The sequence below is a fragment of the Luteitalea sp. TBR-22 genome, assembly GCF_016865485.1.
GTDB lineage: Bacteria > Acidobacteriota > Vicinamibacteria > Vicinamibacterales > Vicinamibacteraceae > Luteitalea.
This window is the reverse complement of record NZ_AP024452.1, coordinates 6,160,859-6,391,544: the sequence shown is the minus strand read 5'-3', so window position 1 is coordinate 6,391,544 and position 230,686 is coordinate 6,160,859. Positions and strand designations below refer to the sequence as shown.

The following is a 230,686-nucleotide window of genomic DNA, read 5'->3' as shown; positions in this document are numbered from 1 at the left end:
CGGTGGACGCGCTCGTGCGAGAGGCCATCGACCGCGCCGGTCCGCTGCCTGGCGTGTCGCTTTCCACCGAGCTTGACGACGCCGGGGCTATCCATGCCGATCGGGATCAGCTTGCCAGCGTGATCACCAACCTGGTCCTGAACGCCCGCGACGCGGTCGCGGGCCAGGGGCAGATTCGCGTACGCACCACCCGCAGCGACGGCTGGGCGAGCGTGTCGGTGCAGGACGACGGCTGCGGCATGAGCGAGGCGTTCATGCGCGAGTCGCTGTTCAAGCCGTTCCGTAGCACGAAATCGAAGGGCCTCGGCGTCGGGATGTTCCAGGCGCGGATGGTCGTGGAGGCCCATGGTGGCCAGATACATGTCGAGAGCGAGGAAGGGCGCGGCACCACCGTGCGCCTCCAGCTCCCGGCCCAGGATGCATGATGGACAAGCCGAAGCTGCTGCTCGTCGACGATGACGAGGACATCAGGGTGCAGATGAAGTGGGCGCTGGCGGCCGACTACGAGGTGGCGCAGGCCGGCGACCGCGTGTCGGCGATGGCGGCGTTCAACGCCACTCGTCCGCTCGTCACGCTGCTCGACCTCGGGCTGCCCCCGGCGCCCAACACGCCGGAGGAGGGCCTGGCCACCCTCGCCGGGATGCTGGTGATGGACCGGCAGGCCAAGGTCATCATCCTGTCGGGGCAGGGCGAGAAGCAGAACGCCTTGAAGGCCGTCGGCGCCGGCGCGTGGGACTTCCTCACCAAGCCGGCCGACATGGACGAACTGGCCCTCGTGATCAAGCGCAGCGTGCACGTGGCGACCCTCGAGCGCGAGTTCAGGCTGCTGCAGGACAAGGCGAAGTCCGAGGCGTTCGAGGAGATGATCGGCGCCAGCTCGCAGATGCAGGCGGTGTTCTCCTTCGTCCGCAAGGTGGCCGGCACCAACGCGCCGGTGCTGATCCTCGGCGAGAACGGCACCGGCAAGGAGATGGTGGCGCGGGCGCTGCATCGGCGCGGCAAGTCGAAGGACGCGCCGTTCGTGGCGATCAACTGCGGCGCCATACCGGAGGCCCTGCTCGAGAGCGAGCTCTTCGGACACGAGAAGGGCGCGTTCACGGGCGCGCACGCCCTGCGCAAGGGCCTCATCGAGACCGCATCGGGCGGTACGCTGTTCCTCGACGAGATCGGGGAGCTGTCGCCGGCGCTGCAGGTGAAGCTGCTGCGGTTCCTGCAGGAGAAGACCTTCCAGCGGGTGGGCGGGCGCCAGGAGATCCAGAGCGACGCGCGGGTGGTGGCCGCCACCAACGTCAACCTCAAGGAAGCCGTGGCGGCCGGGAAGTTCCGTGAGGATCTGTACTTCCGCCTGGCGGTGCTCATCACGACGCTGCCGCCGCTGCGGGACCGCGGCGAGGACATCGAGCTCATCGCGACGGAGATGTTGAGACGATTCGCCACACAACACCTGCGCAACGGGATGGCGTTCGCCCCGGATGCGGTGCGGGCGATGAACCAGCACACGTGGCCGGGGAACGTGCGCGAGTTGCAGAACCGCGTCCAGCGGGCGGTGATCATGGCCGACGGCAAGCGCGTGACGGCGCGCGACCTGGAGCTGCTCGACTCGGAGGGCACGCCACCGCCGTCGCTGCGCGAGGCCAGGGAGCGGGTGGAGCGGGAGATGGTCACCGCCGCGCTGCGTCGGCATGCCGGGAGCATCACGGCAGCGTCGCAGGAGTTGGGGATCAGCCGCCCGACGTTCTACGAGTTGATGGACAAGCTCGCGATCCAGCGAGACTGACCCGGAACCAAGGAGTGATGTGAGATGCCCCAGAAACGCTGGCCGGGAGTCGCGCTCATCGGGCTGATGCTCCTGGCCTCGACTGCCTGCAGGAGTGTCGAGAGCCGAAAGCTGGCGCACCTACAGAAAGGCGACCAGTATGCCGCGCAGAAGCGGGACGACTTTGCCGTCATCGAGTATGCCAACGCGGTGCAGCTCGACCCGATGTTCGGCGAGGCGCGGTTCAAGCTTGCCCAGGCGTACGAGCGGCTGAACAACCTGCCGGCGGCGTTCCCGGAGTACATCCGGGCGGCCGACTCGCTGCCCGATGACCGCAATGCCCAGGGCAAGGCCGCGCAGGTGCTGCTGTTGCTGGGCCGCTTCGCCGACGCCGAAGCACGGGCTGCGGCCCTGCTGGCAAAGAATCCCAAGGACATCGACGCGCTGCTGATCCAGGCCAATGCCAAAGCCGGCCTCAGGGACCCCGCCGGGGCCATGGCTCAGATTGCGGAGGCCATCCGGCTGAGCCCGGGCAGCAGCCAGGCCTTCCTGAACCTCGGTGTTCTCCGGGTGCAGCAAGGGGAAGCCAACGAGGCGGAGACCGCGTTCCGCAAGGCGATTGCCCTTGACCCCAGGTCGGTCGACAGCCGTCTGGCGCTCGCCAACTTCCTTTGGGCCGCTGGTCGCGCCAAGGAGGCGGAGAGCGCGCTGCAGGAGGCGATCGCGATCGAGCCCCTGCATCCGCTCGCCAACCGCATGCTGTCGTCGCTGTACATGGCCAGTGGGCGAAGCGCCGAGGCCGAGAAGTCGCTCAAGGTGCTTGCCGATGCTTCCAGGTCCCCTGGCGCCCGGTTTCAGTTGGCGGAGTACTACCTCGAGGTTGGCCGCAGGCAGGAGGCGGCGACAGTGCTCAAGGGTCTGTCTGCCGAGCGCGCAACTCACGCCGATGCAGAGGTCGAGCTCGCCGCCATCGAACAGGCTGACGGACGCGCCGAAGACGCACGCAAGCGACTCGACTCGCTGCTCACCAAGGTGCCGAACCACACTCGCGGGCTGATCCTCAAGGCCGCCTGGCTGGCACGGGCGAACGATCTGGACGAGGCATTGAAAGTGGCCAAGACCGCAGTGGCCAGTGATCCTCGCTCGGCAGAGGCGCACTTCACGCTTGGCGCCATCCACGCTCGCCGCCGCGAGAACGCCGACGCCATCAAGGCGTACACCGAAGTGTTGTCGCTCAACCCGAGAGCAACGGCGGCGCAGTTGGAGTTGGCGAGACTCAACTTCTCGACCGGAAACGAATCGGCGGCCCTGCAGTTTGCCGAGGAGGCGCGGAGCTCGGCGCCCTCCAACCTCGACGCGAACCTGGCGGTGGTTCGCGGCCTCATCGCCGCAAAGGAGCTTGCCCGTGCGGGGAGCGAGGTCAGGCGGTTACGGGAAGCGGTTCCCAACAGCGCAGCCGTCCAGGTCGTGAGCGGCGTGCTGTATGCAAGCCAGAACGACGCCGTGGCCGCCCGGGCAGCCTACGAGCGAGCCCTACAGTTGTCGCCCTTCTTCCCAGAGGCGATGGCGAGGCTTACGTATCTCGACATCGCCGAGAAGGCGCCGGCTCGGGCCATCGCCAGGCTCGAGCCCGCCATCGCCAAGGACGGGAACAACACTGCGCTTCTGGCGCTGCTCGCCGAGGCGTATCGGGCATCGGGCGACATGCCGCGCGCCGAGGAGTCCTTGCGCCGGGCGGTATCGGGTGACCCGCGCTTCCAGATGGGCTACGCCATGTTGGCCCAGCTCTACACGAAACAGGGTCGGCTGGAAGAGGCCCGTAAGGAATGGGAGCAACTGGTGAGCAGGGATCCGGTGAACACCGGGGCCAGGACCATGGTCGGTGTGCTGCTCGAGACCCAAGGCAAGCGAGACGCGGCGATGAAGACGTACGAGGAGGCAGTCAAGAGCGACCCGCGGGCTGCCGTGGCTGCCAACAACCTCGCCTACATCTACGCGGAGCAGGGTACGAGTCTCGACATGGCCCTGCAGTTGGCGACCTCGGCCAAGCAGGTCCTTCCCAATGACTCCAGTATCGACGACACGATCGGCTGGGTCTACTACAAGAAGGGATTGCCTTCGCTCGCCGTGGGGCCCCTGAAGGAAAGCCTCAAGAAGCAACCGGACCAGCCGGAGGTGCTCTATCACCTCGGCATGAGCTACGCCAAGCTTGGCGACAAGGCCAAGGCCAAGGAGGCCTTGGCACGCGCGCTGACGCTGAACCCCAAGGTGGGGGGCGACGAGGCACGACGCGCACTGCAGTCTGTGCAGTAACTGCAGCCCACCGCAGACGCTCCAGAACAGAAGAAGGGGGCCAACACCCGAGGTGTTGGCCCCCTTCTTGTTTTCCCGCAGTCGCTGATTCTTAGAGCGACAGCCGACGGCGCAGGGCAGCCACGCCGACCAGTGCGGAGCCGAGCAGCATCGAGGTGGTGCCGCCGTCAGGTACCCGATCACCGCCGCCATTCCCGCCCCCGTTGGTCGAGCCCGGAGTCCGGTTGAAGAGCGTGTAGTGGGAGAGGCCGTGGCCCTGCGACGTCCAGCCCGTGCCACCAAGACTCAGGGTGACCTCGGTGTTGGCTGCGAGGTTGCCGATGTAGTACACCGCCGAGTCGGGACCCCACTTGGCGACAACCCACTTGTAGGTGAAGTTGCCAAGATTGAACGTGGCGTTGCTGGTCACGGTGCGATAACCCGGCGTGCTTGCCGAGGGCGCGTTCGGATCGTCGGGAATCACGGTCGAGGCCGAGTACTTGAGGGTGTACGTCTCGTTCTGGGCGTCGAGGGGGTTGTTGCCCATCACGGTGCCAGACGCAGCTCCACCGTTGTACCCGACAACGGTGGTCGACCCGTCGGTCCACCCGTTGAGAAGCCCATTGATCATGACAGCTTCGTTGTCGGCGTCGGCGGGCGTGCCCGGCTCGACGATCCCGAGCAACTGATTCGCCCCGATCGTCACTGCACCCGCAGCGGTCGGCAGCGCCATAAGGGCGGCCGCGGCAAAGGCCATTGACAGCATTTTCTTGGTCATCTTCGTTCCTCACATTCCGCGGCCCTGAGGCCCGTCCATAGAGACGCGCGTTTGACTCGTCGGTAGAGCAATGCTCGTGCCGGCCGCTTGCGAACGGCGATGATTCTTGCTAAACGATTCCATCGTAATGACTTGCATAATTCTAGTCTCGGGCGCTTCTTGGCAGCCCGGAGGGCGATCGTAAACTCCGCCGACGTGCCCCCATCGGCAACCGACTCGGCGCGCAAGTCGGAAATCCTTACGTGCGGGGCGCGCGCAGAAAGCCCCCGACAGCGGGTGTCACGAGCGCACGCTCTCAAGATCGGTCAAGTTTCACTGAGAAGACTGCAACTCGGCAGAATTGGCCTGGAAGCTGCACCTCGCCATCGCCGAGTTCTTTACACCCCCTCGAGGAGACATCGATGAAGAAGGTCTTGTTCACTGCGGCCGCACTGCTGGTCGCCACGTCTGCGTCGGCCATGACCGTCCCGCCGGTCCTGGCGGTTGTCGAGTCCGTTCCTGATGGCGGCGCGACCATGGCGCTGCTCGGCGGTGCCGTGGCAGGTCTCGGGGCCCTCAGGTACTTCATGGGCAAGTAGGCCCCCCGTACCGCGAAAAAACGAGGGGCAGCAGCGATGCTGCCCCTTTTCGTTGGCCGCCGTCGGCAGACTTTACGACTCCTCCGCCACGTCGCGCCCGCGCCACACTGTTGTCTGGGCCCCGCAACGAAACCGACCCTCCAACCTCTTCCAGATCAATGGCTTGCCTCGACGAACCCGGCTTGGCTCGATAACCGCATAGACGCGTTGGCCAGCAAGGTTCCCCTCCCGAACGGCTATCGGAGTTCCGTCATGTCCCTGAAGGATGTGACGCCAGGAGCGCGAGGCAGGATGATGAACGGCAGGATGTTCCGGAACGTGATGAAAATGATGGCTGCGGCCATCGCGCTGTCGGCCACGAGCGCGTGGGCCGGACCCATTGGAGATACCGGGCAGTTCAACCAGACCAGGCTGGCCGGGTACTACTCGGGCAACGGCGGTGAGTTCACCGTGTACGGGTTCGGCAGCAGCCTGAGCAACGCAGGCTACGGTGCGCAGACCCGCGACCAGGATCCAGCTGGCGACCCCGTGACGGCTCCCGGCTTCCAGACGTTCTGCATCGAGTTCAACGAGTTCACCGGCGGCGACCCGACATACTTCAAGGTCAACAGCGCCGCTGTCGAAGGCGGTGTGAGCGGTGGCAACCCCGACCCGATCTCCAAGGGCACCGCGTGGCTCTACAGTCAGTTCGCCGCAGGGACGCTCGCGGGCTACGACTACACGGTCGGCGGCGCCCGCGAGGCGGCCGCCCTGGCTCTCCAGCACGCGATCTGGTACCTGGAGGGTGAGGGCGGCGCGGCCAACGCCTTTTACGATGCGGCCGTTGCGGCGGTCGGCGCGGGGAATGAGTTCGCCGATGCCGAGGTGGGTGAGTACGGGGTCTACGTGCTGAACACCTATGCGACGGCCGACCACGACATCGCCGGCAAGCGCCAGGACTTCCTGTACCGTGTGCCCGATGGCGGCACGACCGTTGCGCTGTTCGGCGCCGTCCTGGCCGGCCTCGGCGCCCTGAAGCGGACTTACCGGATCTGATCAGCACTCGGGTTGAGAAGGGGGCCGACCTGGATGCGGGTCGGCCCCTTTCCGCTTGAGGCGACCCCTCCCGCGTCCTACCCGTCGGAAACATTTACGCCACACAGCGCATGGCGAGGTGTCCCGGTCGGAAGCCGGTGAGTGAACCGGCTCGAAAGTGCCCGCCAGCCAACGAATCTAGGCCAATCCCGCCAGTCTCCTTTCTCTCGCCAGAAACGGGCACAATTCTGGCATTCATCCGTGCGAGTCGTGCTGACCAGCACTCGGTAACCGGCCAAGGCCGTCCCATGATGGGGCTCCGCGGCCACAGCACACGAAAGTCAGGTACATGCTCGCTCGCCTTCGACATCTGATCGTCGCCACCGCCGTGGTCGCGGCGGTTCTGCCTGCGTCCGCGGCCATCGCGGGACCGGTCGGCACAACCGGCGGTTTCGTGTACGAGCGCATCGACGGTTACTGGTACGGTGACGGCGGTGAATTCACCCTGTTCAACGTGACAGGCGTCACCAACGCCTCGTACAGCAACTCGTCACGCAACATCGTCGACAACGACAACAACGAGTTGCTGGCCACGGCGCCTTCGTTCCAGACGTTCTGCCTGGAGTCCTCAGAAGCCGCCGCCGCCTCGTTCTACGTCGTAGGCTCGGCGGCGGTGAGCGGCGGCAACGAGCGGGACCCGATCCTGCTGCAGGACCGCATCTCGTTGGGCACCGCCTGGCTGTACAGCGAGTTCGCCAAGGGCACGCTCAACGTGGCCGGTGGCAACTACTTCGGATCGGGCAACCGATCGCAGGAAGCGGACAAGCTCCAGAAGGCCCTGTGGTGGCTCGAAGGTGAACACACCAACCTCGACAGCCTGAACAACCCGTACTACCGTGCGGCGGTCGAGTTCTTCGACACCAACAACGACAACGTGTGGGACAAGAGCTTCGCCCAGGCCGACGCGCCCGTTGGGTACCTGGGAGTCTACGTGCTCCAGAATTTCCGGAGCGCCTCCGCACGCGACGCGTTCGTCCAGGATCCCATGAACCGCAGGGAGCGCGCGCAGGACTTCCTCTGGTACCACAACCCGCCGACCGTTCCCGACGGCGGTGCGACCGTGATGCTGCTCGGCGGCGCCATGCTCGCCATGGGCGCCCTCCGACGCAAGCTCGGACCGCGCGTCTAACACCTCGCTCGCCGCACGGAGCAAAGCAGAAGGGCCGGAGCAATCCGGCCCTTTGGCGTTTCTGGTTCGCAAACGAACGGCGCGGTGAGACACCGCGCCCTACCGCACGGTCGCGAGCAACTGGCGGGCGGCGTCGGCGTCGGCAAAGTCCGGCTGGAGTCGTAGCGCCTGCTCGAGCGCTTGGCGCGCCGCGTCCTTGTTGCCGGTCTGCGCGTAGGCCTGACCGAGGTGGTAGTGGAACGCCGGGTTGCCAGGCACCCGCTCGAGCGCCACCTTCAGCGGGGGAATCGCCAGCGCCGGCAGCTGCTTCTTCAGGTACACGACCGCGAGCGTGTCATTGATCTCGGGCTCGTCGGGGAGCGCCGCCTTCGCCGACTGCGCCAACTGCAGCGCGCGATCGAGCTGCTCACCCTTGCTGGCCAGCATCCACGCGAGATTGTTGGCCGCCAGGGCCGCCTGGGGATCGATCTCCAGGATCTTCTCGTACCGGCGCCGGGCCTCGGCCTCGTTGCCCTGCTGCTGCACCGCAATCGCCGCCATCGTCTGGGGGCCGATCGCCCGCGGCTGCTTTGCGGCCAGCGCATCGAACGCCGCTACGGCGTCACCGAGCTTGCGCTGCGCCATGAGCAGGCGCGCCAGGTCGGAGTAGGCCTCCAGGTTGGTCGCATCGATGTCGATGGCCTTGCGGAGGAACTCCTCACCCTTCACCGGATCGCCGGTCGACGCCCACGTGCGACCCGCGAGCGCCAGCACCGCACTGGAGTTCGGTGCCTGCGCGAGCCGCTGCTCGACGCGCGCCCGCGCCTGGGCAGGCTGCTTCTGCTGGAGGTCGAGCGAGACGAGCGCGGCGAGTGGCTCCACCATCGTGGGCTGCAACGCCAGGGCCTGATCGAACGCGGCACGGGCACCGGCGGCATCGCCCCGGGCAAGTGCCAGCATGCCCACCTGGTTCTTCACGACGGCGGCGTTCGGGAACTCGCGCGCCAGGGCGTCGGTGACCGCCGCCGCCCGCTCGATCTCGCGTCGCGCCACGAGGGTGCGAGCCAGCACCAGCCGCGCCTCCAGGCCGCGCGGCTGGGCGGCCGCCGCCTGCTCGGCCAGTTGAGCCGCGGCGCCGAGGTCGTTGCGCTGCATCTGCACCATCGCGAGCCGCACCTGCGCCGTGGCGGCGCGAGGGTTGACGGCCAGCACGTCGCCGTAGGCCTTGGCGGCTGCGTCGAGATCGCGGCGCGCTTCCTCGGCGCGCCCGAGCAGGAACGACGCCTCCGCGTTCTTCGGATCGAGCTTCAGCGCCGCCTGCGCCTCCGCCTTCGCCTCGTCGCCCCGCCCGCTGGCCAGCAGCAGCCGGCCGCGGACGAGATGCCCCCCGACCAGCGTCGGGTGCTTCGCGATCACCTCGTCCACGACCCTCATGGCCTCGGCCTTCTCGCCGGTGTCATGAAGAAGCTCGGCAGTGCGAGCACGAGCAATCGGCCAGTACTCCGGCCGCGCGCTCAACGCGTCCAGCGTCTTGCGGGCCTCGTCGCGACGGCCGAGGGCGAGATAGTAGTCGGTGAGGGCGAGCGCCGAGCCCGCGTCGTTGACCGTCTCGGCCACCATGCGGAAGTGAGGCTCTGCTTCCGCTGCCCGCCCGGTGCGCATGTAGAAGGTGGCGAGCCAGCGGTTGGCCTGCACATCCTTCGGGTCGACGGCATATGCCGCTCGGAACACGGCTTCCGCCTCGTCGCCTCGGCCGGCGCCCCACAGGAACTGGCCGAGGGCCACTTGCGCGGCAACCGACTTCGGGTCGATCTCCACGGCCTTGCGGTACGCCTGCTCCGCTTCCGGCACATTGCCACGGGCGGCCTCGATGGCGCCCATGTTCGTCTGGAGCGCCGAGCGGGGCTCGAGGGCGATGGCTTGCTGGATCTGCTCGAGTGCGCCGTCGAGGTCGCGCAGGTTTGCGAGCGCGTTGGCCCTGAGCACCAGCGCATCGACCGAGCGCGCGTCGACCGCCAGGGCCTTGTCGGCCCGCGACCTCGCGTCCTCGAAACGACCGGCGAGCAACAACAGGGAACCCGCCTTGACCTGCGCCTGGACGTCCCGCGGGAGGAGGTCGGCCGCCCGCACGAGAGAGGCGAGCGCCTCGGCGCCGTTGCCCTGCTTCAGGTATGCCTCGGCGAGCTTCTGGTGCGCCTGCGCCAAGAGGGGATCACGCTCCACCGCGGCGCGGTACTCGATGATCGCGGCGGACACGTCGCCTTTCTCGAGGAAGGCATTGCCGCGGTCCAGGGAGCTCTGCGCACTCCTCGCACAACTGCCGGTGACTATCGCCACGGCACACACGCCCGCGACGAGACCAAGACGGAACGACCTCTTCAAGGGTGGATGCCTCCGCCCCGACGATAGCACGCGCGATCGGGCTCTTCGACGCGATGTGCGTCGCGGCGAAGGGGCCACGAGCGCGTCTACCGTCGCACCACGTCGCGGTCGCGCTCCTCGATGTGCAGGCCCACCGACTGCGCGCCGAAGTTGGCCACCTCGCGCACGTTGCCGCGCACCTTCACGAGCGCGCCCTTCGACGGCGATCCCCGGCGCTCCGACAGCACCGTGATCTCGGCACTCCCATCGTCGATCTTGTACAGCGCGTACGGGACGAGCGGCACGCTCCACGCGCTGGTCACCCGACCGGTGATCTCGACCTGCCGGCCGTCGAACTGGCCGGGGTCGTCGCGGATGTCGGCAATGGAACGGGCACGGGCCGCGCACCCGGCCAGCGTGATGGCGAGAAGCAGGGCGAGGACTGGACGCGAGCCGCGGGTCATGGGCATCTCCGATGTGCCGGGCTGAGGTGGCCCGGAATGAAAAGGGGGAAGGCCCCCACCGACACGCCCCCTGCGCATCAGCGACGACCTTCCCCCGACCTGCAATGAGGCTGCACACGAGCCGCCCACTTGCGCGGAGTGCGGCGATGCCAGCGCCTGCCTTGACGGTTATCGCACCCCGTTGACCCGGCGCAACCTCGCGCCAACCTTCTTCAAGGCGTATGCCAGCGTGAGTGACCGACACAGGGGACAGAACTGTCACCGCCGCAGGGCGGGCATTTGAGACATTTGTCCAGGTAGGGCGCGATGTCCCGTCGCGCCGTTGGTCAGGCGGCTAACGGCGGGGTGAGGACACCCCGCCCTACCTCTCGCTCCGGACACCCCGCCCTACCTGTGAGCTGACGGGGCGGCGAGATCGCGGAGCGGCACCGCCTCCACGCGGTCACTCAGCGGAAAGCGCCGGTCGCCCGGATAAACCACCGCGATGCGATCGAGCCCGAGGTCGCTGAGCGCAATCCGGATGGACGGCGTGAGGCGCGGCGTGTCCGTGCGCTTGCACTCGACGCCGAGGAGCCGGTCGCCCCGTCGCAACACGAGGTCGATCTCCGCGCCCTGGTGCGTCGCCCAGAACCAGGCCTCGTCGTGCGCCTCGGAGGCGAGCACCTGCTCGACGGCAAACCCCTCCCACGAGGCGCCAGCCTTGGGGTGCGAGAGCAGGTCGTGCATCGACGAGATGCCCAGCAACTGGTGCAACAGGCCACTGTCGCGCACGTACACCTTCGGCGCCTTGACCTGCCGCTTGCGCAGGTTGGCGTGGAAGGGCTGGAGCTGCCTGACCATGAAGCTGTCGGTGAACAGGTCCAGGTACCGGCGCGCAGTTGGCTCGCTGACGTCGAGTGCTCGCGCCGGGTCGGTGGCCTTCCACGTCTGCCCGTGGTAGTGCGCCACCATCGTCCAGAATCGACGGAGGGCGATGGCCGACGAGCGCACCCCCCATTGAGGGAAGTCACGCTCGAGCAGCGTCTGCACGAAGCTCGACCGCCAGGCGAGACTCGCCGCCTCGTCCGGCGCGAGGAACGCGCGCGGAAAGCCGCCCCGCAGCCAGAGCGTCGAGGTCGACTCACCCCCCGTCTCTCGCAACGTGAACGGCCCCATCGTGACCCGCGTGATCCGCCCCGCCAGGCTCTCCGACGTCTGGCGCAGCAGGTCGCCCGACGCCGAGCCCAGCACCAGGAAACGCGCGGGGTTGTCGTCGCGGTCGACGAGCACACGCAGGACCCGGAAGATCTCGGGGCGGTGCTGCACCTCGTCGATGACGATCAGCCCGGTCAGGCCGCTCAAGGCGGTCATCGGCTCGGCCAGACGAGCGAGGCTGAGCGGATCCTCGAGGTCGAAGTAGTTGGCCGACGTCGACGCGACGAACTGCCGGGCGAGGGTCGTCTTGCCGCACTGGCGCGGCCCAGCCAGGAGCACGACGGGGCTGCGCGAGAGCGCCAACTCGACGTCGGCCGTCAGATCCGCTCTGTCGAGCATGGCTCAAATTACCATGAAAATCGAAACATAGCGTTTCGTTTTTCATGGTGTTCTGACATCCACGCATTTGGTCAGGCGGTTAACGGCGGGGTGGCTTGCCCGCTCTACCGAAGCCGCAGCCGGATCGGCCCTCGCGCGGTGCGTCCGTCCACGACCTGTCCGCGCTGCAGCACCTCGACCTGACCCGCGTCGGCGAGCGCGACGGCCGCCTGCCTGACCTCGGGCATCAGCCGACGCCAGGAGATCGGGTCTAGCTTGCGCGCCACCTCCGAGGGACACATCGTGGTACCCGGGCGTCCTTGGGAGAGGAGGCGCAGCACCTCCGCCCGCATCCCCTCCCGACCCGCCCCTCCCTCGTCCATGCCCTCGCCCTCGCTCGCCGTCCCTGCCATCCGCATCCGCGCGCTCCGCGACCAGCCGCCGCGCCGACCCGCCCGCTACGTCCTCTACTGGATGATTGCCGCGCGTCGCCTCGAGGACAACTTCGGTCTGCAGCGCGCCGCCTGGTGGGCCCGCGAGCTCGACCTGCCGCTGCTGGTCTTCGAGCCCCTCCGCGTCGGCTACCGCTGGGCCAGCGACCGCCTGCACGCCTTCGTGCTCCAGGGCATGGCCGACCATCGCCGCCACGCCGCGCGACTGGGCGTGACCTACTACGCCTACGTCGAGCCGACCGCCGGCGCGGGGAAGGGCCTGCTCGCGCGCCTCGCGAAGGACGCCGCGGTGGTCGTGACCGACGACTACCCGACGTTCTTCCTGCCGCACATGGTCGAGGCCGCCGCGGGGCAACTCGACTGCCGCCTCGAAACGATCGACGGCAACGGCCTGATGCCGATGCGCGCGACGACGACGGTGTACCCGACGGCGTATGCGTTCCGCCGGTACCTGCAGAAGTCGCTGCCGCCGCACCTTGCCGAGATTCCGCAGCGTGACCCGCTCGCCGGCCTGCCGAAGCGGCCCGCGCCCATCGACGCGGCGATCCTGAAGCAGTGGCCCGAAGCGACCGACGCGCGCCTCGCCGCGACGCCCGAGGCGCTTGCCGACCTGCCGATCGACCACACCGTGCCGCCGTCGCCGGTGCTCACCGGCGGCGCCTCCGCCGCGCACGCGCAGCTGACGCGCTTCCTCGACCGCGGCCTGGCGCTCTACCACGAGGAGCGCAGTCAGCCCGACAGCGACGCCGCGTCCGGCCTCTCACCGTGGCTGCACTTCGGGCACATCGGCGTCCATCGCGTGTTCGCCGAGGTCGTCACCCGTGCCGGGTGGACCACGCGCAAGCTGGCGAGCAAGGCGACGGGACAGCGCGAGGGCTGGTGGGGCGCGTCGCCGGAGGTCGAGGCCTTCCTCGACGAGCTGATCACCTGGCGCGAGGTCGGCTTCAACTTCTGCGCGCTGCGCCCCGATCACGACACATACGAGTCGCTGCCCGAGTGGGCGCGCACCTCGCTCGAGGCGCATGCGTCGGACGCGCGGGCGCACCTGTACACGCTCGACCAGTTCGCGCGCGCCGGGACGCACGATCCGGTGTGGAACGCCGCGCAGCGGCAACTGGTACGCGACGGCCGCATGCACAACTACCTGCGCATGCTGTGGGGCAAGAAGATCCTCGAGTGGACCGCCCACCCGCGCGAGGCGCTCGCGGTGATGATCGAGTTGAACAACCGCTACGCGCTCGACGGCCGCGACCCGAACTCCTATAGCGGCATCTTCTGGGTGCTCGGCCGCTACGACCGCCCGTGGGCGCCGCGCCGCGAGATCTTCGGCGTGATCAGGTACATGAGCAGCGACAGCACGATGAAGAAGCTGCGCCTGAAGAACTACCTGCGCGAGTACGGTCCCGGCGCACAGCAGTTGCAATTCGAAAGGTAGGGCACAAGGTAGGGCGCGGTCTACCCTTCGAGTGCGCTCAGGGCCAGCGACCGCGCCGTCAGCCAAGGACACCACCAACGGCGCGATGGGACATCGCGCCCTACCCGTATGCCACGCACATCCGCCTTTCGCACGGCCCTCCAACGCCACGCGCACGACCCATCGGGTCGTCGCTGGGTGTATGTGCCGTACGACCAGCTGTCGGACGGCATCGGTCCGCTCTCCCGGCTCGCACCCCGCGAGCTCGGCATCGTCCTGGTCGAGAGCGAGGCCAAGGGCCGTCGGCGTCCGTACCACCAGCAGAAGCTCGCGTTGATCCTCGCCAACCAGCGGCACTTCGCGATCGAGCAGGCGGCGCGCGGCGTGGCGGTGCGGTACGTCCACACGCCGGGCACGTACGCCGAGGCGCTGCGCGAGGTGGCGCGCGAGACGGGTCCGCTGGTGATGATGCGGGCCGCCGAGCGCGAGCTGCGCGTCGAGGTCGCGCCGCTGGTCGCCGACGGGCTGATCGAGGAGATCGCCCACGAGGGGTGGCTGACGACCGTCGAGGACTTCGGGAGCAAGCCTGGACCGTGGCGGATGGATACGTTCTACAGGCGCGTGCGTACACGCTTGCGCATCCTGATGGACGGCAAGGATCCGGCCGGGGGTCGCTGGAGCTTCGACGAGGACAACCGCGAGCCGTGGCGCGGCACGCCCACGCCGCCACGCCCGCCGCAGTTCGCGCACGACGCGATCGGCGAGGAAGTCGCCGACCTCGTCCGGACGCGATTCGCCGACCATCCAGGGCAAGTGGATCTCGCGTCGCTGCCGGCGACGTCGGCGCATGCCGAGCAGCTGTGGGCCTGGGCCCTCGACAACTGCCTCGCGCATTTCGGGCCGTACGAGGACGCGATGTCGCGGCGAGGCGATGGGCTGTTCCACACGCGGATCTCGCCGCTGCTCAACATCCACCGCCTGTTGCCGGCGCGCGTCGTGCGCGACGCCGAGCGGTGCGACGCGCCGCTGAATTCGCGCGAGGGCTTCATCCGGCAGGTGATCGGCTGGCGCGAGTACGTGCGTCACGTCCACGAGGCCACCGACGGCTTCACGCGCCTGCCCGATGGTGACGTGCCGCGAACCGAGGCTCCCGGCGACGGCGGGTATGCGCGGTGGGTGCTGCGTCACACGGGAATCGGGAATCGGGAGTCGGGAGTCGCCGAAGCGAAGCAGGCGGGAGTCGGGAATCGGGAATCGGGAATCGCCGAGGCGGCGCCCACCCAGCCTGCCGACCGCCGACTGCCGACTGCCGGCAGCTACGGCGGCTGCACGGTCAACGTGCTGAAGGCCCGCACGCCGCTGCCGCTCGCGTACTGGGGCGCGCCCTCGGGGCTCGCCTGCCTGGATCACGTCGTCGCCGGCGTGTGGCGCGAGGCGTGGAGTCACCACATCCCGCGATTGATGGTGCTCGCGAACATCGCGGCGTTGCTCGACGTGGACCCGCGCGAGCTGACCGACTGGTTCTGGGTCGCCTACGCCGACGCCTACGACTGGGTGGTCGAGCCCAACGTCCTCGGGATGGGGACGTACGCGGCGGGTCCGCTCATGACCACCAAGCCGTACGTCGCCGGCGCCGGCTACATCCATCGCATGAGCGACTACTGCGAGGCGTGCAGCTTCGACCCGAAGTCCACCTGCCCGCTCACGCGACTCTACTGGGCGTACCTTGCCAGACACGAGGCGACCTTCGCGCGCAACCAGCGGATGGGGGTGGTGATGAGCGCGTTGAAGCGACGCGCGCCAGCGCAGCGGCAGGAGGACGAGCGGGTGTTCGGGGAGGTGAGGGAGAGGCTGACCCGCGGGGAGCGGATCGATCAGCCTTGATGGTCCGGCGCGTCTCGCCCTTCGACTCCGCGGAGGGCATGGCAACGTGCCGGCGGCGCGTGCCGCGGCGACCAGGACTCCCTAGTGCACGTGGGCGTCGGCCTGCATCATGATGCCCGGGGTGGGCGTCACGGGGATGGCCAATCCTTCGATCACGCTCTGCGACACGCGCACCAGCGTCGTCACCTGCGCCGCATAGGCCTGCACGGCGTGCGCGAGATACGGGTCGTACTCGTAGCACCGCATCAGCGGCACCGCGTCGACGATGGCTTCCTTGAGCCGGAGGGGCTCGGCCAGCCGCAGGTTCCCCTGGCTGTCTGGCTCCCTCGACACCACTTCGACGGGCACCAGGACCGGCACCTCGTTCTCGTGTTGGACGTAATACAGCACGGTATGCACGACGTGCTTCTCCTTGCGCGATTCAGCCATCCCAATCGTCCCGTCGGACCCCATCGCCTGCTCCCGTGGGGCAGGGCGCGGTCTCCCCTTCGACTTCGCTCTGGGCAAAGCGACCGCGCCGTTTGGGGCGCGACCGGGGTAGCCGGGCGTTGACAGTCATGGAATCGGCCGGTTGCCGGAAAAGCACAGGGTCAATGTCGGTATTTCGACAGACAAAAACTGGCGCAATCAGGCGTGAAACTGACAGAAAGTGGCGATCTGTCGGATTACGGACAGTGTCCCGGCAGGCCCTAACCAGGGGCGTACCGGGGTGGGCGCGCTCTCCCCTTCGACTTCGCTCGGGGCCAGCGACCGCGCCGTTAGCGAGCCAACGGCGGGGCGGGACACCCCGCCCTACCTCCGGATGGCCAGACACATCGCGGCGAGGCCGAGGGCCGAGCCCCAAACATTTCAAATTCCCGATTTCAAATTGCGCGAGCGCGTCAGTCGTACTCGCGCCACGACCCGCCGCGCGGCGGCACCAGCACGGTCGCGATCAGCAGGCCGGCGGCAATCGCCACGGCGGTCAGGATCATCGTGAACCCCGCGGTCACGCCGACGAGCACGTTCTGATCGAGCAGGCTCGTCAGCGACCGGTAGCCGACGCTGCCCGGCACGAGCAGCAGGACGCCGGGCACCAGCACCACCGACGCCGGCCCCAACCCCCGCCTGTCGTAGAGGTTGGCCAGCACACCCACCACCAGTGCACCCAGTGACGCGGCCAGCGCCGGCCCGAAGAAGAGCGCCGCCGCGCGCACCGCGGTGTAGCCGACGACGCTGGCGCCCCACAACCACGGCACGTCGCGGCGCCGCGCCCGCAGCAGCACCGCGAACGCGAACGGCGCCATGCCCAGGGCCAGCGTGAGCGTCCACTCGGGCAGCTTCTTCGGCGCCAGCGACCGCACCTCGCCGACCACCGCCTGCGCGAGCTCGCCGCCGACGGCCACGCCGAAGGCAATCGCCACGAACACCAGGAAGGCGCCGGACAGGCGGGCGGTGCCCGCCGCCAGGTGCCGTCGCGCCAGCTCGGTCATCGCAATCGTCACCGTGAGGCCGGGCACGAGGGCGACGACGCCGCCGAGAGTGGCGGTGGGGACGGAGAGCCGGAGGTCGCTGATCGCGGCAAAGCAGGTGACCACGAACGACACGACAAGCGCCGCCGCGAGCTCGAACACGTGGGTGCCGTGCGGCAGCCGCTTGGAGGCCAGCGAGATCGCGCCGGTCAGCAAGCCGGCGACGCCGGCCACCGCCACTTCGTTCAGGCCGCCGCCGAGGATGCGGCACGACGCGGCCGACGCCACGCCATAGCCGGCCACGCGCAGCAGCGGCAGCGCCGTGCGGGGCAGCGCCATGATCGCCTCGATGGCGGCCGACCCCTCCTGCACGCGCACCCGTCCGGCCTCGACGTCGCGGGTCACGGCATCGAGCCGCGCCAGCTTGCCGAGATCGACGTCGCCCGGGTAGACGCGGATCAGGTGCGTGCGTTGCCGATCGACCGGGCCGAAGGCGGCAAAGATCGACGTCGGCGTGGTGAAGAACTGCGCCTGCAGCCCGAGGCGGTGCGACATGGCCAGCAGGTGGTGCTCGAGGACGTCGGCCGAGAGCCCGTAGGTGTGCAGCGCCCGCCCGAGCTTCAGCACGAAGCCCACCGCCTCCGCGTCGCCCTCGTCGGTCGAGCGCAGCGGCCCACCCGGCGTGCCGCCGTCGGCGTTGCTCCGGCCTTCGGTGCCGGCGTCGGCCTCGCGCCTGCCTTCGGTGTAGCCGTCGGCCTTGGCCGACGGTCCGGACTCGCTCACGGCGCCCCTCGCGGGGTGGCGACCGCCGACTCGATCACCTCGCCCTCGAGGATGTCGTCGATCACCGACAGGTCACCGACGATCGAGGCGACGAGCGTGAAGCCGAAGTCGAGGCGCGCGTTGTCCACCAGGTTGATGAAGATCTGCCCGTCGCCGGTGTCTGGACCGCGCGTCGAGATGCCGACGGTGCCGCGCACGTGGCTGAGCGACGAGAACTCGTCGCGGGCGAACGCCGCCGCGCCGGCGTACTCGTTGGCCGCGGGACTCCCGCCCTGCACCACGAACCCGGGCTCGACGCGGTGGAACGTCCTGCCGTTCCACTCGCCGGCCTGCACCTGAGCGACGAAGCGCGCGACGGCGGTCGGCGCGTTGCTGCCATAGAGCCGCAGCATGAGCGACCTGTCACCACGAAGCCGCAGGGTGACGACGGTCGACTCGAGCCGCTCCACGTCCTCCCAGGTCGGCGCGGCGGTCCGCGGCAAGGGGCGCGGCGCGGCGACGATCGACCCGTCGCCGGGCATGCGGGCGCGGAGCAGCGTCGCCACACGGCTCGCGATCGCCTCGTCGAAGTCGGAGAGGTACGGTCGCAGCGTGGCCAAGCGCTGTGGGTCGAGTTCGTCGATGCGCTCGACAAGCGCAAGGCGCGGATCGCGCGAGGTCTCGCGCTTCTGTGCGGTCAGGCGCCCGAGCGTGCTGCGCAGTGCACCGGCCAGCGCGTCGTCCGCCGGCGCGCCCTTCAGCGCGGTCGCCGCCTCCAGCACCAGTTGCCCATCGTCGCTGGCCAGTGCGCTCGTCGCGGCGGCCACCAGTCCCGGCAGGCCTGCTTCACGCCAAGCGACGAGCGCCGCGTGGCGCACGTTGACGACGGCGTCCGCGGCGAGCCGCGTCAGCACGTCGGCCTGCCCGGTGTGGCGCGCGGCGCGCGCGGCGTACATCCGCACCTGCCACACCGGAGAGGTCGCCGCCATCGCCACCGCCGGACTCGCCGCGGCCGCATCGGTGCGGGCGCTGGCCACCACCGCGTGCGCGTACTCGTGCCAGGCGGCCGGCGTCGGACCGGCAGCGATCCTCGCGTCGCACGCCGCCCGGCACGCCTTCGCCTGGCCGAGCGCGTCGAGCGCGGCCAACCGCACGTGCACGTGGCTGTCGGCGACGCCCTTCGCAGCCAGGGTCGGATCGCCTGGACCGAGGCGGGTGACGACCGCGTGGCGCACGAGCATCGAGCGATCGGCGAGCGCCGTGGCCGCCTCCGCCGCCGTGACACCGCCGCGCGACGCGAGGGCGAGGATCCCCAGCCGCCGCACCTGCTCGTCCTCGTCGGCCAAGGCGGTCTTCAGTCGGCTGTCGGGGAGCGAGCCGAGCACCATCATGCCGCCGGTGGCGAGGCGGCGCGCGCGTCGGCGCAGCACGTCGGGCCGTGTCGCCCCCGCCTCGGGAGCCCCGTCGTCGATGAGCGTGCCGAGCAGGCCGGCGAGCGTCGTCGTCGCAGCGCTGGCCTTCACGGCCCGGGCCCGGCGCGCCAGCGCCTCCGCGCCGCGTGCCACGCCGACCGCGCACATCGACCGCCCGGGTCCTGCCGGCAGGCGCGCATACGCCGTCGCGAGCTCACGGGCCGCGGCGTCCACGCCCGCAGGGTCGGGGTAGGGAAGCCGACCCAGCGACTCGGCCAGGCTGGCCACCACGAGCAGGTCCTGCTCGACGGAGAGGCGCCGGGCCAGCGCGGCGCGCGCCGCTTCGAGGATGGCCGGCTCGCCGCTGCCAATCTGCGCGACGGCGAATGCCGCCTCGCGGCGCACGTCGATCGACACGTGATCGAGCGCGGTGGTGGCGGCGGGCAGCCACTCGGCCCGGCCGGTGCGTCCGATGGCCCGCACGGCCATCACCTGGGCGTCGGCCGGAACCGGGAGTCGGGAGTCGGGAGTCGGGAGTCGCCCCCCCCGCAGCACCGCCAGAATCAGCTCACGTTGCTCGCGGCTCTGCACGCGCGCGTCGTCTGCCGCGATGACGGCCGAGCGCACGTCGGATTGCAGGACCAACGGCGGCGTCGGGACACGCCGCTGCCGGTAGGGCGCGGTCTCCGACCGCGCCGTTGGCAGGGCGAGCGACGGCATGGCGATCATCATGAGGGCCGCGCCGAGGCAGGCCGCGGTGTCCCACCGCGCCGTGGGCATGACTAACGGCGGCGTGGGACACGCCGCCCTACCTGGCAGCGGAGCCGCCCTACCTGGCAGCAGCGCCGCCCTGCCTGTGAATCGAAGCCTACGCATGCCGTGCACGGTCCACGTCGGCCATGCGGTAGTTCTTCGAGTACTCGAGCATCTGCGTCGCGAGGTCGCAGGGATAGGACACCTCGACGTCGACGATGCGGCCCGTCTCGTCGCGGACGGGGGCGAGCCGCGGCATGACGAAGCCGGTGTACGACGGCAGGTCGAGGCGATCGACGCGCGCCACGATCTCGTCACGCAGCGCCGGATCGAAGTGGATGCCGTGCGCCTCGAACAGCGCCACGGCCTCCTCGTACTGCCCCTCGGACTTGATCTGCTGCACGAGGGCGAGCATGCGGCCGACGCCGGCGCGGAAGGCCTCGACGTCGGTGACCACGTGGAAGGTGCGGCCGTCGCGCGTCCGTCGTTCGATGGCCGTGGTGTGCGCCATCAGCCAGTGCACGATCGCCTGGCGGTTGCGCATGTGGTCTTCCTCGAGGTGCGTGCCCTGGCGGACGCGCCGGAGCTGCACCAGCGCGTTGCGGGCGTAGGCCTCGTACTCGGCGCGCACGACCTCGGCGTGGTCGTCGGCGGCGATCAGGCCGAGTTCCACCATCACCGGGTCGGCGATGAACCACAGCGCCACCAGGTCGGAGCGCGTCTCCTCGAGCGTGGAGTACTGCTCGCGCAGCACCGCCTGCGGCGGCCCGACGTGCGGCGCCATGCGGCCCGAGCCGTGGCCGATCACCTCGTGGAGGCTGGTGGCCAGTTCGCCCGCGAAGGCCTGGAAGCGCCGGGCGCGGTCGCGCTCGGCCTCGTCCCAGCAGAACTCCTCGCGCAGGCTCTCGGGCTGCGACTGCTCGTAGGCCTCGACGACGTTGGCCAGCGACACGGACTTGCTGCCGTGGACCTCGCGGATTGACTCGTCGTTGGGCAGGTTGATGCCGATCGCGGTCATCGGCCCGGCGTCGCCGCACTCGACCAGCACGTCGATGGCGCGCGCCGACACGCCGACGACGTCGGTGCGCCGGTAGGCTTCCGCGTAGGGCATGTGCGCCTCGAACCACGCGGCATGCTCGGCGATGCGGCGGATGTGCCGCGTCTTCTCCGGGTGCTCGTGGAAGACCAGGCCCTCCCAGGCGCCCTTGCGGCCGCGCGCGTCGAGGTACACCTCGATGAAGCCGTTGATCGTGTCCACGGGCGAGCGCGCGTCGGTCACCCAGGCGATGTCGTAGTCGCGCCGATCCTCCTCCTCGCCGGTGCGGTAGAAGCGGATCAGGGCGTCGAGCGCGATGGCGGTCGGCGGCGGCGCGACGTCGCGGGCCGCCTCGAGGTGCGACACCACGCGGGCGATCGTCGCGCCGTAGCGGCCCCCCACCCGGTACACCTCCTCGCGCAAGGTGCCGTCAGGATCCTTCACGAGCCGCGAGTTGAGCGCGTACTGCTCCTCGAAGGCGTCGACGTCGGCCGACGTGAGGTTCACGTACAGGTTGTTGGCGCTGCTGGCCAGGATGTCCTCGCCCGGCCCGGGCGTCTTGCTGGTGACCATCGGCCGCCAGGCCTCGTCGAGGAAGTCGCGGGCGTAGGCGTCCACGAATGCGTCGGCGGTGGCGTGCCCGCCGAGCGGCACCGCGATGCCGGCAGCCGCGACTGCGCCGATCGCCTCGACGAACTGATCGCGCGTCAGCCCCAGCACGAACTTTCGGGCGGTGATGTGGTCGTACGGCCCGGAGTTGAGCCAGAACAGCTTCGTGTAGCGCTCGATCGCCTGCGCCACGTCGGCCGGGAGGTGGGCGCGTCCGGCAAACAGCGCCTCGATCACGTCGCGCATCGCGAGGCCGTGCTCGTACCGCTGGTCGTAGTAGATGTCGCGCCCGGCGAGCGCTGCCTCGTAGAGGTGCCACGCTAGCACCCTGTCCTCGGGCGCGAGGGTGTGGAACGCGTCGGCGTACAACTGGACGACGGCCGCGGGGCCGACGCGCTCGAGGAGATAAGGACGATCGGTCATTCAGTCCACATAGGCGGGGCAGCGTGTCCCCCCCAGGCAGGGCGGGGTGTCCCCCCCAGGTAGGGCGGGGTGTCCTCACCCCGCCGTTAATCCGTCAATCAACGTCCACCAAATCAACGGCGCGATGGGGACATCGCGCCCTACCTCTGCGGCAACATCGCGCCCTACCTCTGAGGCGAGACCGCGCCTACCTCTGGGCGACACCGCGCCCTACCCGAGTTCGACGTGTTCGCGGTGCTGCGGCTGGTGCACGTTCCAGCCGAGCGTCTCCGTGATCGACGCGGCCAGCGCGCCCATCGCCTCGGGCTCGCCGTGCACGAGGAAGGTGCGGGCGGGCGGGCGCTTGAAGCCGCGCAGCCACCGCAGGATCTCGTCGCGGTCGGCGTGCGCCGACATCTGGTCGTTGCGCACCACCTGCGCCGCGACGGGGATCACCTCGCCGTGGATCTTCACGGTCCGGGCGCCGTCCACCAGCAAGCGCCCGCGCGTGCCGGCCGCCTGGTAGCCGACGAACAGGACGGTGTTCTTCGGATCGGGCAGCAGGCGCTTGAGGTGGTGCAGCACCCGGCCGCCGGTCGCCATGCCGCTCGACGAGATGATCAGCGCCGGCCCCGACGAGTTGGTGAGGGCCTTGGACTCCTCGGTGTCCTTGATCACGTGGAGGCGGCGCGTGTCGAACATCGGTCCGCGGTGCACCGGCCGCATGTCGGGATCGAGTTCGTCGGGCCTCGAGCTGTAGAACTGCAGCGCCTCGGCGGCCATCGGGCTGTCCACGTAGGTGGGCATCGAGGGGATGCGCGCTTCCTTCTCGAGACGCTGGAGCCAGTACAGGAGTTCCTCGACGCGCCCGATGGCGAACGAGGGGATCACCAACCGTCCGCCCCGCTCGTGCGTCTTCACGATCACCTCGGCCAGCGACGCGCCGTCGTCGTCGGGGCCGTGGGTGCGGTTGCCGTAGGTGGATTCGACGAGCAGGACGTCGGCGTACTCGACCGGCTCGGGGTCGGGGAGCACGGGACGACCGTAGCGCCCCAGGTCGCCACCGAAGAGGATCGTCTGCGGCGCATCGTCCTGCGTGACGCGGATGAACGACGACCCGAGCAGGTGGCCAGCGCGGATGAACTCCGCGGTCAGGCCGGGCACCACCTGCAGCGGCACGCCGTACGACACCGGCTGCAGCAGCGTGAGGGCGCGGCGCGCGTCGTCTTCGGTGAACAGCGGCTTGGCGGGGGCGTGCCGGGAGTATCCGTGCTTGTTTGCCTGCCGCGCGTCCTCTTCCTGGATGCGGCCGGCATCGGGCAGCACGAGGGTGCAGAGGTCGCGCGTGCCGGGGGTGCAGTAGACGCGCCCGCGGTAGCCGGAGGCGACCAGGCGGGGCAGCCAGCCGACGTGATCGAGATGCGCGTGCGTCAGCAGCACCGCGTCGATCTCGGAGGTCGCCACGCCGAGGCCCTGCCAGTTGCGTTCGCGCAGGGCCTTGAGGCCCTGGAACATGCCGCAGTCCACCAGCACGCGATGTCCCGCGCTGGTGCGGAGCAGGTGGCGGGAGCCGGTGACCGTCTGGGCGGCCCCGAGAAAGGTGAGTGCGCTCATGGGAAATGGCAGTCCGGGCGGAAACAGCCCCGTATTCTATACTTCGAGGGTCAGCGCCACGGGACCGACGGGCCCGAGCACCGGATCGACTCCCCACGTCGTCCGGCTGGAGAGGTGAGCAAGATGCGTCTTCGTACAGCAGCAGTGGCACTTGGCGTGATGACGTGGGCGTCGGCCGCATCGGCCGACGTGAAGATGGTGGCGACGATGTCCGGCAAGATGATGGGCCGGACGCCTTCGGGCCAGACGGTCACCTACATCAAGGGCAACCGGATGCGGACCGACCAGGCGTTGGGGGGCAACGAGCTCTCCACGATCATGGACGTGGACGCCGGCGAGCTCATCAGCATCAACCACAAGAAGAAGGAAGCCGAGATCTGGAACGTGGCCGAGATGGCCAGGACGCTCCAGGCCGCCGGAGTGGCCGCCGACGGCGTCAAGGTGTCGATGAAGCCCAACGGCCAGACCAAGACCGTGGCCGGTTACCCGGCGGTGGGCCACGACCTCGACGTGTCGGTGCAGTCCTCGATGGCCCAGGGCATGACCATGACGGTCAACATCTCGGGGCCGGCCTTCCTGTCCACCGAGGCGCCCGGCGCGAAGGACTACGCGGCCTTCTACCTCAACGCCGCCGAGAAGGGCTTCTTCTTCGGCGATCCGCGGGCGGCCCGGGCGCAGCCGGGCAACGCCAAGGGCATGATGACCCTGTACAAGACGATGGCGGAGAAGGGCGTGCCGCTCGAGTCCATGCAGGTGATCAAGCTGTCGGGCGATGGCCCGATGGCCGGCGTGTTCGCCAAGATGGGCGGTGGCGAGATGAACACCACCGTCACCAGCATCTCCGACGAGCCGATCGACGACGCGGTATTCGCCGTGCCTGCCGGATACACCGTGAAGCGCCAGAAGGTCGAATAGCGCCGCTTGCCTGCCTTTGCAGAGGCCCTCGCCGGGCCCGACTCCGTCTACAGCGTCGAACTCCGTCCGCCGCGCGCCGAACTCAGCGCCGCGGCGGGCATCGACGCGTGGATCGACACCTACCACGCCGTGCGGCGCCTCGTGCGCCACGGGCACCACGTGTGCCTCACCGACAGCGCCGTCGGCGCGCAGGAAGAGGACAACCTGCGCCACCTCGTGCTGAACCTCGGCGACGACGTGCCGCGCGACCACGTGGTGCCGTTCCTCACCTCCAAGCACTCCCTGGAGTACTGCCTGTCGTACGCCGACCGGGCGCAGATGCACGGCTTCCCGTCGCTGGTGGTGCTCGGCGGCGACAAGACGATCGGCACGCCGCGCTGCGTCGAGCACGCGTGGGAACTGCGGGCGGCGATCCGTCATCGGCAGCCGTCGCTGGTGCTCGGCGGCTGGGCCAACCCGCACGGCGATCCGGCGCGGCAGGTGTCGTACCTGCAGGATGACGACTTCACCGGCGAGTACTTCCTCACCCAGGTCGCCACCCACCACCAGGCCGGCGCGGTGGAGGCGTTCCTGTCGGAGGCGGCGCGGCGCGGCGTCACGCTGCCCGGCGTGTTCGGCGTCTTCTACTACCGCAGCGCCCGGCGGCGCACGCTCGACATGCTGGCCGGGTTCATGCCCGTGCCGGTGGACGCGCTCGTCGAGGAGTTCGGGGCCGGCGCCTCGCCGGAGACCGTGTGCGCACGCACCATCCGGACCCTCAAGGCCGCGGGCGTGAAGCACTTCTACATCAGCAACCTCCCTTTGACCGGCACCGACGCGGTGCTGCACCGGATCCTTGACGAAGCGCACCGGTAGGGCATGGAGGTAGGGCGCGATGTGCCCTCACCACCCAGGTAGGGCGGGGTGTCCCACCCCGCCGTTAGTCTCATCAGACCAACGGCGCGATGGGGACATCGCGCCCTACCTCTGGGGAATGCGGCAGACATTAGTCGTCTGAAGTCGGCACAAGTGCGACCACGCCAACGAAAGTGATGCGCGTTCCCGCCAGTCGGCACTGGCACGGTTCTGGCTCATGTAAGCCCAACCGTCCACGGCCCACTTTCCGAGGTCCCCTCAATGCATCGTCAATACGCCGCCACTGCCGGCGCCGCCCTGCTCGGCGTGGCGCTCCTCTCGTGTTCTGCCGTCCCTGTCCTCGCCGCCAAGCCCACCGCTCCGAAGCGGACGGTAGTCACCACGACCGAAGACGACACCAACAACGACGGTGCCACCGACCGTCGTGGCATCTTCAGCAAGGGTTACGACACGAAGAATCGGCTCGTGCGCGATACGCTCGAGGCCGACAACGACGCCGATGGCGTCATCGACGCGACGCGCGTCATCACCTATCAGTACGACAAGGCGGGCCGCCTGACGCAGGAGGTCGCCTCGCAGGAGAGCGGTGGCGCGTCGTGGGTCACGACGACGACCTCGACGTACGACAGCAACGGCTACCTGGTGCGCAACCTGGTCGAGGCCGACGGCAACGGCGACGGCGTGCTCGACCTGCGCTCCTCCACCACGTATGCCAACGACGGGCAGGGGAACGTGCTGGTGTCGGTCAACAGCCAGGACCAGGGGGCTGATGGGTCGATCGAGTCGGTCTTCAAGGTGACTTCGGCCTACGACAGCGCCGGCCGACGCGTCTCGGAGGTCAGCGAAGGCGACAGCCCGGTGGACAACGTCGCCGACAATCGCACGACGATCGCGTGGATGTACGACGGCGCGGGCGCCGTGCTGGAGCGGAGCGTCCAGGTGGACCTCGGTGCGAACGGCAGCGTCGAGCTCGTGGAGCAGCAGTCGTACACCTACGACGAGGCAGGTCGCCTCGTCTCCAGCCTGTTGGAGTCCGACGACAACGCCGACGGCGCCTTGAGCCTTCGCGTGAGCACCAGCCAGTTGTACGGCCCGGGAGGGGAACTCGTGCAGATCCGCACCGAGATCGACCAGGCGACGGCGGCCGGCGGCGCCATCGATGGTGTCGTCGATTCGGCCTCCACCAGGCGCATCAGCTACGACCAGGCAGGCAACAAGGTCGAGGAAGTGACCGATGACCAGACCGGCGGCACACTGGTGCGCCAGCTGACCCGGTACACGTACGACGCCGATAGCCGCCTGCTCTCGACCGACGTGACGGTTGAAATCGACAGGGTGCCGGTGTTTCGCCAGACAGTGGCCAACTCGTACAACACGCGCGGACAGCTGATTCTGGAGGTCTCCGATCGCGACGATGATGCAAACGGCACCATCGACGCGACGTCGACCTCGACGACGGTGTACGACGGCGTCAAGCGCTGACACCATGCGGGTAGGGCGCGCTGGGCCCTGCACCACCCAGGTAGGGCGCGAGTCTCCCTGGGCACCGAAGCGCGCCGCGCGAAGGTGGCCGACCGCGCCGTTCGTCCAACGAGACCAACGGCGGGGTGGGACACCCCGCCCTACCTCTGTGGAACGTGGGACACGCCGCCCTACCTCGCAATCCGGCGCGCAACGTTTGGCACCGCGGCGTCGTCGGATCTGCCTGGAGGACTCCAAGCATGCTGACCCGCCGTGACTGGCTGACCCTGACCGCCGGGGCTGGTGCCGCCCTGGCTTTCGATCCGATCCGACTGCTCGCCCAGCAGCCGCTCATCACCCGCGCCATCCCCTCATCGGGGGAGAAGCTGCCGGTGGTGGGGCTCGGCAGCTCGGCGACCTTCTCGCAGGTCGCCCGCAGCGAGGACGTGACCGCGCTGCGCGATGTCCTGAAAGCGCTCATCGATCAGGGCGGCACGGTGTTCGACACCGCGCCGAGCTACGGCGCTTCGGAAGAGGTGGCCGGGCGGATTGCCGCGGAACTCGGCATCACCGAGAAGGTGTTCTGGGCCACCAAGGTCAACGTCGCGGGACGAGGCAGCGGCACGGCGGATCCGGCCGCCGCGAAGGCGCAGATCGAGGCGTCGTTCGGCAAGCTGAAGAAGCCGAAGATCGACCTGATCCAGGTGCACAACCTCGGCGACGTGCCGACGCAGCTGGGCATCCTGAAGGAGATGAAGAAGGCCGGCAAGGTGCGCTACATCGGCGTGACGAGCACCAACAAGTCGCAGTACGCCGAGCTGCAGACGGTGATGCGCAACGAGCCGCTCGACTTCATCGGCGTCGACTACGCCATCGACAACCGCGACGTCGAGCAGTCGATCCTGCCGCTGGCACAGGAGCGCAAGATCGGCGTGCTGGTGTACGTGCCGTTCGGCCGCACGCGCCTGTTCACGCGCGTCGGCCAGCGCGCGGTGCCCGACTTCGCGGCGCAGTTCGGCGCGAAGACGTGGGCGCAGTTCTTCCTGAAGTACGTGATCGCGCACCCCGCCGTCACGTGCGTCACCCCCGCCACGAGCAAGGCGGCCAACATGGCCGACAACCTCGCCGGCGGCCGCGGCACGCTGCCCGATGAGGCGACGCGCAAGAAGATGGCCGAGTTCATCGACGCGCTGCCGAGCGCGTAGCGGGCAATCCTGAATTTCAGGAATTTCAGAAATTGCAGGAATTGCACCGGCAGGGTCGGCGCTTCAACGTGCTGGCCCTGATCGCTGCAATTCCGAAATGCTGAACTTCTGCAATTCCTAGTGGAGATGCCGTCCGCCGTCGACGCGGAGGGTCTGCCCGGTCACCCAGTCCTGATCGAGCAGGCCCATCACGGCGTGGGTGAGGGCCGCCGGTCCACCCCAGTGCCCGAGTGGCGTAGCGCGGATCACCGACGCCTGCATCTCCGGGCTGCTGCCCACGGCCGGCAGGATGGGGCCGGGAGCGATCGCGTTGACCTGGATGGCGTCGCCGGCGAGCTCGAGCGCCAACGCCTCGGTGAGCGCGACGACGCCGGCTTTCGCGACGTAGTAGGGGACGTAGCCGGTGTAGCGGGGACGACCGCTGGCCGCCACCCAATCACTGCAGAACAGCAGGTGCCCGCCGCCGCCGCGCCTCCGCATGTGCAGCGCGGCCGCGCGCGCGCAATGGAACGTGGCGTCGAGGTCGACGGCGAGGTGCGCGCGCCACGCGTCGTCGGTCACCTCGGCAATCGGCACGCGCTCGTACGTGGACGCAAGGGCGACCAGCACGTCGAGGCGACCGCCCCAGGCGATCGCCTCGGTCACCAGTTGCTCGCAGGCCGCGGGGTCGCGCAGGTCGGCGCCGATGGCGACGGCCTGGCCGCCCGCGGCGATGGTCCTGTCGACGGCGTGCGCGATCGCGTCCGTCGAACGGGCGCAGGAGAACGCCACGCGGGCGCCGCGGGCGCCGAGGGCGGCGCCGAGCGACGCGCCCATGCGGGTGCCGCCGGTGACCAGGACGACGCGGTCGGTCAGGTCCATCCGGAGGGGCGATTCCCTCAGAACGCGAACGTGCCGACGAAGGCGGAGCGCTTGTCGAGCTGCTGCCAACGCGTGCCGAGCTGCTGACCGGTGAACGACTGGTTCTTCGTCAGGCCCACCTCGGCCTGCGCGCCGCGCGAGAGCGGGTGGAACCACTGCATCGCGCCGCACGACGGATCGTGGTGGATGTGTGCCTCCACGTCGAGGCGAGCCTCGCCGGCCTGCACGGCGGCGGCGTGGTGCGTGCGCTCGAAAGCGATGGGCACGGCCTGCACGCCGACCACCCGGATCGCGAGGTCGCCGATGGCGGTGCGTGCCATCGAGACCAGCGCATCGCGCTGCGCGTCGGTGGCGCGCTCGTCGACGTACATCAGCGCCTTGACCAGGGTCGGCGACTCGCCGCCCATCTCGCGCATGCCGAGGTTGTGCGTCCCCGAGAGCGCGGCCACCACCGAGAGGCCGTCGAGGGTGACCCCGCCGATGGCGCCACGGTCGACGCGCCAGGCCAGCACGGCCTGCCGGCCCATCGTCTCGGCCTCGCTGTTCATGATGCAGCCGCCGGCGAACACCTCGGCGGTGCGCGCCTCGACGTAGGTGCCGGTCACCGTCGGCACGCTGGCCGGCGCCGCGGCCTCGGTGGCCGCCAACGCGGGAGCGGCGGCGAGGATCGTCGTGAGTGTGAGCGTTGCTCGGAACATGGGAATGCCTTCTCGCGAACGCCCCTGTCGCTGTGCGTTCGCACAATCGGCCTTCGTCCATCGGCCTTGGGCCTTCGTGACGTCAGCCATAAGCCGTAAGCCGTACACCTGTCCTTCCACTCTACGCGCGTGTTTCGTCGCGCTCAACCTCGTCGACGTCGGGGACCGGCTCGTCGGGATGGGCCAGGTGCGTGGCGCGTTTCGGGCTGCCCGACACGATGGCGCTGCCGGCCAGGATGACGGTCATGGCAGCGACCGTCCGCCAGCCGAGCGGCTCCCGCAGCAGCCACGTGCCCAGGATCACGGCGACGATGGGGTTGACGTAGGGGTACAGCGAGACCACCGAGATGGGCAGGTGGCGTAGCGCGTACGTGTAGGCGACGAACCCGATGAGGCTGCCGGCGACGAACAGGTAGACCACGGCGGCCACGGTCCGCGGCGTCCACGAGAGCCGGCCGTATTCGCCCAGCACCGCTGCCACCACCAGCATCACGAGCCCGCCAGCCAGCATCTGGAAGGCGGAGGCGACCAGGGGGTCGAGGTCGTGGAGCCGCTTCTTGGACAGCGTGGAGCCGAGCGACCAGCCGATGCAGGCCAGCTGGGTCGAGATCAGGCCACCCACCCAGGCGAGCCCGCTCGTGGTCGACAGCGCGGTCACCAGGTCCGGCCAGACCAGCAGGAGGATGCCCGAAAATCCGACCAGCAGCCCGCCGGCGACCCGACGGGTGAGTCGGTCACCGCCGGCGAGCGCCTCGATGCCGACCATCCAGAACGGGGTGGAGGCGACCAGCACCGCGACCAGCCCGCTGGCCATGAACTGCTCGGCCCACACGACGCCGCCGTTGCCGAAGCCGAGCATCGCGACGCCAATGGCGAGGAAGGTCGGCCATCGGCGCCAATCCGGCCAGGAATGCCCCAGCAACCGCAGCGCCACGGCGAGGATCGACCCGGCCAGCGTGAAGCGCATGCCGCCGAGCAGGAATGGCGGCACCGTCTCGAGAGCGACCTTGATTCCAAGATAGGTCGTACCCCAGAAAAGGCAGACTGCCGCAAAGGCGGCGTACGCGCGCTGTCGGGTCGTCACCGCCACGGCCGCGTCCTCATCATTGAATGGGCGGGGCGGCGCCCGTCGCGCGGACCTGCGTCGCCGACCATGCCCTGATGCTACACGTCGCCGGTGCGTCCGCGCCGGCCGGTGTCTGTCCTACGAATCCTCCAACCAGCTCGAGGCGTCAAAAACAGTTCCCAGTTCAGATGCGGCTGCCCAAGCCCGCCCGTTCGAGGACGACCCCGATGACGCGTGACGTTTCAAATGCAGTTCGGCGAGGAGGATCCATGCGAGTGGTGCGAGCACTGGTGTTGGCGGCGGCCAGCACGCTGGTCATGGGCACGTCGAGCGACGCCTCGACGCTCCTGATCGCGAACCTGACCAACGACCAGGAGAACCCGCCGGTCGTGCCGACCCTCAGCACCGGTGGACCGCGGCCGGCGTCCTTCGGACGCGCGACCTTCGTGCTGAACGACGCCATGACGTCCCTGACCATGTCGGCCAGAATCGTCAACATCGACGTCACCGGCACGCAGACGGCCGACACCAACGACAACCTGGTGGCGGCGCACATCCACGCCGGCATCAACCTGCCGCCGCTGAACAACGGCGTCGTCTGGGGTTTCTTCGGGGCGCCGTTCAACGACAACAATCCGAACGACGTCGTGGTGTCCCCCTTTTCGGCCGGGAAGGTCGGCGGGGTGATTACCGGCAAGTGGGATCTGCTCGAGGGGAACAACACGAACCTCACGGCGCAGCTCCCGAACATCTTCGCGGGTCGTGCCTACGTCAACTTCCACACGGCGCAGTTCCGCGGTGGTGAGATTCGCGGCCAGATCGCCGTGCCCGAGCCCGCGTCGATGACCTTGCTCGGCCTCGCCCTGGCGGGCGTGGTGGCTCGTCGCCGCATGCGTCGCTAGGTCCGCGACACGCAGCGAAGACATGAAAGGCGCGCCCTCGGGCGCGCCTTTTTGCGTTTACTGACCGTTGCCCAAGGGCATCGGCTACCAGCAGCCGACGGCGCGGTGGGACACCGCGCCCTACCTGCCCTCAGTGGCAGCAGCCGCGGCCGTTGCCGCTGACGCAGCAGGCGGCATTGGCAGGACTGCCGTCGGGGCCCATGGCCTTCTGGGTCTGCGTGCACCAGTAGGCGGTGGCGTCCCAGTTGCCGGCGTGCTTGAGCTCGCCGGGATCGGGGGTCGAGAGCACGTACATGCCCTTGTGGCGCAGGTGCGCGCAATGCGCCTCGGGAGTCACGAGTCGGGATGCGGGAGCGGGATGATCAGCCACGGTGCACCTCTCAGGCCGACACGCCGGCCGCGTGCAGGATCGCCCGCTTCACGGCAGTCCTGGCGACCTGCACCTTGTATGCGTTCTGGGTCATGGGCGTCGCGCCGGCCAGGGCCGCCTCGGCGGCCTTGATCGCCGTCGCCTCGTTGGCGGGCTGTCCCTTCAGCGCTGCCTCGGCCTCCGGCGAGCGCCAGGGAATCGGCGCCACTGCGCCGAGCACGACACGCGCGTCCGACACGGTGCCGTTGGCGAGGGCGAGCGCCACGCTGGCAAACGCGATCGGCCAGTCGTGCGAGCTCCTGAAGCGCACCTCGTAGGTCGCGCTCTTCATCGCCTTCGCGGGCGGCAGGATGACGTGCGTGAGCAGTTCATCGGGCCGCAGCGCCGTCTCGCCGTACAGGTTGCGCTCGGGCAGCTCGTAGAACTCCTCGGCGAGCACTTCCTTCTCGCCGCGCGGCCCGACGACGCGGAGCTTGGCGCCGAAGGCGACCAGCGGCACCGCGAGGCTCGACGGGTGCACGATGTGGCACGGCCCGCCGCCGAGGATGGCGTGGAACTGGTTCTCGCCGTCCACCGAGTAGCACCGCGCGCCGCCCTTCTTCAGGCACGGGAACTCCTCGTTGCGGAAGTACCAGCAGCGCGGGCGCTGCATCAGGTTGCCGCCCACCGTCCCGAGGTTGCGGATCTGCGGCGTGCCCGTCTCGCTGGCGGCCTCGGCCAGCGCCGCGTACTGCGACGACACCGTGGCGTGGGCGATCAGGTCCACCAGGCGCACCGCCGCGCCGATGCGCAGGCCGCCGTCCGGCGTGGCCGTGATGGTGCCGTCCAGGCCCTTCACGTTCACCACCCGGTCGGGCGTGGCGATGCGGTCCTTCAGCAGCGACACCAGGTCCATGCCGCCGGCCAGCGGCAGCACCTTGCCGCGCTCGCGCCCGAGCGCCGCCAGCGCCTGCTTCTCGTCTGCGGCCTTCACGTAAGCGAACGGCTTCACAGCGTGCCTCCTGCGCGCTCGCCCTCGAGGGCGGTGAGCACCTTCTGCGGCGTGAGCGGGATGCTCCGCACGCGCACGCCGATGGCGTTGGCCACGGCGTTGGAGATGGCGGCGGCGGTCGAGATCGTCGGCGGCTCGCCGATGCCGATCACGCCGCGTTCCGGCTGGTTCATCAGCATGATGTCGATCTTCGGGATGTCGCTCATGCCAGGCACGAGGTACCACTCCATGTTCGGGTTGACCTGCATCGCGGTGTTCCGGTCCAGGATGCGGTCCTCGTACAGCGCGTAGCCGACGCCCATGATCATGCCGCCGATGCACTGGCTCTCGGCGGTGAGCTGGTTGACGATGAGCCCGCAGTCCTGCACGCACAGGATGCGCTCGACCTTCGTGACGCCCGTCTCGATGTCCACCGACACCTCGGCGAACTGCACGCCGCTCGAGCCGCTGGCCGACAGCCCCGGCTCCCAGCCCGCGTTGACCGACACCGGCGTCGTCTGCAGCTTCCTGCACGCCTCGGCCCACGCCAGGCCCTTCGACGGGTTGCCCTTGACGTGCACCCGCCCGCCGCTGGCCGCCACCTGATCGGCCGGCACGCCGAGCACGCGCGTGCCGAGCTCCTGCAGCGCCTTGGTCACCGTCACCCGGATCGCCGGCGACACCGCCGGCGCCGTCGTCGAACCGCCGCTGCCGCCGCTGAACGGGTAGTTGCTGTCGCCGATCTCGACCTTGATGTCCTTGACCTGCAGGCCGAGCGTCTCGGCTGCGATCACCGCGATCAGCGTGCGCGTGCCGACGCCGAGATCCTGCGTGCCGCAGCGCACGACGACGCCGCCGTCGGGCAGGATCTCGCACTGCGCCTGCGTGCCGCGCCCGCCGCCGCCCCACCGGTTGGCCGCGCAGCCCATGCCGCGCTTGATCGGGCCAGGCGTCGGATCACCGGTCGGATGGCGCTTGTCCCACCCGAACTTCGCGGCGCCGACCTTGAAGTACTCGCGCCACATCGCGTTGGGCGCCTGCGGCGGCAGGTTGCGGATGCGGAACTCGATCGGATCCATCTTCACGCGGTCCGCGAGCTCGTCCATCAGCATCTCGGTGATGAAGCAGCCCTGCGGGTGGCCAGGCGCGCGCATCGCGCGCTGCTGGCCGGCGTTGATGTAGACGTCCTTGTGGACGCGCCGCCGGTTCGGGAACGTGTAGATGTAGGGCAGCGGGAAGCCCGACGAGGCGCCGGCGCCGCCGGTGCCCCAGCTCTCCGCGTCGAAGGCCGTCAGCATGCCGTCGGCCGACACCCCGGCCTTGATCTTCGCGACGGCCGAGGGGCGGTTGCCGGCCGCGAGGTGCTCCTCGCGACGGTCCAGCATCAGCTGCACCGGCGCCTTGGCCTCCTTGGCCAGGCGCGCACAGGCGATTCCCTGGACGTCGGGGCCGAACTTGCTGCCGAAGCCGCCGCCCATGTGCTCGGTGATCACGCGCACGTTGGCCTGCGGGATGCCGAGGCTGGTGGCAAAGCCCTCGCGCGTGCCGTGCACCGCCTGCGTGCTCACCCAGGCGGTCAGCTTGTCGCCCTCCCACTCGCACACGCAGCCGTGCGTCTCGAGCGAGACATGCGTCTGCACCTGCGTGGCGTAGGTCTGCTCGACGACGTGCGCGGCGGCCGCGAAGCCGGCCTGCAGGTTGCCTTCCTCCTCGGTCTGCGACGCCTTGACGTTGCCGCCCTCGAACACGACGGGCGCCTCGGGGCGCATCGCCTGCTCCACCGACGCAAGGAAGGGCAGCACCTCGTACTCGACCTTGATCGCGCGCGCCGCGTCGCGGGCCTGATCCTCGGTGACCGCGGCGACCGCGGCGACCTCGTCACCCACGTACATGACCTTGCCGCCCGGCTTGGCGATGTTGATGGCGGCCTTCACGCCGGGCATCTTGAGCGCCGGCGCCAGGTCGATCGACACGATGCGGGCGTGCGGGTGTGGCGAGCGCAGGATCCGGCCGTAGAGCAGGCCGGGGCGCCTGACGTCGTAGGAATACTTCGCGCGTCCGGAGACCTTGAGCGGCCCGTCGATGCGATTGACGCGGGTGCTCAGGAGTCGCCGCTCCTTCGGCCACGCGTAGGGCGAGTTCGGGTTGGCGCTGGCCGGCAGGTTGACCTCGGCGACCTGACCGCCCATCTCCTCCATCGGGACGTTCGGTTCGTCAGCCACGGGCGCCTCCCTTCACCGACAGCGCGGCCTCGAGCAGGCGGACGTAGGTGCCGCACCGGCAGATGTTGCCGTCGAGCGCCTTCTTCGCCTGTGCGGCGGTCGGGTTCGGGGTCTTCTCGAGCAGGGCGACGGTGGACATCACGAAGCCCGGCGTGCAGAAGCCGCACATGGTGCCGTCCTTCTCGAAGATCGCCTGCTGCACCGGGTGGAGCACGGTGCCCTGCGTGAGCCCCTCGATGGTGCGGATGTCGGCGCCCTCGACGTCGACGGCGAGCACCGAGCACGCATAGGCGGTGCGCTTGTCGATCATCACCGTGCAGGCGCCACACGAGCCGCGATCGCACACCCGCTTGGCGCCCGTGAGATCGAGCTGCTGGCGCATGGCGTCGAGCAGCGTGGTGCGCGGTTCGACGGTGACCGTCTTCTTCTGGCCGTTGATGGTGAGCGTCAGCGGCGCCGCGTCGGGGCCGACGATCGCCGCGCCCTGGGCTTCGGCCGCCTCCGGGGCAATCGCCGCGGCAACCACGGGCGTGACCCCCACCGACTTCAGGAACGTGCGGCGGGAGAAATTGGGACCGGACGCCGACGCCTCCGCAGTGGCGGAGGAGGAAATTTCCTCGCCGGCCGGGCGTGAACGCGTGTGTTCGGACACGAGGACCTCGCTGTCAGGGAAAGCAGGGACTGCCGTCGGCCGACAGCCTATCACGCGACGACATGGTCAAGGGACAGGGGAACAGCGACGAGGGACAAGGGCGACGAGGGACAAGAGACAAGGGCGGCGAGGGACGAGGGACAAGGGTGACGAGGGACGGGGGACAAGGGTGGCGGGGACGAGGGCCTCGGCACGCCGAGCGTAAGATCCTTTCCCGTGCCTGTTCCTGCTGTCGGGCCACCGCGGCGGCGGGCGCTCACGCCGCCGCAACTGCTGGTCCTCAGCTTTGCCGGTCTCGTGATCGCCGGCACCTGCCTGCTCTCGTTGCCATGGGCGTCGGCCACCGGCGCGCGGTTGCCGCTGGTGTCGGCGCTGTTCACGGCCACCTCGGCGGTGTGCGTGACGGGCCTCATCGTGCTCGACACCCCGGTGGACATGTCGACATTCGGTCACGTGGTCGTGCTGCTGCTGATCCAGGCCGGCGGGCTGGGGTACATGACCTTCTCGACGCTGGTCGGCGTGGCGCTCGGCCGGCGCATCACGCTGCAGGAGCGACAGACCCTCAGCGAGGGCCTGAACGCGTTCTCGTCCGGTGAGGTGGTGCGGTTCGCCCTGTCGGTGTTCCGTGTCACCCTGGTGCTCGAGGGACTCGGCGCCGTGATTCTCGGCGCCTGGTGGTCGGCCTCGCACGGGCTGGCGCGCGGCGCGTGGCTGGGGCTGTTCCACGCCGTGTCGGCGTTCAACAACGCCGGCTTCTCGTTGTTCTCCGACAACCTCGTGGGCGCCACCACCCAACCGCTGGTGTTGCTGACCGTGTCGTTGCTGGTGATCGCCGGCGGCCTCGGCTTCTTCACGATCCTCGAGTTGGGAGCGATCAGGCGGCGCAACCTGCGCCTGTCGGTGCACTCGCAACTGGTCGTGGCGATGACCGCGATCCTGCTGGTCGGTGGGACGATTGCGATCTACGCCGCCGAACGCGACAACCCGCTCACCCTGGGCGCGCTGCCGGCCGGGCAGGCCTGGATGGCCGCCTGGTTCCAGTCGGCGGTCACGCGGACGGCGGGCTTCAACTCGATCGCGATCGGGGCGTGCCAGCCGAGCGCGCTGTTCGTGATGATCATCCTGATGTTCGTCGGCGGCGCGCCGGGCAGCACCGCGGGGGGCGTCAAGGTGAGCACGGTCGGCGTGTTGCTGTCGGCGCTCTGGGCGACGGCGCGCGGCGAGCGCGATGCGCTCGTGTTCCGGCGCCGGATCCCGCCCGACCAGATCATGCGCGCGTTCCTCGTCTGCCTGATGGCCTTCCTGGCGGTCAACGCCCTCACCGCGGTGCTGCTCGCCCGTGAAGGGCGCCAGTTGCTCCCGACGCTGTTCGAGGTCGTGTCGGCCTTCGGCACCGTCGGCATGTCGACCGGCGAGGGGGCCAGCCCCTTGAGCCTGAGCGGCCACTTCTCGCGGTCCGGACAACTGCTGATCGCGGCGATGATGTTTGCCGGGCGACTCGGGCCGCTGACACTCCTGATGGCCGTCGCGCAGCGCAGCGAGCGGTCACGCGTCCGCCACCCGGAGGGCAAGGTGCTCATTGGGTGATTTCAGAATTGCAGAATTCGAGAGTTCAGAATTTCACCAAAATTGGGACGACGGCAGCGCAGCGAAGCAATCGCAGGATTGCAGAAGTGCACCATCAGGGTAGGAGGGCTGAAGTTCCTGAGTTCCTGAAATTCCTCGAGTTCCTGAAATTCTCCAATTCTGCAATTCTGCAATTCCGAATGTCCAAACGTCTCTACGCCGTGATTGGCCTCGGTCGCTTCGGTTCGGCCGTGGCGTCGACGCTCATCGCACTCGGGCAGGAGGTCATCGGTGTCGACGACGACGAGGACCGCGTCCGCGAGATGGGCGAACTCACCACCAACGCGCTGCAGATCGACGCCACCGACATCCGGGCACTGCGCCAGGCGGGGGTCGGCGAGGCCGACGTCGCGATCATCTCGATCGGGGAGAACATCGAGGCCAGCCTGCTCATCGTGATGCAGGTGAAGGACCTCGGCGTGCAGACGATCATCGCCAAGGCCGCCTCGCCGCTGCATGGCAGGATCCTCGAGAAGCTCGGCGTGTCGCGGGTGATCTTCCCGGAACGCGAGATGGCCGAGCGCACCGCGCGCAGCCTCGTCATCCCCAATGCGCTCGACTACATCTCCTTGTCCAGGGAGTTCTCCCTCGTGGAGGTCGGCGTGCCGGCGTCGTTCATCGGGCACACGCTGCGCAGCATCGACCTGCGGGCGCGGCACGGCCTGACGCTGGTGGCGATCAAGCGACAGGTGGGCGGCAAGGAGGAGACCGTGGTCTCCCCCCAGGCCGACGAGGTGTTGCGCGAGGGCGACGTGCTCGCCCTGCTGGGCAGCAACGAGAAACTCGCGCTGATCGAGGCGATCCGGTAGGGCGGCCGTTCTCCGGTCCCCGCCCGGCCGTCGACGTTCGACGTCGTTCGGCGTTGCCAACAGAAAACCCCGGCACGTAGCTGGGCTACGACCGGGGCTTCCTTACGGCTGGGGAGCCGTGGGCCGGCCTCGGGGGGAGCCGGCGGATGATTCGTCAGTGCTACTTGCGGCGGCGGAGCACTGCGGCGCCAGCCAGGCCGAGGCCGAGCAGGCTCATCGAGGCCGGCTCGGGGACGTTGCCACCGTTGCCGCCGCCATTGCCACCGTTGGTGCCGCCGTTGCCCGGATCCCCACCGTTGCCACCGCCGTTGGTCCCGCCATTGCCGCCGCCGTTGGTGACGTTGCCCTCACGGCCGTAGAGCAGCGCGTGCGAGATGTTGTTCCTCGGCCCGAGGATGGCCCACTGGCCGCTCAGCGTCCCCCAGGGCAGACCGAACACGGCCCAGTCGTTGGTCTGCTGCGTGCCGCCGCTCTTGATGGCGAACGCGAGGCTGTCGTTGCCCACCCAGGCGGCCGGGTCGATCGTGAAGGAACCCGTCAGTGCGCCCGTGAACGGGCCGCCGCCGAGCGCCCCATCCACCGACCCCTCGGTGTTGTCGCTCTTGTCGACCAGGAAGTAGTCCGTGTTGCTCGAGAGGAAGTCGTCGCCGTTCGAGGGGTTGCCCGTGAGGTTGCCCTCGCCGAACAGCAGGCACGTGGCGGTGTTGCCCTCGAGCGTGACCGTGAACACGCGCACCGAGCTCGAGGCCGTCGTGTCCGGGCACTTCGTGGTAATCGGGGCGGCCTGCGTAACGGTGGCGGCGGCGAGCATCACGACGGCGACGGAAAGACCAGCGAACAGCTTCATGTACCGAACTCCCTGCGAGCGTGGCATCGAGGCTGGGGAGCCCGACGCCGGAACTTGATGCCCATCCATAGAGCGAATCCCGTGCCAGATTCCGTCCGGCCAGGGATCGTCGAAATCCCCTGCATTCCACGCCACCTTCACTTTGGGTGGTGGCGGCTCAAGTCGTCATCGCAGATCCAAAAGTCATCCATTGATCAGACTTGGTGACTTTGTCTCCGAGAGTTTGCAGCCCAAGGGATGACTTCGTCGTCGGCCTACCGACATGCAACACCGGGAGTCGATTGGACCGCATGGAAAAGCGCCCGGTCACTCGAACGGGATCGAGCGCCGGGCGCTGCCCTGCATGCGCAGGTCGCCAGAAAGCGGAGGGGTCCTCGCCTCGGAGTGACGTCGTGGCCGACCGTCGGTGCGGCTCGACCAGGTCAGGTCAGCAGTTCAGGACCGGCGGCGCCGAGTCGCGATGCCCGCCCCGAACAGACCGAGACCGAGCAGGACGAGTGTCGCCGGTTCCGGCACGGCGGGCGGCTCGCAGTCGGCCACGCACGTGGCGGGAGCGGACGAGACCGGCTGGCCGTACGTCGCGACCGGCAGGGAGACGAGCGCAATGAAGGTGAGGACGACAACGGAACGCGAGCGCATGATCGTGACCACCCCGATCCCCGGAGGATGTGTCTGCATCCACGGAGGACGAGAGGGGGGCATCGTCTGGGGGCCGACGCCGTGTGCCTCTCACAGAGGCAAGGCGGATGCCAGTCGGTTTGTGAGCAGTTTCCCACACGATCGGCGGCGAATGCCGCTTCTCGAGTCCTGGAAGTCTGCGTCAGGGGAGAGTAATTCTGCCTTGGCGGTGCACATCAGCCATCCGAGCCTCGCTCAGCCGTGGCAAGGCGCACGATTTGGGCCCACCGCTCCTCCCGGAAAGCAGAAGACGCCGACCCCCACGAGGGGAGCCGGCGTCCGGAACTGCCAGGGACGGCCGTGAGGCCGTTCGCCCGGGGGGCTACTGCTTGCGTCGACGGCTCACGCCGGCGCCGAGCAGGCCGAGGCCGACGAGCGCCAGGGTGGCCGGCTCGGGCACGCCGCCGCCGTTGCCGCCGTTGGTGCCGCCATTGCCCGGGTCACCACCGTTGCCGCCGTTGGTGCCGCCATTGCTCACCGTCGGGTTGCGGAAGTACACCGACAGGTGCGACAGGTCGGGCGAGGTGCGGTTGTTGTTCGAGTTCAGGTAGTTGATGTCGAACGTGCCGCTGTTGGACGTCGAGGTGAACGCGAAGTTGTTGAAGAAGTACGCCGCGAACTCGTTGGCGCCCTTGAGCACCACGAGGAAGTCGGCCGCGAACGGCAGCTTCGACGGGTTGGTGTCCGAGAACGTGAGCGACCACGTGCCCGAGTTGGTCGGCCCGCTCGAGGTGACCGTCCAGTTCAGGCCGTAGAACGAGCCCGTGCCGCCCGGCGCTCCTGGAGGATCGTCCTTGATTTCAGCGCCCCAGTTCTCGGGCTCACCGAACTTCAGCACGCCGCCGTCGACGGTGTTGAGGTTCTGGTTGCTGTTGTTGCCCGCCACCACGCCATAGCAGTTGCTGGCGCTGATGCTGTTGAGCGTGACGTCGGAAACTGAGAGACCGGAGGTGTTCGGACCCGGAACGCACAGGGTGCCCGCGTGGGCAGGTGCGACGCTGAACGCAGCGACCGCGGTGAAAGCAAACAGGAGCTTCTTCATGGATTCCTTGTCCTCTCGTCTCGCGCCTGGCCGTGACGGACCGTCCGGACACGTCCAGGCCTCCCCCGAGGCGGCGACGCGAGTACTCCTAACCTACAGCAGGTTCGTTGCCACACTGCCGCCAGTGGCCTGATCCATTGTTTTGTTGCATTTAGGCCGCAAGCCCGACAGCCTGCAACGTCTGGTAGTCAACATCGAGGCAGACAGAAGTTCACTGCCGACGCAGACTCCTGCGGCATGCTAGACTCCGCGCACCCCTGCAGGAGTCACCCTCATGACCTCGCGCCGCGCGTTTCTCGCCCGCCTTGGCACCACCGGCACCGTCGTCGCTGCCGCCCTCACCGCCGATGGCCTGAGTCATATGGCGCACGCCGCCGACCAGGCTCGGGGGCGGACGCCGGCCGATCTGGCCGCCGATGAAGATTTCTGGCGTGAGATCCAGCTCGGCTTCACACTCGACCGGACGGTCATCAACCTGAACAACGGCGGCGTCTGCCCGAGCCCCCGCGTGGTCCATGAAGCGTTCAAGCGCTACCTCGACCACGCCAACCAGGCGCCCGTGTTCAACATGTGGCAGGAGCAGGAAACCAACCTCGAGCGCGTGCGGATGGGCCTGGCCAGGGATGCCGGCTGCGATCCCGAGGAACTCGCCATCACCCGCAACGCCAGCGAGGCGCTGCAGATCGCCCAGCTCGGCATCGACCTCGCCCCGGGCGACGAGGTCGTCACGACCACCCAGGACTACGGCCGCATGCTCGACACCTGGGAGCAGCGCGTCCGCCGCGACGGCATCGTGCTGACCAAGGTGTCGTTCCCCGTGCCGCCCCCGTCGATGGCCGACCTCACCCAGCGGCTCGAGCGCGCGCTGACCCCGAAGACCAAGGTCCTCCACTTCTGCCACATCACCAACCTCACCGGGCAGATCTTCCCGGTGGCCGACATCTGCCGGGTGGCCCGCCGCCGCGGCGTCCAGACGATCGTCGACGGCGCGCACGCCTTCGGCCACTTCCCCTTCCGGATCAGCGAGCTCGGCTGCGACTACTACGGCACCAGCCTGCACAAGTGGCTGCTCGCGCCCATCGGCACCGGGTTCCTCTACGTGCGGAAGGAGCGCATCCCGGCCCTCTGGCCGCTCACGCCGGCCGCCGCGAGCAAGGCCGCCGACATCCGCAAGTTCGAGGAAGTGGGCACGCACCCGGCCGCGAACCACAACGCCATCGCCGAGGCCCGCGTCTACCACCACACGATCGGCGGCGACCGCAAGATCGCCCGGCTGCAGTACCTGCGCAATCGCTGGATGACGCGCCTGGCGGAGCACCCGAAGGCGAAGATCCACACGAGCTTCGACCCCGCGCAGGGCGGCGCCATCGGCAACCTCGGCACGCCAGGCCTCGACTCGGCGCGCCTGGCCGCCCACCTCTACGCGCAGCACCGCATCATCGTCACGCCCATCAAGCACGCCGAGTTCGAGGGCATCCGCGTCACGCCCAACGTCTACACCACGCTCGAGGAGGTGGACACGTTCGCCGACACGATGGAGCGGATTCTCGAGAAGGGCCTGCCGGCGACGGCTTAGCTCGGCGCTCGTCCTGTGGACCTTTACGGCTCAGGGCTCAGGGCTCAGGGCTCAGGGCTCGGGGCCGAAGGCCGAAGGCCCAAGGCCCAAGGCCCAAGGCCCAAGGCCCAAGGCCCAAGGCCCAAGGCCCAAGCCCCCGGCCCAGAATACGAAGGCCGTCGAGAATCGGGGTATCCTGCCCCTGCCCAACCCAGAGGAGATGTCATGCAGGGACGAGTTCGCCTTGCCGCAGCCGTGTGCGCTGCGGTCCTGTGCGCGGCGTCGGCCGCGTTCGCCCAGAACCCCAACCGTGTCACCGTCCGCGCCATGCTGGGAGGAAGCAATGAAGTGCCGGCCGTGAGCGCCGGTGCACATGGCGAGGCCGTGGTCACCGTCGACCGCGGCGCCGGTACCATCGACTACGAGGTCAACATCTTCAACCTGCCCTCGGGCATCGTCGGCTCGCACATCCACGTGGGCACGGCGGGCGTGAACGGTCCGATCGTCATCAACTTCCCGGTGGCGGCAGTCGGCCAGTCGGGGGCGTTCCAGTTGAAGGGAAGCGCGCGGGCGAGCGAGCTCGTCGCGCGGCCAGAGGCCGGCGTGCGGTTCTTCGAGGAAGCGGCGTTCGCGATCGCGAGCGGCGCGGCCTACGTCAACGTGCACACGCAGGCCAACCCCGGCGGAGAGATCAGGGGGCAGTTGTGTCCCGAGAGCGCGCTGGCCAACACGTTCAACGGCGTGGCGCTCTGCACGCAGCCGCCGCGGCGGTAGAGTCGGGGAGGGCGCGATGTCCTCATCGCGCCGTTCGTCCACGTCACGGCTACCGGCGGCGTGGGACACGCCGCCCCACCCTGTGTGTGGGAGGCTCTACCCCACGAACCGGTAGCCCAGCCCGTGCACCGTCAGCAGGAACTGCGGGTGCCGCGGGTTGGGCTCGATCTTCTGACGCAGCCACGCGACGTGGACGTCGACCGTCCGGGTCGAGGGCATCGCGTTGTAGCCCCACACCTCGTTGAGCAGCTGGTCGCGCGAGATCACCTCGTTGCGGTGCTCGATCAGATACCGCAGCAACTGGTACTCGCGCGCCGACAGTTCCACCGTCCCGTCGCCGCGGAACACCTCGGCGCTGCGGTAGTCCACCCGGATCTCGCCGAACTGGTAGCCCTCGTGGGCCGCGGGGGTGACCACCGGCAGCGCGCGGCGCCGCAGGCGCGCCTCGATGCGCGCGAGCAGCTCCATCATCTCGAAGGGCTTGGCCAGGTAGTCGTCGGCGCCGAGCTTGAGTCCCACCACGGTGTCCACCACCTGGCCGCGGGCTGTGAGCATGATCACCGGGGTCTCGATCCCGCGCTGCCGGAGGTCGCGCAGGACGTCGAAGCCGTTCTTGCGCGGGAGCATCACGTCGAGCAGCACCAGGTCGAACGTGCCGGTGGCGGCCTTGTCGAAGCCGGTCTGCCCATCCCCGGCCGAATCGACGAGGTAGCCCTCACGGCGCAGGCGATCCGACAGCGTCAGCTGGAGGCCGGGCTCGTCCTCGACGAGCAGGATCCGCGACGTCTCGCTCACGAGGCCTGGCCGCGCCCGGCCAGCCGTGCATCGATCGGGGCCATGGCGCCTTCCACGACCGCCGGGGCGGTGGCCTCGGGCGCGCCAGGAATCAGCAGCGTGAACGTGGTGCCCTTCGCGCTGCTCTGTACCTGCACCCGGCCTCCGTGCTGCCTGACGATGCGGTCCACGAGGCTGAGGCCGAGCCCACTGCCGTGCACGTGCCCGTCGAGGGCGCGCTGTCCGCGGTAGAACGGCTCGAAGATCTTCGCCAGATCGGCCTCGGGGATCCCGCTGCCGTGATCGGAGACCGCGATGGCCACCATGCGGCCGTCGGCAGGCGACACTCTTACGCCGACCCACCGGTCGGTGCCGCCGTACTTCACCGCGTTGGAGATCAGGTTCTGCACCGAGCGGGCCAGCGACGCCTGATTGGCGCGCACGAGCAGCGGCGTGTCGGGCGCCTCGATGTCGACGTGCGTGTCGGTTTCGCTGAGCAGCGGTCCCGAGGCCTCGATGGCCGCCTGCGCCACCTCGATCGCCGCCACCGGTTGCACGTCGAGGGTCCGTCCGGCGTCGAAGCCCGCGAACTCCATCACCTGCTCCACCATCTCGGTGAGGCGTCGCCCTTCGCTGGCGATCAGCTGGCCGTACCGCTGCACCTGCTCCTTGTCACCGACCACGCCGTCGGCGAGGTTCTCGGCCGCCGATCGAATCACCGCCAGCGGCGTGCGCAGCTCGTGCGACACGCCGGCCACGAACTCCATCTGTTGCGCCGCCAGCTTGCGCGCCCGCGCGCTCGAGATGAGCAGCATGCCGATGCTGGCGCCGAGGAGCGCCAGCACGCTCGAGCTCACGAACAGGTTGCGGCGTCGGGTCGAGGCCACGACGGCCTCGAGTGACCCGGCCTGGTGGGCGAAGTCGGCGCGCCAGAGCGGCTGGCGCTCGACGCGCGACGATGGCCCGTCGGTTCGCATCACGCTGACGGCAACGCGCGGCCCGTCGGGCGTGCCGGGGGCGACGGGCGGCCGGGCCGGCGCCGTCGCCTGCGCCGCCGCCGCGCCGGACTGTCCGCCGCGCGCCTGTTGTGCCCGGCGGTCGTCGACGACCACGAAGCGGTTGAACTCGCGCATGCGCACGTCGAACAGCCCCTCGGAGACATCGGGCGTCGCGATGCGGCAACGCGCCGCCACCGGGTCCGAGCAGAACACCTCGCCGTTGCTGGCGCGGTCGACGATCGACACCCGATAGGCCGAGGCCCGCGCCTCGCCGAAGTGGCGCGTCAGCAGCTCGGGGATGAACGTCTTGCGCATGTACTCGGTGTCGAGCAGCACCACCGTGTAGTCCCACGGGCGCTCCTCGCGCGAGAACACGATCGTGCCGCCTGCGTTGACGACCGGCACCGGCGGGCGTGGAATCACCAGCGCCGGTCCTTCGGCCGCGACCGGCGCCGGGAACGGGCCGCCGCCTCGCTCGGGCGTCGTCTCGGGTTGCTTGCGCAGCCGCTCGACGATTGGCGCGACGTCGGCGGGAATGCCGGAGAGGGCGATCAGGCCCTCGCGGTTGCGGTCGTAGCGCGACACCGCGAGGCGTCCGGCCGACTCCCCCTGGTGGGGCAGCGACACGACGAAGATCTCGCGGACCAGTCCGGGGTGGGGCGCGGTGCCGAACCAGCGCTGGAAGTGGCCGACCGAGTCGATGGCGGCCGGGGTGGGGGCCGGCGACCGGTCCGCCTGCAGCCAGAAGTAGGCCCGCGTGAGCTCGCGATCGAACTCCTGCGTGAACTGCGCCACCTGCGTGCGCAGGCTGGTGCGCATGCGCTCGCGCTCGTCGGTGCTGATCTGCCCGAGCCATCGCCATTGCAGCGAGGCCAGTGCCAGCAGCAGGGCCGCCAGCACGCCCGCGAGCGCGAGCGGCCCCCACGATCGCAATCCGGAGCGCATGAGGGAAATCTAGCACCCGCAGGCGCTGCGGCGGCGACGGACGGGCGAGATTTTACGTGCTTAACAGCCGGGAGGAGGGTAGGGCGCGGTCTCCGACCGCGCCGTTGGTGCTCACGGCGGGGTGGGGACACCCCGCCCTACCTTCGTGTCGCCTACGACAACATGCGGACGACGATGCGGCGGTTCTCGGCGCGGCCTTCCTTGGTCTTGTTGTCGGAGACCGGCTTCTCCTCGCCGTACGAGATCACGTTGATCTTGTGCAGCGGCACCTGGTGCGTCTCGTACAGGTAGCGCTTGACCGCCTCGGCGCGCTTCATGCCGAGCTGCTCGTTGTAGCGGGGCGAGCCGACGTTGTCGGTGTGGCCCTCGATCTCGAAGAACACGCCCTTCGGATCCGCCTGCAGGTCGGTGATCACCTTGTCCAGCGCCGCCTTGGCGTCGTCGGGAAGGTCCGTCTTGCCGAACTTGAAGCCACCCTTGGCCTCGTTCAGCACGACCTCGTACACCAGGCGGCGCCCGGCCTTGTCGAGGGCCTCGGCGCGCGACCCGGCGGCCTCGGCGGCCGAGCGGGCCGCGCCGGCTGCCTCGCCTGCGGCGGCGGCGCGGGCGTCGGCGGCGCGGGCCGCGTCACCGGCGGCGCCGGCCTTGGCGTCGACGTCGTTGACCCGCTGCTGCGTCTTCTCCAGGTCGCCCGACAGGGTGGAGACCTTGCCGTCGACCTCGCCCACGCGGGTGTTGACGAACTTCTTGGTGGCGCACGCCGTCGTGCCGGTGATGGCCAGGGCGCTCACGGTGAGGGCAATGAAGGCTCGCTGCAACATGGTCGTTCTCCTCCAGATTATGTAAATACGTACTTTCAGTTGCCGTCCGATGACGGCTGCGCGATGTACCCGGAGCGCGCCCGGACCTGCAGGTCGGGATTGCGGGTGCGCACGGCCACCTGGTGCCACCCCGCCTTCGCGGACGACTCGAACGCCAGTTGGTACTGGTGCCGGAGGTCGACCACGAGCCGACGAGCGATCTGGCTCGTCTCCGCGGGGGTCGATGCGATCAACATGTCCCCGCCGGTCCAGTAGGCGAGGTTGGCGAGCCGCGTCGTGATCGGCTCGCCGTCCGCTCGCAGCGGCGATCCGCCACGATCCGGATGATTCGACGGCGACATCACCACCACGACGTACACGGGCACGTCGATGGCGCTGGCGATGCCCGACACGTCCTGCACCGTCTTGGTGCTGACGGTGTCGAGGCCGTCGGTGACCACCACCAGCGCCCGGCGCGGCGTCGGCCGCTTCTCCAGGCGCTCCGCGGTGCTGGCAATCGCGTCGTACAGGGCCGTGGTGCCGTAGGCCGAGAGCTTCGGGAGCGCGTCGGTCACGGCGCTGGCATCGGAGGTGAAGGGCTGCACCTCCCGCAGGCGCTGGTCGAAGGCAAACAGCGCCACTTCGTCCTTGCCCGCGTCGAACCACGCCAGCAGGTGCCGGATCACCTCGCGCGCCGCGTCGAGGTTGTTCGACAGCGTCATGCTGCCGCTCTGGTCCACCAGCACGCCGAACGACACCGGCCCCTCGTCGGAGAACCCGAAGTCGACGATCGGGCGGGCCGCGCCGTTCTCGAAGACCGTGAAATCGTCGCGGGTGAGGTTGCGCACCGGGCGACCGCGGCGATCCTTGACGACCGCGTTGACCGACACCAGGCTCACGCCGCTGCGGAACGTCGCCACCGGGGCCTGTCCCGGCGCCGCTTGCTGGCCGTGGACCGTCGTGAGCAGCAGTGCCGCTCCCCCGAGTCCCCCGACCATCGCCTGCCACAGGCTCCGCATGACGACCTCTCCTTCATCAAGATGCTTGCCAGCCCGGACGTCGTCGATCCGCCCCATTTCGAGGGCAGTTCGACACCAATGCCGAGCGAGTTCGTGTAAGAACGAACCAGCGGTGTGTAATTCCTACGCTCCACAGGGGTAGGCGGCCCCGCCGTGCGTGCCGTTGACGTACCCAGGGCGTCCGGGGCACCCCGCCCTCCCTCTGGTGGAAACCGAAACCCGCGCCACCGCTGTTGGAAGCTCTGTCGGAGAGCCGAGGACCAACCTGTAGGGCTACAATCCGGCCATGGCGCTGACCAGCACTCCCTTGCCCGTGGCCGACCGTGTCAACGGCTTCAGCTACGCGATCCGGAACATCGTGGTCGAGGCAAAGAAGGTGGAGGCTGCCGGCCGGAAGGTCGCCTACCTCAATATCGGCGACCCGATTCCCTTCGGGTTCGTCACCCCGCCCCACCTGGTCGAGGCGGTCGCCCAGGCGATGCGCGACGGGCACAACGGCTACACGCCGTCCCCGGGGATCCTTCACGCGCGCGAGGCGGTGGCCGACGACTTCCGCGAGCGCGGCCTGCCCGTCGACCCCGATCGGGTGTTGCTCACCTCGGGCACCTCCGAGGGCATCGAGCTGACCCTGACCGCGCTCCTGAACGCCGGCGACGAGGTGCTGGTGCCGACGCCGACCTACCCGCTCTACACGGCGGTGATCGCCAAGCTGGGGGCCGTCGAGTCCTACTACCGCACCGACCCCGCGCGCGGGTGGCTGCCCGACCTCGACCACCTCGCCACCCTGGTCACCCCACGGACGCGGGCGCTGGTGGTCATCGATCCCAACAACCCGACCGGCGCGGTCTATCCACCCGACGTGCGGCGCGCGCTGGTCGAGTTCGCCGAGAAGCACGGCCTGCTGCTCATCGCCGACGAGGTCTACGCCGACCTGGCCTACGACGGCCCGGTCACGCCGCTCGGCCTGATCGATCCGGACGCGGCGATCATCTCGTACTCGTCGCTCTCGAAGGCCTACCTGGCGCCCGGCTGGCGCGCCGGCTGGATGGCCGTCGGTCGCACGCCGCGCCTCGACGGGCTGCTCGCCGGCCTCCGCAAGCTCGCCGACGGGCGGCTGTGCAGTCCCGGGCCGATGCAGTACGGGATCACCGCCGCGCTGCGCGGCGACCGCAGCTTCCAGGACACGCTGCGCGCGCAACTGCGCGAGCGCGCCGACATCACCACCGATCGCCTGAACGCCATCGACGGCATCACCTGCGTGCGGCCCACCGGCGCGTTCTACGCCATGCCGCAGGTGGCGCTGCCGCCCGGCAAGACCGACGTCGACTACGTGCTCGGCCTGTTGCGGGCGACCGGCGTGCTCACCGTGTTCGGCTCGGGCTTCGGCACCGATCCGGCGATGGGCGCCTTCCGCGTCGTGTTCCTCGCGCCACCGGCCGACCTGCACGGGATCTACGACCGCATCGCCGCGTACACGAGCGACTTCCTGGCAGGACGTGGCTGACGCCGGCTCCCCGAGCGGGTCCTCTGACCCGCTCGCCCGGGTGGCGTCGACGCAACGGCAGCACGACGAGGACAGCCAGCCGTGGAGAGCGGGCGCGTGGTGGGTGGCTGCCGCGTACACCCTGCTGGCCGTCGCCTGGACGTGGCCCCTTGCCCGCGGGCTGGGCCGCGACCTGCCCTGGGACCTGGGCGACCCCCTCCTGAACTGCTGGATTCTGGCCTGGCACTTCCACCAGGCCGGGCGCGTCCTGCGTGGCGACCTCGGCGCCTTCGCCGACTGGTGGCACCCCAACATCTTTCATCCGTCGCCCTACGGTCTCGGGCAGTCGGAGCTGTTGATCACGCAGGCGGTCATGGGGGCGCCGGTGTACGCGGTCACCGGCAACATCCTGCTGACCTACGACCTGCTCTTCCTGTCGTCGTTCGTGCTGGCGGCGCTCGGCGCGTACCTGCTGGTGCGCAGCCTCACCCGCAGCCAACTGGCGGGCGTCGTCGCTGGCCTGCTGTACGGGTTCGCGTTGTACCGCGTCAACCAGGGACCGCACCTGCAGGTGCTCTCGTCGCAGTGGTTCCCGTTCGTGCTCTGGGGCCTGCACGAGTGGTGGGAGCGCGGACGGATGAGGGCCGCCATCCTCGCGGGGCTGGCGCTGGCCGCCCAGAACCTGTCGAACGGCTACTTCCTCGTGTACGCCGCGCTGTGGTTGCCGATCTACGTGGTCGCGCAGGTGCTGCTGCGCCGGCGCCTCGGCGATTGGCGCGCCTGGCTCGGTCCCCTCGTGACCGCCGCGGTCGGCGTCGGGCTGACGGCGCCGTTCCTGTATCCATACCTGCAGTTGCGACGCCTCGGGCAGCCGCCCCGCCCGCTCGCCGCCGTGGTGCAGTACAGCGCCGACAGCTACGCGTGGCTGACCGCCAACGACCAGCTGCGGTTGTGGAGCACGCACCTGCAGACGCTCGTGCGACCCGAGGGCGACCTGTTCCCGGGGCTCGTGCCGATCGTCCTCGCGCTGATCGGGCAGGTGCTGATCGCCGTGGAGAGAGCCAGGACGATCACTGACCGTCGCCCAAGGGCGACGGCTACGAACCCAAGGGCGACGGCGACGAACCCAAGGGCGACGGCGACGAACCCAAGGGCGACGGCGACGAACTCCGCGGCGACGGCGTCGACCACGTCGAAGGTAGGCGTCGCCCTTGGACGACACGACGGCATCACGAACGGAACCCGGGGCAGGAACGCCCTTGCGTGGGTCGCCGGCATCGCGACGCTGGCCCACGTCGTCGCGATCCTGCTGGCGCTCTTCGCCGGCGAGCAGCGCTTCCGTCTCGGCCCAGTCACGGTCAGCATCACCGACGGCGCGCGGCTGCTCGTCGGCTTCGCGGTGTCGCTCGGCGTGTGGCTCCTGATCGCGCCGCGTGCCCGCGCTCAGCTGCGCGACGAGCCGCAACGGCCCGTCGTGCTCTGGCTCGTGCTCGCGGTGCTCACGGTGTGGCTGTCGCTGGGACCCATCGTGCACATCGGCGGGCGCACGGCGCGCACCTGGCCGTCGCTCTACGCCGGCGTCTACGCCATCGTCCCGGGCGCCGACGGGCTACGCGTGCCGCCGCGGATCGCGATGGTCACCGCCCTGGCGCTCGCGGTGCTCGGCGGGCTCGCCGTTGCCGAGCTCGCGCGGCGGCGCGGCGGCGCGGTCGTCGCCGGCGTGCTGGCCGCGGCGTTCGTCGCCGAGAGCTGGCCCGCGCCGGTGCCAGTGAACCTGCGCATCGACCCGGCGCCGCTGCAGCCGTTGGTCGAGCCGGTGCCGCCTCGCCCTGCCGACCACCCGCTCGCGCAGGCATTCGCGGCACTGCCGCCCGACGCGGTGATCGTCGACCTGCCGTTCGGCTCGCTGCCCTACGAGGTCTGGTGGCAGTACCTCTCGATCGGCCACTGGCGGGCCCGGGTCAACGGCTACAGCGGCGACGTGCCGCCGGGGTTCCTGGCGCTCGACCAGCAACTCGGGCCGTTCCCCGACCACCTGGTCGCGCGCCCCGACGCCGCGGCCACGGAAGGCCGCGACGTCCTCGAGGCGCTGCGGGCCCGCGGCACGACCCATGTCGCCGTGCACGGCGGCGCCTGGCCGTCGCCGGCGACCGCCGAGGCGCTGACGCGCTGGCTGGCCAGCGCCGGCGCGACGCCGGTGTCCACGGTCGGCGCGACCCGGATCTGGCGTCTTCATCCTTGAGCCCGGGCGACCGGCCGTTTATGCTCCCGCACATGCCAGACGCGCAGGGCCGTGCCTTCCGGCCCGACGCCACACATGTCGCCGCGATCGTCGAGTCCGCCATGGACGCGATCATCTCGGTCGACGATGACCAGCGCGTCGTGCTGTTCAACCCGGCGGCCGAGCGGATGTTCGGCGTGCCGGCAAGCGAGGCGCTCGGCGCGCCGCTCGATAGGTTCCTGCCCGAGCGCTTCCGCCAGGGCCACAGCCATCACGTGCGCAGGTTCGCCGACACCAGCGTGACCCGCCGGGCGATGGGCGCGCTGCACCCGCTGACCGCGCTGCGCGCCGACGGCAGCGAGTTCCCGATCGAGGCGTCGATCTCGCGCGTCGCGACGGCCGAGGGACGCACGCTCTCCGTCATCCTGCGCGACGTCTCCGAGCGGGTGCGGCACGAGGAGCTGCTGGCCGAGTACACGCGCGACCTCGAGCAGTCGCGGGCCGATCTGCGGGCGCTGTCGGCCAAGCTCCACGACACGCGCGAGACCGAACGCGCGCATATCGCCCGCGAGGTGCACGACCGCCTGGGGCAGTCGCTCACCGCGCTGAGCCTCGGACTCGATCGGCTGTACCAGGATCTCGACCGGCCCGGGCCGACGGCGCTGGCGCTGGCGCGCAAGGAGTGCCAGGCGCTCTCGTCGGTCGTGCAGGATGCCATTCGCGTTACGCGACGCCTGGCGTCGGAACTGCACCCGGCGGTGCTCGACCACCTCGGCCTGGCCGCTGCCGTCGAGTGGCAGGCGCAGGACTTCGGGGGGCGCGCGGGCCTGGTCTGCCACGTGGACGTCGACACCACCCTGCAGGTGCCCAAGGAGGTCGAGCTGCCGCTCTTCCGGGTCCTTCAGGAATCGCTGACCAACGTCGTGCGGCATGCCGAGGCCCGCACGGCGATCGTGACGCTCCATCTGGCGGACGGGGGACTGGAACTGGTGGTCGAAGACGATGGGCGCGGAGTGGTGGCGCCGGCGCGCCGGGGGCTGGGGCTGCTCGGCATGCGGGAGCGCCTCGCCGATTTCGGCGGCACGGTGACGCTGTCGGATCGTCCGGCGGTCAAGGGCGCGCGCCTGGTGGCGCGCGTGCCGTGGCCGGTCGCCCGCCGGGAGGTCCGGTGATCCGCCTGCTCATCGCCGACGACCACCCGATCGTCAGGCACGGACTGGTCCAGATCCTGTCGCGCGAGGCCGACATGCAGGTGGTGGCCGAGGCCGGCGACTCGGCGCAGGCCCTCGACGCCGGGCAACGACCCGACGTCGACGTCGCCGTGCTCGATCTCGCCATGCCCGGGCGCGGTGGACTCGACGTGCTCCGCGAGCTCAAGCGCGTGCGCCCGACGCTTCCTGTGCTGATCCTGAGCATGTACGGCGAGGACGTCTTCGCGATGCGGGCGCTGAAGGCCGGCGCCCACGGCTACCTCACCAAGGAAAGCGCGGCCGGCGAACTCGTGCTCGCCGTGCGGACGGTGGTGGCAGGTCGCCGCTACGTCACCAACGCGCTCGCCGAGCGCCTGGCCGCGCTGGTCGGCGGCGCCATGACGCCCAACCCGCACGAGCAGCTCTCCGATCGCGAGATGGCCGTGTTCCGCCTGCTGGCCGGCGGCTACACCGTGACGCAGGCTGCCGACGAACTCGCCCTCAGCGTCAAGACCGTCAGCACCTACCGGGCCCGCCTCCTGCGCAAGCTGAACCTTCGCACCACCGCCGACCTGGTGCGCTATGCCGTGGACCACGGGATCTGACCCTGAACGCGTGACGCCGGAAGCGATGCACTGCGTCGCGACGCGTCCGGTGTCCTCCCCTCAGCACCTCGCAGTCGGAGACGCATGGCCCGAACGGCTTCCAGCCGGCCGCTGACAACTCCAGACTACTGGCAGGGCCAGCAGGCAGGACGCGTGGTCCTGCCCGAGGGAGGCATCTGCCCGCGCTGGCTCGAGATCGTGCAGCGCCACCTGCCGACCGGTGGGCACGTGCGGTGCCTGGAGGTCGGCGTCGTGCCGGGGCACACGCTGCTCTTCTTCGCAACGCGATTCGGCTACTCGTGCGCGGGCGTCGACTTCTCCGATCGCATCGATCAGGTCCGGACCGCATTCGAGCAACAGGGGGTCACCGCCGATTTCTGGCACGCCGACTTCATGGCCTGGACGTCCTCGCCATCATTCGACGTCGTCTATTCGTGTGGCTTCGTGGAGCATTTCCTCGACTTCGATCAGGTCGTGCGGAAGCACTGGGACCTCGTCCGGCCTGGAGGGCTGCTGATCCTGACCCTGCCGACGTGGAGTCCGTGGCAGGTCCTGGTCAGGAGGGTGTGTTACACGCCGGAGAAGATGCGCCTCATCACGGAGGCGCACAACCTCGACGTCATGAACCTGCAGTCGCTGAGGGCCGCCGTCCAACGATGTCCGGGCAGCCGCGTCGTCCAGGCCGAGTATTTCAGCGGCGCGCTCGTGTGGTTCACCCCGGAGAGCGACGGCATCAGGCGTGGCTCGGCGCCCGTCTTTCCGCTGATCAGGCTTGTCGAACGTGCCGCGCGTCGTCTTGGACGTTCGAGCCGGTACTATTCACCCGAGGCCGTGGTCGTTGCCCGGAAGGTTCTCGGATAGCGTGCGCGTTCGGACGGTCGAGACGATCGAGCAACTGATGCAGGCGCTCGGCCTGTCGCGCGTCGGCCGTCCGCCCGACGATCTCGATTACGTCGAACGTCACGACACCGACGCCCACGACCGCAAGCGGCGCGACGCGCTGGTGCTGGCCACCCTGGCCGCCAACAGCGACGGCCGGGTGCTCGAGATCGGGACGTCCGAGGGGCGCAGCACGTCGAACCTCGCCCGCAACGTCCCGCACGGGCAGTCGGTGGTCACCGTCAACATCCTGCCGGAGCAGGCCGACCCGGCGCAGCGCCACGTCACGCATCTGCTCGAGCGCGAGGCGATCGGCGCGTTCTACCGCGCCCGCGGCCTCGACAACATCGTCCAGGTCCATGCCGACACGCTGCGCTGGAATCCGGACTGGACCGTCGATCACCTCGCGCTGGCCTTCATCGACGGCTGCCACGATCGCGCCGCGGTCCACAGCGACTCGCGGCTCGCCTACAGTCGGCTGGCCCCCGGCGGGCTGATCGCGTGGCATGACTTCTGTCCTGAACTGCGCGGGCGCTTCGACTGGATCGACGATGCGATGTCGGGCGTCGAGGACTTCGTCGCCGAGCAGGGGATCGACGGAGAGGTGCTGCACCTGCGTCATTCGTGGATCGGCGTGTTGCGGCGCGTCGCGCTGCCGGCGATCCGTCCGGCTCGCGACCTGCGGGTCGGCCTGGTCGTCGACTGGCCGCGCCACCTCGCGCGGCGATGCGGCTCGTCGCGCTCCGCCTGTGTGGTCGAGGGCCTTCGGCAGAAGTTCACGGCCGTGCTGGTGCAGCGGCAGGAGGAGCTCGAAGCCGTGGCCGACGGGCTCGACGGGCTCGTCTCGCTCGAGCCGGGGTGCGCGGCACCGCGGCTCGACCTGGTCCGGACGCCGGCGCTGCGAGCGGCGCTGGGGCGCATTCCGACGCTGCTCACCCTCTGCGACCCGGGCCACGACGACTCGAGGCACGACGACGTCCGCGAGGGCGCGTTCGACCTGGTGATCGCCTGCGAGCCGGCCCTGAGCCCGGCGCACCGGCCCGGGCGCGAGCTGGAGCCGCAACACGCGCTGTCGCGGCGGCTCGACGAGATCGAAGCGTGGCTGCGCGGGCCTGCGAAGACGCGTCGATCGCCGGCGACCCCACCTGGCCGGATCTCCTGATTCCCCTCCCTCGTGCGGGGGCGTCGCCCGGCAGCCATATCTGGTGTCGGAGGACACCTACGGCATCTTCAGGCCTCTTCTGACTCTCTCCGGTGGGCGAGGCGCCGATGACAGTGTCGTAGCCGAGGACCTATCGATGGCATTCACCCGACCGACCCCCACGGGGCACGAGCGCTTCTTCGCCGACGACGATGTGATCGTCTCCAAGACGGACCTGACGGGGAAGATCACCTACGCCAACGACGTGTTCCTGACGATCGCCAGTTACGAGGAACACGAGGTGATCGGCCAGCCGCACAGCCTGATCCGGCACCCCGACATGCCGCGGTCGGTCTTCAAGTTCATGTGGGACACGCTGGGCGCCGAGAAGGAAATCTTCGCCTACGTGGTCAACATGGCCCGCAACGGCGACCACTACTGGGTCCTCGCCCACGTCACGCCGACCTTCGGGCCCGACGGCCGCCCCATCGGCTACCACTCGAACCGACGCGTGCCAGAGCCCGGTGCGGTCTCCAGGATCAAGCAGATCTACGCCGCGCTCCTCGCCGAGGAGCGGAAGTACGCCGACAAGCGCCAGCAGCTCGAGGCCGGCACCGCCTTGCTGCAGAGGACCCTGCAGGACACCGGCATGCCCTACGAAGAGTTCGTCTGGACACTCGCCGCCTAGGAGTTGCGTCGTGAAGATCCCGGCTGCCCCCACTCATCCCACCGGTGACACCGATACCGCCGTGGACGTCGTCGATCTGCAGCACTGGCTGGCGCGTGCCGCCGACGTGTGCCAGGCGGCCGCCGCCGGCAATCTCGAGGAGCGTGTGCTGTCCTACCCGCGCCAGGGCGACCTCGGCCGGATGATGGCCAGCCTCAACCACCTGCTCGACATGACCGACGCGTTCGTCCGGGAGGCCGGCGCGTCCCTCGAGCATGCGGCCGAGGGGAAGTTCTACCGCCGGGTCATCCAGCGCGGCATGCGAGGGTCGTTCAAGCACGGCGCCGGGTTGATCAACGCCGCGACCGACCAGATGGCGGCCACCTCGAAGGCCCTCAAGGACGCCGAGCGCAACCGCCTGCAGCTCGCCGACGAGTTCGAAACCGCCATCAGCGCGGTCACCGCGGCCGTGGCCGCGTCGGCCACCGAGATGGAAGCCACCGCGCATACGCTGGTTGGCGCCTCCGGGGCGACCTCCAATGCCGCAGCGGCGGCGGCCGACCAGTCGCAGCAGACCTCGGCGGGAGTGCAGACCGTGGCCTCGGCGACCGAGCAGCTCACGGCCTCGGCTGCGGAGATCGAGCGTCGGGTGGACGAGTCGGCGGCCTTCGCCCGCACCGCCTCGCAGCACGCCGACCAGACGCGCGCTACCGTTGCGGAACTCGAGCTCGCGTCCAAGCAGATCGGCGACGTCCTGAAGCTGATCACCCAGATCTCGCGCCAGACCAACCTGCTCGCGCTCAACGCCACCATCGAGGCGGCGCGCGCCGGCGAGGCGGGCAAGGGGTTTGCGGTGGTGGCCTCCGAGGTCAAGACGCTGGCCCGCCAGACCGGCGAGGCCACCGAGCAGATCGACACGCAGGTAGCCCACATCCAGCGGTCGGCCAGCGACTCGGTGCGCGCGATGAGCTCGATCTCCGACAGCATCAAGCAGATCAACGACCTGATGTCGGGGATCGCGGTGTCGGTGGACGAGCAGCGGGCCGCCACCCAGGAGATCAGCCGCAGCGTCGGGCAGGCCGCCACCGCCGCCGAGCGGGTGTCGGCCAGCATGGTGGACGTGAGCGAGGCCGCCAGCCAGACCACCGTGGCCGCCTCCGACATGCAGAACGCGGCGCTCGACCTCTCGCGGCAGTCCGAGGCCCTCCGCGAGGCCTCGTCGAACTTCCTGACCGTGATCCGCCGGAAGGGCTGACGAGCGGGCAGCCGGCGTCTCTCGGCCCCGAGGCGCCGGGAAGTCGCCTCGGAGAGTGCTCGGTGGTGCCAACAAAAGGCAGCCTTCGGAGAGACTAAAGACGCAGCGGGACCACGCGCAACCGCGCGTTTGGCCCGGATCCCGCGCATTTCGCAGCGGCACCAGACTTGAAATCGTGACGACCGTCCCCGGGCGCCGTCACTCTCATGACCCTGGTCCGCAAGTTCCTGCACCGTGACCTCAGTCGAGGCGAGATCGCCATCCTGGCGTTCTTCCTGGCGCAGGCCCTCGACGCCGGCCTGACCTACTACGGCGTCGTCACGCACGGACACGACCTCGAGGGCAACCCCCTGCTGGCCTCGCTCATGTGGTCGATCGGGGCTGGTCCGGCGCTGGCCGCCGCCAAGCTCGGCGCCGCCGGCTGCGGCATGGTCCTGCACCTCACCCACGTCCACCGCATCGTCGCCGCCCTGACCCTGTTCTATGTCTGCGCCGCGCTGATTCCCTGGATCTGGGTGCTGCACACGATTTAGAAGGGGCTCAGGGCTCGAGGCTCAAGGGCGACGGGGCGTCACGCGATTCCGCCGTGGCCAAGGCCGCCCCGGTCGTGCCGGGCCCCGCGCGCTCGCGCCCGCTGCCCGGCACCCGTCACCCGCTGCCCGCCGCCCGATACCCGGTGCCCGGCCGCCCGGTACCCGCTGCCCCCTGCCCGGTGCCCGGTGCCCGGTGCCCGGTGCCCGATCCCCCCCTTGCTATAGTGACCCTCGACATGCGTACCGACCCGCTCGCGTATCTCGGCGACCAACTCGAGGACCTCAAGGCGCAGGGCCTCTACCGCACCCTGCGCGTGCTCGAGGGCGAGGCGAAGGCCACGTCGGTCTACGACGGCAAGTCCGTCGTGAACCTGTCGTCGAACAATTACCTGGGGCTCACGACGCACCCGAAGCTGCGCCAGAAGGCCATCGAGGCGATCGAGCAGTTCGGCGTCGGGTCCGGCGCGGTGCGCAGCATCTCCGGCACGATGGCCATGCACCTCGAGCTCGAGCGTCGGCTCGCCGAGTTCAAGCAGACCGAGGCCGTCGTCGTCTTCCAGAGCGGTTTCACGTCGAACGCAGGCACGGTGGCCTCGATCCTCACGCGCGAGGACGCGATCATCTCCGACGAGCTGAACCACGCGAGCATCATCGACGGCGCCCGCCTCAGCCGCGCGACGATCAAGGTGTTCCCGCACGGCGACGCCGACGCCGCCCGCCGGATCCTCAGCGAACTGCCGCCGACGCAGCGCAAGCTGCTGATTACCGATGGCGTCTTCAGCATGGACGGCGACCTCGGGCCGTTGCCCGCCCTCTGCGACGCGGCCGAGGCCTACGGCGCGATCATGATGGTCGACGATGCGCATGCCAGCGGGGTGTTCGGTCGCAACGGCCGCGGCACCGTCGACCATTTCGGGATGCACGGGCGGGTGGACATCCAGGTCGGCACGCTCTCGAAGGCCATCGGGTCGCTCGGCGGCTACGTCGCCGGCAACCGCAACCTGATCGAGTTCCTGTACCACCGCGCCCGGCCCTTCCTCTTCTCCACGTCGCATCCGCCGTCGGTCACGGCGTCGTGCCTCGCCGCCCTCGACCTGCTCCTCGAGGAGCCGCAGCTCATCGACCGCCTGTGGGAGAACACCCGGTTCTTCAAGGCCGGCCTGAAGCAGCTCGGTTTCGACACCGGCATCAGCGAGAGCCCGATCACGCCGGTCATGGTGGGCGAGGGGGCGAAGGCGATGCAGTTCTCCGACCGCCTGTTCGCCGAGGGCGTGTTCGCGATGGGCATCGCGTTCCCCACGGTGGCCCGCGACAAGGCGCGCGTCCGCACCATCGTGTCGGCGGCGCACAGCCGCGAGGAACTCCAGTTCGCGCTCGACGTATTTGCCAAGGTCGGGCGGGAGATGGGCATCATCTGACGCGGGCAATTTGAAATTGGAAATTTGAAATTCTCGGGCGGGGGCCTCCGGCCACCCGCCCATCACCGCCGAGGCGCCCTGCTGATCTTCGAGCGGCGAAGGCCGAGAGGCCGAGCCGCCGAGAATTTCGAATTTCGAATTTCAAATTGCCATGGCGAAGCAGAAGTTCGGTGACCGGGCGCGCGCCTTCATCGACGACTACACGCGCGACCTGACGGCGCGTGACCTGCAGCGCGTGTTCACGCGCGACACGCGCGCCATGGTGTCCTTCTTCACCCAGGGCACCGAGCAGGCCGAGGTGACGCAGCGCGACCTGCTGCGCCACCCCTTCCGCAACGCACGACAGTTCTTCCTCGCCTTCGCGATGCGGCTGACCGCGGCGCGCCGCCTGCTCTACGCGATGGCGCTGCTGCTGTTCGTGCTCGGGCTGATCGACGGCCTCACCCCGGACCCCGGCGAGCCGTTCTGGGACAACGGCCTCTTCAAGCTGCTGGTCGCCTTCGGCCTCATCCACCTCATCCTGCTGCTCGAGGTCGCCGACCGGCTGACGCTGAAGCACGAGCTGAACGTCGCCCGCGACATCCAGCGCGCGATGCTGCCGGCCGGCACGCTCACGCAGGGCGCCATCGAGGCGCACGGCGAGACACAGCCGGCCAACACGGTCGGCGGCGACTTCTTCGACATCCTGCCCCGCGAGGACGGGCGCGTCCTGGTCATCCTCGGCGACGTGGCCGGGAAGGGCACGCCTGCCGCGCTGATGATGGCGTTGTTCCTCGCCATGACCCGGACGCTGCTCGACGAGGCGCTGCCCCCGGCGATCCTCGCCACGCGCCTCAACGAGCAGTTGATGCGGCACGCGCCGCGGTCGCGGTTCATCACCGCGTTCATCGCGCTGTGCGACCCGGTGACCGGCGAGGTCATCTACGTCAACGCCGGCCAGAACCCGCCGCTGTTCCGTCGCGTGTCGGGGCGTGTCGAGTGGCTGGCGCCGACCGGCATGGCGCTGGGCCTGTCGCGCAAGGCCACCTACACCGAGGCCCGGGTGACGCTCGGCGTCGGCGACCTGCTGCTGGCCTACAGCGACGGCATCACCGAGGCCGAATCGCCTGCCGGCCAGCCGTACGACACGGAGGGACTCCGCGTCCTCGCCGACCAGATGGGCGGCCTGCGCTCCGGGCTGGTCGCCCGTCGCGTCATCGACGAGGTCAAGGCGCACACCGACGACACGACGCTGTTCGACGACCTCACGGTGCTGGTCGTCCGTCGCCTCGACGACCAGGCCCCGCCGCCGATCCCGACGCAGGGGTAGGGCGCGGACTCCGACCGCGCCGCTATCGCACAGCGACGGCGAGGGACTCGCCGCCCTACCTGCGTGGAGCGCTAGAATCGACCTCAGGTCCCCATGCGGCTCGCAGCCAGGCTCCTGATCGTCGCGGCGCTGTGCTGGGCGACGCCTGCCGTCGCGCAGCCGGCCGACACCGTCGGCGCGTTGTACCTGCGGATGGAGCGCGCCCTGCAGGGCGGGACGCCTGGCGAGGTCGCCGCGTTGTTCACGCCCGACGCCGACGCCGCCCAGGTCGAGTCGCTGGCCAGCGAGAGCGCCGGCGCGCTCACCACCAGGGTCGTCGTCCGCGAGCGCGATCGGCAGGAACTCGGTGCCGACGGGGCGCGCATCCTGGCCGACATCCTCGTCGAGACGGCCACCACGGCGCGGGTGTCTTCGTGGCGGTTCGATGTCGGTCCGATCACGGCCGATCCCGCCGAGGCGCGCGTCAGGGCCGCAGCCCGCTTGAGCGAGGTCGACGGCCTGGTGCGGCTGTCGCTGGCCAACCGCCAGTTCGCCGTGCACGACCTCACCGTGCGCGGCGAGGACTTCACCATCGTCGTGCCCTCGGGCGTCGCCTGGGCCGCCGAGGTGCGGGGACTCATCACGGCGCTCGTCGTGGTGGGCGAGGGCGAGGTCACCTTCGCGCCACCCAGCGAGTCCGAGAAGGGCCAGATCCGGCTGGTGGCTGGCGAGGACCAGCTGCGGGCCCGCGTGTCGCGCTTCTTCCTGCGGGTCAATCCGGTCGACGTCGATCAGCGGATCACGTTGCAGTCGCTGACGCCGATGGAGGTGGATCGGGTCGGCCTCGAGAAGGCGCGTCGCTTCTTCGCGGAACAGGTCGGGCAGTCCTACAGCCTCGACCTCAGCGACCTCAGTCGCGACACCTGGAACCTGGTGCCGCCCATCGGCGACGTGCTGGTGGACATGGATCTTGCGCGGTACGGCCAGTTGACCTACGCGCGCAGCGGCGGCGAGTCGGAGGACGTGTCGCTGTTCGACCGGAAGCGGCGCAAGAACGTGTCGGTCTACACCTCCGCGCGCTCGCTGGCCCAACGTGGCGAGCTCCGCTACAACGACGAGGATCGCGTCGATTACGTCGTCGAGCACTACAACGTCGACGTCTCGTTCGACCCGGCGCGCCTGTGGATCGAGGGTCGTGCCGACCTCGATCTCCGCATCACCGGCGCGGCCGTCCAGACGCTCACGTTGCGGCTCGCCGAGCCGCTGACCCTGCGCGCCGTCACCGCCGACTCCTTCGGGCGCCTGCTGGCGCTGCGCGTCCGGGGGCAGCAGAACATCATCGTCAACCTGCCCGATTCGGTGCGGCGCGGGCAGACGCTGCGGCTCCGCGTCTCGTATGGCGGCCGCCTGTCGCCACCCACGCCCGACAGGGAGTCGATCACCGCCGGGCAGGTCGGCCAGCAGATGGTGTCGGAGTTCTCGCTCGAGCCCGAGCCGCGCTACGTCTACAGCTATCGCGCCTACTGGTACCCGCAGGGGGTGGTCACGTCATTTGCGACCGCCCGCATCCGGATGACGGTGCCCGAGGAGTACACGGTGCTCGGCAGCGGCGCGGCCGACCCGCCGGTGCCGGTCGTGGCGCCCAACGTGAAGCCCCGCCGCGCCTTCGTGTTCCGGGCCGAGCGGCCGGTCCGGTACCTGTCGGTGGCGATCAGCCGCCTCGTGCAGGTCACCTCCGCGGAGGTCCGGCGTCCAGCGCCGGACCCGGCCGCGGGGCCGCGCCGATCCCGCGTCGCCCCCGGCGTCTTCAACGACCAGGCTACCGTCGAGATGTGGAGCCAGCCGAGGCTGACCGGGCGCGCCCGTGAACTGCTGCCGACGGTCACCGACATCCTGGGGTTCTACGCCGACGTGGTGGACGACCTGCCCTTCTCGTCCTTCCGGCTGGCGCTGGTGGAGGACACCCTGCCCGGTGGCCACAGCCCGGCCTACTTCGCGCTGCTCCATCAGCCGATGCCAGGGACGCCGTTCAACTGGGCCCGCGACCCGGTGGCCTTCGACGACTTCCCGCAGTTCTTCGTCGCGCACGAACTCGCCCACCAGTTCTGGGGCCAGACCGTGGCCGGGGAGAACTACCACGAGCAGTGGTTGAGCGAGGGATTCGCACAATATTTTGCGCTTCTGTACGCCCAGAAGGTGCGGCCCAGGGAGTCGGTGGCCAACATGCTCCGGCAGCTGGCCCGCACCTCGATGGAGGCGGCCGAGCAGGGACCCATCTGGCTCGGCTATCGCATCGGACACATGAAGGGCGACAGCCGGATGTTCCGGTCGACGGTCTACAACAAGAGTGCGCTGGTGCTGCACATGCTCAGTCGCGTGCTCGGCCCCGACGCGTTCAGCCGCGGCCTGCAGCGGTTCTACGGCGTGAGCCGCTACCGACGGGTGGGCACCGACGACCTCCGTCGGGCGATGGAAACCGAGGCGGGCCGGCCGCTGGACCGTTTCTTCGACGGATGGGTGTACGGCGCCGACATCCCGACGGTCAGGCCGTCCTGGGACATGGTGGAGGGCGGCACCGCCGGCGCCGACGGGCAGGCTCCGGCGTCGGGAGCGGTGCGGCTGGTGCTCGAGCAGTCCGGCAAGCCGCTCGAGGTGCCGATGTCGGTGACCATCGCCTACCAGGACGGGCGCACCGAGAAGGCGCTGGCCATCGCCAGCGAAAGCGTGACCGAGGTGGTCCTGCCGGTCACCGGTCGCGTCCGGGAACTCCGGTTCAACGAGGACGGGGGCGCCCTGGTGCGGATCGAGAAGGCGAAGCGGTAGGGCCGGGCGCCACGAGCGGGCCGACCGGCCTTCGTCCTTCGTCCTTCGTCCTTGGGCCTTGGGCCTTGGGCCTTGGACCCTGAGCCCTGAGCCTTGAGCCCTAAGGCCTGCCCCGAGCCCCGACCCCGAGTCCCGCGGGCCGCAAGCCGCGAGGCTCTGTTAAGATCCCCGATTGGCAGATCAGCTGCCCGACGGTCTCTTTTCCTCGGAAATACTGAAGACATGGACACAGTCACCCTCACCATCGACGGCCGCGAGGTCACCGTTGCCAAGGGCACCTCGGTGCTGCAGGCCGCGATCGAGAGCGGGATCAACGTGCCGTACTACTGCTATCACCCCGGCCTCGGGGTCGATGGCAACTGCCGCGTCTGTCTCGTCAAGATCGAGAAGATGCCCAAGCTGCAGGTGTCGTGCTCGATCACCGCGGCCGACGGCATGGTCGTGCACACCGAGACCCCCGAGGTCGTGAAGGCCCGGGCGGGCGTGTTCGAGTTCCTGCTCCTCAACCACCCGCTCGACTGCCCCGTGTGCGACAAGGGCGGCGAGTGCCCGCTGCAGGACTTCTCGTACAGCTTCGGGCCCGACGCGAGCCGCAACGAGTTCCCGCGTCGCGTGTTCGACGGCGAGGGCGTGAAGGCCGACGTCGACTTCGGCCCGACGCTCATGCTCAACCGGAACCGCTGCATCATGTGCACGCGCTGCATCCGGTTCATGCGCGAGATCGACGGCGACGCGCAGATCGGCGTCCTCACCCGCGGCAACTCGAGCGAGATCGCCACGTTCGAGGAGAAGGGGATTCACTCGATCCTGTCGGGCAACCTGATGGACGTGTGCCCGGTGGGCGCCATCACGACGCGCGACTACCGCTTCAAGTCGCGCCCCTGGGACAACCCCAGCGCGGTCGACACGATCTGCACGCGCTGCGAGAAGGGCTGCAACATCACCGCGTGGCTCCGCGCCAAGCCCGAATGGGCCAAGGGCGCGCAGCTGGTGCGCTTCACGCCGCGCCTGAACCCCGACGTCAACCAGTTCTGGATGTGCGACATCGGCCGGTTCGAGTACCACTGGATCGAGGGCGACCAGCGCCTCACGCGCCCGATCCTCGGCAGCGCGCAGGGCCAGCAGGCCGCCTCGTGGAACGACGCGCTCGACCGCACCCGCGACGTGCTGACCGCCGCCAACGGCCAGGTCCGCTTCCTGCTCTCGGCGCACGCCAGTCACGAGGAGCTCTTCGTGTTCGGCAAGCTCGCGCAGAAGCTCCTCGGCGAGCGCGCGCAGCAGGCCTTCGACGTCGCGTGGACGACGTCGACCAAGGTGCAGCCGCCCAACACGAAGTTCGTCGTGCCGCCGGTGGATGCCCCCAACGTCGCCGGCGCCAGGATGCTCGGCCTGGTCGGTGACGTGGCCGGCGCACCCGACCTCGCCGGCCTGAAGAAGGCCGTCGGCGACGGCTCGGTCAAGGTGCTGTACGTGTTCGACCCGGGCCCGGCAGGCTCGCTCGGCGACACGCAGTGGATCGTCGACGCAAAGGCCGCCGGCCGCATCGGCACGCTCATCGTGCAGGGCGTGCTGATGACCCCGCTGGCCGCCGCGGCCGACATCGTGCTGCCCGGCGCCGCCTCGATCGAGAAGGACGCGTCGTACACCAACTACCAGGGGCGCCTGCAGTTCGCCTCGCGTGCCTTCCCGGCCCCGGGCGAGGCCCTCGAGGACGCGCTGATCGTGCTGAAGGTCGCCAAGGCCACCGGCTACGACCTCGGCTACTCGTCGGGCGCCGCCATCCGCGCGGCCATCGCCGAGACGCTGCCCAACGAGCCCGGCCTGCAGGGCATCGCCGACGCGGCCTTCGGCGAGGCGCGCGCCGCCCGCCACTGGCTGCAGTCGAGCAACGCGTCCGAGCGCGTCAAGTGGGACACGCTCTTCCAGGACCTGCCGCCGGTGAAGTTCGCCGACATGCTCAAGCCCAAGCCGGCCGGCGACGTCATCCCGCTGCGCAAGGTGGATTAGCAGGCTCACGGCTCGAGGGCAGAAAGCCTTCCCTCGGGCTTACGGGTTACGGAAGAGGCGCCTCTCACGGGGCGCCTTTTCATTGCTCATGAGTCATGAGTCATGAGTCATGAGTCTTGAGCCCGCGCGTCGAGCTGAAGCTCGACGCCTACGGATCCTCCACTCGTCGCCGTTCACGGAGTCGTAGCCGTCGACCTTCAGGTCGACGGTCAGGCGTGGCCTAGCCCTTGCAGACTCCTACTGCATGATCTGCACGAGGAGGCATCGGTGAGCATTTCTTCACATATCCGTATCGTCGCCATGGCCGGGCTGCTCGTCGGCTCCGCTGCAAGCCCGGTCCTGCGCGCACAGGGCTCCGACGACGTCACCGTGTTGCTGCGGTCGGGCGAACGCGTCAGCGGACGGCTCGAGGACCTCAACGGTGGCACGTTATACGTCCGCGTCAGCCCCAACGACCAGCGGCGCATTCCAGTGAGCCAACTGGTCGTGATCGACTACGTCGGCGGGGCGCGCGGCCTGCCCGACACGGAGACCTCGGCAGCGCGGGGCACCGACCATGTCGTCGTCATGCGCAACAGCCAGCTCGTGCCCGGGCGCCTCGTCGACATCGAGGGGGGCGTCGGGTCCGACAAGGAGAACGACAGGCGCGTGTTCGTGTTCAGGACCACCGCCGGTGAGGAACGGCGCATCCCGGCCGAGCAGGTGGGTCGCGTCTACCTCGGCGAGTACCCGGGCACGCAGGCGGCAGCGCCCGGCACCGGTTCGTCTTCTGCCAACGCGGCGATGATGCCGTCGTCGGCATCCGGCGTGCGCGTGCCTGCCAACCAGCCCTGGACGCCCACCGGCATCCGCGTCGTCGAAGGCCAGTTGGTGACGTTCTCCGTGCAGGGCGAGGCGCAGCTCAGCGCCGCGCCGGAAGACCGCGCCAGCTCTGCGGGTGCGGCGAGCGGCCGCCGCGCCGACCGCGCACCGCTGCCGAGCGCCCTCGCCGGTGCACTCATCGGCCGGGTCGGCAACGGCGCGCCGTTCGGCATCGGCAACCAGTCGCTCGTCCCGATGCCGGGCACTGGCGAACTGTTCCTCGGTGTCAACGACGACGAGGTGGGCGACAACAGCGGTGGCTTCGTGGTGGACGTCAAGCCGCAGGCAGCGCCGCGCCGCCGACGATAGCAGGGGACCGAAGCACCCCGCCCTACGGGGTCATCACGCGCAGGCTGTGCGGGCGCACCTCGAAGATGCGCCTCGTCGCGCTGTCGAACACCTCTCCGTCGAGGTGTATCGGCAGCGCGTCCGACTGCGACAGCACCACGCGCCGGGCGCGCGCCGTGAACACGCCCGGCACCACCGGCAGCGTGCCGTTGAACAGGCGCCAGCCATGACGCACCAGCCGCGACAGGGTGATGCGCGGCACCGCCACCACGTCGAACTGGCCGTCGTCGAACGCTGCGCCGGGAGCCACGCGGGCCCCGTGTCCGTACTGCTGGCCGTTGCACACGACGACGAAGTGGCCATCGACGACGATCGGCGCGTCGTCGTCGATCCCGATGGTGAAGGTGCGGCTGTCGAACGTGCGCCACTCGTGGAAGATCGAGGTGACGTAGGGCACCAGGCCGCGCCGCAGGTTGCGCGTGTTGAAGCGCTCCGCGACCGCGGCGTCGAAACCGACGCCCGCGAGGTTCAGGAAGGGCCGACCGTCCACCAGTCCCGAGTCGATGTCGCGCGCCCGGCCGTGCATCGCCACCGCGACCGCCGCTTCCGGATCGAGCGGCAGGCCGAGACCGCGCGAGAACCCGTTCCCCGATCCGCCGGGCACGATGCCCAGCGCGTGACCGGAGTCGAGCAGCGCCCCCGCGACCTCGTTCAGCGTGCCGTCGCCACCCCACACCACCACCCGGTCGGTGCCCGCCGCGAGTGCGTCCCGCACGGCGCGGGCGCCGTCGCCAGGCCCCGTTGTTACGGTCGCGCGGATGGTCGTCGCCCCGTGCGCTCGCAGCACCTTGCTGACGAATCCGACGCGCTCGGCGCGTCGCACCCGTCGCAGGTTGGGCCCCGATGCAGGGTTGACGATGAGGTCGACGATCACGTGAGGTGTGGTTCAGGTGGCGGCGGCCCTCACCGCGCCAGGCGAAGCCGACGCGCCCCGATTTCAAATTTCAGATTGCCAGCGCCGCAGTTGCTATAGTACCGACCTGCATGCATCCGAACGCGTGGTGTGGCAGCAAAGCCCTCGGAGTCGTGACGGCATGACGCGACCAGCAGTCCGCATCACCCTGGTGCTGCTGCTCGTCGCGGGCCTCGCGGCAGCCGCGTGGCAGTCCTACGTCCTCGAGAAACGTCGTCTCGACGGCCTCCGCCAGCAACAGTCGCTCGACGCGCTGCGCGACCAGGTGATGCACGGGCTCGATGATTCGCGCACCGCGCAGCAGGCGTACCTGGCCAAGGGGCAGGGCCTCGACTTCTGGGAAGCCCGGTTCGCCGAGGCGATGGCCGGCCTCACGCAGGGGCTGACGGCGCTGCGCGCCCAGGCCGAGGGCCAGCCAGCGGCCATCGAGGCGCTCGACGACGCCGATCGCGCGCTCAAGGTCTACGAGGGCATCGACCGCAAGATCCGGGGCTTCGTCGTCAACGGCACTGACCTCATGGCGGCCGACACGGTGTACGAGGACGGGCTCAAGACCTCGACGATCGTCCGCACCAAGGTGGACGAAGCCGTGGCCGCCCTCGTCGGACCGGCGCGCACCGGCTACGACCAGCGTCGGCTCCAGTACGTCCTGGCCGGCACCGCCGCAGGCGCCGGACTGCTGGTGTCGTTGCTCCTGCTGCCGACCGGACGCAGCGAGGAGCCCGCGGTCGAACTGCACGCGCCCGAGTCCTCACTCCACTTGAACGAACGTGCCGGTCGGGTCGATGCCCCGGTCGCCGCGCCCGCCGCCGAGGGCCTGAGCCTCGCGCCGCCGGCCCGCGTCGAGGCGCCGGCGCCTGCCCCCGCGCCCGCCCCCGCCGCTGTCGCGGTCACGGCGCCAGCCGAGCCGCGGCGCGTCGCTGGCGTCGTCGGCGACGACGCGCTCGATGCGACGGCGAGGGTGTGCACGGACCTGGCGCGCGTGAAGGATGCCGACGAACTGCGCGACGCCCTGGGCCGCGCGGCGCGCCTGCTCGATGCGGCAGGGGTGATCGTGTGGGTGACCGATGCGACCGGCAAGTCGCTCAAGCCGTTGTTGACCTACGGGTATCCGGACGAGGCGCTGCGGCGCATCCCGACGTTGCCGCGCGACTCGGACAACGCGACGGCGGCCGCCTGGCGTGCGGCCGTGACGCAGGTGGTGGACGCCACCGAGACCGCGCCGGGCGCGATTGCGGTGCCGCTGCTCGTGCCTCAGGGGTGTGTGGGAGTGCTGGCCGCCGAAATCCGCCACGGCCGGGAGGCCGCCGCGGCGACCCGCGCGCTCGCGCAGATCGTCGCCGCGCAACTGGCGGTGCTCATCCCCTCGGAGACGGCTTGAGGGCGGAGACGGCTTGAGGGCCAGGCGCGGTCTCTCCGACCGCGCCCCTGGTGGCAGGCGGCGCGCCGTCTGCCGCTTCCTGCCTCAGGCTCGCTCCTCGCTACGAGCGACCCCACGGGGTCGCTCGGCTCTGGCGCCTCGCATCCGCTGGGCGTCCTCGTCGCATCCCTTGTTGGGCTGCGGCTTGATCACCAGGCGCATCTGCGACACATCGGGCCGCGGGACCCGTGGTGGCGGGGGCACGGGCAGGTCGATGGGAGTGCTGCCGGCCAGCAGCGCCAAATCGCTGCCGAGCGGCAGAGTGATCGGGGTCGCGGCATGCGCCACGGTGCTCAGGCCGAGCACGCACACGCCGATTCCGGCACGCAGCGCCATCATCATCACTGACTCTCCTCGTTCTTGCAGGGACACGTCACCGATGTCGTACTGAGACGGAGGAGCGGAGGCCGCAGTTCGGCCTCCGTGACGACTATGCCGTGAACCGGCGGCTCCGTGTGACGACCCGGTCGCCAGACGTGGCAGCCGGGGCCTGGAGCGTGACCTGGATGGTCTGCGCCTTCTTGTCGCGGACGATTTCCACCGGCACGGCCTTGCCGTCGGCCACGCCCTCGAGGTTCTCGATGATGTCGCCCACGTCGGCGACGGGCTTGCCGTTGACCGACGTGATCACGTCGCCGGCCTTGATGCCGGCCTTGGCTGCGGGGGTGTTCTCGTTGACCTGCGACACCAGCACGCCAGCCTTCGCCCCGAAGTAGGTCGCCAGCTGCGGCGTGAGCGGTTGGGCGATGACGCCCAGGCGACCCCGGCTCGTCCGGATGCGCACGTCGCCCTCGGGTCCGCGGCGGTAGAAGAACTGGCGTTCCTGTCCCTCACCGGGCGGCGGCGTCACGAAGACGTCGAACTGCTCCCTGTTCCCCGGTCCCTCGGGGCCGCCGGGCCCGACCCGACGCTCGAAGCGGTGGACCATCGGTCCTTCACCCCCGCCGCGCATCGTCATCCGGCGTGGCGCCGGGCGCTCGGGCGTCACCGTCGCGGTGCCGCGCGTGGCGCCGCGGACGTAGCTCACCTGCAGCGCCTTGCCGTCCGGCGACTCGGCAACCACCCGCGACAACTGGCGGGCGCTCCGCACCGTCTCGCCGTCGACCGTGAGGATGATGTCGTTGACCTGAAGGCCGCCCTTGGCGCCGGGGGACTCGGCAGGCACCTCGACCACGAAGGCACCGGCGATGCCGGGGAGGCCGGCTGCCTTGGCCTCGTCCGCCGTGACGTCACGGGCCCGGACGCCGATCCGCAGGCGGTCGCCGCCGGCCAGATCGCCCAGTTCCTGCATCGCGTCGTCGACGATCACCTTCACGTCGACGTCCTTGACGGCGTCCTGAGCCGCCCTGGTGGCCTGCTCGACCATCTGGCGGACATCGATGTCGAACTGTCCATTGCGGATGCCGGCCTGCTCGAGCGCCTTCTCGACGATCTGCTCGATGTCGCGGCCCGGCGCCTGCTTGGGCACGTCCTGGCCGGCGTCCTCGATGGGCGTGACCGCTGATTCACCTTGAACGAGTGGGTGGGCGGCGAGCACGCCGGTGCTCACCAGGGCGACGGTGGCCGCTCCGGCCATCCAGAGTCGGGTCTGCATGTTGTACGCCTCCTGCGTGTTTCCTCGGCAGATGAGACGGCAAGTGTGTCCCGAAGGTTGACCCGGCGGGGATTACACTTGTGACAGACTCCGCGGGACGTCGAAGCGGAGCGATCGACACGTCAGGGAGAGCGCTTTGAGCGATCAAGTACAGGACCAGGCCCTCGCGGCGCGCAAGCGGGAGATCCTCGCCGAAGCCGAGGCCGCGGGCGTCAAGTTCCTGCGCCTGCAGTTCACCGACATCCTGGGCGTCATCAAGAACGTCGAGGTGCCCGATCGGCAGTTCGCGACGGCGCTCGACGGCAAGGTGATGTTCGACGGGTCCTCGATCGAGGGGTTCGTGCGGATCGAGGAGTCGGACATGTACCTGACCCCCGACCTGTCGACGTTCCGCATTTTCCCGTGGACCGATCCCTCGGGCGAGAAGGTCGCCAGGCTCATCTGCGACATCACCAACCCCGACGGCAGCGGGTTCGCCGGTTGTCCTCGCCAGACGCTCAAGCGGGCCATCGAGGAGGCCCGGCGGCGTGGGTTCACGATGAGCGCCGGCCCGGAGGCCGAGTTCTTCCTGTTCCAGACGCGCGACGACGAGCCGACCACCGAGACGCACGACGCGGCGGGCTACTTCGACCTGACGCCGGTCGATCAGGGAGAGGACGTCCGGCGGCAGATCGTCCTCATGCTCGAGCAGATGGGCTTCGAGGTCGAGGCCGCGCACCACGAGGCCGCCTGGGGCCAGCACGAGATCGACTTCCGGCACGACGACGTGCTCATGGCGGCCGACAACGTCAGCACGTTCCGGTTCGTCGTCAAGAACGTCGCCCGGCGCAACGGCGTGCACGCCACCTTCATGCCCAAGCCGGTCTTCGGCGTGAACGGGTCGGGCATGCACACGCACCAGTCGCTGTTGCGCGACGGGGTCAACGCCTTCTACGACGCCGACGGCCCCTTCGAGCTCAGTCGCACGTGCATGAACTACATCGGCGGATTGCTGCAGCACGCCGAGGCGTTCTGCGCGATCACCAATCCGCTGGTCAACTCGTACAAGCGCCTGGTGCCGGGCTACGAAGCGCCGACCCACATCGCGTGGTCGGAGCGCAACCGCAGTCCGCTCATCCGCATCCCGGCGCCGCGCGGCGCGGCGACGCGCATCGAACTGCGGATGCCCGATCCGTCGTGCAACCCGTACCTCGCGTTCGCGGCGATGCTGCGCGCCGGCCTCGACGGCATCGACAACGACCTCGATCCGGGCGCCCCTGTCAGCAAGAACATCTACAAGATGTCCCATCGCGAACGGCGTTCGCTGCGCATCGACGAGCTGCCGTCGAACCTCGACGCGGCTCTCGACCAGCTCGAGCGCAGCACGCTGATGCGCGACACGCTCGGCGACCACATCTTCGAGCACTTCATCGAGGCCAAGCGTCGCGAGTGGTTCGAGTACCTCCAGCAGGTCAGCGCGTGGGAGATCCAGCGGTACCTGAAGGTGTACTGACGGCGCCGGGCACCGGCGCGTGACGGTCCAGCCACTCCTGCCACGTGACGGCGCCATGATCGGCGTGGGGGTTGGTGTTCGAGCCAGCCCGGAACGCGCGTGCCACCGGGCCCGGCACCGGAATCCGGATCCGCGGCCTGGTCACGCCCCTGGCCTCGGCCCACAGCCTGCCGAGCGTTTCGACATCGAGCACTTCGGGGCCCACCAGATCGCCAAGCCTGCCGCCGGGACCGTCGCCGATGCAGCGCGCGAGCCGCGCGGCCACCTCGCCCTCGTCCACCGGCTGGAACCGGAAGCCCCTCGGGAGTGGCAGCACGAGGGGCACCCGCGCCAGTTGCCGCAGCAACAGGTCCAGGAAGCAGTGGAACTGCGTGGCGCGCAGGATCGAGTACGGCACGCCGGAGGTGCGGACCAACTCTTCTGCCTCGAGCTTGCAGCGGTAGTAGCCGAACTCGCGCATGCCGGGCCGATCGATCCCGGTGATCGAGACCAACACGACATGGGAGACGCCAGAGCTGCGGGCGTGTTCCAGCAGCAGGCGGGTCCCCTCGACGTCGACGCGACGCGCCTGCCGTGGGTCGGACGCGAGATGCACGATCGCCTCGGCGCCGGCGACCGCCGCGGCCACTCCTGCGCCTGTCATCAGGTCACCGTGGACCCATGCGTCGGTCGACTCGCTCTCGATGCGGCGCGGACGGCTGCTCATGACGCGGACCGCATGGCCAGCCCGCACGAAGTCGGCGACCAGGAGACGCCCGAGATGGCCGGATCCACCCGTGACCAGCGTCGTCATCGCAGGGCTCCTTGCTCACCGAGCGACTGCCGCACCGAGCAAGTCCCGAGCGCCAGCAGCAGCGCCGGCGGGACGACGACCGACGAGAGGAGAAGTGCAGTCACCGCATTGGCCAGCGAGAGCACCGCGGCGCCGAGATGGATGGTCGTGAGCATGAGTGAGCTGTCCTGTGGAATGGGGGAACGTGACGGCAATCACCCTCATCACGCATGGCCGGGGCATTTCGTGACACGCCGCGGCGACTGGTAGGCTTGCGCGACGGAGACGGACGTGGTGGATTCGGGGGGAGACAGCCTCGACCGGGTGTTTGCCGAAGATCGGCGCTTCCTCTGGAACGTCGCGTACCGACTGACGGGCAACGCAGCCGATGCCGACGACGTGCTGCAGGAGACGTTCCTTCGGGCGATGGTCCACCCGCCCGCGGACACGGGCCGCAGCTGGAGGCCCTGGCTCCTGAGGGTGGCGCTCAATCTCGGCCGGGACCTGCTGCGCCGGAGGCGCCGTACCGGGTACCCGGGCGCCTGGCTGCCCTCGCCGGTCGAGGACGGGGCACTGGTGTGGGAGCGCGCCGACGACGCCATGCACCCCGGGCTGCGATACGACCTGGTGGAGAGCGCGTCGGTGGCCTTCCTGCTCGCGTTGGAGGTGCTGACGCCGATGCAGCGGGCCGTCCTGCTCCTGCGGGACGTGTTCGACTACTCGGCCCGAGATGCCGCCGAGGCACTCGGCGTTTCCGAGACGAATGCCCGCAAGCTGCACTCACGCGCGCGGCTGGCCCTGGCCCGGTATGACGCGTCGCGCAGGCCCCTCACCGCGGCGCGGCAACGGCAGACGCAGGTGGCCCTGCAGCGCTTCCTCGATCACCTGGCCGCGGGCGACGTGCGGGGGCTCGAGTCGATGCTTGCGGCCGATGCCCGGGCGATGTCCGACGGCGGCGGCGAGTTCGCCTCGAGCACGGTTCCGGTCGTCGGGCGGAGCCGGGTCGCGGCCCTGTTCCTCGGGCTGTCACGCAAGCCGGTGGCGTCGCAGCGGGTGCAGTCCCTGATGGTGAACGGGCTGCCGGCCATCATGGTGGAGAGATCGGTCCCGGCACGCGTCGCGCCCCGCTACGTGCTGCAGGTCGATGTGGACGACCACGGCCTGGTGACCGACGTGTACGTCGTGCTCGGCACGCGGAAGCTGTCGGCCGTGCCGTTCGGGCGATGATGGAGTGGACATGCGCATCCTGCTGGCAGACGACGACGAGTCAATCGCGATGGTGGCCCGCCTGGGCCTGCGCCGGGCCGGGTTCGACGTCTCGATCGTGGACGAGGGACAGAAGGCGCTCGAGGCGGCACGAAGCAACGCCTTCGACGTGCTCCTGCTCGATTGGAACCTTCCCGACCTGGACGGCATCGACGTGTGCCGGCAACTGACCGCCGACCCCGACTGGCCGAGGGTGCCGATCGTGTTCCTCACCGGTGCGACGCACGAGGGCGCCGAGCAGGAGGCGATCGCGGCCGGCGCGCGCGGCGTGATCTTCAAGCCCTTCGATCCGATGACGGTGGGGGAGCAGGTGAAGGCGATGCTGGCAATTTGAAATTCGACATTTGAAATTCTCGCGGGGCGCGGCTTCGCCACCGCCCCGGCGGATGTTTCGAGCGGTAAGGCCGACAGGCCGGCCGCCCAGAATTGCAAATGTCAAATTTCAAATTACCGCCGCTTCCAGCATCCGGATCGACCCCCGCTCCGCGTCGATCTCGGCCTGCACGCCGAGCGGCATGATGAACTGCCGGTCGATGTGGCCGATCTGGGCGCCTTCCCAGGCGGGCACCTTGAGCGGCGCGAGGTAGTGGTCGAGCAGGTCGCCGATCGTCAGCGACCCGTAGCTGCCTTCACCCGGCGAGCACTTGGTGCACCGGCCCCAGATCACGCCCTTCACCTGGTCCAGGATGCCGGCCAGCTTCAGCTGCATGAACATGCGGTCGATCCGGTACGGCGCCTCCTGCACGTCCTCGACGAACAGGATCGCGTCGCGGAAGTCGGGCAGCAGGCCCGACCCGATGATCGTCGTCAGCACCGTCAGGTTGCCGCCCAGCAGCCGCCCTCGCGCCACGCCCGGCGTGATCGTGCGGATGCGGTTCTCGGTCGGCACGAGCTGATCGCCCGCCGACAGCGGGTTGGTGAACGTCACCGCCTCGCCCTGCATCAGCAGGCGCTTGAACCAGCCGACGTTGAAGGTGTTCCACTCCGAGGCGCCGTTCATCCCATGGAACGTCACGAATCCGCCCCTGGCGTACACCGGCAGCAGCAGTGCCGTGATGTCGCTGTAGCCGAGCAGGATCTTCGGGTTGCGGGCGATCGCGTCGAAGTCGAGGTGCGGCAGCAAGCGCGCGCAGCCCCAGCCGCCGCGCAGCGCATGCACGGCGTGGACCCCGGGGTCGGTGAACATCGCCATCACGTCGGCGGCGCGGTCCTCGTCGCGGCCGGCGAGGTAGCCGTGGCGATCGAGCAGGTGCGCTCCCAGCTTCGCCTTCAACCCCAGGGCTGCCAGCGACTCCACCACGATGTCGACGTCGACGGGATCCCACGTGGCCGACGCTGGATCGACGATGCCGACGACGCTGCCCGGGCGCAGGCGCCTGGGCTTGCGCGGCGCCGGCGTGGCCGCGCCCGCTTGCGCCCCTGCGGCCTGGACAAGCCCGCCCCCCTGCCCGGTGCCCGGTGCCCGGTCCACGGTGCCCGCGACCTCGCCGACGGCGAGGGGCGCCACGAGTGACTGCTGCAGGAAGGCGCGACGACTGCTCGACATGCGCGAGATAGTACCCTGCTGTGGTGCCGGGGGAGGGTGGGAACACGACGCGTCCGTCGAGGGGGCGCGCTGCACTGGAGTGGCTCGCGGTCGGGCTGATATTCGCCGCGCTGACCACGGTCGTGACGTGGCCGTCGGTGCCGCGCCTGATGACCCACGCGCCGGAGCATCACGACGCGCTCTTCAACATGTGGCGCCTGTCGTGGATTGCCGAGGCGCTCACGACCTACCCGTCACGGCTGTTCGACCCGCCGATCTTCCACCCTGCGACGCGCGTGCTCGCCTTCTCGGACGCCGTGCTGCTGCAGGGACTGCTCGCCACGCCCTGGCTGGCGGCGGGCGCCCCGCTGCTGCCGGTGACCAACGTGGTCCTGCTGCTGGGCCCGTGGCTGTCGGCCCTGGGTGCCTACCTGCTGGTGCGCGACCTGCTGCCCGAGGGCGGCCAGGCGCGCGGGTTGCACTGGCCGGCGTTGGTCGCGGGCACCATCTTCGGGTTCCTGCCGTACCGGATCGAGCACATCATGCACCTCGAGCTGCAGTGGTCCCAGTGGATGCCGCTGGCCTGCTGGGGGCTGCACCGCACCGTGCGCACCGGTCGCGTCCGCGACGGGGTGCTCACCGCGGTGTTCGTGCTCGGGCAGTTCCTGAGCTGCATCTACTACGGCGTCTTCCTGGTGCTCGCGTTGGCGGTGTCGGCGCCCGTGCTCGTGCTGGCGCGGCTGCGCACCCCGGCCCCCACTGCCCGAGCGGAGGCCGGCACCAGCGGCCGCGACGGCCAGGCCCCCTTGCTCGCCATCACCCGCGCATTCCTCGTCGGCGCGCTCGTGACCATCGGGCCGTTGCTCGCCTACAGCGCCCCGTACCGCGCCAACCAGTCGGCGCTCGGCGGTCGCGGTGCGCACGAGATCGCGCGCTGGAGCGCCAACCCGGGAGCCTTCCTGTCGACGCCACCCGACAACCGCCTGTACGGCGCCACGGCCACCCTCGGCATCCCGGAGGGGCGGCTGTTCCCGGGCATCACCGCGCTGGTCCTCGCGTGCGTCGCCGTGTGGGGCCTGCGTCGCGGCCGGCTGGCTGCCACGGTGCCGATGTACGTCGTCATGACGGTGGTGTCGGCGGTGCTCGCCATGGGCACCAACACGCCGCTGTATCGCGTCGCCCTGGCGCTGCTGCCGCTGCTGCGCGGGCTGCGCGCGCCGGCGCGCTTCGGCATGGTCTTCGCGCTCGGCCTCGCCGTGCTCGCGGCTGCCGGGGCGGCGACGCTGCTGTCGCGCCTGCCCGCCGGTCGTCGGAGACATGCGTTGGGCGCGTGCCTCCTGGCCGCCCTGACGCTGGAGTATGCCTCCAACGTCGGGCCGCTCCACGCGTGGGTCCAGCGGCCGCCCCTGTACGCCCGCTGGCTGAGGCAGCAGCCACCAGGCGCGGTCATCGACCTCCCGATCGCCAGGGCGAGGTCCCTGCCGCACTACGAGGCCGAGTGGACCTTCCATGGCCGCACCCATCGTCATCCGATGGTCAACGGCTACAGCGGCTACTTCCCGCGGGACTACATCGACCTGCTTGGCGCGATGATCGAGTTCCCGCGCGGCGCCAGCCTCGACGCCCTCCGGCGGGTCGGCACCCGCTACGTCGTCGTGCACGAGGACCGGTACGAGCAGGCAGACTTCCTCGACTTCGACGGCCGCCTGCGCCGAACGCCGGGGATCCGCTTCCTGGCGCACGTGCCCGACCCCGACTACCCGGTGAGCATCTACACGCTGGAGCCCTGACGCTGCTCCTGTGCGATGCTGGGGCCACATGCATCGCCGTGACTGGCTTCGCCGGGTCGTGACCGCCGGTGCCGCGGGCGTGGTCCCGGGCAGCGAGGTCGTTCCCGCCCTGACCATGTCGATGGGCGACCACGCGGCGTGGCTCCGGGAGGCGCTGCCGACCTCGCCGGGTGAGCCGAGGCGACTGCGGGCCTACGGCCTTCGCGTGAAGGCGGCCTTCGCGGCGGCGAGCGCGGCGGTACCGGCGCGGGCGTCGACCACCGACGAGACCGACGTGCCGGCGCACCTGGCGATGTTCAGCAAGGGCCTGCCGCACGACGCCTTCGGCATCGTCGATCCGGCGGCGTACGCCGCACTGGCGCGGGCGGCCTCCGGGGCCGGTGAGGCCCGCTTCGAGGACGTGCCGCTCGGCGGGCGCCGTCGCCTCGTGTCGCCGCAGGCCGCCTTCGCCTACGCCCTCGAGGGCCTCGACGCGGCGATGCTCGGCGCGCCGGCGCCGCCGTCGTTCGCATCGGCCACCTTCGCGCAGGACGCGATCGAGGCCTACTGGCTCGCGCTGACCCGCGACGTGCCGTTCGCGATGCAGGCGGTCGACCCGCTCGTCGCGCGGGCGGCGCAGGACCTCACCCGCGCCGGCCGACCGACCTCCCCCGCGTCGCTCGCCGCCATGCCCGGGGCGGCGCGCGGTCCGGTCGTGTCGCAGTTCCTGCTGCGGGCCGTGCCGATGGGGGCGCAGGTGCTCTCGGCGCGCGTGCCGGCGCAGGCGGCAGGGGAGTCCTTCCTCACCACGTGGGACGAGTGGTTGGCGTCGCAGAACGGCGACCTGCCGTCGCGCGACGTCTCGACGACGGGCCGCCGCTACATCTGTTGCGGGCGCGATCTCGCCACGTGGACGCGCACCGACTATCCGGGCCAGGCCGGGCTGCAGGCAGCGCTGCTGCTCGAGTCGCTGCGGGCGCCCGTGACGCCGGATCATCCGTACGTCCGTTCGCGCAACCAGGCCGGATACGTCACCTTCGGCTTGCCCTTCATCGTCGACCTCGCCTCGCGCGTCGCGATGCACGCGCTGCGCGCCGCGTGGTTCCACAAGTGGGTCCTGCACAGGCGCCTGCGTCCGGAGGAACTCGGCGGCCGCATGGAGGCCGCGGCGTCGGGCGCGCCGGTGGCGGCCTGGCCCGACGCCAGGTTCCTGCAATCGGCGGCGTGCGGGGAGGCGCGGCGGCGCACGGGCGGCTTCCTGCTGCCCGTCGCCTGGCCGGAAGGGGCGCCGATCCATCCGGCCTACCCTGCCGCGCACGCGGCCACCGCGGGTGCGATGGTCACGGTGCTCAAGGCCTACTACGCCTCCGACTGGGAGCTGCCCGATCCGGTGGAGCCGACGCCAGACGGCCAGGAACTCGTGGCGATCGACACGCCGCTGACGGTCGGCGGCGAACTGGACAAGCTGGCCTGGAACGTCGCCATGGGACGGGCCTGGGCCGGCGTGCAGTGGCGCGCCGACGCCGATGCGGGCCTCCGCCTCGGCGAGACCGTCGCGATCGGCGTCCTCCGCGAGTTGCGCGAGCTGCTCCCCGAGCCGGACGCGCGCTTCGCGATCCGCACCTTCGACGGCGCCGACGTCATCGTCTAGCCGTTGGCCCTGGCCGAAGACCGGCGCCGCGCGTCGAGCTGAAGCTCGACGCCCACATCATCCGACGACGTAACCGTCGGCCCTGGCCGACGGGCATCATTCGGACACGTAGTCGTCGACCTTCAGGTCGACGGGCCGGCGCGGCGTCAGTCGAAGAAGTAGTGCGCGAGCGCCGACACCCGCGCGCCGCCGATCGACGGGCCGTTACCCAGGTTGAAGTCCTCGAGGTCGTTGCCCCCCGACACGCTCAGCTCGACGCTCGCCTTGAACCGCGGCGCGCCACGGAACCCGAACTCCACGCCGCCCACGCCGGCCGGCTTCACCGTCGTGTCGTCGAAGTCGTTGCCGATGTCGGTGCGGAACACGCGCAGGCCGCCGCCGGCGTACGGCCGCACGTTCAGCGCGTCGTTGCCGAAGTCGCCGATCGCCACGATCAACGTCGGCTCGAAGCGCAGGTACTCGACATCGTCGCCGATGAAGTCCTGGTCGCCGCCGAAGCCGAGGTGCGCCTGCACGCCGACCCGCTCGTTGATCCAGTAGCGGAAACTCGGCCCGATCTCGAACTCCGACAACCCGCCGACTGCACCGAGGCCGACGCTGCCGATCGACGGGCCGGCCGAGGGCCGGCCGCGCCGTTGCACGACGGCGGAGGCGCGCGTGAGCGAGAGCGGCGGGCTCACGGTCGGCGCAGCCTCGACGGCGCGCCGCAGGTCGAGGGGCCACACGCGCGGCGAGGTGTCATGTCGGGCCGACGCGGCGGCGTCGGGCTCGGCGTTGGCGACACCGACGGGCAGCAGGCAGAGCGCGGCGGCGGTGATGACGATGGGGACGATACGGGCCATGTAAGAACTCCCTTCCAGTTCAGGTCGACTGTGGGTGCACGTGCGTGCACCCCGGGAAGTCTTGCAAGGGGCGAACCAGAGGCGCCGACGAGGTGAGCCCGGCGCGGCCGACCTGCCTACCGCGGCGCTTTCTGCTGCTCGGCGCGGCGCATCTCTTCGAGCACCAGGCCGAGAGCGCGGATCTCCTCGCCATAGCCGGCCCAGTCGCCGAGCCGCTGTCGTTCGAGGGCCTGTCGGTAGTGGAACTCGGCGCGCTGGGTCAGCGTGCCGTTGGGGGTCGATGGGCGGGTCTGGGGCGTGCCGGCCGCCGTGGGTCGGGTCGGGTCGGCAGTCGTCGTCGCGGCCTGTCCGGCGGTGCCGGGCTTGGCGTCGGCCGGGGCGGCGGGGTTGTTCATCACCAGCGCGGCGGCAAGCGCCGCCGCCTCCTCGCTCGACGTCAGCTTCGGCGCGGTGCCGTCAGCCGGGAAGAGCCGGTCGAGCGCCTCGGTGAGCGTCTCGGCCATCACGATGCCGTCCTTGTACGCGACGATGACGCGGTTGAGCTCGGGAATCTGGCCGTTCGACGCGCGCAGGTAGAGCGGCCGCACGTAGATGAGGCTCTCCTCGATCGGGATCACCAGCAGCGTGCCCTGGATCACCTCGGAGCCCTGCTGGTTCCACAGCGTGATCTGCGGGGCAATCGCCTGGTCCTGGTTGATGCGCGCCACCACCTGCCGCGGCCCGAACACGACCTTCTGCTTCGGGAACTGGAACACCGCGAGCCTGCCGTAGTGCGGCCCGTCGCTGCGCGCGATCATCCACGCGGCGAGGTTGTCCTTCTGGCGCGGCGTGAACGGCAGCATCTGGATGAACTCGGTGCCCTTCTCGCCGGGCACCTTCATCATCGTGTAGTAGGGCTCCATCCGCACCGGCTGCTCGCCGACGTCGATCGACGGCACTTCCCACTGGTCTTCCTTGTTGTAGAAGACCGACGGGCTCTGCATGTGGTACGTCGCGAACATGCTGGCCTGCACCGAGAAGATGTCCTGCGGATAGCGCAGCCGCTGGCGCAGCGAGGCGGGCATGTCCGACAGCGGCTTGAGCAGGCCCGGGAAGATCCGCGCGTAGGTCTGCGCCAGCGGGTCGGACGGATCCACGAGGTAGAAGTGCGTGGTGCCGTGGTAGGCGTCGATCACCACCTTGATCGAGTTGCGGATGTAGTTGATCGACTGGTTGGTGATGGACGAGTTGGTGCCGCCCGCGATCGCGCTCGAGTACGGGTAGCGGTTGCTCGTCGTGTAGGCGTCCTGGATCCAGTAGAGGCGCCCGTCGGCAATCGCGACGTACGGATCCTGGTCGTACGTCAGGAACGGTGCGATCTTGCGCACCCGCTCGCTGATGCGCCGGTAGTAGAGCACGCGGCTGTCGGGGCGCAGGTCGTCCGAGAGCAGGGCCTTGCCCGACCCGAACCGGATCGCGAAGAGCAGCTTGCGGAAGAACGAGCCCACCGGCACGCCCCCCCGCCCCTCGTACTCGGCAAAGACGTTGTCCTCGCCCGACGGGTAGTGGAACTCCTTGGTGCGGGTCTTCACGAACACGTGGTCGTTGGACAGCTCGCCGAAGTAGATCGACGGCTCGGTGACCTTCAGGTCGACGACCGACTGCGGCGGCAGGTCCTTGATGAAGAGGATCGGCAGGCCCTCGGGCGTCACCTCGTTGACCGGCCCGAGCGTCAGCCCGTAGCCGTGGGTGAACGTGAGCTGCTCGTTGATCCACGTCCGGTTCGGCAGGCTCTCCGAGTTCAGCTCGCGCGCCGACAGCATGATCTGCCGGCGCCGGCCGTTGATCGTGTAGCGGTCGTTGTCCACCGACACGAAGTCGTAGTAGGTGCGGATCTCCTGAATCTGGGAGAACGTGTCGAGCAGCGGCTGGTGATCCCACAGCGGCACGTTGTCGATCGTGTCGGCGTTGCGGTCGAGGTCGGCGCGCGTCAGGGTCGCGTCGCCGGAGAGCTGCCGCTCCTCGACGGCGTTGAGCCCGAAGGCCTCGCGCGTCGCCGTGATGTTGTGCTGGATGAAGGGCGTCTCCCGCACCTGCTCGTTCGGCGCGACGTACACGCGCTGCACGATCGTCGCGTATACGGTGCCGCCGATCGACACGGCGACATAGCCGCCCACTGCCAGGGCAATCGGCCACAGCCTGACGCTGAAGGCCTGCACCAGCGCCAGCAGCGCGCCCGCCACGCCGACCAGCGCCAGCACGCGCAGCGCCGGGATGCGCGCGTGGACGTCGGTGTACGACGCGCCGGTGATGATGCCCGACGGCTCGAAGAGCTGCTGCGGAATCTCCAGCCAGTCGCCCAGCGCGAGCGCCAGCAGCAGCAGCCCGACCAGGATCGAGAGGTGCCGGCGCGTGCTCTCGGTGATGAACATGCCCCGGCCGATCCGCAGGCCCAGGTTCCCGGCCAGCGCGTAGGCCGCGGCGGTGGCGACGACGGCGAGCAGCGCGATCAGGAAGAACAGCTGCTGCGCCAGCGACAGGAACGGCCACTGGAACAGGTAGAACGACACGTCGCGCCCGAGCACCGGGTCCACCTGTCCGAACGGCACGGCCTGCCGGTACGCCAGGTAGCTGCTCCAGCCCGTCGACGCGTAGCCGGCCATCAGCAGCGCCAGCAGCCCCGACACGAGCCACACCACCGGGCGCAGCCGCCGTGGTTGCAGCGAGATGGTGCGCGGCCCCTCGGGCGTGACGACGACGATGTTGCGGAGCGGGACGGCGCTGAGCGCGACGAAGAGGTTGAAGGCGAGGAAGGCGCCGGCGACCAGGAACACGACGCTGCCCATCGCCGAGCGCGCGGTGATCGACTTGAGGTAGACCCCGGTGTAGCCCACCTCCTCGAACCACAGCCAGTCGGTGTAGAACTCCGCGAACGACGGGATCGCCATCAGCAGGATCAGGCCGAGGGCGATCAGGGGAGCGCGGGGGATGTCTCGAAGGGCCATGAGGCGACCCGCTCATTGTAGGGCGAGTGCGCCGGCCTCTTGCCGGCCGATCCGCCAGATGTCGTGCACGAGGCCGTTGTGCAGCACGGCCCCCTCCCGGTGCATCGCCAGGCGCCGGGCGACCCGCTGCGACGGGGCATTCTCGGGACGGATCAGCGCCACGATCTCGCGGGCATCGGTGGCGCCGAAGCCGAGCCGCAGGCTCGCCGCGGCCGCCTCGGTGGCATAGCCGCGACCCCAGGCGTGCCGCGCGAAGTGGTACCCCAGCTCGAGGTGCGTGCGGCCGCCGAAGTCGCGCACCAGCACGCCGCAGTCGCCGAGGAACTCGGGATCGCCACCACGGGCGTCCTCGCGCAGCACGGCCAGCAGCCCGGTGCCGTGCAGGGCATAGCGGTCGATCGTCCGCCGGAGCCACTGCTGCGATTCGTCGAGCGTCATGACGCGCGGGAAGAAGCGCATCACGATCGGGTCGGCCAGCATCGCCGCCAGGGCCGGCAGGTGCGAGGCGTCGAGCCTGGTCAGGAGCAGCCGCTCGGTCCGGATCGGCAGGGCGTCGAGCAGGTGGAGCGGTGCAGCCATGCGGTCCCTGAAGGTAGGTAGGGCGCGGTCTCCGACCGCGCCGTTTGTCCGTCAGCTCAACTGACGGCGCGGTGGGACACCGCGCCCTACCTGCGCGCAGTGGGGCACCGCGCCCTCCCTGTGTCTACCTGGGCCCCGCGGCCAGCGACTTGAGGTACGCCAGCCCGGCCGGCACGTTCTTCTCCGGCTCGTGCGACTCCTCCTCGATGATGTGCCACTGCACGCTGGTGTTGCGGGCCGCCTCGACGACGCCCTTGACGTTCACCTCGCCGGTGCCGAGCGCGACGCTGGTGTCGTCGGGCGCGTGGCCGGTGAAGTCCTTCTTGGTGCCCGGCTTCATGTCCTTCATGTGCGTGAGCACGAACCGGTCGGGGTGCGCCTTGAGCAGGGCCACCGGGTCGGCGCTGCCATGGTGGGCCCAGAAGATGTCGAGCTCGAACTTCACGGCCTTGGGATCGGTCTGCGCCAGCACCATGTCGAACAGCGTCCGGTTGGCCGTGCCAGGCGCGAACTCGAACCCGTGCGGGTGATAGAAGAACTGCATGCCGGCGGCGGCGACGTTCTTGCCGGCCGCGTTGAAGGCCGCAATCGCCGCCTTGGCGTCGGCTTCGTCGAAGGTCCCTTCATGAGGGAACCACGCGTTGCCCACGTACTTCAGCCCGAAGAACTTCGCGTCGTCGAGCAGCTTGGCCGAGGCGGCAGGGTCGGCCAGTGCCTTGATGTCGGTGTGCATCGAAATCGGCGTGAGGCCGGCCTTCTGGAGTTCAGTCTTGAACTGCTCGCGCGTCAGGCCGTAGGTGCCGGCGAGCTCGACGTGCGTGAAGCCCATGCCCTTGACCTTGGCCAGCGTCGCGGGCACGCCGTTGGTCTTGAAGCTTTCGCGGAAGCTGTAGAGCTGAAGCGCGATGGGGTTCTTGTACGGGCCCCCTTGCGCGAGCGCGGCGCCGGCGGCCGACAGGGACGCCTCGGGGGCCACCGATCCGGCGACCACCAGCGCGGCGGCGGCCGACGCGGCGAGCAGGGTGTGGAACAGACGCATGGACGACTCCTTGGGAAAGTTGCGACGAGTATTGGCGAGTATAGAGGCACCGCACGCGCACAGGTAGGGCGGCGTGTCCCACGCCCTACCTCTGTATCCTGAAGGCCCTTGCGGCTCCCGTGTCTGCTCCTCGCACTGCTCGCCTGCGGCTCGGTTGCCGGGGCACAGCCGGTCACGTACGGCGACGGCGGGCTGCGGCTCTCCACGCCGGATGGCCGCACCGACGCCACGGTCGGCTTCCGCAACCAGGTCCGGTTCACCACGCCGTTCGCCATCGTGCCGGCGACGCCGGAGCAGGTGACCACGGTGCGCACCGACGACTTCCGGCTGTTCCGATCGCGGCTGCGCGTCAACGGCCAGCTGTTCTCGCCGGCGCTGCGCTACCAGTTCCAGGCCGATTTCGTCGAGGAGCGGGTCCGCGACCTGAGCGTCACGTGGCAGGTGCGGTCCTGGCTGCGGGCTCGTGCGGGGCGCTGGAAGGCCGAGATGAACCGCGAGCGCATGACCTCGTCGTCGGCGCAGCAGCTCGTCGATCGATCGATCCTCGACCGTTGGTTCACGCTCGGCCGCCAGCAGGGCGTACAGGTGTCGGGCCGGCTGGGCGCGAAACGGCCCTGGGGCGGCACCTGGTATGCGAGCGCGCTGCGTGGCGTCGATGCCCGCGGCGGGGCGGCCCTGCCGGTGTGGCTCGCCCGGTACGAGTGGCCGTACGCAGGACGCGAGGTCGATCTCGAGCAGGGCGACGTGGGCCGATCGCCCGACCTGCGCGTGGCGATCGGCGGCACCGCGGCCCGCACCGAGAGTGCCTACGCGTTCTATGCAGGTTCGGGCGTCGGCGTGTCGCTGCCGGTGCTCCCGCCAGGACCCGGCGATCGATTCCGCACCCGACAGTACGCGCTCGATGGCGTGGTCAGGTGGCGAGGCCTGTCGCTGCAGGGCGAACTGCACCGCAAGGTGGTGACGCGCACCGTGTCGGGCGACACGCGCGTGCTTGTCGGCGGATACGGGCAGGGCGGCGTGATGGCCTCGACGATCTGGGCGCGGCTGCCGCGACCGCTGGAGTTCGCGACGCGCGTCGCGATCGTCGATCCGGACGCGGCCCTCGACGCCGATCACCAGGAGGAGCGCCTCATGGGCGCCAACTGGTTCCTGCGCGGGCATCGCGTGAAGATCAGCGCCGACGTGGGTCGACTCCGCTTCACGACGCCGACCGGTTCGCGCGACACCGCGCTTCGCACGCGCGTGCAATGGGAGATGACGTTCTGATTTTCGCGTTGCAGCATCGGCGAAAGGGTTTATCCTTCAGCGCAGTTCCTACAGATCTCCTTCCGCGGGACCGACACTGCGAGCAAGGACCGATTAGCCCGTATCGACGGGCGCATGTGCATGGGAGGCACGATGAGCGACGTGAACGAGACGATCGACGCCGGGACGACGCCGGCCCCCGAGGCGACGCCGGCCCCCGAGGCCGCGCCCGCCGCCCCGGTCGCGGCTGCTGCCCCGAAGGGCCGCAAGAAGTCCGCGCGCAAGTCGGCGAAGAAGGCCGGCGTCAAGAAGGCGGCAAGGAAGGCCGCCCCGAAGAAGGCCGCCAAGAAGGCTGCCGCGAAGAAGTCGAGTCGCGCCGGCAAGGCCGCCAGGAAGTCCGCCAGCAAGGCCGCGAAGAAGTCCTCCCGGAAGGCTGCGAAGAAGGCGCCCGCCAGGAAGGCCGTCAAGGCGACGCGCAAGGCCGCCAAGGCCCGTTCGACGAAGAAGGCCGCGCCGAAGGCTGCCGCGAAGAAGTCGGCAGGGAAGAAGACGGCGTCGAGGGCCGCGGCCCGCAAGACGTCGTCCAGGAAGGCCACCGCGGGCCGCAAGGCCGCGCGCAAGGGCAAGGCGACCAAGCGCCGCTAGCGCGCGCCACGTCGACGTGGGTCCGTGCCGCCGCTCCCGGCGCGCGGACCCACTGTCCCTTCCTCCCTCCCCCTTTCCGCGATCCGCGATCCGCGTTCCCCATCCGCGCGCCGTCCTCCGTCATAGCGCGCCGCATGACACCCGAATCGCTTGGCACGTCGCCCGACGGGTGGCACCATCCTCCTCGTACATCCGGAGTGGCGCGGTGACGCGCCCGGCAACCCCGGCAGACACGCCAGGGTGCCCCGATGCCCGCACGACAGGCATCGATGTGGCGACAGCAGGAGCTGTCGCAAGAACGTGTTCCGTGCCTCACCGGCATGACGCGCCTCCGGACAGGTCGTTGTTCACGAGGAGTCCGTCATGTGCCTTGATCCCCGCCCGGAACGCACCCCCCGCTTTGCTCGCGCCAGCCGTCGCCCGCTCCAGTCACACTCGCCGTTGCACGCTGCCGTGCCGCGACTCGCGCACGCGACGCTGCCGGTGACGGTGGCCGCGCCGATCGTGCGACCGCCCGCGCTGTGGGCCCTCGACACCCTGGCTGGCGATGACGATCTCGTGGCGCGCGGCTGGGTGGTCCTGAGCAGGACTGGACAGTAGAAGCCGACAGAAAGCTCTGCTTGCGCAAGCGCGCCGCGCTGGGTCACCCTGCCTCGGTGCGGCAGTTGTCGCGACCCTGGCTCGTCGTCGGTGCGGTGGGACTCAGCCTCACGCTTCAGCTGTCGGACGGCTTCTACCATCCGCCGGCGCTGGCGTGGCTGGGGCTCGCGCTCGTGGCGACGCTGCTGGGCGTGTCGGGGATCACCTGGCCGTGGAGCACCGACGACGAACTTGACGGGGCGGTGACGAGCGCCCTGCTCACGGTGGGCGTGCTGGTCAGCGCTGTCGCGCTGGTGAGCGCGCCGCTGGCGCGCTACATGGCCGACCCCCGGCCGTGGGCGCACCCGACACTGCTCATCGCGGTGGCCGTCGCCCTGGTGACGGCGCTGACCGTGCGCGCCACGCACGGGCGCGCCGCGCGCCGTCTGGCTGCCGCGGTGCTGATGGCTGTCGGCTTGTGGGTCGGCGCCTGGACCGTTCGCGAATCGCCAGAACCGCACATCGACGTCATCCCGGTGCACCAGGACGCGTTTGCCGCAGTGGCGCGCGGACACAGCCCGTACGGCATCACCTTCGCCAACATCTACGACGAGAAGTCGCCCTTCTACGCCAGGGAGATGCGCGACGGGCAGCGCGTGCTCTTCGGGTTTCCGTACCCGCCGCTGAGCCTGGCGCTCGCCTGGCCGGGATACGCCGTGCTCGGCGACCTGCGCTACAGCGAGGTGCTGGCGATGGCAATCACGCTCGCCCTGATCGTGAGCCTCGGCACCGAGCCGGCGCTGCTCGCCGCGGCCGCGCTCCTGCTCGCGCCCCGCCTCGTGTTCCACCTCGAGCAGGGCTGGACCGAGCCGTTCCCGATCGTGCTGCTCGCGCTCACGGTGGTCACCGCGCGTCGCTGGCCGAGCAGGGCATGGCTGCCGCTCGGGTTGCTCGTCGCCTCCAAGCAGCACATGGTGCTCGCCCTGGCGTTCGCGCCGTTTCTTGTCGATCGATCCGCGCCGGCGACGACGACGGCCTCTCCGTGGCGTTTCATGGCGAAGGCCGTGCTCGTGGCCGCCGCGGTGACGCTGCCGCTCGCGCTGCTCGACGTCGACGCCTTCATCAGGTCGGCAGTGCTGCTGCAATTGCGCGAGCCCTTCAGGCTCGACTCGCTCAGCTTCACGCGTCAGTTGCTGTTGTGGGGTGTGCCCCTCGACAAGCAGGGCGCTATGGCCGTGTCGCTCGGCGCGGGCCTGCTCGGCCTCGGCCTGTCGTGGTGGCGTGCTCCTCGCACCCCGGCCGGGTTCGCGGCCGCGCTCGGCACGACGTGCTTCCTCCTCACCGCCTTCGGCAAGAAGGCCTTCCTCAACTACTACTTCCTCGTCGTCGCGTGCCTGCTGATCGCCGTGGCCGCAGACGACGGAAGGAAGGGCAGGAGCGCCTCGGCGCCGATCCTTCCCCAGTAGTTCGCGTACAGGTCCTCGGCCTGCTCGCGCTCGATGTGCGGCAGTCCCTCGAGGATGGTCGTGCGGTGCGGTTCCGGCACGTCGTCGCCGCCGACGACGATGATGCCGAACAGCGGGTCGGTCTCGAGCCCCTGCGCCCTGGCGCGAGCCTGCGCCAGGGTGCGCAGCGCCTCGATCGCGCGTGACACGTGATGCCGCCGCGGGTCGGCCGCGGTGCCGGTGGGGAGGGCGCCATCGCGCGCGTCCTCGAAGGCGACCATCAGGGTGTCGGTCTCGATCACGCACGGCAACGTCATCGGGCCGTCCACAAGTTCCACCGTCCGCGTGTCCGGGCCGGACGTGATCGTGCCCGGGTTGCGCAGCGCGCCCCAGTGCACGCCCTCGAGTTGCTGATACACGCGTTGCAGCCAGCCGCCCGACGGGTCGGCGGTCATCACTCCCTGCAGGACGTCGGTGAGCGTCGCCATCGGCGGCAGCGTGACAGGCCGCGCCAGCCTCGTCAACAGCACGCGGAAGGTGCGTCGCGCGCGTGTGGGGCGCCTCTTGCCGGCCGGGTGCTGCCCATCGACGGTAGGCCTGCCGGCGCACCTCTGCCCTGCTGGACCCTGCTACGATCGACACGTGAGCTCAGATTCGTCAGACACCCCCACCGGGTTCGCCTCCCTTGGCCTCTCCGACGCGCTGGTCGCCGCAGTGACCGGCCTCGGCTACGAGGAACCCACCCCCATCCAGCGCGAAGCCATCCCCGTCCTGCTCGAGGGCCGCGACGTCCTCGGCATGGCCGGCACTGGCACCGGCAAGACCGCCGCCTTCGCCCTGCCGATGATCGAGATGCTCGCCCGCAAGGGTCCCAAGAGCCTCGCGCCGCGCGGGCTCGTGCTGGTGCCGACCCGTGAGCTCGCCATGCAGGTCGCCGAGGCGCTGCACAAGTACGCCCGCGGCACCACCATCGCCGTCGCGCCCCTCTACGGCGGCGCCCCCATGGACGTCCAGATCCGTGCCCTCAAGCGCGGCGTCTCCATCGTCGTCGCGACGCCGGGCCGGGCCCTCGACCACCTGCGTCGCCACACGCTCGACCTGCGTGCGCTGAAGATCGCCGTGCTCGACGAGGCCGACGAGATGATCGACATGGGGTTTGCCGACGACATCGAGGCCATCCTCGCCAACGCCCCCGAGGAGCGGCAGACGGCCCTCTTCGCCGCGACGATGGCGCCGCGGCTCGAGGCGATTGCGGCCACGCACCTGCAGGACCCGGTGCGCGTCGCGATCGCGAAGGAGAAGCGGGCGCCCGGCAAGCTGCCACGCATCCGCCAGGTGGCCTACCTCGTGCCGCGCCTGCAGAAGACCGCGGCGCTCGGCCGCGTGCTCGACGTCGAGACGCCCTCGTCGGCCATCGTGTTCTGCCGCACCCGCACCGAGGTGGACGAGCTCACCGACGTGCTCGCCTCGCACGGCTACGGCGCCAAGGCGCTGCACGGCGGCATGGAGCAGAAGGCCCGCGACCGCGTCATGCAGCTGTTCCGGAGCGGTCAGGCCGACGTGCTCGTGGCCACCGACGTGGCGGCGCGCGGGCTCGACATCGATCTGGTGTCGCACGTCGTGAACTACGACCTGCCGATGGCGCCCGAGGTCTACGTGCACCGCATCGGACGCACGGGGCGCGCCGGCCGCGAGGGCATGGCGATCTCGCTGGTCGATCCGCGGCAGCATCGCGCGCTGCGGCAGATCGAGGCCACCACGCGGCAGAAGATCGAGATCCTGCCGATTCCCAGCGAGGCCGACCTGCAGGCGCGTCGCCTCGACACGACGCTGGCCGCCGTCCGCGCCCAGATCGTCGAGGGCGGCCTCGAGCAGGCCCGCGCCGTCGTCGATCGGCTCGCCCAGGACCACGACGTGCTCGACATCGCCGCCGCGGCGATCCGCCTGCTGCACGACGACGCGCCGGCCACGCCGGGCAAGACCGGGTCGCCGACCCGGCCGTCGTCGAAGCGCGCGCCGAAGGGCGAGGGGCCATCACTTGACGAGGCGCTTGCCGCTGCCGCGACCGAGGAACGCCCGAAGCGATCGCGCGCCGAACGCACGTACGGCGAGGATCGTCCTCGTCGCCCCCGCGAGGATGGGGAACGCCCCTCGCGGCCGTCCCCCCGCGGTGCTCGCGGCGCCGCCGGCCCGCGCACGGTGCTGCACATCAACATCGGCAAGTCGGCGGGTGTCCGACCAGCGGACCTGGTCGGCGCCATTGCCGGCGAGGCCGACGTCGACAGCAGCGTGATCGGCGCGATCCGCATCGGCGACGACTCGTCGCTGGTGGACGTGCCCGAGCAGCTCGCGACGCGCATCATGATCTCCCTGCGCAACGCCAAGGTCCGCGGCCGCCGCGTCATGGTGCGCAAGGATCGGGACAGTTGACGTCTGACGTCTGACGTTGACATCTGAGGGACTGCCGACTGCCGGCCCCCGTACGTGGCCGTCGACCTTCAGGTCGACGGTGAGTGACCTCCGATCCAGCGCGGCGGTGTTTGCCGGCTCGGGGCCCCCTCGGCCAGTCTCCTGAACGCATCCCGCAACGACCTGAAGCACGCAAAGCACAGGTCGTGATCGCGTCGCCGGCGCACGCGGCCGCGGTACATGTACCGTGCCGGGCGCTGCCCGCACCCCACGCACATCCGCTTCCGCCAGCGTTCCGCGATCCGCTTCATGGTGGCTCCGTCACCCGTGGAGGGCGGCGCCCCCGCTCGCCCTCCTGCCGCGACGGCCGAGCCAGCGCCGGTCTGACACCTGCGGCGCGGCACCGCGCATTCCGAGCACACGCCGGCTCACGCCCCGATCGCAGTTGCTGCCAACGTGCCCTGCCCAATCCCCGTCATTGCGCGGGATCGGCGCCCGCTCCGGACTGGCGCGCTCCCTGCAGAAGTCGTCCGCGGCATTGCTCTCCATGCACAGAAAGAGGCACAATGATATGCATGCGTACGACCATGATCCTGGACGATGCGTTGATCGAGGAGGCGCGTCAGCTGACGGGCATCGCGGAGAAGACGGCGCTGGTGCACGAGGGCTTGCGCGCCCTGGTGGCACGCGAGCACGCCGCGCGCCTGCGTCGCCTGGCCGGCTCCGACCCCACGGCGGCGGCCGGCCCGCGACGTCGCCCGGCGTGAGCGGCAGGGCGCGATGATCCTCGTCGACACGTCGGTCTGGATCGATCACCTGCGCCGCGGCGACGAGGAGCTCTCCGCCCTGCTCGACGAGGGACAGGTGCTCGTCCACCCGTTCGTCGTCGGCGAGATCGCGTGTGGTTCGTTGAAGCGGCGCGCCGACGTGGTGGCGCACCTGCAGCGGCTGCCGGCCGCGCCGGTGGCCACCGAGGCCGAGGTGCATCACCTGCTCGAGCGCGAGGGCCTGCACGGCCGCGGGCTCGGGTGGGTGGACCTCCATCTGCTGGCCTCCGCCCGCCTTGCCGCCGTCCCGCTTCTCACCCGGGATCGCGCTCTGGCCGGAGCGGCGCGCCCGCGGTAATCCCACGTCCCTCCCCGGCCGCACCCCTCGGCCCGGAGCCTGCAGTGAGCTCTCTGAGCCCTGAGCCCTGAGCCTTGCGCCCTCGGGCAAGCGTCCTGCGCCCGTGCCTGAAGCGCCCTGTCACCCTTCCCGGCGCGCCTGCATCTCCCCCGACAGGAGTCGCGCGTCCGGCGATTCCGTCACCCGGAGGAGGCGCCCGCCATGGCGCGCATCGTCGTCCTCGGAGCCGGCACCGCCGGCACCATCATCGCCAACCGCCTCCGCCGTCGCCTGGCGAGCGAGGTCCGGACTGGCGCCACCACCATCACCGTCGTCGACCAGGACGACGTGCACGTCTACCAGCCGGGCCTGCTGTTCGTGCCGTTCGGGATCTACGACGCGGCCGACGTGGTCCGTCCGCGCCGCGCGCAGGTGCACGACGCGGTCGTCTACCGGCAGGCGCCGATTGCCAGGCTCTTTCCCGACGGGCACGAGGTGGAACTCGAGGGCGGTGAGCGCCTGCCGTACGACGTGCTGGTGATTGCCACCGGCACGCGCATCGCGCCGGAGGAGACCGAGGGCCTCACCGGCCCTGGCTGGCGCGAGAACATGTTCGACTTCTACACGGTGGAGGGCGCGGCGGCGCTCGGCGCGAAGCTCGCCGCGTGGGAAGGCGGGCGGCTCGTGATCAACGTCGTCGAGATGCCGATCAAGTGTCCGGTCGCGCCGCTCGAGTTCGCCTTCCTCGCCGACTGGTTCTTCACCATGCGCGGCATCCGCGACAAGGTGCAGATCACGTACGCGACGCCGCTCGACGGCGCGTTCACCAAGCCGACGTGCACCAGGGTGCTCAGCCACCTGTTCGACGAGAAGCACATCGCGCTCGAGACGGAGTTCAACGCCGGCCGCGCCGATGGCCAGGCGGGCGTGCTGGCGAGCTGGGACGAACGCGAGATCCCGTTCGACATCCTGGTGAGCATCCCGCTGCACCAGGGCGCCGCGTTCGTCAAGGCGACGCCTGGCCTCGGCGACGACTACGGGTTCGTCCGCACCAACCCGCGCACGCTGCAGAGCGAGCTGCGGCCGGAGATCTTCGCGATCGGCGACGCGGCGAACCTGCCGGCGTCCAAGGCCGGATCAGTGGCGCACTTCGAGGCCGAGGTGCTCGAGGAGAACATCGTGCGCTTCCTCGAGGGGCGGGAGGTGCAGCCCGACTTCGACGGCCACGCCAACTGCTTCATCGAGACCGGCTTCGAGAAGGCGCTGCTCATCGACTTCAACTACGAGACCGAGCCGCTGCCGGGCACCTTCCCGATTGCGGGTATCGGCCCGATGAAGCTCCTCGAGGAATCGCGTCTCAACCACCTCGGGAAGATGGCCTTCAAGTGGGTGTACTGGCACATGCTGCTGCCCGGCCACGACATCCCGCTGGTCGGCCCGCAGATGTCGATGAAGGGGAAGCATCAGCTTAACTTTTGACGTTTTGACGTTTGACGCCGAACGACGCACACGGGGTGGAGGCGTCGACCTTCAGGTCGACGCTCGGCCGTGGATAGGGCCGGCTCTCCGAGCCCGGCCGACGAGGAGAGGATCATGAGCACCGCAGCCATCGCAGGCGTGGACGTCGACGTCGACGCCGAGGGTTTCCTGCAGAAGCCCGAACAGTGGACCGAGGCCATCGGCCTCGAGATTGCCGCGGCCCACGGCATCACGATGACCGACCGTCACTGGCTCGTGTCGAAGTTCATGCGCCAGCGCTACCTCGACACCGGCACGGCGCCGACGATCCGCACGCTCGGCAAGGAGAGCGGTGTCGAGATCAAGGAGCTGTACCAGTTGTTCCCGAAGGGGCCGGCCAAGCTCGCCGCGAAGATCGGCGGCATTCCGAAGCCGAAAGGATGCATCTGATCATGGCCGACGCCATCGAGAAGGTTTCGATCATCATCTCCAAGGGTTCCTTCGAGGGCGTGTACCCCGGCCTCATCCTGGCCAACGGCGCGCGCATGGAGGGGATCGAGTGCAACGTGTTCTTCACGTTCTTCGGCATGGACGTGATCAACCCGAAGAAGAACCCGTACCTGAAGGTCGCCACGGTCGGCAACCCCGGGCTGCACCTGCCGACGCTGGTCGGCGCGCTGCCGGGCATGTCGGCGATGGTGACGCACCAGATGGCGAAGAAGATGGAGGAGCTCGACCTCCCGCCGATTCCCGAGTTCGTCCAGTTGCTGGCCGACTCCGGCGCCAACCTGTACGCCTGCAAGGCCTCCGTGGACATGTTCGAGCTGAAGAAGGAGGACTTCATCGGCGACCTGAAGGACATCATCACGGTCGGCGAGTTCTACGCCATGGCGGCGGGAGGCCAGATCATCTTCACGTGATGCGTGTCATGCCGGGTATGTCGCGGCATCGAGCCAAGGCGCGGTCTCCCTGCGACACGCCTGTTCGCACGTTCTGCCGCGCCGGCGGGATCGGCGGAACGCAGATCCTGCCAGCCACCGCGGCCGATGCGCTGAAACCGCCGACGCATCGCCTCTCGCCCGCTGGCACGCGTCGTGCCCCGTCGATCACCCGTGAGCGCGACGTCTTGCAAAAGTAGCTTCCGGAAGCTACTTTTGGATCATGCGTGCCGTGGGGTTGAAGGTGCTGAAGAACAAGCTGAGCGAATACGTGCGGCTGGCGGCCAGTGGCGAGCGGATCCTGGTGACCGATCGCGACATGGTCGTGGCGGAACTGGTGCCGCCCGATGCGACGCGGAGTGCCGACATGCACGATGCGCTGCTGGCCGAGGCGGTGCGCACCGGCATCGTGTCGCTGCCCCTGTCACGCTCGATGCAACCGCCCCCGCGGCGGCCGGTGATGGGCACCGCGCAGCTGTCGGCGCTGCTCGACGAGGGTCGGGCGGACCGATGATCTACGTGGACACGTCGGTGGTGCTGGCGCAGCTGCTCGACGAGGAGCGCCAGCCGCCGACCTCGCTGTGGCAGGATGTGCTCGTCACCAGCCGCCTCACGCACTTCGAGGCGTGGAACCGCCTGCACGCGGCGCGCCTCGGCACCAGCCACGGCGACCTGCTGCGCGGTGTGCTCGCCACGCTGGCTACGGTGGAACTGCACCCGCTGGCCACCGCTCGCGCCCTCGAGCCGTTCCCCACGCCCGTCCGCACGCTCGACGCGCTGCACCTGTCGGCCATCGAGTACCTGCGCAGCCAGCAGCAGGAGGTCACCCTCGCCACCTACGACGACCGCATGGCTGCCGCCGCGAAGAAACTGAAGATCCCCCTCGCCCTGCGGTGACGCCCGCGCCGACCTCACCCCGTGGATGCGCTCTGTGCCGTGAGCCCTGAGCCCCGGCCCAGGGTACGTCCATGTCGAGCGGCGGCGGTTTCCGGCACTCCTGGATGGCGAACACGCCGGGCCCGTAGTGCTTCCGCAGTCGCTCGGCGTGCGCGCGCGCGTCACCGGCCCTGACGTTCCAGGTCCCGAGGATCACGCGCGCAGCATACCCTGCCGCGAGAAACCAAAGCTCACCGTGGCGTCCAGTCGGTCGCGCGAGGGCCGCACGCTCGTCGTCGAGCAAGGGTGCGAGCAGATGCACGACGGACTCGAGGAGCGCGCGATTCGGATCAGCCACGGAGGAGCCTCCGCAGACGCTCGCTCAACTCCCGTTCTGCCAGCTGCCGCTCACGTACGCGCCCGTCGCGCAGGGCGTCGATCAGCGCCAGGATCGCGTAGAGCGCCGGATCCTGCCGTGCCGCCTTCGGCACGGCCCTGTGCAGGGGCTCGAGTGTGACCCCGCGGACGCTTCCTTCCGCATCTGGCCACACCGGCGTGAGTTCGCCGTCGGCGACGATCTGGTCGCTCAGCGGAGGAGCAGCGTACGCCGTCGGCACACCCCGCGTCGCCTCCCCGCGTTGGGCCGGGAATACGTACTTCACGCCATGGATCAGGAACTCTTCGACGGCCTTGAGGAGTGGGCGACCCGTGTGGGCGTCCACGAGCCGGGACCGTTCCAGGCGCTTGAGCGACGCGTGGACCTGGGAAGGACTCAACGCCAGGTCGCTGGCCACCTGAGCCATCGGTGGACGCTCGCCTCGGTAGCACGCCAGTTTGGCGAGCACGACGACGTCCTGCGGCAGGAGTCCTGAAGCCATTCTGAATTCTAGAATCTGGAATATGGAATGGCAAGGCTCGGCGGAGCGTAGGCGTCGCCCTTGGGGCGTCGCGGGAGCCCGAGTCCGCGGGCCCCTGCGCCTAGGACCTGCGCGGCCCCACGCTGACCAATTTCCCGGCGCTCAGCTCCGTCTCCCCGTCGAACCGGTAGGCCGTGAGGATCGGGCGCCGCTCTTCCTGGAAGTCGAGGCAGGTCAGTTGCGGCGACGACAGCGCCGGGCCGCCGGGCAGCCAGTAGTGGCCGAAGAAGACCGGCGCGCCCTCGACGCGCACGCGGGCGTGGACGGGAATCGGCAGATCTGGCATCGCCGCGCGCTCCGCCTCGCACAGCACCAGCGCCGCCTCGAGGAACGTCGTCGCGCTCGCATCCCACCACTTCAGGCGGACGTCGCGGCGCGGGTTGCCGTCGCGATCGGCGAAGGTGCGCCCCTCGGGGAGTGATGCCTCGAGGCCGGAGGTCACCGTCTGCACGGCGTGGGCCAGCGCGAAGGCCGGGGAGGCGTGTTCCTCGGGGGTGCGCGGCTTCACCAGCGACGCGGCGAGGCGATCGTCGGGGAGACGGGCGTCGGGCAGTTCGCGGGCGAGGACGTCGAGTTGCGGCTCGTGCCAGCAGGCGTGGACGACGCGGAAGCCGGGGAGGTGAAGCCAGAGGGGGAGGGTGCGGAACCACGCGACGAGCTCGTCGTGCAGCGCGAGGTCGCCGCCGACCTCGTCGAGGAACCGCGCGTGCTGTCGGAAGTTCTTCTTGCCCTTGTCGCCGGCGTGCGTCCGGCACCAGTCCCCCGACCCATCGTCTCGCGGCGTGTGCCAGGCGATGGCGTTCAGCTCGTGGTTGCCCATGACGGCGAGCGCCGCCCCGGCGTCGATCATGCGGCGGACGATGCCGACGGCGCGGAGCTGTTCGGGCCCGCGGTCGATGAAGTCGCCGACGAAGACGGCGGTGCGCTCGGGATGACGCCAGGTGCCGCCGCGGTCCTCGTAGCCGAGGTCGCGGAGCAGCGCCTCGAGCATGGCGGCTTCGCCATGGACGTCGCCGATGATGTCGTACCCCACGCGCCTCCTTCAGCACGGGCGTAGCCGTCGACCTTCAGGTCGACGGTCCGGGGCTGGCCCGCCGTTCTGCGCCCAAGATTACGACGACTCGCGCGCTCCGCGCCTGACGCCGCCCGACGGTCCGGCCGATACCTCGCAGGAGAGGATCGCCTGATGCCGACCGCCCCCGCTGGCTCTACCTCGACGACTGGCGCCCGGCGCCCGACGGCTGGTACCCGGTGCGCACGCCCGAGGACTTCCGCTACCTGCTCACGCGGTTCACGTGGGACATCGTCTCGCTGGACAACGACCTGAGCGGCATGCGCGCCACGGAGACCGGCGAGGACCTGCTGCACTAGATGTTCGAGAGCGGGCACCTGCCAGTGCAGAAGCCGCGGGTGCATTCGAAGGACGAACTCGCGGCGCCGCGGATGGTCCGCTACATCGAGCAGCACTGGCCGAAGGCGTAGAGGAGCCTTGTCGAAGATCGTCGTCCGCGTGGTGACGCTGGTGACGCTCATGACACGCCGGCTCTCGGCGCGGATGACCCGCGTATTCAAGGCGCGTTCAACAGCACGGGTCGTGACATCCAGCACCTGTCGTGAGTTGACGGTGGGGTCAGTCCTATCGCACCATCCTCGGCACAACAGAAACGGGCGCCCGACGCGGTACGCGGTTTCGAGACCGTGGCTGCTCCCCCGTGACGCGTGCGTGGAGAGGATCCGATGGTGAATCGATTCGGCTGCACGATGCTGGCGCTTCTCACACTATCCGGCTGGGCACAACCCGCCAGTGCGGCGGCGCTCGTGTTCACCCACACGCTGGCTGGCGTGAACTTCGAGCTCGAACGTCCGCCGTCGGTGCCCCCGCGATGGTTCGAAGCGCGCGTGGGCGTGGGGGGCGACCCTGGCATCATCACGTCCGAGAGTCCGACGGTCTCGTTCGAGAGCGGCGATGTCTCCGGGTTTGCGCGGGTATTCGCCAAGGCGGGGGCAAAGGCCAACGATCCGGACGCCGCCTGGGAACTGGGTGTCGGCATGTCCGTGAACCTGGATCGCACGTTGTCGAATCCCGTGAGCCTGCTGAACAACCCGTCTGTGCGATTCAGTGGACGTGCGACCGCCAGCTGGATCGACCTCCTGGAATTCACCTTCCCCGAGACCGAGACCGACGACGTGTACTACGGGCACGGCAACATCACGCTCGACGGCGGCTGGGGTGGCGGCGTGACGATCGGCGGCACGCGCGGCGTGGCGCACGTCCAGGGTGCGCTGAATCTCACCGGCAATCTCGACGACGCGGTGGCGGCGAGCGGCTCGTTCGAACACCACGTCGACGAGGCCGGCTTCGTGACCTTCGACCGCGACCCGGACGTCGGCGTGCCCATCCCCGCGACCTTTGTGGTGAAGCGCAACGAGCAGTTCACCACGATCCGGTTCGGCATGGAGTTGTTGATGAGCGCCTATGTGGACATCAACGAGCTCTATTACCCGTTCCTTCATGCTCCCGGTGATTATTCGCGCGTCGATTTCACCGCCGACTTCGCCAAGACGCTGGTCTGGACCGGGCCTCTGACGGTCACCAATGCGCGTGGCGACCTCGTGCATGGCTGGAGCATGACCGCGGCGTCCGGCGCCAACTACATGGGCGAGACCTCGGATGTGCCGGAACCGCCGGGCTGGGCCCTGGCGCTGATGGTCGCTGGCTGGGCGTTCGGCTCCCGCGCCCGCGCGCGTACGGCCACATCCCGACGCTGAGACACTGACGGACTTGCAGAAGGCCTCCTCGAGGAACCGCGCGTGTCACCGGCGGTTCGTCTCGCCCTTCTTCCCGAGGCGCGTGCGGCACCAGTCGCCCGACCCATGGTCTCGCGGCGTGTGCCAGGCGATGCCGTTCACCCCCACAGAGGTAGGGCGCGATGTCCCATCGCGCCGTTGGCCCAACCCGCTCGGCTGACGCGCCGATCAGGCGTCGAGCATGCGTCGGACGATGCCGACGGCGCGGAGTTGCTCCGGCCCGCGGTCGATGAAGTCGCCGACGAAGACGACGATCCGGTCCGGGTGTCGCCAGGCGCCGCCGGTGTCGCGGCACCCGAGCCTGCCGAGCAGCGCCTCGACCATCGTGGCCTCGCCGTGGACATCGCCGATGATGTCGTACCCCACGCGCCTCCCTCAGCACGGGCTTATGACGACCCGCGCTCCACAGAGGTAGGGCGGGGTGTCCCACCCCGCCGTCAGCCATTGTGAGCGCGACCGGCGCAGGCCGCCTCTTGCCCGTAGGTGGCGGACCTCTGCGAAGCCCAGGTCGTGCAGAAGGGCCACCACCTCACGGGGTCTCAGGGTGGGCAGGGTGCCCACTCACGCAACCCGGATCGTCTGTACGGCCACGAACTCGGACTCGAACTTCGGTTCGCCGTCCTCGAGGAGCATGCCGTTCACCTCCTGCAGGTTGGCTTGCAACTCCTCGATGGTCTCACCCTGCGTGTGGGCGCCCGGCCAGCCCGGAACATGGCCGACGAACAGGCCGGTATCCGGGTCACGTTCGATGACCACGCTGAAGGTGCGCATTGATTCAGAATACTCCCACCGCCCTCCTGCTCGAGGGGAGGCGAGAGTCGCCAATGGCCGACGAACACGGCCGGGTCGTGTCGAGCCGGCCGGTGCCAGCCCATGGCCTCATCGATGGCGACGGTCAGGAGCTCGCCCCGAAGCGGCTCTGCGGCCGATCCCGCCAGTGCCCCGGGTTCCCCCGCCCATGTGCTTCCGCAGCGACTTGTAAGCCGTGGGCGACTCGGCCCACCTCCAACGCTGTCAGACCGTTCGCGGGCTCGTCGTACCCCGAGTGTGACCGACGACCCTGACCAACACTTCCGCCCCTCGCCCCACGCCTTCCGCGACTGTCCCTGTTCGACGCGCTGGCTCTCGCTTGCCAGCCCGGGGCCTGGCGCCTACCGCAACCGCCCGACGGGCGGCGACCCGCTCACCACCGAAGCCGACGTGCAGCGTGTGGCCGCGGCCGACGGGCTGCGGCCGGGCCGCGTGATCGCCACCTGCGTGCCCAGCCCGGAACACCTCCCGCACCAGTGGATCGCGCCGCCGATCGCCAGCCGCCAGCGCTGGCACGTGCACGTCGACGTGCTCGGGCACCAGGTGCACGTCGAGGACGTGCGCTCGGCGGAGGGACGCCCTGGCGGGTATCACTGGTGTCGGCTCGTGTATGTGGACGGTCGTGTGGCGCAGGTGCTGTACCGGCTGTGGGTGCCGATCTTCGGCGGCAATCGGGGCGACGACTCTCGCGCGGTGCGGTGCCTGCTCGACGACCGTCATCAGCTGCGCATCTCGCCGGGCACGCCGATGGAGCTTGCGCTCGAGGAGGTGCCGGCGCCAGGCCAGTCGTACGACGAGCGTCCCTGGCCCACGCACGCGGACGAGGCGCCGCAGGCGTCCGGTGGTCGCCGGGGGCGCGGCGCAATCGACCACGTGTTCGAGACCGTCACCTGGTACGACCTCGAGGAGCTGCTCGAGGGCCTGGGCGCCACCCTCGGCGAGGTGCGTCGCACGGGCACCGGTGCGCTGTTCGCCGCCGCGTTCCGCGGGAACGGGTTCGAGATCCGCGCCTGCGTGGACATCGCGCCGTCGGCGCCGTTGCGCGAGTGGGAACTGTCTGCGCTCTGCCTCGAGTCGGCGCCCGTGCCTCCCGGCGATGCGTCGGTGCGGCCCTTCATGGAATGGCCGCAGTTGACGGTCCGACAGGCCTTGAGCGAGTGGCGGCTGACCACGGTCATCCAGGTGCGCGCGATGCCCAGGAGAGAGTTGCGCGCGCTCCTCGCTGCCTGGCTCGAGGTGGTGTCCGCATTTGGCGAGGCCACCGGTTTCGACATGCACCGAGATCGGTAGAGCTGGCTCCCTGAACGAGCGCCCCGATAGGATGAGCGCATGCCGTGCGTCTTCTGCGACCGCATCGCGAGAGCAGAACTGCTCATCTCGAACGAACTCGCCGCCGCATTCCAGGACGGCTACCCGCTCAGCCCCGGGCACACGCTGATCGTGCCGCGGCGTCACGAGGCCGACTTCCTGGCGCTGACCGCCGAGGAGCAGCAGGCGATCTGGGCGCTCGTCGAGCCTGCCCGGCGCCTGATCGAGGCGGCCGGCATTCAGCCCGACGGCTACAACATCGGCGTCAATGTCGGCATTGCGGCCGGGCAGACCATCGACCACGCACACCTGCACGTGATTCCTCGGCATCGTGGCGACGTCGCGGATCCGCGCGGCGGCGTCCGCTGGGTGGTCCCGGACCGGGCAGCGTACTGGTCAGCCCCTGAATAGCCAGGGTCCCGGGAAGCCGTGTGAGGCGGCCAAGTCCCAGAGCGGAGTTACGGTGCGCTCAAAAGCCCGCGACACCTGCTCACGATCGGCCGTGCTCTCACCTCGCAGCGTACTTGCTGGCAGCTGGAGTGCCAGCACGTGCGACTCGGCGATGCGCCTGAACTCTCCCTCTGAGGTCATTTTGGCCGTCAGCGCGAGAGCGTCGGCCTGGATGTGGCCCACGGTGAGGACATAGCGCTTGTCGGCAAGGCTGCGCCGTTTGATCCGATTCACCTCAGGATCACATGGGATCAGATTCCAGAGCTGGTCATGCAGCACAAAGGACCACGGCAGAAAGTGGTCTACTTCGAACGGGACGTCTTGCCCAAGCACGCGACCGCTGTACGGACACGAAACGCTCGAGGCCCGCATGACACGTAGCCAGAACGTTCTAGCCTCGATGAGTGACGCTCTCTCGGCAGGAGGTACCAACTTGGCTGCGATACCTGGGGATCCAGGGTTGCAGCGTTGCAGATATTGCAGCCAGTGGTACTTGACCCATCCGTCGAGTATCGCCCCCTCCCGACGGAGCGCGCGATGCCAGAACGGATGGAGCGTCACGGTTTCGCCGCCTTGATCGACCCGGTAGAGGGGCAGTGCCGAGTCGAACCTGCTCCTCGACAGTTCATCCAGGAGGAGGTCTGGGTTGGCGGGACTGCCTGCTGGGAGTGGCTCCAAGAATGGGCGAACAAGCCTGCTAAGGACGTATCGAAGAATCGTCCTATTGCGGACCTGTGTAGGTGTTCCAGGAAAGTTCTCGGCCCACATGAAGCACGCTGCCCGCGAGTTGTTCAAGCCAATATCATCCCCATCAACCCAGAGGCCATTCCCAACTCGTGCCAGGTGCTCCGCCGTTCGATCCTGTGTTCCAAGGTTAAGTCGGCACAGTGATGACGGGAACCACGCGACGGCAAGCATGCCGCCGAGTAGATGTCTGATGCTGAGCCTCAGGCCGTCGCTCACCTCGTGCTGTGCTGCACAGTCAAGCAGGGTGAGGAACAGCATGAACTTGTAGGAGTTCGTTGTCTCGGCAAACAACCTTGCCAGGATTGCTCGCTGTGAAGGCGAAGGAACACTCTCGAGTTCTGGAAGCGTCACGTTCTCCACCGGCTCCCGACGCAGCAAGGCTCAGGCACGGCAATAGTCGAGCACCAACGACCTTGCGCGCAACTCGACGACGATGGTAGACGACGTCGTCATGGGCAGCACCCCTCGCCACGTGCTCGGGCTCTCCGGCGGTAAGGACAGCGCGGCACTTGCCGTGTTCATGCGCGACCGCGTGCCGCAGATGGAGTACTTCTTATGCGACACCGGCGCGGAGCTCCCCGAGACCTACGAGTACCTGTTGAGGCTGGAAGCGTTTCTCGGTAAGCCTATCCAGAGGCTGAATTCCGGGCGGCCGTTCGAGCACTGGATGGAGGTGTACCGCGGCACGCTGCCGTCGCCCCAGATGCGCTGGTGCACCCGTCAGATGAAGCTGGCACCGCTCGAGGCCTGGCTGGGCGACGACGCGGCCGTGAGCTACGTCGGCCTGCGCGCCGACGAGCACCGCGAGGGCTACGTCTCCACCCGGCCGAACATCACCAGCGTGTTCCCCTTCCGCCAGCACGGCATCGACCTGCGCGACGTGCACCGCATCCTCGAGGACGCCGGCCTCGGACTGCCCGCCTACTACGAGTGGCGCTCCCGCTCCGGCTGCTACTTCTGCTTCTTCCAGCGCAAGGCCGAATGGGTGGGCCTGGCCGATCGGCACCCCGAGCTGTTCGCTCAGGCAGTCGCGCTGGAGCAGAAGGCCGGCTTCGAGGCCACGCGCATGCAGGGCCGCCAGTACACGTGGTCGCAGGGCGAGTCGCTCGAGGCACTGCTGGCACGGCGCGACGAGATCGTCGCCGCTGCCGGGCGCGACAGGACGCCCGCCTCCAATCGCCTCCTCGACGTGCTCGCGGGAGATGACGACGACGAGCAGGCGTGCCTGGTGTGCGACCTCTGACAGCGGGAATGACCGGGCGCTCTTGCCGCGGAGCGGAGATCGACGCATGAGTACGGCGAGGAGGGACCAACGGCGCGGTGGGACACCGCGCCCTACCTTCCTGACGTTCCAGCGCCGTAAGCCGCAGCCCGACCCCCTCAGAACGCCAGGTCGTGCCAGCGCAGGATGGACGCGGCGAAGAAGGCCGACACACCGAGCGCGAGCAGCGACAGCACGCCGTATGCGGTTGCGCCCTGGCCGAGCGCCGCGCGGACGGTCTCGGCATCCCCCTTCAGCACGCGCAGCGGACGCCCCTTCCGGTCGTCGTGGATCACCCCGCCGCGCTGCGCCGAGTAGCGACCGATCACCACCACCGGCTCGCCCGGCGAGAGCGTCCACTCGGTGAACTGCAACTCCTCGAGCGGCACGTGCGTCGTCTTTGCCTTGTCACGCCGCAACGGGCCGTCGAGCCCCGCGTCCCACTCGAAGCCCGGGACCACGATGCCGCCCTGCTGCGGCTCCGCCTGCACGCCGTGCATGAACCGCGAGAAGTGCCCGCGCGACTCGTCGGTGTTCGGCACGCCCGCCGACCAGAAGTCGAGCCACGGACGGCTCCGCAACTCCAGCGTGCCGCGCCGCGTCATCAGCGAACACGGCGCCGACCCCTCGCCCCACCAGTACGCGATCTCCACGCTGGTCTTGGTACCGGGCCCGCGCACCTCGCGTCGCCACGCCTTGTAGTTGTACGCGGCCACCGGCACGCCCGTGAACGGCGACACGAGCGGAGCCGCGCACTGCAGTGTGCCCCGTGCCACCACGAACTCGCCGTCCACAGGACGATCCACATCGTCGGCCCGCCCGACGGCGGCCCGCTCGCGCAGCCGCTTCACCGCCGCACGGCCGAACATCACCGCGAACCACAGCGCAATCGTGCCGCCGAGCAGCGCGCCCTCCTCCGGGATGGTCGAGTCCTCTGGGCCCTTCCAGAACCAGAGCGCTCCCAACGCAGTGAGGCACCCGGCGTAGATCCCGACCCACACGGCGAACGCGCGGACGATGTGATTCATGAGCGAGGCCACCACACAGGTAGGGCGCGGTCTCCGACCGCGCCGTTAGTGAGACACGTCGGCCAACGGCGCGGTGGCTCGCCCTACCTGTGAGGTGGCCAGGTAGCCGACGACCGACAACGCGAGCGCCGTCACGTATGGCGCCGGCCAGGCCAACAACGCCCCCGCACCCCACACCACGAAGCCCGTACACAACGCCACCCACGCACTGAGCGGACCGCCGATTGTCGTGAACAGCCCGAAGCACGCCACCACGAACACGCCGGCGCTGCCGAAGGCGGAGGCAATCTCCACGAGATCCTTGATGCTCTCGGTCCGCAGCGCCAGTCCCCACGCCATCACCCCCATCGTCAGCACCCCGAGCCGTGAGGCGCGCAGCCGCGCCCGCTCCGACAGGTCGGGCCACAACGGCAGCAGCACGTTGTGGGTCACCAGCGTCGAGCCGGCGAGCATGCAGGAGTCGACGGTGGAGAGAATCGCCGAGACCAGCGCCCCGGCGAACGCCACGTAGAACCAGGGCCCGAGGTGCAGGCTGGCCAGCGCCGGGATCAACTGCTCGCCGTCCTCGAGCCCGGGCACCAGGTACGGCCCGCACAGTCCGATCAGCGCCGGGATCGCCCCGACGGCGAGATACAACCCGCTGCCGGCCAGACAGGCCCGCCGCGCCGTGTCGGCCGACCTGCACCCGAGCACCCTCGACAGCAGTTCCACCGCCAGCATCGAACCGACCACCGGCACCGTCCACGCCTCGAGCATCTCGTACCAGGGCACGCTGCCGTCGCCGAGGATCGCCAGCCGCTCCGCAGGCACCTGCGCCCACGCCGCCTGCAGGTCCCCGGTGATCATCAGGTGCGCCAGCAGCACGATCAGGCCGACGATGACGGCGATGCCCTGCACCACGTCGGTCCAGGCGTCGGCGAGCAGGCCGCCGATCGTCGTGTAGAGCATCACGAACAGCGCCGCGGCGGTGATCGCCGCCTCGATCGACAGCCCCGACGCGTGCGAGAGCACGTTGCCGAAGGCCCGCACCTGCGCGCCGGCCCAGATGATCGACGTCGGCACGATGAGCAGGATCACGAACTTCTCCACGCCGGCGGAGTACCGGGCGCGGAACAGGTCGCCGAACGTCGTGAAGCCGGCGTTCCACAACGGCCGCGCGAAGATCAGGCCCACCAGCAGGATGCAGAGCACGTAGCCGAACGGATCGGCCGACGCGCCCGACAGGCCGTCGGTGTACATCGTTCCCGCGGCGCCCTGAATCGACTCGGCGCCGAACCATGTGGCGAAGATCGAGAACGAGGCCACGCCGAGCCCGAGCGTGCGGCCCGCGAGGATGTAGTCCACCTCGTTGTTCACGCGTCGCGACACCCACAGGCCGATGGCCATCTGGACGGCGAGGTAGGCGAGGATCCCGACGAGCAGCCAGTTCACGGGGGGATTCTAGCCAAGTCGAGACTGGGGGCGGGTTGCTGGAGACCAGGATCGGCCGACCTGAAGGTCGGCCGCCACGAACACAATCCTTTCGTGGGCGTCGACCTTCCAGGTCGACGCAGGCAATCACGGCAATCGCCGAAGCCACTCCGTCATCTGCTGTGGCGTGAGATTCCCGCCGCAGAGGATCGTGGCGACGCACCGGCCGCGGAACCGCGCCGGGTTCTCCACGATCGCCGCCAACCCCGCCGCCCCCGACGGCTCGATCACCAACCCGAGATGCTCGTGGGCGAGGCGCATCGCAGCGAGGATCGACGTGTCGGTCACGAGAATCGCGTCGTCCACCGTGCCCTGCATGTCGGCCACCGCCTCGGGCACAGGCACGCGGACGCCGATGCCGTCGGCGATCGTGTCGATCCGCTCGTACGTGACGATGCGGCCGGAGCGCCACGACTCGACCATCGCCGGCGCGCCCGCCGCCGCAACGCCGATCACCTGCGTGGCAAGAGCATGCGCCTTCGTCCATCGCCCGACCCCGGTGAGCAGCGCGCCGTTTCCGAGCGGTACGAGCAGGTCGTCGAACGGGTCAGGCCATCGCAACAGCTCGATGGCGATCGTGCCCGCGCCTTCCGCCGTCGCCGGCTCGAGTCCGTCTTCCAGCATCGGCAGGCCGTGCGCCGCGGCGTACCGCTTCGCCTCGACCTTGGCCTCGTCGAAGTCCTCGCCGTGCAGGCGCACGTCGGCACCGAACGCCCGCATCCGATCGACCTTCAGCGGGTTGGCGTTGACGCTCGCGAAGATGATCGCCGAGGCCCCACGGCTGCGGCAGGCATACGCGACCGCCTGGCCGAAGTTGCCGGCGCTGGCCGTGATCACCGTGTCGCCGGCGCGCAGCGTGCTGCCGTACAGCGACGCGCCCCGACCCTTGAACGAGCGGATCGGGTTGAGCGTCTCCACCTTCACGACCAACCGGCACCCGAACACCGCCTCGAGCGACTCGGCCCGGAACTGCGGCGAGTCCAGGAAGACCGGATCGATGACCGACGAGGCCGCGGCGATGCGTTCGAGGCTGAGGCGATGCGTCATGGCAGGTGACTACAAGACGATGCTAGTGTAGTCACATCGGAGGGGAAGGGACATGACCAAGGTCGGTGTTCGCGACCTGAAGGCGCGACTGAGTCATCACCTGAAGCGCGTGCAGGCAGGGGAGACGCTCGTGGTCACCGACCGCGGGCGTGAGATCGCCACCCTGTCGCCAGCGAAGCCGGCGCCGGACCACGAATGGGCATGGCGCATGGTGCGGGAGGGACGCGCGCGGTGGAACGGCGGCAAGCCCGTCGTCAAGGCGCCACGCGCTCGCCTGCGCGGTGGTCCTCCGTTGTCGCAGACGGTGCTCGAGGATCGACGGTGATTGTGTACCTCGACACGAGCAGCCTGGTGAAGCTGTTCCTCGACGAGGCAGGTAGTCTCGCGGTAGTCGAGCAGGTGGACGACGCGGACGTGGTGATCACGCTGTCGCTGGCCTACACGGAGGCACGCGCGGCCCTGGCACGGCGGCGCCGCGATCTTGCGCCTCGCCAACACGCCGAGGCGAAGCGTGCCTTCCTGGGCTTGTGGCCGGCCCTTCTGGTGTACGACGTGGACGACGGCCTCTGTCGCCGGGCCGGAGAGCTGGCGGAGCAGTATCGTCTGCGTGCCTACGACAGCCTGCATCTGGCCGCGTATGAGGCCGTCGCCCGCGATGCCGCGCCGGAGCCCGTGATGTTCTCGAGCGCCGACGCTGCGCTCAATCGCGCCGCAGCCGCCGTGGCGCGCCGCCTGACCAGATATGGCGCACGTGGCCCGTCGCTGCCGACCGCCTGACACTCCCGACTCCCCTCGTGCCCGCATGCTCTCTGAGCCTTGAGCCCTGAGCCGTGAGCCCTGGGTCTCAGCGCGCGACCTCAATCCTCAACTCGCGCGAGGTCTCGTTGCCCGCGAAGTCGCTGACGATGACGCGCAGGACGTACGGCCCCGGCACGAGCGTCCTCGTGTCCCACAGGCCGTCCTCCACCCGGCCGTCCCGGAACGTCGTCGTCGCCACGTAGAGGAACTGCGTGCGGCTCGCGCCATACACGGGGATGCCGCTGCCACGCGCGTACACCAGGCGCGGTGCCTCCCGGTCGCCGCGCAGGCGATCGAACCGGATGGCCTCGCGCGGGTGCTCGAACCCGGCGACAGGTCCGCCGGTGGCGTCGATCACCTGCCACGCCACTGCATGCAACCCGAGCCGCCGGTACGACACGTTGCCGTCGGCCTGATCCCACCCGTCGACGACGATCCGCACCGGTCCGTTCACGACGACGGGCTCGATCGGCGGCAGGCGCGTCGGGCGACGGGCGCGCCCGCGTCCGCGCATCGGCCCGGGACGGTCCGGGTTGAGCGCCGTCCACGCGTCGTCAAAGAGACGGATGCCGTGGGGCTCGATTGTCGGCGGGATGCCGTCGCGGAACTGCACGAGCCGGAAGCGCAGCGGGTTGTGCTCCTCGCCCGGCCAGCCGACGTTGAGGTGCACGTGGTTGAACGCGTTGATCGTGCCGACCACGTCGCCGGTACGGAAGCGTGCCCCGCGGCGCACCCGGATGCGCACCATGGCGCCGGTTGCGTCGCGCGCCGGCGCGAACCTGCCGGGATCGAGCAACTCGTCGGACGGCGTACGTCCGGCACGGATGTGGATGTAGGCGACGTCGCCGATGCGCACGCCCTCGTTGATCGTGTCGAAGCCGAACGTGGAGAGCGGGCTGGTGACGACGCCGTCGCGGACGGCGCGGACCATCGTGCCCTGCACCTCGCGCACGTCGAGCCCGGCATGGAAGCGCTCCGCGCCTGCGCCGCCGCGGGCCTCGCCGAACGTGCCGGCGACCTCGTGCGGACCCTCGAGCGGCGCGATGGGCCACAGCAGCGGCGTGCGCGCGAATGCCTCCGCGTCGAACCCCGGAGCCGCGGCTGGCCGTGGCGGCACCGGAAGCGCCGGCACGGGCCAGGGCATCGTCCAGCCGGCGGCGGTGCTCGTCGCCGGACGGATGGCGCGCACCATCGCGTTACCGGCATCGGCCACCAGCAGCGACGCGTGCGATCGATGCCCCGCCCCAGCGGTCACGAGGGCGATGCCCGACGGGCGCCGGAAGCGCGCGTCGGCGCCTTCGCCATCCTGGAACCCCGGGTCCTCGCCGGCGATCAGGCGCGCGTCGCCGGCGGGCGATACCGCGACGACGATGCCGCGCTCGTCGGCGACGAACACCTCGCCATCGGCACCGACCGCCAGCGCCATGGGACGTTCCAGCTCCACGCCGGCCGTCGGGATCGTCGTCACCGTGCCATCGGACGCGATGGCGCGCAGCAGGCCGTTGCCGGTATCGGCCACGAGGATGCGGCCGTCTTGCGCGATCGCGACACCGCACGGCGTGTCGAAGCGCGCCTGTGGACCCGGCCCGTCCGTCGTGCCCACGTCGTCGCCGCCGGCGATGGTGCGCACCGTGCCATCGCGGTCGATGGCGCGGATCCTGTCGTTGTAGGTGTCGGCGACGATGATCCCACCGGTGGGGTCCACGGCGACGCCGACGGGGCCACTGAAGCGCGCCTGCGCGGCGGGGCCGTCCTCGTATCCGGGCGTGCCGTCGCCTGCCACCCTCGTCACCGCGCCGTCCATCGTCACGCGCTTGATGGTGTGGGTGCCGGTGTCGGCGACGACGAGCGAGCCGTCGGGCGCGACGGCGATACCCGACATGTGAGGCGTGGCCGCCGGGGGCGGTGTAGTCGCCGGGCGAGGTGTAGCCGCCGGGCGAGGTGTAGCCGCCGGGCTTGCCCGGCGGTCAGCGTCACTGCCGGCAAGCGTCGTCACGCGGCCATCGACGCCGATTCGCCTGACGCGCGCGCCGTCGGTCACGGCCACCGAGCCGTCGGCGAGCGCGGCCACGCCGAACGGGTCGGTGAAGCCGTCGGCGAGCACCGAGGTGACGCCTGACCATGGCCCGAGCGCCGGCGGTTCGCGCCTCCACAGCCACGCCGCGGCGGCTGCGGCGAGCAGCGCGAGCACGAGCAGGACGACCAGCCACCGACGCACGTGGCGATCGTACCTGCCACCGAGGTCGGGCGCGGTCTGACCGCCGGCCAAGGCCGGCGGCTACATCCGCCAAGGCCGGCGGCTACATCCGAGCCGTCGGGTCACTGACCGCCCGGTGCCTGGTGCCCCGTTCCCGAACCGCAACCTATGTCATCGTTGAGGGATGACCCGCAGCCTGATCCCGAGCCTCGTCGTCTCCCTCGTTGCCTTCGTGGGAGCTGCGGCCTCGCCCGCCTCGGCACAGCCGGGCGGCGCGCCCTCGCTCGTCACGGTGGCGCAGCTCGAGCCGATGCTCGCCGACCCCGCAACGGTGGTGTTCCACATCGGCGAGAAGGCCGAGTACGACGCGGGGCACCTGCAGGGCGCCCGGCATCTCGAGACACGGGCCATCGCCGCTGCGCCGCGCGAGGGCGGCCTCACGCTCCAGCTGCCGGAGCCGGCCGACCTCGAGGCCAGGCTCGAGGCGCTCGGCATCTCCGACGGCTCGCGCATCGTGCTGTACATGGGCAAGGACTGGGTGAGCCCGCTGACCCGCGTCGTCTTCACGCTGGATTACGCTGGCCTGGGCGGCCGCACCGTGGTGCTCGACGGCGGCCTGCCGGCGTGGAAGGCGGCCGGCAAGCCGGTGACGACCGACGTGCCTGCGGCGCCCGCGCCCGGCACGCTCACGCTCCGGCCGCGCCCGGAGGCGGTCGCCGACCTCGCCTGGGTGCGCTCGCACGCCGGCGCCAGCGGCAGCCTGGTGATCGACGCGCGCCTGCCGCAGTTCTACACGGGCGAGAGCGACAACAACGGGCGCATTCCGCGGCCTGGACACGTGACCGGCGCCGTGAGCGCGCCATTCAGCACCTTCGTGCGCGAGGACGGCACGTTCAAGCCCCGCGCCGAGCTCGAGGCGATGCTGAAGGCGGCAGGCGCCGCGCCCGGCACCTCGATCGCCACCTACTGTCACATCGGGCAGCAGGCCACCGTTCCCTACTTCGTGGCCCGGATGCTCGGCTACGACGTGAAGCTGTTCGACGGGTCCTACGAGGAGTGGGCGCGGACGCCCGACGCGCCGGTCAGCAAGCCGTGACGTTCGGCGGGTTCACCGTGCGCCTCGACGGCTGGGACGTCGACTACGGCGCGGAGATGCAGGCCGACTTCTCGGTCACTGCGGGTGCCGACGATGGGGTGGACCTGGGGGTGGAGTACCCGGCCGGCGTATGGGCGCCTGTCGACCCGCTACGCGAGCCTGACGAGCGGACCATCGCCTTCATCGACGGCGTCCGCCGTCTCGAGGCGCGGCTGATCGTGCAATCGCGCGGCGTCTCCTGTTACGGGGCCTTCGGCAGCTACGGGGTCGGCTGCGTGGTCGCGACGCCGGGGCGGGAAGCCCAGTTCGCCGACGCGCGGTTCGGCCGGCACCTGATTTACGGCAGCGGCGAACTGCCGGACTGGCCCGTCCGCATCGGCCCGGAGCTCGAGTACCAGCCGCTCAGCACGCCAGACCCCGAACCCGACGGACCGCTCGAGGCCCTGCATGCGGCGATGCGCCGCGCCGAAGCGGCGATGACGCAATCGCCCTTCATCCCGGCGGGCGGCCCGCGCACCGGGCCGCTCGGCCTGCCGACGCGCGAGATCGATCGTCCGCCGCTCATCGTCTGCGATGGCCCGCTGCAGGATCTCGGGCCGGCCGCCGGCATCGACCGACGTCGCGCGCAGCAGGGTCCACCGGCGGGCGCCGGTGAGCGGCGGTCGTTGCGCGGGGACCGTCGCGGCGGCGCCCTGGGTGGCGCCGACCGTCGACGCATGCCCGACATCGTCGGGCTGATCAAGCGCGTCTACAAGCTGTACGTGCCCGAATCGCACCGGCCGGTGCTCGCGCGGCTTGGTGCCGGCCAACGCACGCCGGTGTTCCTGATCGGCCAGGAGGCACGAGCGCGGTACTCGTGGTTCCTGCGCCTGGCGGCGCCGGGGCCGGCAGAGTCAGACATGTCCGGACTGGTGCGTCTGGAGGTCAGCGCGCGATCCGGCCTCGAGGTCGCGCGTCGGCTTGCCGACGAGGCCGCGACGCGCCTGCCGGCCTTCGCCCCGTCGTCGGCGCGCGATCCCCGCGCGCCGCAGAACCTGATGCCCTTCGGCGCGCTCGAAGATCACTTGCGCCACCAGATGGGCGATGCGCGGCTGATTCGCCGCAAGATCGTGGACCTGATCGCCGGATGACCACCCCGACCGCCCTCGTGCTCGGTTCGCTCGACGCGACGCCCCTCGACTTCTGGATCGGGGTCGCGGAGGGCGCGTCGGTGCAGCTCGACGACCCGATCCTCGTCGAGGCCCGGCAGCCAGACGGCACGGTCGTCCGCTTCTTCGGCCTCGTGGACATCGTCCGCAAGCGCTACGAGGGCGGCCAGTTCGACAGCGATGCCTTCCGCGTCGCGAAGGGCATCCTGCCGGCCGACGTCTCGTACGCCGCGCACGTCCAGGTGACGCGCATCGACCCCGAGGTCTACGTGCCGCCGCATCCGGGCACGCCGGCGCGGGTCGTCGTCGGCGAGGAGTTCCGGCAGGCGCTGTTCGCCGATCGCATGGAGCAGCCGCTGCCCATCGGCGTGTCGCGCAGCGGCGAGCCGGTGTACGCCAACCTCGAGTTCCTCGACGGCACGCGCGGCGCGCATGCCTCGATCAGCGGGGTGTCTGGCGTCGCCACCAAGACGTCCTACGCGACGTTCCTGCTGTACTCGCTGTTCCACTCCGGTGTGCTCGGCGCCGAGGCCATCAACACGCGGGCGCTGATCTTCAACGTCAAGGGCGAGGACCTGCTCTGGCTCGACACGCCCAACGCCCGGCTGACCGACGAGGCCAGGCAGGTCTACGCGCGGCTCGGCCTGCCGGTCGGGCCGTTCACGAGCGTCGGCCTGTACGCCCCCGCGAACCGGGCGATTGGCGCCCTCGTGCCGAGCACCGGCAGCCGCCAGGAGGGCGTGTCCCCGTACGTGTGGACGATGCGCGAGTTCGCGAAGCAGCGGCTGCTGCCGTTCGTGTTCGCGGACGGCGACGACGCGAAGGCGCAGTTCCCGATCGTGGTGATGCGGGTGGAGAAGGCGCTCGAGCAGGCGGCCCGCGAGGGCGATCCCACCAGCGCGAGCATCAGGGTGAACGGCGCGCCCGTCCTGTCGTTCGACGACCTCGTCGATCTGCTCGACACGACCGCGCTCGACGCGATGATGGGCAGCACGCCGGTCGCCCAGGGCACGCTCGACGCCTTCCGCCGGCGCCTGCACCGCGCCGCCCAGCACATGGGCCACCTGGTGCGCGGCGACTCCGACGCGCGCAACCGCGAGGTGCAGCTCCGCAACCACCGCGTCACCGTCGTCGACATCCACCAGCTGCACTCGATTGCGCAGATGTTCGTCGTCGGCGTGCTGCTCAAGCGGATGCTCGAGGAGAAGGAGCAGCAGGGCACCGCCCGGCCGCTGGTGTTCGTGGTGCTCGACGAGCTGAACAAGTACGCGCCGCGCGAGGGCTGGAGCCCGATCCGCGACGTGCTGCTCGACATCGCGGAGCGGGGGCGATCGCTCGGCGTGTCGCTGCTCGGCGCGCAGCAGACGGCGAGCGAGGTGGAGCGGCGCATCGTCTCCAACGCCTCGCTGCGCGTCGTGGGGCGCCTCGACGCGGCCGAGGCGCAGCGCGCCGAGTACGGATTCCTCTCGACCGTCGGACGGCAACGTGCGTCGATGCTGCAGCCTGGCACGATGATCGTCGCGCAGCCGGAAGTGCCGATGCCCGTGCTCGTGCGGTTCCCGTTCCCCGCCTGGGCGACGCGTGCCAGCGAGGTGCCCGCGGCGAGGGTCGAGGACGACAACGCGCTGTTTGCCCGGATCACGCCGTGAGAATCCTCCACACGTCCGACTGGCACGCCGGCAAGGCGTGGAAGGGACAGTCGCGCCTCGACGAGCTCGCCGCGGTGCTCGACGACCTGGCCGACGTCGTCGAGCGCGAGCGCATCGACCTCGTGCTGATGACCGGCGACGTGTTCGACACGCCGTCGCCGCCGGCCGAGGCCGAGCGCATCGTGTTCGGCTTCTTCCGGCGCATCGGCCGGCTCGACGTGCCGTCGGTGCTGATTGCCGGCAACCACGACAGCCCGGCGCGCGTGGAAGCGTGGGCGCAGCTGGCCGAGCTCGCGCGGGTGACTGCGCGCGGCGTCGTGCGTCACCGTGACCAGGGCGGCCGGGTGGCCATCGAGACGGCCTCGGGCGAGGCCGCGCTGGTGGCGATGATCCCGTTCGTGTCGGCGGCGCAGGTGCTGTCGGCCGAGGAACTGGGCGCGGCGCCCGACGCGGCGATGTCCACGTATGCCGCTCGCATGCAGCAGTACGTCTCGCACATGTGCGCGGGATTCGGCGGCACCACGGTCAACCTGCTGCTGGCCCACACGCACCTGGATGGCGCGGTGGTCGGCAAGAGCGAGCGCCGGATGCACGTCGGCGACGACTGGGCGGCGCAGCCGCAGGTGTTGCCGTCGACGGCGCACTACGTGGCGCTCGGGCACATCCACCGGCACCAGTGCATCGAGGCCGCCCCGGCGCCCACCTGGTACGCCGGCGCGCCGATGCAGCTCGATTTCGGGGAGGAGGGCGAGGCCAAGGCCTACAACGTCATCGACGCCCGTCCCGGCCAGCCGGCGCGGGTCGAGGCGCGACCGTACGTGGGCGCCCGCCCGCTGCGGACGATCGTCATCCCGGGCACGGTGCCGGTCGTCGCCGACGTCGATCTCACGGGGCAGCCGCACCTGCGCGTCGTCGTGGATGCGGCGCTCGGCCCCGTCGATCCCGACATCAACAGGCGTGTCCGCGACGCATTCCCTGGCGTGGTGAGCGTCGAGCTGCGGCGGGCCGAGCCGGGCCAGGACGCACCGGTGGCGCCCAGACCGGGCACGGTGTCGCCGCGCGAGCTGTATCAGGCCTACGTCCAGCAGTCGGGCGGCACTTCCACGGAGGCGACGCTCGCGGCCTTCGACGCGCTGTACGCCGCGGCGCTGCGCGAGGAGGAGCCGGCATGAAGCCGCTCAGCCTCGAGGTCAACGGGTTCACCTGCTTCCGCGACCCGCAGGAGAAACTCGACCTCTCCGGATTGTCGCTGTTCGCGATCACCGGCCCGACCGGCGCGGGCAAGAGCTCCGTGCTCGACGCGATCACGTTCGCGCTCTACGGCGAGGTGCCGCGCGTCGGCCGGGCGCAGATGAAGGAGCTCATCTCGCACGGCCGCGACCGCATGACGGTGACGCTGCGGTTCGCCGTCGGCGCGCGCACGTTCGTCGTGTCGCGGACGGTGCGCCGAACCAACACGGCGGGCACGTGCCAGCTCGACGAGATCGTCGACGGACGCGCGACGCCCGTGGCGGCCAACTCCACGGCGGTCAAGGACGCGGTGCAGCGGATCGTCGGCCTCGACTACGACGCGTTCACGCACGCGGTCATCCTCCCGCAAGGCGAGTTCGCGCGTTTCCTCAAGGGCGCGCCGGCACAGCGCCGGCAGATCCTGCAGGACTTGCTGCGTCTGGGGGTGTACGGCCGGATGCGGCAACTGGCGCGTGAGCGTTGCGCGCAGGCCCAGGCGGAGCTCGACGCCGCCCAGCGGCAGCTGGACGCCTGCGCCGACGCGACGCCGGAGGCGATTGCCGCTTCGGAGCTCGAGTTGGCGGCCGCGCAGGCGCGGCAGCCGCAGCTGGTCGAGGCCAGGGCCCTCGCGCAGGCGGCTCGCGTGCTGGCCGAGGCGCGCGCGGCGCTCGCCGGGGATCTGGCGGTCCGTCGTGCCGAGCGCGATGCGCTGCGGGAGTCGGAGCCGCAGCAAGTGGCGCGGCTCGAGCGCATCGCGCGATCGCGGCGGGCGCAGGCGATCGAGGCCGAACTGGCCCAGCACGCGCGCGACGAGGCGGTGCATCGCGAGCGGACCGAGGCACGGGAGAAGGCCGCCGGACGACTGGCCGCGGCGCAACAGGCGGCGACGCGGGCCCGTGCGCGGCTGGCCGAGGCGGAGCGGGCCGTGGCGGCCCTGGCGCCGGCGCGCGAGAAGGCCGAGAAGCTGCAGGCCCTCGAGGGCCGGTTGCAGCACGCAGAGGCGCTGGCCGCAGAGTGCGAGACGCTCACCCGGGAACGCGTGGCCCGCGCGGCCGAGCTCGAGGACCGGCTCCGCGAGCAGGTCGAACGGTCGACGGCTCTCGAGCAGGTGACCGCTGACGTGGCGCGGCTCGATCGACAACTGTCAGCGGTCACGTTCGATCCCGCGGAGCTGGCCGCATGCGAGCAGTGGCGCGACGTCGCGCGCGAACTGCGGTCGGCGCGCCAGCAGGGCCCCGATGCGGAGGCCCAGGCGTCGCGTGCCCGCGCCGACCTGGCAGAGGACGAGCGCATCGCGGCCGCCGAGGCGACGGCGCTCGAGGAGGCACGCGCCGCGCTCACGCGGGCCGAGGCGCGGCGGGCCGAGGTGGCGCGCCAGCTCACGGCCGCGCAGGACGCCCATCGCGCGATGACGCTGCGCTCGCACCTGCACGCCGGCGACGCGTGTCCCGTGTGCACGCAGCTGGTCGCCGAGGTGCCGCCGGTGGAGCACGCCCCCGAGTTCACGGCGCTGCTCGACGCCCAGAACGAGGCGGCCGATGCCTGCGTCACCCTCGGTCAGCGCGTGGAGAAGCAGCGCGAGCGCCAGGTGAAGGCGGCCGCGGCCGTCGAAGGCGCGCGGGCCCGTCTTGCGGCTGCCGAGCAACAGCAGCGCGCGCTGCGGGAGCGCGTCGCCAGCACCATCGCGACGTTGGCCAGTCGCCTCGCGCCGTACCTGCCGGCGTCCAGGGCAGCGATGCCGGAGCACTGGCTGCTGGAGCGCCTCGACGACCTGCAGGCGCTGCGTGCCGAGCGCGAGGGCCGCGAGCGGCAGCGACAGATCCTCGAGACGTCGCGACTAGCCGCCGAGCATCGCGTCGCGCTGACGGCGCAGGCCATCGCCTCGACCCAGCAGGCGCTCGCTGCGCTCTCGACGCAGCTGGGACAGAAGCAGGCGAGGCTCGACGAGCAGCGGGCCGAGATCCGGCAGGCTACCGACGCCGCCGACCCGCGCGCGGAGCTGGCCGACCTGCGCGCCCGCATCCTCGACGTCGAGGGCGCGCACGACGCGGCGCGCGTCGCGGCGTCGCGCGAGGAGACGACACTGGCCGGCGCGACCGAGGCCGACGCGGCCGCGGCGCGGGCCCTGGAACAGGCCGCCCTGGCCCTCCAGGCGGTGACGGCGCGGATCACCGGCACCCTGGCTGCCTCGGGCTTCGCGTCGATTGCCGAGGCCGCGTCGGCCCTGTTGACGCCTGCCGACCTGGGCGAGCTCGAGGACCAGGCCGCCGCGCACGCGCGGCGCGTCGCGGCCGTCGACGCGCAGCTGGCCGAGATCGAAGCGCGGCTGGGCTCCGAGCCCGTGCGCGACGACGATGTGGCGCGTTGCCTGGAGGCCGAGCGCGAGGCCGACGAGGCGGTGCAGGGGCACGTCAGGCACGTGGCGATGCTGGAGGTGCGGCTGCAGGGCCTGCGGGCCCGCGCGCTCGAGGCCGTCGCCGCGCAGTCGCAGGTCGCCGCAGCGCGCCAGGGCGTGGACACCTACACGCGGCTCTCCAGCGACCTCAAGGCCGACGCCTTCCAGGCCTGGCTGCTGCGCGAGTACTTCGAGCGCCTCGTCCTGGGCGCCTCGACGCGGCTGATGGAGCTCTCGGGCCGCTACACGTTGCAGTGGATCGACGACGAGTTCGTGGTGGTCGATCACGACAACGCGCAGGAGCGGCGGGCCGCCGACACGTTGAGCGGCGGCGAGACCTTCCTGGCCTCGCTCGCCCTCGCCCTGGAGCTCAGCGAGCAGGTGCAGCGCGCCGCCGGCGCGGTGCGGCTCGACAGCCTGTTCATCGACGAGGGGTTCGGCACGCTCGACGCGGCTGCCCAGGACGTGGTGGCCTCGGCCATCGAGTCGCTGCAGGTCAGCGGCCGCATGGTCGGCATCATCACGCACGTGCGCGAACTCACCGATCGCATGCCGACCTGCGTGGTGATCGAGAAGCGCCCCGACGGCTCCCGCTGGTCAATCAGGTAGGGCGCGATGTCCCCATCGCGCCGTTCGTCGGTGATCCGACCAACGGCGGCATGGGGACATGCCGCCCTACCTGGTGGATTTGCTACGCTTCCGGCATGGCTCGTCGCATCATCCCCGCCCTCGCGATCTCGCTGCTCTCCGCCGCCGCGGCCTTCGCCCAGGCGCCGGCCGGCACGCCCACGTTCGTCTCCGCGTCGGCCCTCGCCGCGGACCTGCGCAACCCGAAGCTGGTGCTGCTCCACGTCGGCGACAAGGACGCCTACGCCAGGGAGCACATCCCGGGCGCGCACTTCGTCGACCTCTCGATGATCACCACGGCGAACCCGCCGCGGCAGAACGAGCTGCCTGCCCCTGCCGACCTCGAGGCGAAGCTCGAGGCCCTCGGGATCAGCGACGACTCGCGGGTGGTCGTGTACTTCGGCAACGGCGAGTTCCCGCTGGCGACGCGCGTCGCCTTCACCCTCGATTACGCCGGCCTCGGGGCGCGCACGGCGATCCTCGACGGCGGCCTCTCGGCGTGGGTGGCGGCCGGCAACGGGATCAGCTCGGAGCCCGTGCCCGCGCCCAGGCCCGGATCGCTCACGGTGAAGGTCCGCGAGGGCGCGACGATCGACCTCGCGGCGGTGCGTGCCGGGCTCGACGCCCCAGCCCCGCACGTGCTCGATGCGCGCCCGGTCGAGTCGTACACCGGGGCCGACGACCGCGGCGGCGCCATCAAGCGGCCCGGCCACATCCCCGGCGCGGTGAACCTGCCGTACAGCACGTTCTTCAAGGCCGACAAGACGCTCAAGTCCACCGACGACCTGAAGAAGATGTTCAGCGACGCCGGCTTCACGCCGGGGACCCCGCTGGTCAGCTACTGCACCTCTGGGGTGCAGGCCACCGTCCCCGTCATCGTCGGCCGCATGCTCGGCTACGACGTGAAGCTGTTCGACGGCTCGTACCAGGAGTGGAGCGCGTCGGACGCGCCGGTGGTGAAGGCCGCGACTCCGCGGTAGGGACCAGGTAGCGACAAGCGCGCGGTGTCCTCGCCGCGCCGAGCGCAGTTTCTTCAACAGGGTCGGCGGAAACGCCGGCCCTGTCGGCTTTTCCGGGCCTCGACGCCTGGCACGAGGGCTACCACTGCGAAGCGCCGGAGGCGTGGCAGATGGCCCTTGCGCTCGAGAACAGTTACGACCATACTCTGGGTATGGCAATAACATCGGTTCGAACGACGTACTCACTCGACGAGGACACGATTGGGCGGATCGAGCAACTGGCCAGGAGGTGGAACGTGTCGAAATCGGAAGTGCTGCGACGTGCCGTGCGCATGGCCGACGAGCAGTCGGCCGCCTCGGATCGCCTGGCGGCGCTGAAGGAACTGCAGGCGTCGATGCAGATGACCCCGGAGAAGGAGGCCGCCTGGGTGGCCGAGATCCGAGCCGAGCGCGACGCGCACGTGATGGCCTGGGAGAAGCCGTGACGACCGCCGTTCACATCGACACGAGCTTCCTGCTGCGCGCGGCCCGACCGGAGACCGAGGCCGCGTCACGGATGACGCGATGGCTCAATGAGGGACGGGCCATTCACATGAGCGCCATGGCGTGGGCGGAGTTCCTGTGCGGCCCGGTCACCGACCAGCAGCGGGCGCTTGCCGCCCGATTGCTCAGCGCCCCCGTTCCCATCCACGCGCGTCATGCCGAACTCGCCGCGCGCTTGTTCAATGCCTCTGGACGTCGCCGCGGCTCACTCCCGGACTGCCTGATTGCGGCCGCGGCCATCGACGCGGAAGCGCCGCTGGCCACGACCGATGCCGGGTTCGCCCGCTTCGTCGCAGACGGCTTGCGCCTCGCCTAGTTGGTCTTGCGCTTCTTGCGGCTCAGCTGCGAGCGCTCGCTCGAGGCGAAGTCCATCGAGGCCAGGTGGCCCATCGACCGCTTGAGCGCGATCTTGCTGTGCATCACGCTCATCGCGGCGTGCACGCCGCCGGCGTCGGCGTCGAAGTCCACGGCGCGGGCCGCCGCGAAGCCCATCTGGCCGCCCTCCTCAATCGCGTCCTGATTGGCGCCCAGGAACACGAACTCCCACGTCGGCCTGGCCGACGGATCCACCTGCGCGAGCTTCTCGCGCGAGCGGATCATCGAGAAGATCTGCCGCCTCGTGAACTCGTGGCTCGAGTTCTCCTGGCCGTCGGTCGCCACGGCGAACACGATCTGGTCCGGCCGCTCCTCGGTGCGCATGCGGTCCATGCGGGCGTTGATCTCGTTGATGGTGCGGCCGATGGCGTCGAGCAGCGCCGTCATCCCCCGGGGCACGTAGGTCTGCCGGGTCAGCGGCGGGACCTCGCCGATGGGCACGCGGAAGTGCACCACCTCGTACTCGTCATCGAACTGCACCAGCGTGAAGTGCGCCTCGCCCTCGAGCGCCTTCTGCTTGGCGACGAACTCGTTGAGCCCGCCGACGATGTCGTCGGCGATGTCCGCCATCGAGCCCGACCGATCCAGCACCACCGTGATGTCCGTCTTCATGCGCGTCCCCTCCATGGAAGGGAAACGCCCGCGGCCGGACCGGTCTGACGCGGCGATCTGCGATGCCGTGATGCCCCTACGCCTGGAGGGGACCGGTGACCAGCAGCCGTGGCGTGGCGTCCGAGCTCGCGTAGAGGATGGCCACCTGGCCATAGCGCGCCGCCAACGCGCGCGCCTCCGGCTCGCGCAGGCCGAGCACGAGCAGCGACGGCTCGCCCGGCCACGACCCCGACGGGTCGACGCCCTCGCCACGCAGCCAGTGCAGGCCGAGCGCCTCGACGTCCGCGGTCAGGCTCGCCTGCGCGGCCTCGTTGATGGCGCGATCGGTCGGCACGCTGCCCGGGTTCCAGGCCGTGATGTAGGCCGACCGGTCCACGCCGAAGGAGGCGTGCACCGCGCGCAGGGGCCATGACAGCGCGTCGATGCGCAGCGTGAACGTGTAGCCGCGATCGGCAACCCGGTACTCGGCGCGCCGGTAGGCCTCGAGGAGATGCCGATCCATCAGCGTTGCGGCAGGCGCATGGCGTGGGCGACCAGCGCCTCATGGAACCGTTCGACGGCGGCCACCCAGTGCACCACCTCCTCCCGCGTGGGCTGAAGTTCGTACGGGTGGTAGTGGCATGCCCGCGACAGCAGATCGTAGGCAATCCTCGCGTCGGCGATCACGCGTGCCTCGAGTTCGACGTCGTGAAGGCACAGGAACTGCGCCCGCATCGACGCCGCTTCCATGCCTGGGTCGTGTGCCTCCCAGAACTGTCCCACCGACAGCTCGAGGGCCTGCCTGGCCAGCAACGCCGCGCCCCGACACCACCAGAACGAGGTGGCCCAGTCGGTGCTCGTGATCAGCTCGGTCGCGTCCTGCAGGACGTCGCGCGGGGAAGCGTCGCCCACCTCACGCAGCCTTCACGTGGTCGCGCAGGTACAGCGCGAGCTTCTCGGCGTCCTTCACGAGCGCCAGCGGGTCGCCGTCGAACCTCCCATGCGCGCCTTCGTTGCAGTCGTCGAGGACGTCGCGCGCCCAGGCGCCGAGCGCGTTGGTGAGCCGGGGGCCCACCTTCGCTTCGTCGATCCTGTCGAACAAGGCGACCGACACGAGCTCCTTCAGGCGGTCGATCTCCTTGAGGAAGTCCTCCACGTCGGCGTGCGCCTCACCCCGACCGATGCGGCGTGCGCGAATGGCCTGCATGCACCCGGCCTCGATGGCGGAGCGACAGAAGCCGGCCACGAGTCGCTGCCGGCGACTCAACGGGACTTCCGGCGTCTTGGCCACCGCGCGCGCATCCTCGATGAGCAGCTCGATGGGGCCAGACGTCCGTCGGAGCTCCACGACCGAGTTGGCGCGTCGGCTCACGTCCACGAAGCGGGCCTCGATCCCCAACCGGCGGATGGCTTCGGGCAGGCGATCGTCGTGCGACAGCACGATCACCTGCCTCTCCTGGGCCGCACCTGCCAGGAGTCGCGCCAAGCCGTCCACCTTCGACGGGTCGAGCGCCTGTACCGGGTCGTCGACCACGATGAACCCGAAGGGGCTCTCGGCCAGGGCCGCGCGGGGCAGGAAGAGGCTGAGGGCCATGCTGTTGATCTCGCCCTGGCTCATCACCCCGAGCGCGTTGGACGGGTGCCCGTCTATATCGACGTCGAGCGACACCGAACGCGTTGGACCCGCGCCTGACGGCGTGATGTCGCGCAGGTTGACGCTGCTCTGCAGTCGCACCAGTTCCCAGTTCTTCACGGCCTGTGCCTGAATCGGCTCGAACCGCTCGTCGCGCAACTCGTCGACCGCCGTTCGCAGCCAGTCGGCGGCCTCGTCGAGTTGCGGAATCACGACCGCGAGCCGTTGCGCGCGACGGGCGTCCGGAAGCCACGCCTGCACCTGCAGTGCGAGTGGCCGCCACACGTCCTGCCGGCGCTCGTGCAGCGCCCGCGCCGCCTCCCGTACGCGCTCGACCGCATCCGCCAGTGCCGGCCCGCGGGCCTCGAGGTGCGAGGCGAGCGTCTCGCACGTGATGTCAGCGGGCACGGCCGCCCAGGCGGCCCATGCAGCCGCCACGGCACTGGCGTCGATGCCATCGACCGGTGATGCCGCCGCCCGCGTCACGGCTCCGGGCATCGGCGTGATCAATTGCCGCGCCTCGGCCAGCCGCTGTCTTACCGCACCGCGTGCCAGTTCGGCTGCCTCCGCCTCGACCTTCAGTCGGTCGATCTCGGCTCGCGTCTCGACGCGCCATGCGTCCGTGATTACCCCTGGCGACTTGCACACCGGGCACGTGCCGTCGGCCGAAGCCGCCACGACCTCCAGGCTCTGCTCGAGCAGGCGGGCGACTCGCCGCGCCTGACCCGCCTTGTCCGCCGCCGCGAAGCGATCGCGCTCATCGGCCTCACGCAGGGCGTGCACGGCCCTGGACACGATGTCCAGGTCGAGAGCCGGCAGCGAGGCCAACTCCCTGAGTTGCTGGACGTCGTCGTCCGTGTCGGCCGCGAGATCGACCAGCGCCGTGATCGCGTCGAGGTCGACGCTGTCGGCGTCGAGCAGCGCCGCGAGTCGGCGCAGGCGTTCATCCTCATGCTGCGAGGCCACGGTTCGCGCCGTCGCCAGCAACAGCTTTGCGGTGTCGCGCGCCTGCGTGATGAGCGTCTTGCGCTGGTTGCGCGCCGCGACGATGCGCTTGCGCGCGTTCTCGATGTCGGAGAGGCCGAGGCCCGCGAGGAGCGCGTCGTGCAGCTGCGAGGGCGACTCGGTGATGAGCGTGCCGAGCTCGCTGTACGCCAGGAACGGCCGGTAGTCCGCCGCGGCCCTGCGCCATCCTGTCTCCGCGATCGGCACCGTGCCGTCGGGGGCCTTCACCACCGTCTGCTCGCCCGTCGTGTCCTCGAGGTCCTCCTGCGCATTCCATTTGCGCTGCAACACCACCGACCCCGCGTGCTCGATGTTGAACTCGAGGGCGATCCAGGGTGCATGGGTGGCGTCGAGGTTGCGCCAACTGTTACGCCACCGCTTCTGCATCGAGGCCACTCGCACGCACTTCCCGGTCAGAATGACCTCGATCGCTTCCGCGAAGCTGCTCTTGCCCGAGCCGTTGCGGCCCGTGATCACCGTGAGGCCATTGGCCGGATGCAGGTCAAGCGTGCGCTCCGGCCCGATGCCCCGGAAGCCACGCACCTTCACACTCCGGATGTACGCGCGACGCAGCGGCGCGCCGGCATCGGCAGTGATCACTTCCGACCGCCGTGGCCCGACACCGTCGTCGATGAAGGTGGCGAGAGCCTGGTCGCCCTCGCAGGACGCGAGGACGTAGTAGGTGAACGGCTCGCTCTGGAGTCCCTGGGTGACGATGCGCTTGAGGAGGATGTCTGTCACGAGTAGCCCGGTGTGAGACGTGTGCCGTCTCCTCGAGTACAACGATCGACGACGCTCGGGCGAACGCGAGGGGCGCGTCAGTAGGGGTAAAGCCTCGCGATGTCGGACGATGACGCGCCGGCGCGTCGAAGGTGTCCGACCGGGCCCGGATCGTACCGCGCGAGGACCCGCATCGCCGACTCGACCGCAGCCGGATCGCCAGCCCGCACCGCCTCGTCGAGCCGGGCGAGCACCAACTGGCGCCCTGCCACTGGATCGCCCTCGGCCGTCGCCCGCTCCAGCGCCGCGCGACCGCCGCCTGCCCAGCGCAGCGCCGACCAGCGCAACGTGTCGGGCAGCGTCGGGTCGGTGCCGAGCGCCAGGGCCCGTCGGCGCGCCTGCGCATCGGTCGGGTCGACAAGCAGCGCGCCCTTGACCAGCGCGAGGTCGACGTACCGTGGACCCAGGCCGCGGTAGCCGCCGCTGCTCCGGGCACGGTCGTGCGCCCGCTCCGCTCGCGCCAGCGCCTCCACGTCGCCGAGCACGCCGGCGAGCCGCGCCCACTCCGCCAACGGATACGCGACATCCTGGTCGGCGTAGATGGCCGCGAAGGCGAGCGCGACCTGCTCCTGCAGGCGGCGTGCCTCATCGGGACGCCCCGTGACCGCGAGCAGGCGCGCCACGGCGCCGCGCAGCCGGAGCTCGGCAGGCGACGACTCGGCGATCGGGTGATCGAGCAGCGACGCGGCGATCGGCTCGATGGCCGCGACGACCGGCGTGCCGGCATCGGCGCACTGCTGCACGAGGTGGGCGACGACCTGCACACGGATCGGCCGCGGCTGCCCGTCGAGCCACCCGGGTGGCGGCAGGTCGGCGCGTCCGCCGTTGTCGACGTGCCGCGCCGCCACGGCCTCGGCGAACTCGAGCCGGTAGCGCGCGTCGGCGCCGAGATCCTTCCACCGGTCGAGCGCGAGGCGCGCGCCCCGTCGGACCGGACGCCAGTCCACCAAGCCCTCGCTCCCCATCAGGGCCAGCCGGAAGAAGCTGCCCGTGAGCTCCTCGCGCCGTTCCACCTGGTCGCCCGCCTCGACGAGCCGCGCCGCGAGGCGCCGCCCGAACACCGCATCGATCGCCGCCGCGGCGTGCGACACGCCGATCACCTCGACGTGCGGCGCGGCATGGCGTTGCGCCTCGGCCTGCTGCGCGGCCGCGACCAGCACGCGCCGCACCGAGGGCGCCATGCGCCCCACCGCGCGCAGCTTCTGTGCCAGGCCGCCCACCGGCCCCACCCGGCCGGTCGCGTCGAGCGTCGCAGTGGCGATCACGTCGCCGGGCACCGCGCAGTCGAGAATGCGAGAGGCGAGCGCGAGGCCGAAGGCCAGGCCGAACGACGGCCCATCGATGGGCTGCCTGACGTCGGGGACGACGGCGACCCCCGAGGCCGACGCGAGATAGGTGACGCGCGGCAACTGGGCGGTGCCCTCGTGCACGCTGCGCCAGAGCACCGGCACGGCGCGAGGGAGCGACACGCCGGCGTCGTGCCATGCGCCACGGGTCTCGGGGCCGAGCGTCGCCCCGCCGTCGCCGCGTGGGGCGTGTCGACGCGGGCCGCACGCGATGCACCAGAGCGCCGTCGTCTCGTCCTGCACGGTGAGGCCAGCGACCGTGCCGGGTGGCGGCACGGGAGGCGGGCCGTGCCGATCGCGCCAGCGCTCGGCGCGCTGGCCCTCCCGCGGCCAGCACCAGGGCCCGGCCGACCACGCCGCGTCGGCGACGTGTGGACGCAGTGGCGGCATCAGAAGTAGTGCGCCTCGAAGTCCGTGCTGCCCCACCAGGCCGACGGGTCGCCGAGCGCCACGCGGCGCAGCCGCTCGTCGTCGCTGGTCAGCGAGGCCTCGAGGTTGATCCGGATGGCGCGACCGGTGCGGTCGGTGGCCTCGAGCACGGCGTCGAGCGCCTCGCCCGTGCCGGCTTCCTTCAGCAGCAGTCGCACGCTCTCGATGTCGTCACGTCGATGGCAGAGCCGCGCCCACGCTTCGGAGGCCTCGGTCATGTCGGCCGACAACGTGTCGAACAGGTCGGTGAGGTCGTCGCCGAGCGCCTCGGCGCGCCGTACGGCCTGCTGCTCGAGCGCCGCCTTCTCGGTGGGCGGCAGCGCACGCGCCCAGCGCCTGGGCGCCAGTTCCACCTCGCTCACGAGGTCCTGCAGGCGTCCGCTGGCGATCAGCGCCGCGACGTCGCGTTCCTCGGGCTCGCAGAGGCGGGCCAGCTGACCGGCAAGCGAGGTGCGTGTCCATGCGTCGGCGTGGGTGCCGCGCGAGAGCCTGTCCTGCATCCAACGGTCGGTCGTCATCATGGTCCACTCCTCGACCGGCGGGGCCGCCCAGGGGTACACGGGCCGCAGCAGCAGGGCGCGGGATTCGCGCCAGCCGACCACCAGCGGCATGCCGGTGGCCGACTCGATCAGGAAGCGCCCGTCCTGCTGCAGCGTCACGCGGGCGATGCCCGCCGCGTCCGCGACCTGGGCCTCCACGGTACCCAGGCCCGGTCGCACCTGAAACGCCGCGCCCTCGCGGGATATGACGCGGAGGTCGCGCCCCGACGGGTCCACCTCGAGGCGCAGGCCGAGGTCGTCCATCACCGAGCTGTGCGCGGGCAGGAGGGACTCGGGATTCGGGCTCGCCACGAACATGGCGTGCTCCGACGAGGCTGGCCGACCGAGCGACGAGAAGGACGCCCAGGCGACGGCCTCGTCGTCGTGTTCCACCCGGGCTGGCCATTCGCGTCCCAGCGCGCCATGCCCCGGTCGGGCCTGGAATGGCACGCGCTCGACGTCGCCGAGCATCTCCGGCGTGATGCCGATCTCTCGGAGCTGGTGCTCCAGCAACAGTTCCGGGTTCATGACACCTGCTCCTCGAGCGCGGCCTCGCCGCGGTCGACGCGCGGCGCGAACACCTCGTTGGCGACGCGGCGCACCTCGTCGGTCAGCTCGGACGGCAACCCGGCGCGGGTCAGCCACGCGGTCAGCCGCGGCACGTCGTCGGGCCTGTTGCGCGGCACCTCGAGGAGGTACGCGCGGGCCCGCTTGTGGCGCTGGTAGACGCGGTTGCGGACCGTCGTGTAGGTCTCGGGCGTGCCGCCTTCGCGGGCGACGATCTGGTCGACGCTGAGGGTGCCGTCGAAGATGGCGCGCAGGTCGGCCATGTTGGCGAGGAAGCCCGTCGGGTTCTGCAGGCTCCTCGAGATGGCCGGGATGGCGAGGTCGAACAGCTGGCGCGTCGCCTCGGCCTCGAGCCGCGCCCGCTCGTCCTGCTGCAGGTTGTCGTCGGGCGTCTCGGGATCGACGAAGTCCTCGTCCTCGGGCGCGCGCGCCTTCCGGCTGTCGCGATCCCGCGGATCCGGGCACCGATTGGCCTGCCGGGCGTCGCGGCGATGCGCGTCCTTCTCCTGATTCCTCAGGCCGCGCACGAGGTACGCCCGCGCGCCCTCGTCGTCGGCGGTATAGCGCCGCGGACCGGGCCGGTTCTTCATGAGGCGGTACAGGAGGTTGCTCACGAGCTCGTCGCGGTGGGCGGGCTCGACCACGCGCCGCGCGAGGCGGGACAGCTCCTCGAACACCATCACGATGGCGCGTTCACGGCGCTGGTTCTCTTCAGGGGACAGGGTGCGGTCAGGAGGGGCCATCTCGACAAGCGCTTGCGACAGCGTCATTTCCAGGGTTTGTCTCTCCGCGTCGTGGGCCCCCTGGAGCAAGGAACTCAGGGCCGGTCAGATGGGAGACGCCTCGGGTGGGCACGGTCTGACACCCGCCCTCGGCGCAGGGAATGCTCGAAGGCTCAAGGCCTCGGGCTCATGGCTCAGAAACCATCACCTCTCTGACCGGCATGCTTTCTGAGCCCTGAGCCCGATGCCGTAAGCCGTACCGCCTACCCCTGCGCCTGCAGCAGTGCCTGCGCTGCCGCGTCGATCGCGGCGTGATGTTCCGTCCCGACGGTGGTCAGCATCGGCAGGAGAGGCCCGGTCGGCGCGATGCCGGCGCCCTCGACGGCGCGGTGCAGCACGCGGATCGGGTTGATGCCGTTGCGCAGGTCCTCGAGCGGCTTGAAGATTGCGCGGATCCGCTCGGCCTCGGCCCAGTCCTGGCGCTTGACGGCCGCCAGCATCTGCTGCGACAGCGCCGGCGCCACGCACACGCAGCCACTGGTGAACCCACCCAGCCCGAAATCGCGCACGTGCACGATCGCCGGCTGCTCGCCGATGCCGCTGATGATCTTGCGCGTGTCGACCATCGACACCAGCTTGCGCAGGTACGGGTCGGTGCCCGTGTCGGGACGCACGACGGCGTACTTGATGGCCGCGACCAGGCCTTCCTTGTCGAGCGCGGCGATCTCCTCCGGCTCGATGTAGCCATCGTCCTTCACGTACACGATCACGGGCAGGCCGGCGGCCTGGGAGAACTCGCGGATCGCGTCGGCGACGCCCGCGCTCGTCGTGATGCCACGCTGCGGCAGCACCATCACCACCGGGAACGCGTGCCGGCGCAGCGTCCTGGCCTGCTCGATCAGCAGCGGGTAGGTCGGCCCCGCCGACGGCACCACCAGCGTGTCGTCCCCCGCGAGCCGCGCCAGCATCGACAGCGCCGCGTCGTACTCGGCCAGGGGCAGGTGGTAGAAGTTCGCGTTGCCGCCATACAGCAGCAACCGCACCCCGCCGGCCTCGAGGTGGCCGATGATGCGCGCGTTGGCGTCCTCGGCAAGCGAGCGATCGGCCGCCCGCGCCAGCGGCGGCACGGCCATCACGGAACGATCGAAGTGGTCGGGAGTCAGGGGCGTGGTCAGCATGGGAGGCTCGCGAAATTGGAGCATTTCAGGAATTTCAGGAATTTCAGAAGTTCCTTACCACCAGCAGTCGTCGAAGTGCTTTGGTGGTGATGCAATTCTGAAATTCTCCAATCCTGAAATTGCCAGAACTCAGTAGATGTCCGGCTCCGGCGTCGGCGCCGTGCCCTCGAGGAACGTGAAGTCGCAGCCGTCGGGCGCCTGCGAGGTCTGATCCAGGAACAGGCGGCTGTAGCCGCGCTCGTAGCGGCGTGGCGGCGGCGTCCAGGCGGCGCGGCGCGCGGCCAGTTCCTCGTCGCTCACGTGCAGGTGGATGCGGCGCGCCTCGACGTCGATCTCGATCAGGTCGCCATCGCGCACCATCGCGAGCGGACCGCCGATCGCCGACTCCGGCGCCACGTGCAGCACGCACGTGCCGTAGCTGGTGCCCGACATGCGCGCGTCGGAGATGCGCACCATGTCGCGCACGCCCTGCTGCAGCAGCTTCTTCGGAATCGGCAGCATGCCCCATTCCGGCATGCCGGGCGCGCCGACCGGGCCCGCCTGCTGCAACACGATCACGTGATCCGGCGTGACCTCGAGGTCGTCGGCATCGATCCGCACCTTCATCTCGCCGTACGACGCGAACACGATCGCCGGCCCGGTGTGCTTCAGCAGCCGAGGCTCGGCGGCCGTCGGCTTGATCACGCAGCCGTCGGGCGCGAGGTTGCCGCGCAAAACGAACGTGCCGCCGGCGCGGGCGAGCGGCCTGTCGATCGGCCGGATCACCTCGTCCGACAGCACCTCCGCCCCCGCGATCGCTTCGCCCAGCGTGCGGCCCGACACCGTCCTGCAGTCGAGCGTCAGGTGGTCGCGCAGGCGCGTGAGCAGGGCCGGCACGCCGCCGGCGTCGTGGAAGTCCTCCATCAGGAACTCACCGGCCGGCCGCAGGTTGCAGATCACCGGCACCTCGCGCGAGATGCGGTCGAAGTCCTCGATGGTGAGCGGCACCCCGGCGCGGCGCGCCATCGCGATCAGGTGGATGATCGCGTTGGTCGACCCGCAGATCGCCATGTCGGTCACCACGCCGTTGCGGAACGCGTCGGCCGTCAGGATGTGCGAGGGGCGCAGGTCCTCCCACACCAGATCGACGGCGCGCTTGCCGGCCGCCATCGCCATGCGGGCGTGCGCCGAGTGCACCGCCGGAATCGACGCCGCGCCGGTGAGCGTCATCCCCATCGCCTCGACGATCGACGCCATCGTCGACGCCGTGCCCATCGTCATGCACGTGCCGGGCGAGCGGGAGATGCCTTCCTCGATCTGGCGCATCGCGCACTCATCGAGGTTGCCCGCCTTGCGCTCGGCCCAGTACTTCCACACGTCGGTGCCGCTGCCGAGCCGCTCGGTGCGGAACCGCCCGGCCAGCATCGGCCCGGCGGGCACGAAGATCGCCGGCAGGTTCATCGAGATCGCGCCCATCAGCAGGCCCGGCACGGTCTTGTCGCAGCCGCCCATGAGCACGACGCCGTCGATCGGGTGCGAGCGCAGGATCTCCTCGACCTCGAGCGACAGGAGGTTGCGGTAGAACATCGCCGTCGGCTTGACGAACATCTCCGACAGCGACAGCACCGGCATCTCCACCGGGAAGCCGCCCGCCTGCCACACGCCCTGCTTGACGTCCTCGGCGCGCTCGCGGAAGTGCCCGTGGCACTGCTGCAGGTCGCTCCACGTGTTGAGGATGGCGATGACCGGGCGCCCCTCGGCGTCGCCCGCGGAGAACCCCAGCTGTCGCAGTCGGCTGCGATGGCCGAAGCTGCGGAGGTCGTCGGGCGCGAACCAGCGTTGGGATCGGAGGCGGGAGGGATCTCTGACGTCCGGCATGGGTTGACTGGAAAATTGCGTGCCGGAAGTCTACGCTAGGCGCCTCTTGAGTCCATTGCTGATCCTGGCGGTCGCCCTCGGGATCGTGATCACGGGCGTGCTGGCCTTCCGCCTCCACGCCTTCCTCACGCTCATCGTCGCGGCGCTGGCCGTCGCGGCGATCACGCCCGGGCCGGCGATCGAGCGGTACGAGTTGTCGAAGGATGCCGTCCGCATCGACCGCCTCTCGACCGGCGACCACCACGCGCTCGCGCTCGCCCGGCCGGGACAGCTGAGACAGGGCGTCGAGTACGGCCTGTACCGGCTGGAGCCGGGGGCGCCGCCTCGACGAGTCGGGAAGGCGACCGTCTTCCAGCCCGGGGCACCCGGACAGGAGACAGCCCTGGACACGACGCCCGACGATCTGTCGGCGCCGATCCCGGGCCTGTGGGTCGCCACGGAGGCGACGGCGAAGGCCGCGGCGCGGGTTGCCGGCGACACCATCGGCGAACGGGTCGCCGCCGGCTTCGGCCGCACCGCGCTCGACATCGGCATCCTCATCGCGATGGCGTCGATCCTCGGCGGCTGCCTGATGGCCGCCCATGGCGCCGAGCGGATCGTGGTGTCGCTCCGCAACGCCCTCGGGCCCTCGCGCACGCCCTTCGCCTTCCTGGGCAGCGGGCTGCTGCTCGGCATCCCGATGTTCGCCGAGGCCGTGTTCTACCTGCTCCTGCCGCTGGCCAAGGCGATGTGGCGCGACACGCGCCGGAACTACCTGCTGTTCGTCATGACGATCGTTGCCGGCGCGACGATGACGCACTCGCTGGTGCCGCCGACGCCGGGTCCGCTGTTCGTGGCGCAGGCGATGGGCATCGACATCGCGCTGATGATGCAGCAGGGCCTGATCGTGTCGACGATTGCGGCGGTGGCCGGCTACGGCTATGCGCGCTACGCCGACCAGCGCTGGCCGCTCGAGGTGCGAAGCGGCCCGGGCGGCGCCGTCGAGACCCCCGAGGCCTCGGCGATGCTCGCGGGCACGCGCCGTCTCCCGCCGCTGGTGCTCTCGCTGCTACCAATCCTTCTTCCGGTGATCCTCATCAGCGCGGATTCGGCGCTCGAGGCGGGCAGCCGCGGCCTGCCCGAGTGGCTGGTGCAGGTCGTCCGGGTGCTCGGCGACAAGAACCTCGCGCTGACGCTGTCGGCGGCCGCGGCCATCATGCTGCTCGTGGTCTATGCCCCGGCACCCGAGGGGCGCGCCGAGCTGGTGCGCAAGACCGTGAAGGACGGCGTGATCGAGGCGGGCGAGATCATCCTCGTGATTGCCGCGGGCGGCGCGCTCGGCACGGTGCTGCGGCAGGCTGGCATGGCCGAGCTGGCGGCGGCGACGGTGCCATCGCAGAAGCTGCTGCTCATCCCGATCGCCTGGGCCGTCACGGCGCTCGTGCGCATCGCACAGGGGTCGGCGACCGTGGCCATGATCACCGCCGTGGGCATCGTCGGCCCGATTGCGCTCGCCGGCGGGCTGCCGTACCACCCGGTGTACGTGGCGGTGGCCATCGGTGCCGGTTCCAAGATCGGCATGTGGATGAACGACAGCGGCTTCTGGGTCATCGCCAGGATGAGCGGCATGACCGAGGCCGAGACGCTGCGGTCGGTGAGCGTGATGGTGTTCATCGAGGGCTGCGTGGGGCTGGTGGCCACGCTGGCGCTCGCGTGGCTGTGGCCGATGGCCTGACGCCCTCCGGGCAGGTAGGGCGCGGCCTGCCCCCTCTGAAGCGCACGCGGCGCGTCAGACGTAGAGAACAGCATCGCCGGTAGGGCCGGGTTGGGGACAACCTGCCCTGCCTTCCCTGGTTGGAGACCTTTGCAATGCGACGAGTCATCCCATGCGCCCTGGTCCTGGCGGCCCTCCTCGGCGTCGCCTCCACCGCCGCCGCCCAGCCGCCCACGCCCCCCGATCAGGACCCGGCCACCCCGCCGACTGCCGACGGCGCGGCGCCTCGCGCCCCGGGGGGGCCTGCGGCGCGTGAGGCGTCGACCGAGCCCAAGCCGTACGACCGCGTCATCACCAAGGACGCGAAGTCGGACGACGGCGTCTTCACGGTCCATCGCGTGAAGGACAAGGTCTACTACGAAATCCCCACCAGCGAATTCGGCAAGGAGTTCCTGTGGGTCACCCAGATCGCCCAGACGACGCTGGGAGTGGGCTACGGCGGCCAGTTCGCGGGTGACGAGGTGGTGCGGTGGGATCGGCGCGAGAACCGCGTGCTGCTGCGCAAGGTCTCCTACGACGTGGTCGCCGACAAGGGCCTGCCGATCTCCAAGGCGGTCGCCGCGGCCAACTTCGACCCGATCGTCATGAGCTTCAACGTGGAGGCGTTCGGCAAGGACCAGAAGTCGGTGGTCATCGACGTCACGCGGCTGTTCACCACCGAGCTTCCCGAGCTGTCGGTGCGGCCACGGCTGCGGGCCCGCGGCTTCGACCCGACCCGCGCCTTCGTGGAGAAGGCCCTCGCGTTCCCGACCAACATCGAGATCCAGGCGATTCACACCTACACGGTGCCGCCCGACGCCTCGCCCGCGTCACAGGGACCGCCGGCGCCGGCCAGCCCGTTCGCGCCGCCGCCGCTGCGTCCCGGCAGCTACAGCGTGCTCATGAACTTCAGCATGGTGAAGCTGCCGGAGCAGCCGATGCTGCCGCGACTGTACGACGAACGCGTCGGCTACTTCACCGTGCGGCAGATGGACTACGGCGTCGACGAGCACCGCGCCCCGGAGCGTCGCTACATCACGCGGTGGCGCCTCGAGAAGAAGGACCCGTCGGCGGCGGTGTCCGAGCCGGTGAAGCCGATCGTGTACTACGTGGATCCGGCCACGCCCGCCAGGCTGGTGCCCTACATCAAGAAGGGCATCGAGCAGTGGCAGCCGGCCTTCGAGGCGGCGGGCTTCCGCAACGCGATCGTGGCGAAGGACGCGCCGAAGGACGACCCGGAGTGGAGCCCGGAAGATGCGCGCTACTCGGTGGTGCGCTGGCTGCCCTCGACGATCGAGAACGCCAGCGGGCCGCACGTCAGCGACCCGCGCACCGGCGAGATCCTCGAGTCGGACATCCAGATGTACCACAACATCATGAACCTCCAGCGTGCGTGGTACTTCACGCAGGTGGGGCCGCTCGACCCGCGCGTCAAGTCGCTGCCGATGCCCGACGACCTGATGGGCGAGCTGGTGCAGTACGTCGTCGCGCACGAGGTCGGCCACACGCTCGGCTTCCAGCACAACATGAAGGCGAGCTCGTTGTACCCGATCGAGAAGCTGCGCGATCCGGCGTGGCTGAAGACGATGGGCCACACGCCTACGCTGATGGACTACTCGCGCTTCAACTACGTGGCGCAGCCCGAGGACCGCATCGACCCGAAGCTGCTCATCCCCGGCATCGGGCCCTACGACGTGTGGGCGACCAGGTGGGGCTACACGCCGATTCCCGGCGCGAAGCGTCCCGAGGACGAGAAGGCCACGCTCGACGCCTGGGCGCGCGAGCAGGACGGCAAGCCGTACCTGCGGTTCTCGACGGCGGGCAGCATGGGGAGCGATCCCGGCGAGCTCACCGAGGCGGTCGGCGACGGCAACGCGGTGGCCGCGACGACGCTCGGCCTGAAGAACCTGGAGCGTGTCGCCGGCATGCTGCTGCCGGCCACGACGCAGCCCGGCGAGAACTGGCGGGACCTGACCGAGCTGTACGGCCGCACGGTGGGGCAGTGGGCCACCGAGCTCAATCACGTGGTGTCGGTGGTCGGCGGGCTCGACTCGCAGCAGAAGCACGGCGGCCAGCAGGGCGTCCGCTTCGCGCCGATTCCGAAGGCCCGGCAGGCCGAGGCGGTGGCGTTCCTCAACCAGCGCGCTTTCGCGACGCCAGCGTTCCTGCTCAACGCCGAGATCCTGCGCCGCGTCGAGCCCACGGGATCGCTCGATCGCGTCAAGGCCGCACAGGGCCGCATCCTGTCGAACCTGCTGAGCCCGGCGCGCCTCGCGCGCATGGTGGAACTCTCGGCGATCGACGGCGCCGCGGCGTACCAGCCGGCGACGTTCCTCGGCGACGTGCGCCGCGGGCTGTGGTCGGAGCTCTCGCTCGGCACGGTCGCGATCGACCCCTACCGCCGCAACCTGCAGCGCGCCTACATCGAGCTGGCGGCGGCCCGCATCACGCCCTCGGCGGACGAGGCGCGGGCGCTCTATCGCGGTGAGCTCAAGGCACTCGACGGCGAGATCCGCGCCGCGCTCCCGCGCGCGACCGATGCCGCCACGCGACGGCACCTCGAGGATGCCCGCGTCGCCATCGCAGGAGCGCTCGACCCCGAACGCCTCGCGCCCGACGCGCCGGCGTCACGCACGGCATCGGGTCCGACGCGCGGCCTCGCGTCGTGGGAGCTCGAACTGCCCGCCATCGACAACGGGTGGAGCTGCGAACGGTTCGATCGGCAGTAGCCCACAGGTAGGGCGCGGTCTCCGACCGCGCCGTTGCACGCCGTCGTCGGCGTCACTCCCGTCGTGGCCCTCGACATTCGGCATTCCCGGCATCGCGGCATTTGCGGTAAGGAGGGCCGGTGTATCGGCCCTCCTTACCGCAGCCGGTAGCCCTCGCTGCCCTCGCCGACGGTCGCGGTGCTCACCAGGCGATCCATGGCAGACTCGAGGGCCGCGGCGATGGTCGGGCCGGTGCGCTCGAAGCCGAGCCGACGACGCGCCTCGGCCAGCAGCGCCTCGCGTCTGAGGACGCGCCCGTTGGCCAGCGAGGCGCGCACCGCGGCCTCGTACTCCTCGGGCGCGATGCGATCGGCGGCGATGCCGCTGCCCGATCGATCACGGGGCCGGCACGTCGAGCCAGGCGCCCACAGGAACTCGCCACGGCGCTCGACCGCGCCCTTCGACGCGGCGCGAGCGCAGGCGGCCAGCACGTGCGCCCGGATCCGCGTCCCGGCACGCTGCTCCCAGTAGCCCGCGACGCGTGCCACCACGTCGTCCTCGTGCACCGGCGACTCGATCCTCACCACGTGCGTCACGATCGCCGACAGTGCCTCGAGGTCGCAATCGAGCGCGGCGTCTCCCGGCAACCGCGCCGGCTTGCCAGCCTTCTCGTAGGGCAGCGGCAGATCAGGATCGACCGCACGGGGCGCGTCAGGGGCGACCAACGGGCGTGCCGGAGCAGGCTCGGGCGCGCCTGCCGCAGCAGCAGCCGCGGCCACCGGGGGAGGCGCCGTCTCCTGCACGGACGGCACGACGGCGGTGACCGGCGGGGCGGCGGCGCGCCGCGCCCGCGCGCCCGCGATCGCCTGCTCGAGGCGTTCCATCTGGCCGGCGCGATCCTTGAACCAGTCGGTGCTCCACAGCCGCAGGATCGTCCACCCTCGCGCCTCGAGCACCTGCTGGCGCAGGCGGTCGCGATCGCGCGCCGTCTCCGACGCGTGGTAGGCCACGCCGTCGCACTCGATGCCCAGCAGGTACCGCCCGGGCGCGTCGGGATCGCGCACGCCGATGTCGATGCGGTAGCCGGCGACTCCGACCTGCGATTCCACCAGGTGGCCGCGCCGGGCGAGATCGCGCACGACCTCGCGTTCGAACGGCGACTCGGCCCGGCCCATCGCCCGCAGCGCCGGCTGATCGAGCCGCCCCGATTCGGCGTACTCGAGGAACGCCTTCAGCAGTGGCCCGCCGCGTGACTGCCCGTCCTGGATGTCGCTGCCACGCATCGACGCGAAGACGCGCATCGCGCGACGCGCCCGGGTGGTGATCACGTTCAGGCGTCGCCAGCCGTTCTCGCCGTTCAACGGCCCGAAGTTCTGGCGCAGGCGGCCGTCGCGCCCCCTGGCATACGTGACGCTGAGGAACACCACGTCGCGCTCGTCGCCCTGGATGTTCTCGAGGTTCTTGACGAAGAACGGTTCCGGACGGCTCCGGTCGAAGAACGGCTCGATCGCCGGCTCCTCGCGCCGCCATTCCTCGAGCACGTCGAGGATCGCGAGCTGCTGGCGCAGGTTGAAGGTGCCGACCCCGAGGGACAGGGCCCGCCCGCCCGAGCGCTCGACCTCGAGCTGCTCGCGCGCGAACGCCACGACGGCCGCGGCGACCCGTCGAGCCTCGGCCAGGTTCAGGCCCTTGCCCTCGTACATGCCGTCGGCGACGTGCTCGAAGGTGAGCCCGAGTCGATCGGAGAGCGGCTCGACGCTCGGGAACGTCAGCAGGTCGCCGTCGTAGAAGCTCACGTTGGAGAACGAGATGAGCGACTCGTGCGCGCTGCGGTAGTGCCACTTCAGGCGGCTCATCGGCACGCCACAGCCCATGAATGCCTCGAGCACGCTCTCGGCGTCGGGAACCTCCGCGCCGTCCTCGCCCTCGACCGTCGGCTGGACCTCGTGCGGCGCCGCGAAGAAGTCGGTAGGTGGCAACTGCTTCGGGTCGCCGACCACCACCAGCTGCGACCCGCGCACGATCGCGCCGACCGCATCCTCAGGCGGCAGCTGGGACGCCTCGTCGAAGATCACGATGTCGAAGCTCGGCGCGTTGCCGCGCGTGAACTGCGCGACCGACAGCGGGCTCATGAGGAACACCGGCTTGATGGCGCGCACCGCCGCGTCGGCCTGCTGCAGGGTCTCGCGCAGCGGTCGATGGTTTCGCTGCTTGGCCATCTCGCGCCGCAGCACCGGCATGGCGGCCTCGACCGCGTCCTCCCGCAGCCGTGCCTGCACGCGGGCCCGCAGCGAGGCGACCAGCCGCGCGCGGTTGTCGGCGAGCACGCGACGGTCCAGGTCCTGGAACTCCTGCACGCGCTGCTCGTGCGCGAGCGCCTGGAAGCGGGCCAGCGGCGGCCGCGCGGCGACGGCCCTGGCCAACCACGCGAACCAGAACGCGCGCTCGGCTGCCTGCGGCAGGCAGGCCCATGTCAGTCGGCCCGTCGCGGCGGCGTCGATCAACGAACCGGCGACGGTCTCTCGCACCTCCTGCTGCGCGGCGACGAACGCTCCCCAGCGCGCCGCGCGTGGCGCCGCGGTCACCAGGTCCGCGACGCGCGCGTGGAGCTGTTCGAGGGGCAGGCCCGAGAGAGCGGGCGCGTCGGCCCGCCACTGCAGCAGGGCCGCCAGCCGCTGCACGGCCTCCTCGAGGGCCGTGGCGAGCCGCACCAGGCGGTCTGCGGCCTCGAGCGGCACGTGCCCATCGGCCACGAGTGCCAGCGTCGAGGCCGGCAGGTGCTCGCGGACCTGCATGTGCCGGAACCGCACGAGCCATCCGTAGTAGGCCGTCAGCCGCGCGGGATCGGATGCCGCCCCTTGCCATGCCTTGCCGAACATGGCCACGGCGCGCTCTCGACGCAGTTCCAGCGATGCACGCGCCTGCCGCAGCGCGACGACCGTCCGTAGGTCATGCGCCTGGTCCACGAACGACGGGGCATAGCCCGGGAGGCGCATCGCGCTCCACCGTGCCCGGATCGCGCGATGGCGGCTGTCGAGCCACCAGAACAGCGAGCCCACGATGCCCGAGCGGTCGTTGATGTAGGCGATGTCGTCCTCGTGGTCGACCTGCAGTGCCTCGGGGACGAACTTCGCGCCTGCCTCGGCTTCGAGCCGTCGGACCTCGGTCACCGCCGCGATGAGTTCCACGACGTCATCGGGATTGAAGTGCAAGGCCGTGCCGTCGACGACGCCCAGTGGCGCGCCCGGCGACTGGCGCAGGATCTCGATCACCTCGCGCAACCGACCGATGTCCGACAGGCGCTCGAGCCGTGGCAGTCCCAGCGTGTCGTGCACCTCGCTGGTGGCATGCCGCACCTCGGGGATGCGACCGGTCACGTCGTTTGCGGCCTCGATCACGGCGTCGAGCTGATCCTGCGGGTAGAACGTGCGGCTGGTGTCGCGCCACGGGTGGGTCCCGATGTCGCCCGCGGCCTCGGCGGCGGCCGCCAGGCCGCGCAGCTTCGCCACCGCGTTCTCATGCTGCGCGCGCGTCACCGCCTCCGCGTCCCCGGGCCAGTCGACGCGCGGCGCCTCGATCACGGCGGCGAGGGCGCCGTACGCCTCGAAGGGCGACATCGCGATCGCGCCGAACGGATCGTGGAGGGCCGCCACGTACGCCCCGAGCGCCTCGCGCACCTCGGGCAACCGCGCTGCCGCGTCGCCGCCCGGCTCGGGCGCCTGCAGCGACGCGTCGAGGGCCGCGGCGATGCTGCGTACCACCTCGCGTTTGCTGGACCGCGTGGAGTGCAGCTCGAGGCAGAACTCGCCCAGTCCGGCCTTCTGCAGGCGCTGGTGCACCACGTCGAGCGCCGCCATCTTCTCGGCCACGAACAGCACGCGCTTGCCGGCGTGCAGCGCCTGCGCCACGAGGTTGGTGATCGTCTGCGACTTGCCCGTGCCCGGCGGTCCTTCGACGACGAGGTCGTAGCCGCGCTCCGACGCGGCCAGCGCCCGCAACTGGCTGCCATCGGCATCCACCACGTGGGCGGCGCGTTCGGGCGGATGCGCCTCGTCGAGCCTGGCCTCCCGCACATCGTCTGGCAGCCCCAGGCCGCCGCCCTTCACCACGCCCCGCCGCGTCACCAACTGGTGGATCAGGCGATGGCTGGTGACCGCGGCGGCGTTGGCCTCGAGGTCCTTGTACATGACCAGCTTCTGGAACGAGAACAGCCCCAGGTACACGTCGCTGGTCACCTTCCACGGCGGCGTCGCCCTGGCCTCTGGCACCGTGGCCAGTCGCTCCTGCAGCGCCGTGAACACGTCCTGCAGCGTGCCGCCCTCGGCCGTCGGCAGGTCCGGCATCACCAGGCCGAACTGGCGACGGAGCAACTCGGCGAGCGCCGGATTCACCATCGGCTCGTCGTCGCCGACCGTCAGCGTGAACGGCGCGCGGGCCGACGAGCGTCGCAGCGTGACGGGCAGCAGCACGATGGGCGCGCGGAACACCTCGTCGGATGTCTCGGCCTCGGTGTAGTGGAGGAGGCCGAGGGCCAGGAAGAGCGTGTTGACGCCACGCTCCTCGAGCGACAGGCGCGCCTGCTCCTCGATGCGACGCAGCGCGCGGTCGAGCGCCTCGGGCTCGAGGGTCGTCTGGAGCACGAGGTCGGTGTGCGCGGGCGGCAGCGTCGAGGGCGCATAGGGCTCGAACGCTCCCGCGTCCGGCACCGCCAGCTCCTCCTCGAACGGATCAGCCGAATCGTCCTCAGGCGGCGCCGGCGGCCGATCCGCGCTCCCCGGTTCCCGCCCCCCGATCCCGAACGTGAGCGCCTGTTCCTCGTCGTAGAGCAGCCGGAACACCTCGGCGGGCGGCTCGTCGACGATGGCGATCGTCGAAACCTTGAGGGGCCGGAAGTTGAGGGCGCGATTGCGGCGGGTGAGGTCGAGCAGCTGCCGCTTCCACGTGTCGAGCGAGGCGCCGACGATCGCGGGTACTGACGGGGGAGTCGACACGGGGGGATTTTAGGGGAACGCCGCGGTGCCGCGATGCCCAATGCCGCCGGCGCCCCGTGCCCCGCCCGTGCCCGGTGCCCGGTGCCCGGCTCCTGTTCGCCCTGCCTTCTGGGGCCGTTGTGCTAGGTTGAGCCGTTTCCCCGGGAGCCAGCCGTGCGCCAGATCGCCCTCCGCCTGTCCGTGTCCGTCTCGCCCGTCGTGGCCCTCGCCGCGACCCTGCTGGCTGCGCCGCACGCGGCCGCGCAGCCGGCGGGACCTGCTGCGGCGCTGAAGAAGGCGCTCGAGGGCCGGGAGGTGACGGTCCTCATCGACATGCCGGCGACCAGTGCCGGCATCGACCTGCACCTGCAGCAGGAGCCCGAGATGAACTTCGCCGAGCACGGGCGGCGGATGAAGGACGCCGGGATCGCGATCCGCAAGGAAGACCGGGTGATGATCACCCTGGTCAAGGTCAACAAGAAGAACATCGAGGTGCAGCTCGCCGGCGGCGGGTACGGCACCTGGGGCGACGAGTCCGGATACGTGGCACCGGCCTACGTCGGCAAGTCGCGGCGCGAGCAGGACCTCGAAAAGGAGCGGAAGGACGCCTCACCCGAGCGGCGGCGGTCGATCGACCGTGAGCTCAACTACCTTCGGGACGAGCGGTACCGCGAGGAGCGCGCCGCGCAGCGGGAAGCCGAGGCGCTGACGGCAATCAAGAAGCGCGAGGTGGCCGAGAAGCGCCTCAGCGCCGGGTCGCGCTTCAACATCTGGTACCCGGACAAGCGGCTCGAGCAGTGGGTGCCGACGGCCGAGGAGCTGATGCTCTCGTTGTCGGCCTATCTCGACTTCGGTGATGGGCGCAACGGGGACGGCGTCCCCGGCGTGATGCGCGGCACGCCGGGCAACCGGCTCGTGGACAACGGTCAGACGCAGCTGGGACCGGCGCGCCTCCGATCGGTCGAGATGCGGGCGACGTCGCTGCGGCGGGGGATGAGCACCGACGAGGTGCACGACCTGCTGGGCACGCCGACCAGGCGCCGGTCGTCGAAGCAGGGCGACCTGGACGCCGTGGTCGAGACCTGGGAGACCCCCGAGAGCGTCACCGAGGTGACCTTCGTGGGCGGCGTCGTCGTGAAGTTCACCTCGTCCAGCAAGTGACGGCAGTCGGCAGTCGGCGGTCGGGTGCAGGGTGGTCCCCCATGCGGGTCACTGACGTCCTGATTGGTGTCGGGTGCGTCGTGCTGGTGTGGTGCCAGACGGCGACGGTGCGGGCGCAGCCTGCCGAAGGCGTCGCCGCGCTGAAGGCGGCGCTCGAGGGGCGGCAGGTGACGATGTCGATCGACATGCCCGCATCGCACGGCGGCATCGACGTCTACCCGCAACGCGAGCCCGACATCGACGCCGAGGCCTACGGTCTCCGCCTCAAGGAGTTCGGCACCGCCCTCCCCAGGGGCACGCGCGCGCCGATCACCCTCATCAAGGTCAACACGAAGAACATCGAGATCCACCTCGCGGGTGGCGGCTACGGCACGCGGAACGATCCCGTCGTGGTGCCCCGGGTCGCCTACATCCCGAAGAGCGCGCGCGAGCTCGACCTCGAGAAGGAGCGCGATCGCACGCGCGATCCGGCGCGCAAGAAGGAGATCGAACGCCAGCTGCTGTCGCTGTCGATGGATCGATCGCGCGACACGATGGCCGAGAACCGCCGGATCGAGCTCGAGGAGGCGATCAAGAAGGCCGAGATCGCCAGGAAGCGCCTCGAGCGGGGCTCACGGATCAACGTGTGGTATCCCGACAAGCGGCTCGAGCAGTGGGTGCCGTCGCCGGCCGACCTGATGCAGGTGCTTGCGCGCTACGTCGACTTCTCGGACCCGCGGCTTGCGTCGCTGCGCAAGGGCATGACGACGGCCGACGTGTATGCGGTGCTGGGTTTTCCGTCGCGTCGGCGCCCGGGGACGCAGGGCGACTACGCCACGAGCATCGACACCTGGGAGACGCGGCGCGAGGTGATCGAGGTGACGTTCGTCGACGGGCTCGCCGTCGACATCACCAGCACGCAGAAGTAGCGGCCCAGAACTCGCGAGGCGGCGTGCGGCCGGCTCGCGTGAGCGTTGTCGCCCGAGTTCACGCCAGCGGTTGTGGATGCGACGAGAACTCGCGAGGCGGCCTGCGGCCGGCTCGCGCGAGCGTTGTCGCCCGAGTTCACGCCAGCGGTTGTGGATGCGACGAGAACTCGCGAGGCGGCCTGCGGCCGGCTCGCGCGAGCGCGGTCGCCCGAGTTCACGCCAGCGGTTGTGGATGCGACGAGAACTCGCGAGGCGGCGTGCGGCCGGCTCGCGTGAGCGCGGTCGCCCGAGTTCACGCCAGCGGTTGTGGATGCGACGAGAACTCGCGAGGCGGCCTGCGGCCGGCTCGCGTGAGCGTTGTCGGCCGAGCTCGCGGCAGCGAGCGGAGGCCGACTAGAACATCCCCAGCGCGATCTTCGCGTCCTCGCTCATGAGGTCCTTCGTCCAGGCGGGCTCCCACACGACCTCCACGAAGGCGTCGCTCACGCCCTCGAGCGCCTTGACCTTGTAGCGGACCTCGCTCGGCAGCTGCTGCGCCGACGGGCAGGCGGGGGAGGTGAGCGTCATCTCCACCTTCACCTTGCTGTCGGCGTCGGCCTCGATCTTGTAGATGAGCCCGAGCTCGTAGATGTTGACCGGGATCTCAGGGTCGTACACGGTGCTGATCGCCTCGACGACCCTGGGCATCAGCTCCGCCGTGCGCGCCTCGTCCTTCGGGCCGATCTGCGCACTGGCCGCCGGCGCGGGTGGCGGCTCGAGCAGCGCCCCGACGTTCAGTCCCGACTGCTCCTGCGGGCGCGGCACGTCAGGCGCCTCGACGGGGGCGGCGAGCGGGTTCTCGGCGACGGGTTCGGGCTCGGACTTGGACTTCAGGAACGAAAACATGTGCTGCTCCTCGCAATTTGAAATCTAGAATTCGAAATTCTCGGCGGCTCGGGCTTCGCCCTTCGCTCGCGCCAGGCACCACGCAGGGCGACCGGCCGAGAGGCCGTCGCCCACTGGAATTTCAAATCTCAAATTTCAAATTGCCTCCGTCGTCACCGTGGTGCTGGCGCCCTCGATCGCGGCGACCAGCGCGTGCCAGGCGAGCATCGCGCACTTGACGCGTGACGGGTACTCCGACACGCCCGAAAGCACCACGAGCTTGCCCACCTTCTCGTCGTCGGCCTCGGCCTTGCCCGTGACCATCTCCTGGAAGGTGGTGAACATGCCCTGGACCTCGGCGAGCGTCCTGCCGGTGACGGCCTCGGTCATCATCGAGGCAGACGCCTTGCTGATCGCGCAGCCGTTGCCGGTGAAGCGAGCCTCGGCGACGCGGTCGCCGTCCATGCGGACGTAGACGCTCACGCGGTCGCCGCACATCGGGTTGTGCCCGGCCGCCTGCGACCCGCCCTCGAGGACCCCGAAGTTGCGGGGCCGCTTGTTGTGGTCGAGGATGACTTCCTGGTACAGGTCGCGGAGTTCCATCTTGGGCCTACGGCTTCAGTCTTCCGGGAAGATCACTGACCGTCGACCTGAACGCGCCGCGCGCCGGAGGCGCACATCGGCGCGTCTTCAAGGTCGACGGCTACGAAACGCATCACTGACCGTCGACCTGAAGGCCGACGGCTACGAACGCATCACTGACCGTCGGCCAAGGCCGACGGCTACGAACGCATCACGCCGACGGCTACGAACTGACTGCCGACTGCCGACTGCCGTCACGAAAAGAATGCTTGCACCTTCTTGACGCTCGCGACGAGGGCGTCCACGTCGGCGTGCGTATTGTAGAGACCGAACGAGGCGCGCACCGTCGACGTGATGCCGTAGAAGTCCATGACCGGCTGCGCACAGTGCTGGCCGGTCCGCACCGCCACGCCGTCCTGGTCGAGGAACGTGCCGACGTCGTGCGGGTGCACGTCGCCCACCAGGAACGACACGACGCCGGCGCGCTCAGGGGCCTGGCCGACGATGCGGATGCCGTCGATCGCCGACAGCGCCTCGGTCGCGTGCGTGAGCAGGTCGTGCTCGTGCGCCGCCACCTCGCGCAGGTCGAAGCGCGAGAGGAAGTCGACGGCCGTGCCGAAGCCGACGACGCCCGCGATGTTCGGCGTGCCTGCCTCGAACTTGTACGGGATCTCGTTGTACTCGGTGTGCTCGAAGGTCACCGACGCGATCATGTCGCCGCCGCCCATCCACGGCGGCATCGACTCGAGCAGCGCGCGACGGCCGTACAGCGCGCCGATGCCCGTCGGCCCGTACATCTTGTGCGCCGAGCACGCGTAGAAGTCGCAATCGAGCTCCCGCACGTCCACCGGCATGTGCGGCGCGGCCTGCGCGCCGTCGAGCAGCACCGGCACGCCCTGCGCCTTCGCGAGGCGAATGACCTCGCGCACCGGGTTCACGGTCCCGAGCGCGTTGCTGACGTGGATCACCGACACCAGCCGCGTCTTCGGCCCGAGCAGCCGTTCGAAGGCGGCCATGTCGAGCACGCCATGCTCGTCCATCGGCACCACGCGCAGCACGGCGCCGGTCTGCTGCGCCACGATCTGCCACGGCACGATGTTGGAGTGGTGCTCCATGCGCGTGACGAGGATCTCGTCGCCGGGCTGCAGCCGCGGCCGCGCGTAGGCGTGCGCCACGAGGTTGATCGCCTCGGTGCAGCCGCGCGTGAAGACGATCTCCTCGGTCTCGCGGGCGTTGAAGAAGCGGGCGATCCGTTGGCGCGCGCCCTCGTACGCCTTCGTCGCGCGCTCGCTCAGCAGGTGGGTCGCGCGGTGGATGTTGGCGTTGTCGGCCCGGTAGTAGTGGTCGAGCGCCTCGATCACCGACAGCGGCTTCTGCGTCGTGTTGGCGTTGTCGAGGTAGACGAGGGGCTTGCCGTGGACCTGCTGGTCCAGGATGGGGAACTCGCGGCGGACGGCGTCTGCGTCGAACATGTGTTTTCGCGCGTCGACCTGAAGGTCGACGCCTACGAATCCCGAGGTGTAGGCGCCGACCTTCAGGTCGGCGCTCACGGCCCTGACCCTATTCCCGGATCGGCAACCGCGCGAGCAGCACCTGCTCGAGCGCCCGGCGCACGCCGTCGATCCGGATGCGCTCGACGATGTCCTCGGCGAACGCGTGGATCAGCAGGGCGCGGGCGTCGTCCTTGCCGATGCCGCGGGCGCGCAGGTAGAACAGCGATTCCTCGCTCAGCTGGCCGACCGTCGCGCCGTGCGTGCACTTGACGTCGTCGGCGAAGATCTCGAGCTGCGGCTTGGTGTCGATCGTCGCGTCGTCGGAGAGCAGCAGCACCTGGTTGGTCTGCTTGGCGTCGGTCTTCTGGGCGTCCTGCCGCACGAAGATCTTGCCGTTGAACACGCCGCGGCTGCTGCCGTCGAGCACGCCCTTGTAGATCTCGTAGCTGTGGCAGTGCGGCTTGGCGTGATCGATGGCCGTGTGGTTGTCCACGAGGCGGTCACCGTCGGCCAGGTAGAGGCCGTTCACCGTGCACTCGATGCCCTCGCCGTCGAGCGTCGCGTTGATGTCGTTGCGCGTCAACTGGCCGCCGAGCGAGATGTTGTGCGTCGAGAACACCGACGCGCGCTCCAGCAGCAGGTGCGTGCTCGACACGTGGCGCGCCTCGAGGCTCTCGCGGTTGACCTTGTAGTGGTCGACGTGCGCGCCCTCGGCCGAGAGCACCTCGGTGATGGCGTTGGTCACGTAGGGGCGGTCGAGGCCGGCGAAGCTCTCTACGAGCGACAGCTGGCTGTTGGCGCCGGCGACCACCAGCGTGCGCGGATACGAGGTGCCCGCGCCGGTCGAGAAGTACAGCACGTGGATCGGCGACTCGACGACCACGTTGGCCTCGGCGACGATCACCAGGCCGTCGGTGAACCAGGCGTCGTTGAGCGCGGTGAAGCCCAGCTGCCGGAAGCGGATGGCCGCACCGAGGTGTCGCTGGAGCAGGTCGGGATCGGTGCCAAGCAGGTCGCCGATGCTGCTCACGCGCAGGCCGGCCGGCAGCGCGTGCGCCTGCGACAGCGCCGGTGCGAATCGGCCATCGACGAACACGAGCTGCGGCCCGCCGAAGTCGGGAAACAGGAAGCCGTCGATCGCCCTGGCGTCGGCTGCCGAGGTCGCCACGGGGCGGGCCGGCACGTCGGTGATGCCGGTCACCGGCGTGAAGCGCCACTCCTCGTGGCGTGTCGTCGGCAGGCCCTCGGCGCGGAACGTGGCGGCGGCGCGGGCGCGGCTGTCCTGCAGCCACGCCGGTTCGCTGGCGCGGGTCGCGGTGAACTCGTCGAAGCCGGTGAGCAGGGAATCCTGTGCAGCAGTCGGGGACATGGTCTGGTCTCGTCCTACGCGCCGACGGTGGCCCCTTCGAGCCATCCGTAGCCCTGCGCCTCGAGTTCGTGCGCGAGTTCCTTGCCGCCGCTCTTGACGATGCGGCCGGCCGAGAGCACGTGGACGAAGTCGGGCACGATGTAGTTGAGCAGGCGCTGGTAGTGCGTGACGACGATCACGGCCCGCTCGGGGCTGCGCAGCGCGTTGACGCCCTGCGCGACGACCTGCAGGGCGTCGATGTCGAGGCCGGAGTCGGTCTCGTCGAGGATGCAGAGCTTGGGCTCGAGCATCGCCATCTGGAAGATCTCGTTGCGCTTCTTCTCGCCACCCGAGAAGCCCTCGTTGACCGACCGCTGCAGGAAGCTGGGGTCCATCTTGAGGAGCTTCATCTTCTCCTTCATGTGGCGGGCGAAATCCATCGCGTCGAGCTCCGGCAGCCCGCGGTGCTGGCGGACGGCGTTGAGCGCGGCCTTGAGGAAGTAGCCGTTGTTCACGCCGGGGATCTCCACCGGGTACTGGAACGCCAGGAACACGCCCTCGCGGGCCCGCTCCTCGGGATCCATGTCGAGGAGGTCCTTGCCCTCGAACAGCACCTCGCCACCGGTGACCTCGTAGGCATCGCGGCCGGCGAGCACGCTGGCCAGCGTGCTCTTGCCCGAGCCGTTGGGGCCCATGATGGCGTGGATCTCGCCCGGCTTCACCGTGAGCGAGATGCCCTTGAGGATGTCCTTGTCTTCGACGCGCGCCTGGAGGTTCGTGATCTGCAGCATGACGTTTTCACTGGGGGCCTTCGGCGTTGGGCCTTGGGCCTTGGAATGCGGGCCTTCGGCACTGGGCCTTCGGCCTTGGTTGAGTGCCCTCGAGACATCCAAGGCCCAAGGCCCCGGCCCCAAGGCCTTCTGCGGCAGCGGACGCTAGCCGACGCTGCCTTCGAGCGAGATGCCGAGGAGCTTCTGGGCCTCGACGGCGAACTCCATCGGGAGCTCGCGGAACACTTCCTTGCAGAAGCCGTTGACGATGATGTTCACCGCGTCCTCGGTGGCCAGGCCGCGCTGGCGGCAGTAGAAGATCTGGTCCTCGCCGATCTTCGACGTCGACGCCTCGTGCTCGACCGTCGAGGTGGTGTTCTTCACCTCGATGTACGGGAACGTGTGCGCGCCGCAGCGGTCGCCGATGAGCAGCGAGTCGCACTGCGAGTAGTTGCGCGCGCCCTCGGCGCCCTTGGCGATCTTCACCAGGCCGCGGTAGGTGTTCTGGCCGTTGCCGGCCGAGATGCCCTTGGACACGATGGTGCTCTTCGTGTTCTTCCCGAGGTGCACCATCTTGGTGCCGGTGTCGGCCTGCTGCTTGTTGTTGGTGACCGCCACCGAGTAGAACTCGCCCACCGAGTTGTCGCCCTGCAGGATGCAGCTCGGGTACTTCCAGGTGATGGCCGAGCCGGTCTCCACCTGCGTCCACGTGATCTTCGCGTTGGCCATCGCCTTGCCGCGCTTGGTCACGAAGTTGTAGATGCCGCCCTTGCCGTCCTTGTCGCCCGGGTACCAGTTCTGGACCGTCGAGTACTTGATCGTCGCGCCGTCGAGCGCCACGAGCTCGACGACCGCCGCATGCAGCTGGTGCTCGTCGCGCATCGGCGCCGTGCAGCCCTCGAGGTAGCTCACGTACGCGCCCTCATCGGCGACGATCAGCGTGCGCTCGAACTGCCCGGTGCCCTTGGCGTTGATGCGGAAGTACGTCGACAGCTCCATCGGGCAGCGGACACCCTTGGGCACGTACACGAAGGAGCCGTCACTGAACACCGCCGAGTTGAGCGCCGCGTAGTAGTTGTCGGTGTGCGGCACGACCGACCCGACGTACTTGCGCACCAGCTCCGGGTGCTCGCGCACCGCCTCGGAAAACGAGCAGAAGATGATGCCGAGCTGCCCCAGCTTCTCCTTGAACGTCGTCGCCACCGAGACGCTGTCGAACACCGCGTCGACGGCCACGCCGGCCAGCGCCATCTGCTCGGCCAGCGGAATGCCCAGCTTGTCGAACGTCGCCCGCACCTCGGGGTCGACCTCGTCGAGGCTGTTGAGCTGCTTCTTCGGCTTGGGCGCCGAGTAGTAGCTGATGTCCTGGAAGTCGACCGGCGGGTACTGCACGTTCGGCCACTCCGGGTACGACATCTTCTGCCATGCCCGATAGGCCTTCAGGCGCCACTCGAGCATCCACTCGGGCTCGCTCTTGAGGCGGGAAATCTGGCGGATCACCGATTCGTCGAGCCCGGGAGGCAGCGTGTCGGCCTCGACCTGGGTCGTGAACCCGTACTTGTATTCCTGTGTCGCGAGCTGTTCGATCGTGTCGGTGGACGTACTCATCGCGGTTCCTTCTGGGTCGGCTTCGGCGAGCCCCATCCCGGAATGTGTCTGACGCCGGTCGGCGCGGGTGCGTGCCACGACCCACGGATCGGGTCGAGGGAGGGCGTCGAACCTTCTCAATATACGACTGACGCGGTCCGCGATCAAGAGGTTTCGTGGCGCAAGTCGTTTTGTTGCAACGACTTAGATCCGACAAAATGAGACCAGTCTCATTTTGGTCGCATTTCGCCAGACGTTCGCGTGCCAGTGTGTTGGGGGCAGTCCCGCTCGATGACGAGTCGGGACGGGCACCGAATCGGTAGCCCATCCCGTAGGCGCCGGTGTGACCAGCGCGAGGCGTGGCTCGTCGAGCACCCGGGCGGCAATGGCGGCCGCGTGATCCCCTCGATCCTGCCGAGGGCGGATCACGCGGCTCCGACTTCCGTGCGTGTGCTACTGCAACGGCGTTGCCGGGAGGCTCACGCCACTGCGCCAGGCGCCGGTGCCGAAGGTCCAGTAGATGGACTGCTCGGCCAGGAACGGCACGCTGTTGAGGCCCTCGAGGGTGGCGCTGAAGCGCCTGCCGTCGGCGGTCGGGAAGTGCGTGGCCGCGTCGATGGTGAGACGACGCCCGGCGGCGACCGTCAGCGTCGCCGAGACCGGCGCCGTGCCGTCCTCGAAGGCGAGCGTCACGCGAACCTGCGCGTCGCTCGTGCCCGGGTTGGCCAGCAGGAGGTACGTGCTGGCGCCCTGCTCGCCGCCGGCGACGCCGTCGCCGATGGCATACGCGGTATGCAGCGACTCGGTCCCGGCGCTGCCATGGCCTTCTTCCCAGGTGCCGGCGTCGGCATCGGTGGACCACCACATGGCCCGCTCGGCGACGATGTCGACGCCGTTGGTCACGTGGACGTGCATGCCGAAGCCGGCCTGCGGGGCCCACGCGGCCTCGTCACTCACCGGCACGGTCACGCGTCCGTACGGGGCCACGACGTGGGTCCGCACCACTTCGGCACCGCTCTCGGGCAGGTACCGCACCTGCACCTCGGCGACGGTCGCCGTCGGGTTGGCGAGCAGCAGGAAGGTGTTGAAGAGTGGTCCGGACACGCCTTCCGCGAAGTACCAGTCCTGGCCCGCGGTCGGAGCGCCGACGGAGGTCTCGCCGGCCTCGAACAGCGAGCCCTCGGTGATGTAGGTGGCGCGCTCGGCGACGATCGGCAGCGAACTGCGCACCACCATGCCGAAGCCCTGATCGGCCAGCTCCGGACCCTCCCTGTTCACCCACACCGTGTAGCGTGCATGCGCCGGCACGAGGTGGGTGCGGCTCACGCGCGTCCCGGCCGCCGACACGAGATACTCGATCTCGACGGTCGCCGGCTGGTCGGCCGGGTTGGTCAGCAGCGCGAACGTCTGCAGGTTGGCGTGCGTGGCGCCTTCCGCGAAGTACCACGTGGGCGAGAGCTGCACGCCGCGCTCGGCGGCCGCGCCGATGCCCTGCTCGTTCCAGGTGATCGTGCGGTTGATGACCACCGCCTCGTCGGCGTCCACGCGCATGCCGAAGGCGTGCCCCTGGATCCCGGCGATGGTGCTCGTGTCGACGGTCGTGCGCGCGCCACCGGCGGCCTTCACCAGGTGGTGCACGACCGTGGCGTCATCGAGGTAGAACGTGATGTTGATCGCTGCCTCGATGGGCGAGGGGTTGTACAGGTTGACCCACGTGCGGAACGGCACCTGCGCGTTGCCCTCGGCGAAGTAGCGCACCGATCGGCTGTCCGGATGGGTGTTGCTGTCGTACTCCTCCTTGTTGGTCCGGCCGTCGCCATCGGGATCGGCGTTGGCGTCGCTCGGGTCGTTCGGATCGGTGCCGTAGAACTCCTCCCACACGTCGGGGATGCCGTCGCCGTCGGTGTCGGTGGTCGGGGCCGTCGGATCACCCGGGTTGGTCGGGTCGGGCGGCGGCTGGTTCGGGGCAGTCGGTTCGGTCGGCGGCGCCGGGTCGGTCGGCCGCTCGTACGGCGTGTAGGCGTGCACCAGCGTGCCCTGACCCCCCGGCAGGATCAACTGGACGTCCAGTGCCGAGCCTGCCGGCAGCGCCGGCGTGACCGCGCTGACCACCGAGTCGGACTCGACGACCACGGCAGGAGCCGGGACGCCGTTGATGAGCACCGTCGGCGCGACGGCACGGGCGACGCGCGCCGTGTCGGACGGAGGCGCTGACAGCGTGAAGCCGCCGCCGAAGATGCGGATGTTCACGCCACCCGGCGCCGGGCCGGTGGCCGGGTACAGGCGTGTCACGTAGAAGGGCGGAGGCGTCACACTGAACGTGAAGGTCCGCTGCACGGTCGTCGTGCCGTCGTTGACGGCGACGGTGATGGTGGCCACGCCCTGCTGGCCGACCGTCGGCGTGAGGGTGAAGGTCGCCGTCGAGCCGCCACCGTAGGTCACGGTGCCTGCCGCGCCGATGCCCGGCGCGCTGCTCGCGGCCGTCACCGTCAGCGTGTCGCTCTCACCGCCGCCGGCCGAGATGCCGGTCAGCGTGATGGTCTGCGGGCCGGCAATCCACATCACCGAGACGTTGGACGGCTGGACCAGCGTCGGCGAGTCGTTGACGGCCGTCACGTTCAGCGTCACCGTCACGGTGCCGCTGTCGGCGCTGCCGTCGGTCGCCTTGTAGGTGAAGCTGTCGGTCCCGTTGAAGTCGCCACCGGGCGCGTAGGTGAAGCTGCCGTCGGCGTTGAGCACGACGGCGCCGTGCGCGGCGCCGCTGACCAGGACGGCGGCGAGCGGGTCGAGGTCGCCGTCGGTGTCGTTGGCGAGCACGCCGCTGGCGGCGTTCACCGTGAGCGTCGCGTCCTCGGCGACGGTGTAGCTGTCGGCGGTCGCCGTCGGCGCCACGTTGGGCACGAACACGTCGTTGTCGGCGGCGCTGTTGTTGGCCGGGTCCTGATCGGTGGATCCCCCCGGGGCCGCGATGCTGGCCGCCATCGACAGCGTGCCGGACAGGCCGGCCACCGTGCCCGTCAGGGTGTAGGTCACCGTGCCGTTGGCGGCCAGGGTGACGGTGTCGTTGATCGGTCCGGTGCCGCCGGCCGCGCCGCAGGCGCCGCTGCCCGACGCCACGCACGTCCACGACACGTTGATCAGCGTTCCGGGAGGCGTCGCGGTCACGGTTGCGCCAGTCACCGTCGTGCTCGACAGGTTCTGCGCCGTGATCGTGTAGGTGGGCGTCGCGCCGTTGCCCACGCCGTTCGCCCCGTTGTCGACCGACATGCCGAGGTCGATGAGCGTGTCGGCGGTGACCGTCGAGTTGACGAGCGGCCCGAGCAGCTCGGGTTCGCTCGTGCCGGAGATGCCGTAGTTGCCGGCGCCGATCACCGTCCCGTTGGCCACCGCGCCGACGTTGACCGTCACCTGAAAGCTGTAGGTGGCGCCGACGTTCAGCGTGCCGATGTTGCAGGTCACCACGCCACCCGACTGCACGCAGGTCGCGCCCGGATCGGACAGGCTGGCAAAGGTGGTGTTGTTGGGTACGGCAAAGCGGATGACGCCGCTGGACAGCGACGCCGTGCCCTGGTTGCGCGCAGTCACCGTGTAGGTGAGGGGGCTCGACGCATTGACCTGCGCGGGGGCCGTCGCGACGACGCTCGGGCCGGGGATGGACGATCCGAACGCGTCGACGTACACCCAGCCGGCGTGGCCACCCTGGGCGCAGCCGGCCGCGATCGCCTCGAGCTCGATCACGTCGCCCACGGCGAGGGCCGCGTTGCCGGGAGCGATGTCGGCGACCTGCCAGTCGGTGAACTTGTACCCGCCCGAGACCTGCCACGGCACGCCGGGTTGGTTGGCATAGGCGAACGACTCGTACAGGGTCGTGCCCCGCGACACGTTGCGCACCTTGATGAAGAACCAGGGCTGGTCCATCGGCGCGTGGTTCGGATCCTCGAGGACGGGCGCGAAAGCCAGGCGGACGTGGACCTTGCCATCCAGGCTGTCGACGTCGCCGGGCTGCACGGTCGCCTGCTGCTTCAGGACGTTGGCGTTGTTGCTGTCGCCCAGGTAGTTGATCACCGCCGCGTAGTCGCCAAAGCGCGGCACCATCAGCGCGCCCCCGGGTGCGCTCGCCGTTTCGGCGACCGCCACCGACAGGGGGCCGCCTCCCGGGCTACCGACCACGGCCGTGCGGTCGACCTCCCCCCAGCCGGTCTGGCGCTGGATGCTGGCGCCCGTGTACGGCGGCGCGCCCGTCAGCCCGGGATTGGCGAACTGCTCCTTCGTCCAGCTGGTGAGGTCGCCGGCTTCGAAGCCGCCGTTGGTGAAGAGGGCCAGGCCCACACTGGTCCAGGTCGCGAGGGCGGCGAGGACGACTGCGGTCCGCCACCGTCTTGTCTGCAGGAATCGGGGATGCATGAGGAGTCTCCGAGCGAATGGCAGAGACCATTCGCCACGTTCCCTCCAATCGGTCTCTCAACCGTCGAGCTGGAGCGAAACGAGGCACACGGAGGCCCACGAATTCCGACATCCCGTGGCATGCCATGCCAAGGGGTATCCATCGATACCCGTAAGCATGCCGTGACATCAGGAGAATGGCGGATGTGAGTAGGGAACACGGCACGAGGACCGCCATCGTGCCGATGGCGGCCCCCGCGCGGCAGCCCCTGGACCGCTGCCGGGCCGAAGCGAGGAGGGCTCAGTCGCGGAGAGCCACGGCCGGGTTCGTCCGCGCGGCGCGCCACGCGGGGAGCGCCCCGGCGATGCCGGCGGTGAGGGTCAGGATGGCGGCAGCCCCGGCCAGCGTGCCCGGATCGCTCGGCTCGAGTCCGTGCAGCAGCACGCGCACGGCCTTGCCGGCCCACAGCGACATCGCCAGGCCCGCGCCGATGCCCAGCACGACCAGCACGGCGATGCGACGCAGCACCAGTCCGAGCACGCGCTGCGGGGTGGCGCCCAGGGCCAGGCGCACGCCGATTTCGCTGCGGCGCCGGCTCACCGTATAGGCCGCGACGCCGTACAGCCCGACGACGGCCAGCAGCAGCGCCAGGCCGCCGAACAGCCCCGCGACCGTCGCCACCAGTCGCTCCTGCGCCAGCGCCATCTGCACGTACGACTGGTGGGCCACCACGCGCGTCGTGATCCGCGGGTCGGCGCGGTCGAGCCGCGCGGCAATCGGGGCGACCAGCGCCGCGGCGCCGTCGCCACGCGCCCGCACGCTGATCGCCACGAACGTCGGCGCCGCGCCCTCGGTCTGGGTGAACGGGATGAACACCGTGGGATCGACCTGCCGGCGCAGGTCGCGATGGTACGCCGCATCGGCGACCACGCCGACGATCTCGCGCCCTTCCGAGTACGTCTCCGGTTGCCCGACGAGGCCCTCGCGGACGCGTCGGCCCAGCGCGCTGCCCACGCCCACGAACCGGCGGACGAACGCCTCGTTCACGATCATCACCTTCGGCGCGTCGGCTGCGTCGGCTGGCGTGAAGTCACGGCCCTGGCGGAGCGTCATGCCGTATGTCGCGAAGAACCCGTCGCTGACCCCGTTGGCCCAGGCCATGCGCTCGCGCCCCTCGCCGCCGACGTCGGCGCCGTCCACGTCGAGGATGGCCGTGTTCCAGCCTCGTCCCGAGATTGGCGCCAGCGCGGCCAGCGCGACGCTGTCCACGCCCGGCACCTGCGACACCTCCTGCCGCAAGCGCTCGAAAAGCACCGCCCGCTCGGCCTCCGGCACGCTGTCTGGCTGCAGCGTGACGTCGGCCACCACCACTCGTCGGCTGTCGAGTCCGAGCGGGCGCGTCGCCAGCTTCGTGAACGTGCCCACGAGCAGCCCGGCCAGCACGACCAGGGTCAGCGACAAGGCGATCTGCCCGAGCACCAGCACCTGACCGAGGGCCTGTGATCGGTCGCCGGCGACGGCGCGTCCCTGTTCCTTCATCGCCTCGTCGGGCGCGCACCGCGTGGCGCGCAACGCCGGCACGAGCGCGAACAGCGGCGTGACCACCCCCGCGACCGCAACCGCGAATCCCACCAGCCGCCAGTCCAGCGCCACGTCCAGCACGGGCGTCGCCACCGTGGAGAGCTGCGACACGATGATGCGAGCCACCCACACGGCAAAGACCAGCCCGAGGCCGGCACCGAGCAGCGACACCATCGTGCTCTCGATGACGAGCTGCTGCACCAGGCGACGGCGCGACGCCCCGAGCGCCAGCCGCAGGCTCATCTCCGCGCGACGGCTGTTTCCTCGCGCCAGCAGCAGATTCGCGACGTTGGCGCACGTCACCAGGAGGACGACCGTGGCCGCGCCCATGAGGACCCACAACGCGTCGCGGTAGCGTCGCCGGAGCGGCGACTGGCCCTGCGAGGCTTCCACGACTCCGAGTGGCGCCTGCAGGTAGTCAGGATTCGGCGTGCGCGTGGCCTCGCGGATGGCCGGCTGCATCTGCCGCAGCACCGCGCCGACATCGGCCGGGGTCTGCGTCGGCTTGCGGCGGATGGCGACGCTGAGCCACCAGCCCCGTCGTTCGTCGAGGAGCGACCCCGAACCGCGCAGCAGCGGTTCCGTGCCGAACGGGATCGCCACGCTGAACGACCGGCCGACCTCCGGACCGAAGAACGATCGAGGCATCACCCCGACGATGGTGAAGGGGACGCGCCCGATGGTGATCGTGCGGCCGAGCACCTCCGGATCGCCTCCGAAGGCCCGCTCCCAGTAGGCGTGGCTCAGCACGGCGACCGGGCCGTGCGTGCCGCCGCGGCGGCGGTCGTCGGCCATGGTCACGGCGCGCCCCAGTTGCGGCGACACGCCCAGCACATCGAAGAATTCGCCCGACACGAACAGGTTGGGCTCTCGCGTGGCGATGTCACCGGCTCGCGTCACCTGCTCGTCGGCGGCCCAGGCGGCCGCCCCGTCGAACTGGTCGGCGCGCTCCCGGATCTGCTCCCAGATCGGGTACGTCCACGAATCGCCGTCGAGCAGCAGCAGGCGGTCGGCGTGCGCCACCGGGAGCGATCGAAGCAGCAGGTGGTCGACGATGGAGAAGATGGCGGCGTTGGCGCCGATGCCCAGGGCGAGCGAGAGGACCGCCGTGGCCGCAAACACCGGGTTGCGGCGCAGCAGGCGCAAACCATGCGCCGCGTCGCGTGCGAGATGCTCCACCCACGCGAGCCGGCGCTGCTCGCGCACGGCCTCCTGCACGGCGGTCACGCTGCCGGCGCGAGCGTGCACCCGTCGGCGTGCCTCGTCGGGCGGCACGCCCGCGGCAACGTGCTCCTCGAACTGCAGCGCCGCCAGGCTCTCGAGTTCCTCGCGCAGCTCGGCGTCGTGGGAGCGGCGCGCGAACAGCCCGGCGATCCGGATCGACAGGACGCGGAGCCGCTTCACGCGCCACCGCCTTCACCGAGGAAACGGGCCATGATCGCCGTGGCCTCGGCCCACTCCCGCGAGGCCCGCGCCATCTCGGTCCGGCCGCGGCGTGTGAGCGTGTAGAACTTCGCTCGCCGGCCGTTCTCCGACTGCCCCCACTCCGATGAGATCGCACCCTCCTGCTCGAGCTTCAGGAGGGCCGGGTGCAGCGTGCCGTAGTTGACCGAGAGTCGATCGCCGCTGGTCTGCTCGATGCGGCGTGCGATCCCGTACCCGTGCTGCGGACCGAGCGCATCGAGGGTGCGCAGGATCATCAGCGCCAGGGTGCCCTGCCAGACGTCTGCCTTGGTTCCCATGCCTGCTCCTATGGTTTGCCCATACTAAAGGTGCTTCGTATGGGAACGCAATAGGAGCGTGAGAAGTTCCCGGGCTCTACTGGGGAACTTCCCGCCTGCAATGCCGGGAACGCCGAAGGGGCGAGGTCGGACGACGGCCGGCATGGCGAAGGCCGCCGAGCGTCCTCCTACCGCCTGCGCTGCAGTTCCCGCAGCGCGCGCCAGCCGATCCGCTTCACGCCGCGCGCCTCGAGCAGCGTCCGCACCGACGCATCGTCGGTGAACAGGTGGTACTCGCTGTCGCGCTCCTTCCAGCTGCCGGTGATGTGCTGCATCTCGTCCCCCGCGATCGCCGGGTGGATGTACAGCTCGGTGACACCCGGCTTCAGCTCGGCGATCATCCGCTTCCAGTACTCGTCGACCGGCTCGCCCGGCTTGCGCTGCTGGTGGATCAGGTAGTCGGGATAGATCGTGCCGTCGGCGTCGAGCTCGCCGCGAAGGTGCGCGCCGCCCAGCTTCGCGAGCAGGTCCTGGTTGCCCATCCGGATCGGGAGGTCGAACTCCCTGGCGAGCTTGCGGTACACGGCATGGAAGCGCATGTCGTACTGCAGCGCGCCCATGTGCGAGTCGAGGTGCGTCACGTCGATGCCGCGATCGAGTGCCTTGCGGATCTGCGCGCGTGCCTCGATCTCGGCCTGCGCCGGCGTCGCGTTCCTGTAGATCGGCTCGATGTCGGGCCAGAGGTAGCCCTGCGGCGTGACCAGCCCGGGCACGTCGGCCTTGTTGGCCACTGGCCCCCACTTGTAGACCTTCCACTCGCTGGTGTGGGTGAGGTGCAGCCCGAAGTCCCTCGTCGGGTTCGCGGTCGCGTAGACGGCGATCTCCTCGAACCACGGGGTCGGCACCATGATCGTGCCGCTGGTCATCAGGCCCTTCTCCATCCCCGCCTTCACCGCCTCGTTGGTCGCGTGGCTCATGCCCACGTCGTCGGCGTTCACGATGAGGACGATGTCGGTGGCGGCGAACCCGAGCCGCTCGGCCAGCGACTTCTTCGCGGCCGCCGCCTGGGCAACGGGATGGGAGGTGGCGAGGAGCAGGGCGGCGACGAGCGCGCCCGCGAGCGAGAGGACGGGACGGAGCATGACCGGATGGTAGCGGGAAAATGCCGCGATGCGGCGATGCCGGAATCGCGCAGAGACAGGGCGCGGCGCAGGCGCGCAGGCGTTGAGCGCCGGCACGACTGGCACGCACCAACGCGGCATCACGGACCGTCGCCCAGGGGCGACGGCTACGCACCAGCCCCAGCTGCCGCACCTGTGTGATGCAGGTCGACCGCGACCAAGGCCCAAGGCCCAAGGCCCAAGGCCGAAGGCCGAAGGCCGAGAGCGCCCTACAGCGTCTTCAGATACTCCAGCAGCGCGAGCTTCTGCGTCGTAGGCAGGTCGGCGCCGTAGGTGTGGCCGGTGCTGGCGTTGCCGGGCAGCGCGGTGTCGAAGCGCACGCCTTCGCGTTCGGCGTCGGGCCCCGACGACACGAAGCCGACCCGCGTCCAGTCGTACACGTCGTAGGCGCGATGGAACACGGTTGGTCGCTCCTCCGGGAACAGCAGGCTGCGCAGGTCGGGCACCGAGCCGTTGTGCAGGTAGGGCGCGCGGAGCCACAGGCCGTCGAGGGGCATGTTGGCGTAGCCCTGCGTCTTGCGGAAGTGCGAGAACGCCCACGGCCGGCCCTTGCCGATCGTGTTCATCGCGGCGGCGAGTGCCGGCGTGAACGAGTCGAGGCGCTGTCGATCGGTCGCCACCTCCTCGACGGGGGTCACCTGGCCGACCCTGGCCGTCCCGAGGTCGTGGCACGACGCGCACGCGGCCTGGTACACGCCGCGGCCCTCGGCGGCGCGGGCCGTGTCGATGCGCTCCACGGGATAGCGCGGCGCCGGGAAGTCGAGCAGCCAGTCCTCGATGCGCTTCATCGACGGCAGGTCCAGCGAGGCGGGCGTCGCGCCCGCGCCGATCGCCGCGCTCTTGTTGCGTTCCTCGACGCGATCGTTGTTGCCGTCCCAGTGCAGCCACAGCCCCTGGCGCGGCCGCTGGTTCCAGATCGACGGCAGATCCACCGTGCCGACGGTGCGATCCATCGGGACCTTCAGCAGCACCTTGTACGGATTGAACGTGTCCACGCGCCCGGGACCGAACGCCGGGCGGTCGTCGAACCAGGCGTTCTGCTTCTCGCGATCCAGGATGCCGTTGCGCGCGGCGCGCACCACGAACAGCCGGTAGGCCAGGCGCGAGAAGAACCCGAACCCGGGATCGCCCTTGCGGATCGCGTCGATCAGGCGCCCGGTCTCGAAGGCGGGACTCTTCGCGCACGCCGACAGGAACCGGCCGTAGGCCTGCAGGTCCATCTGGTTGGCTGGCATGCCGACAATCACGCGGCGCGGCGCGTCGGGTGCGTCGCGCAACGTGCCGACGTGGCAGGTCGCGCAGTTGAGTCCGACGCGGTCGCCGTTCCCCTTGCGGAAGGAGGTGCCGATCGGGCGGCCGTGCGGCGCGCCGTCGCTGATGAAGCCGATGCGCTCGTACCCCGTGCCTGGTCGCCGCGGCAGCGCGTCGGCGCAGACCTCGGGCAGCACCTTCCAGATCCGGTACGGCAGCCCCGAGTTCTCCTCGGCGCCGATCGAGCCGTACTTGAAGTGCTCGACGATGTCGGGAAACGAGGAGGCATCGGGACGTGCGGGCGTGGCGGCGCGCAGGCCGATCGTCAGCGCCAGGAGCGCGAGGCACACCATCAGCGCCGGCCGGCGACCAACCCCCGGGATCGGCATGGCGGTCACACGAACGGAGCGGGCGAGAAGACGCTCATGATCTGCGCCACCATCGCCTCGCGCGAGGCGAAGCGCGACTCGTCGTAGCACCCGAGCGGGTTCTCGACGGCGTTGACCAGACACCGGTTGCAGTACGTGCAGGGCACCGCCGGGCGGCCCCGGCCGGCCGCGAACTGCTGCACCAGGTCGGGGTTGGCGATGAGCGGGCGGGCGATGGTGACCGCGTCGCAGAACTGCTGGCGGATCGCCTCGCGGATCACCTCGGCCGACTGGAAGCCGCCCGTGCACAGCACCGGCACGCCGACCGCGGCCCTGATCGCCCTGGCGGCCGGAAGGTTGATGCCCTCGATCCTGTCGCCGCGGGCGCGTTCCCAGCGCTGTTCGAACAGCCGCTGCGTCGGCTCGAACCGGAAGAGCAGGTAGTTGCGCAGCGCGTGACTGCCGCTCGAGAGCAGCTGGTCGTAGGTCTTGACCAGTTCGTCGACCGGGAAGTCGCCGGGCGGATTGCGTGGGTGCGGGAAGTAGCTGCCCGACGACACGTGGATGGCGTCGACGCCGGCCTCGTCGAGCCACCGACACACCTGCACGCTCTCGTCAAGCGTGTTGCCGGGCTTCTCGTCGTCGTCGAGCGCGTCGTTGTGGTCCTCGGCGCTGATCTTCACCTGCAGGTGGAAGTCGGCGCCGACCTCGGCGCGGATGGCCGCCACGACCTCGAGGAGGAATCTTGCGCGCTGGCGCAACGGACCGCCGTAGTCGTCGGTCCGGTCGTTGATGCCCGAGCTGAGGAACTGCGTGAACAGGTAGCCGTTGGCGGCGTGCAGTTCCACGCCGTCGAGGCCGGCCTCGCGGGCGCGGCGGGCGCCCGCCGCGAAAGCGGTCACCGTCTCGGTGATCTGTGCCTGCGTCATCGCGACGCAGGGGAAGCCGTGCAGCGGCTCGTCGCGCTCGGTCGAGCTCCAGGCCTGCGCGAACTCGATGCCCGGGATGTCGCGCTGCCGCCCGGCATGCGAGAGCTGCATGATGAACCGGCAGTCGTGTTCGTGGACCGATCGGCCGACCGCCCGCCAGAACGGGATCCGCTCGTCGCGGTCGATCGTGGCGTAGTTGGGCACGATCCGGCCGCGGATGGTCACAGGCACGAACGACGACACGATGGCGCCGACGCCGCCGCGCGCGAACTGCGTCTCCCAGTTGATGCGCGCCTGGTTGCCCGACCCGTCGTAGTTGTCGAAGCGGCCCGAGACGTTCGAGCGGAACACGCGGTTCTTCACCGTGAGATTCCGGAACGCGAGCGGCTGGAAGATCTCGTCGGACATGGGAGCTCCGTTGACGTTTGACGTTTAACGTTTGACGTTTAACGCCGAAGAGCGAAGAGCGAAGAGCGAAGAGCGAAGAACCCATCGTCGTAGGCGTCGAGCTTCAGCTCGACGCGTGGCTCGATGCCGGGCATCGCTGACCGTCGGCCAGGGCCGACGGCTACGAACCAAGGCATGACGAAGGCCGTGACTGCAACGGCGCGGTCGGAGACCGCGCCCTACCTCACAACCGCTTCAGATACGCGATCAGCGCGCGCTTGTCGGCATCGGCCAGGCGCGTGCCGTAGTAGTGCCCGCGGTCGAGCACGAAGTCCGGCGCGACGTTGTTGCGCAGGAAGCCCCGGAACAGCGTCTCGTCCGACAGCAGGTTGAGCACGACGCGGTTGCGCACGATGGCCGGCAGCCGCGTCGGGTCGACGCGCGCGATCAGGTCGACCGGCGTGCCCGCCGGGATCTGCACCGGCTGATCGCGGCCGGTGACCTTCAGGGCGCTGGGCGTGGTGGTGACGATGATCGACTGGACGCCGAGGCGCTTCTCCGGCCAGAGGAGCTTCTCGACCGCGTCGTTGAAGGCGGCCATGCGTCCGACCACCGACGGGTCCTTGACGTACGTCCCGAGCGCGTTGTTGTGCAGGTACGGCGCGGTGGCCCACATCGACACCAGCGAGGGCGTGCGGTAGTAGCCGCCCTGCGCCACGGTGACGGTCAGCGGTTCCTCGGGCTTGCGCGGGTTGTACAGCCCGGTGATGACGCCGGCCGGCGGCAGCTGCTTGTAGGTCTCCGACGAGAACTCCTCCCACACGTGGTCCTTCTGCGCGTTGGTGGCCATCGCCCGCGCGACGTTGGTGCCGATCTCGCGCACCGAGTAACGTCGGTCGTCGGAGAGGAAGTTGTCGGCGAGGAAATCCGGTGACTGCACGGCGTCCTCGAACCAGGCCTTCCTCGCGCCCGGGTCGGCGAGTGGCGTCGGGGGCTGCTTGCTCGAGTGGCACTGTGCGCACTCACGCGCGAAGACCCGGCCACCTTCGGCGACCTCGTCCTGTGGCTCGAACAGGTAGCGCGCGCCGCCCGGCGCATCCGCGAGGTGCATCGGGCCGACGGTCTTGAGGAACGCTTCCGCGGCTTCCATGCGCGCTTCGGTGGCGCGCCAGTCCTCGCACTTCTCGCGCGCCTCGGCCATGCGGAACGGTTTCTGCGGTACGAGCCCGGCGACGGCGTCGATCCGGGTCAGCCAGATGTCCGAGCACATGCCGATGTTGACGTAGACCCGCAGCGACGCGCCGGCCACGCCGACCGAGTCGGCACCGTCCTTGAGGATGTGGTGCACGGCGCGCTCCGACCCGTCGGGCATCCGCTCCATCACGGTGGGGCGATGCGCGAGCAGGAAGATCGCGTTGATGTTGCTGGGGTTGTGCACGTGATCGGTGGCGAAGCGTGACGTGTCCGACGTGCCCGGAGGCTGCCGGTTGCCGAGGTGCCAGCGGAAGTCCTCGGGGGTCATCTTCAGGTTGAAGAGGCGCCCTTCCTCCCAGTACTGGTTGCCGATCGCCCCGGCCAGTTCACTCCACTTCGGGCGCTCCGGGTCGACGGGCGGGTTGAGCGGGTTGAAGCCGACGTGGCAGAACCCGCACGCCATGCCGATCAGGTACGGCGGTTCGATGCCCTTCGGGTGCGTGCGGTACTGCTCGGCGTTCCACCTGGCCGGATCGAACTTCGGGTTGTCGAAGCGGCGAAGGCCGACGATGCCGGCGGGTTGGCCGAACTCGGGCGGCAGGGCGTCGGGCGGGCAGGTGTCGAGCCACAGGCCGTACGCATCGGGGCCGGTCGCGGCCTGGCAGCCGGGCTGGGTGACGGCGCCCAGCTCGCGGAAGCGTCGACCGTGCCGTCGCGAGTCCACGTAGTTGAGCAGGTCGACGTTGCCGTCGGTGATCTCGGCCATGCGTACCCAGAACTTCTGGTTGCCGCCGGTCCAGAAGTACCAGGTGTCGCGCCCCTTCCGTTCGATGTCGGACAGCCGCGAGCCGTAGCCGTAGTCCTCCTCGGTGCCGTAGCGGGGCTGCGGTGTGCCTGCGGGTTGCCCGGCCCCTGCCGCCGCGGTCGGGAGCCGCGTCATCGACGTCGCTGCCGCGAGCGTCAGCCCCAGCAGCGCCGCGGTCGTCCATCCAGCCGTTCCGCCCATGCGCCCTGTCTCCTGGAAGCACCGGCCTGGGGACGGCCGGCGTATCGGGAAGAACGGCGGACGTGCCGCAACCGTACCGGGCCGGCCGATGCCGCCAGCTCGACCTGTCCGTTCGGCGCATCGCGAGCGTTAAGACAGATGTCCCCGACGAGCACCGGCCCCGACCGGAGAGGCGTCCCGCGAGCACTGCCATGGCCAGAACGAACCCCGCGCGGCTTCGCCGTTCGACCCCGTCACCGCGTCGCCAACGCCGGTCACCCTCGTCGGCACCCGGCCTCGTCCCGGCGAGCGGGGCGCCGTCGGACCCCTACGTGGCGAGGTGTCGCGGGCTCCTGGTCCACGCCGCGCCAGCAGAGCTCAGCGACGCGACGGCTCGCGCCATTGCGGATGCGGCCGTGCGCGAGTCGATCGGCGAGGGGTATGTCGTCGAGCCGCTGGGCGTCGGGGCGCGTGACTACCGTGTCACCCGTGCCGACGGCGCCGCGATTCCGGTGGGCGAGGCCTGGGCATTCACGCGCGCCCTGGCCGGGCACCGCGACATCGCCGATGCCGAGCCAGCCATCGACCAGCCGGGCCTGGAACCGCCGCCCGGGGTGCTGGCGACGCCGCCAGCCACCCCCGTCATCCGTCCTCGCGACTTCAGCGCCGACGCCCCGCTCCCGTGCGCCGCCGACGACGTGGAGTGGAGCCTCGCGCTGTGCCGCGTCAAGGAGGCCTGGGCGCTGACCCCACCCACTCCCGAGGGCCGTGCACGCGGCGAGGGCATCGTCGTCGGTCACCCCGACACCGGGTACACGCGGCACGCCGAGCTCTTCGATCCGGCGCCGCGCGTTCGGGTCGGGGACAGCTACGACTTCGTGCTGCGCAAGCCTGACGCCGCCGACCCGCTCGAGCCGGGCAACCCCGGGCACGGCACCACGACGGCCAGCGTGATCATGAGCAGCCCCGGCGGGGCGGCGCAGGGCGGCGGTCGCGGCGTCTCGGGCATCGCGCCGGCGGCCACCATCGTGCCGCTCCGCGTCACGCCGCGCGTCGTCCTGCTCGGCTTCGATCGTCTTGCGGAGGCCATCCGCTACGCCGCCGACAAGGGCTGCCACGTCATCTCGATGAGTCTGGGCGGCGTGGCGCCGTCGGGAGCGTTGGAGCGGGCCGTCGCCTACGCGGTGTCGCAGGGCGTGGTCGTGCTCGCGGCGGCCGGCAACGTGTGGCCCTGGGTCGTGTACCCGGCCCGACTCGACCAGGTGATCGCCTGCGCCGCCTGCAACTGCCGTGGCGGCATCTGGAAGCACTCGGCCAGCGGCGACACCGTGGACGTGACTGCGCCGGGCGAAAGCGTGTGGGTGGCCCGACCCGGCAAGGATGCCGGACCGGCCGACGACATCATCGACACCGGATCCGGGACGTCCTACGCGGTGGCGACCACGGCCGGCGCCTGCGCGCTGTGGCTGGCGTTCCACGGCCGCGACACGCTGACCGCCCGGTACGGCAAGGGGCAGATCGCCGCCGTGTTCAAGGAAGTGCTGATGACGCACGGCGTGAACACGCCGCGTGGCTGGCGCCGGGACAAGCACGGCGCCGGCATCCTCGACGTCGAGAAGCTGTTGCGCGCGCCGCTGCCGGCCACGCCGCCCGCCAGCGGCCTGCGCGTGCGCGCCTCGGTGGCGCCGCGCGGCGCCAACGACGTCGATCGCTTCCTTCCGTACTACCCGGAGGTCGAGCCCGCGGTCGTCCGCCGCGGCCTGGTGCGGGCCTTGCGCACCACCGATCGCGACCTGCCCCTCGTGCTCGCCGAACTCGGCGACGAACTGCTGTTCCAGGTGGCGACCAACCCCGACGTGCGCGCCCGCGTGCTGAAGGGCGGCGGGCCGAAGAAGCGCGGCGCCGCGCTTCCGAGGTCGGCGCCCGCCGGAGCGGCGGCGCGTACCACGACCCTCACCCGCCTGGCCCGCGAGGGCTCGGCGGCGCTGCGCGCCCGTCTCGCGTGAGGCCGACGCCATGCCCGGCGTGTGGGAGACCGAGGCGGAGTGGCGGCGCCTCAAGCGCGAACTCGGGGAGTGGCATGCGCGGCGGCGCCTTGCCGATGCCACTGGCCAGCACCATTCGCAACTGCAGGCGGCGCACACGCTCGTCGATGGCGTGCTCGACCGACTGCACGGTCCCATCACGGCAATGACCACGGCCGGCGCCCACGTGTCGGAAGCCTGTCGCGTGCACGACCGGCGCCTGGCGTGGCTTCGCCGACTCTGGGAGTTCCTGCGCGTCCGCCTCGATCAGCGCGACGACGCGGTGCTCGGTCCCGTGCTGCGCGCCGCCGACGAGGTGGTGTGGAGCTGCTACAGGGAGCCATTCGCCTCGCTGGGCATCGTCGGTGACGGCATGGCCGGTCCGCCGCCGCTGCCGTTCGTCGAGCCCGGGCTGACGCCGGAGGTGTTCCCGCAGGGGCTCGTCCCCGGCGAACTGCGACGCGACGTCGATGCCCCCTTCCTGCGCGCTGCGCTCGAGCAGTTGCCGTTCGCCGTGGTGCGCGTGCCGGCATCGTGCGCCACCGCGCCCTGGTGGCTCGTGCACCTCGGGCACGAGGTCGGGCATGTCGTCGACGCGCAACTCCTCGGCCCGGCAGCACGAGCCCGCCTGGTGGACGGCTGCGGGCTCGACCCGGCCACGGCACAGGACTGGACGCGGTGGAGCGGCGAGACGTTTGCCGATCTCTATGCTGCGCTGATGCACGGCCCATGGGCGCTGTGGGCCCTGTCCACCGCAGAAACGCAGGATCCCGCCGGATTGTCGCAGCGGCGCGACAGCTACCCGCCGCCGGCCGTGCGGCTGCTGGTGATGGCGCACGCGCTCGACCGGCTCGGGGCGCCACTCGACGACCTGCAGACGGAACTCGCGCGATGGCAGGCGGTGGTCGATGCCGATGCCTCGCTCTCGGCGTCTGCCCAGGCCGGGCGACACGTCGTCGAGGCCCTGCTGACCGAACGCGTGCAGCGCTCGTCGTGGCGCGACCTCGCGGACTGGGCGCCCGGCGACTGGCGCCGGAAGGCGCTGCTGCCGTGGTCGCAGCGGTTGACGAGCCGCCCGGCGACGCCCGAGCCGAAGCCGCGTCGTGCCGACATCCGCGCCGCCGTGGCCGCCACCGTGATGCGCCGCCGCGACGGTGACGCGACACCGACCGCCTTCGACGGCGATGGCATCGGCGCCGACCTGCTGGCCTGGCTGCCGGCGCTGCGCGAGCGCGGGACGCGCGGCGCCGCCGGCGTGCCGACGGCCGTGCTCGAGGCACAGTGCGCCGCCCTGGCGCGGGATCTCATGGACGCGGAGCCGCTGCCATGACCGCGCCGGTGCGCTTCACCGTGGTCCTCGGCGCCGCGGACCCGGCCGGGCCGGGCACGCCCGCGGCCTGGTCGTCCGAGGTGCGCGACGCCACTGGCGCCGTGCTCGCCGGCAGCGCCCGTCGCCTGCAGGCGCTGCCGCTCGACGACCAGGACGACGTGCTGCTGACGTTCCCGGCGTGCCACGCGCCGCTGGCCGACGGCGCTGCCGACGCCGACGTGCTGCATGCGCTGGATGCCCGCACGCTCGGACGCTGGTACGCGAACATGGCCGGCGGGCAGGCCTCCGACGGCATGGCGCGCCGGTTCGGCCGGTACCTGTTCGAGCTGGTGCTGGGACAACCGGTGTGGGATGCCATGCTCGCGGCCGCCGCGGCGGCGCCGATCGACCTGCGCATCGCCTGCCCACCGGAGGCCTGGGCGTTGATGCGCCTGCCGTGGGAGCTGATGCACGACGGCCAGCACTTCCTGGCGGCACGTCCGGGACCGCTCGTGCTCATGAGCCGGGTAGTGACGGCGCCGGGCGCCACGGCGACGCCCCGCGTGTTCTCGCCGCGCGTGCTGTTCGTCGTCGGATCGCTGCAGGACGACGCGGAGGTGCGCGCCGGCGCCGAGTACCTCGGCCTGCTGCGCCGCCTGCAGGCGCTCGACCTCACCCTCGACTCGCGCGTGCTCCGAGATGCGACCGCCGAGACGTTGCAGGCCGAGATCGCGCGCTTCCAGCCGTCGGTGGTGCACTTCATCTGCCACGGCGGGTTCATCGAGGGGCGGGGCGCGCTTCGCCTGTTGGCCTCCGACCCGGGCCTGCCGTACGTCGACTACACGGCGCCGCAACTCCTCGCGCTGCTGGCGACCACCGACGAGGCCGGGACCACCCGCTATCCGCCGGTCGTCGTGCTCAACGCGTGCTACAGCGCGACCCCGCCGGTCCCGGGCGACGATCCCGTCGATCGACTGTCGGCCGCGCCGGTGTTCGGCACCGGGTCTGCCGTGTTGCCGACGCACGCCGACACGATCCCGCTCGGCGCCGAGCTGGTGCGAGGCGACGGCATCAACGGCGGGCCGGCGCTGGTGGTCGGCATGGGCGGCAAGGTGGCCGACCTGGCGTGCCGGTTGTTCACGCGGCAGTTCTACCAGTCGCTGTTGCGCGGCAACCCGACGTGGTCGGCTGCCGCAGGGCGACGGGGCGCCTTCACCCACGGCTTCGATCCCCTCGACAGCGTGGACTGGGCGATGCCGGTGGTGTTCGTCGAGGCGTCTGCCGAACTGGCCGTCGATCCGGCGGAGCTCGACATGGCGCGACGCCGGGAGACGGCGGCCCGCCAGTTCCGTCGGCAGTCCGACCCACCGGCGTTCTGCGGTCGCTTCGCGTTCTTCGATCAGTGGCGGCAGCTCACCTCGCCTGCGTCGACGCCGGCCCGTCGGCTGCTCGCGATCTCCATGAGCGCCTTCGACGCCGACCGGCAGCTGGGCGGCACGCGCCTGCTCGAGGAACTCGCCGTGTCGGCCGTCCATGCCGGTCACGTGCCGATCCTGCGCACGTACAACAGCAAGTCGGGATCGCCCGAGCGGCCCACCGACGTGCCGGCGATCGCCCGCGAGCTGCTGGCCGCGGCGCTGCAGACGCGCCTGAACTACGGGCTCGGCGCGCTTACGACCGTGCCGCAGGTACTCGCCCTCGTGCAGCGCCAGCAGGGTGACGCGACCGCGCCGCTCGATCCGGCGGTGAGCACCGCCTGGCTGCTCGACCAGACCGAGGCCTGGCGGCTGGCCATCCAGAAGGACCTGTGGCACGTGCGCGACGAGATCGTGGCGCACCTCGGCGTGCCGGCACAGGGCAGCGGCACCCCCCTGGCCGTGGTGCTGCTCGACGAGGTGCAGCGGTACGCCGACGCGGCGGGCCGCTTCGTCGCCGACCTGCTCCGCGCCGGGGGCCTGGGCACGCCGCAGGACCCGATTCCCGTCGCCTTCACCTACCGCAAGGATCCCAACTACGCCGGCCCGTTCGAGCAGCTGCGCACCGCGCTCGACGCGGTATCGAACTGGGCGTTCCGCGAGGAGTTGCACCCGTTGCGCGAAGCGCTCACCGACCGATCGATCTACCTCCACCTCCTGCTGCAGCGGACGCCACCGCTGGTCCCTGCGCGCGCCGTCCCGCCGCAGGAGCTCGACGAGTGGTTCGCCCTGATCCACGAGGCGACGGCCGACGGCTACCCCTCGCACCTCAAGAGCACGGCGGGCCAGTTGCGGATCGCCCTGCGCGCGTGCCGCCAGGCCAGCGTGATCGTCGAGGCCGACGACGAGCAGGTCCTGCAGGCGCTGGAGCCCTGACGCGCGATGGCCGCCGAACTCTCACGCATGCGGGCGCTGCTCGCCGAGGCCAGGGCCGAGGTCGAGACCGAACTGCGGATGGCGGAAGCCTCGGTCGGCGAGGTGGCGCGCTGGCTGTGCATCGTGCCCGCGTGGTCGCCGGTGCTGGCCTCGCGCTGCGGCTTCCCGGGCTGGGTGGAGGGCGAGGAGCAGGCCCGCCTCGACGCGTGGCGCGCCGAGGGGCTGGTCGAGTCGGAGGCCTCGCCGCTGACCATCGACGAGACCGGGCAGTTCCTGCCGCCGCGGCTGCAGTTCTGGATGCCGCGCCAGGAGCGCAACCGCTGGCTCTCGCTGGCGCTCGCCGAGGACGGCCGCGACGGCCTGCGGGCGCTGGTCGGCCGCATCGCGCAGCGCGTGCGCGAGCAGCCCAACGACCAGCACATGCCGTCCTCGACGTGGCGGTGGGCGGTGCTGGCCCTCGAGGCCTGCAGTCCCGGGCCGATGTCCCGTGGCGCCTTCGAGCACGAGGTCGAGCGCGCCCTCTCGGCCAACAAGCCGGAGGAGGCGTGGCTGTGGATCGAGGCGCTGCAGCGCGTCGCGGAGGTGGTGCCCGGCGAGTCGACGCTGCTGCAGCAGCGGGCAGTGCGACAACTGGCGCTGTTCGATCGGCAGCGCACCGACCTCGCGCTGCTGCGTGACTACCTGCCGAGGCCGGCGCTGTTCGAGGCGTATCGGGACCTGCTCACCGGCCCGGACGAGGCGTGGGCCCTGCACTACCTCGGTGGCGGCGGCGTCGGCAAGACGATGCTGATGCGGGCGCTGACGTCGGGCACCGCGGCGCACCGGCCGGCCGACATCGAGATCCCGCCGACGATCACGGCACGGATCGACTTCGACCACATCGATCCGGACTACCCGGCGCGCCGGCCCGGCCTGCTGTTTGCCCACCTGGCCGAGGAACTGCGCCTCAAGGACGAGGGACTCCGCGCCTCCGAGGGGTTCTCGCTGCTGTTCCGCAAGATCGGCCTGCTGCACGAGCGCACCGGCCCGGAGGGCACCACCGAGGCCGAGATCGACGACATGCTCGACGTGTTCGCGTGGGCGTGCACCGAGCTGGCGCGATCGCGCGGCGCGCGGGTGGTGCTGCTGCTCGACACGTGCGAGGAACTGGCGCGGCTCGGGATCGACGGGCGACTGCCCGAGAGCGTCGAGCGCACGTTCGACCTGCTCACCCGGCTGCACGCCCGGCTGCCGGCCCTGCGCGTCGTGTTCTGTGGCCGGCGTCCGCTCGCGAGCACCTACGCCGGCGACGTGACGGTGGGGCCGGGCCTGCCGGCGCGTCCGTGGCTGGCGCTGGAGCGGGTGCACGCCTTCTCGGAAGAGGAAGCCCGTGCCTACCTGTCACGGGTCGGCGTGCCCGCCGCGCTGGTCGATCCGATCCTCATGCGAAGTGGCGCCGCCGCCTCGTCGTCCGCCCTCGGGCTGGCCCCGGAGGCGACCGTCGCGCGCTACAGCCCGTTCAGCCTGTCGGTGTATGCGGCCTGGGTCGCCCGGCAGCCGGGACTGACGCCGGCGGCGATCCTCGACGACCCCGTCGACCACTTCGTCCGGATCCGCATCCTCGACCGGATCCACAACAACGACGTCCGCCGGCTGCTGCCGCACGTCGCGCTGCTCGGTCGCTTCGACGAGGCGACGCTGCGCGCCTGCGCCGACCTCCGTCCCGACGTCGCCGACGCCGTGCTGCGCGAGCTCGGCTCGCAGGAGTGGATCGACAGGCAGGCCGGCGGCTACTACGCGGTCGAGCAGGAGCTGCGATCGCGGCTGTTGCACTACTTCGCGCTCGAGGCGCCGGCCGAGATCGCCGCGGCGCGCGCCCGGGTCCTCCCGGTGCTGCGACACCTGCTCGGGCAGGGGAACGCGTCGGAGGTGCCCGACGAGGCCGTCGTGCAGGCCATCACCGAGCTGGTGCCGGGCGACCGGCAGGCGATGCTCTCGACCTGGCGCGTCCTCGACGCGCGCATCGTCGTCGGCGGACATGCCGCCTGGGGCACGCGCGTGCTCGGCCGCCTGCTCGCCGACGAGGAGGGACTCGCCTCGCGTGCCGTCGATCCCGGCGTCTGGGCCGCCTGCCTCACCACGTACGGCGAGTGCGTGATGCGGACGCAGGGCGCCGCGGCCGCCGCCGACCTCTGGCCACGCGCCTGGGATCACGCGTCGTCCCTCGACGACCCGACCGAGCGTGCAGCGGTGCGCGCCCGCCTCGCGGCCGGGGCGCTCGCCGGCTGCTGCGCCGAGGAGCGCCACGCGGGCGAGGTCGATCGCTGGGCGATGCGCCTGTTCAACGTCCTGACCGACGTCGGTCAGCCGCTCGCCTCGCCCGCGCACCTGGCGCCGGTGATCGCTGCGCTCATGAGCTGCGCCGACAGCCTCGACCGCCGCGGCGATCCGTTCGCTCCTGCCGAGCCGATGCTGGAGCGCGTCGCGGCGGCCCTGGTCGGCGTCGGGCACGCGCCGTCGCGCGCGCTGGCGCTCACCTGCGTCGGGCGCCTCGCCGCCCGGAGACAGGATGCCGACGTGGCCCACAAGCGCCTGGCCGAGGCGCTTGCCACCATCACCGCGTCGCACGACCGCGAACTGCCGCCGTGCCTGCAGTGGCCTGCCGGGCTCGACGCCGCGTCGTGGGTCGTGCTCGAGTCGCTCCGCGGCCTGTCGGGGCTGGAGCCGGTGGAGGACACGCTGGCGCGCTTCTCCACGATCCCGCCGGTGCGCAGCGCGACCGCCCTCAACCGGATCGAGGCCCTGCGGCTTCGGCTCGCCGCGTCGACGCGCGTGTCGTCCGGCAGCGAGAGCGTCCTGGGCGACGACACGGCTCGCGGCGCACGCCCCGTCCACGATCAGGTCCGGCCCGACGACGTGGCGCCGGTGGAGTCGGCCGGACAGGCCCTCGTGCCGCCGCGCGCTGTCGCGCTGGCCATCGATCTCGTCGAGCGGGGCCGGCCCTCGGACGGCCTGCGCCTGCTCGGCGAGTTGACCTCGCTGGCCACCAGCGCCCGCAACACGGTCGTGGCGACGGCCGCCGAGGCGGCGCGGGTCGACGCGGTGACCCGCCTGCGTCTCGGCGAGCACGGGCGACTGAGCCGACAGCTCGGCGACGGCCTGCGATCGCTCGACGTCGAAGGTCGCGAGCGGGCGCGCGCCTTCATCGGCGACGAGGGCGGCTTCAACCCCGAGTCGACGGCGGCCATCGCCCTCGAGGACGAGGCGGTGTCCACACGCGGCGCGGCGCACGCCGTCTGGCGCGCCCGGCGGGCCTTCACCGCTCAGGAGCGTGCGGAGCTGGCGCGCGCCGGCGCCTCGATGCTCGCGCCCGCCGTGGAAGGCGAGGGCGAGTGGGTGCAGGCCTGCGTGGCCCTCGACCTGGTGGAGTGCGGGGAGCTGAGCAGCGACGCCACGACGCCTCACGGTCCGCGCCCGCCGGCCTCCCCGGAAGACTGGTGGAGCCGCCACCCGGCCCTGCCGGCGCATGCCCTGCGCTTGTGGGTGCGCAGCTCCGCGCTCGGCGTCTCGCCGGGCGGGCCGACGACACAGCTCGTGCGGCGGGTCGGCGTGCGGCGCGCCGCCCTCATCGCGCTCGAGGAGGGCGAGCTGCTGGCGCTCAGGCTGCCCGCGCCGGCCCTTCGCCTGCTCGCGCTCGCGCTCACGTGGTTCGAGGACGCCGGCGACGTCTTCGGCACGTGGCAGGTCCAGGCGCTGCTGGCACTGACGCGCGTCCGCGCCGGCGTGCCGCGTGAAGCCGTCGACCTGTCCGGCCTCCGCGCGGCGCACGATGCCATGACGACAGGCGCGGGGAACCGCGCGATTGCGGACCTGCCGGCCTGGGACGTCCTGGTGTCGACCGTCTCCCTGCCGTTGCCGGACTCGTCGTCGGCCGAGTGGACGCCGTGGCTCCATCGCCTCATCGCGCTGCATCACTGGGTCGATGCGGGCGTGCGCCCCGAGGTGCTGTTCGCGCGGCCCGATCAGGTCCCGCTCGAGCTGCGGGCCTGGCCCGTCGTCGGCGGCGACGGGACGACGTCGGAGACCGTCATCGCACCGGTCGGCGGCGGGACGGGAGAGCGCCGGGCGGAGGCCGCCGCCGCCCCCCGGCCCCCGAGCGCCGAACGCCCCACGGGGAGCGTGGCGCGGCCGGTGTCGATGGACCTCGGATCGGGGTCGGCGCCGGCGTTGCCGCCCGTCGCCGCGCCGCAGGCGGCGCCGGTGCCGACCCCGACGGCGCGCATTCCGCGCCTGTCGACGCTGATGTGGGTCGCCATCGTCGTGGCGGTCGTGTTCGCGATCATGGCGCTCGACACCCTCTGGAACACCCGGACGGTCCCGCCGGCCGCCCAGAGCCCGAGCTCCTCGCGCGGCGAGCCGATCGACAGCTGGTCGTCGGGCGCCACGTCGGCGGTCCAGGGAGACCTGGCAGGCGGGGCGAGCGAGCCAACGGCAACGCCGGCCACCGCAGCGCCGGCAGCCGCAGCGCCCGCGCCGAATGCACCGGCCATCGCGGCGAGACCGGCCCCCGAGGCGGGAGCTGCATCACCGTCCGACCGGTACCGCGACCGCGCGGGACAGTCGGCGCAAGCCAGCGCGTCGCCTGCTCCAGCGTGGGCGCCGGTGGCTCCTGCAGCTCCCGCGCCTTCCGGCGCCCCCGAGGCAGTGTCGGAACCCACGCTGGCGCCGGCGCCGGTCCGCCCGCGCGCTGGCGGGGCCACCTACGCCGGGCCCGCGTTCCCGGTGGGGCGGCTCGCGCCGAGTCCGTCGACCGACGCGAGCCCCGTGTGGCTGGCGGTCCTCGCAGCCGTGCTGCTGCTGGCGGCGGCGGCCTCGTGGGTGCTGATTCGTCGTCAGCGTGCAGCGGCGCCGGCGGCCGACGGCGGCATCCCGATCCGCGCCTGGCAGGCAGCGGTGGTCCTCTCGGGTGGCGATGCGTCGTTCGGCCGCGCCGGCGTGATCGACGCCACCGTCACCCTGCACGACGAGGCCGGCCAGGTGGCGACGACCGCGCCGCTGCGCATGCGCCGCGCGGATGCCTACGCCGGCCTCGATGCGTTGCGTCAACCACCGTCGGGGACGGTGCTGTCGAGTGCGGTGCGCGAGGCGGCCGGTGTCGACCGGATCGACCTCCTCCTGTCGGGGCGTGCGGCGTGGCCCTGCTGGGAGGCGCTGCTCTGGTCGGGCGTCGTCGACGGCACGCGGATCGGGCCGCCGGTCGTCCGGCACGTCCCCGCGTCGCGTGCCGCGCGCGCCTTGCGCCCAGCCGAGGGGCGGCTGCGGGTCGCCCTCGTCGCCGACTCGCCGAGCGAGGCCCGTCAGGCCACCTACGCGTGGGAGGCCTCGGTGCGTGCCGAGCGCGTCGCCCTGGCGCAGGCCAGCGCCGAGCAGATCCGCGCCGGCCAGTCAGCGCCCGGCATCGGCCTGGTGCACGTCGTCGCGTCGACCGTCGAGACACCCCAGGGCCTGTTCGCCGAGGTCCACGGGCGCGACGCGCTGGAGGGGGAGTCCCTGGAGAGCCTGCACGTCGACCGCGGCACGCTGTTCGATGCCTCACAGCTCGCGCACGTGTTCCCCGAGGCTGCCTGCGTGCTGCTGCAGCCGCCGCGTCGGGCGTCGCTCGAGCTCACGCCTGCCGGGCGCGAGGCCTGCGCCACCGCCCGGCTGTTCGGCGCTGCGCTGGCCGAACAGGGTGTGCCGATCGTGGTGGTGCTGCCGCCGCTCGACGGCGAGCTCGGCGCCCACCTCGTGCGCCTGCTCGGGCGGCGCGTCCCGGCGCTGGCGGTGGGCATGCCCTTCGACACGTTCGGGTTCGTGCTGCGCGCCCGCCAGATGATCTTCGAGCACGCGCAGAAGCTGCTGCCTCGCGACGCGGCGATCGAGCTCGCGCTGCATGTCGCCGTGTACGTCGCCTGACCCGGAGGCATCACGTGAGCCTGTTGACGATCCTCGACGACTGGTGGGCCCGCGAGGCGGCAGCCCTCGTGGTGCACGACGTGCCGGCGAGCGCCGTGCAGCCTGCCGGCGACACCGGCACGGTGTGCCGCGCCGGCGTCGACTACTTCCGCATCTGGCTCGCGGAGATGCGGCTGGCCCGCGATCGCGAGTGGTTCGCGACGCGTCACCCTGCCGTGCACGTCCTGGTGCGCCTCCGCTTCGGTGATGCCGACGAGGAGTTCCCGATCGTCGCCGGGCCGATGTCCCTGCCCGGCCTCGACCAGGCGCATCTCGGCGACGTCGTGCAACTCGACCACCTGCTCACGCCGTTGCTGCCGCACAACGGCGGCGTCGTCGAGATCGCCGCGGGTCTGCTCGCGCTCGAGGGCACCAGCGCCGTGAAGGAAGTGGTCCGGGCGGTCGAGACGATGGGCGCCGTGCTCGCGGCGCCGCCGCTCTCGACGGCCGTCGCCGCGGCCGGCGCACTCGGATCGGCGCTGCAGGTGCTGCTCGGCGCGGCGGCGGGACGCCAGCACCTCGGCGTGCACCTGTCGTACGCGGGGGCGCAGGCGCCGAAGGCCCTGCACGCCGGGTACGTGGCGATCCTGCGGCAGGGGGCGTCGGCCCTCGAGGCGCGCGACCTGTCGGTGCAGCAGGGCCGGCTGCACCTCCGGGGCGCGCCCGTCACCGGCCTCGACTACATGCTGCTGCGCATCGAGCGCGTCGAGGAACGCGACGACTGGCGCGCACTCTCGGCCATCGACGCGCCGTTCCGCGAGGCGCAGGCGGCCCTGGCCTACGGCAACGAGGCCATGGCGAAGGCGTTCATGAGCCGCGCCCTGCTCGAGGCCCTGCACTCGAAGGACCTCACCGAGACCGATCGCCGTCGCGTGAGCAGCGAACTCAGGAAGGCCTGGGACGACAGCCGCAACCAGGGACTCGGGCTCGAGCGCTCGTCGTCGTCGCTGGCCGACGCCATGGCGCTCGCCGTGCCCGTGTCGCGATTCGTGCACACCGCAGCCGCCTCGGCCGAGGCGCTGCTTTCGCTGGACTGAATGACAGGGAACCAGACCGACTGACGGCGCGGCCGGAAACCGCGCCCTACCGTTCGAGGTGAAACATGGCCAAGCGCGCATTCTGTGTCGGCATCAACGACTACCCGTACGACGGCTCGGACCTCAACGGCTGCGTCAACGACGCCACCGCCTGGGCGGCGACGCTGAAGGAGCTGTACGGCTTCAAGGACGTGACGCTCCTGGTGGACAAGGACGCGACCCGGAAGGCGATCCTCGAAGGCATCGAGAAGCTGCTGACGGGCGCCAAGGCCGGCGACGTGCTCGTGTTCACCAATTCGTCGCACGGCTCCTACAAGGCCGACACCGACGGCGACGAGGAGAAGTACGACGAGATCCTCTGCCCGTACGACATCGCCGACAACGACATCGCCGACGACGACCTGCGCAAGCTCTTCGCGAACCTCGCGACCGGCGTGTCGCTCACCGTCGTGCTCGACAATTGCTTCTCCGGCACCGCCACGCGTGCCCCCGTCTCGGAGATCATCCCGGGGCTGCGGACGCCCGATGACCGCCGCGTGCGCTTCCTGAGCCCGGCGCTGCGCGGCGGGAAGGTGCTCCAGAACCCGTGGAAGGCCAGGCCCAACCGTCCCGGCGGCTACACGGAGGCGTCGATGAAGGAGGTGCTGCTGACCGGCTGCACCGACAAGGAGTACTCCTACGACGCCAACATCGACGGCACCTACCACGGCGCCATGACGTACTACGCGCTGAAGGCGATCCGCGAGGCGCCGTCCACGCTCACGTACAATCGGCTCCATTCGCGCATCACCAGCCTGATCGGCGACTACCCGCAGCACCCGCAGCTCGAGGGGAGCAACGCCAACAAGCGGCGGCTGCTGTTCACCTGAGACGACGTGTACGAACTCGACGGCCGGCAGAAGAAGGCGCTGCACGCGGCGCTCCGTCACGCGTTCCCGCGCGCGACGGCCCTCGAGCGCCTCGTGGAGTTCCACCTCGACGAGCACCTCGCCGTGATCGCCGGCGAGGGCGCGCTCGACGACGTGATCTTCCGGCTGATCGCCTGGGCCGAGGCCCAGGGGCGCCTCGACGCGCTGGTCAACGGCGCGCGCGTCGAGGTGCCGGGCAATCCGCACCTGCTCGCCTTCGAGCGCACCGTGGTCGAGGCCCGCGACGCGCGGCCCCTCGACTCGGCGCTCCGCACCTTCGCCGAGCGGGTCCGCCTCGCGCCGACGCTGCCCGACGAGCCCGACCTCGAGAAGCGCGTGTTCCGCGCCGGCTTCTCCGACATCGCGCAGTGGCGGGCACGGCTGGGGCAGGCCGAGCTGGCCGTGTGCCGCATCGAGGCGCCGGCCTGGCGGGCACTCGGCACGGGATTCCTCGTCGGTCCTGACCTGGTGATGACCAACCGGCACGTGATCGAGGCGTTGGCCGATCACGACGCGCCGCCGATCGTCGCCCGGTTCGACTTCAAGCTCTCGCCCGACGGCTCACGGCTGCGCGAGGGCGAGACCTTCGCGCTCGCGCCCGCGTGGCTCGTCGCGAGCAGCCCGGTGGCCGACCTCGACTTCGCGCTGCTCCGGTTGGCCAGCGCCGCGGGCTTGCAGCCGGCGGGCGGGACGCCGGATGCGCCGCCGCGCGGGTGGGTCACGCCGGCGTGGCGCGAGCTGGAGGCCGACGAGACGATCTTCGTCATCCAGCACCCGCAGGGCGACGCACTGAAGCTGGCCTCGGGACGGTTCGACAGCCGCGAGCCGACACGCCTGCGGTATCGCGTGGACACCGAGCCGGGCTCGTCCGGTTCGCCGTGCTTCACCGCGCAGCTCGAGCTCGTCGCGCTGCATCGCGGGTCGGCCGAGGGGCTCGCCAACCAGGGCGTGCCGTTCGACGCCATCACGCGCGCGCTTCCTGCCGCGACGTTCCCCGCGCCGCCCGGTGAGTCGCCCGAGGCGCCTGCCCGGCCGAACGCCGCGGCACCGCCTGCTCCCGAATCGCTGCCCGCGCCGCCGCGTGCGCCCCGCCGCCGGCTGACGTTCGCGGCCGCGGCGCTGGTGGCCGTGGCGCTCGCCGCCGTGCCGTACCTCTGGTTCCGCCCTGCCGACGGCGCGGTGGTCGCCGTGCCGGAGACCGCCGGCCCGACGTCGGCGCTGCGCCCGACGCGCGAGATCACCGTGCAGTTCACCTGGACGCAGGTGCAGGGCGTGCCGTGGTGCGCCGCGGATGCGCAGCACTCCCGCGCCCTCTACCGGCTCGAGACGACCGGCCCGTGGCCGGTGGCCGCGGGGCCGCGGGCCCGCGAGATCCAGCTGGTCGCGGTCGGCGACATCGAGATCGAGGAGGCCAGCGTCGCGATGCGTGGCGGGCGCGAGGCCGCGGCCGTGTCGCAGTCGCGACGGACGCTCGTGCGCAAGTGGGTCTTTCCCGAGGACGTGCAGGCGCCGGTGGTCGTCGTGGCCTGCGTGCGCGGGACCGGGGGACACGCCGGCGGCACGACCCCGGAGCCGGCATTCAGGTTGACGACGTGGAAGGAGATGGAGCGATGAGGCTCGGACATGTCGTGCTGGTGTCGGCGGCGCTCGTCGTCCTGCTCGCCGGGTGCCGCGATCAGGTGCCGGGCGCGCGACCGGGTGGGTCGGTGGCCAGCGCCGTGCTCTATGGCCGCGTCGCCGGCTCGGACCACGTGGCCGCCGGCCCGCCTCGCGACTGGCAGGCGCGCGTCACCGCCGAGTACGACGACGGCACCGCGGCGCAGCCGCACGACCGCGAGAGCGGCGGCGACCTCTTCGCCTTCAAGGTGATTCCCGGCAAGCGCGTGCGCCTGTACTTCGAGGCGGTGCCCTACCAGGCCACCGTCACCGAGTTCATCGACGTGTCGCGCGACGATAGCGTCGCCATGCGCGTGCCCGACGTCGTCATGGACCGCATCCGCTGGACGATGGCGCTGTTTGCGGCGGGCAACGGCGAGGCGTTCGGCAAGAACCTCGAGGCGCAGGCGGCGATGGCCGAGACCACCGGCTCTGCCGACATCTTCGTCGCCAACCTGGAGTACTACCGCAAGGCGTCGGCGAAGTTCCCCGACTGCATGCGGAAGATCGAGGCCTTCGAGAGGACGCCGCGCTTTGCCGCGCTCTCTCGGCAAGCCGCCGACCGCGGCGTACCGGTGGATCGCCTCAAGGCGCTGGTCATGAGCCCGGCCGAACTGGCCAGGACCGATCCCGGGACGCTGCAGGTGCTCGCCGCCGCGCCACAGGTGGCCTCGTCGTTGCGCCTCGTCGCGCGCCAGGCCCTCGACGGTACGACCCCGACGGCCCCCGCGCCGGCCGCCGTCAAGCCGGGGGCGCGACCCCCTCGACGATGAACGCGCGGCCCGTCGAGTTGGCGAGCCGCACCTTCAGTGCCTCCTGGTAGTCGTCCGAGTAGTAGAAGGCCCTGGCCGCCTCGACCGAGGGGAATTCGATCACCACGAAGCGCTCGGGCTGCCATCCGCCCTCGAGGGTGGTCGTCTGCCCGCCCCGGACGAGGAACCGCCCGCCATGGCGGGCGACGCTGGCCGTGGCGAGATCGCGGTAGCCGGCGTACGGCTCGGGGTTGGTGACGGTGACTTCGACGATGACGTAGGCGGACACGGGACAGGCTCCTTTCGTGAGCGTGGCTGACTATACTGCCTGAGCGATGACCGAGACTCCGCCGCTCGTCGGCGTCATCATGGGCAGCAAGTCCGACTGGGACACGATGAAGCACGCGGCCGACGTGCTCGGGCAGTTCGGCGTGCCCTTCGAGGCCCGCGTGGTGTCGGCGCACCGCACGCCCGAGCTGATGCGCGAGTACGCGCACGAGGCGGCGTCGCGCGGGATCGAGGTGATCATCGCCGGCGCGGGAGGGGCGGCGCACCTGCCCGGCATGGTCGCCGCGCAGACGGTGGTCCCGGTGGTCGGCGTGCCGGTGCAGAGCCGGGCGCTGAACGGCCTCGATTCGCTGCTCTCGATCGTCCAGATGCCCGGCGGCGTGCCGGTCGCGACGATGGCGATCGGCGTTGCCGGGGCGAAGAACGCGGGGCTGTTCGCCGTGTCGATGCTGGCGGTGCAGCGGCCCGACCTGCGGGCGCGCCTGCAGGCATTCCGCGACGAGCAGGACCGCCTCGTGCGGAGCGAGCCGCTCGCGTGACCGCGCCGATCCTTCCCGGCGCGACGATCGGCGTGCTCGGCAGCGGGCAACTCGGCCGCATGTTCGCGATTGCGGCGCGTCGGCTCGGCTACCGCGTCCACACCTACTCGCCCGATCAGGACTCGCCGACCGGACAGGTGGCCGATCACGAGGTCACCGCCTCCTACGACGACCTGCAGGCCGTTGCGGCGTTCGCGCGCGACGTGTCGGCGGTCACCTTCGAGTTCGAGAACGTGCCGTCGCGCACCGTCGAGGCCCTCGGGACCGGTACGATCGTCCGTCCGTCGGGGCAGGTGCTGCACACGACGCAGCACCGCGTGCGCGAGAAGCAGTTCCTGTCGGGGGCAGGCATTCCGGTGGCGCCGTTCGCGGTCGTGCAGCAGTCGGTCGACCTGCACGCCGGTGTCGAGCGCATCGGCGTCCCGGCGATCATCAAGACGGCGAGCTTCGGCTACGACGGCAAGGGCCAGGTCCGCATCCCGAGCGCCGACCAGGCCGCCTCGGCCTGGGCCCGCCTGGGCTGGCAGCCGGCGGTGCTCGAGGGCGTGGTGGACTTCGCGTGCGAGGTGTCGGTGGTGGTGGCGCGCGACGCGACGGGCGCGATGGTGGACTACGGAGCGATCGAGAACGCGCATCGCGACCACATCCTCGACGTGTCGGTGTGGCCCGCCCGGGTGCCCGAGGCGACGGCGGCCAGGGCCGTGTCGGTGGCGCGCGCGGCGTGCGAGGCGCTCGACGTCGTCGGCGTGCTGTGCGTGGAGATGTTCGTGACGCGCGACGGCGAGGTGATCGTCAACGAGCTCGCGCCGCGTCCCCACAACTCGGGGCACCTCACCATCGACGCGCACGTCACCTGCCAGTTCGAGCAGCAGGTGCGCACGGTGTGCGGCTTGCCGCTCGGCAGCACCGCGGGACACGCTCCGGCGGCGGCGATGGCCAACCTGCTGGGGCACGAGTGGGCGCACGGCGAGCCGGCGTGGGCGTCGGCGCTGGCGATGCCGAACGTGAAGCTGCACCTGTACGGCAAGTCGGAGGCGCGACCCGGCAGGAAGATGGGGCACCTCACCGCTACCGCGGCGACCCCCGACGAGGCCGAGGCGATGGTCCGCGAGGCCCGTCGTCGCCTCGACCCCCGCCTCTGACCTCCGTGCCCTTCGCCCTTCGTCCCTCGTCCTCAGCCCTGAGCCCTGAGCCGTAAGTCGGTCGCGGTAACCCCCGAGCCGCTTCTGCCGATTCCAGATCCGTGGCGGTGTCCGCGGTGGCCAGAACGGCGATGTGCCCAGGGTGTGGGCATGCCATGGAGGCGGTGGGCCTGCCGGCTCACTACGGCCGGGTGGTGCAGGTCGACGTGTGCCGGCACTGCGGCGGCCTCTGGTTCGACCACGGCGAGAGCCAGCGCCTCAGCCCCGGCGCCACGCTCTCCTTGCTCGAGCAACTCACGCTACGGCCGGAACGGGGTATCCAGGCGCGATCGGCCTGCCCGCGTTGCCGCCAGACCCTGCTCGACGTCCAGGATCAGCAGCGCGCGACGAGGTTCTCGTACCGGCGCTGTCCCGCCGGCCACGGGCGGTTCATCACCGCATACCACTTCCTGCGCGAGAAGCACCTGGTGCGGGAACTGACCGCGCCAGAGATCGAGGAGGTCCGCGCCCGCATCGCGCAGGTCAACTGCGTGAACTGCGGGGCGCCCGTCGACCTGTCGGGCCCACTGGCCTGCGCGCACTGCGCCACGCCGGTGTCCATGGTGGATCCGCAGCAGCTGCGCCGTGAGCTCGACACGCTCCACCGCGCCGACGCGGGTGCGTCCACCGTCGATCCGACGTTGCCGATGCGGCTCGTGCACGAGCGGGCGGTGGCCGAGCGGGCCTGGTCGCGGCTGCCGGGCGACCGGTCGTGGGTCGACCGCCTTGCGAGCGCCGACGAGGCATCCACCATCGTCGATGCGGTGGTGCGGTTGCTCGGGTAAGCCCAGGCTTGATAATGGAGGCGCGTGCCCCGGGACGAGGGCGCGCGGAGCAACGACAATGATCGACATCAAGGCGCTGACGCGCGCGGCCAACGACATCGAGGCCTTGCCTCAAAGTGTCACCCGGCTGGCCGCGATCACCGCCGGAGAACACTGGACGCTGCAGGAGATCGAGGAGGTGGTGCGCCTGGATCAGGCGCTCACGCTCCGGCTGTTGCGGGCGGCCAACTCCGCCGCCAGCGCCACCGCGGTGCCGATCGTGACCGTGCGCGACGCGGTCGTGCGGCTCGGTATCCGGACGCTGCTGTCGCTGGCGACGGCGGTGGGCGTGCAGAAGCGGCTGAAGCAGGGCGTCCCGGAGTTCGGGTTGTCGGAAGGGGAGCTCTGGCGCCATTCGGTGGCTGCGGCGCTCGCCGCCGAGTCGGCGCAGGGTTTCTGCCAGGCAACGCTGCCGGTGGAGACCTACGCCGCCGCGCTGCTGCACGACGTCGGCAAGCTGGTGATGGCGCGCTTCCTCGACCCCGAGGTGCAGCGCGTGCTTGCCGAGGGGCGCGAGCGAGGCGGCCTCTCGAGCCTGCGCGCCGAGACCGAGGTGCTGCAGGTGCACCACGGCGAGCTGGGCGGGCTCATCGCGCAGCACTGGAGCCTGCCTGACCGGCTGGTGACGGGCATCATCCACCACCACACGCCGGACCTGGCCCACGACATCATCGCGGACGCCGTGCACGTGGCCAACATCGCCGCCAAGCAGGCCGGCACCGGCTACGCGCCGACCGATGCCGACCTGCAGGTGTCGCCGGCCTCGCTCGAGCGCCTCGGCATGACCCAGGAAGGGTTCGGCGAGCTCGTGGCGCAGGTGCGGTCCAGGCTCGAACGCGTGCTCGCCGCCTACGGCGCGTGATCGGTCCAGAGCAGAGCCTGTAGCCGTCGCCCTCGGGCGACGGTCAGTGACGACGCGCCCAGGCGTCGGCCAAGGCCGACGTCTACACCTGCCGACGCCGACGGCGGAGTGGGACACCCCGCCGTACCCGATCGCCACGCATCTACGGCACGATCACCCGATCGACGTCGCGCACGCCGTAGGTCGGCGGCAGCTTGCGGTAGTCGGTGCCCGTCCGCGCGTTCCAGTCCCACGCCACCCGTCCCTCGCGCAGCGTCAGCTCGCACAGCAGCCGCTTGTCGCCCGTCATCGTGCCACGCGCGCCGTCGGCGTACCCGAACCGTCCCTCCATCACGCGCAGCACCGCGATGTCGGCCTCGGCGCCCACCGACAGGTGCCCGAGCCCGGGGCGCTTGATCACCTTCGCCGGCGCGTCGGTCGAGGCGCGAATCACCTGCGCGAGCGGCATCCCCGCGACCAGGAACTTCGACATCGTCGTCAGCATGTCCTGCATGCCGGCGTTCATGCTGCCGGTGTGCAGGTCGGTGGAGATCGTGTCGGGGTAGAAGCCCTGCGCCACGGCCGGCACCATCGTGCGGAACACGAAGCTGCCGCCGCCGTGGCCGACGTCGAACACCACGCCGCGCCCCCGGGCGCGCTTGAGGTACGCGAGCACGGCGCCGTCGGCGCCGATGTAGGGCACCGGCCCGCGGAACATGTGCGTGGTGATGTCGCCGGGCCGCAGGCGCGTCGTCACGAGCTGGTGGTACGGGCGTTCCTCGCGGAAGTAGCCGAAGTCCACCATCACCGGCACGTTGGCGGCCGTGCCGGCCTCGATGGCGCGATCCACCGAGATCCATTCGGGCCCCTGGTAGTGCGCCGACTTGATGCCGACGACCACGTCCTTGTGGCGCAGCGCCATGTCGGCGGTCGCCCTGGCGTCCATGTCGTGCACGTTCTGCTCGGGCACGTCGGTGAGCATGCCGAAGCCGGCGATGTTGAGCATCGCGAGCACGCGCGTGCTGGCGCGGTCGATGACCGTGCGTCGGAAATCCTCGAAGTTGCGCCAGCCGGAGCTCCCGGCGTCGACCATCGTCGTGACGCCGGTGCGGAAGGAGAAGCCGTCCGGCAGCACGCTGTTGTCGCCAGCCCAGGCGCCCTTCACGCCGGTGGTCGCGAACACGTGCACGTGGATGTCGATGAGGCCGGGCGTGACGTAGAGGCCGGCGACGTCCACCACCTGCCTGGCGGCGCCGGGATCGATGCCGGCGCGCACCGCCGCGATGCGACCGCCCGTGACGGCGACGTCCATCGGGCCGTCGATGCCGTTGCGCGGGTCGATGACGTGGCCGCCCTTCAGCAGCAGGTCGTACGTCGGTTGCGCCTGCGCGATCGCCGTGGCGAGCAGCAGGGCGACCAGCGCGAAGAGGGCGCGGACTGCGGGAATGGGCATGCGGGATTCTGGTGCAGGACGACGTCCACCTCAAGCACGCGACGCCAACGGGCCTATACTCAGCCATTCCTGCCGATACATGTCGTTCGTCAGGTCGTACCGGTATGCCGGACGGCCGGGCCATGCCCGGCCAATGACGCCAGGAGGCTCGATGGCCAAGTACCTCACGAAGGCGAAGTACAACGCGGAGGGCATGAAGGGCCTGCTGAAGGACGGCGGGACCTCGCGCCAGGCGGCCGTCACCAAGGCGGTCAAGGCGCTGGGCGGCAAGGTGGAGGCGTTCTACTTCGCGTACGGGGAGGCCGACGCCTACGTGATCGTCGACCTGCCCGATCCCAACGCCGCCCTGGCGCTGACGTTGACGATCAACGCCACAGGCGTGGTGACCACCGAGATGGTGCCGCTGGTGACGCCCAAGGACGTCGACGAGGCAGTCGCCACCACCGTCAAGTATCGGGCGCCCGGCGCCTGAGTCCACGACGACGGGCCGCCCGTGCCGCGGCCCGTCGACCTCCGCGTTGACCCCGACTGTGGGTAGACCTAAACTCGGGCTTCCAACCTCTTCGAAAGGCAGTCCATGAAGCTGCGTGTGGTGTCCTTCCTTTCCGCGGCCGCCGTGTGCGTGTCGACGTTCGCGACGGCACAGCCTGCCGACCAGGCCGCCGAGCAGGCGCGCGTCGCCGCCGAGGCGCGTGAGGCGTTCGAGTCGACGCTGCCGTGGACGTTCCGGGGCGTCACGTACCCCAGCCAGCGGTACTTCGTCGAGAACTTCAAGTGCGGCGCCGAGAAGTTCAAGTCGTCCAACCGGGACGAGGAGGAGTTCCTGCTCGAACTCGCGAAGGGCTCCGGCGGCGCGTCGGCCCTCAGGGGCGGCACGATCAACGTGTACTGGCACGTGATCAACAACGGGACGAGCCTGTCGCAGGGAAACATCCCGGACTCGCAGATCTCGTCGCAGATCGACGTGCTGAACGCGGCGTATGGGGGATACGGGTGGGTGTTCAAGCTGGTGGCGGTCGATCGCACCACCAATGCGTCGTGGTACACCGCGGAGCCGGGCACGACGGCAGAGGACCAGATGAAGGCCGCCCTCCGGCAGGGCACGGCCGACGACCTGAACATCTACTCCAACAACATGGGCGGCGGACTGCTCGGCTGGGCCACGTTTCCGTCGTCGTACGCCAGGAATCCCACCGATGATGGCGTCGTGATCCTGTTCTCGAGCGTCCCCGGCGGGACGGCGGCGCCCTACAACCAGGGCGACACCGGGACGCACGAGGTCGGCCATTGGATGGGCCTGTACCACACGTTCCAGGGCGGCTGCTCCAAGACCAACGACAGCGTGAGCGACACCCCGGCCGAACGCAGCCCGGCCTATGGCTGCCCGGTGGGCCGCGACTCCTGCTCGGGCACCAGGTACCCGGGCCAGGACCCGATCACCAACTTCATGGACTACACCGACGATGCGTGCATGAACACGTTCTCGACGGGCCAGGGCACCCGCATGGAGACGATGTTCACCAACTACCGGCTCGGCAAGTAGGCCATGCGTCATGCGATTCCGGCCCTCGTGCTGCTTGCGACGACGCTCGTCGGCGCACAGGGCCGGCTCGCGCCGCCGCCGTTCGTGACCTGCGACAGGAACGAGCTCACCAGCTACACGGGCCGGGTCACCTCGCTCCGGCGCGAGAAGCAGTCGACCCGGTTGGTGATCGAGACCGACGAGGCGACCACCGAGCGCGTGGTGATCGCGCATCCCGACGGCGACCTGCTGTCGGCCTTCCATCTCCGCGGGCAGCCGTTCACCGAAGCCGACATGGCGCGGCTGATGCCCGGCGGGCGGCTCGTCAAGGACGCCCGCGCGACCGTGTGGGTGTGCACCAGGGGCATGCGGCCGCAAGTCGACTGGAGCTTCTGAGGCTGTTCGCTGGATAACGGCGCGATGGGACATCGCGCCCTACCCTTGGCGAGACGCATCGCGCCCTACCCCTGGCGAGGCGCATCGCGCCCCCTTGGCGGCATCGCGCGCTACCTTTGCCGGTCGACGATGCGGCCGGCCTGCATCACGAGGCGCACGCGGCGCACGGCGCCGATGACCTGCAACGGGTCGCCCTCCACGGCCACCAGGTCGGCGAGCATCCCGCCGGCGATCGTCCCCACGCGATCGCTCATCCCGAGCAGGCGCGCGTTGACGCTCGTCGCGGCGCGGAGCACGGCGGCCGGTGGCATGCCGGCCGCAGCGAGCAGTTCCATCTCCCACGCGTTGTCCCCATGCGCGAACACGCCGGTGTCGCCGCCGACGCAGATCGGCACGCCTGCGGCGATCGCCGCCCGCAGGGCGGCATGCTTCTGCGTCATCCTTGGCGTGGGCGGCTGGCCTGGCGTCCAGCCCGCATGGCGTGCCGTGGCCTCGACGGCGCCGAGCGTCGGGCAGTAGCCCACCTGTCGCTCGGCCATCAGCTTCCAGATCTCGGGCGTGCCGGCGTCGCCGTGCTCGATCGTCGCCACGCCGGCGCGCACCGCGCGCAGCATGCCCTCCGCCGTGGCGGCGTGCGCCGCGACCTTCCTGCCGCTCGAGGCCGCGACCTCGACGAGCGTGCGCAGCTCTGCCTCGCTGAACGTCGGGCGCGCCTCGCCGGACGGCCCCCAGCGGTAGTCCGCATACACCTTGATCCAGTCGGCGCCGTGACCGATCTGCTCGCGTGCCGCGCGCGCCAGGCCCTCCGCGCCGTCTGCCTGCTGCGCACCCTGCGGCACGTCCCATTCACTCGCGTAGCCGGCCGGCCCGTAGCTGCCGGTCGCCACGATCGCCTTCGACGCGATGAGCAGCCGCGGCCCCGGGATGATTCCCTGCTCGATTGCCTGGCGAAGGCCGTGGTCGGCGTAACCCGCCCCCTCGGTGCCGAGGTCGCGCGCCGTGGTGAATCCGGCGCGCAGCGTGTTGCCGGCATGGTTCACCGCGCGCGCCGTCCGCAGGCTCAGCGACTCCTTCAGCACCTGATCGTTCCAGGACGTCTCGTCGTACGGGTGGAGGAACAGGTGCGTGTGTCCCTCGATGAAGCCGGGCAGGAGCGTGGCGCCGGGCAGGTCGATCCGCCGCGTGCCCGTCGGCACGTCGACCCGATCGCGAGGGCCCACGGCCGCGATCCGGTCGCCACGCACGAGCACGACCCATCCGGCGTGTGCCTGATCCTCCGTGCCGGTGAACACACGGTCGGGCGCCAGCAGCACGACCGAGTCCGGCGCCGCCGCAGGCACGCGTTGCGCGGCGGCCTGGCGTGCCAGGAGGGCCAGCACGACGACCAGCACCACGCGCAGCCGCGGCACGACCAGGCCGTGCGCCATCGACGAGGCAGGGAAGCGCATGCGCCGGAGCGTAGCACCCGCGGGCAGTCCACGCACCGCGCTACCATGCGTCGCATGTCGCCGACCGTCCTGCGCGCGTGGGGCGCGCGAGCCCTGCTCGCGTGGCTCGTGCTCCTGCACGCCTCGCCTGCCGTCGGCCACGCGGGCTCCACCGCGTTCTGGCGGGTCGTCCTCGACGCGGCCGGCGGCCACGCCGTGGTGCTCCTGCCGTTCGAGGACGCCGTGCGCCTCGCACCCGGGCTGCCGCGTTCGGCCGGCGAGCTGGGCGTCGACCGGCTCGGCGCGCTCGACGAGGCCGTGAGGAATCACTTCCTCGTCATCGAGGGCGGTGTGCCGGCCGAGGCGCGAGTCCTCGGCGCTCGCATGCTCGCGTCCGGCCTGATCGAGCTTCAGGTCGCGCATCGACTCTCCGGTTCGGGCGCCGTGGTACTGCGATCGACGTTCCACCGCGTCACCGACGACTCGCACGCCGTCGTGACGCGAATCGAGCGGCACGGTCGCGGCGAATCCTTCGTCCTCACGGCCACGGCGAGCGAACGGCTGGTGCGACGTGCCGACGACGCGAGCGCGCCGCCGTCGGGCGTGCTGGCGATGGTGCGCCTCGGCATCGCGCACATCCTCACCGGGTACGATCATCTCGTGTTCCTGGCCTGCCTGCTCGTGCCGAGCGCCTCCTGGCGCGCGCGCGTCGGCCTGGTGTCGGCCTTCACGGCGGCGCACAGCCTCACCCTGGTGCTGGGCGCGATGCGGATCATCACGCCGCCCGCCGGTTTCGTGGAGCCGGCGATTGCGTTGAGCATCGCCTACGTCGCGATCGAGAACCTGCTGGACAGCCACGCGGTGCGCCCGGACGGCCTGCCGCTGCCGTCGAGCAGGCGCTGGCCGGCGGCGTTCGTGTTCGGCCTGGTGCACGGGCTCGGGTTCGCCGGCACGCTCGACGTGATCGGCCTGCCGGCCCGGGCGTGGATCACGGCGGTCCTCGCGTTCAACGCGGGCGTGGAGATCGGCCAGCTCGCGGCGATCGTGCTCGCCGCGCCACTCGTCGTGCTGGCCGCCAGGTCGCGCTGGCACCGCCCCCTCGTGCAGTCCACGTCCGTGCTCGTGCTCGGACTCGCCTTCGTGTGGTTCGTGGAGCGCCTCTCATGACGTCCCTGTCCGGTTCCGCGCACGACTCCGTCCGCGCGCGCGCCCATGCCGTGCTGCCGATCGCCTCGGGAATCGTGCTCGCGGCGCTGTACCTCTACACCGCCGCCGCAGCCACCAACGGAACGCTGCGCGTCACCGTGGTCGAGGCCGGCGCGTCCGCGCCGACGCCCGTGCGCGTGCGCATCACCGACGCCTCCGGCAAGCCGATCAGCAAGGCACCGCTCGGGGCGCTGGCCATGCCCGGCGAGGCGCTCGGCGTGCCTCGTGAGGCGCTCGCGATCATGTGGGGGCACGACGACAGCGCGCAGGGCTACGCCACCCAGCCGGACGGGGCGTTCTACGTGGATGCGCCGTTCGACGTGGCGCTTCCACCGGGCGACTACGTCATCACGCTGACGAAGGGCTACGAGTTCGTGCGGCAGCAGCATCGCCTGACCGTGTCGGCTGGCCGCAGCAGGAAGGAACGCTACGAGCTGCGCCGGTGGATCGACATGCCAGGGCGCGGCTGGTACTCGTCCGACGATCACATCCACCTGCGCCGCTCGCCCCGCGAGAACCCGCTGGTGCAGCGGTGGCTTGCCGCCGAGGACATCCACGTCGGCAACCTGCTGCAGATGGGCGACTTCCACACCAACTACTTCACCCAGTACGCGTTCGGCGCCGAGGGACGTTACCAGGAGGGCGGGCGGCTGATCTCACCGGGACAGGAAGACCCGCGGACACCCGAGATCGGGCACACCATCTCGCTCGGCGCCGCCGAGCGCGTGCGCGTGCGTCCCGTCGATGCCTACTACGGCTACGACCGCACGTTCGACCGCGTCCACGCGCTGGGCGGCATCACCGGCTACGCGCACCAGGCGATCACGTTCCACGGCTACCGCGGCATGACGCTCGACGCGCTGCAGCGCAAGATCGACTTCCTCGAGCTCCTGCAGTTCTGCGCGCCCGCCGGCCCGCTCATCACGACGCACTACTACCATTTCCTGGACCTCGGGTTCCCGATCACCGCGCTCGCCGGCTCCGACTTCCCGTGGTGCGGCCGCAACAAGGCGTTCGGGGCCGAGGAGGACGAAGGCCCGCACATCGGCGACGCCCGCTTCTACACGCACGTCGACGGGCCGCTGACCTTCGAGACCTGGATGCGCGGGGTCAAGGCCGGGCGCACGTTCGTGACGACAGGCCCGATGCTCGACCTGCGCGTGGACGACGCGTGGCCGGGCACGACGCTCGAGCGCAAGGACGGCGACACGCTGCGCATCGTCGTCGAGGCGCGCGGGCACGCCGTCGACGTGCCGCTGCGCGACCTCGAGCTTGTCGTGCACGGTCAGGTCGTGAAGGCCGTGTCGGCCGGCGAGCCCGGGCAGTCGGCCGAGCGCCTGCGCCTCACGCACGACCTGCGGGTCGGCGCGCACGGACTGTGGGTGGCCGCGCGCGCCAGGGGTGGTCCGACGCAGGTCGCGCACACGACGCCGGTCTACGTCCGCGCCAACGGCCAGGGGTTCGCCAACCCCGCGACCAGGGGCAGGTACCTCGAACTGTCCGAGCAGTACCTGCGCGAGATCGAGGCCGCGCTGGACCAGCCGGGCACGGCGGTCAACGAACAGATGTCGAGGTATCGCGCCGGCATGGAGCGGCGCGTCGCCGAGACGCGGGCGATCCTCGCGCAACTCGCCACCGCATCACGATAGGTCCCGCCTCGCGCTCGTCGTCGGTCTCGGTCAGGGGCGCTCTGCCGACCCGCGGAAGGACACCAGCGCCATCGCCGGACCGTGCGGGTGCGTGGGCTCTTCGAGCCGACCTCGACGCGGTCGTGGCCGAAGTGGCGCAGGGCGCCGACGATGTCGTCGCGCGTCATCCAGCGCGGGTGGGTCTCGCCGCTGCCGCAGAAGCCGGGCGTGAAGCGGGCCGCCTGGTACCAGTGTGGGTGCAGCGTGTGCGTGAAGCCCTCGACGGTGCGCACTTCCGGCGCCCGGAACCGCGCCGCCACTTCCGGCCGCTTCGCCACGAAGGCGGCATCGTGGTGGTGGGTCCAGATGAACAGTCGTTCGCAGGCGCGCGCGAGCCGCGCCAGCAGCTCGACCGGTTCGTGCATGTGGTACAGCACGCCGGAGGCGACGCCGACGTCGAAGCGTGCCTCCGGCGACTCGCGGAGGAAGGCCACGAAGTCGCCCAGCAGGAAGCGGGCGCGCGTCGTCCCCACCACTTCCTTCATGACGAGGCACTTCAGGTAGGCGCGCCGGTTGGCCTCGATTGCCGTGATGCGCGCGGCGCCCTGCTGCTCGAGCAGCCACGTGTGCCCGCCCTCGAGCGGTCCGAGTTCGAGCACGTGGGCACCCTGCACGCCCCCGAGGCGCTCGAGGCCCCACCGCAGGCGAGAGTCCTCGAAGAGCGGGATGCGCCCTGCCGTGAGGCCCGACAGCGGCTCCGGCAGGCGCGAGGCCCATTCACCGGCGTAGAGGTCGAGCGCGCGCTGTGGGGAGGGGGCGCCCGTCTCGTACTCGTCGGTGACCGGGCGGCGGCGCAGGCGCGCCACCTGCACCTTGGCCAGGCCGCCGAGTCGATGGAGGAGGGGGTGCATCGGCGGCCATTCTACGGCCACGCGTGATCCGGGCCGGCCTGCCGTCAGGCCAGGCGCAATCCGGGCAGGTCGCGGAAGTCGGCAGGATTGAGCGTCCACAGGGCCGCGTCGTCGACGAGCGCGCACGCCGCCACGGCGATGTCGACCTCGCGTCCTTACACATCGGCTGGGCTAGACTTCGGACGTGCCCGTCGCGACCACCTTCCTGACCCTCGCGTTGGCGCTGGCGTTGGCCGACGGCGCGCGCTTCCCGACCGTCACCAGCAAGAACCTCGAGGGTCGCCCGATGACGCTGCCCAGGGACTTCGCCGGCACGCGCAACGTCGTCTTCGTCGCGTTCAAGCGGGAGCAGCAGGCGCAGGTCGACAGCTGGGTGCCGTTCGTCAAGGGCACGGTCGGCCGCATCCCCGACACGGAGTACTACGAGGTGCCGACCATCGGGCCGTTGATCCGCCTGTTGCAGTGGACGATCAACCGTGGCATGCGTGGTGGCATCCCCGACGTCAAGGCGCGCGAGCGCACGGTGACGCTGTACCTCGACAAGGCGCCCTTCAAGACGTCGCTCGGCATCACCACCGAGGACACGATCCACGTGTTCGTCGTCGAGCGCGCGGGACAGGTGTTGTGGCGCGAGACCGGCGCGTTCACCGAGGCGAAGGGCGCCTCGCTGGCCGCGGCCCTGGCGCAGCCGCGGCCCTGAGGGTCAGGGCGCCGGCAGCCGGCAGCGGAGGCGCAGCAGTCGGCCGTCGCCGCCGATGCGCCCCTCGCTCGACAGGTAGATGGCGTCACCGCGCATGGCCACGCCCTCGCCCTGCGGCTCCCGGAGACCCAGCAGCGGGATCGTCAGGTAGGGCGCCAGGCGTCCGGCAACGACGTCGGCCGCGCGATGCAGGGTGGCCACGTCGGGAGTGCGCACGATCACGGTCCGTCCGTCGGTGGAGGCCTCGGCATCGGTCACCACCTCGAGTCCCAGGTCACCCACCCGCTGCATCGTGATGGCGCCGCCGCCGGCCGGCAGGGGGCCCGTGCGATAGACCGTGCCGCGGCGGTCCTTGGTGACCAGGAAGGCCTCCTCGCCGAGGACGAACAGGCCCTCGGCGTTGTGCGGCCCGTCGGGGTAGGTGAGGACGAACGTCTCCAGGGCGGCGGTGTGCGTGGTGCCCGCGCCCGGCTCCGGCAGGCGGTGCAGCACCACGCGCGGGCGTCGACGGGCGTTGTCGCCGATGTCGGCCACGTACAGGCAGTCACCCGCCGCGCAGCGGCCCGCCGACACGTCCTCGAAGTCGCGCGTCTCGACGGGCACGCGCACCCGCCCGACCTCGCGGCCCGCTTCGTCGAGCGCGAACAGGTCGGTGGCGTGTCCCGAGTCGTTGTGGGTCCAGATCACCGGCTGGCGCCGGCCGACGGCCAGGCCGCTCGTCTCGGAGACGTCGGGCAGGGAGGCCGGCCCCATCGCCACGTCGCACGGGCCCGCACTGGCCTGCGGCGCCCTCATCCAGGCGACCAGCGACACGCCGGCCAGGACCGTGCCCAGCAGCGCCGGCACCACGACCCTTCCTCGTCGCCAGGCACCTGGCCGCGTCGCCATGTCGCGACGGTAACAGATGGAACGCCGAACGCCGAACGCCGAACGCGGGATGCCCGGCGTCCAGCGCCGAGGCCCGGACGCCGACGTTCACGACGCCCGGCCCTCGGAGTGTGGTGACGCGCGATCCGCTTTCGCGTCAGTGGCGCCAGGCTGCGGGACGGCGTGGTCGCCGCCATGCGCCGAGCCCGGCCGCGAGCAGGAGGAGCGCCGACGGTTCCGGCACGGCGGGCACGTAGGCGTGATTGTCGGTCTCGAACGGGTAATCGGTCGACGACAGGACGACGCGGGTGAAGCGCTCGCCCTGACCTGCGACCACGGTGACGTAGCCCGCGCCGGGATGCCCGAAGCCGACGAGCGGCCCCACATCGGATCCCGTCGCGGTAAAGACCGGCGATGCGCCGTCGAACAGCGTCATCGTGTTGCCGCGGTCGGGGCTGCCCCAGTACAGGCCGAACGCCCGGATCGGCGTGGCGAAGTCGATGGTGAGCGGCGCGCCGATCAGCGCGCGTGCGCCGCGCGTCGTGTCGTCGCGCAGGTCGCCGTTGCCCGGGCAGGCGCAACTGAAGATGTCGGCCTGGTATAGCGATCGCCTGTGTGGATGGCGTCGTGTCTCGGTCAGGACCCGGTCAGGTTTCGGTTCCGCTCGAGCACGAGGATGCGGAAACGCGTAAGCAACTGCCGGAATTCCGGCAGGCGGGCGTCGCGATCATCTCATCGAGCGCTCATCTGCGACGCGTAGATTGCAGGGACGGCTTTCGGACGAGATCTCCGGCGCGGTGCGTCGGCTTGTGCGAGGGCGGAGGTTTCTCGCATGCGTACGCTCACACGGTTCGTCGCCTCGGCACTGCTCTCCCTCGCGGCCTCCGTCGCCGGCGCACAGACGGTGATCGGCGACCTGAACAACTTCGACACGATCAACGACACCGGCGGCGTCTGCCACGGGTTCGAGATCGAGATCCACGACATCCGCAGCACCGACATCACGTACACGTTCGACTGGAACCACTACGGCGCGCCGAGGATCCGCGAGGACAACAGCGATCCGGCCCACCCGAAGGTCTTCGTCCGCTACGAGAGCACGAAGAACCCCGACGGCAGCTGGGGCGCCAACGGCAGCTTCACCAATCCCGCCATCCCGACCCTCACGCCTCCGAGTGGTCACACCTGCACCGACACGTCGGTCAACGAAGGCTGCGAGCACTTCGGCCTCGGCTACTACGGCACGCCGACCACCGTGAAGTACCGGTGGCTGGTCGACGACCACGCGGGCGGCCTGGCGTACGCCGGCGCCCCGGTGGGCGTCGCGACGCCCTCCTGGAGCTACGCGCCGCCGGTCGACAACAAGCCCGCGGCAGTCGTGGCCGTCATCCCCGCGCCGCCCGTCCCGGCGGCCAACAACAAGGCCTGGGGCGAGCCCGTCTGGGTGAAGGTCATCAAGACCAAGACGCACAGGGCGAACCCGGTGGCGCTGGCCGACCTGGTGTCGGCCGACAAGGACGGCGACGGCAAGGCCGAGTGGCAGAACCAGGAACCCGACGAGGTCGAGAGCGAGTGGAAGCTGCTGCAGACCAGCCCTGGCGGCGGCAAGAACGACGCGCTCGAAGGCCTGCCCGACGACATGGGCGACGGCGCCGAGCAGGTGACGCGCCGTTACGAGTTCTACAAGTACGCGGCCGGCCTCGACACCCTGGACGGCGAGACCGGCGAGGCGATGTGTTCGGACGCGAACCCGGCGAGCGACCCGGCCGACCCGAACTACCGCCACGGGATCGGCACCGCCGTCCAGGTCACCGACGCCAACGGCGACCCGTACTTCGTCAACTGTGAGGAACGCGTCGTCGTCGGCGAGTACATCGGCGCGCAGATGGCCGGGTTCGCGGCCGAGGCGCCGCTGGGCCTCGTGGATCACCTGCAGGACGGCGACACGACGGAGCCTTACCTGCCGCGCACCGTCGTGGTCGGCGGGACGGCGCCGTACACCATCACGCTCTCTGGTGATCCGCTGCCGCAGGGACTGTCGCTCGGCACGTACGTCGACCCGCAGACGGGACTCGAGCGGCCAGGCGTCCTGTCCGGCTCGCCGACCCAGGGCGGCACGTTCGACATCACCGTCGACGTGACCGACGCGCTCGGGGCAGCGGTGTCGCGCACGTACTCGTTGTACGTCGCTGGCGCGGCGCCCACGACCGCGCGGCTCACGGTGCAGAAGGCGGGCGCCGGGAGCGGCCGCGTCACCGGCAGCGGCATCGACTGCGGCGCCACCTGCCAGGCCGACGTGGCCGAGGCGAGTGCGGTCACGCTGGTGGCCCTCCCCGACCCCGGAAGCGTGTTCACCGGCTGGAGCGGTGCCTGTACCGGCACGGTCGACTGCGCGCTGACGATGAACGGCGCGCAGGACGTGACGGCCACCTTCGCCGTGAGCGGCGTCGACCTGCGCGTCAGCGCCGCGAGCGCGCCGCCAGCCCTCGTCTCGCCCGGCAGCACGTACCTGGTGACCGACACCACCACGAACGCCGGCGCCTCGGCTGCAGCGGCGTCCACGACGCGCTTCTACCTGTCGGCCGACACGACGCTCGGCAAGGGCGACGTGCGCCTCGGCGGCCAGCGGGCCGTGGCGTACCTGACGAGCGGCGAGGCGTCCACTGGCCCGACGACGGTCACCGTGCCGTCGGCGATGGCGGTGGGAACCTACTGGCAGCTGGCGTGCGCCGACGACGCGCGAGTCGTCGGCGAGAGCAACGAAGGCAACAACTGCACCGCGTCGCCGACGCCGGTGGAGGTGCGGTTGGCCGACCTGCGCGTCACCGTCGTCGGTGAGCCGCCGTCGGCCATCGCGCCGGGGATGAAGTTCACCGCGAGCGACACGACCCAGAACGTCGCGACGGTCACGTCCGGAGCGTCGGTCACCCGCTACTACCTGTCGACCGATGGCGTGAAGGACGCCGCCGACCTCCTGCTCGCCGGTTCACGCAGCGTCGCGGCCCTCGCCCCCGATCAGGCGTCCACGGGCTCCCGGTCGGTCACCGTCCCGGCGACGACGCCGGTCGGCACGTACCGGCTGATCGCCTGCGCGGACGCCCAGGGCAAGGTCCCCGAGGCCAACGAGGCCAACAACTGCGCCGTCTCTGCCGGCACCGTTCTGGTGGACCGTCCCGATCTCGTGGTCTCGCAGGTGGGACCCGTCGCCACAACGATCAGGCTCGGGCAGAAGATGACGCTGGCCGACACGGTCACCAACCAGGGTCAGGGACCTGCAGCGGCGTCCACGACCCGCTACTACCTCTCGCTCGACGCGACGTGGTCCGCCTACGACGTGCTCCTGTCGGGCACCCGTTCGGTGGTGGCGCTCGCGCCCGGCGCGTCGTCGGCCGGCAGCAAGGTCGTCACCGTGCCGCTCGCGGCCGTCCCGGGCACCTACTTCGTCCTCGCTTGTGCTGACGACGTCAAGAAGGTGAGCGAGCAGGACGAGTCGAACAACTGCACGGCGTCGGGCGGCACGGTCGTCGTCAACCCGTGAGCGTTCGCTGACGCGAGTGGTCGAGGGGGTGTCCCGCCGGTGCAGTCGTCGCCGGGACGCCCCCCGGTCACGGCCGGCCGGGCGTGCGTCCCCCAGGCGTGGCTCAGCGGCCGGACGACCCGGGCCGGTTCTCGTACCACTTGAGGTTCGCCGTGGCGGTGCCGACGCACACGACGTCGACGCGTCCGTCGCCGTTGAGGTCGGCCATGGCGCACCCGGCGGCCGCCATGCCGCGGTCGTCGAGCAACTGCCGCGTCCAAGCGTTACCCCGTCCGGACGAGGCGCGATACAGGTAGACGCTGCGCCGTCCCTGGCGCTCGCCCACGAGCAGCTCGTCGCGCCCGTCGCCGTCGACGTCGCCGGCGACCATCGTGTGGCCGTCCTTCACGCTGTCGTCGACGACCGTGCGCGCCCATGTCGCTCCGCGCCGGCGGTAGACGACCACCTGGTTGCCGTGCCAGGGCTCGATGGTGCCGACCACGTCCTCGCCGCCGAGGCGCGCCACGACCACCTCGCTGGCGCCGCTCTTCGGCCAGGGCGCCGGGTCGCCGGCCGCGAGACGCGTGCGCATCCATTGGCCGCCCGCGACGCGCCTCGCGTGGACGCCGAGGAAGCCGGCCGTCAGCAGCGACTCCCGATCGTCGCCGCTGAAGGTGACCGGCGTGATGCCGTGCACCACGCCCTGCTCCTCCTCGTCGATCACCTCGCGTGCCCAGTTGCCGGGGTGATACATCACGAGCGGCATCCGGCCCCGGTACTCCGGCGCGACGGCGCCCGGGCCGATGAGCGGAGCGTTCACGAGCACCTTCCGTCCCGTGCCGTCGAGATCGGCAAAGCGCAGCCGGTGCGCCGTCGGCACGCGGTCGATCTCGCGGGCCGTCCACGGCGCGCGCGGGTCGTCGCCGTGCGTGAGAATCGAGACGATGCCCGGGCTGCTCGCGTACGCCATCGCGAAGCCGTGGGCCAGGGCGATCTCCGGGATGCCGTCGCCATCGACGTCCGACGCCGCGGCGTTGATCGGGTCGCTGACACCGGCGACCAGCACGTGCGGCGTCCATTCGGGGTTCTCGTACCACTGCACGCGCGTGCTGCCGCTGTCGACGACGACGATGTCGGGCCTGGCATCGCGATTGAGGTCGGCGACCACCACCTGGTAGCCCTCGGACAGGCCGGTCGCAATCGTGTGCGCGGTGAAGGCGGGCGCCGGCGCCTGCGCCCGCGTCACCGCTCCGAGGGCGGCCGCGACAAACGCGAGGGTTGCGACGAGTGGTCGCGCAGCGGGGGCAGTCACGGTGGCGTGACTGTACAGGGACAGGCGTCCCGACGCCACGCATTCCGGCGGTGGGCGGGTGCCGCAGCGACGCGCCCACCAGCGGCGTGAGCGCCGACACCCTCGCGCGGTCGGCTGCGCCATCGGGCGGGGGGCGACGGCCCTGCCGTCCAGCCGGACACGGCTGCACATGCCGCGGACCCTGGTGATATCACTACAGTTGTTCGAGTGATACCATCGCAGCGTGGCTCGCCGCCCGCCCACCCGCGCCGGAGAGGGCTCCACCCGCCACGGCCCCGTGCCGTTCCTGCTGCGGTTGCCGGCGGACCTCCATCGCCGGCTCGCGGTACAGGCCGCAGCCGAGGACGCGTCGCTGAACGAGTACTGCGTGCAGCGGCTCGCCGGGCCTGACGTCATGGCGACGCACCGACGGTCGATTGCCGCGGTCCTGGCGACCGCCGCGGTGGTTGCGGGCACGCACCTCGTCGGGGTCATCGCGCACGGGTCATGGGTGCGTGGCGAGGCCCGTGACTCGTCCGACGTCGACGTGATGGTCGTGGTCGCCCGATCGCTCCCGCTGACGCGCGACCTGTATCGGGAATGGGATGCCTCGTCGCCCGCATGGGACGGCCGACCGGTGGATGCGCACTTCGTCCACCTGCCCGATGCCGCGCGCGGCCCCGGCAGCCTCTGGTGCGAGCTCGCCGTCGAGGGCGTCGTGCTCGACGACCGGTCCGGCGCCGTGTCGGCGACGCTGATCGAGGTCCGGCGGGCCATCGCGCAGGGGCGCTTCGTCCGCAAGACCGCGCATGGGCAGCCGTACTGGACGGAGGCCGCCTGATGCAGAACCGGGACCTCGCGGCCGACCACCTCCGCCGCGCCGCCGCGCGTCTGCTCGCCGTGGACACGCTCTTCAAGGCAGAGAGCTGGGCCGACGTGGTCCGTGAATCGCAGGAGATCGTCGAGCTGGCGTTGAAGGGCCTCCTGCGCGCCAGCGGCGTGGAGCCGCCTCGCATCCACGACGTCGCCGACGTGCTCATGGCGGAGCAGGCGCGGCTGCCTGCCGATGTGGTGCCGGCCGTGGCCCGACTCGCCGAGATCTCGCGCGGGCTGCGGCGGGACCGGGAGCTCGCGTTCTACGGCGCCGAGGACCTCACGCCGTCCGACTTCTACAAGAAGGCCGACGCCATCGCGGCCCGCGCCAGCGCGCGCTTCGTCGTCGAGACGGCCCGCCCCCACGTCACGGTGCGCTGACGCGCTCTGCGGTCTCGGGTGGCACGGAGGCCTGAATCACGGCCCCCGCCTCCCGGCCCCCGATCCCCAATCCAGTCACCCCCCGAAATACTTCTTCACGATCCATTCGGGCTGCCACTGGTCCGGCGTGCGCGGCGCGCCGGTGAGATCGAGGGCCGGTGGCCTGACGTTGGTCGTGGGAATCGGCACGGTGTCGCCCATCCTCGCCTGCCACGCGGCCATCAGCGCCCGCAGGCGCGCGATCTCGCCCGCCCTCGCCGGCTGCGTGGCAAGGTCGGTGATCTCGTGTGGATCGGACTGCAGGTCGAACAACTGCAGGTGTCCGAGCGCCGGGTAGGCGATCAGCTTCCACCGGGCGTCGCGAACGGCGCGCTGGGTCTTCGTGTACACCGTGAAGAGCGAGTCCCGAGGCGTGCCGCGGTCCTGCCACACCGGCTGCAGCGAGGCGCCGTCGAGACCAACAGGCGCGGCCACGCCGGCCAGCGACGCCAGCGTCGGGTACAGGTCGTGGAGGTAGGTCAGCGCCCGGCTCTGGCCGCCGGCCGGAATGCCGGGGCCGACGATGATCATGGGCACGCGCGTGCTGTGTTCGAAGACGCTCTGCTTGCCGAGCAGCCCGTGGCTGCCGAGCGCGAGGCCGTTGTCGGCGGCGAAGACGACGATGGTGTCGCGGGCGCGGCCGGTGGCCTCGAGCGCGTCGAGCACGCGGCGGATCTGGCCGTCGAGGTGCGTGACCATGCCGTAGTACTCGGCGATCTGCTCGCGGATCATCCGCTCGGGTCGCGGCCAGGGTGCGAGGTTCTCGTCGCGCATCTGGCCCTTCTCGCCACGCACCCCGCCGTTGTCGAACGGGAACTGGGGCAGGAAGTCCGGCGGCAGCGGCGGCAGCGCGTCGTAGTAGCGCTGCGCGAACGGCGCCGGCGGCTGCCGCGGGTCGTGGGGCGCGGTGAACGCCACGTACGCGAAGAACGGCGCCGGGTCCTTGTAGGACCGCAGGAAGTCGATGACCGAGTCGGCGAACAGCTCGCTCGAGAACGTCGTCGCGACCCGCACCGGGGTGAGGCGGCCGTCGGCGCCGAGGTCCTTGACCGGCACCTTCGTGTGGTCCGACATCCCGCCGAACATCACGGTGCGCCCGCGCTGGAAGGCACGCAGCCACGAGGCCTCGCCGTTGTGCCATTTGCCGGTGCCGAAGGTCGCGTACCCGGCCTTGCCGAGCACTTCCGGCAACAAGGGGGCGTCGCCCATCGTCGACGTCTGCACGTGGAAGAGCGTGCGCCCGGTCATCAGCATGGCGCGGCTGGCCACGCACACGGCGCCGCTGTCGCCCCCGAACACGTGGGCCTCGCGGAAGCTGAAGCCGCGACGGGCGAGGTCGTCGAGCGTCGGCGTGTGGATGCGCGGATTGCCGTGCGCGGCGATCGTGTCGGCGCGCATGTCGTCGGCGAACAGGAACAGGATGTTCGGCCGCCTGGCCGCCGGCTGCGCCGAGAGCACGACGCCGAGCCCGGCCACGACGAGCGCCACCAGGCTGGCGCAGGCCTTGAGAGGCTGCATCCGCGGAGTGTAGAACAGGCTTACGGCTCAGGGCTCAAGGCTCAAGGCTCAAGGCTCAGAGAGCATGCTTCAGGGCCAGGGCGCCTGGGCCACAGCGTCGCCGTCGGCCCTGGCCGACGGGCCGTGCGCCCTGAACCTGACTGCCGGCCAAGGCCGGCAGCTACACCGTTTCCCGGTGCCCGGTGCCCGGTGCCCGGTGCCCGGTGCCCGGTGCCCGGTGCCCGGCGCCAGGATTCGCGTACGCTGTCGCCGCGATCCGCGACTGCCGACTGCCGACTGCCGACTGCCGTCCCCATGCTCCCCGTCCACGTCGTCCTCCACCAGGTGCGCAGCCTGTACAACGTCGGGTCCTTCTTCCGTACGGCCGACGGCGCCGGCGTCGCGCAGGTGGTCCTGTCGGGCATCACGGCGCGTCCGCCCCGCAAGGAGATTGCCAAGACTGCGCTCGGCGCCGAGGACAGCGTGCCGTGGGTCGGCGTCGACGACCTGCCGGCGTGGATGGACACCTTCGCCGGGTCGGGCGGACAGCTTGCCGCCATCGAGACGACGCCGGCGGCCATCGACCTGTACGACTGGACGCCCACCTGGCCGGTCGCGGTGCTGTTCGGGCACGAGGTCGAGGGGCTGCCAGGCGACCTCCTGGCGCGCTGCCACGTGCACGTGCGGGTCCCGATGCTCGGCACCAAGGGATCGCTGAACGTCGCGACGGCGGGCGGCGTGGTGCTCTACGAGTTGCTGCGCAAGCACCGGCATCGATAGGGACCGGCCGCCGACACCGCCGCCACGACTGGCCGCTTCTCCACGGGAACCTGTAAGCTGTGCAGGTTCCATTTCACGTCGCGGAGGTCTGATGAAGCGCTGGTCGTGTGTCCTGTGCCTGCTCGCACTCGTGTCCCTTGCCCTCGCCGGACCCGCCGCTGCGCAACCGATCACCCATCCCCTCGACCCGCTCACGCGGCTCGAGCACTTCACCGTGCTCGAGGTCCTGCAGCAGGCAGGGAAGCTCGCCGACGGCTCGCGCTTCACGCGCCTCGAGCTGAAGGAACCGGACAAGGCCGGGGTCTGGGCCTGGAGGCCGGGCATGCCCATCGCGCGGTCGGCCGAGGTCGTCGTCGCGCAGGGCCGCAGCGTGTTCGAGGCCACCGTCGACGTCACCGGCAAGCGCCTCGTGTCGTGGGCCGAGCGCACCGGCGTGCAGCCGATGTGGACCGAGAGCGAGTTCGGCGACGAGGTCGTCGGCAAGGTGATGAAGGACCCGCGCTTCGCCGAGGCGCTGAAGCGGCGCGGCATCGCCGGCAGCGAGTTCGTCACCTGCATCGCGGTGCCGCCGGGCAGCTTCGGCGAGCCGAAGTACGTCGGCAAGCGCATCGGCGTCCTGTCGTGCCGGCTGCGCTCGGGCTACCGCAACACCTGGGCGCGCCGCATCGAGGGCCTGAGCGTCGTGATGGACATGCACGCGAAGGAGATCCTCGAGTTCGTCGACGACGAGTCGGTGCCGGTTCCGGCCGGCGGCAACGACTTCGATCGGGCCGCGTTCGGCAAGCTCCGCGAGTTCGGCGCGCCACTCGAGGTGCGGCAGCCGAACGGGCCGGCCTTCACGATGGACGGACACGTGATCACCTGGGACCGCTGGCGCTTCCACGTCCGCCCCGACTCGCGCGTCGGCGTGATCATCTCCACCGCCACGTGGAAGGACGGCGATCGCGAGCGGCCGGTCATGTACCAGGGCCACCTCTCGGAGATCTTCGTGCCCTACATGTCGCCGCAGAAGGACTGGTACGTGCGCACGTTCATCGACGCCGGTGAGTTCTCCGCCGGTGGACTGGCCGACACGCTCTCGCCGGGCATCGACTGCCCCGACTACGCCACCTACATCGACAGCGTCGTCCCGGCAGGTGCCGGCTGGCCGACCGACAAGCCGCGCGTCGCCTGCGTGTTCGAGCGCACCGCCGGCGACATGATCTGGCGCCACGGCACGGAGGGGCGCCCGCAGCGCGAGCTGGTGGTGCGCATGGTCGCCATGATCGGCAACTACGACTACGTGGTCGACTGGCGCTTCCTCCCGGACGGCCAGATCAAGGTCAGTCTCGGCGCCACAGGCATCGTCGAGACCAAGATGGCGGGTGCGAAGGACGCAAGGGTAGCCGGTACCAATGGCGCCGACTCGCGCGCCGACGCCTACGGGCGCTTCGTCGAGCCGAACGTCGTCGCCGTCAATCACGACCACTACTTCAACTTCCGCCTCGACATGGACGTGGACGGCGCCACCAACCGCTTCGTGCGCGACGAGATCGTCGCCAAGACGCTGCCGCCGGGACACCCTCGCCGCAGCATCTGGGTCACCGAGACCAGGCCGGTCACGTCGGAGCAGGACGCGAAGCTGACGATGGACATGCACAAGCCGTCGCTGTGGCGCGTCACCGGCACGCGCCAGAACCACGTCGGGTATCCCGCCAGTTACCAGTTGATGCCGGCGCACTCGATTCACACGTTGCTCGCGCCCGACGAGGCCGCCCGGCAGCGCGCCGGCTTCATCGACCACCACCTGTGGGTGACGCCGTACGCGGCGGGAGAACGGTACGCCGCCGGCGACTACCCGACGCTCAGCACGCCGGGCCAGGGACTGCCGGCATGGACGAAGGGGAACCGGTCGATCTCCGACACCGACGTCGTGCTCTGGTACACGTTCGGCATGCACCACATGGTGCGCGCCGAGGAATGGCCGGTGATGCCGGTGCTGTGGCACGAATTCGCGCTGCGGCCCTTCGACTTCCACGATCGCAACCCCGCAATGGACGCGGGCATGAAGCCGTAGGGGCAGCGGTGCCGGCGTCCCTCAAACGGCCATCGGCCTTCGTGCTGGCGTCGGTCCTGCTCGCGAGTCTGACCGCGCACGCGCAAGTGCAGGGCGAGACGGCGCGGGTCGGGCCACTCGAGGCGTGGGTCGGCGCCAACGCCTTCGGCGCGTGCCAGTTGCACCTGCGCAACGTCGGCACCGTGCCCATCGAGGCCTGGCGGGTGAGCGTGCGCAGCGAGGAGACGCGTCACACGACGATCGCCGCGCACGACGGCTGGCGCGATCGGTTCCACATGCCCCTCGAGGAGTCACAGCTCGATCCGGGCGAGACCGTGAACGTGGCCGTGACCGGCGATGCGACCCGCGGCCCCTTGACGGTCCGCGTCCACCTCGTCGTCCGGGGTGACGACATCGCCCACGGCAATCCCGAGGCCGTCGGGGCCAGCGGCGACGCGGCCTTCGAGTTGCGGCAGCTGCGCGATCGTCGTCGCGGCGCCGCCGCGGAGGCACTCGCGGCAGCAGACGCGACCGAGGCGGCCATGCGGAGCGAGGGCGTCGGCCGCGTGCTCGCGACGCGCCGCCTCTCCGAGCGGCTCGACAAGGCCGGTGACTGGAACTGGTGGGAAGTGACGCAGCAGGCCCTGGCCGCCGAAGCTGCGGCGGCGCGCGACCCGATCGCCGCGGCCCGCGGACTCCGGCAGGCCCTCGCCTTGCTGCGCGAGGCACACCAGCGCGGCACGGCCCCGATCACCCTCCAGCCCGCCGAGCCGGCCCGCTTCCTCGTCATCGGCCGATGCTCGTGACGGTGGCGGTGCGTCGGCCAGCGCCGACGCCCACACCCGCCAGAATGCTCTCTGAGCCTTGAGCCTTGAGCCTTGAGCCCCCGAGCCCTGAGCCCAAAGCCCTGAGCCCTTACATCCCCTCCAGCAACCGCCCGAGCTCCTCGGGATGCGCCGCGCGTTCGAGGGCGGCCTCCATGCCGATGTGGCCGCCGCGCACGAGGGTCGCCAGCGATTCCTCGAACGTCACCGACCCGAAGCGGCGCGTCAGCGAGATCTCCTGGTGCAGGTGGTGCAACTGGTTCTTGCGCACGTGCTGTCGCGCGCCGTACTGCACCATCAGCAGTTCCACGGCCGGCACCAGCCCGCCGGACCTGCGGGGGAGCAGCGTCTGGATCAGCACCGCGCTCAGCGCGAGCGAGATCTCCTGCCGGATCGTCGCCTGACGCTCGACCGGGAACGAGTCGGCGATGCGCGCGACGGTCGAGGTCACGTCGGTCGTGTGCAGCGTCGAGATGACCAGGTGTCCCGTCTCCGCGGCGGTGAGCGCCAGGCGCATCGACTCCGGATCGCGCATCTCGCCGACCACGAGCACGTCGGGCATCTGCCGTAGCGCGGCACGCAGCGCCGTGGGATAGTCGGGCGCGTCGACGCCGATCTCCACCTGCTCGACGATCGAGCGCCGGTGCGCGTGCTCGTACTCGATGGGGTCCTCGATCGTGATGACGTGCCGCGCCTCGCGACGGTTGATCTCGTCGACCAGCGCTGCCAGGGTCGTCGACTTGCCCGACCCGGTGCCGCCGCCGATCAGCACGAGGCCGCGCGTCAGGTGGGCGAGCTGCTCGACCTGCGCCGGCAGATCGAGTGACGAGAGCCGCGGCACCGCTCGCGGCAGCGCGCGAATGGTCGCCGCGGCGCGCCCGCGCTCCCGGTGCAGGTTGACGCGGAACCGCCCGACGCCTTCGAGCCCGAACGACGCATCGGCGATGCCGTCGCGCGCATAGGCCTCCCGCGCGTGCGGCGGCAACGCCGGCAGCACGGCGCGCTCGATTGCCGCGCCGTCGAGCACGTCCTCGCCGATCGGCACCACCCGCTTCTCCACGCGGGCCGACGGCGGCGCCTGCGACACGAGCAGCAGGTCGGATCCTTGTCTGCGCACCACCTCGCGCAGCCAGGCCTCGAGCCTCGGGGCCGGGCCGGCCCCCGCGTCGCCTCGCCTCGGCTCCTCGCGCGACTGGTCCCGGTCGGCCGCGGCCACGTCGTCGTCGGCGTCGGTCTCGACGGCCGGGGAGACGAGCCGTGCCGACACGTCGCCGGCGGTCGAGTGCTGGGCGTTGAGCTCGTCGATCAGGCGCGCGATGTCGGTCTCGGCCACTATGATTCCCCCGTGCGTCTGCCCATTCTGCTCCTGTGCGGCCTGATTGCCGCGTGGCCCGAGGCCGCCCGCACGTCCGCGCCGGTGCCCGACCTCGCCTGGCTGGGCGCGCCCACCGTCGTCGCGCCCGGCGTCGACCTGTACCGCCTCGAAGGACCCATGGCGCTGGCAGGCAAGGAGGCGCCGCGATCGCTGCGGTTGCTCAGGCTCGACACGCGCCGGGTCCGTCTGGGCTCGGCACTGGCCACGGGCGAGATCCCGGCCCGGGCGACCGTTCAGGCCATAGCGGCGCGGACGGGTGCCCTCGCGGCCGTCAACGCCGGCTTCTTCGCTCCCGACGGCGATCCGAACGGGGTCCTCAGGATCGACGGCCGGTTGCTGAGCGACACCGGCCGTGCACGGGGCGCCGTCGCCCTGCTCGACGGGGCCGCCGGTGCCACGCTGCTGTTCGACCAGGTCAGCGCGCGGGTGCGGCTTCGCTTCAAGGCCGGCGCGCAGTGGCGCAGCGTGCCCGTGGACGGCGTGGACACCGACCGTGGGCCACGCCGCCTGGTGCTCTACACGCCGGCGTCCGGGGCGACCACCGACACGGGCGAGGGACTCGAGTGGGTGCTCAGTGGCGCCCCGTTGCGCGCCGGGCCGCCCGTCACGACAGGCAACGCGCCGATTCCCGCGTCGGGGTATGTCCTGTCATACGGCGGCGCCGCGGCGCCCGACGCCCTCGGCGGGCTCGCGCGGGCCTCGTCGGTGCAGGTACGCGAAGCACTCACCGTCGTCAGCGGGAGCCGCGTGCGCGACTGGATGCGCGCCCGCACCATCGTCGGCGGCGCCGGCCTGCTCCTGCGGGGCGGTCGGCCGGTCGCCGACCGGTCCATGGAGCGCCTCACCCCGGGCTTCGAGACGACGACGCACCCGCGCACGGTGATTGCGTGCGACGGGCAGGGGCTGGTCTGGCTGATCACGGTGGACGGCCGCCAGCCGCTCGCGACCGGCGCGACGTTTCCGGACCTGATGGTCCTGCTGGCGAGGATCGGCGCCGTCGATGCGCTCAACCTCGACGGTGGCGGCTCGACGACCATGGTGGTGGGCGGGACGGTGGTGAACCGGCCGTCGGACGTGACGGGACCCCGCCCGGTGAGCGACGCGCTGATCGTCACGCCGCGGTAGCCCGCTGTTCGGCGCCCGGCCCGCCCGACCCCCGACTCCCGACTCCCGACTCCCGACCCCCGCTCCCCGACTCCCGACTCCCGACTCCCGACTCCCGATCCGCGATCCCCGACATAGCGCAACGAGCGGCCGAGCGGGACCGTATACTCGCCCAAGGGCGTCTCCTCTGGAGGCGCCCCGCATCCTTACGTATCCAGGAATCCAACGAGGAGTCACGATACTCATGCTGTCCGCACGGACGACCTCCCCCCGGCCGTGGCACGCGCTCTGCGTCGCTGCCCTTTTCCTTGTGTGGTTCGCCGGGTTCGCCGCCGCGCCGGCGTTCGCGCAGGCCACGGCCGTCAACGGCACCATCGAAGGGACGGTGTCGGACAACTCCGGTGGCGTGCTGCCCGGGGTGACGATCACGGTGACCAACACCGACACCGGCACGGTCCGTTCAGTGGTCACCAACGAGAACGGCCTGTATCGCGCCACGCTGCTGCCGCTCGGCACGTACCGCGTCGTCGCCGAGCTGCAGGGCTTCAAGAAGTTCGAGCAGACGGGCGTCACCGTCGGCGCGGGCCAGACGGCGGCCGTCAACGTGAAGCTCGAGGTCGGTGACCTCAACGAGACGATCTCGGTGACGGCCGACGCGCCTGTCGTCGACACGGCCAAGGTCGACACCGGCCGCAACCTGAACGAGAACGAGGTCAAGAACCTGCCGCTGGTGTCGCGCAACCCGTACAACTTCGCGTTGCTCCAGCCGGGCGTGACCGGTTTCGAGAACTCCGAGTTCGGCGTGCCGCGCTTCAGCGCCAACGGCACGCTGCTGCGCATCAACTACCAGATCGACGGCAACACCAACACGCAGAAGGACCGCGCCGGCCTGCGCCTGCTGCCGGTGTCGGAAGTGATGGTGCGTGAGGTGAAGGTCGTGACCAGCGGCTACGCGCCGGAGTTCGGGCAGACGACCGGCCTGGTGTACAACGCGATCACGCCGTCGGGCACCAACCAGTTCCGCGGCGCGGGCGCCTACCGCTTCCGTCGCAAGTCCTTCAGCGCGTTCCCGTTCTTCTTCCAGGGGCCGCGCACCGAGGACCGTCGTCCGGACACCAAGGTCGACACGCTGACCGCCGAACTCGGCGGCCCGATCGTCAAGGACAGGCTGCACTTCTTCACCGGCTTCGAGAGCACGTACCGCGATCTGTCGTCGCAGAGCGTCATCACGATCCTGCCCGAGAACGCCGCGCGTATCGGCCTGGCGGCCCAGCCGGCCGTGGTGCCGCGCGAGCAGACGGCCCGGTTCTTCATCGGCAAGGCCGATTACCAGATCAACCCGGCGCACCGCCTGACCGGCCGCACGATCATCTTCCGCAACGACTCGCCCAACAACATCGGCGGCGGCCTCACGAGCATCGAGCGCACCACCGACTTCCTCGACGCGATGGAGAGCACGTCGGGGCAGCTCGTGTCGTCGTTCGGCAGCAAGATGCTCAACGAGCTGCGCGTGCAGTACGCCCGGCGCGTGCAGAGCCGTGGCGGCAATGAACTGTCGGGCACCGGCCCGGCGATCAACATCCCCGGCATCGCGAACTTCGGTGGCCCCATCGCGACGGCCGCCGACGCCGGCTTCGGCTTCGAGCAGGGCATCTTCCAGGTGGTGAACAACTTCACCTACCTGCGTGGCAACCACAGCTACAAGTTCGGCGGTGACATCCAGCTCATCAACGACAGCCGCACCTCGACGCTGCTGCAGCTGTACACGTTCCCGAGCATCGATGCCTACCTCGCGGCCAGGAACGGCACCAACCCGCGCAGCTACACCAACTACCAGGAGCTGATCGGCAACCCCGACTTCACGATGAAGTCGTCGGGCTACAGCTTCTTCGTGCAGGACGACTGGCGCGTCACCAACGACCTCAAGTTCATCTACGGCCTGCGCTACGACTTCTACAACTACCCGGACGGCGACCCCAACGCGCCGTTCCTGTACTCGCAGAACTACGCCGACGACTCGAACAACCTCGGGCCGCGGTTCGGCCTGGCCTGGTCGTTCGGCGCCGACAAGCGGCAGGTGCTGCGGGCCAGCAGCGGCATCATGTACGACCAGATGCTGCTCGGCGCCTACGAGACGGCCATCCAGAACAACGGCAACCCGGCCCGCGTCAACGTGACGGTGCAGGGCACGGCCGCCAACGCGCCGGCGTTCCCGTCGACGCTCGGTAGCCTGCCCCCCGGCTTCACGCTGCCGCGCCAGTCGATCACCACCGTGTCGCCCGACTTCGAGGTGGCGCGCACCTGGCAGAACAACGTCACCTACGAGCGTGCGTTCGGCCAGAACTACTACGGCTCGGTGGGCTACACGCTCACGCAGGGCGACCTGCTGCCGGTGATCGTCAACATCAACCCGATCAACCCGGTGAGCACGCTGGCCGACGGCCGCCCCGTGTTCAGCACGGCGGTCAATGCCGACACCCGCCTCGACCCGCGCTTCAACCAGATCAACGTCGTGCAGTCGGTGGGTGACTCGACCTACAACGCCCTGATGCTGCAGTTCGGCAAGCGCCTGAGCAACGGCATCCAGTTCGACGTCAACTACACGCTCGGCAAGGGCACCGACAACGCGCCCCTGACCACCGCGCTCGCGGTGCAGGGCGACGATGGCGTGATGGACCCGACCGATCTCGAGCGCGACCGCGGTGTCAACGCCCTCGACACGCGTCACAGCTTCGCCGGCAGCGTCGTCCTGCAGCCCCGCTTCGACGTCGACGGCGTCGTCGGCGCGATCGTCAACGACAACCAGCTCGGGCTGATGCTGCAGTTCAACTCGGGCCTGCCCGTGAACCTGCGCAGCGGCACCGACCTGAACAACGACGGCGTGCTCGCCGACCGGCCGCTGTTCGTCGGCCGCAACTCGCTGTACCTGCCGGCGCGCTACAACGTCGATGCCCGCTTCTCGCGGTTCATCCCGTTCGGCGGCAACCGGCGCCTCGAGATCGCGGCGGAGTTCAAGAACCTGTTCAACACGGTGCAGACCTCGGCGGTCAACCGCATCATCCCGACCAACGCGCTCGGCGTGCCGACGGGCACGCTGCCGACCAGCACCGACGAGCTGCAGCCGACGGCCGGCTACGAGCAGCGCCAGTTCCAGCTCGGCTTCAAGTTCTACTTCTGAGGTAGGGCGCGGTCTCCGACCGCGCCGTGAGTCGGCAGCCGGCTGCCGGCAGTCGGCAGTCGGCAGTCGGACGGCGCTTTGGTAGGAACCGCTCGCCGAGCGGTCCCTCTCCGCTCCGATCGACCGCCCATCGGCCTGAACGAACCACTCATGGGGGCGGGGAGACTTCCTCGCCCCCGTGTCGTATCTGCGGTGATAGATTTCACCTGAGCCGTACCTCGCCATTCTTCACGCCATGCCCATGCCCAGAATCCGTTCCTTCGCGGCCGTCGCCTTCGCGGCGATCGTGCTCGCCCTCACCGTCCCTGCGCACACGCAGTATCGATTCCGTCCGATCGCCGAACTGCCGGATCACTCCGCGCTCGGCCTGAAGCTGCGCGAGCTCGGCACCGTCGGGTCGTTGATGATGACCACCGCGCACCCCGACGACGAGAACAACGCGCTGCTGGCCCGCTACCGGTACGAGCGCGGCATGCGCACCACGCTGGTCACGGCGACGCGCGGCAACGGCGGCCAGAACGAGATCGGCCCCGAGATCTTCGAGTCGCTGGCCGTGCTGCGCACCGAGGAACTGCTGGCCGCGCACCGCGTCGACGGCGCCGAGCAGTACTTCGCGCGCGCGGTGGACTTCGGCTTCTCGTTCAGCCGCGACGAGACGTTCCAGCGGTGGCACCGCGAGAAGATCCTCGAGGACTACGTCTACTGGATTCGCACCATCAGGCCCGACGTCATCGTCGGCTTCGTGTGGGACCACACCCAGGGCGGCGGCCAGCACCACCAGGCCTCGTCCAACATCAGCGCGGAGGCGTTCCGCGCGGCAGCCGATCCGGCGAAGTTCCCGGAGCAGATCGCCAGGGGGCTGCGTCCCTGGCAGGCGAAGAAGTTCTATTACACGGGCGGATTCGGCCCCAACGTCGCCAACGTGCCCGCCGAGGCCATCTGCCGCGTCGACGGCCACGCCTTCGACCCGTTGCTCGGCCGCACCTACAACGAGATCGGGAGCGAGGCGCGCAGCATGCACATGTGCCAGGGCATGCCGCAGCTGGTGAGCCTGCCGGCCGCCCAGCCGCGCGGCTACGTCCTCGAGGACACGGTGCTCACGCTGCCGAAGGCCGAGCAGAACAAGGACCTCTTCGCCGGCATCGACACCGGCCTGCGCAGCCTCGCCGCGTACGGTCGCGGCGGGTCCCCGGCGCTCGGCCTCGCCATCGAGTCGCTCGAGGGCCAGGTGCGCAACGCGCAGCTCGCCTTCGAGTCGAAGGGCGTCGCTGGCGCCCGCGCGGCGCTGCCGCAGGTGCTGGTCACCATTCGCGCGCTGCGTGCGCAGCTGGGCAACATGCACCCTGACGAGGGCGCGCGGTACGAGGTCGACATGCGTCTCGCGCAGAAGGAGCGCCAGGCCGAGGAGGCCCTGCGCCTTGCGGCCGGTCTCAAGGTGGACCTGCTCGCAGACGACGGGCTCGTGGTCGGCGGGCAGGGCACGAAGCTGACGTTGCGCGCCTTCGCGGGCGCCGGTGACGGCGTCGCGGTGAAGAACGTCGAGTTCACCGGCTTCGAGGGCGGCGCGGCCTGCGCGTCCGGGCCGATCGAGGGCCTGAAGCCGTTCGCGTGCGATGTCACGCTGACGGTCCCTGCCGGGTCGAAGCTGACCACCGCGTACTGGAAGCGCCTGCCCGACCGTGACTACTACGACTTCGATCCGGGCGCGCCGTTCGGCCTGCCCTTCGAGCCGACCCCCTTCAACGCGAAGGTGACCTTCACGATCGGCGGCCAGGATCAGGTGGTGACCTACCCGGTGCAGTTCCGCCACGAGGGCAACGTGTTCAGCGGCGAGAAGCGCCAGGAACTGCTCGTGGTGCCGGCGCTCGCGGTCACGCTCGGTGCCGACGTGGTGGCGTTTCCCGGCGGCGGACTGGCGCGCAACCTCGACGTCACCGTCATCAACCACGGCAAGAAGGGTGGAGAGGCCAGCGTGAAGCTCCAGCTGCCGGCGGGCTGGACCGCCTCGCCAGCCAGCGAGACGGTGACCTTCGCGCGGGAGGACGAGGCGCGGCAGGTGCGCTTCGCCATCACGCCGCCGGCCGGCGTCAAGCCGGGGCGCTACGACGTCACGGCCGTCGCGACGCGCGACGGCGAGTCGTTCTCGAAGGGCTACGAGGCCATCGAGTATCCGCACATCCGTCGCCGTCACCTGGTGCACGACGCGACCGGCAGCCTCAAGGTGCTCGACATGAAGCCGGTGACCGGCGTGACCGTGGGCTACATCATGGGCGTGGGCGACCAGGTGCCGCCGGCGCTCGAGCAGCTCGGGGCGACCGTGGAGTTCCTCACGCCCGAGCAGCTGGCGTCGGCCGACCTGTCGAAGTACTCGGTGGTGATGACCGGGGTGCGCGCCTACGAGCGGCGGGGCGACCTGCGGGCCTACAACCAGCGGCTGCTCGACTACGCGGCCAAGGGCGGCACCGTCATCGTCCAGTACAACAAGTTCGAGTTCAACGAGGCGCAGTACGGGCCGTATCCGGGCACGGTCGGTCGCCCCGCCGCGCAGGCCGGGCCGTTCGGCCGGTTCACGGCCGACCGCGTGACCGACGAGAACGCGCCGGTCACGGTGCTCGTGCCGACGCATCCCGTGTTCAACACGCCGAACAGGATCGGCGAAGCGGCGTGGAAGGACTGGGTCCAGGAGCGCGGGCTGTACTTCTTCGGCACCGACGCGGCCGACAAGCGCTACGTCGATCTCGTGGAGATGACCGATCCGTTCCCCAACAACCCCGGACCGAAGCGCGGCGCGCTGGTCGAGGCCAGGGTCGGTCAGGGACGCTGGATCTACGTGGGCCTGAACTTGTGGCGGCAGTTGCCCGCCGGCACCGACGGCGCCTACGCGCTGACGGCCAACCTGCTCTCGCTCGGCAAGAAGTAGCCCCGGAACGGGAGTCGGGAATCGGGAATCGGGAATCGGGAATCGGGAATCGGGAATCGGGGCGCAGCTGGTCGACTCCCGACTCCCCATTCCCGACTCCCGACTGTTGCAGAACTGTGGCATCCTCCCGGGAGCCTCCCCGGCCGACGCCATGGCACGACACGACGACAGAACCGAACACCTGCTGCGGCGGGCCGGCTTCGGCGGCAGCCCCGACGAGGTCGCCGAACTCGCCAGGATCGGCTACCAGGCGGCGGTCGACCTGCTGGTGTTCTACGAGCAGGCGCCCGACGACGTGGACGAGCGCATCGGGGTGCCCGGCCACGTCGGCGTGACGACGCGAGGGCAGTTCTCGCCCGACACGTCGATCACCGACGCCCGGCAGCGCTGGTTGTTCCGCATGGTCCACTCGCGGCGGCCGCTGCAGGAGAAGATGGCGCTCTTCTGGCACCATCACTTCGCCACCGCCTACCAGAAGATCGCCGACACCTACGGCGGCACGGTCGCCACCCGGATGATGGCCGCGTCGGAGGCCTACAACGGCCCGAAGAACAGCCCGGTCGGCCAGATCGAGCTGTTCCGGCAGAACGCCCTCGGCAGCTTCTACGACCTGCTGGTGAAGGTCGCCCGCGACCCGGCGATGCTGGTGTGGCTCGACGGGCGCCTCAACGTGCGCGGCACGCCGCAGGAGAACTTCGCGCGCGAGGTGATGGAGCTGTTCACGATGGGCATCCGCGCGTCGGATTCCTCGCCGAACAACTACACGGAAGACGACGTGAAGGCGGCGGCGCGGGTGTTCACGGGGTGGAACCTCACCGTCGGCGCGCGCGGCGCCAACAACGTCAACGACGCGACGCTCGCCTACGCGTACACGTACCGTTCGACGCAGCACGACACGGGCAGCAAGACGTTCTCGTTCGACATCTACCCGGGTGGCGGCCGGACGATCACGTCGGGCGGCGAGCAGGAGGGCCTCGACTTCCTGCTGGCCTGCTGCCGGCACCCGCAGACGGGGCCGCGCCTGGCCCGCAAGCTCTACGCGTTCTTCGTCGACGAACTGCACCCGGCGCCGCAGTCGTTCGTGGACCGCGTGTCGGGCGCGTACTACGCCTCGAACTTCGACATGCGGCGGGTCGTGTTGTCGGTGCTCCTGTCACCGGAGTTCTCCGATCCGTCGGCCTACTACGCCCGCTACGCCTGGCCCGTCGAGTTCGTGGTCAAGGCGATCAAGGAGACCGGCTGGGCCGGCTTCTCGGTGGACGCCGCGCTCACGCCGCTGCTGTCGATGGGGCAGTCGCTGTTCGAGCCGCCCGACGTGAACGGCTGGGAGACCGGCGCGGGCTGGTTCTCGACCGGCGGCATGCTGGCGCGCATGAACTTCGCGGCGACGCTCACCCAGAACCAGCGCTTCAACCTGCGCGAGGCCGCGCGACCGTACAAGGCGACGCCCGAGACGCTGCTCGCCTACACGCTGGACCGGCTGTCGCCGATGCCCTTCGACTCACCGCCGTACAACGACCTGCTCGGCTACCTGCGGGCCGGCACGTCGTGGACCGGTTCGGACACCGAACTCCTGGCCAAGGCCGCCGGCGTCACGCACCTGGTGCTGGCCTCCCCGGAGTACCAGTTCGTCTAGGGCTGACGATCGACGGCCTTCGCTTTCGGCATTCCCGGCATCGCAGCATCGCGGCACGTCCAATGACTCACAACCGTCGATCGTTCATCAAGGGCGGCGTGGCCGCCTTCACGGTCAGCTTCGCGGCGCCGGCGTTCCTGTCCGACATCGCGCGGGCCCAGGGCGCGCGGTCCCGGAACCTGGTGGTCCTCTACCTGAGCGGCGGCAACGATGCGCTGAGCATGGTGGTGCCGTACGGCAACGCCGGTTACTACCAGCGTCGGCCGACCATCGCCGTGCCGCAGGGTGCCGTGCTGCAGGTGGGCGCCGATGCCGGCGGCACCAACGTCGGACTGCACCCGCGGCTGCAGGGCCTCAAGCGCGTCTTCGACGAGGGCCGGCTGGCCGTGATCCAGCGGAGCGGCTACCCGAACTCGAGCCGGTCGCACTTCCAGGGCACAGACATCTGGTCGACGGCCGACCCGTCCAATCCGTCGGGCCCGGGCTGGATCGGGCGGTACCTCGAACTGCTGCCGCAGCCGATCGACCCGCTCACCGGCTGGAACACGGTGCGCGAGACGCCGCGCACGCTGCTCTCGAGGTTCGTCGGCGTGCCGGCGATCCCCGATCCCCGCACCTACGCCTTCAGCAGCCCCAACACCGGCAACGAGGCGCTCTACGCGCGCCAGGCAGCCACCCGCATCGCCTCGCACGTGCCCGTCGACCGTCCGCACCTGTCGTTCGTGTCGGCGACCTCGCGCGCCGCGTTCGAGACCCTGGACCGCGTCGCCTCCGTGGCGGCCTACACGCCCACGGTCACCTACCCGACCACCGGCCTGGGCAGCGCCCTGCGCGCGGTGGCCGGCGCCATGGTGCGCGGCATCGGCACGAAGGTGTTCTGGGTGCAGACCGGCGGCTTCGACACGCACGCCTCGCAGGACCCCAACAACGCCAACGGCGCCTACTACCGCCTGATGGCGACGCTCGACGACGCGCTGCTGGCCTTCTACACCGACGTGCGCAACCAGGGGCTGCTCAACGACACCCTCGTGCTGCAGTTCTCGGAGTTCGGCCGGCGCGTCTATGAGAACGGCAGCCAGGGCACCGACCACGGCGCGGCCAGCACCATGATGGTGCTCGGCGGCGGGGTCAACGGCGGCCTGTACGGCACCGCGCCCGACCTGCGCGACACGCCGGGCAACCCGACACTGGAGAGCGCCAACGGCGACGTCCGCTACCAGACGGACTTCCGGAGCGTGTACGCCCGGGTGCTCGACAACTGGCTGGGCGCGCCCTCGACGACGATCCTGGAGGGCGACTTCCGGAATCCCGGCCTGACGTTCATCTGACGCCGGCAACTTGAAATTGGAGATTTGAAATTCGGGGCGGCTCGGCCTTGCGGCCGTCGCTCGCGCGCGGCTTCTCGAGGCGCGTGGCCGAAGGCCCGCGCCGCGAGAATTTCAAATTTCCAATTTCAAATTTCGGTCTGTGGAACAAAGTGGCGGCAGAAAGTTGCCAAATGTGCCGCTCGGCTGCTCTACTGTCGCATGCTGTCTGCCGAGTCGCCTGGCATGGCCGCCCCGCAGGCGTCCCTCTTTTCGGAGTACCGCCTCGGGCGCGCGTACGACGAGATGTTTGCCGCCCCCGCCGTGCCGCGGCCCCAGTACGCCGCGTTGTACTCGCAGCTCGGCACCCTGGCCGCCGCTGAGCTCCAGCGCCGCCAGCAGGTGGCCGACCGCGCCTTCCTGCACCAGGGCATCACCTTCACCGTCTACGGCGACCACAAGGGCACCGAGCGCATCTTCCCGTACGACCTGCTGCCCCGGATCATCACCGGCGACGAGTGGCGGCAGCTCGAACGCGGCCTCACACAGCGCATCACCGCCCTCAACCTGTTCCTCAAGGACATCTACAACGAAGGCCGCATCCTGCGCGCCGGCGTCGTGCCGCGCGAGCTGATCGTCAGCTGTCCGCACTACCGCCGCGAGATGCGCGGCCTGCGCGTGCCCGGCGATCGCTACGTCTCGGTGGCCGGCACCGACCTGGTGCGGCTGTCGGACGGCTCGTTCGCCGTGCTGGAGGACAACCTCCGCGTGCCCAGCGGCGTCTCGTACATGCTGGCCAACCGCGCGGTGATGAAGCGCACGTTCTCGCGCCTGCTCGCGCGCTACAGCGTGCGGCCGATCGATCACTACGCGCAGGCGCTGCTGCGCACGCTGCGCGACCTGTCGCCGCAGGGCCGCCAGAACCCCACCGTCGTGCTGCTCACGCCCGGGGTGTTCAACTCCGCGTACTTCGAGCACGCGTTCCTGGCGCGCCAGATGGGCATCGAGCTTGTCGAGGGGCGCGATCTCTTCGTCCACGACAACATCGTCTACATGCGCACGACGTCGGGCGCGCAGCGCGTCGACGTCATCTACCGCCGCGTCGACGATGACTACGTGGACCCGCTGGCGTTCCGGGCCGACTCGCAACTGGGCGTGACCGGCCTGTTCAACGCCTACCGGGCCGGCAACGTCGCGCTCGCCAACGCGATCGGCACCGGCGTGGCCGACGACAAGGCCGTGTACGCCTACGTGCCGGCGATCATCAGGTTCTACCTCGACGAGGATCCGATCCTCGGCAACGTCGAGACGTTCCTGCTCGACGACCCGGTGCAGCGCGATCACGTCCTGCAGAACCTCGACCAGCTGGTCGTCAAGGCGGTCGGCGAGTCGGGCGGCTACGGGATGCTGATCGGGCCGCACAGCACCGCCGAGCAGCGCGCCCAGTTCCGCGACCGGATCCTGGCCAACCCGCGCAACTACATCGCGCAGCCGACGCTCGACCTGTCGTGCGCGCCCTGCTTCCTCGACGACCGCATCGAGCCCCGCCACGTCGACCTGCGCCCCTACATCCTCGCGGGCCAGCAGACGGTGATCGTGCCGGGCGGGCTGACGCGCGTCGCGCTGCGGCGCGGATCGCTGGTGGTCAACTCGTCGCAGGGCGGTGGCAGCAAGGACACATGGGTGCTCGAGTGACGGAGGGTGGCCAAATGCTGTCGCGCGTCGCCGATCACCTCTACTGGCTGAGCCGATACCTCGAACGTGCCGAGCACACCGCCCGGCTGCTCGAGATCAGCGTCTCCCTCGCGCCCGATCGCACCCCGGAGTCGGCGTCGCGGCAGGGCGTGCGCCTCCTCAGCGCGCTGCAGGCGCTCGACGCGCAGCGCGCCGGGCAGGTCGAGTTCCCGCTGCTGGCCGTCGACCTCACGGTCGGCGAGCGCGAGGAGTCGCTGCGGTCGTGCGTGTCGCACGCCCGCGAGAACGCCCGCCAGGTGCGCGAGCAGATCAGCGTCGACATGTGGGAGGAGCTGAACCGGCTCTACCTGCGGCTCAACGCCGCGCGCGACGACCACGGCTGGCAGGAGCAGCCCGAGGACCTGTTCCGTGAGGTACGTCACTCGGTCTACCTCTTCAAGGGGATGACCAGTTCCACCATGGTGCGCGGCGAGGGCTGGCACTACATGGAACTGGGGCGCTTCCTCGAGCGTTCGATCAACGCGTCGATGCTGCTCGACGTCCACCTGCGCGAGTTCCACGACGGACTGCGCGGCCAGGTGGAGACGGTGGACTTCGTCGAGTGGCTGTCGCTGCTGCGCTGCTGCGCGTCGTTCGACGCCTACGTCCGCGCCCACTCGGCCAGCATCAGGCCGCTGCACGTGCTCGACTTCCTGCTGCTCAACGCCGAGTTCCCGCGGTCGCTGCGCTTTGCCGCCGATCGCATCGAGGAATCGCTCCGTCGCCTGTCACGGTTGTCGGGCCGATCGTCGCCGGCCCGCGTCGAGCGCCTCGCCGGCCTGCTGCGCGCCTCGCTGCAGTTCGTGCAGATCGAGGAGCTGCTCAACGGCGACCTCCTGCAGACCCTCGAGCACGTGCGTCGCCAGTGCCGCCTGATCCACCACGCGACGTACCAGAGCTACATCTCTTACCAACTGGAAGGCGAGATCGCCTAGTGACTCGCCTTCCAGCAGGCCGGCAGTCGGGAGTCGGGAGTCGGGAGTCGCCGACCGCAGCCCCGATTCCCGATTCCCGATTCCCGATTCCCGACGGCGAAGCCGAATGCGATACACCGTCTACCACCTGACCCACTTCCGTTACGACGCGCCGGTCAGCGAGAGCGTGATGGAGGTGCGCATGCAGCCGCGCACCGAGAGCGTGCAGCGCTGCCTGCGCTTCGAGCTGACCACCTCGCCGCGGTCGCGCGTGTTCGCGTACCAGGACCCCGAGGGCAACGTCGTGCACCACTTCGACGTGCCGGCCCGGCACCGTGAGCTGCTCGTCGTCGCCGAGTCGGTCGTCGAGTTCGTCTCCGAGATCTCCATCCCGGAGTGCTGCGAGGCCACGGAGTGGCAGGTGCTCGACGAGCCCGCCACCCGCGAGCGGTTCGTCGAGTACCTCGAGCCGTCGCACTTCGCACGCCCGACCGAGGCGTTGCTGGCCTTCGGACGCGAGCTCGGCCTCTCCCGCGACGTCGATCCGCTGACGCTCCTGCGCCGGCTCAAGCGGCAGATCTACGAGTCGTTCGCGTACGCGCAGGGGTCGACGCGCGTCGACTCGCCGATCGACGAGGCGCTCGCGGCGCGACGCGGCGTCTGCCAGGACTTCGCGCACGTCATGATCGCGCTGGTGCGCGGACTCGGCATCCCGTGCCGCTACGTGAGCGGCTACCTGTTCCACCGGCACGCGGGCGACGAGCGATCGGTGGACGGCGCGTCGCATGCGTGGGTGGAGGCGTGGCTGCCATCGCTCGGCTGGCTCGGCCTCGACCCGACCAACCGCACGCTGGCCGGCGATCGTCACATCCGCGTCGCCGTCGGCCGCGACTACCACGACGTGCCGCCGACCCGCGGCGCCTTCAAGGGCAACGCGCGCAGCGAACTCGGCGTGACCGTGCGCGTGCAGACCACCGACGCGCCGATCGCGCCCTCCGACGTCATGCCGGCGCTCTACTGGTCGGCGCCGGAGCCCGAGGCGGGCACCGCGCTGTTCGACGACGAACAGGAGCAGCAGCAACAGCAGCAGTGAGCCGCCGGCTCACCGCTGCTGCTACAGTTTGAAATTGGACAGTTTGAAATTCACGTGGGGCGCGGCTCCGCCCGCGCCCCTCGGGATGCGTCGAGCGGCAAGGCCGACAGGCCGGCCGCCCGCCAATTTCAGATGTCCAATTTCAGATTGCCACCATTGCGTACCGCTGCCTGCCCGGCCTCGATGTCGACGCGCGAGAGGATGAGCGCGCCGACGACGAAGTAGGCGATCACCGAGAGGATCGCGCCACGGCTCGAGCCGGTGAGCGCGATCGCCAGCGCGAAGGTGAGCGGGCCAAGGATGCCCGCGGTGCGCTCGGTGACGGCGAAGAACCCGAAGAACTCCGACGACCGCTCCCGCGGGATCATGCTCGCGAACAGCGACCGCGACAGCGCCTGGCTGCCGCCCTGCACGGTGCCCACCAGGATGGCCAGCGCATAGAAGTGCACGGCCGTCTTCATGAAGTACCCGAGCACGCTGATGCCCGCGTAGACGGCCAGCGACAGCCAGATCGCCTGCTTGGCGCCGATCTTCCCGGCCAGCCACCCGAAGATGAACGCGAACGGCACGCCGACGAACTGCACCAGCAGCAGCGCGCCGATCAGGTGCCCCTCCGCGATCCCGAGCTGCGCCCCGTAGAGCGACGCCATCCGGATGATCGTCCCGATGCCGTCGTTGTAGACCAGGAAGGCCAGCAGCATCAGGAACGCCTGGCGGTACCTGCGCAGGTGCGTGAAGGTCTCCCGCAGGTCGGCCAGGGCGTGACGCGTCGCCGCGCCGAGCGAGTCGTGCCCGCCGCCCGCCACCGCCGGCTCCGGCACCCGGCGCAGCAACGGCACCGAGAACACCATCCACCACACGCCGACGCTGAAGAACGCCAGCCGCGTCGCGATGCCCGCGTCGGGCAGCCCGAAGACACCCGGCTTGAGGATCCACGCCAGGTTGAGCAGGAGCAGCAGCCCTCCACCGAGGTACCCGAGCGCGAAGCCCGACGACGAGACCCGGTCGAGTTCCTCGGGCGCCGCGATGTGCGGCAGCAGCGAGTCGTAGAACGCAATCGACCCGCTGCAGGCGATGTTGGCCAGCATGAACAGGCCGATCGCCAGCGCCCAGTCGCCCTCGCCGATCAGCGCCATCGCCATCGTGCAGAGGGCGCCGATCGCCATGAAGCCGAGCAGGAACGCCTTCTTGTACGGCCGGTGATCGGCGATCGCACCGAGCAGCGGCGCGCCGACCGCGCTCACCGCGAGCGCGACCGTTGTGCCCATGCTGAAGTTGAACGCCGCCGCTTCGGGCGCCAGACCCTTGGCGGCGACGTTGTTGTAGTACACCGGGAACACCGCCGCGACGATCGTGGTCAGGAAGGCGGAGTTGGCCCAGTCGTACATCGCCCACGCGCGCAGTTCGGGCCGACCGAGGCCGAGCCGCGCCAGCCAGGACCCGGCGGCCTCGCTCATCGTGCCGCCCCGTCGCCGGCCGGCGGCTTCGCCCCGGGCGTGACCGCCGGCGGCAGCGGTGCTGCCGTGGACGGGTTCGCGGTGGGCAGCGGCAGCGTCAGGGGCGTCAGCGCCGCGGGCGGCTCCCGGGTCTCGTTCAGCGCGATCGGCAGCAACACGACGTGCTGGGTCATCCACGCGGTGTGTGCCGTCTCGAGCCAGGCAGGAACGCGGCTGCCCGGCCGCGCGTCGGGCAGCGAGAAGCGCGCCAGCCACACCTCGGTGCCCGCGAGCCTGTCGGCCTGGCTTGCCGGGACCGTCGCGCGCCACACGAGCCCGTCCTTCGGCACGTTGGTGTGCCACGCCTGCCACCGCCCGCCGGTCGTCCGGCCCGGGAGGGTCGACCTGGTCGGCACGATGTCCTCCGGCAGCACGATCGCCATCGTCTGCCATTCAGGCGACGAGGGCGTGACCGTGATCTCGACGTCGGCATCGCCGGTGCGGCGGATGACGAGCGCGGAGATGACCGCCGGCGCCGCCCCCGGCTGGGGCGGCACCTCGCCCCGGAACAGGAACGCCTTGGGCACGATCTCCAGGCGTCCGCGCGGCTGCCGCGGCGCGGGCCGCCACGCGACGTTCGAGGGGCCGCCCGCCCCGATGTCGAGGCCGGGCTCGTTGCTCGACAGGCCCCAGTATGCGCGGCTGCGGACGCGATCCTCGACGAACACGGCCGACCGCTGCAACGGGCGCTCGGAAGTGTAGGCCGGCGCCATCCACGCCAGCAGGCCGGTGACCACCAGTCCGGTCATCAGCAGGCCGCCGGCCAGCCCGTGCCGCACGCGCCACTGCAGCCGACCCACCAGCACCGCGAGCACGGGCGGCCACAGCAGGATGCCGGCGAAGAAGAAGGCTGCCGGGTAGGCCCACGTCGGGGTGACGAGCGGCATCCGCCCGAGCAGCGTGACGACGAAGGGCAGCAGCGCCAGCAGATCCGGTCCCCACAGCACCCACGTGATGATCGCGACGCACGCGCTCCCGACCCGCGCCGGCCACGTGCGCAAGGGTGAACCGGATACGTTCGGCGTTCGGCGTCCGGCATCCGGCGTCGAAGCCTCGCCCATCTGCGCCGTCTCCGCGCCGCCCCTGCCGGTGAACAACATCGTCGGCGCCACCAACAGCACCGCCGCCAACAGCGGAATCGACACCAGGTACGACGCGGCCGGCGCGTAGCGCAGCGCGAGCACCAGCAACGCCACCCACACCGGCAGGGCCGCGAACCAGACCCCGAACGGCGTGCCGTCTGGTGCCACCGACCGCGGCACGAACGTCGCCACGCGTCGCACCAGCCAGCTCACCGTCACCACCATCATGGTCATGAACGCGAAGAGCCGCCACGGATGCGCGAACCACGGGTGCAGCTCCGCGCGTCCGGCTCGCACGAGCCACACCGCGCCGACCAGCGCGCCGAGCACCGCCCCAGCCGCGACGAGTGCCCACAGCGCCGTGCGAATCACGTGCAGGCTGCCGCCCATCGCCCCTGTTCCGGTGCCCGGTGCCCGGATCCCGGTGGCCGCATTCCGCTGCACCCGCCGCAGCATGCCGAGCCACGCCACCACGCCGAGCAGGGCAACCAGCCAGCCGCCGATCACGCCGGCGCGCAACGACCACACGAACGCGACGCGGTCGAGCAGCGAGAAGTACATCGGCGCATCCGTCGTCGCGACGAGCGATGGCTGCGCGTCGAGCCCGTCCACCACCTCGAGCACCACGGCGCCCGCGTCCTCGAGCACGCGGTTGGGCACGCGATCGGGCCTGTCGCGATCGGTGTGGTAGGTGTACCCGTCGCCGGTCGCGGCGAAGTTGATGCCCGAGACGCCGGGAAGGAGCTTGAGCACGGAGAAGTCGGTGTCGTTGGGCAGCGCGTCGTAGATCGCCTGCATGTAGGAGCCGCCGCGCGGCCGCGACACGCCCGCCCAGGCGCGCAGTGCCGGACTGGTGCCCGGGCCGGTCTCGAACAGCGGGAACGGGCTGGCGGTGCCGATCGCCTCGAGGTTGAGGAAGACCTTGAGCCGCGCGCGGACCTCGGGGTCGTCCACCAGTGCGCGGGCTCCCTGCAGTCCGTGCTCCTCGCCGTCGGTGATGATCACCATCAGCGTGTAGTTGGGCGCCTGCCTGGCGGCGAGCGACCGTGAGGCCTCGAGGATCACCGCCGTGCCGAGTGCGGCATCGCCGGCGCCGGGCCCCCACGCCACCGAGTCGTAATGCGAGACCAGGCCGATCGCCTCGCGGCGCTTGCCGGGCTTGATCGCGATGATGTTGGCGACCCGCGTCGTCACACCCGCCTCGCGCCAGTCCGCGTCGGTCTCCTGCACCCGGACGTCGAAGCCCTGCAGTTGCAGGGTCTCGATCACGTAGGCGCGGGCCTTCTCGTTGGCGGGCGTACCGGTCCAGCGGCTGCCGATCGACCCGGCGAGCCGTTCGACGTGGCTGCGGGCGTTGCGGACGTCGAAGCGACCGGCGCGGCTGCACCCGGGGAGCAGCAGCGCGGCAAGGGCGAACAGCGTGACGGGCAGGCGCCACGTCCTCGGCCGGGGCATGCGGGGGAGCGTAGCAAAGAAATCCGGAGCGCACCGGAGTCTGACTCTTCGGCGACTTTAGTTCTCATCCATGGGGACGGCGAGTGCCGCCCTGAGGCGAACACGCCACGCATCCCACACCACAGCGGTGGGGCAGTCTGGCGCAAGGATTGCTACCCAAGGTTAGGCGCGGCTCGATCATGAGCCCGGTCGGCATCCTGTTCGGTTCGGTGGTCGATGTCGCCCGGCGCGTGGCATCGGTCAGGGAGAGTGATTCATGCCCGCTCTGTTCCGCCTGCTCGCCAGCGCGCCCGTCGCGTCGATGGCGCTCGCCGCGACCCTGCTCACCGCTGCCCCCGCGCGCGCGTCGGTGATCTACACGTACACGGGCGCCGCGTACGCGTTCGTGAGCGGGGGCGGGCAGGCGACCCCCGCCGACCTGTACACGATTGACGATCGCGTGACCGGCACCATCGAGCTGGCGGCACCGCTCGCGGCGAACCTGTCCTTCCAGAACGTTACCCCGACCGCCTTCTCGTTCTTCGACGGGGTCGGGAGCATCGACGACACCAACGCCACACTCACGCAGTTCGTGGTGGCTACCAACGGCGACGGGGCCATCGTCGAATGGCTCGTCACGGTGGAGGCCTTTGCAGCCCTGACCGACGGCGGCACCTGGGGGAAGATGACGTTCAACAGGACCGGCGGCCTGTTCGGTACCAGCGTGTCGCACGCGCAGTGCGGCGTCGGATCGTCGGCATTCGGCTGTGCACTCGGCGTTGCCGGCGCCTACTACCAGGAAGCCAGTGGGGGCGGCCCTGGCCAGTGGCGGCAGGAAGACGTCGCGGTGCCGGAGCCGACGTCACTGGTGCTCGTCGGCGCGGCGCTCGCCGGATTCACCGCCCGCCGCCGCGCCTCCCGCACGCGCTGACCGCAGGCGTCGCCCGCCGCATCCGCTGACGACGGTGTAGCCGTCGGCCCTGGCCGACGGTGAGGCGCTTCCTTCCGTAGCCGCCGCGAGCGCGACGGTCACCGAGGCGGGCACACGACGTCGGCCTTCGGCGTGCGCGGCAGCTTCCGTCCCGGCAGCGGCTTGCCGGTGACGCGATCGAACTCGTCGGGCGTCCGGCACGCAGGCCGCACGTCACCGGTGTCGCGCTGCCACGTGTCGAGCCTCCTTCGCAGGTCCGCGAGCGTCGCCGCGTGGCGCGGGTCGCTTGCCAGGTTGACGGTCTCCTGCGGGTCGGCAACGACGTCGTACAACTCCTCCGCTGGACGCGGTGCGACGAAGATGCGCGCCTGCAGCGGCGTCAGCCCGCCGCTCGCGTGCAGGCGGCGGATCGCGTCCATCGACGGACTGCGCCCGGCGTCGGCCGACGGCGTTCCCGCCAGGTCGGCGTACTCGTTGCGGATGTACTTGAAGCGGTCGGTGCGCACCGCGCGCACGCGGTCCTCGTAGTCGTGCCAGTTCTTCTCCGCGAACATCTCGTCGCGCGTCGTCACTGACGGATCGGCGAGCATCCGCGCAAAGCTCCGGCCCTGCACCGTGGGCGGGACCGGCACGCCGGCCAGCTCGAGGATGGTCGGCGCGAGGTCGACGCTGCTCACCAGGCCGTTGGCCACACGACCTTTCCCGACACGCGCCGGCCAACGCGAAAGCAACGGCGTACGAATCCCCTCGTCGTACATCGTCGTCTTGGCGCCAGGGAACGGCCGGCCGTTGTCGCTGATGAACAGGATCAGCGTGTCGTCGGCCACGCCCTGCCGATCGAGTTCGGCGAGCACCTTGCCGACGTTGTCGTCGAGCCGCGCGATCTCGTCGTAGTACAGCGCCAGCTCGCCGCGCACCTCCGGCGTGTCGGGCAGGTGCGGCGGCACGATCACGTCCGCGGGTCGGTGCGGACGCGGGATGCTGTTCTCGGCGTAGTCGCGATGCGGGTCGAGCGCGGCCAGCCACAGGAAGAACGGCTTGCCCTTCGGGCGCTGGCGCAGCAGCGGCAGCCAGCCGGCGGCGCCGCTGTCGTCGGCCGCCAGCATCTTGCCGGTCTTCGGATCGGTCTGGAACCCGGCCTCGCCCGGGTCATCCACCACGTCGAAGCGGTCCTTGATGGCCGCCCCCATGTGCCACTTGCCGGAAGCGCCCGTCCAGTAACCGGCCGCCTTCAGCTTCTCGACGAACGTCACCTGCGCCGCCGGCAGCGGCCAGTGCAACTGCTCCGCGTCGGTGGCGTGCGGGTATCGGCCGGTGATCATGCTGGCCCGGCTCGGGCTGCACGACGAGATGGTCACGAACGCGTGCGTGAACTTCATGCCCTCGCGCGCCAGCCGATCGATGTTCGGCGTGCCGACCTTCGGGTTGCCGTAGGCGCCGGTGTCGGCCCACGCGAGGTCGTCGGCGATGAACAGCACGACGTTGGGGCGCGGCGCCAACTGCGCGTGGGCGACGGCGGGCAGCGTGTGCGTCAGCGAGAGCACGCAGGCCGACAGGAGCAGGCCGAGCCCTGCGCACAGGGCGACGAGTCGAGCGGGGGTACGGCGCATGGCGCTGAAGGCTATCAGTCTTCAGCCACCAAAATGCCCGCGAACGGTTGACTTTGGTAGTCCTGAGGGCCCCCGCCTGCGGTAGAACGCGGCGTCTCCTCCTGAATTCGCGACAAGGCGCGCTGTCTGGCGGCGGCATCGAACGTGCACACATCGACCCATCTCGACTCGCGGCGCCCCGATGACGGGGTTCCAAGGTGACCTTCGCTCCCGAGGTTCTCGATGTCTGCACATCTCCGCGCGGTCGCTGGCGCGCCCCTGGCCCTGGCCGTCTTCGCGCTGTCGCTGCTCTCCGCCGCCCCGGCTCAGGCCGCCGTGATCTACACCTACACGGGCCCGCTGTTCACGTCCATCAGCGGGCTTGGCGTCGCGCCGGACCCCTACACGACGGCCGACCGCGTCACGGGTTCCTTCACGATGGCGGCGGCGCTCGGGCCGAACCTCGGGCCGTGGACGCCGGTGACGCCCCTGTCGTTCAGCTTCTTCGATGGCGTCAACACGCTCACCGACCTGAACACTGTGTCGAGCTCGTTCAAGGTGACCACCGACGCAACCGGCCGGCTCGTGGGCTGGAGCATCGAGATGTCCAGCCCGTCGCAGGTGCTGAAGGTAGGCAGGACGATCGATACGTCCTACGGCCTCGACGAGAACAGCGTCTTCCAGAGCCTCGACAGGGGGGCGGATTCCGGCTGCGTGATACGCAACGGTACGTGCCCGGTGTACCTCCAGGTCGCGTTCACCAACGGGACCGAACGGACGTGGGACGTGGAAGACACCACGCCCGTCGTCCCTGAACCGACATCCATGCTGCTGCTCGGCGGCGCCGCCCTCGCCGGGTTCGTGGCGCGTCGTCGCGCCCGCTGAGCAAGTTGTAGCCGTCGGCCTTGGCCGACGGTCCGGGTGACTGCCGGCCAAGGCCGGCAGCTACGCACGAACGGTCACGTCAAGCCGGTGGCAGCTTCAGCGCGAGCCGGCCGGTGTAGATGGCCATGCCCACCACGGCGTCGACGCCCATCGCGTCGAGCTGGTCGATTTCTTCCTGCGTGGTGATGCCGCCCGCCGCGACGACGCGGCGGGTGGTCGCTTCGCGGACGGCGCGCACGGCATCCATGGGGATGCCCTGCATCAGGCCCTCCGTGTCGACGTTGGTGTAGAGGAACTCGTCGCAGAACGGCTCGAGCGCTTTGGCTGCCTCGACGGCCGTGACCGACGTCTGCTCCTGCCACCCGCGGATGGTCACCACGCCCTGCGAGCTGTCCACCGCGGCGATCACGTGCTCACGACCGACCGCGTCGGCCAGCCGCGCCGCAAAGTCCAGGTCCATCTGCCCGCCCTTGAACAGCGCCGACGATACGATCACGTGCGTCGCGCCGAGCGACAGCACGTGCTGCGCGCGCTCGATCGAGCGGATGCCGCCGCCGACGCGGCAGGCCTTCTCGGCGCAGATCTTCCGCATCAACGGCTCGTTGGCGCCGCGCTCCATCGCGGCGTCCAGGTCGATGAGCTGCACCTTGGGAAACGGGCGGAACTTGTCCACCCAGGATTGCCAGTCGTCGGTGGCCAGCGCGAGGCGCTTGCCCTGGACCAGTTGCACCACCTGGCCGTCGCGGAGGTCGATAGCGGGAATCAGCATGAGTTTCGGGAATCCGCCTTCGCCTGACGGCTTCGGCGAGACAAGTCGGGAGACGGGAGTCGCGGGTATCGGTCGTAGTCCGTAGCCGTCGACCTTCAGGTCGACGGTCAGCGAAGCCGCACCGGAATCCCCTGCGCGTGCAGGTGCGCCTTGAGCTCGCTCACGGCGTGTTCACTGAAGTGGAACACCGAGGCGGCCAGCGCCGCGTCGGCGCAGCCGTCGGTGAAGACGTCGCAGAAGTGGCCGAACGTGCCGGCACCGCCCGAGGCGATCACCGGGATGCTCACCGCCTGCGACACGGCGGCGGTCATCGGCAGGTCGAAGCCGCTGCGCGTGCCGTCCTTGTCGATGGATGTGAGCAGGATCTCGCCGGCGCCGCGATCGGCGGCCTCTCGCGCCCACTCGACGGCATCGCGACCCGTCGGCGTCGAGCCGCTGCGCACGTAGACACCGAAGCGATCGCCCTCGAGCTTGGCGTCGATGGCCACCACCACCGCCTGCGATCCGTAGCGCCGCGCCAGCGCGGTGATCAGCGCCGGGTTCGACACGGCGGCGCTGTTGATGCTCACCTTGTCGGCGCCCGCCTCGACGGCCGCGGCCGCATCCTCCTCGGACGCGATGCCACCACCCACTGCGAGCGGGATGAACAGCTCCTTCGCCACGGTGGCCACCGTGCGGGCCATCGTGCGGCGCTTCTCGAGCGTCGCCGTCACGTCGAGGATCACGAGCTCGTCGATCCCCTCGACGTTGTAGCGCTTGGCGAGCTCCGCCGGGTCGCCGGCGTTGCGCAGCCCCTCGAAGTTCACGCCCTTGACTACCTGCCCGTCGCGCACGTCGAGGCACGCGATGATTCGTTTGGATAACATCAGAACGAGGTCCTGTCGGGAGTCGGGAGTCGGGAATCGGGAGTCGCGGAGTCGAGGGTCGCGGACTGCCGACCGCCGACTGCCGACTGCCGCTCCCCGGCCACCTCGAGGAAGTTCTCCAGCATGCGCAACCCCGTGTTGCCGCTCTTCTCCGGGTGGAACTGCGCGCCGAACACCAGGCCATCCTCGACGACGCTCGCGAACGGCACCCCGTGCGTCGTCACTGCGACGGTCGCGTCGCTGTCGGGCGCGACGTAGGAGTGCGTGAAGTAGGCCTGCGCCTCGTCCTCGATGCCGGCGAGCAGCCGCGACGGGCGCCCGGTCTGCTTCAACGCGTTCCACCCCACGTGGGGGACCTTCAGTGATCCGGGCACCGGTATCCGGGCACCGGGCACCGGGGCAGCATCTCGGGGCGGGCCTTCGACTCGGGCGACTGCGTCGGGCTCGCTCAGGGCACGCGCCCCGGAGGGCCTCTGGCGCGTGGGATCGAGCTTCACGCAGCGGCCCTTCAGCACGCCGAGGCCCGGCACGTCTGGCGCCTCGGAGCTGCCCTCGAACAGCCACTGCTGCCCGAGGCAGATGCCGAGCAGCGGCACGCCGGCCTCGAGGCGCGCCTTGATGGCGCGGTGCCAGCTCGCGTCGAGGGCCGCCGTCGCCTCGAAATGGCCGACGCCGGGCACGATGATCGCGTCGGCGCGATCGAGATCCTCCGGCAGTTCCGGGGTGAGGATCTCGGCGCCGAGCGAGGTGAGCGCCTTGCGGACCGACGTCAGGTTGCCGGCCTTGTAGTCGATGAGCGCGACGATCACAGCAGGCCCTTCGTGCTGGGCAGCATGCGCGCCAGCTGCTTGTCCTTCGCGCACGCCACGCGCATCGCGCGCGCGAACGCCTTGAACACCGCCTCGATGCGGTGGTGGCTCGAGCGGCCGTACATCACCTTCACGTGCACGTTGGCGCGGGCGCCCTGCGCGAAGCCCTCGAAGAAGTCGTGCAGCAGCTCCACCTGCAGGTCGCCGACCAGCCGCACCTTCACGCCGAGATCGACGACGGCGTGCGGGCGTCCGCTGAGATCGACGGCGGCGATCGCCAGCGTTTCGTCCATCGGCATCAGGAAGTAGCCGGCCCGGTTGATGCCGAGCTTGTTGCCCAGTGCCTGCGTGAAGGCCTCGCCGAGCGCGATGCCGACGTCCTCGACGGTGTGGTGCTGGTCGACGTCGAGATCGCCGTCGGCCTTCAGCGTCATGTCGAAGGCGCCGTGCCGCGTGAACAGCTCGAGCATGTGGTCGAAGAAGCGGATGCCCGTCGTGACCTCGTACCGACCCTTGCCCTCGATGCCGAGCTTGATGTCGATCTTCGTCTCGCGGGTGTGCCGCTTGATCACGCCCTTGCGCACAGGATCTCCTCCATGGCGTCGATGCACGCCCGGGTGTGGGCGACGAGCCCGGTGGTCACGCGCACGCAACCCTGGCAGCCGGGCTGCGAGTCGCGGTCGCGGATGTAGATGTTGCGGGCCTGCAGCCCGTCGAGCAGCGCCTGGCGACGGTTGCCGGCGCGCACCAGCACGAAGTTGGCCTCGCTGCGCACGTAGGGCAGGCCCCAGCGATCGCAGGCTGCGTACAGCAGCGCGCGCGACTCGCGCACCTGGGCGCGGTAGTCGTCCATGTACGCGCGGTCGGCGAGCGCCGCCTCGAGCGCCGCAACGACGAACACGTTGAGCGAGTACGGGGGCAGCACGCGCCGCATCCGGGTGATCACGTCCTCACGGCCGACGAGCGCCCCGACGCGCATGCCGGCCAGGCCGTACGCCTTGGCGAACGTGCGGCCGACCACCATGTTCGGGTACGTGTCGATCAGCGGGATCGCGCTCTCGCCGCCGAACTCGACGTACGCCTCGTCGAGCAACAACAGCGCGCCCGGCGGCAGGATCGACGACAGCCACGCCACCTCGTCGCGCGTCAGCGAGATGCCGCTGGGGTTGCCGGGCGAGGCGATGAAGAGCACGCCCGTGCGCGGCGTCACCGCGGCCGCGATGGCCTCGCGATCCAGCGACAGCTCCGGTCCCGGCATCACCCGCACCACCGTGCCGCCCACCGCCTCCACCGCGTCGGCGTACATCCCGAACGCGGGTTCGATGATCACGGCCTCGGAGAGATCACCAGACGTAGGCGCGGGGCTTGCCCCGCGCGCGGCGTCCGGACCGATTCCTGCCTGCCGGGCAAGCCCGGCAGCTACACCTGGGGTGGCGCGCAGTTGCGCCAGCGCCGCCGCGAAGATCCCCTCGTCGAGGCCGTTGGTGAGCACGACGCGCGCCGGCGGCACGTCGAGGTGGTCGGCGACGGCCTGCGTGACGCGCGTGTAGTCGGGGTACTTCGCGATCGTCTCGCGGCTCACCCGGGCGATCGCCTCGACCACCGCCGGCGAGCAGCCGCCGGTGTGCTCGTTCAGGTGCAGCCGCAGCGCGTCGGCAGGCGCGTCCGCGCGGTCGTACGCGTAGACGTCAGGTGTGCTGCTCATCGCGCGCGTCGTCCCGTCTTCGGCGCGATTCCGAGCCGCGCGCGAATCGACGCGGCGTGCAGCTTCAGGCCTTCCGCGTCGGCCAGCGTCGCGGCCGTCGGACCGACCAGCGCCGCGCCGGCCTTCGTCAGCTGCTGCACGCTCGACACGCGCACGAAGTCCCACGCGTGCAGGCCGCCGCGGAAGCGCGCCGCGCCG

At 70.5% G+C, this 230,686-nt stretch carries 186 protein-coding genes, 2 pseudogenes and 1 riboswitch (2 of these 189 cut by a window edge); of the genes and pseudogenes, 103 read left to right on the top strand and 85 right to left on the bottom strand.

Features of this window, described 5'->3' with window-relative positions; genetic code table 11:
- The 3 genes in view from prsK to TBR22_RS26320 are tightly spaced (at most 24 nt apart) and all read left to right on the top strand, a layout consistent with a single transcriptional unit that may run on beyond the window.
- Positions 1 to 425, top strand: the 3' portion of a protein-coding gene (prsK, locus tag TBR22_RS26330; protein WP_239490828.1) for an XrtA/PEP-CTERM system histidine kinase PrsK. Its footprint begins 1,663 nt before the window's first position; 425 of the gene's 2,088 nt are visible here — the last part of the coding sequence; its start codon lies off the left edge, out of view; its stop codon occupies positions 423 to 425.
- Entirely contained in the window at positions 425 to 1,777 is a 1,353-nt protein-coding gene (gene prsR / locus TBR22_RS26325; RefSeq protein WP_239490827.1) for a PEP-CTERM-box response regulator transcription factor, read from the top strand. Before prsK ends, prsR begins: the two co-directional genes overlap by 1 nt.
- Positions 1,778 to 1,801: 24 nt before the next feature.
- Positions 1,802 to 4,069, top strand: coding sequence for a tetratricopeptide repeat protein (locus TBR22_RS26320; protein WP_239490826.1), 2,268 nt, complete (start codon positions 1,802 to 1,804; stop codon positions 4,067 to 4,069).
- Between the two features lie 91 nt (positions 4,070 to 4,160).
- On the opposite strand, the gene TBR22_RS26315 is transcribed toward TBR22_RS26320, so the two are convergent.
- Positions 4,161 to 4,826 (bottom strand): VPDSG-CTERM sorting domain-containing protein, encoded by a 666-nt coding sequence (locus TBR22_RS26315; protein ID WP_239490825.1) that lies wholly within the window; start codon positions 4,824 to 4,826, stop codon positions 4,161 to 4,163.
- Positions 4,827 to 5,227: 401 nt separating this feature from the next.
- On the opposite strand from TBR22_RS26315, the gene TBR22_RS26310 reads away from it, so the two are divergent.
- The 3 genes from TBR22_RS26310 (at position 5,228) to TBR22_RS26300 (ending at position 7,607) form a co-directional block, all read left to right on the top strand.
- Positions 5,228 to 5,404 (top strand): VPDSG-CTERM sorting domain-containing protein, encoded by a 177-nt coding sequence (locus TBR22_RS26310; protein WP_239490824.1) that lies wholly within the window; start codon positions 5,228 to 5,230, stop codon positions 5,402 to 5,404.
- A 252-nt stretch (positions 5,405 to 5,656) separates the two neighbouring features.
- On the top strand, positions 5,657 to 6,439 hold the full coding sequence (locus TBR22_RS26305; protein ID WP_239490823.1) for a VPDSG-CTERM sorting domain-containing protein: 783 nt from the start codon (positions 5,657 to 5,659) through the stop codon (positions 6,437 to 6,439).
- A 328-nt stretch (positions 6,440 to 6,767) separates the two neighbouring features.
- Complete coding sequence (locus TBR22_RS26300; RefSeq protein WP_239490822.1) at positions 6,768 to 7,607, top strand: hypothetical protein; 840 nt, start codon at positions 6,768 to 6,770, stop codon at positions 7,605 to 7,607.
- 99 nt (positions 7,608 to 7,706) lie between these two features.
- On the opposite strand, the gene TBR22_RS26295 is transcribed toward TBR22_RS26300, so the two are convergent.
- The 4 genes from TBR22_RS26295 to TBR22_RS26280 form a co-directional block, all read right to left on the bottom strand.
- Entirely contained in the window at positions 7,707 to 9,923 is a 2,217-nt protein-coding gene (locus TBR22_RS26295; RefSeq protein ID WP_255665393.1) for a tetratricopeptide repeat protein, read from the bottom strand.
- Between the two features lie 131 nt (positions 9,924 to 10,054).
- Positions 10,055 to 10,411, bottom strand: a complete 357-nt coding sequence (locus TBR22_RS26290; protein WP_239490820.1) for a hypothetical protein — start codon at positions 10,409 to 10,411, stop codon at positions 10,055 to 10,057.
- Positions 10,412 to 10,798: 387 nt separating this feature from the next.
- Positions 10,799 to 11,944, bottom strand: a complete 1,146-nt coding sequence (locus tag TBR22_RS26285) for an ATP-binding protein (RefSeq protein WP_239490819.1) — start codon at positions 11,942 to 11,944, stop codon at positions 10,799 to 10,801.
- A 104-nt stretch (positions 11,945 to 12,048) separates the two neighbouring features.
- Positions 12,049 to 12,225, bottom strand: a complete 177-nt coding sequence (locus TBR22_RS26280) for a DUF3253 domain-containing protein (protein ID WP_239490818.1) — start codon at positions 12,223 to 12,225, stop codon at positions 12,049 to 12,051.
- 79 nt (positions 12,226 to 12,304) lie between these two features.
- Here TBR22_RS26280 and TBR22_RS26275 point away from each other — a divergent pair, with 79 nt between their 5' ends.
- On the top strand, positions 12,305 to 13,810 hold the full coding sequence (locus tag TBR22_RS26275; RefSeq protein ID WP_239490817.1) for a hypothetical protein: 1,506 nt from the start codon (positions 12,305 to 12,307) through the stop codon (positions 13,808 to 13,810).
- A gap of 108 nt (positions 13,811 to 13,918) precedes the next feature.
- Positions 13,919 to 15,673, top strand: coding sequence for a cryptochrome/photolyase family protein (locus TBR22_RS26270; RefSeq protein ID WP_239490816.1), 1,755 nt, complete (start codon positions 13,919 to 13,921; stop codon positions 15,671 to 15,673).
- Between the two features lie 81 nt (positions 15,674 to 15,754).
- Here TBR22_RS26270 and TBR22_RS26265 read toward each other — a convergent pair whose 3' ends face one another.
- The 5 genes from TBR22_RS26265 to TBR22_RS26245 form a co-directional block, all read right to left on the bottom strand.
- A complete protein-coding gene (locus tag TBR22_RS26265; RefSeq protein WP_239490815.1) occupies positions 15,755 to 16,102 on the bottom strand; it encodes a hypothetical protein in 348 nt (115 codons plus the stop codon).
- Positions 16,103 to 16,554: 452 nt separating this feature from the next.
- Positions 16,555 to 17,907, bottom strand: coding sequence for a threonine/serine exporter ThrE family protein (locus TBR22_RS26260; protein ID WP_239490814.1), 1,353 nt, complete (start codon positions 17,905 to 17,907; stop codon positions 16,555 to 16,557).
- The gene (locus tag TBR22_RS26255; protein WP_239490813.1) at positions 17,904 to 20,078 is read right to left on the bottom strand and encodes a peptidylprolyl isomerase; all 2,175 of its coding nucleotides are present in this window, start codon (positions 20,076 to 20,078) and stop codon (positions 17,904 to 17,906) included. The genes TBR22_RS26260 and TBR22_RS26255 overlap by 4 nt, the downstream gene beginning before the upstream one ends.
- A gap of 88 nt (positions 20,079 to 20,166) precedes the next feature.
- Positions 20,167 to 22,119, bottom strand: a complete 1,953-nt coding sequence (locus tag TBR22_RS26250) for a dipeptidyl peptidase 3 (RefSeq protein ID WP_239490812.1) — start codon at positions 22,117 to 22,119, stop codon at positions 20,167 to 20,169.
- Between the two features lie 210 nt (positions 22,120 to 22,329).
- Positions 22,330 to 23,712, bottom strand: a complete 1,383-nt coding sequence (locus TBR22_RS26245) for an MBL fold metallo-hydrolase RNA specificity domain-containing protein (RefSeq protein WP_239490811.1) — start codon at positions 23,710 to 23,712, stop codon at positions 22,330 to 22,332.
- A gap of 123 nt (positions 23,713 to 23,835) precedes the next feature.
- Here TBR22_RS26245 and TBR22_RS26240 point away from each other — a divergent pair, with 123 nt between their 5' ends.
- The 4 genes from TBR22_RS26240 (at position 23,836) to TBR22_RS26225 (ending at position 28,148) form a co-directional block, all read left to right on the top strand.
- Positions 23,836 to 24,627 carry a hypothetical protein gene (locus tag TBR22_RS26240; RefSeq protein ID WP_239490810.1) on the top strand — a complete coding sequence of 264 codons (792 nt, stop codon included), beginning with the start codon at positions 23,836 to 23,838 and terminating at the stop codon, positions 24,625 to 24,627.
- A 6-nt stretch (positions 24,628 to 24,633) separates the two neighbouring features.
- The gene (locus TBR22_RS26235) at positions 24,634 to 25,482 is read left to right on the top strand and encodes a hypothetical protein (RefSeq protein ID WP_239490809.1); all 849 of its coding nucleotides are present in this window, start codon (positions 24,634 to 24,636) and stop codon (positions 25,480 to 25,482) included.
- A 261-nt stretch (positions 25,483 to 25,743) separates the two neighbouring features.
- Positions 25,744 to 26,964 (top strand): hypothetical protein, encoded by a 1,221-nt coding sequence (locus tag TBR22_RS26230; RefSeq protein WP_239490808.1) that lies wholly within the window; start codon positions 25,744 to 25,746, stop codon positions 26,962 to 26,964.
- Positions 26,965 to 27,203: 239 nt separating this feature from the next.
- On the top strand, positions 27,204 to 28,148 hold the full coding sequence (locus TBR22_RS26225) for an aldo/keto reductase (protein WP_239490807.1): 945 nt from the start codon (positions 27,204 to 27,206) through the stop codon (positions 28,146 to 28,148).
- 117 nt (positions 28,149 to 28,265) lie between these two features.
- On the opposite strand, the gene TBR22_RS26220 is transcribed toward TBR22_RS26225, so the two are convergent.
- The 3 genes from TBR22_RS26220 to TBR22_RS26210 form a co-directional block, all read right to left on the bottom strand.
- Positions 28,266 to 29,009 (bottom strand): SDR family NAD(P)-dependent oxidoreductase, encoded by a 744-nt coding sequence (locus tag TBR22_RS26220; protein WP_239490806.1) that lies wholly within the window; start codon positions 29,007 to 29,009, stop codon positions 28,266 to 28,268.
- Between the two features lie 17 nt (positions 29,010 to 29,026).
- Positions 29,027 to 29,707 carry a DUF1326 domain-containing protein gene (locus TBR22_RS26215; protein WP_239490805.1) on the bottom strand — a complete coding sequence of 227 codons (681 nt, stop codon included), beginning with the start codon at positions 29,705 to 29,707 and terminating at the stop codon, positions 29,027 to 29,029.
- A 121-nt stretch (positions 29,708 to 29,828) separates the two neighbouring features.
- Positions 29,829 to 30,797, bottom strand: a complete 969-nt coding sequence (locus tag TBR22_RS26210) for an EamA family transporter (protein WP_239490804.1) — start codon at positions 30,795 to 30,797, stop codon at positions 29,829 to 29,831.
- Positions 30,798 to 31,042: 245 nt separating this feature from the next.
- On the opposite strand from TBR22_RS26210, the gene TBR22_RS26205 reads away from it, so the two are divergent.
- The gene (locus tag TBR22_RS26205) at positions 31,043 to 31,675 is read left to right on the top strand and encodes a CHRD domain-containing protein (protein WP_239490803.1); all 633 of its coding nucleotides are present in this window, start codon (positions 31,043 to 31,045) and stop codon (positions 31,673 to 31,675) included.
- A gap of 130 nt (positions 31,676 to 31,805) precedes the next feature.
- On the opposite strand, the gene TBR22_RS26200 is transcribed toward TBR22_RS26205, so the two are convergent.
- The 4 genes from TBR22_RS26200 to TBR22_RS26185 are packed head-to-tail and all read right to left on the bottom strand — an operon-like array spanning position 31,806 to position 35,889.
- Positions 31,806 to 32,045, bottom strand: coding sequence for a hypothetical protein (locus tag TBR22_RS26200; protein WP_239490802.1), 240 nt, complete (start codon positions 32,043 to 32,045; stop codon positions 31,806 to 31,808).
- Positions 32,046 to 32,055: 10 nt separating this feature from the next.
- Positions 32,056 to 33,036: a xanthine dehydrogenase family protein subunit M gene (locus TBR22_RS26195; protein WP_239490801.1), complete on the bottom strand. Its 981-nt coding sequence runs from the start codon at positions 33,034 to 33,036 to the stop codon at positions 32,056 to 32,058.
- Positions 33,033 to 35,237 carry a xanthine dehydrogenase family protein molybdopterin-binding subunit gene (locus tag TBR22_RS26190; protein WP_239490800.1) on the bottom strand — a complete coding sequence of 735 codons (2,205 nt, stop codon included), beginning with the start codon at positions 35,235 to 35,237 and terminating at the stop codon, positions 33,033 to 33,035. The genes TBR22_RS26195 and TBR22_RS26190 overlap by 4 nt, the downstream gene beginning before the upstream one ends.
- Complete coding sequence (locus tag TBR22_RS26185) at positions 35,230 to 35,889, bottom strand: (2Fe-2S)-binding protein (protein WP_239490799.1); 660 nt, start codon at positions 35,887 to 35,889, stop codon at positions 35,230 to 35,232. The genes TBR22_RS26190 and TBR22_RS26185 overlap by 8 nt, the downstream gene beginning before the upstream one ends.
- A gap of 216 nt (positions 35,890 to 36,105) precedes the next feature.
- Between TBR22_RS26185 and TBR22_RS26180 the strand changes: the two genes are divergently transcribed.
- Complete coding sequence (locus TBR22_RS26180; RefSeq protein ID WP_239490798.1) at positions 36,106 to 37,476, top strand: TrkH family potassium uptake protein; 1,371 nt, start codon at positions 36,106 to 36,108, stop codon at positions 37,474 to 37,476.
- Positions 37,477 to 37,655: 179 nt separating this feature from the next.
- On the top strand, positions 37,656 to 38,324 hold the full coding sequence (locus TBR22_RS26175) for a TrkA family potassium uptake protein (RefSeq protein ID WP_239490797.1): 669 nt from the start codon (positions 37,656 to 37,658) through the stop codon (positions 38,322 to 38,324).
- 160 nt (positions 38,325 to 38,484) lie between these two features.
- Here the strand turns inward: TBR22_RS26175 and TBR22_RS26170 are convergent, their stop codons facing one another.
- The 3 genes from TBR22_RS26170 to TBR22_RS26160 all read right to left on the bottom strand — a co-directional run bounded on the left by TBR22_RS26170 (position 38,485) and on the right by TBR22_RS26160 (position 40,891).
- Complete coding sequence (locus TBR22_RS26170) at positions 38,485 to 39,171, bottom strand: PEP-CTERM sorting domain-containing protein (protein WP_239490796.1); 687 nt, start codon at positions 39,169 to 39,171, stop codon at positions 38,485 to 38,487.
- Between the two features lie 435 nt (positions 39,172 to 39,606).
- Positions 39,607 to 39,849: a PEP-CTERM sorting domain-containing protein gene (locus TBR22_RS26165; protein ID WP_239490795.1), complete on the bottom strand. Its 243-nt coding sequence runs from the start codon at positions 39,847 to 39,849 to the stop codon at positions 39,607 to 39,609.
- 322 nt (positions 39,850 to 40,171) lie between these two features.
- Positions 40,172 to 40,891, bottom strand: coding sequence for a PEP-CTERM sorting domain-containing protein (locus TBR22_RS26160; RefSeq protein ID WP_239490794.1), 720 nt, complete (start codon positions 40,889 to 40,891; stop codon positions 40,172 to 40,174).
- A gap of 274 nt (positions 40,892 to 41,165) precedes the next feature.
- Between TBR22_RS26160 and TBR22_RS26155 the strand changes: the two genes are divergently transcribed.
- Both TBR22_RS26155 and TBR22_RS26150 read left to right on the top strand, forming a co-directional pair.
- Positions 41,166 to 42,467: an aminotransferase class V-fold PLP-dependent enzyme gene (locus tag TBR22_RS26155; protein WP_239490793.1), complete on the top strand. Its 1,302-nt coding sequence runs from the start codon at positions 41,166 to 41,168 to the stop codon at positions 42,465 to 42,467.
- Positions 42,468 to 42,671: 204 nt separating this feature from the next.
- Positions 42,672 to 43,220: a CHRD domain-containing protein gene (locus tag TBR22_RS26150; RefSeq protein WP_239490792.1), complete on the top strand. Its 549-nt coding sequence runs from the start codon at positions 42,672 to 42,674 to the stop codon at positions 43,218 to 43,220.
- 96 nt (positions 43,221 to 43,316) lie between these two features.
- On the opposite strand, the gene TBR22_RS26145 is transcribed toward TBR22_RS26150, so the two are convergent.
- The 4 genes from TBR22_RS26145 to TBR22_RS26130 form a co-directional block, all read right to left on the bottom strand.
- Positions 43,317 to 44,015, bottom strand: coding sequence for a response regulator transcription factor (locus TBR22_RS26145; protein WP_239490791.1), 699 nt, complete (start codon positions 44,013 to 44,015; stop codon positions 43,317 to 43,319).
- Entirely contained in the window at positions 44,012 to 45,937 is a 1,926-nt protein-coding gene (locus TBR22_RS26140) for a cell wall metabolism sensor histidine kinase WalK (protein ID WP_239490790.1), read from the bottom strand. Before TBR22_RS26140 ends, TBR22_RS26145 begins: the two co-directional genes overlap by 4 nt.
- A 152-nt stretch (positions 45,938 to 46,089) precedes the next feature.
- Positions 46,090 to 46,758: an OmpA family protein gene (locus TBR22_RS26135; protein ID WP_239490789.1), complete on the bottom strand. Its 669-nt coding sequence runs from the start codon at positions 46,756 to 46,758 to the stop codon at positions 46,090 to 46,092.
- A gap of 35 nt (positions 46,759 to 46,793) precedes the next feature.
- On the bottom strand, positions 46,794 to 47,756 hold the full coding sequence (locus TBR22_RS26130) for a VWA domain-containing protein (RefSeq protein ID WP_239490788.1): 963 nt from the start codon (positions 47,754 to 47,756) through the stop codon (positions 46,794 to 46,796).
- A 286-nt stretch (positions 47,757 to 48,042) separates the two neighbouring features.
- Here TBR22_RS26130 and TBR22_RS26125 point away from each other — a divergent pair, with 286 nt between their 5' ends.
- From TBR22_RS26125 to TBR22_RS26060, 14 genes are all read left to right on the top strand, one after another.
- Positions 48,043 to 49,260: a pyridoxal phosphate-dependent aminotransferase gene (locus TBR22_RS26125; protein ID WP_239490787.1), complete on the top strand. Its 1,218-nt coding sequence runs from the start codon at positions 48,043 to 48,045 to the stop codon at positions 49,258 to 49,260.
- Between the two features lie 40 nt (positions 49,261 to 49,300).
- Positions 49,301 to 51,481 (top strand): 6-pyruvoyl-tetrahydropterin synthase-related protein, encoded by a 2,181-nt coding sequence (locus TBR22_RS26120; RefSeq protein ID WP_239490786.1) that lies wholly within the window; start codon positions 49,301 to 49,303, stop codon positions 51,479 to 51,481.
- A 32-nt stretch (positions 51,482 to 51,513) separates the two neighbouring features.
- Complete coding sequence (locus tag TBR22_RS26115) at positions 51,514 to 52,632, top strand: PAS domain-containing sensor histidine kinase (protein WP_239490785.1); 1,119 nt, start codon at positions 51,514 to 51,516, stop codon at positions 52,630 to 52,632.
- A complete protein-coding gene (locus TBR22_RS26110; protein ID WP_239490784.1) occupies positions 52,629 to 53,255 on the top strand; it encodes a response regulator transcription factor in 627 nt (208 codons plus the stop codon). Before TBR22_RS26115 ends, TBR22_RS26110 begins: the two co-directional genes overlap by 4 nt.
- Before the next feature lie 84 nt (positions 53,256 to 53,339).
- Positions 53,340 to 54,116: a bifunctional 2-polyprenyl-6-hydroxyphenol methylase/3-demethylubiquinol 3-O-methyltransferase UbiG gene (locus tag TBR22_RS26105; protein ID WP_239490783.1), complete on the top strand. Its 777-nt coding sequence runs from the start codon at positions 53,340 to 53,342 to the stop codon at positions 54,114 to 54,116.
- 1 nt (position 54,117) lies between these two features.
- Positions 54,118 to 55,296: a class I SAM-dependent methyltransferase gene (locus TBR22_RS26100; RefSeq protein WP_239490782.1), complete on the top strand. Its 1,179-nt coding sequence runs from the start codon at positions 54,118 to 54,120 to the stop codon at positions 55,294 to 55,296.
- Between the two features lie 136 nt (positions 55,297 to 55,432).
- The gene (locus TBR22_RS26095; protein ID WP_239490781.1) at positions 55,433 to 55,963 is read left to right on the top strand and encodes a PAS domain-containing protein; all 531 of its coding nucleotides are present in this window, start codon (positions 55,433 to 55,435) and stop codon (positions 55,961 to 55,963) included.
- 10 nt (positions 55,964 to 55,973) lie between these two features.
- Positions 55,974 to 57,197, top strand: coding sequence for a methyl-accepting chemotaxis protein (locus TBR22_RS26090; protein ID WP_239490780.1), 1,224 nt, complete (start codon positions 55,974 to 55,976; stop codon positions 57,195 to 57,197).
- Between the two features lie 206 nt (positions 57,198 to 57,403).
- Positions 57,404 to 57,730, top strand: coding sequence for a DUF5658 family protein (locus TBR22_RS26085; protein ID WP_239490779.1), 327 nt, complete (start codon positions 57,404 to 57,406; stop codon positions 57,728 to 57,730).
- A gap of 236 nt (positions 57,731 to 57,966) precedes the next feature.
- Positions 57,967 to 59,148 carry a glycine C-acetyltransferase gene (locus TBR22_RS26080; protein ID WP_370651558.1) on the top strand — a complete coding sequence of 394 codons (1,182 nt, stop codon included), beginning with the start codon at positions 57,967 to 57,969 and terminating at the stop codon, positions 59,146 to 59,148.
- Positions 59,149 to 59,299: 151 nt separating this feature from the next.
- Positions 59,300 to 60,457: a PP2C family protein-serine/threonine phosphatase gene (locus TBR22_RS26075; RefSeq protein WP_239490777.1), complete on the top strand. Its 1,158-nt coding sequence runs from the start codon at positions 59,300 to 59,302 to the stop codon at positions 60,455 to 60,457.
- Between the two features lie 93 nt (positions 60,458 to 60,550).
- A complete protein-coding gene (locus tag TBR22_RS26070; RefSeq protein WP_239490776.1) occupies positions 60,551 to 63,259 on the top strand; it encodes a M1 family metallopeptidase in 2,709 nt (902 codons plus the stop codon).
- A gap of 222 nt (positions 63,260 to 63,481) precedes the next feature.
- Positions 63,482 to 65,266, top strand: coding sequence for a 2Fe-2S iron-sulfur cluster-binding protein (locus TBR22_RS26065; protein ID WP_239490775.1), 1,785 nt, complete (start codon positions 63,482 to 63,484; stop codon positions 65,264 to 65,266).
- Positions 65,267 to 65,533: 267 nt separating this feature from the next.
- A complete protein-coding gene (locus tag TBR22_RS26060) occupies positions 65,534 to 66,436 on the top strand; it encodes a hypothetical protein (RefSeq protein WP_239490774.1) in 903 nt (300 codons plus the stop codon).
- 22 nt (positions 66,437 to 66,458) lie between these two features.
- Here TBR22_RS26060 and TBR22_RS26055 read toward each other — a convergent pair whose 3' ends face one another.
- On the bottom strand, positions 66,459 to 67,349 hold the full coding sequence (locus TBR22_RS26055; protein WP_239490773.1) for a diacylglycerol kinase family protein: 891 nt from the start codon (positions 67,347 to 67,349) through the stop codon (positions 66,459 to 66,461).
- A 160-nt stretch (positions 67,350 to 67,509) separates the two neighbouring features.
- Between TBR22_RS26055 and TBR22_RS26050 the strand changes: the two genes are divergently transcribed.
- Complete coding sequence (locus tag TBR22_RS26050; RefSeq protein WP_239490772.1) at positions 67,510 to 68,769, top strand: GAF domain-containing protein; 1,260 nt, start codon at positions 67,510 to 67,512, stop codon at positions 68,767 to 68,769.
- An 84-nt stretch (positions 68,770 to 68,853) separates the two neighbouring features.
- On the opposite strand, the gene TBR22_RS26045 is transcribed toward TBR22_RS26050, so the two are convergent.
- Positions 68,854 to 69,150 carry a hypothetical protein gene (locus TBR22_RS26045; RefSeq protein WP_239490771.1) on the bottom strand — a complete coding sequence of 99 codons (297 nt, stop codon included), beginning with the start codon at positions 69,148 to 69,150 and terminating at the stop codon, positions 68,854 to 68,856.
- 88 nt (positions 69,151 to 69,238) lie between these two features.
- Positions 69,239 to 70,402 carry a PDZ domain-containing protein gene (locus tag TBR22_RS26040; RefSeq protein WP_239490770.1) on the bottom strand — a complete coding sequence of 388 codons (1,164 nt, stop codon included), beginning with the start codon at positions 70,400 to 70,402 and terminating at the stop codon, positions 69,239 to 69,241.
- A 136-nt stretch (positions 70,403 to 70,538) separates the two neighbouring features.
- Here TBR22_RS26040 and glnA point away from each other — a divergent pair, with 136 nt between their 5' ends.
- Complete coding sequence (glnA, locus tag TBR22_RS26035; RefSeq protein ID WP_255665301.1) at positions 70,539 to 71,894, top strand: type I glutamate--ammonia ligase; 1,356 nt, start codon at positions 70,539 to 70,541, stop codon at positions 71,892 to 71,894.
- Here glnA and TBR22_RS26030 read toward each other — a convergent pair.
- Both TBR22_RS26030 and TBR22_RS26025 read right to left on the bottom strand, forming a co-directional pair.
- On the bottom strand, positions 71,854 to 72,687 hold the full coding sequence (locus TBR22_RS26030; RefSeq protein WP_239490769.1) for an SDR family oxidoreductase: 834 nt from the start codon (positions 72,685 to 72,687) through the stop codon (positions 71,854 to 71,856). The genes glnA and TBR22_RS26030 overlap by 41 nt on opposite strands.
- Positions 72,684 to 72,842 carry a hypothetical protein gene (locus TBR22_RS26025; RefSeq protein ID WP_239490768.1) on the bottom strand — a complete coding sequence of 53 codons (159 nt, stop codon included), beginning with the start codon at positions 72,840 to 72,842 and terminating at the stop codon, positions 72,684 to 72,686. The genes TBR22_RS26030 and TBR22_RS26025 overlap by 4 nt, the downstream gene beginning before the upstream one ends.
- Positions 72,843 to 72,960: 118 nt before the next feature.
- On the opposite strand from TBR22_RS26025, the gene TBR22_RS26020 reads away from it, so the two are divergent.
- The gene (locus tag TBR22_RS26020; protein WP_239490767.1) at positions 72,961 to 73,893 is read left to right on the top strand and encodes a sigma-70 family RNA polymerase sigma factor; all 933 of its coding nucleotides are present in this window, start codon (positions 72,961 to 72,963) and stop codon (positions 73,891 to 73,893) included.
- Positions 73,894 to 73,903: 10 nt separating this feature from the next.
- Positions 73,904 to 74,266 (top strand): response regulator, encoded by a 363-nt coding sequence (locus TBR22_RS26015; RefSeq protein ID WP_239490766.1) that lies wholly within the window; start codon positions 73,904 to 73,906, stop codon positions 74,264 to 74,266.
- A 108-nt stretch (positions 74,267 to 74,374) separates the two neighbouring features.
- On the opposite strand, the gene TBR22_RS26010 is transcribed toward TBR22_RS26015, so the two are convergent.
- Positions 74,375 to 75,478, bottom strand: coding sequence for an LD-carboxypeptidase (locus tag TBR22_RS26010; protein ID WP_239490765.1), 1,104 nt, complete (start codon positions 75,476 to 75,478; stop codon positions 74,375 to 74,377).
- Between the two features lie 23 nt (positions 75,479 to 75,501).
- On the opposite strand from TBR22_RS26010, the gene TBR22_RS26005 reads away from it, so the two are divergent.
- On the top strand, positions 75,502 to 77,247 hold the full coding sequence (locus TBR22_RS26005; protein ID WP_239490764.1) for a hypothetical protein: 1,746 nt from the start codon (positions 75,502 to 75,504) through the stop codon (positions 77,245 to 77,247).
- A 28-nt stretch (positions 77,248 to 77,275) separates the two neighbouring features.
- Positions 77,276 to 78,877: a hypothetical protein gene (locus TBR22_RS26000; RefSeq protein ID WP_239490763.1), complete on the top strand. Its 1,602-nt coding sequence runs from the start codon at positions 77,276 to 77,278 to the stop codon at positions 78,875 to 78,877.
- Positions 78,878 to 79,023: 146 nt separating this feature from the next.
- Here the strand turns inward: TBR22_RS26000 and TBR22_RS25995 are convergent, their stop codons facing one another.
- The 4 genes from TBR22_RS25995 to TBR22_RS25980 form a co-directional block, all read right to left on the bottom strand.
- Positions 79,024 to 79,719 carry a hypothetical protein gene (locus TBR22_RS25995; protein WP_239490762.1) on the bottom strand — a complete coding sequence of 232 codons (696 nt, stop codon included), beginning with the start codon at positions 79,717 to 79,719 and terminating at the stop codon, positions 79,024 to 79,026.
- A 116-nt stretch (positions 79,720 to 79,835) separates the two neighbouring features.
- Complete coding sequence (locus TBR22_RS25990) at positions 79,836 to 82,703, bottom strand: UPF0182 family protein (protein WP_239490761.1); 2,868 nt, start codon at positions 82,701 to 82,703, stop codon at positions 79,836 to 79,838.
- Between the two features lie 12 nt (positions 82,704 to 82,715).
- Positions 82,716 to 83,282 (bottom strand): GNAT family N-acetyltransferase, encoded by a 567-nt coding sequence (locus TBR22_RS25985; protein WP_239490760.1) that lies wholly within the window; start codon positions 83,280 to 83,282, stop codon positions 82,716 to 82,718.
- Between the two features lie 124 nt (positions 83,283 to 83,406).
- Positions 83,407 to 84,321, bottom strand: coding sequence for a sugar phosphate isomerase/epimerase (locus tag TBR22_RS25980; RefSeq protein ID WP_239490759.1), 915 nt, complete (start codon positions 84,319 to 84,321; stop codon positions 83,407 to 83,409).
- A 108-nt stretch (positions 84,322 to 84,429) separates the two neighbouring features.
- On the opposite strand from TBR22_RS25980, the gene TBR22_RS25975 reads away from it, so the two are divergent.
- The 4 genes from TBR22_RS25975 (at position 84,430) to TBR22_RS25960 (ending at position 88,256) form a co-directional block, all read left to right on the top strand.
- Positions 84,430 to 85,587 (top strand): porin, encoded by a 1,158-nt coding sequence (locus TBR22_RS25975; RefSeq protein WP_239490758.1) that lies wholly within the window; start codon positions 84,430 to 84,432, stop codon positions 85,585 to 85,587.
- A 132-nt stretch (positions 85,588 to 85,719) separates the two neighbouring features.
- Positions 85,720 to 86,211 carry a hypothetical protein gene (locus TBR22_RS25970; protein WP_239490757.1) on the top strand — a complete coding sequence of 164 codons (492 nt, stop codon included), beginning with the start codon at positions 85,720 to 85,722 and terminating at the stop codon, positions 86,209 to 86,211.
- Between the two features lie 183 nt (positions 86,212 to 86,394).
- Positions 86,395 to 86,521: riboswitch (SAM-I-IV-variant riboswitch) on the top strand.
- A gap of 53 nt (positions 86,522 to 86,574) precedes the next feature.
- Positions 86,575 to 86,811: a hypothetical protein gene (locus TBR22_RS25965; RefSeq protein ID WP_239490756.1), complete on the top strand. Its 237-nt coding sequence runs from the start codon at positions 86,575 to 86,577 to the stop codon at positions 86,809 to 86,811.
- A gap of 20 nt (positions 86,812 to 86,831) precedes the next feature.
- Positions 86,832 to 88,256: a hypothetical protein gene (locus TBR22_RS25960; protein WP_239490755.1), complete on the top strand. Its 1,425-nt coding sequence runs from the start codon at positions 86,832 to 86,834 to the stop codon at positions 88,254 to 88,256.
- Here the strand turns inward: TBR22_RS25960 and TBR22_RS25955 are convergent.
- A complete protein-coding gene (locus TBR22_RS25955; protein WP_239490754.1) occupies positions 88,163 to 88,765 on the bottom strand; it encodes a hypothetical protein in 603 nt (200 codons plus the stop codon). The genes TBR22_RS25960 and TBR22_RS25955 overlap by 94 nt on opposite strands.
- 112 nt (positions 88,766 to 88,877) lie before the next feature.
- Here TBR22_RS25955 and TBR22_RS25950 point away from each other — a divergent pair, with 112 nt between their 5' ends.
- The 8 genes from TBR22_RS25950 to TBR22_RS25915 all read left to right on the top strand — a co-directional run bounded on the left by TBR22_RS25950 (position 88,878) and on the right by TBR22_RS25915 (position 95,041).
- Positions 88,878 to 90,665, top strand: coding sequence for a DEAD/DEAH box helicase (locus TBR22_RS25950; protein WP_239490753.1), 1,788 nt, complete (start codon positions 88,878 to 88,880; stop codon positions 90,663 to 90,665).
- Positions 90,666 to 91,219: 554 nt separating this feature from the next.
- Positions 91,220 to 91,411 (top strand): type II toxin-antitoxin system VapB family antitoxin, encoded by a 192-nt coding sequence (locus tag TBR22_RS25945; protein WP_239490752.1) that lies wholly within the window; start codon positions 91,220 to 91,222, stop codon positions 91,409 to 91,411.
- Positions 91,412 to 91,424: 13 nt separating this feature from the next.
- Positions 91,425 to 91,769, top strand: coding sequence for a type II toxin-antitoxin system VapC family toxin (locus tag TBR22_RS25940; protein ID WP_239490751.1), 345 nt, complete (start codon positions 91,425 to 91,427; stop codon positions 91,767 to 91,769).
- A 201-nt stretch (positions 91,770 to 91,970) separates the two neighbouring features.
- Entirely contained in the window at positions 91,971 to 93,227 is a 1,257-nt protein-coding gene (locus TBR22_RS25935; protein WP_239490750.1) for an NAD(P)/FAD-dependent oxidoreductase, read from the top strand.
- 114 nt (positions 93,228 to 93,341) lie between these two features.
- Positions 93,342 to 93,656 carry a TusE/DsrC/DsvC family sulfur relay protein gene (locus tag TBR22_RS25930; protein WP_239490749.1) on the top strand — a complete coding sequence of 105 codons (315 nt, stop codon included), beginning with the start codon at positions 93,342 to 93,344 and terminating at the stop codon, positions 93,654 to 93,656.
- A 2-nt stretch (positions 93,657 to 93,658) separates the two neighbouring features.
- Complete coding sequence (locus TBR22_RS25925; protein ID WP_239490748.1) at positions 93,659 to 94,126, top strand: DsrE/DsrF/DrsH-like family protein; 468 nt, start codon at positions 93,659 to 93,661, stop codon at positions 94,124 to 94,126.
- Between the two features lie 241 nt (positions 94,127 to 94,367).
- A complete protein-coding gene (locus TBR22_RS25920; RefSeq protein WP_239490747.1) occupies positions 94,368 to 94,658 on the top strand; it encodes a type II toxin-antitoxin system Phd/YefM family antitoxin in 291 nt (96 codons plus the stop codon).
- Positions 94,655 to 95,041, top strand: a complete 387-nt coding sequence (locus TBR22_RS25915) for a PIN domain-containing protein (RefSeq protein ID WP_239490746.1) — start codon at positions 94,655 to 94,657, stop codon at positions 95,039 to 95,041. Before TBR22_RS25920 ends, TBR22_RS25915 begins: the two co-directional genes overlap by 4 nt.
- A gap of 329 nt (positions 95,042 to 95,370) precedes the next feature.
- Here TBR22_RS25915 and TBR22_RS25910 read toward each other — a convergent pair whose 3' ends face one another.
- Positions 95,371 to 95,898 (bottom strand): hypothetical protein, encoded by a 528-nt coding sequence (locus TBR22_RS25910; protein ID WP_239490745.1) that lies wholly within the window; start codon positions 95,896 to 95,898, stop codon positions 95,371 to 95,373.
- Positions 95,899 to 95,998: 100 nt separating this feature from the next.
- Complete coding sequence (locus TBR22_RS25905) at positions 95,999 to 96,970, bottom strand: metallophosphoesterase (RefSeq protein WP_239490744.1); 972 nt, start codon at positions 96,968 to 96,970, stop codon at positions 95,999 to 96,001.
- A 218-nt stretch (positions 96,971 to 97,188) separates the two neighbouring features.
- Between TBR22_RS25905 and TBR22_RS27015 the strand changes: the two genes are divergently transcribed.
- Entirely contained in the window at positions 97,189 to 97,308 is a 120-nt protein-coding gene (locus TBR22_RS27015; protein ID WP_370651376.1) for a hypothetical protein, read from the top strand.
- Between the two features lie 366 nt (positions 97,309 to 97,674).
- Positions 97,675 to 98,706: a hypothetical protein gene (locus TBR22_RS25900; protein ID WP_239490743.1), complete on the top strand. Its 1,032-nt coding sequence runs from the start codon at positions 97,675 to 97,677 to the stop codon at positions 98,704 to 98,706.
- Between the two features lie 207 nt (positions 98,707 to 98,913).
- On the opposite strand, the gene TBR22_RS25895 is transcribed toward TBR22_RS25900, so the two are convergent.
- Together TBR22_RS25895 and TBR22_RS25890 are read right to left on the bottom strand one after the other, a co-directional pair.
- The gene (locus TBR22_RS25895) at positions 98,914 to 99,111 is read right to left on the bottom strand and encodes a metallophosphoesterase (protein ID WP_239490742.1); all 198 of its coding nucleotides are present in this window, start codon (positions 99,109 to 99,111) and stop codon (positions 98,914 to 98,916) included.
- A gap of 195 nt (positions 99,112 to 99,306) precedes the next feature.
- Positions 99,307 to 99,516 (bottom strand): type II toxin-antitoxin system HicB family antitoxin, encoded by a 210-nt coding sequence (locus TBR22_RS25890; protein ID WP_239490741.1) that lies wholly within the window; start codon positions 99,514 to 99,516, stop codon positions 99,307 to 99,309.
- A 276-nt stretch (positions 99,517 to 99,792) separates the two neighbouring features.
- Between TBR22_RS25890 and TBR22_RS25885 the strand changes: the two genes are divergently transcribed.
- On the top strand, positions 99,793 to 100,845 hold the full coding sequence (locus TBR22_RS25885) for a hypothetical protein (RefSeq protein ID WP_239490740.1): 1,053 nt from the start codon (positions 99,793 to 99,795) through the stop codon (positions 100,843 to 100,845).
- A gap of 39 nt (positions 100,846 to 100,884) precedes the next feature.
- The gene (locus TBR22_RS25880; protein ID WP_239490739.1) at positions 100,885 to 101,274 is read left to right on the top strand and encodes an HIT family protein; all 390 of its coding nucleotides are present in this window, start codon (positions 100,885 to 100,887) and stop codon (positions 101,272 to 101,274) included.
- Here TBR22_RS25880 and TBR22_RS25875 read toward each other — a convergent pair.
- Positions 101,260 to 102,420, bottom strand: a complete 1,161-nt coding sequence (locus TBR22_RS25875) for an HNH endonuclease domain-containing protein (RefSeq protein WP_239490738.1) — start codon at positions 102,418 to 102,420, stop codon at positions 101,260 to 101,262. The genes TBR22_RS25880 and TBR22_RS25875 overlap by 15 nt on opposite strands.
- Positions 102,421 to 102,493: 73 nt before the next feature.
- On the opposite strand from TBR22_RS25875, the gene TBR22_RS25870 reads away from it, so the two are divergent.
- Positions 102,494 to 103,303, top strand: a complete 810-nt coding sequence (locus tag TBR22_RS25870) for a phosphoadenosine phosphosulfate reductase family protein (RefSeq protein ID WP_239490737.1) — start codon at positions 102,494 to 102,496, stop codon at positions 103,301 to 103,303.
- Between the two features lie 137 nt (positions 103,304 to 103,440).
- On the opposite strand, the gene TBR22_RS25865 is transcribed toward TBR22_RS25870, so the two are convergent.
- From TBR22_RS25865 to TBR22_RS25855, 3 genes are all read right to left on the bottom strand, one after another.
- The gene (locus TBR22_RS25865) at positions 103,441 to 104,349 is read right to left on the bottom strand and encodes a hypothetical protein (protein WP_239490736.1); all 909 of its coding nucleotides are present in this window, start codon (positions 104,347 to 104,349) and stop codon (positions 103,441 to 103,443) included.
- Positions 104,350 to 104,394: 45 nt separating this feature from the next.
- A complete protein-coding gene (locus tag TBR22_RS25860) occupies positions 104,395 to 105,780 on the bottom strand; it encodes a sodium:solute symporter family protein (RefSeq protein WP_239490735.1) in 1,386 nt (461 codons plus the stop codon).
- A gap of 126 nt (positions 105,781 to 105,906) precedes the next feature.
- Complete coding sequence (locus TBR22_RS25855) at positions 105,907 to 106,866, bottom strand: threonine/serine dehydratase (RefSeq protein WP_239490734.1); 960 nt, start codon at positions 106,864 to 106,866, stop codon at positions 105,907 to 105,909.
- A gap of 52 nt (positions 106,867 to 106,918) precedes the next feature.
- On the opposite strand from TBR22_RS25855, the gene TBR22_RS25850 reads away from it, so the two are divergent.
- Together TBR22_RS25850 and TBR22_RS25845 are read left to right on the top strand one after the other, a co-directional pair.
- Positions 106,919 to 107,191 carry a type II toxin-antitoxin system Phd/YefM family antitoxin gene (locus tag TBR22_RS25850; protein ID WP_239490733.1) on the top strand — a complete coding sequence of 91 codons (273 nt, stop codon included), beginning with the start codon at positions 106,919 to 106,921 and terminating at the stop codon, positions 107,189 to 107,191.
- 26 nt (positions 107,192 to 107,217) lie between these two features.
- Positions 107,218 to 107,643 (top strand): type II toxin-antitoxin system VapC family toxin, encoded by a 426-nt coding sequence (locus TBR22_RS25845; RefSeq protein ID WP_239490732.1) that lies wholly within the window; start codon positions 107,218 to 107,220, stop codon positions 107,641 to 107,643.
- Positions 107,644 to 107,710: 67 nt separating this feature from the next.
- Here the strand turns inward: TBR22_RS25845 and TBR22_RS25840 are convergent, their stop codons facing one another.
- Entirely contained in the window at positions 107,711 to 109,882 is a 2,172-nt protein-coding gene (locus TBR22_RS25840; protein WP_239490731.1) for a hypothetical protein, read from the bottom strand.
- A 163-nt stretch (positions 109,883 to 110,045) separates the two neighbouring features.
- Between TBR22_RS25840 and TBR22_RS25835 the strand changes: the two genes are divergently transcribed.
- The 9 genes and pseudogenes from TBR22_RS25835 to TBR22_RS25800 all read left to right on the top strand — a co-directional run bounded on the left by TBR22_RS25835 (position 110,046) and on the right by TBR22_RS25800 (position 119,824).
- Positions 110,046 to 110,957 carry a sulfurtransferase gene (locus TBR22_RS25835; protein ID WP_239490730.1) on the top strand — a complete coding sequence of 304 codons (912 nt, stop codon included), beginning with the start codon at positions 110,046 to 110,048 and terminating at the stop codon, positions 110,955 to 110,957.
- Positions 110,954 to 112,087, top strand: coding sequence for a hypothetical protein (locus TBR22_RS25830; RefSeq protein WP_239490729.1), 1,134 nt, complete (start codon positions 110,954 to 110,956; stop codon positions 112,085 to 112,087). Before TBR22_RS25835 ends, TBR22_RS25830 begins: the two co-directional genes overlap by 4 nt.
- Positions 112,084 to 113,754 carry an ATP-binding protein gene (locus TBR22_RS25825; protein WP_239490728.1) on the top strand — a complete coding sequence of 557 codons (1,671 nt, stop codon included), beginning with the start codon at positions 112,084 to 112,086 and terminating at the stop codon, positions 113,752 to 113,754. Before TBR22_RS25830 ends, TBR22_RS25825 begins: the two co-directional genes overlap by 4 nt.
- Complete coding sequence (locus TBR22_RS25820; protein WP_239490727.1) at positions 113,751 to 114,926, top strand: exonuclease subunit SbcD; 1,176 nt, start codon at positions 113,751 to 113,753, stop codon at positions 114,924 to 114,926. Before TBR22_RS25825 ends, TBR22_RS25820 begins: the two co-directional genes overlap by 4 nt.
- Positions 114,923 to 117,988, top strand: a complete 3,066-nt coding sequence (locus TBR22_RS25815) for an AAA family ATPase (protein WP_239490726.1) — start codon at positions 114,923 to 114,925, stop codon at positions 117,986 to 117,988. Before TBR22_RS25820 ends, TBR22_RS25815 begins: the two co-directional genes overlap by 4 nt.
- 95 nt (positions 117,989 to 118,083) lie before the next feature.
- A complete protein-coding gene (locus TBR22_RS25810; protein ID WP_239490725.1) occupies positions 118,084 to 118,986 on the top strand; it encodes a sulfurtransferase in 903 nt (300 codons plus the stop codon).
- A 149-nt stretch (positions 118,987 to 119,135) separates the two neighbouring features.
- Positions 119,136 to 119,252 (top strand): annotated as a pseudogene (locus TBR22_RS27010) (hypothetical protein); the annotation flags it as partial.
- A 9-nt stretch (positions 119,253 to 119,261) separates the two neighbouring features.
- Complete coding sequence (locus TBR22_RS25805; RefSeq protein ID WP_239490724.1) at positions 119,262 to 119,450, top strand: hypothetical protein; 189 nt, start codon at positions 119,262 to 119,264, stop codon at positions 119,448 to 119,450.
- A complete protein-coding gene (locus TBR22_RS25800; protein ID WP_239490723.1) occupies positions 119,447 to 119,824 on the top strand; it encodes a PIN domain-containing protein in 378 nt (125 codons plus the stop codon). Before TBR22_RS25805 ends, TBR22_RS25800 begins: the two co-directional genes overlap by 4 nt.
- On the opposite strand, the gene TBR22_RS25795 is transcribed toward TBR22_RS25800, so the two are convergent.
- From TBR22_RS25795 to araD, 9 genes are all read right to left on the bottom strand, one after another.
- On the bottom strand, positions 119,821 to 120,495 hold the full coding sequence (locus TBR22_RS25795) for a vWA domain-containing protein (RefSeq protein WP_239490722.1): 675 nt from the start codon (positions 120,493 to 120,495) through the stop codon (positions 119,821 to 119,823). The genes TBR22_RS25800 and TBR22_RS25795 overlap by 4 nt on opposite strands.
- A 76-nt stretch (positions 120,496 to 120,571) precedes the next feature.
- On the bottom strand, positions 120,572 to 120,997 hold the full coding sequence (locus tag TBR22_RS25790) for a DUF3293 domain-containing protein (protein ID WP_239490721.1): 426 nt from the start codon (positions 120,995 to 120,997) through the stop codon (positions 120,572 to 120,574).
- The gene (locus TBR22_RS25785; protein WP_239490720.1) at positions 120,997 to 121,386 is read right to left on the bottom strand and encodes a hypothetical protein; all 390 of its coding nucleotides are present in this window, start codon (positions 121,384 to 121,386) and stop codon (positions 120,997 to 120,999) included. The genes TBR22_RS25790 and TBR22_RS25785 overlap by 1 nt, the downstream gene beginning before the upstream one ends.
- A gap of 1 nt (position 121,387) precedes the next feature.
- Positions 121,388 to 123,853, bottom strand: a complete 2,466-nt coding sequence (locus TBR22_RS25780) for an AAA family ATPase (RefSeq protein ID WP_239490719.1) — start codon at positions 123,851 to 123,853, stop codon at positions 121,388 to 121,390.
- 77 nt (positions 123,854 to 123,930) lie between these two features.
- Positions 123,931 to 125,628, bottom strand: a complete 1,698-nt coding sequence (locus tag TBR22_RS25775; RefSeq protein ID WP_239490718.1) for a S16 family serine protease — start codon at positions 125,626 to 125,628, stop codon at positions 123,931 to 123,933.
- Positions 125,628 to 126,734 (bottom strand): hypothetical protein, encoded by a 1,107-nt coding sequence (locus tag TBR22_RS25770; RefSeq protein ID WP_239490717.1) that lies wholly within the window; start codon positions 126,732 to 126,734, stop codon positions 125,628 to 125,630. Before TBR22_RS25770 ends, TBR22_RS25775 begins: the two co-directional genes overlap by 1 nt.
- Complete coding sequence (locus tag TBR22_RS25765) at positions 126,731 to 127,543, bottom strand: hypothetical protein (RefSeq protein WP_239490716.1); 813 nt, start codon at positions 127,541 to 127,543, stop codon at positions 126,731 to 126,733. The genes TBR22_RS25770 and TBR22_RS25765 overlap by 4 nt, the downstream gene beginning before the upstream one ends.
- Positions 127,544 to 127,758: 215 nt before the next feature.
- Positions 127,759 to 128,673 (bottom strand): dihydrodipicolinate synthase family protein, encoded by a 915-nt coding sequence (locus tag TBR22_RS25760; protein WP_239490715.1) that lies wholly within the window; start codon positions 128,671 to 128,673, stop codon positions 127,759 to 127,761.
- Positions 128,674 to 128,802: 129 nt separating this feature from the next.
- On the bottom strand, positions 128,803 to 130,530 hold the full coding sequence (gene araD, locus TBR22_RS25755) for an L-arabinonate dehydratase (RefSeq protein ID WP_239490714.1): 1,728 nt from the start codon (positions 130,528 to 130,530) through the stop codon (positions 128,803 to 128,805).
- Between the two features lie 46 nt (positions 130,531 to 130,576).
- Between araD and TBR22_RS25750 the strand changes: the two genes are divergently transcribed.
- A complete protein-coding gene (locus TBR22_RS25750) occupies positions 130,577 to 132,244 on the top strand; it encodes a GntP family permease (protein ID WP_239490713.1) in 1,668 nt (555 codons plus the stop codon).
- Positions 132,245 to 132,378: 134 nt separating this feature from the next.
- A complete protein-coding gene (locus TBR22_RS25745) occupies positions 132,379 to 134,991 on the top strand; it encodes a zinc-dependent metalloprotease (protein WP_239490712.1) in 2,613 nt (870 codons plus the stop codon).
- Positions 134,992 to 135,125: 134 nt separating this feature from the next.
- Here the strand turns inward: TBR22_RS25745 and TBR22_RS25740 are convergent, their stop codons facing one another.
- Positions 135,126 to 139,961: a DUF3320 domain-containing protein gene (locus TBR22_RS25740; RefSeq protein ID WP_239490711.1), complete on the bottom strand. Its 4,836-nt coding sequence runs from the start codon at positions 139,959 to 139,961 to the stop codon at positions 135,126 to 135,128.
- Positions 139,962 to 140,114: 153 nt separating this feature from the next.
- Between TBR22_RS25740 and TBR22_RS25735 the strand changes: the two genes are divergently transcribed.
- Both TBR22_RS25735 and TBR22_RS25730 read left to right on the top strand, forming a co-directional pair.
- Positions 140,115 to 141,101: a hypothetical protein gene (locus TBR22_RS25735; protein WP_239490710.1), complete on the top strand. Its 987-nt coding sequence runs from the start codon at positions 140,115 to 140,117 to the stop codon at positions 141,099 to 141,101.
- Between the two features lie 41 nt (positions 141,102 to 141,142).
- Positions 141,143 to 142,009 carry an enkurin domain-containing protein gene (locus tag TBR22_RS25730; RefSeq protein WP_239490709.1) on the top strand — a complete coding sequence of 289 codons (867 nt, stop codon included), beginning with the start codon at positions 141,143 to 141,145 and terminating at the stop codon, positions 142,007 to 142,009.
- A gap of 393 nt (positions 142,010 to 142,402) precedes the next feature.
- On the opposite strand, the gene TBR22_RS25725 is transcribed toward TBR22_RS25730, so the two are convergent.
- The 13 genes from TBR22_RS25725 to TBR22_RS25665 form a co-directional block, all read right to left on the bottom strand.
- Entirely contained in the window at positions 142,403 to 142,894 is a 492-nt protein-coding gene (locus tag TBR22_RS25725; protein ID WP_239490708.1) for a DUF59 domain-containing protein, read from the bottom strand.
- A gap of 135 nt (positions 142,895 to 143,029) precedes the next feature.
- Positions 143,030 to 143,476 (bottom strand): Fe-S cluster assembly sulfur transfer protein SufU, encoded by a 447-nt coding sequence (gene sufU, locus TBR22_RS25720; RefSeq protein ID WP_239490707.1) that lies wholly within the window; start codon positions 143,474 to 143,476, stop codon positions 143,030 to 143,032.
- A 233-nt stretch (positions 143,477 to 143,709) separates the two neighbouring features.
- A complete protein-coding gene (locus TBR22_RS25715) occupies positions 143,710 to 144,927 on the bottom strand; it encodes a cysteine desulfurase (RefSeq protein ID WP_239493525.1) in 1,218 nt (405 codons plus the stop codon).
- Positions 144,928 to 145,015: 88 nt separating this feature from the next.
- Positions 145,016 to 146,317: a Fe-S cluster assembly protein SufD gene (sufD, locus tag TBR22_RS25710; RefSeq protein WP_239490706.1), complete on the bottom strand. Its 1,302-nt coding sequence runs from the start codon at positions 146,315 to 146,317 to the stop codon at positions 145,016 to 145,018.
- A 14-nt stretch (positions 146,318 to 146,331) separates the two neighbouring features.
- Positions 146,332 to 147,087, bottom strand: coding sequence for a Fe-S cluster assembly ATPase SufC (sufC, locus tag TBR22_RS25705; protein WP_239490705.1), 756 nt, complete (start codon positions 147,085 to 147,087; stop codon positions 146,332 to 146,334).
- 144 nt (positions 147,088 to 147,231) lie between these two features.
- Entirely contained in the window at positions 147,232 to 148,674 is a 1,443-nt protein-coding gene (gene sufB / locus TBR22_RS25700) for a Fe-S cluster assembly protein SufB (protein WP_239490704.1), read from the bottom strand.
- 432 nt (positions 148,675 to 149,106) lie between these two features.
- Positions 149,107 to 153,057 (bottom strand): Ig-like domain-containing protein, encoded by a 3,951-nt coding sequence (locus TBR22_RS25695; RefSeq protein WP_239490703.1) that lies wholly within the window; start codon positions 153,055 to 153,057, stop codon positions 149,107 to 149,109.
- A gap of 280 nt (positions 153,058 to 153,337) precedes the next feature.
- On the bottom strand, positions 153,338 to 156,022 hold the full coding sequence (locus TBR22_RS25690; protein ID WP_239490702.1) for an ABC transporter permease: 2,685 nt from the start codon (positions 156,020 to 156,022) through the stop codon (positions 153,338 to 153,340).
- Positions 156,019 to 156,360 carry a PadR family transcriptional regulator gene (locus TBR22_RS25685; RefSeq protein WP_239490701.1) on the bottom strand — a complete coding sequence of 114 codons (342 nt, stop codon included), beginning with the start codon at positions 156,358 to 156,360 and terminating at the stop codon, positions 156,019 to 156,021. The genes TBR22_RS25690 and TBR22_RS25685 overlap by 4 nt, the downstream gene beginning before the upstream one ends.
- A 167-nt stretch (positions 156,361 to 156,527) precedes the next feature.
- A complete protein-coding gene (locus tag TBR22_RS25680; protein ID WP_239490700.1) occupies positions 156,528 to 157,481 on the bottom strand; it encodes a polysaccharide deacetylase family protein in 954 nt (317 codons plus the stop codon).
- A gap of 248 nt (positions 157,482 to 157,729) precedes the next feature.
- Positions 157,730 to 159,160 (bottom strand): cytochrome c, encoded by a 1,431-nt coding sequence (locus tag TBR22_RS25675; protein ID WP_239490699.1) that lies wholly within the window; start codon positions 159,158 to 159,160, stop codon positions 157,730 to 157,732.
- A gap of 5 nt (positions 159,161 to 159,165) precedes the next feature.
- Complete coding sequence (locus TBR22_RS25670) at positions 159,166 to 160,476, bottom strand: NADH:flavin oxidoreductase (protein ID WP_239490698.1); 1,311 nt, start codon at positions 160,474 to 160,476, stop codon at positions 159,166 to 159,168.
- Positions 160,477 to 160,699: 223 nt separating this feature from the next.
- Complete coding sequence (locus TBR22_RS25665; protein ID WP_239490697.1) at positions 160,700 to 162,655, bottom strand: hypothetical protein; 1,956 nt, start codon at positions 162,653 to 162,655, stop codon at positions 160,700 to 160,702.
- 395 nt (positions 162,656 to 163,050) lie between these two features.
- On the opposite strand from TBR22_RS25665, the gene TBR22_RS25660 reads away from it, so the two are divergent.
- The 8 genes from TBR22_RS25660 (at position 163,051) to TBR22_RS25625 (ending at position 178,665) form a co-directional block, all read left to right on the top strand.
- Complete coding sequence (locus TBR22_RS25660) at positions 163,051 to 164,640, top strand: S8 family serine peptidase (RefSeq protein WP_239490696.1); 1,590 nt, start codon at positions 163,051 to 163,053, stop codon at positions 164,638 to 164,640.
- 10 nt (positions 164,641 to 164,650) lie between these two features.
- Complete coding sequence (locus tag TBR22_RS25655) at positions 164,651 to 165,988, top strand: hypothetical protein (protein ID WP_239490695.1); 1,338 nt, start codon at positions 164,651 to 164,653, stop codon at positions 165,986 to 165,988.
- Positions 165,985 to 168,318 carry a CHAT domain-containing protein gene (locus TBR22_RS25650; protein WP_239490694.1) on the top strand — a complete coding sequence of 778 codons (2,334 nt, stop codon included), beginning with the start codon at positions 165,985 to 165,987 and terminating at the stop codon, positions 168,316 to 168,318. The genes TBR22_RS25655 and TBR22_RS25650 overlap by 4 nt, the downstream gene beginning before the upstream one ends.
- A 6-nt stretch (positions 168,319 to 168,324) precedes the next feature.
- The gene (locus TBR22_RS25645; RefSeq protein ID WP_239490693.1) at positions 168,325 to 174,252 is read left to right on the top strand and encodes a hypothetical protein; all 5,928 of its coding nucleotides are present in this window, start codon (positions 168,325 to 168,327) and stop codon (positions 174,250 to 174,252) included.
- Positions 174,253 to 174,266: 14 nt separating this feature from the next.
- Complete coding sequence (locus TBR22_RS25640; protein ID WP_239490692.1) at positions 174,267 to 175,328, top strand: hypothetical protein; 1,062 nt, start codon at positions 174,267 to 174,269, stop codon at positions 175,326 to 175,328.
- 65 nt (positions 175,329 to 175,393) lie between these two features.
- Positions 175,394 to 176,197 (top strand): caspase family protein, encoded by an 804-nt coding sequence (locus tag TBR22_RS25635; RefSeq protein WP_239490691.1) that lies wholly within the window; start codon positions 175,394 to 175,396, stop codon positions 176,195 to 176,197.
- Positions 176,198 to 176,203: 6 nt separating this feature from the next.
- Complete coding sequence (locus tag TBR22_RS25630) at positions 176,204 to 177,850, top strand: effector-associated domain EAD1-containing protein (protein WP_239490690.1); 1,647 nt, start codon at positions 176,204 to 176,206, stop codon at positions 177,848 to 177,850.
- Entirely contained in the window at positions 177,847 to 178,665 is an 819-nt protein-coding gene (locus tag TBR22_RS25625; protein ID WP_239490689.1) for a hypothetical protein, read from the top strand. The genes TBR22_RS25630 and TBR22_RS25625 overlap by 4 nt, the downstream gene beginning before the upstream one ends.
- Here the strand turns inward: TBR22_RS25625 and TBR22_RS25620 are convergent.
- Positions 178,634 to 178,933: a DUF1330 domain-containing protein gene (locus TBR22_RS25620; protein WP_239490688.1), complete on the bottom strand. Its 300-nt coding sequence runs from the start codon at positions 178,931 to 178,933 to the stop codon at positions 178,634 to 178,636. The genes TBR22_RS25625 and TBR22_RS25620 overlap by 32 nt on opposite strands.
- Before the next feature lie 46 nt (positions 178,934 to 178,979).
- Here TBR22_RS25620 and purE point away from each other — a divergent pair, with 46 nt between their 5' ends.
- The 4 genes from purE (at position 178,980) to TBR22_RS25600 (ending at position 182,338) form a co-directional block, all read left to right on the top strand.
- Positions 178,980 to 179,471, top strand: a complete 492-nt coding sequence (gene purE / locus TBR22_RS25615; protein WP_239490687.1) for a 5-(carboxyamino)imidazole ribonucleotide mutase — start codon at positions 178,980 to 178,982, stop codon at positions 179,469 to 179,471.
- Positions 179,468 to 180,613, top strand: a complete 1,146-nt coding sequence (locus tag TBR22_RS25610) for a 5-(carboxyamino)imidazole ribonucleotide synthase (RefSeq protein ID WP_239490686.1) — start codon at positions 179,468 to 179,470, stop codon at positions 180,611 to 180,613. Before purE ends, TBR22_RS25610 begins: the two co-directional genes overlap by 4 nt.
- A gap of 164 nt (positions 180,614 to 180,777) precedes the next feature.
- Positions 180,778 to 181,437, top strand: coding sequence for a zf-TFIIB domain-containing protein (locus tag TBR22_RS25605; RefSeq protein ID WP_239490685.1), 660 nt, complete (start codon positions 180,778 to 180,780; stop codon positions 181,435 to 181,437).
- Positions 181,438 to 181,495: 58 nt separating this feature from the next.
- The gene (locus TBR22_RS25600) at positions 181,496 to 182,338 is read left to right on the top strand and encodes an HDOD domain-containing protein (protein ID WP_239490684.1); all 843 of its coding nucleotides are present in this window, start codon (positions 181,496 to 181,498) and stop codon (positions 182,336 to 182,338) included.
- Between the two features lie 142 nt (positions 182,339 to 182,480).
- Here TBR22_RS25600 and TBR22_RS25595 read toward each other — a convergent pair whose 3' ends face one another.
- Positions 182,481 to 183,770, bottom strand: a complete 1,290-nt coding sequence (locus TBR22_RS25595) for an amidohydrolase/deacetylase family metallohydrolase (protein ID WP_239490683.1) — start codon at positions 183,768 to 183,770, stop codon at positions 182,481 to 182,483.
- Between the two features lie 151 nt (positions 183,771 to 183,921).
- Between TBR22_RS25595 and TBR22_RS25590 the strand changes: the two genes are divergently transcribed.
- The 3 genes from TBR22_RS25590 (at position 183,922) to TBR22_RS25580 (ending at position 185,688) form a co-directional block, all read left to right on the top strand.
- Positions 183,922 to 184,242: a GYD domain-containing protein gene (locus TBR22_RS25590; protein WP_239490682.1), complete on the top strand. Its 321-nt coding sequence runs from the start codon at positions 183,922 to 183,924 to the stop codon at positions 184,240 to 184,242.
- 105 nt (positions 184,243 to 184,347) lie between these two features.
- Positions 184,348 to 185,313 (top strand): zinc metalloprotease, encoded by a 966-nt coding sequence (locus TBR22_RS25585; RefSeq protein WP_239490681.1) that lies wholly within the window; start codon positions 184,348 to 184,350, stop codon positions 185,311 to 185,313.
- A 3-nt stretch (positions 185,314 to 185,316) separates the two neighbouring features.
- Positions 185,317 to 185,688, top strand: coding sequence for a hypothetical protein (locus TBR22_RS25580; protein ID WP_239490680.1), 372 nt, complete (start codon positions 185,317 to 185,319; stop codon positions 185,686 to 185,688).
- A gap of 110 nt (positions 185,689 to 185,798) precedes the next feature.
- Here the strand turns inward: TBR22_RS25580 and TBR22_RS25575 are convergent, their stop codons facing one another.
- Positions 185,799 to 187,136 carry an amidohydrolase family protein gene (locus TBR22_RS25575; protein ID WP_239490679.1) on the bottom strand — a complete coding sequence of 446 codons (1,338 nt, stop codon included), beginning with the start codon at positions 187,134 to 187,136 and terminating at the stop codon, positions 185,799 to 185,801.
- A gap of 54 nt (positions 187,137 to 187,190) precedes the next feature.
- Between TBR22_RS25575 and TBR22_RS25570 the strand changes: the two genes are divergently transcribed.
- Positions 187,191 to 188,282 carry a HupE/UreJ family protein gene (locus TBR22_RS25570; RefSeq protein WP_239490678.1) on the top strand — a complete coding sequence of 364 codons (1,092 nt, stop codon included), beginning with the start codon at positions 187,191 to 187,193 and terminating at the stop codon, positions 188,280 to 188,282.
- Positions 188,279 to 189,970, top strand: coding sequence for a CehA/McbA family metallohydrolase (locus tag TBR22_RS25565; protein ID WP_239490677.1), 1,692 nt, complete (start codon positions 188,279 to 188,281; stop codon positions 189,968 to 189,970). The genes TBR22_RS25570 and TBR22_RS25565 overlap by 4 nt, the downstream gene beginning before the upstream one ends.
- Before the next feature lie 419 nt (positions 189,971 to 190,389).
- On the opposite strand, the pseudogene TBR22_RS25560 reads toward TBR22_RS25565, so the two are convergent.
- A pseudogene (locus TBR22_RS25560) lies at positions 190,390 to 190,860 on the bottom strand (class I SAM-dependent methyltransferase); the annotation flags it as partial.
- A 184-nt stretch (positions 190,861 to 191,044) separates the two neighbouring features.
- On the opposite strand from TBR22_RS25560, the gene TBR22_RS25555 reads away from it, so the two are divergent.
- Positions 191,045 to 191,560, top strand: coding sequence for a hypothetical protein (locus tag TBR22_RS25555; RefSeq protein ID WP_239490676.1), 516 nt, complete (start codon positions 191,045 to 191,047; stop codon positions 191,558 to 191,560).
- A 3-nt stretch (positions 191,561 to 191,563) separates the two neighbouring features.
- Here TBR22_RS25555 and TBR22_RS25550 read toward each other — a convergent pair whose 3' ends face one another.
- Positions 191,564 to 192,406 (bottom strand): hypothetical protein, encoded by an 843-nt coding sequence (locus TBR22_RS25550; protein WP_239490675.1) that lies wholly within the window; start codon positions 192,404 to 192,406, stop codon positions 191,564 to 191,566.
- Between the two features lie 178 nt (positions 192,407 to 192,584).
- Positions 192,585 to 192,863: a PEP-CTERM sorting domain-containing protein gene (locus tag TBR22_RS25545; protein ID WP_239490674.1), complete on the bottom strand. Its 279-nt coding sequence runs from the start codon at positions 192,861 to 192,863 to the stop codon at positions 192,585 to 192,587.
- Positions 192,864 to 193,259: 396 nt separating this feature from the next.
- Here TBR22_RS25545 and TBR22_RS25540 point away from each other — a divergent pair, with 396 nt between their 5' ends.
- Positions 193,260 to 195,965, top strand: coding sequence for a CARDB domain-containing protein (locus TBR22_RS25540; RefSeq protein WP_239490673.1), 2,706 nt, complete (start codon positions 193,260 to 193,262; stop codon positions 195,963 to 195,965).
- Positions 195,966 to 196,068: 103 nt separating this feature from the next.
- Here TBR22_RS25540 and TBR22_RS25535 read toward each other — a convergent pair whose 3' ends face one another.
- Positions 196,069 to 197,256, bottom strand: a complete 1,188-nt coding sequence (locus tag TBR22_RS25535) for a VCBS repeat-containing protein (RefSeq protein ID WP_239490672.1) — start codon at positions 197,254 to 197,256, stop codon at positions 196,069 to 196,071.
- A gap of 223 nt (positions 197,257 to 197,479) precedes the next feature.
- On the opposite strand from TBR22_RS25535, the gene TBR22_RS25530 reads away from it, so the two are divergent.
- Entirely contained in the window at positions 197,480 to 198,076 is a 597-nt protein-coding gene (locus TBR22_RS25530) for a toxin-antitoxin system HicB family antitoxin (RefSeq protein ID WP_239490671.1), read from the top strand.
- On the top strand, positions 198,076 to 198,489 hold the full coding sequence (locus tag TBR22_RS25525) for a HEPN domain-containing protein (protein ID WP_239490670.1): 414 nt from the start codon (positions 198,076 to 198,078) through the stop codon (positions 198,487 to 198,489). The genes TBR22_RS25530 and TBR22_RS25525 overlap by 1 nt, the downstream gene beginning before the upstream one ends.
- Before the next feature lie 75 nt (positions 198,490 to 198,564).
- Here TBR22_RS25525 and TBR22_RS25520 read toward each other — a convergent pair whose 3' ends face one another.
- Positions 198,565 to 200,046: a sulfatase-like hydrolase/transferase gene (locus TBR22_RS25520; protein ID WP_239490669.1), complete on the bottom strand. Its 1,482-nt coding sequence runs from the start codon at positions 200,044 to 200,046 to the stop codon at positions 198,565 to 198,567.
- A gap of 294 nt (positions 200,047 to 200,340) precedes the next feature.
- Here TBR22_RS25520 and TBR22_RS25515 point away from each other — a divergent pair, with 294 nt between their 5' ends.
- The 3 genes from TBR22_RS25515 (at position 200,341) to TBR22_RS25505 (ending at position 203,646) form a co-directional block, all read left to right on the top strand.
- Entirely contained in the window at positions 200,341 to 200,805 is a 465-nt protein-coding gene (locus TBR22_RS25515; RefSeq protein ID WP_239490668.1) for a TrmH family RNA methyltransferase, read from the top strand.
- Between the two features lie 91 nt (positions 200,806 to 200,896).
- Positions 200,897 to 202,861, top strand: coding sequence for a hypothetical protein (locus tag TBR22_RS25510; protein WP_239490667.1), 1,965 nt, complete (start codon positions 200,897 to 200,899; stop codon positions 202,859 to 202,861).
- Between the two features lie 8 nt (positions 202,862 to 202,869).
- Entirely contained in the window at positions 202,870 to 203,646 is a 777-nt protein-coding gene (locus TBR22_RS25505; RefSeq protein ID WP_239490666.1) for a hypothetical protein, read from the top strand.
- 109 nt (positions 203,647 to 203,755) lie between these two features.
- On the opposite strand, the gene TBR22_RS25500 is transcribed toward TBR22_RS25505, so the two are convergent.
- The gene (locus tag TBR22_RS25500) at positions 203,756 to 204,997 is read right to left on the bottom strand and encodes a type IV pilus twitching motility protein PilT (RefSeq protein ID WP_239490665.1); all 1,242 of its coding nucleotides are present in this window, start codon (positions 204,995 to 204,997) and stop codon (positions 203,756 to 203,758) included.
- A 12-nt stretch (positions 204,998 to 205,009) separates the two neighbouring features.
- Between TBR22_RS25500 and TBR22_RS25495 the strand changes: the two genes are divergently transcribed.
- The 8 genes from TBR22_RS25495 to TBR22_RS25460 all read left to right on the top strand — a co-directional run bounded on the left by TBR22_RS25495 (position 205,010) and on the right by TBR22_RS25460 (position 218,922).
- The gene (locus TBR22_RS25495; protein ID WP_239490664.1) at positions 205,010 to 206,164 is read left to right on the top strand and encodes a phosphodiester glycosidase family protein; all 1,155 of its coding nucleotides are present in this window, start codon (positions 205,010 to 205,012) and stop codon (positions 206,162 to 206,164) included.
- 223 nt (positions 206,165 to 206,387) lie between these two features.
- Positions 206,388 to 209,321: a TonB-dependent receptor gene (locus tag TBR22_RS25490; protein WP_239490663.1), complete on the top strand. Its 2,934-nt coding sequence runs from the start codon at positions 206,388 to 206,390 to the stop codon at positions 209,319 to 209,321.
- 241 nt (positions 209,322 to 209,562) lie between these two features.
- The gene (locus TBR22_RS25485) at positions 209,563 to 212,241 is read left to right on the top strand and encodes a PIG-L family deacetylase (protein ID WP_239490662.1); all 2,679 of its coding nucleotides are present in this window, start codon (positions 209,563 to 209,565) and stop codon (positions 212,239 to 212,241) included.
- Positions 212,242 to 212,392: 151 nt separating this feature from the next.
- On the top strand, positions 212,393 to 213,877 hold the full coding sequence (locus TBR22_RS25480) for a DUF1800 family protein (RefSeq protein ID WP_239490661.1): 1,485 nt from the start codon (positions 212,393 to 212,395) through the stop codon (positions 213,875 to 213,877).
- 62 nt (positions 213,878 to 213,939) lie between these two features.
- Positions 213,940 to 215,205 carry a DUF1501 domain-containing protein gene (locus tag TBR22_RS25475; protein WP_239490660.1) on the top strand — a complete coding sequence of 422 codons (1,266 nt, stop codon included), beginning with the start codon at positions 213,940 to 213,942 and terminating at the stop codon, positions 215,203 to 215,205.
- A gap of 222 nt (positions 215,206 to 215,427) precedes the next feature.
- Positions 215,428 to 216,876 carry a circularly permuted type 2 ATP-grasp protein gene (locus tag TBR22_RS25470; RefSeq protein ID WP_370651557.1) on the top strand — a complete coding sequence of 483 codons (1,449 nt, stop codon included), beginning with the start codon at positions 215,428 to 215,430 and terminating at the stop codon, positions 216,874 to 216,876.
- Between the two features lie 14 nt (positions 216,877 to 216,890).
- Positions 216,891 to 217,850: an alpha-E domain-containing protein gene (locus tag TBR22_RS25465; protein WP_239490658.1), complete on the top strand. Its 960-nt coding sequence runs from the start codon at positions 216,891 to 216,893 to the stop codon at positions 217,848 to 217,850.
- 106 nt (positions 217,851 to 217,956) lie between these two features.
- Positions 217,957 to 218,922: a transglutaminase family protein gene (locus tag TBR22_RS25460; RefSeq protein WP_239490657.1), complete on the top strand. Its 966-nt coding sequence runs from the start codon at positions 217,957 to 217,959 to the stop codon at positions 218,920 to 218,922.
- Between the two features lie 128 nt (positions 218,923 to 219,050).
- On the opposite strand, the gene TBR22_RS25455 is transcribed toward TBR22_RS25460, so the two are convergent.
- Positions 219,051 to 220,379, bottom strand: a complete 1,329-nt coding sequence (locus TBR22_RS25455) for an MFS transporter (protein WP_239490656.1) — start codon at positions 220,377 to 220,379, stop codon at positions 219,051 to 219,053.
- Positions 220,376 to 222,955, bottom strand: a complete 2,580-nt coding sequence (locus tag TBR22_RS25450; protein WP_239490655.1) for a M20/M25/M40 family metallo-hydrolase — start codon at positions 222,953 to 222,955, stop codon at positions 220,376 to 220,378. Before TBR22_RS25450 ends, TBR22_RS25455 begins: the two co-directional genes overlap by 4 nt.
- 256 nt (positions 222,956 to 223,211) lie before the next feature.
- Between TBR22_RS25450 and TBR22_RS25445 the strand changes: the two genes are divergently transcribed.
- Entirely contained in the window at positions 223,212 to 223,865 is a 654-nt protein-coding gene (locus TBR22_RS25445; RefSeq protein ID WP_239490654.1) for a PEP-CTERM sorting domain-containing protein, read from the top strand.
- A gap of 98 nt (positions 223,866 to 223,963) precedes the next feature.
- On the opposite strand, the gene TBR22_RS25440 is transcribed toward TBR22_RS25445, so the two are convergent.
- Positions 223,964 to 225,475, bottom strand: coding sequence for a sulfatase (locus TBR22_RS25440; RefSeq protein WP_239490653.1), 1,512 nt, complete (start codon positions 225,473 to 225,475; stop codon positions 223,964 to 223,966).
- Positions 225,476 to 225,697: 222 nt separating this feature from the next.
- Here TBR22_RS25440 and TBR22_RS25435 point away from each other — a divergent pair, with 222 nt between their 5' ends.
- Positions 225,698 to 226,339: a PEP-CTERM sorting domain-containing protein gene (locus TBR22_RS25435; protein ID WP_239490652.1), complete on the top strand. Its 642-nt coding sequence runs from the start codon at positions 225,698 to 225,700 to the stop codon at positions 226,337 to 226,339.
- Between the two features lie 79 nt (positions 226,340 to 226,418).
- Here TBR22_RS25435 and TBR22_RS25430 read toward each other — a convergent pair whose 3' ends face one another.
- From TBR22_RS25430 to hisD, 6 genes are all read right to left on the bottom strand, one after another.
- Positions 226,419 to 227,108 carry a HisA/HisF-related TIM barrel protein gene (locus TBR22_RS25430; RefSeq protein WP_239490651.1) on the bottom strand — a complete coding sequence of 230 codons (690 nt, stop codon included), beginning with the start codon at positions 227,106 to 227,108 and terminating at the stop codon, positions 226,419 to 226,421.
- A 107-nt stretch (positions 227,109 to 227,215) separates the two neighbouring features.
- Positions 227,216 to 227,974 carry an imidazole glycerol phosphate synthase subunit HisF gene (gene hisF / locus TBR22_RS25425; protein WP_239490650.1) on the bottom strand — a complete coding sequence of 253 codons (759 nt, stop codon included), beginning with the start codon at positions 227,972 to 227,974 and terminating at the stop codon, positions 227,216 to 227,218.
- Complete coding sequence (locus tag TBR22_RS25420) at positions 227,974 to 228,783, bottom strand: imidazole glycerol phosphate synthase subunit HisH (protein ID WP_239490649.1); 810 nt, start codon at positions 228,781 to 228,783, stop codon at positions 227,974 to 227,976. The genes hisF and TBR22_RS25420 overlap by 1 nt, the downstream gene beginning before the upstream one ends.
- A complete protein-coding gene (gene hisB / locus TBR22_RS25415) occupies positions 228,780 to 229,367 on the bottom strand; it encodes an imidazoleglycerol-phosphate dehydratase HisB (RefSeq protein ID WP_239490648.1) in 588 nt (195 codons plus the stop codon). The genes TBR22_RS25420 and hisB overlap by 4 nt, the downstream gene beginning before the upstream one ends.
- Positions 229,352 to 230,488 (bottom strand): histidinol-phosphate transaminase, encoded by a 1,137-nt coding sequence (locus TBR22_RS25410; RefSeq protein ID WP_239490647.1) that lies wholly within the window; start codon positions 230,486 to 230,488, stop codon positions 229,352 to 229,354. Before TBR22_RS25410 ends, hisB begins: the two co-directional genes overlap by 16 nt.
- Positions 230,485 to 230,686: the 3' portion of a histidinol dehydrogenase gene (gene hisD, locus TBR22_RS25405; protein ID WP_239490646.1), read on the bottom strand. Its footprint extends 1,079 nt past the window's final position; 202 of the gene's 1,281 nt are visible here — the last part of the coding sequence; its start codon lies off the right edge, out of view — the gene reads right to left on this strand; the stop codon is at positions 230,485 to 230,487. The genes TBR22_RS25410 and hisD overlap by 4 nt, the downstream gene beginning before the upstream one ends.

What these genes read in the sequence shown, in the direction of transcription:
- prsR (WP_239490827.1), top strand. Translation starts at nt 425, where the DNA reads ATGGACAAGCCGAAGCTGCTGCTCGTCGACGATGACGAGGACATCAGG.
- TBR22_RS26320 (WP_239490826.1), top strand. Translation starts at nt 1,802, where the DNA reads ATGCCCCAGAAACGCTGGCCGGGAGTCGCGCTCATCGGGCTGATGCTC.
- TBR22_RS26315 (WP_239490825.1), bottom strand. Translation starts at nt 4,826, where the DNA reads ATGACCAAGAAAATGCTGTCAATGGCCTTTGCCGCGGCCGCCCTTATG.
- TBR22_RS26310 (WP_239490824.1), top strand. Translation starts at nt 5,228, where the DNA reads ATGAAGAAGGTCTTGTTCACTGCGGCCGCACTGCTGGTCGCCACGTCT.
- TBR22_RS26305 (WP_239490823.1), top strand. Translation starts at nt 5,657, where the DNA reads ATGTCCCTGAAGGATGTGACGCCAGGAGCGCGAGGCAGGATGATGAAC.
- TBR22_RS26300 (WP_239490822.1), top strand. Translation starts at nt 6,768, where the DNA reads ATGCTCGCTCGCCTTCGACATCTGATCGTCGCCACCGCCGTGGTCGCG.
- TBR22_RS26290 (WP_239490820.1), bottom strand. Translation starts at nt 10,411, where the DNA reads ATGACCCGCGGCTCGCGTCCAGTCCTCGCCCTGCTTCTCGCCATCACG.
- TBR22_RS26285 (WP_239490819.1), bottom strand. Translation starts at nt 11,944, where the DNA reads ATGCTCGACAGAGCGGATCTGACGGCCGACGTCGAGTTGGCGCTCTCG.
- TBR22_RS26280 (WP_239490818.1), bottom strand. Translation starts at nt 12,225, where the DNA reads ATGTGTCCCTCGGAGGTGGCGCGCAAGCTAGACCCGATCTCCTGGCGT.
- TBR22_RS26275 (WP_239490817.1), top strand. Translation starts at nt 12,305, where the DNA reads ATGCCCTCGCCCTCGCTCGCCGTCCCTGCCATCCGCATCCGCGCGCTC.
- TBR22_RS26270 (WP_239490816.1), top strand. Translation starts at nt 13,919, where the DNA reads ATGCCACGCACATCCGCCTTTCGCACGGCCCTCCAACGCCACGCGCAC.
- TBR22_RS26265 (WP_239490815.1), bottom strand. Translation starts at nt 16,102, where the DNA reads ATGGCTGAATCGCGCAAGGAGAAGCACGTCGTGCATACCGTGCTGTAT.
- TBR22_RS26255 (WP_239490813.1), bottom strand. Translation starts at nt 20,078, where the DNA reads ATGCCCACGGCGCGGTGGGACACCGCGGCCTGCCTCGGCGCGGCCCTC.
- TBR22_RS26250 (WP_239490812.1), bottom strand. Translation starts at nt 22,119, where the DNA reads ATGACCGATCGTCCTTATCTCCTCGAGCGCGTCGGCCCCGCGGCCGTC.
- TBR22_RS26245 (WP_239490811.1), bottom strand. Translation starts at nt 23,712, where the DNA reads ATGAGCGCACTCACCTTTCTCGGGGCCGCCCAGACGGTCACCGGCTCC.
- TBR22_RS26240 (WP_239490810.1), top strand. Translation starts at nt 23,836, where the DNA reads ATGCGTCTTCGTACAGCAGCAGTGGCACTTGGCGTGATGACGTGGGCG.
- TBR22_RS26230 (WP_239490808.1), top strand. Translation starts at nt 25,744, where the DNA reads ATGCATCGTCAATACGCCGCCACTGCCGGCGCCGCCCTGCTCGGCGTG.
- TBR22_RS26225 (WP_239490807.1), top strand. Translation starts at nt 27,204, where the DNA reads ATGCTGACCCGCCGTGACTGGCTGACCCTGACCGCCGGGGCTGGTGCC.
- TBR22_RS26220 (WP_239490806.1), bottom strand. Translation starts at nt 29,009, where the DNA reads ATGGACCTGACCGACCGCGTCGTCCTGGTCACCGGCGGCACCCGCATG.
- TBR22_RS26215 (WP_239490805.1), bottom strand. Translation starts at nt 29,707, where the DNA reads ATGTTCCGAGCAACGCTCACACTCACGACGATCCTCGCCGCCGCTCCC.
- TBR22_RS26205 (WP_239490803.1), top strand. Translation starts at nt 31,043, where the DNA reads ATGCGAGTGGTGCGAGCACTGGTGTTGGCGGCGGCCAGCACGCTGGTC.
- TBR22_RS26175 (WP_239490797.1), top strand. Translation starts at nt 37,656, where the DNA reads ATGTCCAAACGTCTCTACGCCGTGATTGGCCTCGGTCGCTTCGGTTCG.
- TBR22_RS26170 (WP_239490796.1), bottom strand. Translation starts at nt 39,171, where the DNA reads ATGAAGCTGTTCGCTGGTCTTTCCGTCGCCGTCGTGATGCTCGCCGCC.
- TBR22_RS26165 (WP_239490795.1), bottom strand. Translation starts at nt 39,849, where the DNA reads ATGCAGACACATCCTCCGGGGATCGGGGTGGTCACGATCATGCGCTCG.
- TBR22_RS26160 (WP_239490794.1), bottom strand. Translation starts at nt 40,891, where the DNA reads ATGAAGAAGCTCCTGTTTGCTTTCACCGCGGTCGCTGCGTTCAGCGTC.
- TBR22_RS26155 (WP_239490793.1), top strand. Translation starts at nt 41,166, where the DNA reads ATGACCTCGCGCCGCGCGTTTCTCGCCCGCCTTGGCACCACCGGCACC.
- TBR22_RS26150 (WP_239490792.1), top strand. Translation starts at nt 42,672, where the DNA reads ATGCAGGGACGAGTTCGCCTTGCCGCAGCCGTGTGCGCTGCGGTCCTG.
- TBR22_RS26140 (WP_239490790.1), bottom strand. Translation starts at nt 45,937, where the DNA reads ATGCGCTCCGGATTGCGATCGTGGGGGCCGCTCGCGCTCGCGGGCGTG.
- TBR22_RS26135 (WP_239490789.1), bottom strand. Translation starts at nt 46,758, where the DNA reads ATGTTGCAGCGAGCCTTCATTGCCCTCACCGTGAGCGCCCTGGCCATC.
- TBR22_RS26130 (WP_239490788.1), bottom strand. Translation starts at nt 47,756, where the DNA reads ATGCGGAGCCTGTGGCAGGCGATGGTCGGGGGACTCGGGGGAGCGGCA.
- TBR22_RS26125 (WP_239490787.1), top strand. Translation starts at nt 48,043, where the DNA reads ATGGCGCTGACCAGCACTCCCTTGCCCGTGGCCGACCGTGTCAACGGC.
- TBR22_RS26115 (WP_239490785.1), top strand. Translation starts at nt 51,514, where the DNA reads ATGCCAGACGCGCAGGGCCGTGCCTTCCGGCCCGACGCCACACATGTC.
- TBR22_RS26105 (WP_239490783.1), top strand. Translation starts at nt 53,340, where the DNA reads ATGGCCCGAACGGCTTCCAGCCGGCCGCTGACAACTCCAGACTACTGG.
- TBR22_RS26095 (WP_239490781.1), top strand. Translation starts at nt 55,433, where the DNA reads ATGGCATTCACCCGACCGACCCCCACGGGGCACGAGCGCTTCTTCGCC.
- TBR22_RS26085 (WP_239490779.1), top strand. Translation starts at nt 57,404, where the DNA reads ATGACCCTGGTCCGCAAGTTCCTGCACCGTGACCTCAGTCGAGGCGAG.
- TBR22_RS26080 (WP_370651558.1), top strand. Translation starts at nt 57,967, where the DNA reads ATGCGTACCGACCCGCTCGCGTATCTCGGCGACCAACTCGAGGACCTC.
- TBR22_RS26075 (WP_239490777.1), top strand. Translation starts at nt 59,300, where the DNA reads ATGGCGAAGCAGAAGTTCGGTGACCGGGCGCGCGCCTTCATCGACGAC.
- TBR22_RS26070 (WP_239490776.1), top strand. Translation starts at nt 60,551, where the DNA reads ATGCGGCTCGCAGCCAGGCTCCTGATCGTCGCGGCGCTGTGCTGGGCG.
- TBR22_RS26065 (WP_239490775.1), top strand. Translation starts at nt 63,482, where the DNA reads ATGGACACAGTCACCCTCACCATCGACGGCCGCGAGGTCACCGTTGCC.
- TBR22_RS26050 (WP_239490772.1), top strand. Translation starts at nt 67,510, where the DNA reads ATGACGCGACCAGCAGTCCGCATCACCCTGGTGCTGCTGCTCGTCGCG.
- TBR22_RS26045 (WP_239490771.1), bottom strand. Translation starts at nt 69,150, where the DNA reads ATGATGATGGCGCTGCGTGCCGGAATCGGCGTGTGCGTGCTCGGCCTG.
- TBR22_RS26040 (WP_239490770.1), bottom strand. Translation starts at nt 70,402, where the DNA reads ATGCAGACCCGACTCTGGATGGCCGGAGCGGCCACCGTCGCCCTGGTG.
- TBR22_RS26030 (WP_239490769.1), bottom strand. Translation starts at nt 72,687, where the DNA reads ATGACGACGCTGGTCACGGGTGGATCCGGCCATCTCGGGCGTCTCCTG.
- TBR22_RS26025 (WP_239490768.1), bottom strand. Translation starts at nt 72,842, where the DNA reads ATGCTCACGACCATCCATCTCGGCGCCGCGGTGCTCTCGCTGGCCAAT.
- TBR22_RS26015 (WP_239490766.1), top strand. Translation starts at nt 73,904, where the DNA reads ATGCGCATCCTGCTGGCAGACGACGACGAGTCAATCGCGATGGTGGCC.
- TBR22_RS26010 (WP_239490765.1), bottom strand. Translation starts at nt 75,478, where the DNA reads ATGTCGAGCAGTCGTCGCGCCTTCCTGCAGCAGTCACTCGTGGCGCCC.
- TBR22_RS26000 (WP_239490763.1), top strand. Translation starts at nt 77,276, where the DNA reads ATGCATCGCCGTGACTGGCTTCGCCGGGTCGTGACCGCCGGTGCCGCG.
- TBR22_RS25995 (WP_239490762.1), bottom strand. Translation starts at nt 79,719, where the DNA reads ATGGCCCGTATCGTCCCCATCGTCATCACCGCCGCCGCGCTCTGCCTG.
- TBR22_RS25990 (WP_239490761.1), bottom strand. Translation starts at nt 82,703, where the DNA reads ATGGCCCTTCGAGACATCCCCCGCGCTCCCCTGATCGCCCTCGGCCTG.
- TBR22_RS25985 (WP_239490760.1), bottom strand. Translation starts at nt 83,282, where the DNA reads ATGGCTGCACCGCTCCACCTGCTCGACGCCCTGCCGATCCGGACCGAG.
- TBR22_RS25980 (WP_239490759.1), bottom strand. Translation starts at nt 84,321, where the DNA reads ATGCGTCTGTTCCACACCCTGCTCGCCGCGTCGGCCGCCGCCGCGCTG.
- TBR22_RS25970 (WP_239490757.1), top strand. Translation starts at nt 85,720, where the DNA reads ATGAGCGACGTGAACGAGACGATCGACGCCGGGACGACGCCGGCCCCC.
- TBR22_RS25965 (WP_239490756.1), top strand. Translation starts at nt 86,575, where the DNA reads ATGTGCCTTGATCCCCGCCCGGAACGCACCCCCCGCTTTGCTCGCGCC.
- TBR22_RS25945 (WP_239490752.1), top strand. Translation starts at nt 91,220, where the DNA reads ATGCGTACGACCATGATCCTGGACGATGCGTTGATCGAGGAGGCGCGT.
- TBR22_RS25940 (WP_239490751.1), top strand. Translation starts at nt 91,425, where the DNA reads ATGATCCTCGTCGACACGTCGGTCTGGATCGATCACCTGCGCCGCGGC.
- TBR22_RS25935 (WP_239490750.1), top strand. Translation starts at nt 91,971, where the DNA reads ATGGCGCGCATCGTCGTCCTCGGAGCCGGCACCGCCGGCACCATCATC.
- TBR22_RS25930 (WP_239490749.1), top strand. Translation starts at nt 93,342, where the DNA reads ATGAGCACCGCAGCCATCGCAGGCGTGGACGTCGACGTCGACGCCGAG.
- TBR22_RS25925 (WP_239490748.1), top strand. Translation starts at nt 93,659, where the DNA reads ATGGCCGACGCCATCGAGAAGGTTTCGATCATCATCTCCAAGGGTTCC.
- TBR22_RS25920 (WP_239490747.1), top strand. Translation starts at nt 94,368, where the DNA reads ATGCGTGCCGTGGGGTTGAAGGTGCTGAAGAACAAGCTGAGCGAATAC.
- TBR22_RS25915 (WP_239490746.1), top strand. Translation starts at nt 94,655, where the DNA reads ATGATCTACGTGGACACGTCGGTGGTGCTGGCGCAGCTGCTCGACGAG.
- TBR22_RS25910 (WP_239490745.1), bottom strand. Translation starts at nt 95,898, where the DNA reads ATGGCTTCAGGACTCCTGCCGCAGGACGTCGTCGTGCTCGCCAAACTG.
- TBR22_RS25900 (WP_239490743.1), top strand. Translation starts at nt 97,675, where the DNA reads ATGGTGAATCGATTCGGCTGCACGATGCTGGCGCTTCTCACACTATCC.
- TBR22_RS25890 (WP_239490741.1), bottom strand. Translation starts at nt 99,516, where the DNA reads ATGCGCACCTTCAGCGTGGTCATCGAACGTGACCCGGATACCGGCCTG.
- TBR22_RS25880 (WP_239490739.1), top strand. Translation starts at nt 100,885, where the DNA reads ATGCCGTGCGTCTTCTGCGACCGCATCGCGAGAGCAGAACTGCTCATC.
- TBR22_RS25870 (WP_239490737.1), top strand. Translation starts at nt 102,494, where the DNA reads ATGGTAGACGACGTCGTCATGGGCAGCACCCCTCGCCACGTGCTCGGG.
- TBR22_RS25865 (WP_239490736.1), bottom strand. Translation starts at nt 104,349, where the DNA reads ATGAATCACATCGTCCGCGCGTTCGCCGTGTGGGTCGGGATCTACGCC.
- TBR22_RS25855 (WP_239490734.1), bottom strand. Translation starts at nt 106,866, where the DNA reads ATGACGCATCGCCTCAGCCTCGAACGCATCGCCGCGGCCTCGTCGGTC.
- TBR22_RS25850 (WP_239490733.1), top strand. Translation starts at nt 106,919, where the DNA reads ATGACCAAGGTCGGTGTTCGCGACCTGAAGGCGCGACTGAGTCATCAC.
- TBR22_RS25835 (WP_239490730.1), top strand. Translation starts at nt 110,046, where the DNA reads ATGACCCGCAGCCTGATCCCGAGCCTCGTCGTCTCCCTCGTTGCCTTC.
- TBR22_RS25825 (WP_239490728.1), top strand. Translation starts at nt 112,084, where the DNA reads ATGACCACCCCGACCGCCCTCGTGCTCGGTTCGCTCGACGCGACGCCC.
- TBR22_RS25815 (WP_239490726.1), top strand. Translation starts at nt 114,923, where the DNA reads ATGAAGCCGCTCAGCCTCGAGGTCAACGGGTTCACCTGCTTCCGCGAC.
- TBR22_RS25810 (WP_239490725.1), top strand. Translation starts at nt 118,084, where the DNA reads ATGGCTCGTCGCATCATCCCCGCCCTCGCGATCTCGCTGCTCTCCGCC.
- TBR22_RS25795 (WP_239490722.1), bottom strand. Translation starts at nt 120,495, where the DNA reads ATGAAGACGGACATCACGGTGGTGCTGGATCGGTCGGGCTCGATGGCG.
- TBR22_RS25790 (WP_239490721.1), bottom strand. Translation starts at nt 120,997, where the DNA reads ATGGATCGGCATCTCCTCGAGGCCTACCGGCGCGCCGAGTACCGGGTT.
- TBR22_RS25775 (WP_239490718.1), bottom strand. Translation starts at nt 125,628, where the DNA reads ATGCCGCCACTGCGTCCACACGTCGCCGACGCGGCGTGGTCGGCCGGG.
- TBR22_RS25770 (WP_239490717.1), bottom strand. Translation starts at nt 126,734, where the DNA reads ATGAACCCGGAACTGTTGCTGGAGCACCAGCTCCGAGAGATCGGCATC.
- TBR22_RS25765 (WP_239490716.1), bottom strand. Translation starts at nt 127,543, where the DNA reads ATGACGCTGTCGCAAGCGCTTGTCGAGATGGCCCCTCCTGACCGCACC.
- TBR22_RS25760 (WP_239490715.1), bottom strand. Translation starts at nt 128,673, where the DNA reads ATGCTGACCACGCCCCTGACTCCCGACCACTTCGATCGTTCCGTGATG.
- araD (WP_239490714.1), bottom strand. Translation starts at nt 130,530, where the DNA reads ATGCCGGACGTCAGAGATCCCTCCCGCCTCCGATCCCAACGCTGGTTC.
- TBR22_RS25745 (WP_239490712.1), top strand. Translation starts at nt 132,379, where the DNA reads ATGCGACGAGTCATCCCATGCGCCCTGGTCCTGGCGGCCCTCCTCGGC.
- TBR22_RS25730 (WP_239490709.1), top strand. Translation starts at nt 141,143, where the DNA reads ATGCGGGTCACTGACGTCCTGATTGGTGTCGGGTGCGTCGTGCTGGTG.
- TBR22_RS25725 (WP_239490708.1), bottom strand. Translation starts at nt 142,894, where the DNA reads ATGTTTTCGTTCCTGAAGTCCAAGTCCGAGCCCGAACCCGTCGCCGAG.
- sufU (WP_239490707.1), bottom strand. Translation starts at nt 143,476, where the DNA reads ATGGAACTCCGCGACCTGTACCAGGAAGTCATCCTCGACCACAACAAG.
- TBR22_RS25715 (WP_239493525.1), bottom strand. Translation starts at nt 144,927, where the DNA reads ATGTTCGACGCAGACGCCGTCCGCCGCGAGTTCCCCATCCTGGACCAG.
- sufD (WP_239490706.1), bottom strand. Translation starts at nt 146,317, where the DNA reads ATGTCCCCGACTGCTGCACAGGATTCCCTGCTCACCGGCTTCGACGAG.
- sufC (WP_239490705.1), bottom strand. Translation starts at nt 147,087, where the DNA reads ATGCTGCAGATCACGAACCTCCAGGCGCGCGTCGAAGACAAGGACATC.
- sufB (WP_239490704.1), bottom strand. Translation starts at nt 148,674, where the DNA reads ATGAGTACGTCCACCGACACGATCGAACAGCTCGCGACACAGGAATAC.
- TBR22_RS25695 (WP_239490703.1), bottom strand. Translation starts at nt 153,057, where the DNA reads ATGCATCCCCGATTCCTGCAGACAAGACGGTGGCGGACCGCAGTCGTC.
- TBR22_RS25685 (WP_239490701.1), bottom strand. Translation starts at nt 156,360, where the DNA reads ATGGGAACCAAGGCAGACGTCTGGCAGGGCACCCTGGCGCTGATGATC.
- TBR22_RS25680 (WP_239490700.1), bottom strand. Translation starts at nt 157,481, where the DNA reads ATGCTCCGTCCCGTCCTCTCGCTCGCGGGCGCGCTCGTCGCCGCCCTG.
- TBR22_RS25675 (WP_239490699.1), bottom strand. Translation starts at nt 159,160, where the DNA reads ATGCCGATCCCGGGGGTTGGTCGCCGGCCGGCGCTGATGGTGTGCCTC.
- TBR22_RS25670 (WP_239490698.1), bottom strand. Translation starts at nt 160,476, where the DNA reads ATGTCCGACGAGATCTTCCAGCCGCTCGCGTTCCGGAATCTCACGGTG.
- TBR22_RS25665 (WP_239490697.1), bottom strand. Translation starts at nt 162,655, where the DNA reads ATGGGCGGAACGGCTGGATGGACGACCGCGGCGCTGCTGGGGCTGACG.
- TBR22_RS25655 (WP_239490695.1), top strand. Translation starts at nt 164,651, where the DNA reads ATGCCCGGCGTGTGGGAGACCGAGGCGGAGTGGCGGCGCCTCAAGCGC.
- TBR22_RS25650 (WP_239490694.1), top strand. Translation starts at nt 165,985, where the DNA reads ATGACCGCGCCGGTGCGCTTCACCGTGGTCCTCGGCGCCGCGGACCCG.
- TBR22_RS25645 (WP_239490693.1), top strand. Translation starts at nt 168,325, where the DNA reads ATGGCCGCCGAACTCTCACGCATGCGGGCGCTGCTCGCCGAGGCCAGG.
- TBR22_RS25635 (WP_239490691.1), top strand. Translation starts at nt 175,394, where the DNA reads ATGGCCAAGCGCGCATTCTGTGTCGGCATCAACGACTACCCGTACGAC.
- TBR22_RS25625 (WP_239490689.1), top strand. Translation starts at nt 177,847, where the DNA reads ATGAGGCTCGGACATGTCGTGCTGGTGTCGGCGGCGCTCGTCGTCCTG.
- purE (WP_239490687.1), top strand. Translation starts at nt 178,980, where the DNA reads ATGACCGAGACTCCGCCGCTCGTCGGCGTCATCATGGGCAGCAAGTCC.
- TBR22_RS25600 (WP_239490684.1), top strand. Translation starts at nt 181,496, where the DNA reads ATGATCGACATCAAGGCGCTGACGCGCGCGGCCAACGACATCGAGGCC.
- TBR22_RS25595 (WP_239490683.1), bottom strand. Translation starts at nt 183,770, where the DNA reads ATGCCCATTCCCGCAGTCCGCGCCCTCTTCGCGCTGGTCGCCCTGCTG.
- TBR22_RS25590 (WP_239490682.1), top strand. Translation starts at nt 183,922, where the DNA reads ATGGCCAAGTACCTCACGAAGGCGAAGTACAACGCGGAGGGCATGAAG.
- TBR22_RS25585 (WP_239490681.1), top strand. Translation starts at nt 184,348, where the DNA reads ATGAAGCTGCGTGTGGTGTCCTTCCTTTCCGCGGCCGCCGTGTGCGTG.
- TBR22_RS25580 (WP_239490680.1), top strand. Translation starts at nt 185,317, where the DNA reads ATGCGTCATGCGATTCCGGCCCTCGTGCTGCTTGCGACGACGCTCGTC.
- TBR22_RS25575 (WP_239490679.1), bottom strand. Translation starts at nt 187,136, where the DNA reads ATGCGCTTCCCTGCCTCGTCGATGGCGCACGGCCTGGTCGTGCCGCGG.
- TBR22_RS25570 (WP_239490678.1), top strand. Translation starts at nt 187,191, where the DNA reads ATGTCGCCGACCGTCCTGCGCGCGTGGGGCGCGCGAGCCCTGCTCGCG.
- TBR22_RS25565 (WP_239490677.1), top strand. Translation starts at nt 188,279, where the DNA reads ATGACGTCCCTGTCCGGTTCCGCGCACGACTCCGTCCGCGCGCGCGCC.
- TBR22_RS25545 (WP_239490674.1), bottom strand. Translation starts at nt 192,863, where the DNA reads ATGACGCTGTTCGACGGCGCATCGCCGGTCTTTACCGCGACGGGATCC.
- TBR22_RS25540 (WP_239490673.1), top strand. Translation starts at nt 193,260, where the DNA reads ATGCGTACGCTCACACGGTTCGTCGCCTCGGCACTGCTCTCCCTCGCG.
- TBR22_RS25525 (WP_239490670.1), top strand. Translation starts at nt 198,076, where the DNA reads ATGCAGAACCGGGACCTCGCGGCCGACCACCTCCGCCGCGCCGCCGCG.
- TBR22_RS25520 (WP_239490669.1), bottom strand. Translation starts at nt 200,046, where the DNA reads ATGCAGCCTCTCAAGGCCTGCGCCAGCCTGGTGGCGCTCGTCGTGGCC.
- TBR22_RS25515 (WP_239490668.1), top strand. Translation starts at nt 200,341, where the DNA reads ATGCTCCCCGTCCACGTCGTCCTCCACCAGGTGCGCAGCCTGTACAAC.
- TBR22_RS25510 (WP_239490667.1), top strand. Translation starts at nt 200,897, where the DNA reads ATGAAGCGCTGGTCGTGTGTCCTGTGCCTGCTCGCACTCGTGTCCCTT.
- TBR22_RS25490 (WP_239490663.1), top strand. Translation starts at nt 206,388, where the DNA reads ATGCTGTCCGCACGGACGACCTCCCCCCGGCCGTGGCACGCGCTCTGC.
- TBR22_RS25485 (WP_239490662.1), top strand. Translation starts at nt 209,563, where the DNA reads ATGCCCAGAATCCGTTCCTTCGCGGCCGTCGCCTTCGCGGCGATCGTG.
- TBR22_RS25480 (WP_239490661.1), top strand. Translation starts at nt 212,393, where the DNA reads ATGGCACGACACGACGACAGAACCGAACACCTGCTGCGGCGGGCCGGC.
- TBR22_RS25475 (WP_239490660.1), top strand. Translation starts at nt 213,940, where the DNA reads ATGACTCACAACCGTCGATCGTTCATCAAGGGCGGCGTGGCCGCCTTC.
- TBR22_RS25470 (WP_370651557.1), top strand. Translation starts at nt 215,428, where the DNA reads ATGGCCGCCCCGCAGGCGTCCCTCTTTTCGGAGTACCGCCTCGGGCGC.
- TBR22_RS25465 (WP_239490658.1), top strand. Translation starts at nt 216,891, where the DNA reads ATGCTGTCGCGCGTCGCCGATCACCTCTACTGGCTGAGCCGATACCTC.
- TBR22_RS25460 (WP_239490657.1), top strand. Translation starts at nt 217,957, where the DNA reads ATGCGATACACCGTCTACCACCTGACCCACTTCCGTTACGACGCGCCG.
- TBR22_RS25455 (WP_239490656.1), bottom strand. Translation starts at nt 220,379, where the DNA reads ATGAGCGAGGCCGCCGGGTCCTGGCTGGCGCGGCTCGGCCTCGGTCGG.
- TBR22_RS25450 (WP_239490655.1), bottom strand. Translation starts at nt 222,955, where the DNA reads ATGCCCCGGCCGAGGACGTGGCGCCTGCCCGTCACGCTGTTCGCCCTT.
- TBR22_RS25445 (WP_239490654.1), top strand. Translation starts at nt 223,212, where the DNA reads ATGCCCGCTCTGTTCCGCCTGCTCGCCAGCGCGCCCGTCGCGTCGATG.
- TBR22_RS25440 (WP_239490653.1), bottom strand. Translation starts at nt 225,475, where the DNA reads ATGCGCCGTACCCCCGCTCGACTCGTCGCCCTGTGCGCAGGGCTCGGC.
- TBR22_RS25435 (WP_239490652.1), top strand. Translation starts at nt 225,698, where the DNA reads ATGTCTGCACATCTCCGCGCGGTCGCTGGCGCGCCCCTGGCCCTGGCC.
- TBR22_RS25430 (WP_239490651.1), bottom strand. Translation starts at nt 227,108, where the DNA reads ATGCTGATTCCCGCTATCGACCTCCGCGACGGCCAGGTGGTGCAACTG.
- hisF (WP_239490650.1), bottom strand. Translation starts at nt 227,974, where the DNA reads ATGTTATCCAAACGAATCATCGCGTGCCTCGACGTGCGCGACGGGCAG.
- TBR22_RS25410 (WP_239490647.1), bottom strand. Translation starts at nt 230,488, where the DNA reads ATGAGCAGCACACCTGACGTCTACGCGTACGACCGCGCGGACGCGCCT.